Genomic DNA, 229941 nt, shown 5'->3' on the forward strand with positions numbered 1-229941 from the left:
ATGGCCACGTAGGCCGATACGTAGGTGGCAAGTCCCATGAATCCAGCGGTACCCAGGGAGATCAATCCCGAGTAGCCGAGCAAGATGTTGAGTCCGAGTGCTGCGATGGCGTAGATCAAAGCGCCACCGATCGTTGTCACGGCTGCGTTTTTCATCAGACCCACGTTCGCCAGAAGTGGAACGGAGGCGAGGGCGAGTCCGAAGAGCACGAAACCGAGGAGTGGATGTTGTTTTCCTTTGGTCAGCATATTACACCTTCTTCACGGTTCGTTTGCCGATGAGTCCATAGGGTCGGAAGACGATAAAGACCAGGATCATGATGTAGAGGATCTGCCCGCCCCAAACTGAGGAGACGTAAAAGAGCAAAAGGTTTCGCACGATGCCCATGATGTAGGCGCCGATCACCGGACCGTAAAAGGTCTGGAACCCACCGAGCACTACGGCCACAAGGGCCGTGACCTGTACTTCGTCCATCAACGTCAGGGTGACGGAGGTCATTGGGGCCGTCATGATACCCGAAAGGACACCCAGGATACCGGCGACCGCCCAGGCGGCCAAGGTAACGGTTTTCGTAGGCACCCCCATGAGCCGGGCCACCGCGTCGTTCGATGCTGTGGTCCGCACGGCGAGCCCCCATTTGGTATTCTGCAGAATGTAGAAGAGGCCCATCATCACGGCGAGGCCCAGTGAGATGTTAAAGAGTCCGTTGTAGGAAATTGAGGCGCCACCGATCATCACATCCCCGCTTTCGATCAACCGGGGTAGTCTCAGTGGATCCACACCGAAGAAGATCGGCGTAACCCCCACTACGATCATGATTAGACCCAGGGTAATAATCTGTTTCGCCACGGGGGATACTTTTTTGGTGTGGCGGATAATCGCAAGGTCGATGAGAAAACCGGTGAGCACCGCGCTCACGATCCCGCCGACGATGGCCAGCGGTAGCGGTAGACCCAAACTGTTGAAGAGATAGGTGACCACAAAGGTATTGAACATGGCCACAGCACCCTGTGCAAAGTTCGTGATGTTCGATGTCCTGTTGATGATAATGATCCCGAGGGCAGCCAGCGCGTATATGCTGCCGGTCTCCAGACTGCGGAAGATAATCTGTAAAAAGGTACCCATCACGCTTCACCCCATCTGATGATATTCGCGGCCCATACGTATCCGATGCCCGCAGCCACCATGGCGACCACGCTACCTTCTTTCACTTTCTTCTGCTCTAGGGCCAGGTGTAGGGAGAGAATCTGATCAATCTGTCCGATGTGCCCGAAATGTTCGAGATAGATTGTCTGGTCCTCCGCAAGATCTAGTTCCTTCAACATGGCCTGATGGCCAGAACGCTTCATATGCAGTATCGCCAGGTAGTCAATATCACTGCGCTCAAGCTCCGATTTCTCCAGCGCCCGATCTACGCAGGTGAGCCAATTGTCCAGTGAAACCTCGTTCAAACGAGCTTTCATTTTTACCGGCTCCATCAATCGGAGGCTTCGTCTGGATTCTGCCAGATTCTTCGACGTGATGGGATTCGCCGTGCCGCCGATCTCCACGCCCGCGGTTCGGGACAGGGATCCGTCGGCCACGATATGTGATCCGAGGAGCAAGTTCTTCCCGTGGTTCTTTTTCAAGATCAGGGCACCACCTCCGGCACCGAGATTATACATCATAGACATGTTCGGATCTGAGTAATCCACCAGATCGCCGTTCCGATAGCCTCCGGCGATCAGAACCGTCTCAATGGTATCGTCCGCCATAAGCATATCCTTGGCCATTTTCATTGTTGTCACCGTGGTACAACACCGGTTCGCTGTGTCGATACCCCAGGCGTTCCTGGCCCCGATGCGATCTTGTATGTACAGAGCCGAGGTCGTCAGCGGGTATTCCTTCCACTCCTCGCCGATGTTCAAGATCACATCGATCTCCTCTGGGTCGATACCCGTTCGCTCCAAGACGTCCAGCGCAGCCAAGGCGCCCATCTCCTGGGTTCCTTCCTCTGGGCTGGCCATCGGCTTTTCAATGATGCCCAGTTTCTTTCTCACGGCATCTTGGGTCCATGTGCCGCCCGTTGCCGCGGCGATCTCTCGATCGGACATACGGGATTTCGGGAGGTAAAGGCCTGTTCCTACAATACCTACGTTGGTCATGTCCTTTCCCTCCTTAGAGTCGCATTCCTCCGTTGACGCTGAGATTGTGACCGGTGACATAGGACGCGTCGTCAGAGGCGAGGAACAAGGCGACCTTCGCAATTTCTTCCGGCTGAGCCAATCGTCCGAGCATCGTCTGCCCCGCAAATTGATCGAGCAGTTCCTGCGGTACAGTCTTGAGAATGTCCGTCATCGTGTAACCAGGTGAAATGGCATTCACACGCACCTGCGCACCCTTTCGTGAAAATTCCTTAGCCCAGGTCTTCGTGAGACCGATGACACCGGCTTTGGTCGCCGCATAATTGGCCTGGCCGATGTTCCCATACTCTCCGACGACCGAGGAGATGTTGATGATCGATCCGCTGCCTTGCCTTTGCATGATCGGGCCGATGGCGCGTGCCATGTTGAAGACGCCTTTGAGATTCACATCGATCACTAGGTTCCACATGTCATCCGTGATCTTATGTGTGAGCGCATCCCGTGTGATCCCGGCGTTGTTCACTAACACGTCGATGCGACCGTAGTCGTTCATCACGTGCTCGACGAAAACCTCGATCGCCGCGACGTCTGTGACGTTAAGTGGGTAATCTTCGATGCCATCGACCCTTTGCTCCGGCTCGCCCATATCGACAGCGATGACCTTAGCACCTTCTGCTGCGAACAGTGTCGCCATCGACCGGCCGAGACCTCTTGCGCCTCCGGTGACGATGGCCACTTGATTTTTTAATTTCATGAGGGATTTCCTCCTTATGGATGTGAATGAATTTCGACATTGGGTGGATCGTTCGGTTCGCGACCCGAACTTACATGAAACATGAATCACCCTTCATGTTTAGGATAGATGAAAACCTTTTCCGTGTCAAGAGCGGAATTTCTTAAATACAAAATTATCAAAAACAATGCGATGGCGGGTTACTCTTTGGGGAGTAACCCGCCATCGCGTGCGGCCTATGCATGTGATGTAATTTCACCGAGACTAGCGGCGATGATCGCAATCGCCTGATCGAGTTCGCTGTAGCTGACGGTAAGCGGAGGCACGAGACGCACCGCATCCAGTCCGGCTCCCACCAGTAAGAGTCCCTTGTCCATGGCCACGTGAACCAGTTGCTTCGGTTCGCAGGTCAGGGCGAGTCCGATCATCAGCCCCTTTCCCCTGACCGCCGATATCAAGTCGCTTCCCGTCATCAGTGCCTCCAGCCCCTTCTTCAGATAAGCACCCTTCTCCTCCACTGTATGGAGGACCCCTTCTGTCTGGAGAGTATTCAGGACCGCGCTCGAAACGGCGCAGGCCAACGGACTTCCCCCGAAGGTACACCCGTGATCACCTGGGACCAAGGCCTCTGCCGCCGCTCCGGAAGCCAAGGTAGCCCCGATGGGAAAGCCTCCACCTAAGCCCTTGGCCAGACTGACCACATCGGGCACCACTCCGGTCTGCTGGTAGGCGAAAAACGTCCCGCTCCTACCGACTCCCGTCTGTACCTCGTCGAAGAGGAGCAGGGCGTCCTGTTCATCGCACAGGTCTCTGGCTTTTGCCAAGAAAGTGGCGTCCGCCTCGATGATCCCCCCCTCCCCTTGAATGGGTTCGAGAATCACGGCACAAACTTCCGGCCCCATCGCCTGTTCCAGGGATGACATATCGTTGTAAACGAAGGATCGGCATCCGCCGATCAAGGGACCGAAGGGAGCCTGGTACTTCGGTTGACCCGTGACCGTCAAGGCACCGAGACTCCTTCCGTGAAAACTATTCACGGCGTATAGAATCGTGTTTTTTTCCTCTCCACCGGTAAGACGCCCGTGCTTCCTGGCAATCTTCAGTGCCGTCTCCACCGCCTCCGTCCCACTGTTTGAAAAAAAGACGTTCCTGTGATCTGACAGCTTGAGAAGCTCTTCGGCTAGCTTCAGCTGTTCTTGAGTCCAGTAGAGATTTGACACGTGAATCAATTTTTTCGATTGCGAGACAAGGGCTTCGGTCATGGCTGGATGCGCGTGGCCGAGACAGTTGACGGCCACACCCGCCACGAAATCCAAGTAGGCCTTGCCCTTATCGTCGTAGACCATCGTCCCCTCGCCGTGGGTAAACGTCAGATCAAATCGCCCGTAGGTATTCATCAGCATTTGCTTATCCATCGTTCCTACCTCCTGTCTCCTTTGAGATCATCGTTCCGATGCCATCGTCTGTAAAAATTTCCATCAAGAGTCCATGTTCCGTGCGCCCGTCGATCATATGGACGCTGTGAGCACCACCCACTATGGCCTCCTGTGCACATCGCGTCTTGGGGATCATCCCACCGGAGATGGTCCCTTCTTCGATCAGTTGGTCGATTTCTGAGGTGGATACTTTTGAAATCAAACTGCTCGGCTCGTCCAGATTCCTACAGAGACCTGGGACGTCCGTCAAAAGAATCAGCTTCTCTGCACCGAGGGCCGCACTGATGGCCGCTGCCACATGATCCGCATTAACATTGAAGGCCCTTCCCTCGCCATCATCCCCGATGGGACTGATCACAGGAAGGTAACCGCCTGCGACAAGGTCCGCTACGATACGGGCGTCGACGGCCTCCACTTCTCCCACGTAACCCAGGTTGATCGGCTCTCCCCGATCATCCGCCGATTTGCGCTTGACCCGAATCAACGAGGCATCGCGTCCGCTGATGCCCACGGCACGGATCTGGTGCCTGCAGAGATCGGCCACGATGGATTTGTTCACCGAGCCCGACAGGATCATCTCGACCACCTGCATGGTCTCAAGATCCGTCACCCGGTGGCCGCGTTCGAATCTCGATTCAATCGCCAACCTTTCGAGATGTCCTGTGATCGCCGGTCCACCACCGTGGACGAGAACCACATTGATCTCAACAAACGACAACAGGGCCACATCCTCGATGAAAGCCTCACGCGCCTTGTCCCGTGACATGATACTCCCCCCGTACTTGATGACAAAGGTTTTTCCCTTGAATTCTTTGATATAAGGCAGTGCCTCGATCAAGACCGAGGTTCTTTTTTGTGGCATGTGCTTGTCTCCTTTCGTCAATGGTACCATCCAATGTTTTTCTTGTTATTATACATATATAATAATATTTATACAAGAAAAATGCGAAAAAGCTTGAAATTCGACTGAGATTTATGCATAATTATGTATAAATATTTCTATTCTATCTTCCTGAAAGGAGACCATCATGATCAAAGTCGGTTTGATAGGGGCAACGGGTTACGCCGGTCAACAGCTGGTGTATCTCTTGCGAAACCATCCATCGGTTACACTTCAGTTTGTCAGTTCACGCTCCCACGCGGGAGCCTCCTTTGAAACCATCTACCCCGCCCATGGCAGCGACACGGGCTTGACGCTCATCGGCATCGAGCGGGCTTTGGATAGCCTCGATCAGATCGATCTGCTTTTTCTCGCTCTCCCCCATGGGAAGTCGGCGCCTCTCGTGGCCAAGGCACTGGCCCTTGGGAAACGTGTCATCGATCTGGGCGCAGATTTTCGATTGAAGGATGCAGAAGAGTACAGCCGCTGGTACGGGGAAACCCATCCGCACCCGGAGCTTTTGGGACAGGCCGTTTACGGGCTCCCGGAGCTCAATCGCAAGCGGATCGTGCAATCCGATCTCATAGCGAATCCAGGATGTTACCCCACGGCCAGTGTCCTGGCCTTGGCACCGCTGATCGCCGGCAACCTCATCGATCCGACCACCACTGTGATCGATGCGAAGAGCGGTGTATCCGGGGCCGGACGCTCACCACAGACGGCGACGCTTTTCGCTGAGGTGAACGAGTCTATGAAGGCATATGCCATGGGCACACATCGGCACACACCCGAGATCGAACAGACGCTCGGTGGTCTGTCAGAGCATGCCTTCAACCTGGTCTTCACCCCGCACCTCGTGCCCATGAACCGCGGTATTCTGGCCACTTGTTACGCGCAGCTCAAACCCTATGCAAAAGGGCTCTCGTTAACGAAAGTCTACGAACGCTTCTACGAAGATGAACCCTTCGTCCGCCTGCGCAACCTACCACCGGAAACGCGGTGGGTACGGGGAACGAACTTTTGTGATCTCCACGTGACCGTCGACAATAGGACGAATCGCGTGCTTGTGGTCAGTGTCATCGACAACCTGATCAAAGGCGCTGCGGGACAGGCGGTACAGAATATGAACCTGCTCTATGGACTAAAAGAAGACACTGGGCTCACGGCTCTCGCCCTGGCTCCTTAACATTGGAAAGGAAGGTCAACGTATGAAGATTCAAAAAAATATGACGATTAACGATGTGCCGGGATTCAAAGCCGTCGGTATTGCAGCAGGACTGAAGAAAAGTGGAAAGAAAGACCTCGCCTTGATTCTCTCGGCGGTGCCTGCGGTGGCGGCAGCCGCCTTCACAAAGAATATCGTGAAGGCTGCTCCTCTGCTCCTTGATGCTGACCACATCCGACATCCGACAACCCGAGCGATCTTGATCAACAGTGGCAACGCCAATGCGTGTACGGGCAAGAAAGGACTGCATGATGCACTGACCATGGCCGAGACCACGGCCGATGCCCTTGGGATCGATACCAAGGAGGTGCTCATCTCCTCCACAGGAATCATCGGACTGGCACTACCCATGGCCAAGATCAAAAGTGGGATTGCGACCATCTGCCAATCGATCGCAACACCCGATGGTCCTTCGGCGGCCGAAGCGATCATGACAACTGATACCTTTCCAAAATCCATCGGTGTCACCCTCGAGATCGACGGAAAGACCGTCAGTATCGCTGGGATCGCCAAGGGATCCGGTATGATCCACCCGAACATGGGCACCATGCTGGCCTACGTGGTCACGGATGCGGCGATCGAGAAAGACGTGCTCGAGCAGATGCAACAGGCCAGCGTGGAGGATACCTACAATATGATTTCAGTTGACGGTGATACCAGCACCAACGACACGGCGGTAGTGCTGGCTAACGGCCAAGCAGGTCATCCGCCCCTGCAGCCGGGTACGGACGCTTACCAACAGTTTGCCGAGGCTTTCCACTGGGTGAATACGGAACTGGCGAAGCTCATCGCCCAGGATGGTGAAGGGGCCACCAAATTGATTACCGTCAAGGTAAAGGGGGCCAAAGCAATCGGCGAAGCGAGAAAACTTGCCAAATCGGTGATCACATCGAGTCTCGTGAAAACCGCTTTCTTTGGAAACGATGCCAATTGGGGGAGAATACTCTGTGCACTGGGTTATTCCGGTGGCAGTTTTGTACCCGATCAGCTTGATCTTTCCTTCGAGAGTTCCGCCGGTCATATCACACTGATGTCCGATGGAGAGCCCCAGTCGGTCGATGAGGATCAGGCGACCGCTATTCTTTCCGAACCCTTTGTCGCAGTGCACATCAATCTAAAAGATGGGGTGGCTGAGACGACGGCTTGGGGCTGCGACCTCTCCTACGATTACGTGAAGATCAACGGTGATTACCGCACATAGAAAGAAAAGGGGGGGTGCCCGCGGGCACCCCCCCTTCTCTTTCTTGCTAACCATTTCGGAGGTTGCGACAGCTGGGGCTTGTCAGCCTCCTGGATTTTGGGTATACTCACCTGAAGAAAAGGAGCGTGACCCGATGTCAAAATCCCACCCCACCTACTCACTTGTGATCGCAGCCCTACGCACGACCTTCCCGGTGATGCTCGGCTATATCTCCGTGGGTACCGCCTACGGGCTCCTCGCTACCACAGCTGGACTTTCACCCTTTCTCACGCTCCTGATCAGCCTGGTCGTTTACGCTGGCTCCATGCAGTTTGTACTGATCGCCCTGATCAGCGGAGGTGCGGGGATCCTGCAGGTCATCGTGATGACCCTTTTTGTCAATATTCGCCACGTCTTCTACGGACTGTCGCTGATCGGGCCCTTTTCGCGCATGGGACGGGCCAAGCCCTACATGATTTTTTCCCTGACCGATGAAACGTATTCGCTGCTCACGGGGATCGAGGTCCCCGACGGGTTGAAGGAAAGACACTTTTACCTGGCCGTCTCAGCACTCAACCAAGGCTACTGGTTGATCGGCTCAGCCCTCGGTGCCTTCGCCGCTTCCATCGTCCGCTTCGACACCACAGGACTCGATTTTGCCATGACCGCACTCTTCATCATCATCATGATGGAACAGTGGCGGGCTTACAAGGATCACCGGCCCGCCCTGATCGGTCTGGGCGCCTCTTTCGTAGCCCTATTGTTGTTCGGCCCCGACCAAATGGTCATCCCCTCGATGATCTTCATCGTTGGGATTCTGCTCTTCACGAGGAAAACCATGGAGGAGGTGGTCTAGATGGCAAGCAGTACATTGGTGTTGATGATCCTGGCCTCCGCGGTTGTCACCCTTTTGATCCGGGCCCTGCCCTTTCTCTTCGTGCGCGGTGACCGAGATCTCCCCCCAGTGCTCGCCTACCTCGGTGGTGTGCTCCCACCGGCTGTCATCGCTATGCTGGTGGTCTACGCACTGCGTAACACACCCCTGCCCACCTGGCCCCACGGTCTTCCCGAATTTATTGGGGTTCTCACCGTTGTCATTCTGCATGCTTGGAAACACAACACCATGCTCAGTATCGTGGGCGGTACGGTGGTTTATATGCTTCTGGTGCAGGTCGTCTTCTAGATTTCCTCGATACGAATCAGGATCTCATTTTTCCTCAGCGGTGATGGCATAAAGGGCGGGTCGTAGAAGGCCGTGAAGACCTGATCGCTATGATCATAGCCCCTGATGTTCAACCATTCCAAAAGCTTGCGCTTGTATTTGTCCAACCGTTCATCGCTCCAGCCCCCGTGAAAGGTGATCGCCGCGAAAAGTCCGGCTTTCACCTCATGGGCAGAGAGTCTCGGGTCGTTGGGCTGCGGAATCGTCTCCACGTGGCTACTGGGCACGATAAATGATAAGCTCTCGATATCTTCTCCCTGACGGAGCACCGGCGCAGTCATAGCCATCTTTTCCTTTTCACGGTTGTCCGACTGGATGTACCGGAAAAGGGTCCTGAAAGCTTGGTCGGCTTTGGCGTCCCTATCGCTTTCGTAGCGCATGAGCCAAAAGGACCGGTAGCGGCGCACCTCGATATGCCCATCTCGGATCAGCACCTCATAGTCTGGTGTTTCGTATTTGGACACGCTCGTTCAACTCCTTTCTTCAAAGCATATATACCCCATAACTGTATTCTGATCGCAAAATAGAAAGCTGCAGACCCTCTTTTCAGAGGATCTGCAGCTTCTCTATTTGGTGGGGACCGCCCCGTGCACCGGTCTTGCGGGAGGACGCTTGATCGTGAGCGTCAACAATCCCCCCAATGCCGCGAATCCGGCGGCAATCAAGAAAGTGGGGACAAGTCCTCCGGCCAGGCCCTCGACCAGCGGTCCCAAGAGGGCGGCGAAACCATAGGCTTGGTAGACGACACCATAGTTGGCGCCAACGTTCTCCAGCCCAAAGTAATCTCCGGTGAGCGCTGGGAAGACGGCCAGAAAGCCTCCGAAGTTGAAAGCGATACCGGCGAGCGAAGCATAGAAAACCACAGCAGAGGCAGTGAGCAGGCTCAAGGCGATCAGTGAAAGGGCTGTCAGACCGAACATCCAGTACAACACTTTCACACGACCGGCTCGGTCGGAAAGACTACCCCAGAAGATGCGTCCGCTCGCATTGAACAGGGCGATCACAGACACGGAGTTGGCTGCGGCCACGGCACTGAGCCCGACGAGCTCCACCCCGATATCCTTGGCAAGGCCAATCACCAACAGCCCAGGCATACAGGCAAGGAGATACACGATCCAGATGCTGCCGAAGGTCTTGGTACGGACCATCTGGCCCACACCGTAGCCGGCGGTGGGAAGCGCCTTCCCCAACGGCTTTGTCCCTCGGTCCGTCGCTCCGGCAGACCCGGGTACACGCAGAAACTGGGCACCGGTGATGACGATCACCATGTAAAGGAGGCCGAGGAAAAAGAAGGTATCACTCACGCCGCGGGCCGCCAGGGACCGTACGATCACGGACTTGAACACAAGGCTACCTGCTCCGAAGGCCCCCACCGCGATGCCCGTGATAAAGCCCTTTTTCTCGGGAAACCACTTGAGACAGGTGGAAAGCGGACAAACGTAGACGAAGCCCACACCGATACCCGACAGGACCCCGTACCCCAAATAAAGCACAGGGAGCGAGGTGGCTTGTGATGCCACGAGCAGTCCGGCACCATACAGGATGCCACCGATCGTGGTTACAATTCTAGGACCGATACGGTCCTGCAATCGACCGGAAAAGATCGTCGTGAAGGCAAAAACAAAGATGGCAATCGAGTAGGTAACCAAGACCTCCTCGGTAGACCATCCGAAGCGCTCAGAAAGCGGTTGGTTGAACAAACTCCACGAGTAGATCGCACCGATACAGATCTGCACGAGCACTGCACCGAAAACCACCCACCACCTGTTCATGATGTGACGGGACATAGCATCACTTCCTTTCATGTAAATTGAACATATTTTTAATAGATTACCATTCTCGCCGTACTTTGAGAAGCGGAAAACGATTGCAAGTTTATAAAATAAGTTGCGCTCGGAGGGTTGACATGCTGGAGATTCAAATATATCATATGTTATATAACATTCGATATATATGAAAGGAGCATCCTCATGCCCCCAAAAGTCAAATTCACCAAAGAGCAGATTGTTGCAACTGCACTAGAGATTGCCAAGAAGGAGGGGATCAGCGGAATAGCCATTCGCAAGGTCGCCGAAACCCTCGGTTGTTCCATCGCGCCAATCTATGTGAATTTCGAAACGGTCGACGATTTGAAAGAAGAAGTCGTGCAGGCAATTGTATCTCTCGGCAACCAGATGGTCGCTGAGGTGAACAGTGGTCACCCCTTCCGGGATATCGGTATCGCCAGCGTGCGCTTTGCATCCGATTACCCCACCCTGTTCTTCGAGATGACCCAGCACCAACATACCTATGGAGAGGCCTATGCAAAAAAAGCCGATCAGGGGTTAGTCGCACTGATGAGACAAGACCCTGATCTCCAAGGCATCGTAGACACAGATCTCCACCGACTCCTGCTCGAGCTGAGGGCCTTCCAGACGGGACTCGGGATGATGATCGCCAACGAAACCCTGCCCAAAGCCTTAGGAGAAAAAGAACAACTTGCGATGCTCGAGGAAGTGGCCGAGGCTCTTATCGCAAAGATGAAAAGAAAGGAGCACGCTTAATGAGTCACAAGATATTGATCATCGGTGCAGGGATCGCCGGTCTTTCCACCGGTGCTTACCTGCAGGCGAACGGATATGATACCGAGATCTATGAAGCCCACACCCTGCCGGGCGGTGTGTGTACCGCTTGGCAGCGCGGCGAGTATACCATTGATTATTGTGTGCACTGGCTCATGGGCACGCGAGAAGGAACAGGGTTCGACCGTATGTGGTCGGAACTGGGCGCGCTGACAGAGGTGGACGGTCAACCGACACCCATCGCTAATTTTGACGCCTTCACGATCATCGAGCTATCTACCGGTGAACGGGTTACCCTCTTCTCAGAGATCAGCAGACTAGAGGAAGAATTTCTGCGCATCGCTCCCGAGGACCAAGGCGAGATCAAACGGCTCTGTCGTGATATGCGAGTGCTGTCCTCCTTCCGGATACCGGTTGCCACTGAAGCGTGGCGTACCCTGGACAAGATCCGATTCGGTCTCGAAAATGCACCCGGCATGCTTAAAGCACTGCGTTACATGCGCATGACCATGGGAAAGCTGGAAGAACGCTTTTCGAATCCCTCGATGAAAGAGCTCTTCACCACGCTGATTCCATCGGACTGGTCGGCCAACGCCTTGGTCTTTGGTCTCGCCATGCAGCACACCAGGTCGGCGGGGTATCCGATTGGTGGCTCCCTCCCCTTGGCCAAACGGATCGAGCGCACCTATCTCGAGCGCGGAGGCGTGATTCACTACGGTCGAAAGGTCCAAAAAATCACCACGGAGACCGGAAAGACCACCGGCATCCTGCTCGCAGACGGGCAAACGATAGCGGCGGACACTGTTGTCTCTGCCGCCGACGGTCATAGCACCCTCTACAGGATGCTGTCGGGCGAACACAACGATCCGAAGTTAGTAGCTGCTTATGACAGCTACCCCCTCTTCCCCTCCTCTCTCTATCTTGCCTTCGGGGTCGACGCCGATCTCTCCCACCTGCCCCACGCCCTCGTCATGAGACCGGAGAAAGCCCTGCGCCTACCCGACGGTTCCACCCACGAATCCTTCAGCGTCAACGTCTATCATTTTGATTCCACTCTGGCACCGGAGGGAAAAACCCTCTTGACTGTTCTGATCAATACCTGGGAAACGGACTACTGGCTTCGGCTGGCCGAGAAGGATCAAAAGGCGTACAAACGTATGAAGGACGCGGTGCTCGACGCTGTCGAGCACGAGCTCACGAAAAGATTTCCCGCGATGCATGACCGCATCGAGATCCGCGATCTCTCTACTCCCCACTCCGTGGTGCGCTACACGCACAACTGGCGCGGTAGCTACGAGGGCTTCGCTCCCACACCGAAAACCATGCTCAACCGTTTGCCGAAGTCCCTGCCCAGCCTTCAGGGCTTCCACATGGTGGGCCAGTGGACCGAACCGGGTGGTGGCATCCCATCGGCTGCTCTCGATGGGCGAAACTTGGCGAGGAAACTGTGCAGGCGCGATGGCAAGATCTTCACAGGACGCTGAAACCGTCTTTGTGGGGGGCTAGCTCCTTTGGCTGGTCTAAGCACTCAACGTTGCCGATCAACCCCAATAACTGGAAGGGATCGACCCTACCGGCACCTTCCTATGCCTATCGACCTTCAGCATCTCGAAACGCTCGCATAAAACCTATCTGCTCTGTTCGGTTCTGTCGATCTGTTGTTTCCAGAACGTGCAGAAATCCTGGTGATCCCTAGAAAACTGGCTACCTTCTAAGGTGACGAAATGAAAGGCATGGGTGACAGCAAAGTCTTCGAGTTCAAGCTGCACCAATGTGCCCCGCTCGAGTTCTTCTGTGGCGGCCGATCGGTAGAGAAAGGTGATACCCAGTTTGTGTGCCACCAGACGCTTGATCGCATTCATGTTCCCGATCACAATTTGTTCCTTGAAATGGTCCGTGTGCAGATTCGCCTCACCGAGCGCACGTTCCAAAATCTCGCGGGTGCCCGAGCCCGGCTCCCTGATGATCAGGGTCTCCGGCAACAGGGCATCGAGGGTCAACCTCCGTCCGACCAAGGGATCACCTGCCGCTGCCACGGCTATAAAGGCCTCCCCTTGCAGGCGTTCGGCAGCAAAGGCGTGACGATCGAAGTACCCTTCGATCAGCGCCGCATCGAGCTCGCCGGACTGCAGACGTCCGAGCAACATAGCCGTGTTGGCCACCACCATGGACAACCGAACCTCAGGATGGGCAACCATGTAACTCTCCAAGATCGCCGGTGCCACGAACTCCCCGATGGTCAACGTCGCACCGAGCCGGAGCTGTCGCTTCTCCTCTTTCACCAGCAAAATTTTTTCTGCGATTCTCTTTGCATCGACGGCAAGCGTGGTGACTGCACTCTGCAAGAAGGCTCCCTCCGGTGTAAGGGACAAGCGGCGCCCTTCGTAGATAAAGAGCCTCACCCCGTACTGTTGCTCCAGGTACTGGATGTGCTGCGTCACCGCAGGTTGTGTCATCGAGAGCACACGGGCGGTCTTTGTATAGCTCATCTGCTCACAGAGGGTCAAGAACGTGTACAGCCTGGGATCCAACATAGCCTTTTCCTCCCTTTGAAGACGCTTATTTATAAATTCATCTTATATAATCATCACAATTGATAATTTGATTTTATATCTGACTCGCCATACAATCAAGGAAAGAATGAAATCCCAACCCAACGGAGGTAGTACTATGTCGAAAAAATCCATCTTCGGCTTCCTGCTCGTCGCAGCACTGGCAGCCCTGTCCACCTTTCTCAGTCGCCTTTTACCCCATCAGATCATCGGCGCGGGGGTCTTCGCCCTGCTGATCGGGATGTTTCTCTCTTCAAGGAACATCGATCTCTCCCCCTACGAATCAGCCTTCACCTTCTCTTCAAAAAAGCTGCTGCGGGTGGCCATCATCCTCATGGGCGCCACGCTCAGCGCCGTACAAGTCATCGAAGTGGGTCGCTACTCCTTGATCGTCATGAGCTTCACGCTCTTCGCGGCCTTCTTCGGCGGTCATGTGCTGGGAAGGCTGCTGGGTATGGACTGGCGTCTTTCTAGCCTGATTTCCACGGGCACAGGCATCTGCGGAGGTTCGGCCATAGCCGCGGTGTCTCCCGTGATCGAGGCGGACGACAGTGACATCGCCTACGCCATCTCAGCCACTTTTCTCTTCGACGTGCTCATGGTGGTGCTCTTCCCACTGATGGGTCGATGGTTCGGTTTATCCGATATCGGTTTCGGCCTCTGGGCGGGCACGGCGGTCAATGATACCTCTAGTGTGGTCGCCGCTGGTTACGCCTTTTCCGACCTAGCGGGTCGTTATGCGACTGTGGTCAAGCTCACTCGGACGCTGACCATCGTCCCCGTGGTGATCTTGTTCTCCTTTATCTCCGCTCGGTCCAAGGGTCGCGCGGGCATGGAAGCCACGCGCCAGAAGGTATCCGTGAGTGGCATCTTCCCCTTCTTCATCATCTTCTTTCTGCTGATGGTAGTCGCCCGGGCACTCGGATGGATCTCTCCAGAAGCTGCTGATATTCTCGGTAGCGTGAGCAAGTTCGCCATGGTCATGGCCCTCGGGGCCATCGGTTTGAAAACCGACCTGTCGAAACTCAAGGCTTCGGGCTGGGTGCCACTTCTGCATGGCTTCCTCGTTTCAACCCTTGTTGTGGTCGTCTCCCTCGCAGCACAATCCCTTTTGGGCCAATTATAGAGAGCAAAAGGCACCGCCATCGGCGGTGCCTTTTGTTCTCACCCTACTCAGGATTTTTTTGGTGGATCGAGTTCCAGCGTAATACGCGAGGTGCTCGTACAACTCGACGCCTCGGAAATCGAACAGCTGGCGCTGCATCCGGGGCAACTGTTTTTTTTCATCGAACCAATGGTTCGTTTGACAGCCCAAAGGAACAGGCCTCCGAACAAAACCCCGATAATGATGGTAGCCAACATGAAAATCTCCTCCTTATGCCACGACGCGCTCGGGTAAGCGCTCGCGATCGTTTCTTCTGATACTAAAGATCACGTACGCGGCCATCAGCGCTGCAGCAAACACAGCCGGAACAAAACCAGTGGCCAAACGTCCCTCCAACAAGATCGTTCCCACTTGGGTAATCAGCAGAGCCAGACCGTATCCCATGCCAAGTTGGAATCCGATGGCTCTAAAAAGCCACTTGCGGTCTTCCATCTCTGCGTTCATGGCACCAATCGCCGCGAAGCAGGGTGGTGTGAACAGGTTGAAGGCCAAAAAGGCATAAGCGGTGACGGGTGTGAACAGGCTCGTCAAAGGGCCACCGGGCACGTGTAGCGCCTCTTCTGTGGCCACGACCAACAGAATGGCAAATGTGGAGACAACATTTTCCTTGGCGATAAAGCCCGTCAAGGTAGCGGCAGCAAGCTGCCAGCCCACGAAGCCCAGTGGGATCAGCAGTGGAGCGATCACGCCACCGACGGAGGCCAGGATGCTATTTCCCTGATCAGCCACCACCTGCAGGTTCCAACTATAGGTCTGCATGAACCAGATGAGGGTGTTCATCACGAGGATGATCGTGGAGGCCTTGTAGATAAAACCTTTTGCCTGTCGAATCATCTGGCGGAAGGCGTATTTCACACTCGGGATCTTGTACTCAGGGAGCTCGATGAAGAAATTCGAACTGCTTTCCCAGCGGAATAGACGCTTGAGCAAGAGACCACCGATGATGATCATGACCACAGCCATGATGTACATACTCGGTCCTACCCAGGAGGACTCAGGGAAGAAGACTGCAGAGAACAGGGCGATGATCGGTAGCTTCGCTCCACAGGGAACGAAGGGCGTGAGCATCGTGGTCATGCGACGCTCGTTCACATCCTCGATGGTTCTTGTCGCCATGACACCGGGGATCGCACAACCGGATCCCACGATCATAGGGATGATCGACTTACCGGAAAGGCCAATCTTTTTAAAGTAGCGGTCCATCACAACAGCCACTCGGGCCATGTAACCGCTGTCTTCTAACAGACCAAGTAGGAAGAAAAGGACCATGATCAGGGGCAAGAAACCGATCACGGCTCCCACACCACCAATAGCACCCTCGATGATCAGATCTTGCATCAGAGGTGCCACATTGAGGGTGGCGAAGAAGGCCGCGGTGGCCTCGGGAATGATCTCGCCAAAGAGTACCTCGTTAAAATATTCGGAAAGGGCTCCACCGATGCCCTCGATGGCCGTAGCATAGACACCCCACATGATGAGGAAAAAAATCGGAAGACCGAACCACTTGTGGGCGAAAATTCGGTCGAGTCGGTCTGACATCCGGAGGGCAGAAGCTTTGTGCTCACGCTTAAGAGCACCGCCAATCATGTGATCCACGAGTTCCTGACGTTTTTCGTCATTGGCTCGATCGGCCACGGGAAGCAACGCACGAGGTGCATCCTCAACCTTGATCGCCCGGGCGATCAGATCTTTGAGCCCCGTCCCCTTCGTGGCCACCGTGGGCACGATGGGGCAACCGAGACGCTCGGCCAAAAGTTCTACCGATAGTTGATCCTTCCTTTTCTCCAGGGTGTCTGTCTTATTCAGAGCGATCACCATGGGAATATCGAGTTCGAGAAGTTGAGTGGTCATAAAGAGGCTCCGCTCGAGATTCGCGCCATCTAAAATGTTGATAATGACATCTGGCGCCTGGTCCATGATGAAATCACGAGTGATGACCTCTTCCCCCGTAAAGGGGGTGACAGAGTAAGCACCGGGGAGATCCACCAGTGTGATGGTTTGATCGGATGGAGAAAATTTCTTGCGAACTTTTGCCATACGGCTGTCCACTGTAACGCCTGACCAGTTACCTGCAGTCTCCCGACTACCCGTAAGATGATTGTAAAGTGTTGTTTTCCCGCAGTTCGGGTTACCCACCAATGCTATGCGCATAAGAGCCTCCTTTTTAATATGAATGCGAATCAATCAATGATATGGAGTGAGAACTTTTATCAGTGGAAGGTGAAAAAACAGGGCCGTCAATTGGCCCTAGACCTGCAGATGGATGGATCGTGCCATGTTCTTGTCAAGCGCATAACGTCCGTCCTTGATACTGACAACGTAATTTCCTGCCAGAATCGATACCAGCGTGATTTCGGTGCCCTTAGAACAGCCGAGGGACCGGAGGAATTTGGACGTCCTTTCATCCCCCTCGATCTTGTCGATCACGGCACTTTCGCCTACTTTGAGTTCGTTCACCCGCATGCATTCACCTTCCCTGATATATCTATCACATTTACATGATAAAGATTATCACTATCAGGGGGTGGGTGTCAATAGATAAGACCACATTGGAACGATTACAAATCGAGAATGCCGTCGTCCACACCCTCGTGACTTCATTCAAAACTTGACGAAGTCATCCTGTCCTCTTTGGTTAAATACCCACGTGGCGTCACCATTGCCGTGTCAAGGTGTGCTGTCCGGCTGTTACCCACGATCACGAGACTGTTCATATCGACCGTCTGCGGATCGATTCGATCCGTTGTCGTCCAGATGACCACCTCGCCAGCTCGATAGGCATTCTTGACGACGCCAACGGGCCGATTATCCATAAGTGTCTCCGTGATGATCGATAGTGCCCTCGTGAGATGATTCGGTCGCCCGTGGCTTCTCGGATTGTAAAGGGCGATGACCAGATCCGCTTCTGCAGCCAGGCGCAGGCGCTTTTCAATCAAGTGCCAGTCTGTCATGAGGTCGCTGAGGCTGATCACCGCATGATCGTGCATCAGAGGAGCCCCGAGTAATGAGGCGGCTGCGCTCGAGGCGGTGACCCCAGGTACCACCGCTACTTGTAGGGATTGCTCTTGTGTATCGACCATTGTATAGACCAAACCGGCCATGCCATAGATCCCGGGATCACCGGAACTCACGATGACTGTACGCTTACCAGCGAGGGCGTGATCGATGGCCGCTCGACAGCGCTCCGCCTCGCCTCGCATCCCATTGGATACGACGGTTTTCCCAACGAGCAGGTCCTCGATCAGAGCGGTATAGGTGCGATAACCCACAACGACCTCTGCCTCATCAAGAATCCGAAGCGCCTGGAGAGTCATCTGCTCTCGGCTCCCCGGACCGATGCCGACCACATGCAGAATCTGATTTCGGGGCTCTTTACGCATGATTTTTCTCCTCTCGGTAGCCATGGGCAAAGGTGGGATCGTAGAGAAGCGAACGGGCCCCTTCACTCTCCAGAAAGCGACCGACCAAAATCTGCGCCGTGCGCGTGATGCCGGCTTCTTTCACTTTTCCCGCTATGTCCGCCAGGGTGCCTTCAACGATCTTCTGATCGGGCCAACTGGCACGCTGGACGACGGCCACCGGTGTTTCGACGGGATAATGCGTCAAAAGATCCTCCACCACTTCATCGATCGCCTGTACCGAGAGAAAAATGGCCATTGTTGCCCTGTGTTTGGACAACGCCACGATAGACTCTTCCTCTGGCACCGGCGTTCTTCCGGCGCGACGCGTCAAGATCACCGTCTGGGAGACACCCGTCCTGGTGAACTCTCGACGGAGGGCCGCTGCAGAGGCGACAAAGGAGCTGACACCCGGGATCACTTCATAAGAAATCTCTCGTAAATCCAAGGCATCCATCTGTTCTCCAATGGCACCGTAGATACTCGGATCTCCCGTATGCACCCTGGCCACCCTACCACCCGCTTTGACAGTTTCTCCGATGAGAGCGATCACCTCCTCATGGGTAAGGCCCGCGCTACTGATTCTCCGTGCACCCGGCTTGATTTTTTGGACAACGGCCTCCGGGACGAGCGAACCCGTGTAAAGCACCAGGTCCGCCCCCTCGATCACACGCTTCCCCTTGACGGTAATGAGTTCCGGATCTCCGGGTCCTGCTCCGATGAAATAAACACTACTCATTGGTGCCTCCTTTCTTACTAATCAGAATAGAAAAATAAGCTGGTCGCATACTCCTCATCAGGTCTTTTGCATCGAGAATCCGCTCTCCGCTCATGCCCACGCGTTCCACCAGCACCATCTGTCGATCGGATCGCAAAGCCCTCGCTAGTGTATCTGGATCTAAAGAGGGTTTCATGATCACGACGGTATCCACGGCTTCGGATGCGTCCTCGACTTTCTGGTTGTCATGACCCGATCGGATGATCAGCGATTGATCGTCCACCACTAATGGGCTTTTCATTGCGGCCGCCCCGGCTAAAAATGATGGGATCCCCGGAACCACTTCAAAAGGGACACATCGCTCTATTAAATAGGGGACCGTTAGCATGAAGGTGCTATAGATACTCGGATCCCCCAGGGTGATGAAAACACCGATTCCACCTTCTCTTTGGTGTTCATGGATTAACTCCGCATTCTGCTGCCAGTGGATCGAAAGGAAAGCTCGGTCCGCTGCCATGGGATAGACCAGGGGAATCAAGGATGCCGTCGTTCCCAGCAGATGAGGCCTGATGATCTCGAGGGCCGTGCTCTTCCCGCCTTCATCTTTCACCGGGTAGTAGATTCGAGAAGCACTGTTGAGTAGACGAAGGGCTTTTAGAGAGATCAGCTCAGGATCTCCCGGTCCCACACCCACGCCGTATACCTTATCCATGTTGTACCTCCTTCAAATGCCCGATGAGCGCGTCAGCTCCTTCTGTACGACCGATCAATCCTCTCTGGTAAGAGAAGACCAAGACCTCGATCTCCAGCCGGTGGTAGACATAGGCTTCCAAACGTTCTTTCACCGATCTAGCCAGTTGATTGAAAACATAAGCCTTGTCCCACCGGTAAGCCGCTTCTACAGCTTCTTCTGTTGTTTGCATCTCGTAGAGCGAGCGGATCTGTTCAATTGTCAGGTCGGCGTACAGAAAATGGGCTGACAAAATGGCCATGCGTCCGTCGGCCACTCGGTTGTGGGTGTGAAACACACCACCGGCGACCTTGGCCAGCTTTCCGATATGGCCGGCAAAGAGCACACGTTCGACCCCCTTCTCGACACAGGCTTCGAAAAGAGAACCAACAAAGTTACTGATCCTCAGGATCCGTTCTTCAGGGATCTGCTGCTGCAAACAGTAGTCCCTGCCGATATTCCCGGGCACGAGGACCAGCTCATTTTCTCCTTTCTGCTGCAGTTCTAAAACCAAACTGTCCTTGAAGGCCTCGTCGCTCATCGGTTCAACGATACCGGTGGTCCCGAGGATCGACAACCCGCCCTTGATACCCAAACGCGGGTTAAAGGTCCGCTTCGCCAGCTCCTCTCCTCCCGGGATTTCGAACACGACCTTCAGGCCACCTGCGTATCCTGCCGCTTGACATTCAGCCTTGACGGACGCCAAAATCATGCGTCTGGGGACAGGGTTGATAGCCGGTCCATCGGGAGCAACCGCCAGACCAGGCCGGGTCACCTGTCCCACACCCCTACCGCCTACAAGAATCATTCCGGGCTCATCGGAAAAAGAAACCCTAGCCCTTAGGGTCATACCGTCGGTAATATCGGGATCATCTCCTGCATCCTTGATCACGGCGCAGACGGCTTCCTCCTTCCCTTTGCTCGAGCCGACAATTTCAACGGGTACCGTCCACCCCTTGGGTGTCTCCATACGCAGGAACGTGGGAGCGACACCCGTGAGCAGTAGCCGGGTGGCACCACGCGCCGCCGCCGCTGCACAGGTGCCTGTGGTGTATCCGAAGCGAAGCCATTTCCCCCCGCGGTAAATTTTTCGGTCTGCTTTTTCCATTCTCATCCGAGGTCATAGAGCCCCTCTCTCCTCCTCTCGAAATAGTTCCGCTTTGCACCGGGGTCTTGGGCCTTGTCCACGACCTCAGGATTCAAAGTGAGCACGATAGGATCCCTTTCCGTTTTGCCGAGAACCGATCCATCCGGTGCAAAGGCCATGGCACCTCCGGAAAAGGCGATGCCGTCCACTTCCCCGTAGAGATTGGTGGCCAGTACGTACTGGCCGTTATCCATGGCCCGCGCCGCCAAGTAGCGCGACCAAAGCGTCAGCCGATCGCCCGCTATGACGGGTGATGCGTGAGGAACGACCATCACCTGCGCACCCCAGTTGCGATGGGTGAGAAAGATCTCGGGAAAATGACCCTCGATACAAAGAGCTGTTCCAAACTGCCATCCCCTCCAGCGGAAGGGTACCAAGCCGTCCCCCGGTCGACATATTTTCTCCTCACGCCTGCCCAGGTGCGTTTTCGCATAGACCGTGAGTTGCCTTCCAATGTGTAGGTATGCCATCTGCCGACGCATTCCCTCGACATAGGAGGCTCCGATCATCAGGGAAAGATCCGCTTCTTCAGCAGCCTTTCGGATGCGATCGAGTTCCGGCGCACTGTTTTGCAACCAGTTGACCTTGTAAGGGTCCGACGTATATCCCGTCAGAGCTCCCTCTGGAAGGATCAAGAGTGCCACATCTTCTTTGGCGTATCGCTGGATGAGATGCAGGACACCCTCTGTGTTCCGCACAAGATCAAGCCTGTTTTCAAAGGGACACAAGGCCACTTTCAGTCTGTCCATCGATCCGCCATCGCCTGGGCCAAGGCTTTCAAAAGGTCTTCTGCGCAAGCGTATGCATCTCCCGGGACCTGTGGTCGTCGGACCATCACGATGCTTATCCCCAAGCCCTGGGCCGCTTTGATCTTATCGGTCAAACCACCATGACGACCACTTTCCTTAGTCAACAACCACTTGATGCCGTGATCCTCCATGACTACGCGGTTAAACGCTTCGGTAAAGGGTCCCTTGGCCGCCAAGATCTGACCGATCGACAACCCCATTTCATGACAGGTGGCGATTGAAGCAACACTAGGTAGGACGCGCACCAACAACCTTGTCCTATCGATTTTTTCAACGATTCGAGGTAGTGCGCGGACGCCCGTGGTTACAAAAATCGGTCCCTCCGTTTCTGAGAGAAAACGCACTGCTTCCCCCACCTCATCAAACATGGTGATCTCCCGGGGCAAAGAGTCCCCTCCTTCGCGTTCGTAACGGAAATAGGGCATCTCGAGTGTTTCGGTTACCTGACGCAAAGTGTGGGTGACGCTCACCGCAAAGGGATGGGAAGCATCGATGACGACCTTCACGTGCTCTTTTTCTATCAACCTTTTGAAGCCCCCGCTACCGAGCGGACCACGATGGATTGTCCCCTCGTCTGCCCCGGGATACAGATGCCCAACGTGATCGGTTACTGTGCTCACGTGTATGGCGTACCCTAGGTTGGTCAATCGCCTGTAGATTTGAGACGATTCCGTGGTGCCACCCACAAGAAGAACCGTCTGTCGCGTCATTTCTCTGCTCTTTCGATCCAACATGAAAAGGTCATCCCCTTTCCCCTGTACACCGAGCCCACTTGAACCCCACCCTGCGATGCAAGGTAACCACATGGTGCTGCCACGGCACCGACTCCGATTGTGCGCTGGACGAAGTCCGAGGTTTCGAATGTTTTTTCGACCTTGGCGATTGCTTCGATCGAGATTGTCTGAGGATCGATGGCACCAAAGGTTCGCTCAAAAACATGGTGGCATCTCTTGAAAGCGACCGACTTTGTTTTTAGATCGATAGACGCTAGACACTTGACGCGTCGAGGATCCATCCCTTGACGCATTAAAAACGCGACCAGGGCATCAAACAGCGTCTCACCTGTGATCTCCCTGCGAAATCCCACACCAACCACCACATTCTTAGGGAGGAGCCTACAGACCACCCCATGCTCATGGTCGGTTCCCGGTAGATGCTCAATCATAATCAGAGGAACCCTTCCTGCGCTAGGGGTTGTCGGCACCTCACCCCTCAGGTAAGACCCCGGATCCCAGTAGGTGATCGGTTCGCCATTGACCAGCCGTGCCGTTGCCCTTATGACTTCTTCTCGATCGGCCATGATCAAACCATTACGCCGGGCGAAGAGATCGACCGCTTCGATCCCCTGCCCATCTGAGGCAGTGGTGATGACCGCCTCGACGCCCAATTGATCTGCAATCTGCTGAGTCAAGCGGTTGGCGCCGCCGAGATGGCCCGAGAGCAAACTGATCGGAAAGCGGCCCTGTTCATCAATAAGCACGACCGCGGGATCCGTGAACTTATCACAGAGTACTGGCGCGATCAACCGCACGGCAATACCGGTGGCCATCACCAAGACCCACGCATCATGTGTTGGCCATTGCCTTTGAAACCAGCCCTTCACGGGTCCTTCCCAAGGGGATTCTTCTCCCTTTGCAAATGAAGCCTTTGGATAGTGAACCCCCTGTAAGTGCTGGTTGATCCTTCTCGCCGTCTGCGCCCCACGACGCGTCAGACTGACCAGGCCGATGGTTGTTTGCTCACGCATCACCGCTGATCACCTGCCGTTCAGCACAGAGGAGAAAAATGGGATTCTCGCTTTCTGCCATCCCCATAGAACCCAAGCGATCGAATCGCGAGATCTGTATCTGGGCAATAGAAACGAAGAGGTCGTCACGCTCGTTAAAAAAGCGCCTCGCTTCCTCTAGCGTCTTCAGGGTGATCGCAGTCATCACAACAATCTGTACACTCGCCTTCTCGAATACTGCCGCTAGGATGCGGTCGAGCTGCCCGCCAGATCCTCCGATGAACACTTTCGTGGGACGATCGAAGATCTGCTCAAAACAATCCGGTGCTCTACCCGCGAAGATCTTGAGCTTGTCCGCCTTGAGGTGTTCACGGTTCTCTTTGATCAACCGGAGGGCATCGTGCTTGACTTCGATGGCGCACACGGCCTCCACTGGGCTGCACAGGGCTGCCTGCAGGCCCACGGAACCGCTGCCGGCCCCCACGTCCCAAAGCACATCGTCCTCACCGAGATCGAGTTTCGAGAGCGCAATCGTTCGCACCTCTTCCTTCGTCATGGGTACCTTTCCCCTGAGAAACTGCGCATCTCTAATCCGCATCGACAATCACCACCGCCAGTGGATCATAGGGTTTTCCCAAGAGAGCGACCGCAGAACCCCTGTCGATCACTTCCTCCTGACTTCCCAACTGGCACCCTACGGTCACTCGAGTATGGCCATGGCCAGCGGCGACCAACTGCGTGATCAGATGGTGGGGTGGCCGATCCGGATCCGTCAATAAAACCAGCGATCGTCCCGCTCGATAGCGTTCGAGCCACGCATTGTCACTCCCATGCAAGCTCACAAGATCATACTGCTCCCAAGATCGACCAATACGTGCGAAAAGATACTGAAAAGCGCTGATCCCAGGGACCACCACCGCCTCTGGAAACTGACAGAGAAGCTTTCGAGACAAACTGTAAAAACCCGGATCACCCGAGACGAGCACCACGGTTTGATCCGTGGTGCGGCTATTCTCGATCCAAGCGCTCACTTGGTCCAGCCTGCCCTGATAAGAGGAAATCTTGACACCCTCGGGCAGGAAAGAAGCGTCCAGTAGACGATCGGAGCAAAAAATTCTCGTGGCACGCTCGATCTTTTCTATGGCCTCCAGGGTCAGCGTGCGCGCTTGACCCGGGCCGACTCCTACGATAAAGAGCTCGCCTTTCATCCTTCGTCCACTCCCTCTTCTACACTTAGTTTCATCAGGGCGTTCATAATGGAAGCCGCCACGGGACTCCCGCCCTTTCGACCGCTTACGATCAGATAGGGAATCCCCAGCGTTTTGGCCAGTTCCTTTGATTCTGCAGCCCCAACGAAACCAACGGGCACACCGATCAAAAGCTTTGGGGGCTTGATGCCGCGCTTAAGCTCCTCGGCCAAATGGAAAATGGCTGTGGGCGCATTGCCACAACAGAAGATATCGATTCCACCTCTAAGCCCCTTTTCAATGGCTACCATCGAGCGCGTGACATTTCTCTCCACAGCCTCCGCGTGCACATCTGCATCATGCACACAAGTTACAGGACGTACCAGTAACCGCCTGGCATTCTTCTTATTGAACCCGGCTACAATCATCTCGGTATCGGTGTAAACAGTAGGACCCTTGCGGAGCAGAGATAGGGCTGTTTCCAAAAAGGTATCGGATATCTCAATGAGCCGGGCGTACTCGAAATCTGCGGTCGTATGGATCACTCGGTAGATGATTGGGCGCAGTGCCTCCGCTACCTCCAAATCCATCGCTTGTGCCTCGCGATGGATAATCTGTAGACTTTTCGCTTCAATGCCAACCGGACTCTTTTCATACATGGGGATTACCTAGTCCGCGTACGCAGGGTAGATGGTGTTGAAAAGGTGTTCCGCACCTTCGATCTGGCGAAAGGTCGGTGATGAAATCAATTTTTCGTCAACGATCAGCACCCGGTCTTCACGAACCGCCCTGATCGCATCGAAGCCAGGTCTGGATTGGATCCCTTCGATCGTCACACCCTTGTTCATGACCCCTTCTTGTGCAATGTACACATCGATCCTATCGGCTTTCTCTAAAATGCGCTCGACTCCATAGTCTGCGACGCTCGAGGAGGACGCTTCCTCGAGATCCACCTCGGCCACATTCTCAACACCGATGATCTCCAGGGTCTGGTAGGCCATGGACCCGCGCGCTGCGGTTCTATAGTCTTTCTCCCTTGATTCGAAGAAGACCCCTAGCCGTTCATTTTCTGGAATCGCGGCAGCACGGTCCTTCAGTTCCTGTAGTCTCTCCGCATAGATCTTTAAAGCCTGCTCGGCTTCGTCTGTCTGGTCCACGATCCTGGCGAGCCGCAGGACATAGTCATCGAAGTCATCCCCGTGAAAGTCAAGGGCTACCACGCGGATACCAAAGTCCTCCAAGGGCTCGAAAGTGTCGACAAATCGCTTGGCCATGGCGCTTCTCACGAGAACAACATCGGGCTTAGCCGCGATGAAAACCTCCGGGTCATCTTTGTAACTGAAGCTCGGCTTCTCAAGGGCCTCAGCAGGATAGGCTTCGCTGGTACCCACACCGATCAGCTGATCCTGTGCATCGATGGCGAATAAAATTTCAGTCATGGCGGAGTAGGTGCTGATCACACGCTCTGCCGGCTCGTCAAAGGTATGGGTCACGCCTAGATCATCCACGAAGGTAAAGGGTTCGAAAGCCTCCTCCTGAATTTGTTCCTCTCCTAGAGAGACCGATTCACTGGAATCTGGCTTGGGTTCTTCAACCACTTGCGATAGAGAGTCTGCTGTATCACATCCCACCAAGGTCAAGAGGAGCAGCAGGAGCATAAGCACTGATATGTTTTTGATTTTCATAGGATTCCTTCTTTCTTTTTTCAATATGTTGTTCGTATCGAATGCCACGGGCTTGTACGCTCGCCCTTACTCTAAAAACACGTCGGATCATAGCGTCGGTCATGACCTCGTCTGCCGGACCAGATTGATGCAGGCTACCCTCGTGTAAAACGGTCAGGTCATCGCAAAACTGATGGGCCAGCTGGAGATCATGGAGTACCATGAGGATGGTTTTCCCTTCCTCGCGTGTTTTCTGTTTCAGGGCCTGTAGAAATTTGAGTTGGTAGTAGATATCGGCGTTTGAGAGCCCTTCGTCGATCAGAATCAGTTCGCTTTCTTGGGCCAGTGTCTTGGCATAGAAGACACGTTGTTTTTGGCCACCGCTAAGTTCCGTCATCGGGCGATCTTTTAGCTCCAACAAGTCGCTCTCATAAAGCACCGACTCGATCTTCCGCGGGTCAATCCCGCCGTGGGCGAACTGTCCCAGGGCCACGACCTCTGCCACGGAAAGATCGAACTGATGATGCTGCTGTTGCCTCATGTAGGCAACGTGGCGCGCCAGTAGCTTCCGGGAGAAAGTGTCCGTACGGCGTCCGTCGATCCGGATGGTGCCTTCGTGGGGTATCAACCGTACGATGGCATTGAGGATCGAGGTTTTGCCGCACCCGTTACTGCCCAGAAGCCCGTGGAGTCCACCACGTGCCAGTGAAAAGTTCACATCTTTTAGAATTTCCTGTTGGCCAAAGGAGATGCCTAGGCCATTGATTTCAAGTATCGATTTCATGTGATCGAACGCCTCCCTTGATAGAGGTACAAAAAGAAGGGTCCTCCGATCAACGTGGTGAGAATCCCCACGGGCACGGCGTGGGGGAGGTAGGCCCGGACCACCGTGTCTGCCGATAACAAGAAGAGTGCGCCCAAAAGGACTATGATCGGTAGGCATCTACGGTTCGAACTCCCAACCAGCATGCGCCCGATGTGGGGTGTGATGAGACCCACGAAGCCGATGATTCCGCTAAGCGACACGGAAAGTGCTATGAGCACGGAAGTCGCGATCACCAGTACCTTGTAATAGCGATCGTATTCGAGCCCAACGATCAATGCCTCTTCTCTCCCCATCATCATGACATCCAGTTCTTTCCGCCATCGGTAGAATCCACCCGTAGCCAGGAGTACCACCGTCAGGAAGACAAGAGCACTCGCGAGCGAAGCGCCACCTAGGGATCCCATGAGGAAGGCAATAATTCCCGCCACCTGCTCGTCGGCCAGGTACTTGATAAAAGTGATACCAGAGGATAGAATCGTGCTCACGATGACCCCGGCGAGTACCACGTTGGTCGCATGAAAGGCACCGCGATGGGAGGCCACCCGGAGCACCACGAGGAGTGTAAGCAGTGCGCTGAGTACCGCCGTGATCTGATGCGAAATGTGCAGACCATACCGCATATTCAGATAGATAGCCACGGAGGCACCAAAGGCTGCACCTGATGACATCCCGAGTGTCGACCCACTGGCCAGCGGATTGTTCAATAGGATCTGCATCGTATGTCCGCTCAATGAGAGTGCGATACCGACCGCGATGGCCAGCAGAATCCGGGGCAACCTGATCTTGACAAGAATCACCCGTTCGATGGGATCTTGAAAGCTCTGGGCATGCGCGTGACCACTGTAGAGTGCGATGATGATCATGATCAATAACAAAAAAACCAGGACCACCAACGCAAGAATTTTCCTTTGTTTCAAAGGTTTTCCTCCTCGTTGATGCTCCTGTAGCATGAAAAAACGCCCATCTGGGAGATGGACGTGGTTGATTCAAAAAGCGATTGCCTTTTTCACAACGTCGATCTTTCTCATGGCCCAGGAGAAAATCTTTGCTGCAAATCTGGCAGGTCTACCGGCTCGACGTCATCCTCTAGGACCCTTCCCACTCGAATGCTCGAGCAGTGGTTCGTTTCCCTTCGTCAGTCATACGGTTGCTGGGACAGCTCGGGCTTTGTACCCGATTCCCTATTAAGTCTTTCGACACCAAGTTTGCTATGAACTTCACAAACAGTATAGCAGAGGGAAACATTCTCCACAAGTCCTTTCGCCAAATGAGCGTGGATCGGATCCTGAAGAGCCCGGATTCAGGCCTCTAAGCGATCGAAGGTGTTCTCGAAAATTTCAAGATCTTTTTCATGGAAGAGGACGAACCGGATCTCGCGCAACATCTCGAGATATGGCAGTCCATCGAGTACAGCCTTAAGCGCCACCTCTGCTGCCTCTCGGATCGGGTAACCGAAGATCCCCGTGGAAATCGCTGGAAAGGCCACGGACTGGACATCGTGGGTATCGCAAAGCTTGAGCGCCGCGCGGTAACAGGTGGCCAGCAGTTCATCAGACGGTTCATCCCGACCGTATACAGGCCCCAGGCAGTGGATCACATACTCATTGGGCAATTTATAGGCCATGGTGATGACCGCTTCACCGGGTTCAATCGGCGCATAGGGCCGACAGGCTTCCTCTAGTTCCGGACCAGCGGCTTCATGGATGGCCCCGGCCACACCTCCACCGGGTTTCAGCGCGGCATTTGCGGCATTGACCACCGCCATCACATCTGGTTGGTCGGCTATATCGCCCACCACCAGTTTAACCGTGATCCCTCCGATCGTACGCTCTAACATGATTAGCCCTCCTTAGGTTTTCCTATTTGTGTGCTTAGCACCATCTATCGAACACGCTCGGAGCAGTACAGATTGCTGTACCATCCTTGCGGGAGTTGCTTCATGGCTCTTTCGTGCGGGTTAGAAAAATGATTCCCCTGCAAATAGTCGTTCCCCTGGTCGCTTTTATCCTCTGAGATCAGCCGAAGGTTGGATGGTGCGTCGAGAAGAGGGCTTGAAGACCTCCTGGTGGTGTACTGATGATCGGGCTCTTTTCCATGATACCCTTCAAATGGTTTCTCTCACAAAATATCTCTTCAGTTTCCAATATCGAAAAGTACGCGCCAGTCACCCGTCTCATCTCTCTTCCAAGTAGTGGAGTAGCTCCCCTTCTCGATGATCTTTTCCCCTGAAGGGATCTCGTAGCTACGTTCATAGGTCCCACTGGTGTGACCGAGGGTCCCGTCAACGGAAACCTGTGCCTCCAGCGGCTCCCAAATCAGTTGAAATCCCGGCTTATCGAAAAAACGCCTCATCGCAGCTCGGATCAGCTCTCGTCCGATCAGTCGGTTTTCACGGCCAGAGACCATGATCCCATGCTCATCGAAGCCTTCCGCGAATGCACTGCCGCCACCTTCCTGCACCGCATCGCAAAAGGCGCGGTCCGCTTCCATCAGCTCCTCCTCTGGGTTCACATGGACAGGCTCGAAGAGCAGCGGCAGACCATCGGGATCCACAAGGGCCAGGCTGCCCATCGCCTCTTCATAATCGATCGACTGATTATCGAACAGCGTTCGAATTTCATCTAATCGGTCGCTGTAAAAAGAGAGATGATTCGACTCCAGCATCCCTTCGAAAAGGCCTATGACCACACCATCGGATTGAAGCACCCGCCACTTTTTTCCCTCTCGATCTGGAAAACCACCATTTCTATGCCCACCATCGATCGTGCGAAAACCCAAGGCTTGGTAGAATGCCAAGGACTTCTCCAGATCCTCCGTCTTTAAGTTGATTGCCACATGTCCTGTCATCATCCGTTCTCCTTTCCCATATTTGTCCTTCTCTTGTTCTCTCTTGACTCTTGTTCTGACTTACACTACACTGGTAAATGAAAATACTACATACGCGAACAGGTGCCCCGGGTACGGGGAGAATAGGGAATCGGGTGAAAGTCCCGGGCGATCCCGTCACTGTATTCGGCGAGCAGACTCCTCATCATGCCACCGGCTGTAAGCATACAGCTGGGAAGGCGAGAGCCCTGCCTTGACCCGTGAGCCAGGAGACCTGCCTGTTCGTCAGCTCCCGACCCCAGGGGTCGGACGTAGGACGATGGTAAAGTCCACGGTCTTTTTGACCGTGGGCTTTTTTTCGTCTAAAAAATAAGAAGGAGTGATCACATGTCTTCATCCCAGCGCCGTATCCCTATGATTGGCTTGTTTCTCGCCATGAGCGTCATCGGCTCCCTCATCAAGATTCCCTCCCCCACGGGAACCATCGCCCTTGATGCCCTACCCGGCTTCGTCGCCGCCACCCTTTTCGGAGGCGGAACCGGTGCTCTGGTGGGCAGTCTAGGCCATCTTATGACAGCAGCCTCCGCGGGCTTTCCCCTGGGTCCCCTCCTCCACCTGTTCATCGCCCTAGAGATGGGGCTCGTCATGTGGTGCTACGCTTATCTCAGGAGTCGGGTGAACCGACCTTTGACGCTCGTCCTCACCATCCTGGCCAACGGGATTCTCTCCCCACTCGCCTTTGCCTTCATCCCGGGTTTCGGTATGGGCTTCTTCCTCGCTATGGTGCTACCACTTACCGTAGGCAGCGCGGTCAACGTGCTACTTGCCGATCTGATCGGTGAGCGGCTCATCGGTCGCGTAAGTGAACGTCGCTATGCGAACGAATAGGGATATCAGCCTACACTCTTTGAACGAAAGACAAGTCCTTGTCGTCGCCTGTGACTCCTGTGGGGGTATCGGGGAGGCTTCCGGTGATACCGTGATCTTTCCAACAGTTGACGTCGCCGTGCTAACGGCCCGGGTGGTCCTGATGGAGCTCCTTTCCTCAGGCGCCTCGCTCCTCACAATGACGGCCGCGGTCTGCAACGAGCCCGCAGTAGGCGATCAGGTCCGCCTCGGCATCGAAATCGCTCGCGAAGAGGGAAATTTACCTGCTTTCGAAATCACCCTAAGCACAGAAAAGAACATCCCCACCTCTCAAACCGGGATCGGTTTGACAGCCATAGGCATCTGCGACCGCGACAACCTGCGGATCGGTCGCACGACGTCCGGCCACCATCTCTATGCTGTGGGTCGCCCCAAGGTCGGAGAAGAAGTGGTGGCGGACGAGGGCGAGATCGCTACGCTTGAGATCCTGACCAAGCTGCTTCAACATCCTCAGGTGGTGGAGATTCTGCCCGTAGGCTCCGGTGGCATCGCTAATGAAGCCACCTGTCTCGTCGACACAAGGAAACATAAGATTGAGTGGCAGGTGATCCCCGGTTTGGATCTAGACAAGTCCGCTGGACCCAGCACAAGCCTCGTCATCAGCACACAGGGACCACTCGACCCATCGTTTCTTTCACCTTGTCCGGTCTACCCGATCGGACTGGTCCGATGACCCCTTCCCCTCCTTTCCCGCCCAGCGTTTGGGAAATATTCCAAGGTGCATCCCGCGGGATTTTGTGATAAAATATTGCCTGTTGAGCTCAATGAATCATAGCATCTAGCGGGAGGCATACAAGTGGTCAAAGATTTGAGAAACGCCCTGCACAAGCTTTCGATGTCCAAGAGACAGCGCATGGTGGCAGGTAACCAGCTCCTCCAAAAAGAGAAAGAAGCGCTGATCATCACGATCGCGGTCCTGATCACGAGCCTTCTCATCTCCGTGGGTCTGTTGATCACACATGCTTTTTAGTCAAAAGAGTCGCCCGAGCCGGGCGGCTCTTTTTTAATTATCGGTCACCTGACCCCCATAATGGTCCATAACAAAGGTCTGGTCGGTAATCGGCGGTCTGACGTACCGCTCCTCGACCTCCCGAGGTTCGAGTGCAATGGGTTCGGGCGTTAGGTCCTTATAATCAATCTGCTCGAGCAAATGACGGATGCAGTTGAGCCGCGCGTGTCGCTTGATATCGGCATCCACCACATACCATGGGGACTGCTTGGTATCCGTGTGCGCGAACATGACATCCTTGGCTCTTGAATAGTCCACCCAACGTTTGCGCGATTCCATATCCATCGGGCTCAGTTTCCAGCGCTTCGTCGGATCCTCAAGCCGGGCCTCGAAACGTCGCTCCTGCTCCTCATCGGAAACCGAGAACCAATACTTGATCAGGATGATGCCCGAACGAATCAGCATCTTCTCGAACTCAGGACAGGTCCTGAGAAACTCGCGGTACTCTTCATCCGTGCAAAAGCCCATGACACGTTCCACTCCGGCGCGATTGTACCAACTGCGATCGAAGAGTACAATCTCGCCGGCAGCAGGTAGCTTGTTCACGTAGCGCTGGAAGTACCACTGTGTTTTTTCCTTTTCCGTGGGGATACCAAGGGCCTCCACTCGGCAGATCCTGGGGTTCAGACTCTCTGTGATTCTCTTGATCACACCTCCCTTACCGGCGGCATCGCGCCCTTCGAAAATCACCACGACCTTGAGTCCATTTTCTTTTACCCACTCCTGGAGTTTCACGAGCTCGATCTGCAGTTTCCTCAGTTCCTTTTCATAGGGTTTCCGCTTCAGTTTCCGCCGTTTGATTCCCTCGATCTCCACTGTCTTGAAATTCTTCGATGAAAACCCCTCTTTCTTTTCCTTCTTACCCATGGAACTGCTCCTTTCCCTCTGGTGATCCACACCTTCTGATACACGTTACAAAGTGATATACATATACCCCCTACCACCGTTAATTCCCAACGAGTTCGGGAAAATGCCTTCGGAGCATCGATTGAAATGCAGCTGCATCTTCGAGTTGAATGACCCGCTTGTCGCCCGCTTCCGTCAGCAGAAGGCGGTCGTCGGTCAAGGAAACTCTTCCGTTTTCTGTGAATCGTGAGAGAATCGTTCCCTTGCGAAAGCGCGAGTCAGGTGCCTTGGCATAATGGTAGCACTGTTCCTTGAAATCCTGCAGCTCTCTGGCGACGGGACAAAGTTCATAGCAAAATGACCGTTCTCTCTCCAGACCCTCTCGCCAGAGAATCCTATTGTCATTCTCTTGTTCCAACCAGAACGTTCCGCGCTCGTCAGAGAATTTTTTATCCACCACCAAGGGGAACGGCTCAACGAAATGATCGCCAAAGCCCACATCCACCAGATAAGATGCACCCTTTATAGCCACCTCAAGCACCAGATGGTCAAAAAAAGTTCCTTTCTCTTCAACCCGAGCACCGAGCATCCGCACATCGAAGCCGATGACTTCCAGAAGCGCGGCGAAGAGACCGTTGAGCTCGTAGCAGATGCCACCTTTTCCCTGGTACAAAATCTTATTCTCTAGAGCTCTTATCTGCAGGTCGGGACATGCACCCTCTCGAATCATCAGGTTTTCGAAGGGAATGTGCTCGAGATGGCGCCGGTGCAGCAGTTGTAGCGTTTCATGATCAGGTCTGACCTTCCGATCGATAGCCAGCCGCTCGAGATATCGATCGAAGCTTCTACTCTCCACTACCCTTACCTCCTTTCAGATCCTAGCACAACTTGACATCCCTATCATAGCGCGTTAGCTCCCGTATCGCCATAGTGGCTGAATATTTAAGAAATCAGAAACCGGATGACCTCCGCAGATCGGTGGTCATCCGGTTTCTATGATCAGTAAATGGTGGGTACGTTAGCGTTTGCCCCCGGCGTTCGAACGCCCTTGGCTCTTGTCATCCGTCCGATTGCGATTGGATGGGGCCTCCTTGAAGGCCTCCACGACTGTGAAATGAATGACCGCCGGCACATTGTCTCCGAAATAGACCTGTTCACCACCGTTCATGATGGCCAGGGCGTAACGCTCACCGATTTCCAGATCTGGGAAGGACTTGAGCTTCAAGTTGTACTTGTAAAAGCCTCCCTCCCCACTGGCGACCGTGGCGCGAGCGTGCTTACCCGATCCGGTGTTCATCTTAAGCTCACCGGTGCTGATCTTGATCACGGCATCGGTGGTGCTGCCGGCGGGATCGTAGATCCAAATTTCCGGGGTCAAGAGGGGGTCGGACACCCAGAAACGAATGGGCGCACTACCCTTACCAAGCTCGAATTCCTCCTCGGTCGGTGGTAACCACAGGCCCAACATATCCGGCACGGTCAGTTCGGGGATTGCTTCGAGCAGGAGAATCACTTCACCCTCCTTCAGGCCCTCGGCAGTCAGGTGCAGGTGGTAGTGGGTCTTGCTTCTATCCTCAGCCGTCACCTGGATCACCATCGTATCGGGTAGCTGCGTGACCGTCGAATACTTCACTGTCGCGGCCTCGTGATTGGCTACAGCGTAGATCGACGGCAAGACCTGGATATCGGCCTCAAAGACATAAGGATAATCTTTTTTAGCGGGATCGAATCCAGGAATCCGCTTCCCATCGATCAGAATCGTGAAGAGCGTGGAATCACTGCTCAAACCGAGAACTGCTTCCACTTCATCCGCTTCTTCACCTTGACCTCCCTGGCCAGTCTCTACAACGGGGTCTTGGTTGGGTACAGTCGCATCATGGGGGTTATTCCCCTGGCCCTGGCCTGACTTTTCTTCGGGAACGACCGGATCTTCCGCTTCGTCATCGCTGACGATTGATTCCTGTTCTTCTTCAATGCCCTCGTCGTCAGCGTTTTCGTTCCCCTGTTGTCCGTTCTGGTGGCCCGGATTTTCTTCCGCTGGTGCTGCTGGTACTTCCTCATCTACCACCAGATCGATCGCCGGGGAGTCCTCCACTGCTTCTACAGGTTCGTCCGGAACCTCCTCTATCGGCACTTCGTACTTTTTCGCCTGTCCGGGGGGCACCGGCTTGTCTGGCTGATCCCACCCCTGGGTCTCCTCATCACTCACTTTCTCAGCGAGTACTTCGACTGATTCTTCTTCCACAAGTGCCGCTTCTTCTTCCGACATTCTCTCGGCCCAGATCGGAGATGCCCCCCGATTGGGCGCCTGGATAGGAAGGATGGCGCGACTTTGGGTGAAGGTACTACCCGTCAGGATAATCATGGCAAACAAGGCCAAGAACACCCATTTCTTTTGCTCCCTCAAGCGCCTCATATTGTTGTTCCTCCTTTACGAATTCCCCTAACCTCACGGATTGGCCCACCCACATTCTTGTGAGCCAACCCGATGTTCATGTACCGCGTATTACTTTTTACTCAGCCATTGATCACCTCGTTTTCTCATTGGCGGTTACCGTGAAGTGTACCGTTTTTGTGGCCGTGTTCCCCGATAGGTCCATCGCCTCGACGATCAGTTCATAATCACCGGCAATTGAAATTTTCGTACCCAAGAGATACTCCATGCCGTTGAGTAGAAGGGTCAAGTCGGACAGCTGCGTACTGTAGGTATCGGTGACCATCACCTCGGGTTTGGCATGCTGACGGTAAGAGCCCCCTTCTTCGACACCCTCGATCACGATCGACGGGGCTGTCTTGTCGATCACGAAGTCCACATGCCGGTCGGCCGTGTGGGTGCCAGATACAACGTTGACGACCAGTGCGTATCGACCCTCTACTGACAGGAGGGCCTCGTTGCCGATCGGCACTTCACCCCCATCCCTTTGCAAGGTGATCGTCGTTTCTTCGCCTTCGGTGTAGATGGCAAGGTCCACATCTTCACGTGTGTACTCACCACTTGTCACACCTGTGATTTCGATCACAGGCACTCGGCTGTCGATGGTGAAGTCGAGTGTTTTTTGCGCTGTATTGCCCGAGAGGTCCTCAGCGTAGACGATCATCTCGTAGGAGACCGCCTCCTCACTTGCCTCTAGAACGAAAGGCTCCGTGAAGATTCCGATGGCACCGCTCGAAGTCAACTCGTCATAGTCACCCAAAGTCACCTCGGCATACCATGTCCCCAGCTCGCTCAACACCACATCGATCGCCGCATCCGAACGGAGGACGTCGCCGTCATTCACGCCGGTAACGGTGATGATCGGTGGGATGTCATCGATCGTGTTGATCGTGCTCGCGATGCTCATCCCGCTCGGGATGATCCTTCTGAACATGACGTCACAGGAAGTCTCGCTCGCTTCGTTCCACACGGCGTAAAAGACGGAACCATCCGGCGACATCCGGATCTGGCACTCGGCCTGGGCCGCTGCCTTCTGACCCGTGTCCTTGGCCAACCAATCCCAAACGACCTTCGCTTCGCCGGGGTGGTTCCCCTGGCTATCGGGATTCGTCGTCTTGGTCAGGGTGTAATAGGTCTCGCCAAAGTCCGTGGTGTAGCTGTAGTAAAGATCCAAAGGTTCCTTGGTCTCTTCGTCTCTCTTTCCGGGATTCGTCGATGTCCCGTAGGTGACCCAGAAAACGGAAGTGTCCCGCTGGTCCTCGGGATAATCGGATCCCACGATCGAGGCCGGTCCGCCCACGAGCCTCGGCTCGATGACGGATTCCTTGTTATTGCTCTTCAGTGACAGGTTACGCATGGGTTCGAAGGCCCCTGCAGCGTAGGTAGTTTCAACGATCTCGCGTGTATCCTCATCTCGATCTTCACTACCCGTTCCGTCTCCGAGGCCGAGCTTGAAGAGCTCAGTATGAGTTACCCCACTACCTTCAGGATCCGTGGTAAAATTGTGTCCACCGTCGAAGGAACGACGGACGTACAGGTTATAGATATCGTTGCCGTTGCGCGCGGCCGCCCAGTTGGGCGTCCAGTCGAGGGCGATGGCCAGCATATCCCCGCGCAGGATTCCGCGGTGGGCCCTAGCATCATCATAGGGATTTACCCAGGAATCATCGGACAGGTTTTCCTCGGTCTGTTCCCAGTTGAGCACTTTCAAGCCCTCGCCCTTGCTGTCTTCGTCGTTGTTCTCGTTGATCAGAGTCTCACCAACGGAAACGCTGCTGATGTTAAAGTTGTCTTCCACCAGATACTTCACCGCGTAGGGATTGCCGGTATCGGCCTTGGCAACCTCCCAGCGTCTCATGAAGATGTCAGAAGGCCTTCCCTTGCCCTCTTCACCCATCTTGTAGACCATGACCATGACGGTCCCTTTCTCCGTCTCAGCCTTACCTGCGATGGCCGCCGATTTGCCCTGGATGATCATACGGGGACGACGGGCATTCTCATAGGCCGGTAGACGCGTCACGCCATCCCAGTCGTAGAGGAAGTCGCCGATTTCATCCGTCAGGTAGAGGAGTCCCGTTGCTTCATCGAGTCCGTAGAGGACCCCGTCCTCTCGGGCATAGAAGGCCTTCTCCTCATCCGAGTCGATCTTGATCTGCGGGTTGATAATGTGCCCCTCGGCTACCAGATCCGGTCCGTAGAGATCGAAGGAATGGTAGATCACATTCTTGCCTTCGTCGGCCACATAGGCGTCCTTACCCCGCTGGGCACCCGTTCCCTCGCCGTCGGTGGCGGCGTCAGAGATGATGACATCGCTAGGGTCTTCAACCGTGATCGCAGCATCGGTGGTCGAGCCACCGGAGCTTCCTGCGTCATCCGGAGGACCGGCGCCCACGCCCTTGGTCTCCTCGTAACAGATTTGGACCCAGGCGCTCACGCTACCATCTTTCTTGGTGTACTTCTGCAACATGATGTTGGGTCTAGAGGCTCCGGTGTTCCCATCCATGAGGCGGCCGTCGGGCGTGATGGCGATGTACTTGTCCGCCCCCTGGTTGTTCACCTCATAGTAAAGCTGATCGGTGACGCGGTAGCCACTCGGAACATGATCGTAGAAGTCGGATAAATCCACGTAACCGTACTGGTGGGCACCCTCGAGTTCCTTTTCACTCACGAGTGGTAGGAAAGTGCTGGCGTCCACATCGACCCATGTGAGTTCCTCTTCGGGTAGATCCATGTCCGTCGTATCGATCTTCATGTTGCTCAGGTTCAGCGTATCGTTATCCGAGATGCGCACGGGTAACCTGAAGGGTACCATTGCCTTGGGTCGACCGCGGACCTCTTCATCTTCCTCGCGGTCCTGGGACTGACCGTTGGGTTCAAAATAGGAATCAATGTCGTCGAAGGCATCCCATGGGACAAAACTATACCAGATATCCGTCTTGTGATTGGTCGTGGCACCGCTCCACCCCTCACCGGGTCCGGCCTGTTCACCGGGCCTAAGACCCTCTGGATCTTCTTGCCAAACCACAGCAAAGCCTACGTCTTCAACACCGTTCATCATGATCTGATTGGCATCGCGACGTCCGGAGGTGAGTCGCTCGGGTTTGTACCAAGTGATGGTGCCTGTGGCCTCGTCGATAACACCGCGGCATGCCCAGACGACACTGAAGGGGATTTCCCCTACCTCAGGATAGCCCAGTTCTGTGTAGTCCAGAGAACGCTGCGGTCCTGATACGCCCCAGATGTCTTTCTCGTAATAGGCATCATCATAGGGATCATACTTTTCATCTTCAGGATCCTCGTTGATCTTGATCGCATAGGTCGGACGACCCGTCTTGGCATATTTCGAGGTCCAGACGGCCAAGATGTAGTTCCCCTTCACTCTGATCTGGGGCTTATGGGTATCGCCGTAAAAATCCGTTCCATCGGCCAGCTTGAAGGAAGACTTATCCGATGACTTGGAAAGATTCGTGGTCCTCCACGTCCCTCCTTCGTCTCGGGAAACGGCAGCCATGACATCGTCGGCCCCTGTAGCGAGATTGGCCTCCGTATAGCAAGAGATCAGTGGTTTAGCCTCGTTGCGCTCTTCGAGAAGCCGAGGCACGAGATTGCCCTCAGCATCTTCCACATTTTCATAATAAGCCAGCGTCACGGGATCTCCGTTCGCCTTCTGCGCCGGTACATAGAGATTCATGATCTCCAGCTTGGCTTTTGTATTCTCTTGTTCAGACGTCTTGGAGACATTCTTCCGTACGATCGTGCTGCTCGTGCCGTCTTTTAAATTCTCCTCGGCTTCCGCACGCGTCACAAGGGTCAGCGAACCACCCAGGAGGGCCTTCGTCTCGTCGAGCAGCGCATCGATCTGTCCATCGTCTTCGAAATCGATGGCCTCGATGGCCAGGCGTTTCATGGCCGTATCAAAAGCCTCGGCCGTTTCCTCCTCGATTGAGATGCCATCCTTGGGGATCCCGTCGGTGTCGAGACTCTGGAGGACCATGGCCATGTTCACGACCGCAGGATGATCCGTCCTCGTGGTCCCCAGTAGCGACATGGGCGTCATGCGGTGATCGGCTCGCGCGTGACCGATGAAGGTATGCCCGATGTACAGGGAGATCTCTTCACCCTCGATATAGTAGAAGGACCCACCTTTGTCCGTTTTTCCCTGTTGCGTGGGTGTACGATACTGGACCCCCTCCACCGGCGCATCGACAAAATGTCCGCTCTTGGGGTGCACGAGTGCGTACTCTGACCAGTAACCACCCTGTCCTGAGAAGGTGTGGATACCCCGTGCCCATGCCCTGTACTGTGTTCCTTTCTTCTCCGAGGTGTCCTCCACCTGGGCATGTACCGCGATCTGTGGAAAACGATCCTTCTCGTCGCGCCTCCCCCAGGCGATACCCAGGTCTTCCACGAGCTTGAGGGTCAGTAGATAGCTCGACCGACCATCCTTGAATCGTTCCATGTACGGAAACTTGTTCACCAGCGGATTTGCACCACCCGAAGCGGGCAGGACATCGTTACCGACAAAAATCTCGATATCCTTCCATACCCAGCCCTCGTCGGCCTCGAGGGAAACGAAGAGTTCGTTTCTCGAGTTCCAAATGGAACAGGTGCCCACGACCACCTCTGCATCGTGGATCGCCCCTCCCTTCAAGATGACCATCTCCGTTTCATAGAGTCCAGGGCCCACATAACGGAGCTCCGCAAGATTATCCGTGTCTGCGAGTGACACCGTCGGTGCCATGGCGCCCAACACGAGCAACACCATCAATAGATAAGCGATACCCCTACGGTTCATAAACTTCTCCCTCCCTACTCACAATCGTTGATCTCGAACACGCCTCCCGTTAACGTCCTTTCTTAGATAGCCTATCACCTCTTTCTCTCGAGAGACCTCCCCTGACGCAGGAAGCCATTGAGTAGTAGTCTTACCAGTAATTTTTGATAATGATTTCACAAAAATAGACCCATCTAACGAGCGATCGGTCTTGGGTAAATGGCCTCCCCCTCGGACTGGAAGGCGGTGTGGATAGGAGATCGTTAATGCGAATAGGTTACAATTTCTTCAAAGAATTCCTGCTATAAGGCCAGTCACTTTCTACTGCTGATAACATCCATTTCTCTACATTTCTACCCCGTTTTTATGAGTTCGCTCAAGTTTGCATCATTTGATAATATTTCTCATTATCATTTACCTCATCTGATCATTGGATTAACATATAAAAAAAGAGAACCCATTTTGTAGGGTTCTCTACTCTCCAATATCTTCCATTGCACTTCGCGCCGCAATCCGTCCGAACACCACAGCATCGAGCAGAGAGTTGCCCCCCAGGCGGTTCAAGCCATGGATCCCTCCGGTGGCTTCTCCCGAAGCATAGAGACCTATGATCGGTTCGCCAGAACCGTTGATCACGCGGGTCTTCTCGTCTATCAAGATACCACCCATGCAGTAGTGAACGGCCGGTGTCACGCGAATGGCGTAGTAAGGACCGCGATCGAGCTTACGCGCCAAAGATTTGCGTCCGAAGTCGAGATCCTCTCCCGTCTCGACGAAGCCATTGTAGCGTTCGATAGTCCGCGCCAGGTGCATGTGGTCGATGCGCAACATCGCCGCAAGATCCTCAATCTCCTCAGCCGATGTCACCAGATGCATATCAATATAGGCATCGCTAGAAGCAAGGGAACGCCGGATCGGTTCGTTGAAAACGAGGTAAACCTCTTTATCAGCCTGTGACAAAAGGTCTTGACTCAAGAAGTCCCGGTTCTTTAGCTCATCGGCAAACCGTTCTCCTGCATTGTTGACCAAAATGCCACCATTACCCCGTAGCGCCTCTGTGATCAACACACCGTACTCCAGAGAGACCGTGGGATGCGTCTGGATGTAAGACATATCCACCAACTCGACATCGAGCTCTTCAGTCAGATCGAGAAAATCTCCTGTGGCACTGGGGCTGTTGGTCGTGTGATAGCCTTTTAATGTCTTGTTGTAGTAGACGAACAGCTCCGGGCTACCACCGAATCCTCCGGTCGCAATGATCAGCGCTTTGGTCCTAATCACGTACTCTTTCCCAGTACGATCGACCACCTGGACGCCCTCAATACGTCCTCCCCTTTCGATGATCTCGATGGCCTTGTGCTCGAGACGCAGATCGATCGCTGCATCGTTGATCCTCTCCTCGAGCACCGTGACAATCTCTCCACCCACCGGTTGACCCCCCATGGGTCGATGGGTCCTGGGTACAGAATGACCGGCCAGGATCCCCACATCGCTCAAATCGACTCCGAGATCCATCAACCAGTTCACAGCCGAGGCGCTCTCCGCCGCCATTATTTCGATCATGTGAGCATTGTTCTGATCGTGCCCAGAGCGGAAGGTATCTTGTATGAAGGTCTCTTCCGAATCCGAGATATTCAGAGCCTTCTGGGCTTCTGTTCCAATGGCGTTGATGCCTGCGGTCGCCCGCCAGGTATTCCCGCCAACATAGGGCATCTTCTCAAGCACAACCACTTCTCTCCCATCTCCCGCGGCCTCGAGTGCAGCGCTCATTCCACTGGCGCCGGCGCCGATCACCACGAGATCTGCGGTTTCTTCCGGTAAGGCTGTCCACCGAAGGGTTGCGGTTATGGCACCTAGCAACAGGAGCATGATCAGGATTCCTTTGATCCGACTCATCTAATCGACATCCTTCTCGGCGACGGTATAGAATTTCTTCGGCCTTCCTACTTTGCCGTACGCCAAATGTTCCGTCGCCCTGTGCTGCTCCACCATATACTCCAGATACCGGCGGACGGTCACCCGCGCAAGCTGTGTACGTTCGGCGATCTCCACAGCACTCAGCGGTTCTGTCGACCCACGTAAGGCTTCTTCAATACGATCGTAGGTTGACGGGCTGATGCCTTTGCCCAGTGTGCGGTTGTCTACGTTTTGTTGACCCCCGATCATGCGATCGATGTGGGACTGCTCAAGGGCGCTGTGCTGGTCCAGCTGGTTCTTCCTGCTGTCCACCTTCTCGATCGCTTCTTTAAAGCGATGGAACTGAAAGGGTTTGATCAGATAATCTACCGAACCGAGTCGAAAGGCTTTCTCCACCGTCTGGGCGGAGTTATCGGCTGTAATCAGGATCACATCCACATCGCGCTGTTCCTGACGGATCCAGTCGAGAAGGTCCGGTCCGTAGTCATCGTCCAAGTAGACATCTAGGAGCACGAGATCGATTGACTCTTTCACCAGCCGCTCCTTCGCCTCGTCGAGTGTAGCCGCTTCAAAGACCACGTGCGTGGATTTGATTTTTTTAACGAACCCCCTGCTGACCTTACGGACCATGGGGTCATCTTCTACGATCAATATCCTCATTTCGCGTCTCCTCCTTTCGATTCATGGGCAGGTTCACACTGCAGTGCAGGCCTCCGTCCTCCCGAAGGGCCAATGTGCCTCCAGCCCGCTCGATTTTCTCTCGGACGATGGCAAGACCAAAGCCGCGGTCGGGTCCTTTGGAACTAAAGCCTCTCCGCAAGACTTCTTCCACGGCCCTTCCCCCGAGACCAGGACCGTTGTCGCGGACCTCCAACAGCGCTTCTGCTCTGTTCGAACGTAGCGTCACGGTGATCCTGGCGTCCTTTCGTCTCGCGAGCGCCTCGATAGCATTGTCAATCAAGTTCCCCAAGATCGATGAGATGTCGCTTTCCATCATGTGTTCCGGTAAGCGATCAATGTAGGTGTCGAGCGAGAGGCGCAGGTCAATCTTCCGTTCTGATGCTCTCGAGTATTTTGCCAGGAGCAAGCCTGACAACGCAGGAATCTTGACCTGGTCTCGCAACTGGCGGATCACCGTTTGTTTCGTCTCCGTGACCTGCTCGATGTACATCAGTGCATCGTCGTACGATTCGAGCTGAATCAATCCAGAGATCGTGTGCAGTTTGTTCATGAACTCATGATTTTGCGCTCTCAATGCTTGGGTCAACTGCTGCATATCCGTCAGCTCCTCAGCACGTTTTCTCACGAGGCTCATATCCTCGATACGGCAGAGATGCCTGAGCCTGGGGTCCACTGCATGCAGCGCAATGATCTCAATCTTCAGAAACACCCCTGAGTCGCGTCGCCACTCGCGCTCGACCGACACTTCACCGATTTCACGGGCCTCCTCGAGAAGATTGGTAAACAACAGGCGTTCCTGTGCCATACCGACCGCAAGCTCCGGCTGATCGAGCAAATCCTTGGCCCGCTCGTTGATCATCGTGATCTTACCCAGGTGATCAATGGCAAGAATTCCTTCCCCGATGTTCTCGAGGATAAGCTCGCGATCTTGAAGCAACATAGCAATTTCGCTGGGTTCTAAACCATAGATCGATCGTTTGATGTTCTTGGCCAGCTGATGGGCCACGAAAACTCCCATACCGATGGCTACCACCGCAAAAAGGATGAGCTGCAGTGCGAAACCGCTCATGGTCTGCAGGATGCGACCGTTGAAAATACCCACGACCACCAGACCCGTCTGCACCCCTTCGGTGTAGATGGGTGCGTAGCCCTCCACCATGGCGTTTCTCGTCATCTCATAGTAGTAGCTGGGCTCTCCGGGTATTTCTCCCACCTTTAGGTCCGACGAATCTCCCGTGGTGTTCAGTTGATCAGGATGCGGATGAGCAAAGTACCGTCTATCTTCGTTAAGAATGTAAAGGTACTGGATGCCCGTTTTCAGATGAATACTCTCCACCAGGCTGTTGATCGCGATGTAACCATTCTCTTTGATGATTTTTTCTTTGATCACGGGATTCTCAGCTAGGATCACAGCCTGATCCATAGCATCCATGGCCACCTGTCGCTGGATAGAACGGTACCAGGTCACGTACATGGTGAGGGTCAAGAAAAGAATGAGCACCGTGATGATGACCGCCAGGATCGCCGTGATCTTCTGTTGTAGTTTCATCGACCCCTCTCCTTCCTATCGTCCATTCGTACGTATTCTAACACAAGTATGTACATGCAGAAAAGAGAAGCTTTCGCTTCTCTTTTCCCATATGAGGGGTTCATTCTATATTATTGTCCGATATAATCCGTTGCACTCTCTGCCGCCACGCGTCCGAAGATCGTGATGTCGGCGAGAGCGTTCCCACCGAGGCGGTTGTTACCATGGACACCACCGGTTACTTCACCGGCTGCGAAGAGCCCTGCAATCGGTTCACCTGAGGAGTTCATAACCATGCCGTCGATGTTGATCTCCACGCCACCCATTGTGTGGTGGACAGCAGGAGCCACTTCGACCGCGTAGTAGGGGCCGTTTTCTAGAGTAGTGGGGAGATCTTGTCTGGCGAAATCCTGATCTTCGCCCGCTGCAACATATGCGTTGTAAGTGGCGACCGTTTCAGTGAGCGTCGCAGCATCTACCTCTATGATTTCTGCCAACTCTTCGATGGTCTCCCCTTCAAAGAGAAATCCCTTTTTATAGTAGCCTTCGATTGCAGCGAGACTCTCTCTGACCGTCTGATCGAAGAAGAGGAAACTGCTGGCGCCTTCTTGTGCCAACTGGGCATCGGAAACCACTGCGCGCGTCTCGAGTTCGTTGACGAATCGCTTCGCATCGCGGTTCACGAGAATCGCACCATTACCGCGCACGGCTTCTGTGATCATGTAATTGTTCGAAGGCATGACCGTAGGGTGCGTCTGGATCTCTTTCATGTCAACATAGGAAACGTCGAGACCTTTCGCAAAATCCACTACGTCTCCCGTGGCGCCGGGATGGTTCGTCGTCCCGTATCCCTTGAGGGCAGGATCGAAAGAAGCCACGAGCTCGTTATTCGCCCCGAACCCACCTGATGCCACGATCACGGCCTTGGCTTCGATTGTGTACTCGCCTTGGTCAGTCTTGACAATGACACCTTCTACAGCGTCGGCGTTACCATTGATCTTGATGACCTCCGAGTTGAGAAGAATCTCCACACCGCGCTCAAGCGCTTGCTCGTGTAGGATTTCTGTCAGGTGTCCACCGACTGCAGCACCGCCCGTTGGACGGTGAGCACGGTTGACGCTGGCGCCACCCATACGACCGACGTCCGATAGGTCGGTACCGAGATTGATCAACCACTCGACCGTTTGAGCAGAACGCTCAGCAAGCACGCGGACAAGGCTTTCGTTGTTGATATTGCCGCCGCCCTTCATGGTATCTTCAAAGAAAATCTCCACATCGTCTTCAATACCGAGAGCCTCTTGGCTGACGGTTTCAGCAGCGTTGAGTCCGCCTGTGGCGTACTTCGTGTTTCCACCGACCATAGGCATCTTTTCCAAAACGATGACATCAACACCGTGATCAGAGGCTTCGATAGCTGCCGTGAGACCTGCCCCGCCGGCACCGATGATGACAAGGTCCGTTGAGCGGTCCTCGAGGACCACTTCTTCCTCTTCTTCATCTACAGTGGCCACTGGTGCAGTACCGTCGATACTTGCCTGGGCAAGCGCCATGGTCGCAGCCTCTTTCACGCCAGTCGTCGTGACCGTCGCACCGGCCACCACATCGATATCTGAGGTGTTGGCCTCGACGATCTTAGTGATCATATCCTCGGTAGGCCCCTCTGCAAATTCTGAGTCGTTGAACGCCAAGATCTCGATTCCCTCGATCTCCGTCTCCGATACCGTTACCGCCACTTCGATGGGACCCGCGTGACCCGCGCCCTCACCTTCGTAGGTACCCGGTGTGTAGATGGCTGCCACTTCTTCTTGATTTGAACACCCGACAAGCGCGCTTGTCGCGATGAGCATGAACATGAGTACAAACATAAGGACTGCATTTCTTTTCATCATCATTTTCCTCCTTTGATCAACGTCTGTTTTCGCGTTAAGGTCAGTGTAGGATAATGACAAAGTTTTATCAATCTTTTGCTCTTATTGGTTCCTTTTGTTCATTTTGGTCCCAAAAAAGAAAAGATCATCCCTTGTTTACAGAGGATCATCTTTTCGTCTGAGACAGGTTAAGCGAATCGAACGGATTATAGCAAGTACCTGAGATCTGTGGCCATAGACGGGTAGGCAAAGAGCGTCTTCTTCACTTCGTTGAACGGGATCTTGAAGCGCATGATCATGGTGAAGTGGTTGATCAGCACGTCTGCGTGATCCGCCAGTACATGTACACCAAGTAGCTCGTCCGTCTCCTTGTCCACCAGGATCTTCACCATGGCGACGGGCTCATTGGTCCTGCTATAGGTATACCAATCGGTCATGTCCATGGTTTTTACAGAAAAATCGAGTTCCTTTTCCCGTGCTTCTTCTTCCGTGAGACCCAGGATTCCAAGCTGGGGCTGGGTAAAGACCACCGAGGGCATCTGACGGTAATCGGACTTCCGTGTGTTCCCCTTGAGCAGATTGGTGGCAACGACGTAGGATTCCATCGAAGCCACGGGGGTCAAAGGTAAACCAGGAGGAGTGGTGACATCCCCCGCTGCATACACAACTGGGTTCGAGGGGCTCTGCTGGTAAAGATCGACGACAATCCCGCCCCGCTCGGTCGCAACGTCACCTTTTTCGAGTTCTAAACCCTCGAGGTCCGGCACGCGACCCGCTCCATGAAAGACTCGGTCACAGTGGAGCTTCTTGATGCTTTTCCCGTCCCTGCCGTAGACTACATACCCATCTCCCTCTCTCTCAATGCGGTCGAGGTCCGTGTTCAGATGGACGTGGATGCCAAGCGTCTCCGAGCGTTTCACCAGAGCGTCCACCAGCCCCTGATCGAATTGCTTGAGAACGCTTTCGCTCCTGTTTAAGATTTGTACCTTGGCACCAGCCCGCGCTGCAATGTGGGCGAACTCGAAGGAAATAAAACCACCACCGATAAAGATGATCTCCTCTGGCAGTGTATCCATCTCGAGAAAGTCCGCGCTATAGGAAAGTAGATCCTCACCGGGCACATCGAGTCTCCTCGGTTTCGCACCGGTGGCCACAAGAATATGTTTCCCCTCTAGGGTTTCTCCGTTGACTTGAATTTTGTTGGTATCAACAAATGAGGCCAGACCATGGTAGGCGTCGATACCAGCGTCACGGTAGCTTTTCTCCCGATCCTCTGGCACAGGATCGGTGAAGGTGCGCTTGTAGGCCATCAGTTCGGTCCAGTCGATCCGACTCTCCCCGACGATTCCCTTGCCCTTCATCCGATCCACCCGGTCGATGATCTCCCCGGCCCCCACGAGCACTTTCTTGGGATCACACCCCCTCAGGGCACAGGTACCACCAAAGGGTTTCTTATCGATGATCGCCACATTCCATCCGGCTTTTCGACATTGGTAGGCCGCTACAGCGCCGCCTGCTCCTGTACCGATCACAATCAGATCATATTGTTTCATGGGTCCCTCTCCTTCGCATGGTTCTAGTGGGATGCAACGCAATGCTCCACATCCTTCGTTTCAAGTTATCATTCCATGGATACCCGCCACGGATAGGGTCAATCGTACGATGAGACCTGCTCAACTGCAGAGGAGCGGCGACCACCTGTCACCGCTCTCTTTTTCACTGCATGCGTTGGATCTTACCAAAGGGAAAGATCCCTCCTGTCACGAGGGTCCTCAGAGCCAACAGGCCTTGGGTCACACCGATGGCGAAAAAAATCACGTGCAAGGGACTGACTACCTGCAGGATATAACATTGGATCACGATCCACAGAATCATGGCCACAGCCAAGGTTCCGCTGATATAACCGCTATACCACCAACGGTAGCGCATCGTCCATCCCGCAAGAAGGTTCCCCATCCCCAGAAAGAACAATAGGAAAAGTCCGGGTAGCAAAAAAGATTCAAAAGGTCCCTTCTTCAGTGCCTCTGTCCCGATACCCATGGGATCCATGGGGTTGAGCACGGCGCCGAGTCCCCCGAAAACAGCTCCGACCCCCACGAAATAATGCAATCTTTTCTGCAACCTCACTACGATCAGCCCTTTCATATTTATCTAATGGATGCGATCCGATCGGCGAAGGCATCGATGGCCCCCCAGTCACGAAAATCACCCACGGGCGCCTTCACTATCTCGATAATCTTGCGATCGAAAAATCGCAACCGCTCAGGGTCCAGCTTGCCTCCGAAACAGGTAATCTCCTCAGCCTGTATCGCCTCGATGATCGGCAAGAGAGAATCCGGGTACAGCCTCCCCTCCAGTAGTGCCTCCGGCTCTCCCTTATCCGTGGGACCGGAGCAGAAAAGCCATGTCGGTTTACCCGATAAGACGTTCACCTGTTTCTTCAAAAATTTGACCATATCCTTTCTCCAAAACCCCATGTACAGGGCACTGCCCAGGACGATGCGATCGTACTCGGATACATCCTTCACCGTCTTGATCTCACGTACTTCTGTATCGATGCCCTCCGCACGTAAACGTTCCGCGATACGCTCAGCAATTTCAGCCGTTGCGCCTTTTTTGGTCGCATAACCCACCAGAATTTTTTCAGCCATCTCTTCTGATCTCCTCCTTCAACTGCTCACAACGCACCGTTGAGGCTTTCTTCCATAGCTCATTCCTTTTCACTGTATAGCGTGAATTGATTTTTCCCTTTGGATTTCGAAAGATAAAGGGCCTCATCGGCCAAGCGTAACACTTGGTCTAGCTTTTCATGATCCGCAGGCCAAAAGGCTCCACCGATGCTACAGCCGATCTCTATGATTTCCCCTTCGATCGCCAGCGGCTCGTTGAGCTTACCGATCACACGATCGGCCACTACGCGGACGCTATCATTGGGATGATCCCCGGCGATGTGAAGCATCATCACGAACTCATCTCCTCCGAACCGGGCGACGAATTCCTCGACCCTCACCGTATGTTGGAGTCGTGTGCCCACCTCACAAAGGAGCTGATCGCCGGCGTCGTGACCCAGAGTGTCGTTGATCTTCTTGAACCCATCGAGGTCCAGATAAAGGAGGGCAAGTAGGTGCCCGCGCCTCCTCGCGTGGGTCATGGCATGGGTTACTTCTTCTTTAAAAGCAGACCGCGTCATCAGGCCCGTCAGGACATCTTTTCTCGACTCTACCTCAAGATCATTGAGCGCTGTTTCTGTTTCGGTTAGACTCCTGATCAGTTGGTCGAGAGCGTCTGACAAACTCTCGATTTCCTCGATCCCCTGATTTCTCGGTATCTGCACATCCTTGCCTTGGCGCAAGCGATCGGCCGCAAGGGTGATCTCCTTAATGGGTCCAGCGATTTCCAGCGAGCGCTTCCACCCGATCCACGTGAAGAGCAATGTCAATAGTCCTCCAATGGCTAGGATGAAGAGTTGCATACGTCTCACCGATAAAAAAGCCGTGTCTACGGCTTGTCGCACGAGGATACGCCAGCCAAGGCCCTCGTATGAGCCATACCCATCGGCCAAAGCATAGCCCGTGAGGTACTCGCGTCCATCCGGCCACGTTTCCACGCGCCAGCCGGTCTCTCCTTCCCCGGCCCTGTCTAGGCTCTCAAAGGCAACCGATCGACCGATGAGATCCTCGGCGCCCAACAAGATCACATGATCCTGTCCGCTCACGATAAACACTTCCAGGTCCCGTCGTTTCTTTAAGGGGCCTAGAAAATCCCTTTCCATTTCATCGGCCCAGTCCCAGCTCAGATGTGCCGCCAGCACACCCGTGAGCACGCCCTGTTGGTCGTACACAGGCGCGGAAATATCCACAAATTGAAGTGGTTCTCCCGTCGGATTCGGTAGTAACTCCGAGAGCAAGACGGCGTCGTGCACGTCGCCGATAAACCGCTCCTCCAACGCTTCGAAGAAAACCGGTCTTTGCGAAATATTCTCTCCGACCAGTATATCACCTGTTGCCGCGAGGACCTTTCCCTCACCATCCGTGAGCCCTATCCAGGTAAAGGATGGAAAGCTCTCTTGCAAACGGTCGATCAGCGCTGAAATGGTCCCCACATCCCTTGCACTTTTGAGTGCTTCGAGCTCGCTCAAGATCTCGATCTCACCCGCCCGCGACCACATGTAAGCATCAAGCTGTTCGCCCATCTGGTGGGCAGTTTCAGCCAGGGACGAGCCGATCTCCTCTTTGACATCACGCGTCGACCGCCACCCGATGGCTACCATGAGTACCAGGGATAAAGTGGCCAACAGTAGCCCCGTGGAAAGGGCAATCTTTGCCCTCAGTGTTCTCGACTTTTTCATCTAGCCATCCCCCGTCATCGGTCCTATCACCCTGCAATCCTATTTCCTTCTATACCCAAAGGACAGGGGTCATCCTCGGCCTTTCGTCCTGAAAGAGAAAAAGATCGGCGATTCACGAAAATTATGCGCAAGGAAGCTGCCACATTTATGTGTACAGAGGAATTGCGTACACTGGGTCTTTTGTCATTGATGCTCTCTAGATAACCAAAAAAGACAACATCTACATATTCATCTATTGAGAGCAATCGTCTTCAGTGCTTTTCAAGGATCTCCAGATGTTGAACATGAAGAGTGTGCTCAAGAGCGTATTAGCATGAGTACTTTGTTGATTGCGCCCGTGTTTCTTCGCTTGGTAGACACCCTCGTCAGCCCGGTAGAGGAGACTCCCCAGTGTATCCCCTTCGCGCCGACTGACCACACCGCCAGAGACGGTGAAAAAGACCCCGCTCGCGACCGTTGGTGGTCACGAGCGGGGTCTCCGGACGATCTAAACGCTTTTATTGCTCATCGAGATAGAGGGCATCGAGTTCAATCCAGTAAGAGATCTCGTCTTGCTGGACGTCAACGTTGATCTCAATGGTCCTGAAAACTACCAAGACCCGCAGGTCCTCTGTTTCAAAAGTCGTGCTCATCTCCTGTACATCGTAAGTCTCCATGTTCTTTTCGCCCGGAGGGTACTTCTCAGTTGTCTGATCGATAAAGGAATCGAATCCATCCTCTAGGATCACGTCTTCCCCCTTCTCGATCCGGAGTGTCGGAAGCGTCTGACGTTGATCGACAATCCAGTGAAGCCTGTAGGTCGCCTTTTCTCCCTCGATTACCACAGGCTCTTGGTTAAAGGTATCGTATTGATCGAGGCGTACCATCCACTCGTAGCCATCTATTCGCATGGCCCCCTGTTTCAATCGCATGGAGGTACCGAGATAGTTGGACCTGCCCGGGTACACCTGGTTATCGCCTTCGGGCCACAGGGGAGAAAAGCCGAGGGTCTCCTCAAAGACCAGTTGGTTGTTGAGGTCTCGATCAAACCACTCGGGTAGCCTTGCTTCCGCCTCACCAGCAAGAAAATAAACGCTGTCAGTGATTTTTTCGCGTTGGTTATCCGGAATCGTAGCGGACGCGGGATTGAGCTCCCCATCCGCCAGGATTCCCGTTTCGGCAAGCAATCCCTCGAGTCGGTCGACCTGCATGGCGACCGGTAGCTCATGGTAACCGATTCCAGGGAGGACCACTGCGAAAGCCAGGAAGCAGGCAAGCAAAGCCATACGCCTGTGGGCTTTGTCCCCTGTGAAAAGCAGCAAGACGACGGCTTTGATCGCAAAGATCCACACGATCAAGAAGCCGTACTCAGTGTACTTGAGCCCACCGGTGCTCAGCTGTCTCCAAAGCGCCCAGGCTTCCGCAGACAAAATGACAAGCGCAGCATAGGGAAATACGCGGCGGTACAAGCGCGCCGTGGTGGAGTCATGATGCTTGGTCATGACAAGCAACCAGAATCCGTAAAAGGCGTAGGCCGTGGCAATGCTCGAGAGCTGGACGAAAGAGTACCCAATGTTCCCGAAGAGCGTTCTGGCCGTCCACAATAGTAACACGATCGTCAAGGCCAAGAGAATCGGGATCATGATGGTGCCAAAAAGCACCTCGATAAAACGCGGTTGCTCTTCCGCCACCTTTCGATGCGGATCCTTTCCTCCCTTTTCAAAGTGTGGGAAATAGCCTACGAAGATGGTAAAGGCTGTGAACCCCGAGAGGGTGGCAAGGTAGCCGTAGACCTTCTCACTCATCTGTGGGAGAAGAAGTGTCTCGATGGCGCCAGCGACACCCGATGTGCCTGCCATCAGCACCACCCCATAGATGAAAGCGATGAAGAAGGCTTTGTGTGTCATGAAGAGGGCGCGTGAGAAGTCCGAATCTGCATCGGCATCACCAGCAAGGATCACGAAACCCAGCAGACTGATGAAAAGCACAGCACTCACTCGGGCGCCGGCGATGGTCGAGACCGTCGTGTACCTGATACTGCTCTCATCGGCACCGAAGAAATACAAGGTGAGAAAGGTCACGAGAATGGCCAGTGCGCCCAGGGCATTGGCGATATAGAAGCTTTTCTTGTCTCCAAATCGACTCTTGGCCGCCGTGATCGTCATGAGGCTGAAGAGCGCACCCACGGCGAAGGCCAGATGCAGACAGTTGAACAAAAAATTATAAGGTTCCTGGGCAGGCCAGTCCAATTGAATACGTACCATCGTCACGATCGCAAAGAGCACTGCACTGGCAATCGACATGGGAAAGGTACGAAAGGCGTTGGCAGCACCCTGAAGACTCTTGACAATCCTTCTTTTGATTTGATCCATCATCCTTACCTCCTCAAGAGAGACCATCGTACTGCGAAAGCCATCGGGCTTTCGACAACACCGCTCTCCTTATTCCATAGATACACCGAAAGCTCATCATTATGCAGGCCATAGCTTTCTTCCATGGTATTCGAGGGGGCTATCTATGATCCCTATCCAAAGGTACCAGTAAGAAGACTTTTCTATTTCAAGTGATAGTCGCGTACTTTATTGTATAATTGCCGAAGACTGATCTCGAGTATTTCTGCCACTGCTCTCATATCTCCATTATGTCTGCCCAATAATATGGCGATATGCCTACGTTCGGCTTCTTCACGCACTGACTTCAAACTCAAATCTGTAGGCTGAGAATCAAAAAACCCATGGTCCGTGAGTATACCACGGTCGGATAAAACAACCAGTCGTTCCATAATATTCTTTAGTTCGCGCACATTCCCCGGATAATGATAACTCATGAGTTTTTTCATTAAAACATCTGAAATACGATCGATCGTTTTGTTCATACGTTTTTGCGTGATCTGCAGAAAATGATCGATGAGTAAGGGTAGGTCTTCTGGCCGTTCTCTCAAGGGTGGTATTCTGATCACCATGGTGCTAATTCTGTAGTTTAGATCTTCACGGAAGGATTTCACTTCTATTGCACTTTTCAGATCGCGATTCGTCGCACTGATCAATCTGAAATCCGATTGAATCTCACGATTGCTTCCGATGCGAGTCAGCCGCTTTGTTTCGAGTGTCCTTAGGATTTTCACTTGTGTGGAAAGCGGGAGGTCTCCTATCTCATCGAGAAAAAGAGTGCCCGAATCAGCCGCTTCAAATCGGCCCACGCGACACTCGGTGGACCCTGTGAACGCACCCTTTTCATGACCAAACAATTCCGATTCTAACAAGCTATCGCTAAAAGCGTAGCTGTTGATCGGCATGAAAATTTGGTCTTTTCTTTGGCTACAACTGTGAATGTACTCTGCAAACACTTCTTTGCCAACACCTGATTCTCCTAGCAGCAAGACACTCACATCCGTTGCTGCAACTTTTCGCGCGTGATCAAGTGCCTTTTGAAAAATCGGACTCTTGCTCGCCATCAGATACTCTTTGTTCCCAGAGGCTAAAGCCCTGAAGGACTGGTTCTCACGTTTCAATCGTTTCATCTGCTCGATTCTCTCTAAATCGAGCAAGAGTTCTTCCGGATCGTTCCCTTTGATGAAATAAGCATAAGCCCCTTGCCTCATCGCAGTCACGGCCGTTTCAATGCTTCCATAGGCTGTCATGATAATCGTCTCAGTGTCCGGATGCTTTTCGATTGCTTCGGCCAGCAGGTCCAACCCTGACACTCCGCTCATGATCAGGTCTGTTATCACGACATCGAAAGATTCTTCACTCTTGAATAATTCAAGAGCAAAAGCTCCGCTGGTTGTCGTCGTCACTTCATACCCTTGCCGCTCCATCATGATCTTCAATAGAGCAATTGAATCAGGTTCATCATCTACTATGAGTAATCTAAGCGAATGCATTCGTTCCCTCCCTCTTTGGTAAAGTGACGGAGAAAGTTGTTCCTTCACCTATGCTGCTTGAGACCTGAATGTCACCCTCTGATTCCTGGACCAGCGTGTACACAATATATAGCCCCAAGCCGGTGCCACCGTTCGTTGTCTTGCTACTGAAAAAGGGTTCGAATATTTGATCCATATGCTCCCTCTCGATGCCTACTCCTGTATCGCTAACGGTCAATTGCAGCTCTTGATCGGATACAGAGGTCTTAATGGTCAACTCCCCACTCTGATCCATAGCATCTATCCCATTTTCCACGAGATTAATCAGCACATGACGGAGAACGTTGCTGTTGATTACTATCGATGGATTCCCTTCATGAAAGAAATGTATGGAGATCTCGCTTTCTTTACATACTTTGCGATAGTAAGTTAAAACGTCTCTCACAAGTTCATGCACCTGAACGCTCGTATGCTCCACTCCAGTTAGCCTTGCGTAGTTCAAGAGATTATCTATGATTCGATTGGCACGCTCGATGGCCCGATCTATTGCCTCTGTTACAGACACTGTTTCTTTTTCAGCATGAGGTGCTGTCGCGAGGATGTAGCTTGAGTTTCGAATAATGCCCAAGGGATTTCGCAGTTCATGTGCCATGGCCGCAGCCAATCTTCCAATGGCTTCCATCTTGTTCTCTCTCACCAGTTTTTCTTGACGAATTCTGTCCAGCGTAACATCACTCATCACGATCAGCCGATGATTAGCCATGCTTTCAATGGACAATATGCGTAAGTCAAAGACACGTCCGTGGATTCTCAGATCAAGTCTTCCTTCTAGGCCATGACTCAAATAACTTGGGTCGATGGCCTCTCCCAACCTTGAAGTGGCTATTTGATCTCCCACGCGCAGGTCTGTCCATTTTCTCATCAGTGGATTGATTTTTCTAACGCCCTGCTCATCGTCCATCAACAGCACACCGGATTCAATGGTAACAAAGACGCTTTCCAGTTCATCTGTCAGGATCGATAGTTCTCTGGTGCGATGGTCCACCAATCTCTGAAGACTACGGTTCCAAAGAAGGATCATCGAAAAAAGCATCGCACCAATACCGAGTACTGGTATCCAAATTTGTTTGAGCTTCTGATAAGAACGGATCTGGGCATTGCTCTGAGCCGTTCCCAACCACTTCGACTCGATGTTCTCAATCACTCCGGCCTGTTGTAGTTTAAAAATCGCCTTATTCAGAAGCGGTACAAGCTCTGGCTTGTCTCTTGATACGGCAAGCACACTCACTGAATCGTAAATGGGTTCTTTTAAAAAACGATAGTGTTCGGTCCGGTCAGCATTCCTTAAGATGGCGCGCATGACAGGTTCATCTCCCGCCACAGCATCTACTGCTCCTGCAAACAATAGCTCAATCGCACTGTAGATGCTATCCGTATACACCAGCGTCACCTTCAGCTCTTGTTCTTTCAAATGGTCGATCACCACATCACCCTGCTGAACGGCTACTCTCTTTCCTGATAGATCTTCTAAGGAGGCCACCGATCCATCCACTGGGGTGACGACCATGCCCCTCAGGGCATAGAGCGGTTTGGTGAAAAGGTATTGTTGGCCTCTCTCTTCGGTGGGGACCATATCTGCAAGATCCACTTCCCCGATGGCTAGAGCTTCGAGCACGTCTCTCCAGTTCATGGACTTCGTTATGATGTCCGTTTGCAGTTCAATTGCGAGTGCATTCGTACTATCGATGACAAACCCTACGTGTTGATTCGTTTCCTCATAATAACGTACCATGGGTGGCTCGTTCAGAGTACCTCCAAATACCAGAACGTCCAGTTTCTCCAGTATAGCTCGCTCCTCTTTCGAGTAGTCTTGACTGTACTGAACATACTCCATAAGATTCACATGGTAGTCAATCGAAACAACTGCATTCAAGTAGTACACTCCTGAAATCAGAGCGATCGCGAGGGTAAAAGCGATGATTTTCTTCAACAACTCACATCCTTAAAAAAAAATGACCCAGGGATAAACCCTGAGTCTAGTATGGACGATGGAATCTAGGCTGACAAGCTCTTTTCCTCTTCCGTCACCACGACATCCTGTGGATCGAGTTTTGCAATCGTAACGCCTACAAAACTAAGAGCGATGACCACGATGGGCATGCTGTAATTGAAAATCGCATAGGGTGCATACTGAAGGGTCGGAACGCCTAGAACGCCATAGAGAAATACACCACACGTATTCCACGGTATCAGAGTGGAGGTCAGTGTTCCTGATGATTCCAGTGCGTTCGAAAGGGTCTTGGGATGTAGATTCATATCCTTGTAGGCCTGTGCATACATGCGGCCGGGTACCACGACGGAGATATATTGCTCCGGCATCGTCATATTTGAACCGATGCAAGTGGCAATGGTCAAACTTATCAAGCCTTGGGCTGTCTTGACCCTTCTCAGCAAGCGCTCTACAATCACTTCCAATTGCCCTGTGCGCTCCATTATGCCGCCGAACATCATGGCGATGATCGTAAGGGATATGGAATACATCATGTTCATCAAGCCACCGGCTGTCAAGAGATCATCGACGGCGGACACACCGGTCTCCGATACATACCCCCCGTAACCAGCGCTTAGGATATCACCAAAATCTGCACCTTGAAAGATGGGAGCCAGTACAGCTGCGAGGACGATTCCAACAAAGATACCAGGGATCGCAGGCATTTTTTTGGCGATCAAGAGAATGACTGTTACCGGCGGGAGCAACAAAAGGGGCGAGATTCGAAATGCACTATCGAGACCTTCTCTCATTTGATCGATTGCACTGATGTCCACAACGGTTCCTCCGTAGCGCATGCCAAGAAAACCAAAGAATAGAATGGAAATACCATAGGCCACTGCTGTAGGCTTGAACATGAACTTGATATGGGTAAAGACATCGGTACCAGCCATAGCGGGAGCAAGGTTCGTGGTATCTGACAGTGGTGACATCTTATCACCAAAATAAGCACCTGAAATGATGGCACCCGCCGCAATCGGCGCAGGGATACCCAATCCGCTGGCGATGCCCATCAGCGCAATACCAATGGTACCCGCCGTACCCCAGCTTGTACCCGTGGCCAAAGATGTCAGGGATGTAATGATCAATGTAGCTACTAAGAAAATTTTCGGTGACAAAATACTCAAACCATAGTAGATCATTGTGGGCACTACTCCAGACAGGAGCCACACGCCGATGAGCACACCGATGATGGCTAGGATAATGATTGCCTGAAGTGCCTGGCTAATGCCATCGAACATGTATTGTTCTACTGCTGACCATTTGTGACCGATTCTCATGGCCATAAGTGCTGCAAAGGCTACACCCATGAGCATCGGAATGTGTGGGTCGGCACCAAAGATGGCGATACCAGCACCCATTGTTAGAATCAATAAACCGAAAGTGATAATTGCTTCATGAAGATAAGGCATTCTAACTTTCACTTGTTGTACCTCCTTGATAGTGTGGATGACCTACCCTAGATAGATTGCAAAGCACGTGCCAAAGTAAAGAGAAGCGTTTTCCTCAGAAATGCCCCTTTTTGACTCTTCGAAGTGAAGAATCTTTCATTGTCTATGAAATTTATTTCAATTGCTCAACATGAGGAGAATCCTATCTTTCGTACGGAGTGCAGAAAGACCCATGCAGTATCGCCTACTCATCTGATTATTTTTAATCAAGAATCATTCTCTTTTCGCATGAGATCTCCCTATTGGGGTATACAGAAAAACAGAAGGATGATGCCTTATGAGAAAAATAGTGAATAGGCGATCGATCGGTTGGTTGTTGCTTCTCATGATTGTCATGACGATGTTCACCATCCCATCGCGCGCTCAAACAGAAGGTCCTTTTGTTTACACGATTGAGATTCAAAAAACCATCACGGCTGGAACTGCCGCTCTGATTACCCGTGCCATCGAAACAGCTGAAGAAGATGGTGCCGAGGCCGTGGTTCTGCTGATCAACACACCGGGTGGTCTCGTGGATGCCACGCTGGTCATCCTAGAGCAAATGCTCTCGGCCGAAGTTCCGGTGATTACCTACGTAGCTCCTCAAGGAGCGATCGCAGCGTCAGCTGGAAGCTTTATCCTGATCGGCGGTCACGTGGCGGCCATGTCACCCGGTACCACGGTGGGGGCGGCAATGCCCGTGATGATCTCTCCAACAGAAGGCTCGACGCAAACAGCCGACGACAAGACAATCCAGTTTCTAGCCGGTCATATCCGGAGTGTGGCCATGGAACGCGGTCGCCCTGGAGATGTCATCGCACGTTTCGTGACTGAGAACTTGACACTCGATGCCAACGAAGCACTGGAGGAAGGTGTCATCGATACCTTGGCTCCCAACCTCGAATCCTTGCTCGATGAGCTAGACGGCCAGCAGGTTACCATCGTAGACCAGGAGGTCCTCCTCACCACTCGTGATGTGGAGATCCTACCGCTCGAGATGTCGGCAAGTGAGAAAGTGACTAATATGGTCAGCAATCCCCAGATCAGTTTTCTGCTGGTCATCCTGGGGATCTACGGTCTGATCATCGGTTTCCAAGCACCCGAAACTTTGGTTCCCGAAGTCTTCGGTGCCATAGCCCTAGTCCTGGGGCTTTACGGTATCGGGATGTTTGAGGTCAATTTCTTCGCAGGACTCCTTTTGGTCCTCGGAGTAAGCTTATTGGTCGCCGAGGCCTTCACACCGACCTATGGTGTGCTCTCGGTAGGAGGTGTGATCGGTATCGTGTTAGGCGCTATGTTTTTACCAGCCGAGCCATTGATGCCAGCGGCCTGGTTCGTTTCACTGAAGTACGTTGCTTTCGGTATCGGCATCGGTGCTTCCCTACTCCTTGTCGTGATGCTCAGAGGCCTGTTGAAGGCAAAGAACGCCAAAGTCGTTCAAGGAAATGATGAGTTTGATAATCTAAGCGGGGTCGTAATGGATACCTTATCCCCAGAGGGTCTTGTGAAAGTGCAGGGTGAAATCTGGAGGGCCCGTTCGGAAGACGGGCAGGAAATTATTGAGGATACCCCTGTGAAGATACTGGATAGAGATGGTTTTCTTTTGATTGTTGCACCGAAAAATCAAACCAGCCAAGAACAGCAGGAGGAGTGATGTTATGTTTTTCTTGAACACAAGTTTATTGACCGCACTAGGTGCTATACTGGTTGTAGTGGCTATTCTGATCAAAGCCATTTACATTATCGTTGAATACGAACGCGGTGTCATCTTCCGACTTGGGCGACTAGTTGGCGTCAAGGGGCCAGGATTGGTCCTGATCATTCCCTTCATCGATAAACTGACCCGCGTGCCCCTCCGAACCGTGGTCTATGACGTGCCACCTCAGGAGGTCATTACCAAAGACAACGTCACCTGTAAGATCAATGCTGTCCTCTATTATCGCGTCGTAGAGCCCGATCAAGTGGTCGTCAAGGTGGAGAAGTATCATCAGGCGACGATCGAATACGCACAAACGACCTTACGAAGCGTCGTCGGTCAAGCGGACCTCGACGAACTGCTCGGTGAGCGCGAGAAGCTGAACAAGATCATCCAGAAGATTGTCGACGAGGCAACAGATCCCTGGGGTATCAAAGTGACGGCCGTAGAGATCAAGGATGTCACGCTTCCCGTAGAGATGCAACGCGCCCTGGCCAAGCAGGCCGAGGCAGAGCGTAACCGTCGCGCGATTGTCATCCAAGCGCTCGGTGAGAAGGAAGCTGCCGTCAAGATCGCCGAGGCTTCCGAGATTCTCTCCAAGCAAGAAGGCGCCATGACACTCCGGATGCTCCGTTCTCTTTCCGAAGCAGCCGATAAAGATTCCAATACCGTGCTCTTCCCACTTCCGATTGAGTTCCGTTCCTTCCTCCCCAAGCTACAGCAGATGGCGGAGGAAGCTAAAAAGGAAAAATAGACCCTGAGCCCCTCGAGGGGGAGGACCGGAGAATCCCGGCCTCCCCCTTTTGACAAGCCCCCTAGGAGGAAAACCATGTTCCAGCTGACCCTGAGCATCATTGTCGTCGTATTCATCATTGAACTGACCGTTTCGATTCGCAATTACACTTACAGAAATGAGCCGATTCCATCCAATGTTAAAGACGTGTACGAGCCCGACGCCTATAGGAAATGGCGAAAGTACACAGCGGAAACCTTCCGTTTTTCAACCATTATGAAGGTCTTACACACCATGTTACTGATCGTCCTGCTCTTCATGGGGTTCTTTCCGTGGCTCGCCAACTTTAGCTCACGCTTGACAAGCAATCCGATCGCGGAAACGATTGTCTTTCTCGCCCTCTACTACCTGCTGGAATATCTCGTGGACATCGGACCTATGATCTACAGGAATTTTAGCATCGAGGAGCGCTACGGTTTTAACAAAACCACACCTAAGACCTTTCTAGCAGACCAGGTGAAATCTCTAGGGCTCACGGCTCTTCTGGGCGGAGGTCTCCTTTATGGTTTCTTGGTTCTCTACAGCCGACTGGGAAGTCAATTTGTTCTCTATGCGTGGGTGGCATTGATGGTCCTTAGCCTGCTGATCAACGTGCTGTACACAAAGGTCTTCGTCCGACTCTTCAACAAGCTCACACCGCTACCGGAGGGCGAGCTGAAAGAAAAGATCCGGGCCCTGGCCGACCAAACAGACTATGAAGTGAGAAAGATCAGTGTGATGGATGCTTCCAAGCGATCTACACGCCTCAACGCCTTCTTCTCTGGATTCGGTCGTTTCAAACAAATTGTTCTCTTCGACACGCTGGTGGAAAAATGTGATGCCGACGAAGTGGTCTCGGTATTGGCCCATGAGATCGGCCATGCTGAACACAAGGATGTGTGGAAGAACTTCCTGCTCTCCTCACTTCAGATCGCAGGAATCCTGGCGCTTCTCGCCCTCTTTCTCGATTACCCCTCTCTCGTCACGGACTTCGGTTTTTCATCTGCGCATCTGGGCTTTTCCCTGGTGCTCTTTGCGATTCTCTCGGAACCACTCTCCCTGCTCCTCGGCATCCCGCTCTCAGCTCATTCGAGAAAGGCGGAATATCGGGCCGATGCCTATACCGTGGAAGTGGGTTACGGCGGGGCCATGATTCGAGCGCTCAAGATTCTTGCCCGCGAAAATTTTTCCAACCTCACCCCCCACCCCTGGATGGTCAAACTCAGATACTCTCATCCACCGATCAGCCAACGGATCGAGGCCATTGAAGTACGTATGGAGCACAGAAAGGATGGTTGATGATTTTGCAAGCCCTGTCGATCCGCTGCTATGCTGAGCTCAACGACTTTCTTCCGGAAAACAAGCGGTACTGTACCTTTAGTGAAGAGCTCACGCAAACGCGTAGCCTGAAAGACCAGATCGAATCCCTGGGGATCCCACACACGGAGATCGATCTAGTCCTGGTCGATGGTCAGCCCGCTCCCTTTAGCACGGGATTAACAGGCGGGGAGCGGATCAGCCTCTACCCCCGTTTCCATCAACTCCCCGTTGGGGGTGTTTCATTGGTCAGGCCACCCGCTCCAAACGGCTTCCGTTTCCTTCTCGATGTACACCTGGGGAAACTGACCTCCTTGCTTCGTATGCTGGGATTCGATGCGATGTATCAGCGCGAGGCATCAGATGCATCACTTGCCATAGCGTCTGTGGAGAGCCAGCGTGTCCTCCTGACCCGAGACAGAGGCCTGTTGAAAAGAAGCCTAGTGACCCATGGCTATCTCGTCCGCTCAGGAGACCCAGACGAACAGCTCAGCGAAGTCCTCCGACGTTTTGAGCTGCTAGATCATCTGAAACCCTTCACTCGGTGCATGGTCTGTAACGGACCTCTGCTACCTATTTCCAAAGAGCAGATCGAAGGCCGGCTCCCACCCAAAGTGCGCGCAGCTCACGACACTTTCTTACAGTGCGCTGAGTGCAAGAAAGTCTACTGGCGTGGTACGCATTTCAAAGCAATGGTTGCTCGTATCGAGCGCATCCGAAGGTCACTTTGAGAAACTGCAACAAGAAAGAGAGGACGATCCATCACCTTCACGGGTGATCAGTCGTCCTCTCTTTTTTTATTCGCGGATATCAAATTTCGAAATCGGGTCGGGACCACGCAGCACCTCCCGCTTCACCTCTAAAACACCCTGGTGGTTCGTCACCGTGCGCCACTGAACAGCCTGGATTTCCTCACCCACGAGTTCCATCGCCGTGATCCGCGTGGGGTAGATACAACTACCTGTATTGAAATAGGGCAGGTCTTCTTCCTTTGGGTACTTGAACTGGTGCGTGTGACCGCAGATCAACATCTTTCGGTGCTTACCGATCCACTTGACATAGTTGCGTTCAATCTTGTGCCGCTTATGGGGGTTCTTCACTGGGCTGGCCGGGTTCTGGATGCCAAAGGCATGCAAAAATCGCCAGAAATACTTGAGCGACAGCATGGTGAAGAACCAAAACTGATCATTGAGAAAGTCGCCCTGGTGGCCATGAACCGTCAGGATCTCCTGTTCCGTCTTTTCATTTCGCAGCACCAACCCCTCGTGCGTTGTCAGTCCACCCAAGAAGGGATGCTCCTTTTCATGGTAGTGATCATAGTAGCTGTGATAGTTCTCTTTCACATAGTCTGGGTCCTTTATGTAGACATTGTGGTTCCCATAGAGCATGATCAAGCGTCCGCTCAGGTGAAAACGCTCCAAGGCGTCGAACACATCCGTATGAGCCCGCTTGATATAGGAAAAGTCGTGATGTTCCCACAGCTCATCGCCATCACCCGCCTCAACATAAGTAAACTGATGCTTATAGTAATACTCCAAAGCATGCAAGAAAGCATTCTCATTTCTCGTAAATTCATCGGCCAAACTCCCGTTTCCTCGGTGGCAGTCACTGAAAAAAACATATTTTGTGTGCTCATTTACCGGCTCAACACGGGCATTTCGATAGGCTTCCATCAACCGTTGATCGGTGCGCATCTCCTACTTCCCCCTTTGAATCGTTCTCTTAGTCTATTTATACCATCGGTCGAAAGCCTTAAGCGGAAAACGACCAAATCGACAACGGACCACGGAAAAAGCATCCCATCCTTACAGATGAGATGCCACAAATCCATGCTTGCCTATTTTGCTTCTTTCATCGCCGCATGAAGGACTGCTTCAATATCGCGGCCGATAGCCGACAGTTTTTCACTCCCCATGGTCTCTACCAAAGTGGTGGGACTGATCAAACCGAAATACACCTCACCCTTCTTTTCGTAGACCACCATCTTGCAGGGCAAAAAGAGACCTGCTGCCGGATCGATCTCTAGAACTTCTTTTGCCTTCAGTGGGTTACACACCTCGAGCATGTGGACCCTAGCATGGAGATCGAGGCCCTTACCCTCGAGCGTACTCTTGAAATCCATCTCCCAGAGTACACCGAAATCACGCTCTTTCAATGCCTCTTTCAGCGCATCGATCGCTTTGGTCATATCCTTTGACGTCATCACGTCATAGCGAATTTCCATTTACACGCATCCTTTCTGATAGGGATTTGCATCTTCCTTTAATAGATTACCCTAACCATCGTGGCATAATCACCCCCCAGAGGGCGGGTCGCTAACGTTTAAAATTAAGTAGGCGCATTCGCTTAAGAATGCGCCTCTTACAGATCCGGACGTGCGGGTCATCGCATCCGGCTCCTCCACAACTATCCCCCTTTGGGGTGGTAATCATCGTAAATTTTCACAAGGTCCACAAGACCTAGGAAGTCAAACCATTCATTCGGCATGGCCATATGCGCTTGCTTTGATAGCGAGTTATGCCATCGGCTCATGGCCAGCGGAATGATTCTTCCCCTCCAGCCATTGCGACGCATAGCCTTGTACATTTTCTTTGGTTTTCTCCAGCTCCTCATCTGCACCATGCGAAGGCGCCTTCTTATCCATCTCATAGCATTGGTAAGAAGGGTCTTGATATTCGCGATTGCATAGTAGTTAGCCCAGCCTCTAAGCACTGGATTCAACCGTTCCTTAATGAGGTTTCCTATGTTCACCGTCTGGTTCCTACGGGTGATTTTCTTAACCTTGGCTTTGAAGGTTTTCACCTTCCTTTCCGGCACTCGAATCGTTCCCCACGGGGTAAATTCAAATCCCAGAAAGACGAAACTCTCTGTGTAGCTATCCACGATTTTAGTCTTCTCCGGATGTACCTGGAGTCTATAGGTACCTTCTAGGAATTTATTAATTCCTTGCAGTACGCGTTCCGCTCCCTTTTGAGATTTATGAAACACAATGAAGTCATCCGCATACCTTACCATCTTATGACCTCGTTGGGCCATCAACTCGTCAAATGCATGGAGATAGATATTAGCGAGCAAGGGGCTAAGCACTCCGCCCTGCGTCGTTCCCTTTTCCGTCTCGTGAAAACATCCGTATTCAAGCACTCCTGATTTTAATGTTTTCCTGATAAGATCGAGTACCTCCGGGGCCTCGATTTCTTTTTGGACTTCCTTCATCAAAAGCTCTTGATCTATGGTGTCAAAGTACGATTTCAGGTCTGCGTCTATGACATATCGGTAACCCGATCGTAGGACTTTCTTGATTTCATCCACTGCCATATGCGCACTCCTGTTCGGTCTAAATCCATAACTACACTCAAGAAATTTCCGCTCAAACCGCGGTTCAATCACCAGCCGGATGGCCTGTTGAACAATCCGGTCTTCTACGGTTGGTATGCCTAGGGGCCGTTTCTTCCCGTCCGGTTTATCGATGTACACTCGTTTGACAGGCTTTGGTCTGTAGCTTCCCTGCTTTAGCTTTGCCTGAAGGACTTCTAGATTGTTCTCCAGGTTCTCCTTATAGTCAGAGAGCGTAATACCATCCACCCCAGCGCTACCTTGATTTCGTTTGACTTTCTTAAACGACTCCTTGAGATTCTCCATCTCATAGATTTTCTCATACACGGCTTTACCACCTGTTTTCCTTTGTGTCCTCTTACTCTTACTCGCAGACTGCTTCTTCCTTGTTTCCCATGCTACGTACCGGAAGATATTTATCCGTGTATCGCTTTTCTTTAAGCGTCCTCTGGATTTTCCCCCATAGCAAACGGTGTACCCTTCTGTTCCACCCCGGGTCTTTAGGTCTTTCACCTCGCCGGCTTCTGCTCGCTCGTATCGGTCTTTAGGAGTGCCTTGTCTGACTTATTGTGGGTGCATAGGTCTTCGCGCGCATCTATGGGCCTTTTGGGTCCCATGTGCCCCCGCATTCTGTTGATGCAGGTCATCTATGTGCTGCCCTCCACTTGTCGCCAAGCTTCATTGCATAGACTTCTTCACTACTATACCGCACTCTGACTCCTCACCAGCCATCTAAATCCTCTCCTGCTTTCGCCTTTGATGATTTATACCCTTTCAGGAACCGATGAGGTCTCCATGGGTCACGTCAATATACTTTCCCACTGCCCCAGCCCTCTTAACATCATGTGGATCTGCTTATGGTATTGGAGTCTCCCACACTTTACAAGGTTCTCCTCCAGCATCATGCTACCATGGGTTTTAATTGCAGCTCTGTGCAGTGGTTTGCCTTACGATCCTCCGCACCCCTTTTCGCAAAGACGCACTATCGCTCAGCTATCTGCTTCCGCCATATCGGTGCATTCGGGACTTTCACCCTTTAGTATATTGCGCTGCCACGCGCACAAAAACCGTGGCATCGTAAGATGTCCACGGTTCGTTTGTATAGGGAAGATGCTATTTACCCAGGTAAGAAAAATGCATGTAGTCTTTGCTCGAGGGCCAGGCATCGCCACCCCAAGCGAAACCATATTTCTTGAAAGCCCTCACCACATCACCATCTGGGCGAATCGAGTAGGGGTTCGTACCGGGTTTCCAAAAGGAACCAGAAACCACGGTTCCATCCGAGCGGATCATGTAGTTCTCCACGGGGTTGATATCGATGGCAAGGCCCCACCGGTGTTCGGAGCGCGTATTTGAACGCCAAGCGTATCCACCCATGCTCTTGATCGGGAACTTTTCAGGCCCTTCGAAGATCTCTTTGAAGATGGCTGCGACAAAAGGGGCTATCGCTCTGTTTATGGTCACCGATCGCTTAGCCGCAACCTTTTCACCGGCACCGTTGAGCTGCCATACATCGACAGACACCGACACCATATGGCGCTGGGCTTCGGCTGCCGTTTGATAGCGCGCTGTATCCGTGTCACCGAAAATCAGGGCGTACTTCGCGGCATTCGTGCCGAGTTGGTGCACGGGATCATTCAAGTTGATCCTCGAGTCGCGGCTGAAGGCTCCACGGCTCGTCACAGGCAGAGAAGTAGTTTCCAAAGCCAGCGCCTTTTCATCGACCAATCCTTCAATAGAAAAGTCCGATAGACTGTCCAGGCCATTGATCACCAGCTGAAGGGCCTCTGCACGTGATGTTGAGGCCTTCGGCGCCAGCTTACCCGCCCCAGTTCCCGAGACGACCTGTCTAGTGTACACTACGAGTGCTGATTCAACAGCCCAGGGACTCAGCGCGTCTGCATCTTGGAATGCTTCCTTCAATTGTTGTGTATTACCTGTGTTTTCTTCTTGATTCTCTAGAGCTGACAAGAACTTATGTATCATGACAAAGAGTTCTTCTCGCTTGATCTGTTCCTCCGGGCGAAAGGTTCCATCGGGATATCCCGATACAAAACCCAGTGCGTAGGCCGTATCGGCATAAGGGCCGGGTCCATCGCTAAAGGTCTTGGACCCATCGTATTTCGGTAGTACACCGTCTGCTTCAAAATAGGCTCTCACAATGATCTCAGCAAATTCATCTCTTGTGATCGTCTGGTCGAGGGCTAAGTCGTTGAAACTTTCAGGAACAATGCTCAGGGCATCAGCCTGGGCCAGTCCCAATCGGAACCAATTCGGCACCCCTTCGTAGGCAAAACTTTGAACGCCCATCCCTAAGGTCAACACCAAGAGGAGCAGACCAAGGGACAGGCTGCGCGAGACGAAATTTTTCATATTTTCTCCTTATCGGTCGAGTGGTAAACAGAGGCGAAGACTCTCGGCTACGAATAAGCGTATGTGTGTTTGAATGGTCAGTATTATGTCTATCTTAACATAAGATGAAATAGATTCATATGTTGTTTCGATTACATGGCAAAAAAACGACACAAGGGCTTACTTAGTGTGAATGATTAGAATGTGGAGAAATGGGCAAATATGTAATAGCAGCTGTGGAGGTTTCGGTCCTTCACAAATAACGGATTGTACAAGGAGGTCTTATGGGCATTCTTAGTTGGATCATCATCGGTGGACTCGCCGGATGGGTCGCCAGCATGATCATGGGAAGTAACGCAAGCATGGGTTTAATCGCTAATATTTTGACGGGTATCGTCGGCGCTTTCATCGGTGGTTTTGTCATGTCAATTCTCGGTGGCCAAGGTGTCACGGGTTTTAATCTCTATAGTTTTGGTGTTGCCACTTTGGGAGCCGTGATTCTGCTTTTCATCGTAAAAAAAATCAAAGGATAGTACCCGCACAATAGGTATGAAGACTAAGAAGCAGCCCGACGATTCATCGGGCTGCTTCTTAGTCTTCAGGCATCGTTGACCTGTTCTTTCTCCGTCTTCGCCATGAAAAAAGGTTCGAGAAGGGGATAGAGTTTTGGGCTGTTCACCACATAGCTCCGGTGGGTTTCCCCGGAAAGAATCTGTAGTTCTGAATCTGGGATGTGGTTCGAGATCAAGCGGGTGTTGGATTCAAGAACCATGTCATGCTTACCCGCTAGCACGAGAACAGGAATCTGGATATGCTCGAGTTCAGAGATTTTTATATCTGGTTCCTCCAGCATCATCCTGAACTTATCGTCTTTGTTGAACCGGTACATTACCCTGATCATCCATTGCCATCTTCGCTTGAGACCTTCGGGCTTTGTGTTCGCACCGCTAATCGCCAGACGAGAGAGCAAATCAGGGTGATTGATCGCCAAGAGTAGCCCGATGATCCCACCATCACTGAATCCGTAGAGCATGGGTTGTTTGAGATCCAGCGTTTTGATGAAGGCCACCACATCTTCTGTCATCAGCTCATAGCTGATGTGATCGACCGGTTCACTTTTCCCATGTCCCCGGCTATCGATTGCATAGACCGTATGACTCCCGGCAAGTTGTTCCATCAATACATGAAAAATCTCATGAGACTCTCCATTACCATGAAGCAAGATGACCGGTGGACCCTCGCCAACTCTTTCGTACCATAATTGCGTTTCGTTCACATGAATTTCCACAACCTCACCTCCAGAGGATCCCCAGATCCTCCTATCCCCATCTACGCTTAACTCGCCGGTTTAGGCCCGAAATCTTGACGGATGATCGGCATGATCTCTTCATTGGGTATCCTGAACTCTTCCGTCAGTTGATCTGCTGACAGGACTCCATCTTTAAAGAAAACTACATGATCTTCTTCGAAGTATAAACCCACCTGCTCAGCCTGATAATCACTCCACGTTTCAATGAGCTTTGAAAAAATCTCCTGACTAGCGGCATCCTTCTTAATCAGGTTCTCGAAGAGAATCTCGTTCGAGCTTCTGATATCTAGATTGACGCTTTCTCTGATCACAATGTCACGACCGTCGCGATCAGTACCTTGCGCAGAAAAAAGAACGCTCAGGCGATCATTGTTCTTCAACTTCAATGCGTAGTTCATCTGCATAGCTGAAATTCTATCTCCGTCTGCATAGGTTTCAGCAACTGACCGTAGACTCTGGTTCATGTAGTCTTGTAGAAGCTCTCCTCGAAAACCGGAGATCTGCGGATATTCGATGTCATGCCGGTCCATCGGATCTTCATAGATTCTTCGCTCCACACGATACATTACGTCAGTTTCTTCTGCAACAGGTATTGAATCTTCTACTGGACCTTCTACCTCATTCTCGACCTGCTCATTGGGAGAAACCTCGATGCTCTCCCTCTCATCACAAGCCACTAGGGTGCCTCCGAGCATCACCAGACAGAGTACCCCTACTATTCCTTTGCCTAACCGCCTTTTGCATTTCTGGATCATTGTATCGCTCTCCCTACTAGTAAGCCTTACTGCTCACTGGTTCCTCATGATTAAGACGGTTATCACATGCACAAAGTTTCAGCATTAGTGAAATGATCTTCTTTTCTCGAGAAAGATTAGCATCTGTACTTATTTACCTTATGGGCAAGGAGCGTCACCTTGTCATCCTCAGAGGGTACGAAAAAAATCTCGACCGAACCATCTTTTGTACGCGCCATGATTTCGGCCTTTTCTGGTAGTCCTTCTGAATCCACCCATTCGGCCACGATAATCTGATCACTCTGAAGATTGTGTAGAAATTGATTCATCACCTGTTTCCATTTGAGGTCTTCTACCACCTGCTCCCGGTCACCACCGAGCAAATTCACGATATACTCACGGGTATCGTAGATGTGGAATAGTTCGCTGGGAATGACCACCGCTGGGCCGTAGAGGGTATATATGTCTTCAGCCAGTTCAATCGCACGTCGAGGTGTCATGTGCTGCTCCTTTCTATGGATTTCTTATCCTTCTCACATTACTTTGATGATTTAACGCCCGCACACTCGTGACTTCAGTCGTGAATTAGGGCGTTTTTTCGCGCAGTATGCTCAATATTCCTTGTCGAGAAAACAGAACATATGTTACAATAATTGAAAGGTGATTTCATTAATTTGCCGATCCTTTACTATATACCCGGATCATTAAAAAACATCCTGTACTTGTTCAGATTCACCTACTGGACCCCACCGTTTCTAAAAAAACAGTGGGGTCTTCCTAGTAAGCTGCAAGCTCTCACAAGCCCCGTGGAGGGAACGAGTATGCTAGAGCTGGCGAGCAGTATGCTCCCCATGGCATGAAAAAAGCACAGAGGGTGATCCGTCCTCTGTGCTTCCGTCTATAACAGTTCGATGAGGTGCTTTTCAAGCTTTTCCGGTCTATCGGTCGGTGCGAAACGGCGTACGACGTTACCCTTCTGATTGACGAGGAATTTTGTGAAGTTCCACTTGATCTTTGACGAGAGTAGTCCTCCTTTTTGGCTCTTCAAATACTTGAAAAGTGGCGACTCATTTGGACCGTTCACATCGATCTTTTCAAACTGATCAAAAGTCGTTCCAAAGTTAATCGCACAGAACTGCCCGATCTCAGCCGTGGTCCCAGGTGCTTGCTCGCCAAACTGGTTGCACGGAAAATCCAAAATCTCAAAACCCTTGTCGCGGTAAGTATCATAGATTTTTTGAAGTCCCTCGTATTGAGGGGTTAGTCCACACCCCGTGGCGGTGTTGACAATCAACAGTACTTTTCCTTCATATTTGGATAAGCTAACCCGATCACCCGATGCATTTGTAACTTCAAAATCATAAATTGACATTCGGAACCTCCTTTTTAATTGCTAACAATTTAATTGTACAAAACTTAAATGTCTCTGTCAATGTACCATCATATAGTTCGCAAAGAAAAAATGGGCTTGTCGCCGCATTACAGTACCCATTGGTAGATCAGAGGAATGACAGCCACTGCCGTCACCAACCTCGCCAACTGAAGCGTACCGATCACCACGATATCGGTATTGAAATCCTCGGCCAGTACAATCATCGTCGAGAGTCCTCCGGGTAATACACTCATGAAACCTGTCATGTAACTAATTTTGAAAACTCTTGAAAAAACGTAAGCGAGTAAGACGCTCGTCGTAATGATCAGCACGGTCATCATCAGCATCGGCCGCCAATCTGCCAGGATTGTCTTTATGCTCTCGGGTGTGAAACTGACGCCGATCATCGCACCCATACCGATCTGTGCATACTCGTAGATCTTGATATGAGGTGTTTTGAACTCTTTTTTTGAAAACCGCTGCAAGAGAGCGACACCAAAAGTGGCTCCGAGCAATAAGGCCGCCGGAAATCCTATGAGCTGAAAGATGAGGGCTCCGACTGAGCCAACGGCAAAGATCCAAGTGGCTGAATAATAGGAGGCGTTCAGATCAGAATAGTCCTTACCCTTTAGGTTGCTCCGCTCCGGTGGTTCCTCCGGAATCTCCACGAGACGAGCGATGACGTGCTTGGCAAGGAGCGGTATGATCATCACGATTGAAAAGTAACGAAGCAGCTGGAAAGCAGAAACCTGGGCGAGATCCGCACCGAAACTCAGTGCCAGAGCACCGGCCTCCGCCACACCACCCGGAATCACAGCCAAAAAAGATGTACTCTGGTCTAAGGTGCTAACCTTCATGAGGAGGCTCCCGTAAAGCATGGTGATCAACACATAGGCCAGTGCAAGCGCCACCACGGGTGTCTTGAGCCTTGTCAACCGCATGGTCGCTTGTCGATCGAACCGAAGACCCAGGTATACCCCGAAGACAACTGAGAAAATGCTCTGAAAAAACTGGGGAGCTGTCACCTGAAAACCGATGTACTGAAGCGTTGCTACAGCTACAATCGGGCCTATGATTCTGCTCGCGGGAAATCCCAAGAGTGCAAAGAGCTTGTACCCGAGAAAACTGGTGATCACGAATAGAGAAAGTGATATCAGGATATGAGCCATAAACTATGCCACCTTCTTTTCTGTCCACTTCTTAACCCGCAAGTAAGGAACGAGCCAACGTCTTTTCCATCCTACCTGATGACGGATGAGGAAACAAGACCCGTCCTTGCTCTTAAGGCTGTACACGGTCGCTGAGCACTTGAAAAAGATCGACTGTTTCCAAATTGGAGTTCAAATTGAAGATCACCTGTTGCGTGTCCGTCTTCATATAGATGAAAGGAGTTACTCGCTCGTCCACGAGAAGGTTCACAGAACCAAAGCCATCGACTCGAAAAAAACCCTTGTGATGAGGCCCTAGCGCCGACCCATTTGTCTTGAGAATCACTTTGGGAAGATCGGTCAGGAGGGTCACTGATTCTAGTTCCTCCCATCTGAACATCTCCCCATACATGCCTTCAATTTCTATTCCCGTCTCATCCAGAGTCACTTCTATCGGACGAGTGGAGTAGATCATAAGACCACCGACACCGACTAGCACCAGGACGATAGGGATCAACTTCAAGGCCCAGCGCTTCTTCCCTTCTGCGCCCGGTCCTGCTGACGGGTCGAAACGCTGTGCTCTCACGACCAACCAGAGTGTGGATACCATCAGAAACAAGAAAGGAAAAACCGAACCCCAGGACGTTTCCTCGATAAGAAAACCCCCGGCCACGAAAAACACCACGGCGTTGGCGTAACCGTAGTAACCCATGAGACGGGCCAATCTTTCTATGTCGACCCCTTCCTTCTGTTCTCGTGTCATGGTGTTATACCCGGCGATCAGAAAGTACATCTTGTAGTGATGGACAAGGAGTCCGATGAGAAAAAAGGTAATGCCCAATACAAAATACATACACATGGTGCGATACCTCCCCTGGTTAGGTCTTTTGACTGCTATGTTCGCATCTTAAGACGGTAGCACTAGGCCCACAACGGTTTCCGGCGTGTCCAGTCGCTGGCCGATCAGGTACAAGATGGCCTCATTGAAATACGCACGATCTTGCATAAATGTCCGTGAAAAGGATTGGACCAGCGATAGTACCTGTTCATCGCTCAGCCCTTTCTTTTTCATAGCCAGACCCACTAGATGAAACTGCAGGAGAGCCACGAGCAAACAGATCTCTAGGTAGGAGCGCCAGATTTGGTCCTCTCGAAAAAGCATCGCCCCATATAGATAAACATGGTTCACGATGAAGTTCTCAATCAGACACGGGCGTTTTTTAAAGTACTCTAGCACCTGATGATCAAAAACAGAACGATAGATTTCCTCTTCTTGTCCGCTCTTCATCCGTTCAAAACCGTCGAGCATTTCGTTGAGCAGTCCTGGGTAACGCTTCGAGAAGAAGCCCACGCGATCTCCCGCGGGGAACTTCAGCGACAATAAGTGATTCAAATGTGTAAAGGTCCGCGGGTTGATCATATGGTACCCTTGCTCCTCGATAAGATCATCTGGATGATGACCCGCTAGTACCCGGATCAGATAAGCACCTGTATGATGTAACCGCTCATCGATGGAAAAGCGCCGATCTCTCAACAGATGAAGAACCTGTTGCTGTATCCAGATCGTTTCGGGCGAAGTCTCATTTGCATGGTGTGTATCGGACAACATCCCTTGCATGGGTTCTCCGGGGGACTCAAGATCTACCTCCATGCTCGCTGATTCAAATAGCAGGCTCTTTGCGGCCACAGAGCAAGTGGTTTCTAGGCCAACCATGATTTTCTCACCCGTCCTGTAGATCACGCGGGGGTATGTTTTGCAGGTTTCTGACAGCGCCTCTTCTCCTAACGTCAGTTGCACGTTGCAGTACGACTCTTCGTTCAAGAAGGGACAACGCCCCATAGGATCGAGCTGGATGAAAGCATGATCATGTTTTGAGATCGAATCGTCATTCTCCTTTATATATCGCTTGGCAATACGTCGAATGGTTTCATCCTTACTGTTGTGGTAACGCTCATAGGTTGCACGATCGATCTGAATCTGCCAGCGTCCACAGCATGTTTCTAAGCATTCTTCAGGTGAGCATCGGAAGTCACGGTAGTATCGGGGTCTAATGATCTTGGCTGCATTGAGATTCATTGCAATCACCTTTTCTATTGGTTGTGTCGCTCTATAGGGCTCTGCTTCTGCGGGCTGACCACTTGCTAACCCCTCTTTTCTTCGAAAGGTGGCACCACCCCTCTCGCAACCACAGTTTCTCATACCGGGGGTGTGTTTGACAATTGATGAAACCTTAAAGTTGTCTTCAGAAGATATAAAAAAGACCTCGGCTTCCATATGGCCAAGGTCTTGGTCCAACACTAGCAAAAATCTTGGTCATTCCCATTAAGCTCCCTCATATAGAGACCGTCGATGTACGCGTTACTCTGAAACTATTCTACCGTCTGGGTGTCATAGGCCCAAGAGGGTCTCTCCAGTAGTGCCTCATTTTTTCCGATTGCTTTAGCCGGAAACCCCTCTAGTACCTGGTGATCCTCAAAGGTACTCCTCTGTTTGACGAGTGTCCCCGAGGTCACCAGTGTATTCTCCCCGAGACGACTGTAATCGCAGACGATCGCGCCCGATTCGATTACGCTATGTGCACCGACGGTCGTCCCGTGGATGATACAGCCGGGTCCAATGGTCACGTGATCGTTTATGATCAACTCGTTGTCCGGCAAAAGATGAAGGACCGTGTTCTCGAGGATCTGCACGTTGCTCCCGATCTTCACGGGACCGTGAGAGTCCCCTATAATCTTAACGCCCGCTCCTATAAAGGAATTTTCTCCGATATGTACATCCCCGTTAATCTCAGCCGTTTCCATGAGCACGGTTCCCTCACCGATCTCCGGATGCATACCCCGTAATGTGTACGTCTTCCCCATCTCTTCCATCGCCCCTTCCCAACGGTACTCTGTTTTTTCATCATACGTCAGATCGTTTCCCCGCATCCTTGCCAACATCTCTCGGTCATCCTGTGTCAGTTTTCGGATCACTCGACCTGGTCTTCCCACGACAACCGAATCGCTGGGGATCTCTGTGCCCTGCGGGATAATCGTTCCTTCGCCGAAAATGCACCGGTCCCCGACCTTGGCGCCGGGTAGAAAAATCGTTCCGTTTCCGATCTCACACAGGTTGCCGATGGTCGCGCCGATCACGATACACTTGTGACCGAAAACTGTTTTAGCACCAACGGACAAGGGATGGTCGTGGGTACTGATCAGCACGGAATTCTCCAGTACCATAGAATGTGCTCCAATGGTCATTTGCATCCCTTCCGATCGGAGCACCGTTCCCTGGGCAATGCGAACACCCTCTCCGTGGATGAGCACACCATAAATCCTGCTTGATTGCGCTTTGTTCAAATGCATAGGTGTTTTCCCTCCTTCTGTTACTTCTTCTACCCGAAAACCAAGAGGTCATCCGCAGGCGATTATTGGATTCGGTTTATTTTTAGCAAGAGGGTTCACGTGGTCACCTACAATTCGGCAAACGTTTTCGCTTTTCAACCGAAAACATGAACATTTCTTAAAATTTCACTGAAAATCCGTGGCAGATGGCCCCTTTGGATGTTAAAATGAGTAGTGTATACAACCGTACAATGTTCGAATTAGTTGTGATGTGGGGACACATGAGTATATTAGCAAAGGAGATGTGTTATGAGTAAACCTGTTATTTCTGCACACTTTCAGTCCAGGAAACCATCGGACGTGCGCTTGGCACAGATGAAGTACGACGAGCGGGAGGTCAAGCCCGAAGCAGTGATCAACGTGGGTATCGGTAATGTATCGCTCCCTACGAATCCTGCTATGAAAAAGCGATTGTTTGCTCTCGATGCACCGGAGAGTCCTTTCAATGAAGGTGTCATCCGATACTCCGGTACCGCAGGACTACCCGAAACACGTGAAGCATTTAAGAATATCCTCCACTGCGAAGGATTTGATACGAGCAACCTACATGTACAGGTAACAGACGGTGGATCTGCCAGCATGGAGCTGGCCCTGATCGGTGTCTGCGGACCCGCTGGTGCCGATGAGAAGCCGCTCATGATGATCGATCCGGCATACACCAACTACATCTCCTTTGCACAACGCGTGGGACGAAAAACCGTCACGGTTAAGCGTCATCTGAACGAAGATGGGAAGTTCACCCTGCCGGAGCTCGACAAGATCGAAGAGACCATCAAGGAAAACGATCCAGGTGCTCTCCTGGTCATTCCTTATGACAATCCGACGGGTCAGCTGTACGAACATCACACGATGGTCGACCTCGCGAAGCTCTGTGTAAAATACAACATGTGGATGATCAGCGACGAAGCCTACCGTGAGCTCTACTATGAGGACGATAAGGAACTCGTGAGTATCTGGGGCGTAACCGATGAGGAAGTCCCCGGTATCGAGGGAAGACGCATCAGCATCGAGACGGCTTCTAAAGTATGGAACGCCTGCGGTCTGCGGATCGGTGCTTTGATCACCGACAGCCTAGCGTTTCACACGAAATCCGTGGCCGAATATACCGCCAACCTCTGTGCAAACGTCATCGGCCAGTACATTTTCGGTGCGCTCGCTCATGAATCCAAAGAAGATATTTTGGGATGGGCACAGGAAATGCGCTCCTACTACGGAGAGCAAATCCTTAAGGTTTACAATGGTCTTAAGGTCGAAGAGCCCGGTTTGATCGTTTCAAGCCCGGATGCATCCATCTACACGGTTGTCGACGTTAGAAATGTCGTGAAACCCGGCTTCGATGCCATCGATTTCGTTCTCTACTGTGCTGGAGAAGGTGCTGTGGAGATTGACGGTGTGGAGACAACCTTGCTCGTGGCCCCAATGAAGGGCTTCTATGATGTAAAAGGTGACGAAGCGAATCCAGGAAGCACACAGTTCAGGATTTCCTTCGTCGAATCCCCTGAGAGCATGGCCAAGATTCCCAAGCTCTTCGTTGCATTGCTCCGACAGTTCGAAGCGCAGAGATAGACCCACAATAAAAAATCACTAGAAAACATAAAGAAGAACCGGAGTGCATGCATGCACTTCGGTTCTTCTTTATGCTCTGCGTGGCCGTTACACTTCTTCAAATCTCCCCATTTTCCGCATCCGATGGCCCCAGCACTCCGTGATGATACGCTGACCGGCATAGACTGACGTCAGGGCAGGGTCGAGAGCCGGGGCTACTTCCACAAGATCAAAACCGATGATCGGAAGCTCGAAAAGTCCACGCAATAAGTCCAAGAGCTGTCTCGAAGTCAGACCCCCGAATTTTGGTGTGCCCGTCCCCGCGGCATACCCGGGATCCAAGGCATCAATATCCACGGTCAAGTAGAGGCTCTCGAAATGTCCCATCTTGCGCTTGACCTTTTCGATCACGCCGTCCGTGCCCATCTGTTCAAAAGTCGCTGCACTGACCACGTGTACAGGGTTCTGCTTAATCACTTCAATCTCTTCCAGCTCCGCCGAACGGATCCCGATGAAAAAGAGGCTCTCCCCTCCTTCGATGTGATCGAGCTCCAGTGCCCGCCGCTCCGTAGAGCCGTGGGAGAGATGGTTACCGTCGATCTGATCGCATAGATCGAAATGGGCATCGATATGGATGATGCCAAAGGGATGATCGATCGTACGGTCGATGCCCTTCAGAACGGGAATGGTCACGGAGTGATCACCTCCGATCATGGTGAAAAAGGTTTTGCTCGCGACGAGCTCTGCCACTTGGTCCTCCACCCGGGCGAAAACTTCCTCTGTATCTTCACCTGCGAAATCTCCCAGATCCACGACCTGCCAACCGCGCATATCCTCAAAGTGCTCCGTCGTAGGTGGAATGGGCAGGCTGCTCTCCCGGATCGCCCGCGGCCCATCGGCTGCCCCCTCACGGTAGCTCACGTTTGCATCGTGGGCGATACCGAAAACCACTACATCGGTTTTTCCAGTGATCGCATCGGTATCGCTCCCACTACATAATCCACCCCAAATCTTCTCAGCTCTTATCATTTCATCTGTTAATTGCATAGTCTCCTCCTTTTATTGTTATCCTCATGTTCTCTATACCCGTTGAAGCATACAATTACGCTTTCCATCAGACGCCCTTCGATTGTCCCGATGGGCAAACACTGACCGTCCACTTCATAATGTCATGGCCATGAGATCAGGTATACGCCCACGAAAAATAGAGTGCCCCCTTCAAGGAGGTGCATTCGCCTAGAGAGCAAATCCCGCTATCAAGGCCAGGATAACGATCAGAGGTGCGGGGACCTTTCGCGTGGCGAGGAGAATCAGCGTCACTAGTGTCACCAGTAGATTGTCCAGGGCAAATCCGCTCTTTTGCATCAAGATGATCGCTGAAACCGCAATCAAACCACCGGCCACGGCGTTGATTCCCTTCAGGGAGATTTTGATTCCTTTGATTTTCTTCAGGTTTTCCCACACGGGATAGATGAAATAGATTAAGAGCAACCCGGGTAAGAAGATGCCGATGGCACCGATCAGGGACCCCATCGCCTGGTAAAATACACTCTGTCCCCGGGCGGCCATCCCGCCTGCGTAGGCGCTAAAGCTGAACATGGGGCCCGGGAGTCCCTGTACGAGCCCATAGCCCGTGAGAAACTCCGGACTCGTCATATAAGCGTTGACCTCCACTAGCTCGCTGTACATCACCGGAACAACGACCTGCCCCCCACCGAAGACAAGGTAGCCGTATCTGTAGAAGCTCTCGAAGAGGTGGATTAAGCGCGTGTCCCAGGTTAAAGTCAATACCAAAGCGGTCAAGGCGATCACCACAAAGGCTATGAAATAGGGCCACGGAGGGGACAACTTCACCCGATTCCATAGATTTGTCTCTCCGCTCATGAGAATACTGGTGATCCCACCGGCCACGAGGACCGCAGGAAAAATCCAGGGTGAGCGGATGAAAAAAGTGATCAATGCCGCCAAGAGAAAGAGCACCAGGGTCATTCCACCCGAGAGCACCTTCTTGCCGATTCTGTAAGCCGCCAGAACAATGAATCCCACGGCCATGGGCCCGATGTACCTGAGCCCATCCTGAGAGATATTTGCGCTGGCCAGTATCTGATAGAGAAAAGACAACACCGTCATGGCCGTGATCACGGGTACAGCCCACACGAGCATGGTGAAAAGAGCCAATAGAGGTCCCCCTGTTTTATAGCCGATGGACACAATGGTCTGTGAGCTCGTAGGACCGGGTAAGATGCTACAGAGAGCAATCAGCTCAACGAACTCCTCCTCTGTAAGATAGTTTTTTTTCATAACCAACTGGTCGGTGAACACACCATAGTGGGCCTCCGGCCCGCCATAGGCGCCGAGGGAACAGATCAAGACATCCTTTAAAAAGGACGGCCATCGCTCGCGTGTAATCGATCGCATTTTCTCATTTTTCTTCATGGGTAACTCCTTTCAAAGGCCACTGATGAGGTCTGCTATTCATAATATCGTTTTTCGATATCGATTTTCGTATTCAATGAGTACCCACGTACCCTCGCTTCAAACACTAAAGAGGTGTAATTATTAATGATGCGACCAAGGCCGCATCTTAAGATCAGAAATCCTTTCATTCATACTTTCCTGTTATGGCCACCCTTGTCAATCATCTCCTCCCACCATGGATCCTTTTTACACAGACATCCAACCAGAGAGAACCTTATAGAATGTACAATTGATGAGCAGATAGCCGGTCAGAACCATCCCCTGGACAACAACAAATGCAACCTTTGTGCGGAACTTTGTACGCATGAGTAATGGTAAGAAAAGAAAAGAGTGAATCATAAGAGATAGCACAGCAAAGATGGCGACCCAGTAGTACTGTGCACCGGGAAGATAAGCTGCTAGCCAATAAGAAGCGACTATGGGAAAAGCGATAGGATATACTATCATCGCAGCAATCTGTTCTGAGGCAACCTGGAGAAACAAGGCCAGGCCGATGCTCAGAACTGTCGACAAGGCTATGATCTTCGAATATGGGGTAAAGAAACGCACGCTCGTGGAAATATCGATCTCCTGATCATTTGCTCTGGCACGACCATTCTTTGACATAATCCGAACCTCCTCTATGAAGCAATTATACCACGAGGGGCTGGGGACCCGTCACAGCAAATGACAAATGAAATCCAAGTCAAGTTTCTCTTCTCCCCCTTGCCTCCTTTTTTGTAGCACTGAGCAAAAATATCTAAATCCCCATGAGATCAGCTCTTGACATAAGTTTATATAGGTAATATATTACCTATTTAGAAGTAATTTTACCTCGAAAGGATGATTTGCCATGCTCCTACACTGGTCAAAACAAAGGACCGCCTGGCTATTGCTCTCTTTGCTCGCGCTGATCGTCAGTACCATCGGCGTCGTTTCTCCCGAGATCTACCGCGATGTGGCCACCACCGAGCTCATGGCGGGGACCATTGCCCAGGACCTCCAGTCCATGGTGATGTCCCTCTTGCTCCTCTTCTTGGCCCTCACCACGGAGGAAGAACACTGCCGCCGTCAAACCCTGGGCATCGGGATCCTGGGCTACCTTGCCTACGCCTACAGGATCTATGCCTTCGAACGCTATTACAACGCGCTCTACTTCCTCTACCTGGCCATCCTCACAAAAATTCTGCGCAAGGAAGCTGCCACATTTATGTGTGCAGAGGAATTGCGTGCACTGAGTCTTTTGTCATTGATGCTCTCTAGATAACCAAAGAAGACAACATCTACAGATTCATCTATTGAGAGGAATCATCTTCAGCGCTCTTAGAGAATCTTCCGTTGTTGAATAGGAAGACTGTGCTCAGGTGGCGTATGAACATGAGTACTTTGTTGATGTGTATTCTCATTTCTCAAAAGAAAAATCGTTTGCATATGGGCTCTTTTATACAAACAAGCGTTTCTTTTTGTTGGATGATTTGATAGAATATACATAGAAAAGAATCTAAACACGTAGGACTACGGGGTGGTGTTTTTGTGGCCAAGAAAAAGAAGACCGCATGTTTCGTGCTCACTTTAAAGCTCAATACCGAGAAGTATCAATCAGACGTTCTAAACAAGCGTTTCGAAGTTTCCAGAAAGATCTATAATGCCTGTCTAGGCGAAATATTAAAGCGCTACAAGCACCTTAAGCGGAGCCGTGCTCACAAGACTACAATTGGAGAATACATATTTGTACGAGATCAAATCTCTGACATTAAGTCTAAGTACTTGAGAAAAGTGATGCCCACTGCTGTTAAGGCCGAGTTGAAGATCCTCGAAAAGCGAAAAAAAGAGCTTTCAAAAACCCTTTCTGATTTTCGTCTTTCCTATGGTGTTTCGGAGTATCAACTGCATGCCTTTGTCGGACCTATGAACCGACATTTTGGGAAGAATATGGACATCAATACCGCCCAGAAACTTGCCACAAGAGCATACTGGGCTCTTGAAAAGGTTGTGTTTTCTGATGGTGAAGACGTCCACTTCAAACGATTCGGTGGACTGAATTCTGTAGAGGGAAAAACCAACCGCTCGGGGATTCGATTTAAAGAAAATGCGATTCACTGGAATGGCCTCAAGATTCCTGTGATGATTCGTAAGAACGATTTGTATGCACAGGAAGCCCTTTCGAGAAGTAGAGTGAAGTACTGCCGCATCGTCCGACGTTTTGTAAAAAACAAGTATGTCTTCTACGTCCAACTAGTGATGGAGGGGACCGCTCCTCCGAAACGGAATCCGGATGCTACAGTAAGAAGAACGTATGGAAGTGGACGCGTCGGCATCGATCCGTCCCTTCAGAGCATCGCCGTAGTGAGCGATACAAAAGCTTCTTTGGTTGAACTGGCTCCGTCTGTTGATTCGATGGACAAGAAAATCCGGAGAATCCAGCGGTATCTCGACAGGAGTAGGAGAGCCACAAACCTAGATCTTTTTAATGCCGACGGAACCGTTAAACGTGGAAAGCATAGGTGGGAGTATTCCAACGGATACATGAGGGCATTTTTCGAACTAAAGGAACTAGGGCGAAAGAAGCGGATGGTGTTGCGGCAGGAGCACAATACACTTGCGAACGAAATCCTTGCTCTCGGAACAGAAATCTACGTCGAGAAGATGGATTTCAAGACGCTCGCAAAACGTGCGAGGGATACAGAAATTTCCGAGAAGACGGGTCGTTACAAACGGAAAAAACGATTTGGGAAGAGCATCGGCACCAAAGCACCCGTTCAATTTCTGACCATTCTAGATCAAAAGCTACAAGCCATCGGAAAAGAGATTCTGTACATCAATACCTACACTTTCAAGGCGAGTCAGTATGATCATGTGACGGATTCGTACGCGAAAAAGAGCCTGTCTCAAAGATGGACTTCATTGGGGGACCTAAGGGTCCAACGGGACCTCTATAGCGCCTTTCTCATCATGAACAGCCATGAGAATCTACAACACACCGACCGAGATCGGTGTTTCGATACATTTGAACCTTTTCTTGCCAAGCACGATCAAGAGATTGAACGACTCAGAAAGACAGAAGATTTGAAGTTATTTTCAAGTTTCGGTGTAAATCAAACTGCTTAATACAGGTAATTGGGTCGAGCTGCCGGCCTTAAGCTACCGCTAAGACTTCATCAGGAGTGTAGGTAGTAAAGTCCAGATCAACGGAGTGAGTTTTGTCGATCAGACAACTTTTTTCGGCTTAGAAGCTTCTATTCATTTGGAACCTACCGCATTCATGCGTGCAGAGCAGTCAGGCTCTCCACTTATTGCTTCATCGGGGACATGGTCACCTTCCGAAAAGAGAGCATCGGGACGGACCGCATCGGCAGGGGATTGCGGGCCAGCCAGATTGCCCTGCTGATCTTCATACCGATGATGTTCAACCTCCTCTGGGGAAACATGCTCCTCGGCTATATGGCCACGGGTGACCGTATAGACTATTACTATTCGATTTTTGTGATCGATTTGAGTTTCATCATGCCCGGCATGTTGTTTCTGGCCTATCACCTGAAGAAAAGGCACCGGATGGCCTATGTCTTCTCCTCTGTTCTGCTCTTTATAGGCTTTGCCATCCTGCTGCCCGTGGGGCTTGGCGAGCTTCTCAAGCCCCTGTACGGACATGCCATCGACTTCGCAGGTCTGGCCACGTACCTCACCCTGTCTTTGTTCTTTCTCACGGTTTCTCTGCTGGGGATCCAATCCATCGACCGGAAAACCACTGGCACCCAAGGAGGTACGCATGAGTGAACACAAGCGACTTGAAGAAGAACGTCAGATTTTCGGCAACCTGTTTCTGATTTCCAACCGCCTGCAGACCTTGATCGACCGCGATTTCGCTCCTCACGGCTTTACCGCCAAACAGTGGTTTCTCATGGCCAGCATCGGTGATCTGGGGGGAACGCCCCGCCTCTCCGAGGTCGCCTACCACATGGGAACCAGCCACCAGAACGTGAAGCAGCTGGCCAAGAAGCTGGCAACCTCCGGATTTGTCGATCTGTTCACCGATCCCGAGGATCGGCGAGCCAAGCGGTTGAAACTCACGCAGCAATCCATGGATTTCTGGCAAGATCGTCAACACGAGGATCTTGCTTTCCTCAAGATGCTGTTCGGTTCTTGCTCAGATGACCAGGTCGAAACTCTCGATGCCTGTCTCCGTCAGATGGCTAAAACACTGAGACAAAAGACATAAACTACAGAAGAAAAGGAGCACAGAATAAGCCCGCTGAATCATTGGTTTTCAGCGGGGCTTGTCATGTACTTCGCGCTGTCCATCTTAGTACGGTCGAAGATCCTTCAAACCCTACTTGCTTAACGCTGGTAGTTGTTAAAATGCTCATATAATAGAGGGGTTAATGCAGCTTTTTCAAATGCCCCCGTCCTTACCATCGCACAAGGTGTGCCTTCGTCCGTCAGATGAGATCTGGTAGCGTATCGATCCACTGTCTAAGGTCCACAAGACTACCCTGTCGGTGATGGGAAAAGTCCACACCCTCACGCTCGATGAGGTGGTCCGTCACCAGGAACGTCTCTATACCAAGCTCCGTCACACAGAGATCCTCCTCGACATCATTCCCAACCATGGTGCACTCCTCAGGCTTCTTGCCCAGCGTATCCAATACGCCTCGGTAGTAGGCCAGGTTAGGTTTGGCATGACTGCATCCTTCAAAGGTCGTGATAAGCGAAAAATCATCGGGTTCAAGCCCGGCCCACTGGATTCGGTATCTTGTCGCAACGGCGGGAAACAATGGATTCGTCGTGAGGGCCAAGGTATAACCCTTGCTTTTCAGTCGATCCACGCAAGTACGCGCCAGCGGATTTGGCTTGGCCACGACCTTGGCCTTGTCAAACTCCCTTTCGTAAAACACGTTGAGCAAACGTTCGACCCTCTCGACGTCTCCATCGTAGGCTTGTTCAAAAACAGTCCAGAACCGCTCTTCGTTCGTCATGGAACCATCGTTTCTCACCATTGCATCGGTACCCGCCCAGATGGCTTTGGATAAGGGTTTCGGGTCGATTCCTTCAGCCGCCATCATCTTGCCCATCAATCCAAAGTACGTTTCTAAGAACTGTTCCTGATCCATGGGAAGCAGCGTCCCGTCCAAATCAAACAATATGGTGTTCATCTATACACGCCCCTTTTTTCACTCTGTTAAACATTCACGTTCCTTATAGAGTTTACCATAGATTGATGGTGGCGGACAAAGGGCTTACTGCTCATGCTTTCTCAGGGCGACACTTCTCCCACCTCGTTCAATTGAGAAATCGACTACCTTGGTAATTTCAACCTGATCGCGATCTCCTTATGATCCCGACTTATCTGAAGTTACTCTCCCTAGGATCAAAAAGGTGCCGCCGATCCCTCACGTAGATTTCCAGTGTCATCGGCGGTCGCCCGAGGATTCGCTCGAGGGTCGGATCCTCTCCCTGGCCCACGCCCCACCGTGATGTGAGGTACAAGATTGTCGAAACGGTGGCAAAGCCCTGTCCCTCACCACGAGCGATCAACCGCTTACGATAGGACAGCAAGGACGGGGCTGGATATGTGATCTCTCTTCCCAGTACGGTCGAGAGGATCTCGCCCACCTCATTCATCGTGTAGACCCCCGGACCCGTCAGTGGATAGGCTCGATTCTCGTGTCCGGTTTCTGTGAGTACCCTGGCGGCCACCTCTCCGATATCACGGGCATCGATCAGGTTCAGGGATTTGTCATCCATGGGTATGTAGAGTTGGTCTAGCTCGCGAATATCCGGTGCGTGCACACTTTCGAGATTCTGCATGAAAAACCCCGGGCGTAGGAAGGTGTAGGGTATCCCACACCGCAGGATCTCCTTCTCGACCTTTCGGTGGGGGAGCACCGGAATCTTATCCGCCCCGAGAAGGGACAAGAAGACGATATGCTTTACCCCCAGTTGCTTTGCCTTCTCGAGGAAGGGTCGAAAGATCCCCTTGGCATCTGTTAAGGCAGGAGGCCGCATCAGAAAGAGGGCGTCCACCCCTTCTAGAGCTCCCTTGAAAGTAGAGGGATCCTCCAGATCCAAACGCACATCTTGATCGGTGGAAACCCTCCGCTTCCCCGCTCTGAAGGTAGCCCCGCGCCGTTCGAGGGAGATGACCACGGCGCGCCCCACGTGCCCCGTGGCTCCTGTGACCAACACTGTGGGTTTACGCATGCTTGTCCTCCTCCAGCAACCGGTCGAGTATCCGTACGAAGACCACCTGGTCCTCTTCTGATAACTTGGCAACGAAATCTTGCTCCACCTGGTCTGCCAGTGCCATCAAAGTATCCAAATGCTCGATCGCCTGGTGCGTGAGCAATAGGTGGCGGGCCCTGCGGTCCTCTGGCGCCGGGACCTGCTCGATCCACCCGGCCTCCTCCATGCGTTTCACCAGCCCGCCCGTCGTGGGTTTGTCTTTCCCTAACATTCTGGCTACCTGTGCGGCCGTCAATCGCTCTTGGTGATGATAAAGAATCATCAAGAGGCCAAACTGTGCCGCCGTGATGCCCTCTTTAGCTAATGTCTCCTCCAGTTGCTGCCGCATGAGCCGTGAGAGGGTCATGAGCCTTTCTGCTATAGTTTGCATAAACAACACCCCTTTACATAGTAAGTATACTTACTATGTAAAGGGGTGTCAATCATTTTGGACCTGATTATGATCAGTCGAGCCGCTCGGCAAGAAGCTTAAGCCCCTCCGGGTTGATGGTATAGCCTCTTCCCTTCTTCTCGATGAGCCTCTCTTCTCTAAACTGCTCAAAAGTGTGGAGCAGGTGGCGGTAGCTGACGCCCAGGTACTCGGCCGTTTCTGTGTGTTTCTCGCGGTACAGCCCCTCCTGCTCGGTCAACAGGATATAGGACGCCAGACGGTACTTGAGGGCGAAGCGCTGTTGCTTGGCCTGGAACTGCGTGCGCTCGAGTAGCTTTCTACCGATATAGCGACTCATCATCAGTAGGAAATCTGCATCCGGCAACAGGAGCTCCCTGGCTATGTCCATGGGCACCGACAAGCACTTGCAAGGACCTATGGCAATGACATCCTTGTGCGCTTTTTCGATACCGATGAGGGTCAGTTCGCCGATCCAGTCCTCGGGATGTACGAAATGGACGATCGAACGCGACCCGTCTTCGTGGACAACCGTAATCTTGGCCTTGCCCTCCGCTAGAAAATACAAGCGGTTCAGGGGCCGGTGGAAACCTACGATGGCTTCAGAAGATGAAAAAAGATCCACTCTCAGCTGTAAATGATCTGGTTCGTGCCCTTGCAAAAGGCAGGCAATCTTCTCTTTTTGTTCTGCACTACAGGTTTCATAGGGAACACTTTCCATTAAAACACCTCCTGAGTATGAGATATCTCATATTTTACCCCGTTGAAGTCCCGTATAATCGAAGAAAACCCACACCGCGTACGAAAGGAACATGCGATGAGCAAATCGAGCAACCTCTTCAAGTCCTATTTCTTCTACCTCCTGTCCGCCCTGGGCATCAGCCTGACCATTAAGGCGCACATTGGGGTCGGTAGCTACAGCGCCATGAACATTGCCATAGCCGAGGTCACCACCATCCAGGTGGGCACGATCACAACCTTTGCCAATGTCTTTTTTCTGGCCCTCTACATGCTGCTCACCGGCTTCAGGCACAAGAGACAGTACATCGTCCAGCTGATCTCGGTCATGGTCTTCGGCGCCTTCTTGAACTATTTCACCTACACCCTCTTGGCCCCGCTTCAGCCCGGTGACTACGCGATGCGCGTGCTCCTGATGGTCGCAGGCACCCTGATCGGCGGCCTCTCGGTCGGAGCGATCACCCACTACGGGGCCATCACCTTTCCCATCGAGAGCGTCTGCGTCGAACTCGCAGGGCGAACGACCCATTCTTTCCGAGGTCTCCGGTACAGTGTGGATTTCTTCGCACTCATGGTCTCCCTCTTCATCAGTCTCACCTGGCATCTCCCACTCTTTGTCCGCGAGGGGACCCTGATCAACCTGCTGCTTCTCTCCTATGCCATGGCCGCTTCCCTGAACTTCTTGGGGCAGCGACAGAATCGACTAGTCTGATCACAGGATCCGGCTGGTTGTTCTATTCTAGCGCGATCTTCACCTGTTTCAATGAGCGTAACTTTCATTTGCGCCCAATCTGTTGATATTACCTACCGGTTGTTATAAAATATAATTTGGTCATATTTGTTTTTATTCGAAGATACGGAAGCAACCGGAACGGATAAAATCCACTCTGGAAGGGATAGGCGACAGATCATGGAGAAGAAGAAAACAACACTTTTGGAAAGATGGAAAGCTCATCGCATAGAACGACAAAAAGGCACCCAGAAGAGTCCCATGGAACGGGTGCTAACCTTTACCACCTGGGCGCTGATCATCGGCACCTGGTACACGGTGACGCGCTTGGGTCTTTTTTCAACGACCCTCGTCCCCTCTCCCATGCGCGTCTGGGACGCTTTTAGGGACATTTTGAGCGATGGGTACAACCGGATCTCACTGTGGATGCACCTGTGGGCCAGTTTCAGGAGATTGTTCCTGGCCATGTTCTTTGCCATCGTCATCGCCATCCCCCTGGGCCTGCTCAGCGGTTACAACGGCAAGGTGCGGGCCATCGTCGATTCGGTGGTCGAGTTCATCCGTCCGCTCCCGCCCCTGGCCTACTACACGCTCTTGATCCTGTGGTTCGGAATCGATGACACCTCGAAAGTCATCCTATTGTACCTGGCGGCCTTTGCGCCCATTTACATCGCCTGCGTCTCCGCTGTGACGAACATCAACGAGGACTACATCCTCAGTGCGCGGTCGCTCGGGGCCACACCCCGCGATGTCTTTTTAAAAATCGTCCTGCCGGCTACCGCGCCGGGGATCTTCACGGGTATCCGAACGGCTATGGGCGTATCCTACACGACCTTGGTCTCCTCGGAGATGGTGGCCGCCACGTCGGGAATCGGTTGGATGGTGCTCGATGCATCGAACTTTCTCAAGTCTGATGTGATCATCGTGGGCATCCTGATCATGGGCTTTACCGGCATTCTGATCAACTGGGGTCTTCGTACCCTTGAAGATAAAATTGTCTATTGGAAGGGTCACGTTTAAAATGAAGGAGAGAAAATGACAATGAATATGAAACGAATCCTACTCATGAGCCTCGTGGCTCTCTTGAGCTTCTCGCTACTCGCCTGCTCCGGACGTAATGATGGAAGTGAAGCGGGGGGTCTTCCCGAGGAGATCAACATCGGCATCCTGCGTGTCCCCAACGACGAGACCATCGCGATTGCCGAGGGTCTGTTCGATCAGTACTACGGAGAAAGAGGCATCGAGGTCAACTACTTTACCTTCGACTCCGGTGTGGACGCCAACAAAGCACTGGCCTCCGGCGCCGTGGACTTCGCCACGATGGGTAACACCAACGCCATCATCTCCCTGGCCATGGACCTTGATGTCGAGCTCGTCTGGATCCACGAGGTACTGGGCGAAATCGAAGCCCTCGCTGTGAAGGAAGGTAGCGGCATCGAAACCGTTGAGGATCTAGCTGGCAAGAAGATTGCCACTCCCTTTGCTTCTACCGCCCACTACATTCTGCTAAATGTGCTCAAGGAAGCGGGCATCGAAGACGATGTGCAGCTTCTGGATATGCAGACGGCCGAGATCGTGGCCGCCTGGGAGCGTGGGGATATCGACGCCGCCTACACGTGGCAGCCGTCCCTCGGTGAACTACTCAAAAGCGGGGACATGCTCGTGAGCAGTGAGGACATGATCAAAAAAGGCTTTATCACTGCCAACGTCGCCGTCGTTCGAAAGGGCTTCAGCGCCCAGTACCCAGACCTGGTGGTAGATTTCACACGCCTTCTGGGTGAAGCCGGCGACGTGTACCGTAACGACCCTGAGCTCGGCGCCGAGAAAACCGCCGAAGAACTGGGGATCACCAAAGAAGAAACCCTCGTGCAGATGCGCGGATCCATGTGGCCCACACCAGAGATGCTCGTTGGACCCGAGTACTTCGGTACAGTGGAAGAACCCGGAGATTTCGCCCGCATCATGAAGGACACGGCCGACTTCTTGGAAGCGCAAAAGTCGATCAACGAAGCGCCCTCTCAAGAGGCTTTCGATGCCTACGTGAACCCCACGTACATCCAGCAGTCCCTCGACAGCGCTCAGTAAACCCACAAGAAAGGATTCGATCATGGCAGATGCAACCCAGCAAGAGATCTTACTCGAGATCAAAAATCTGAAGAAGGAGTACCGGTCCAAAGAGGAGACCGTCGTTGCCATCGAGAATCTTGATCTCGAGATCAGGCGCGGTGAGTTTCTCTGTGTCCTCGGACCTTCTGGCTGTGGTAAGAGCACCCTGCTCAAGATCCTGGCGGGTTACCAAGAACCCACCTCCGGAATGGCCACCATGGAAGGGGACCCGATCCAAGGGCCCGATTGGCACCGCGGCGTAGTCTTCCAGTCGCCCACCCTCTATCCCTGGATGAGTGTCCGGGAGAATGTGGAATTTGGTCCCCGCATGCGCAATCTGTCCGAAGAAGAGATTGAAGAGATCCGCACCCATTTCCTCGAACAGGTGAAGCTCACGAGCTTCAAGGACAGCTCGACCTTCGAGCTGTCCGGTGGTATGAAGCAGCGCGTGGCACTGGCCCGTGCCCTGGCCAACTACCCCCAGGTGATCCTGATGGATGAACCCTTCGGCGCACTCGACGCCCTGACCAGGGCCAACATGCAGACGCTCACCAGGGACATCTGGAAGGAGAACAATAGCACCTTCTTCCTGATCACCCACGACATCGATGAGGCCCTGATGATGGGCACGCGGATCGTTGTCATGTCGAAACGTCCTGGTCGCATTATCAAAGAGTTTAGCACGGACTTCACGCACACCATTCACGAGGAACGAACAAACCACGTGATCTACAGCGAAGACTACTTTGAACTCAAGCAGGAGATCCTGAGCATGATCAACAGCCAAATTGAATGATCTGCCATCATAAGAGCCTCGATCCCTTACAAAGCGATCGAGGCTCTTTCTCTTGGCCATCTACCTTTCAAATTTTACAAACCTAAACCCATTTCCTTTCAGATTCTACAACCTCACACCGGTAAAGAACGTGTTATACTCGTGAAAGACATACTTTCAAGGAGGATACCATGCAGAGCAAAGGCATTTTCTACCTGATGATCACGGCGATCATCTGGGGCACATCATTCGTCGCACAAAAACTCGGGATGAACCACGTCGAACCCTTCACTTTCAACGCAGTTCGCTTCCTGCTGGGTTCGCTGGTACTTCTCGCGGTCATCTATTTTCTTAGAAGCAGGCGTGGTCGACGTAAGCCGACTGCCACTGCCGTCGAGAGCAATCGATCGGATCTACTGAAAGCAGGCCTCCTCTGCGGGGGCGCCATGTTCATGGCTGCTTCGACGCAACAGATCGGGATCGTTCACACCACGGCCGGTAAGGCGGGATTCATCACGGCCCTTTACATCGTGCTCGTGCCGATCCTGGGGCTCTTCTACCATAAGAAGGTGGGCAAGATCACCTGGGGAAGCGTTGGTCTCGCTGTCATCGGCCTCTACCTATTGAGCGTGAACGGGAGCTTCACGATGGCCCGCGGGGATGCCATCGTATTGACCAGCACCCTCTTCTGGGCCCTGCAGATCGTCTTCGTGGATCTCTACGGAAAATCCGTCGACGGCGTGGAGCTATCCTTCCTACAGTTCCTCATTGCAGGGGCCCTGTCGCTCCCCGCCGCTTTTTTATTCGAGACACCGCAGATCGGTCTGATCATCGAGGCTATGGGCCCGATTCTCTACGGTGCCGTCATGGTCGTCGGCGTGGCCTTCACCTTCCAGATCCTCGGTCAAAAAACCGTACAGCCCGCGCTTGCGGCTATCATCATGAGCCTCGAGTCAGTTTTCGCCGTGATCAGCGGTGCCCTCTTCCTCTCCGAAACCTTGACACCCCGGGAGCTGATCGGTTGCGGTCTCATGTTTACCGCCGTCGTCTTCTGCCAGCTCGATCCCGGAAACCGGTCGATCGAGGAGGACGTCCCAGGCCCCCTGGGAGAAGTGAACTGACCTCACTTAGGGGCTAATAACGCTTCTGCTTACCGACCCGCTCGGACATAAAATCCACCAGGACCGCTCTTTCGACCACCTGCTCGTCGCCGGTGGTCATTTCTTTTACCGTCATAAGTCCCGATGTGAGCTCGTCTTCCCCCAAGACCAACACAAAGGGAATCCCCTCTTTGTTGGCATAACGGAAACTCTTGCCAATCTTGCGCACCGTGAGGTCCACGTCCACCCGGATTCCGGCATCCCTGAGCTCACGGGCCAACTTGAGCGAGGCGATCGTAGTACCGAGGGGAATCAGGTAGAGATCCACAGGTGGTTTTCGAGCGCGACCTTCCCTAACCTGCAAAGCCGAGTAGATCACATCGAGGCCAAGTGAGAGACCCACGGCGGGGTAGGTTTTCCCGTCACCGAGAAACTCGCCGATGATCCGATCGTAACGACCACCGCTGGCCACACTGGAGCTGATGGTGCCTCCCACCTGGAAGAACTCGTAGACCGTACCGGTGTAGATATCCAACCCCCTGGCAAGAGAGGGATCAAAACGCACTTGATCGGATAAGCCGAGCGCTTCAAGGGCCTCGAGCAATCGGCTCATTTCTACTATTCCCTCGATCAGCAGGGGATCTGAGGAGTCGATCTCCTCCAGGGCTTTCGGGTCTTGCCCGACGGAACCTAGGATCCGGAGGACCTCATCGATCAGCGCATTCGATAACCTTCTTTCGAGCAGTTCCTTTCGGACTCCACTCTCTCCAATTTTCGCCCGTTTGTCCAGGACCAAGATCACGTCGTTGCGTTTCTCGGCAGGCACCCCGGCCAATCTGAGCAGACCGGATAGAAGTTTCCGGTTGTTCACCGTGACGGAGACCGGCATCTCCAGCTCACGAAAGACCGCGAGGGCCAGTTCTATCAGCTCTACCTCGGCCATGACCGAGCCGATGCCCACAACGTCCACATCGCACTGGATAAACTCACGGCTCCGGCCGGTCTTCACCGGTCCATCCCGAAAGGTCTTGCCGATCTCGTAGCGCTTGAAGGGCATCCGTAGACTCGGGTTCATGCCCACCACCTTGGCAAAGGGCACCGTCAGATCGTAGCGCAGGCCGAGGGCGCGATCACCCCGGTCCGACAGTTGGTAGACCTCCTTTAGGATCTCGGCACCGCCGGCGTATTTGGAAGCCAAGAGATCAAAATTATTGAGAATCGGCGTCTCAATGGGCTGGTAACCATACTGGCGAAAGTTCCGCTCCATGACCTGCCTGATCTCGTCTCTCAGTCGCTGCTGATCTGGGAGAAAGTCCTGGGTTCCCTTTACATTCTGCAGTTGATCGTTCATTTTCATTCCTCCTTCAAAAATAGCTTAGTGTCAAACGAATACTGTATAAACCAATGCATAAGCACTGGAATTGCTGCAATCTATAATTCAAGAGGCTTCCCTCCCCATTTTAGGTTTCAATACTCCCCAAAATGTGTAGGTGATTAATATCCGACTACCAAGCACCCGAAAGGAGTTGGCCTCTTGAATACGAATTTGGTGACCACGCTACTTTTTATGCTTTGTGCGCAGTCTTCAGTCATTGAGATCCTCATGATTCTCAACTTTGCGATCAATTACAAGAATGCTAAACCTGAAGGTCCATTGAGCCTTAGGTACCAGCAGTTCCAAATCGATCAACCTCCGCTTATTGAAAAGATCGATTACACGAGCTACCACAAGCGGATCAACGACTATTTCCTCGCTACAGGAAAGAAAATCCGTCCTGTTCAGCGTCGAGGTAGTGCGAAGGTCCCGAGTCACGTGAAATGCCCGTACTGCAAGGCGCCTCATAAATATCTTTACCGGAACAACGGAAACAAGGGAAATCAATACCGATGTAAAGTCTGTCATCACAACTTCAACATCATGACCGACCGTGATCGAAAGCCTTTCACCCTAAGATGTCCCCACTGCGCTAAACCGCTAGATAGAATTAAGGAGCGTGACAACTTCAATGTGTACAAATGCAGAAATGATCAGTGCTCTTTTTATCTCAACAATCTTGCGGCCATGTCGGATGCAGACCGCGATCGTTTCGAATGCTATCCCACGCTTTTCAAGGTTCGGTATATCCACCGTGTTTTCAACGGCAACTTTAAGGAACTCTCACGTGAATCGATTGATCTTCCGAAGGTTGATCTCTCGCGCATTCACGCACCACACTATATCCTTGGACTCATTTTGAGCTACCGGATCAACTATGGCCTTACTGCTAGGAAAGTCTCGCAAATCATGCGCGAGGTCCATTGTTACAAGGTTTCTGCCCAAACTGTCCTCAACTACTGCGAGGCTGCAGGCTACATCGTAAAACCCTTTTTGGATACCTACGACTATGACTTGTCCGGTTCCTATGCAGGCGATGAAACCTATATCAAGATCAGGGGTAAGCATGCCTACATCTTTTATTTCATCGACACCGTCAAGAAGATACTGCTCTCGTATTATGTCTCAGAAAGACGAACGTCTACTTGTGCCATGAAGGCACTTGCCTACGTGAGAGAAAAGCTATCTCCCTATGATGGTAAGCCTACTTTCATCACCGATGGAAATCCCATCTACAAGCTGGCTCAATACTTCTACGCAGAGCCCGAAAAGAACGGTGGGACGCCGGAAGATAAGTTTGTGTTCGATCTGGTCACGGTCTATGGGCTCACAAATGATGATCCGATTTCAACGGAGTACAGACCGCTCAAGCAAATCATCGAACGTTTGAACAGAACCTTTCGGGCTTCTTATCGATTGACCAATGGCTACCATGCTTATCACGGATCCGTTAGCCATGTGAACCTGTTTGCCGTTCACTTCAACTTTCTCAGAACACACAGAAGCCTGGGGAACAAGGTGCCCGTTCCGATTCCAGAGATTGAAAAGCAGAAAGACATGCCCAACAAATGGGTGAAATTACTCCACCTTTCGCAAGAAAAAATCCTGGAGCTCCAAAGGGTAGCTTGACCCTGTCGAAGTTGATAGATACTACCAGCGGTAGCGCACTACCGCTACTTCTTGTGCTCAAATTTCTCGTCCGTTGCCTTTTCCCATAGCTGTCGGGAGGCCTCGAGCCGACCTATGGTTTTCATAGATCTTTAGACACTACCAAAAATAGAAAAAAAGCCACATGGGTCTTCCCCATATGGCTCTTCTACGAAGCACCACTCATGGGGACAAGCACAAATAGTGCTTGTCCCCTGACGTTTTTCAGGTTCAAGCACGCTCCCTATGATGATGCATATGATGCAGTAGGCTCGTGTTCGGAATCGGTCTCATGGTGTTCTCCTCTTGTGATTTTTTTACAGTCTACCAAAATTCTCGCCCATGTGCAAGAAAGAGTCACCCCTCTACTATCCGATCATCGACTCTAGATAATCGAAGGCATCAATAAATTCCGATTGATCGCCAAAGAGTTCCAACATGAGCATGGGGTCTGTTCCGGAGGTGTTCAGATTCAAAATCAAGGTTTCAAAGTCGATGCTTCCGCTCTGCAGGGCACCGTGATTATCTTCTGATCCGTCGTTGTCGTGCACATGCAGATACTCCAGACGTTCCCCGTACCCAGCCACCCACTCCACCACCCCGCGAGCACTCAGTGCATGGGCATGGCCGATATCCAGGCACAGGCCGAAGCGTGAAGAGCCCAACTCTTCGATGATTTCAGTCAGAACACCCGGGTCTTGGTGGTGGATATTCTCGAGTAGCACCTTAACGCCGAATTCTTCGAGCGTCGGGAGAAAGGAATTCCAGAAAGTCACACTCTGTTCTACCAAGAGCTGTCTGTAGCTAGGCGAAAGCTGTCCTTTATCATGCGGCGAATGGATGATTACCTTGTCTGCGCCCAAGCGGCGGGCGGCCTCGAGACATCTTTCGTAACGCTTACGCGTAACCGAACGAATGATGGGATCAAAACTGTGCGGTGCGAGATCGATGTATGGCCCGTGTAGCGAAAGCTGGCCCTTGAATTCTGATAGAGACGCTTCATACTTCGCCAAGATTCTCTCGAAATCCTGGTCAAGAGCGGAGGGCATGATGAAGTCTTGAATCTCGATCCCATCGAGCCGATCGATCAGCGCTTGATCGAAGTTCAACCATTTTTCCAAATAGACGGCAGCACCGATTCTCACAAGACTCCCCCCAAATCGTCAGATTCTAGAATTTTACACTCTTATCAGCTTACCATGATTCCACTCTCGAAAGCCAGTCTTTAAAAAGATAACTAGCGCACGCCACGTCAAGTTCGGGGGCAATTAAAAAACAAGCCCGTCATGATGCACCAACAACATCGTCTATCTCCAGAACCAAGCGCCGCGTGCACTGCTAGAATGGTCGGACTTGAAAAGCATGCTTATTCTTATCAAGTCCTGATGAACGCAGGTGCAGAAACTGATCATTTTTCACAGTCTGCAAGTGATTTGCACGGATTTCATGGTACCCTTTTTGCAATAATATGCATAAAGGAGGTAACTAATATGACTATCTTTTTTCTCTTGATCATAAGCTTGGAGTCGGCGGCGCTCTTGGTTCTTTATCGATCTATGATCCGGCTCAAGTCCAGCCATCACATAAGCCCGGGAGATCCAACATTACTCGCACCCCAAGACAGAAACGATCAAATGGCCTTCTGGAGTCGGTTCGATCTAAAGATCAAACAGATTTTGTGGTTGTGCGGCGAGAACCACAAGGTGTTCTCGGACTTGCTCGAGAAACTGGGTGTCGTCCGCGACTATGGAACGGATAATGTGGCCGGCATTGAGGAAATCACGGCCTCGGTGGGCTCCCTCGAAGACATGACGGTCACGCTCAAGGAAACCACGGTAGCGTTGGTTGAAGGGAAAGACGCTTGGCACGCGGCCTTCGTGCGCACGGAATCCCTTTTCAACCGAATCGACGAGCTGACGGGAGAGATCGTTCTGAAAACCCACTTGGCCCAAGGAGGCAACCATGCGCTCCAGTCAGCCGCTGGAGAGATCGATCGTATCCTGGGGGCCATCCGCGACATTTCCAAGAAAACCCGACTCCTGGCGCTCAATGCTTCCATCGAGGCCGCCCGGGCCGGTGATGCGGGCCGAGGCTTCGCCGTCGTGGCAGAAGAAATCACCAAGCTCTCCACCCAGACCGAGGGGGCCATTGTCGATATCGAGCACATCGTGGGCGAGTTCAGAAGCCGTACCTCTGAACTAGACGGACACATGGTCGCTGTGGAGGAAAACCAGGATGAGGTCTCCCGATTGGTCGATGAGGGCCGTGAAGTTTTCAAGACCGTCTCTCGGACCTTCGAAATCCTCACCGGCGCCATCGGGCAAGTGGACGACCAGACCGATGTACAGCGGGAAACGGTCTCTGATCTGAACGACGCCATCAGCTTTTTAGCCTCTGCCATTAGCGATACCCACGAGCGCATCCTGAGTGCCATTCTACAGACGGAGAAGCTCCAGGCTACCAACGAGGAGCTTAACCGTGCCTACGGTACGCTCGAAGAGGAGAGTCGCACTTTTTACGCGCGAATCCCGGTAGAAGAACGCAAGAGTACGACCCTTATCGGAATCAACCCTTTCACTTCACCTGCCCAGATTGATCACCTCTACGGCCCGATTTTGCGTGAGATCTTGGGAGAGAAAACCTGCATTTTTGTCCCCAAGAGCTACGATGAGGTCCATGGGTCGCTTGCGAGCGGACAACTGGATCTGGCCTGGCTTTCTCCGCTGGCCTACGTCTCTGCCAAAAGCGTCTGCCACATCGATCCTCTCGTATCCCCCGAGGTCAATGACAAGGCCTCTTACCACGGTTACATCCTGACGCGAGAAAAGACCCCCCTTTCTAGGGACATCGGTCGTTTCGGCTTCGTAGATGAGAAGAGTGCCTCCGGTTACCTGTACGCCAAGGCCTACCTCGACGAGGGGGGTTACCATTATGAACCCGTCTTCCTGGGAAGCCACGACCGCGTGATTGAAGCCCTTGTGAGCGGGCAAATCCAAGCCGGGGCCACCTACGATGAGGCGATCGTCCACTACGGGCCGGACGCCTCCAACCTCCATTCCCAATACAAGACGCCCCCTATACCGAAGGACGCCATCGTGCTCAACCGCGATCGATTCGGTAACGACGAAAGTCAGCTCGTCAAGCGCTTCATGGCCTACTCGGGAAGGAACAGCGCCAAGATCACCGGTTTTGTCGAAGTGGCTGACTCCGACTACGAGATCATCCGTAGCCTCGATCGATAAAGAAATCCCTCCCCTGCTTGATCAACAGGAGAGGGATTTTTCGATGGTTGCCTATTCGAGGTTTTCCCCGGCTGTGATGATCTCCGGAGCATATCCCCAGAAGAGGCCGGACTCCACAACGCCTGTGATCGCCTTGATCTGTCCTTCCAGTTTCTCGCCGATTGCATCGAAGCTTACATCCAGCAGTAGATTCCCAGCTTCAGTGATCAGGGGGCCATCCTTGGCCTGCGCTGGCCGCAAGGAGATTTCCCTGGCTCCTAAGGGTTCTAGGTTTTGGACCACGTGCTTGAGGGCCATGGGGCTAATCTCGATGGGTACCGCAAAACCTGCACCCAGCCTCGTCACCAACTTGCTCTCGTCCACCACGATGATTCGGTGCTCGGTACTTTTCATCACGAGTTTCTCTAGAAAAAGTGCACCCCCTCTTCCCTTGATCAGGTTCCCCCCCGGATCCACCTCGTCGGCGCCGTCGAAGCACCAGTCCGGCCTCTTTTCGTTCAGCGCTACCACGGGAATACCAAGCTCGTGACAGGTATAGGTGATCTCCTGGGATGTGGGAATCGCCTCGATTCTGAGACCTTCCACTTCCATACGCTTGGCGATGGCCAGGGCCGTCAGGTAAGCAGTGGATCCAGATCCAAACCCGACTACTTGACCATCGCACATGCGCTCGGCCACTCGGGCCGCCACTACTTTTTTCTGCTCGATGCGGTCGATTTCTTTCGACCACCCGAGATGTTCGATCTTCTGATAGTGCCACTTCATGATTACCACCTCACTTGACTACTTCTTCATTCCTTTACTTACCCTGATTGGCTGATGATCCTCATCCTCGGCAATGGAAATCTCGCGTGCAAATGCAAAACCCCGCCAAGAGCGACTGTCTCGCCTTCGGAGGGGTTTTTCATTATCGTTGCTTTGCAATGAAATCGCGGTACCAGTAGTAGGAATCCTTGGGGGTCCGTTCTCCCGTTTCGAAGTCCACATGGACGATTCCAAATCGCTCCTTGTAGCCTTCGGCCCATTCGAAGTTGTCGAGCAGAGACCACTGGAAGTAGCCGGTGACATCCGTCCCGTCTTCATGGGCGCGCTGCAGTTCCCCGATGTAGCGGGCGAGGAAGTCGATGCGCCCCGGATCGTGGACCTTGCCATCGAGGGACACCCAGTCTTTCATGGAGAGTCCGTTTTCCGTCACGATGATCGGCACCTGGTAGCGCTCGTAGAAGAATCGCGGTCCCCAGTAGAGGGATTCCGGTACCACGTTCCAGTTGAGTCCGGTCACCGGGTGGCCGCTCTTGGGTATGACCCGCTCGATCGTTCCGTCCGCCGCCCTGACCACATCGCCACTGTAGATGTTCACCCCGAAAAAGTCCACTGGTGAGCTGATGATCGCAAGATCTTCTTCCAGCGTGTCGGGCAGGTAATCGGTGAGCTCTTCCATCACCCAGTCGGGATATTTTCCCAGGTAAATGGGATCGTTCCAGAAATCATTGTCAAAGGTGAAGTCCGTCTCGCTGATCTTCCCCCTCCGATTGCCTCTTCCGAACATCATCTCATAGGCCGCCTTGCGATCGACCTCGGTGTCCGTAGCGGGTACGTAAACCTTGGATGCCGGGGCGTAACCCACGACGCTGTTCTCCACATTCTTCCGGATGATCCGAACGGCCTTGCCGTGGGCCAGGAGCGCGTTGTGGCTCATTCGGATGATGTCGTAGGGGCTGAGCTTCAGGCCGGGAGCATGGACGCCCGAGAAATAGCCGAGGCCGATGAAACACTGGGGTTCGTTGATGGTCATCCAGTGCTTGACCCGGTCGCCGTAACGCTTGGTCACGATCTCGGCGAAATCCGCGAACCAATCGGAGGACGCATCGTTCAACCAGTGCCCTCTCTTGTAAAGCGCATAGGGGTAATCCCAATGGAACATGGTGATGTAGGGGGTGATCCCGTTCTCCAGGAGGCCATCGATGAGGCGGTCGTAATAGGCCAGACCTGCCTCGTTCACCTCCCCTGTTCCCGTGGGGATGATCCGGGGCCAAGCGATGGAGAAGCGGTAGGCATCCACGCCGAGGTTTTTGATCAGGGCGATGTCATCCTCCACCCGGTTGTAGCTGTCACAGGCAAACTCCCCGTGGTCGCCGTTGTATACTTTTCCCTTGGTTTTCGCGAACAGATCCCACACGGAAAGGGCCTTTCCGTCTTGGTCGTGGGCGCCTTCAATTTGGTAGGAGGCCGTGGCGACCCCCCACACGAATGGATTCTCTTTTGTCATGGTCTTTTCTCCTTTATATCGATGGGGAAATCCCCATTTGTTCTAGCTCTATTAGGTCTTCATTTACTCTTTGACGCCACCCATGGCCACCCCGGCAACGATGTATTTCGAGAAAATCAGGTAGATCACGAGAAGCGGCGCAATGGTCATGGAGATCCCCAGATAGATACTGCCCATCTCTGTTCTAAAGATATCGGCACGTAGAAGTTGCACGAGCATGGGGAGCGTGAATTTTGATTCCGTCGAGAGGAGCATAAGCGGCATGAGGAAGTTGTTCCAGGAGGTCACGAAGGCAAAGATGCCCATGGTGGCCAGCGCCGGCTTCATAATCGGTATAGCGATGGTGTGGAAAATTCTGAGCTCGCTCGCGCCGTCGATCCTGGCCGCTTGGACGAGTTCAACGGGAAAGACCGATAGGAGGTACTGCCGCATGAAGAAGACCGTGGCGGGTGTCGCGATTGCGGGCAAGATCAGGGGCACGTAGGTATCCACCAGCTCAAGGTTGAGCATCATCCTGTAGAAACCAATCATCGAGATCTGGGTGGGAATCATCAGGATGAGCGCGATAAAGGCGAAGAACAACTTTCTTCCCTTGAAGTTGTAGATCACCATCGCATAGGCCGTCAAGGCCGAGAAGTAGAGCGTGAGGAAGGTGGCTCCCACGGAGATGGTCAGGCTGTTGAGAAAACCGCGGAAGACGTTGATGCCCATACGCTCGAGTACGCTCCAGTTGTAAGGTGCAAAGTGGCTCGGGATGATGGACAAACCCTGCTGGATTTGTTCCGTCGACCGCGTGGCGTTGACCAGCATCAGTGTAAAGGGGACCACGCTGAGTGCCAATAGAATGATACAGATGGCATAGATGAAGATGCGTGTGATCCACAGTCGCGTCTTGTTCGTATTCCAGTGTTTATACACGGTTCTTCCTCCCTCTGATTCTACCCTTGGTCTCGTCTTTTTCGCCTAGGAGTCTGAACAGCACGGTGCTGAGCATCACGATCAGGAAGAAGAGCAGGACCGAAGCCGTTGCGGCGATATAGTAGTTGCGACTGCCCAGGAAGGCTTGTTTGTAGATGAACATGGTGATGGTCTCCACGGCAAAATCCGGATTCCCGTTGGTCAAGAGAAAGGGAATATCGAACATCTGCATACCGCCGACGAGCGAGGTCACGAGGATAAAGAGCATCACGGGCTTGATCAGGGGCAGCGTGATTTTCCTGAACATCTCAAAGCTCGAGGCACCGTCCACCATGGCCGCTTCGTAGAGACTGGGGTTGATCCCCATGATGGCGGCGCTGATGATGATGAAGGTCTGGCCGTACCACATCCAGAACTGGATGAAAGAGACGATGCCCCTGGTGGCCATCTTACTGCGGAAGAAGTCAAAGGGTTGTTCCAGTACGCCCAGCCCCAAGAGAAGTTGGTTGACAGGACCCGCCGGGTAGTTGAACAAAGAATAGAAGAGAACGGCTACGGAAGCTGCTGTGATGATATTAGGCAGATAAAAGGCGACTTTGAAAAAGCCCGCGCCTTTGATTTTTAGTTTTGAGTTGGTCATCCAGGCTGCCAAGGCGAGCGCGATGCCCACCTGTGGAATAAAGTTGATGGTCCAGATGATCCATGTGTTGCGTATGGCCCTTAGAAAATAATCGTTCTGAAAAATGGCGATGTAGTTCCTGAACCCAACGAAGTTAAACTCCGTGTTCCATCCCTTGAGATCAGAGAAGCTCAGGGCAAAGGTATAGAGAATAGGGTACAACTGGAAGATCAGGAAAGCCAAGATGAAGGGTAGGATGAAGAAGTACCCGAATCTCTCGTGTCTTTGAATACGGCTTGCTTTCGTTTTGAACATAATTCTCTCCTATCGTGTCTGAAAAAATAGCAGAAGCTATTGACAACAGCTTCTGCTATGGTTCCTTTTACTCGACTTCGAGGTCAGGGTAGTAGTTCTTCACGGCGGATTTGAAATCGGCCATCGCTGTTTCCTTGTCTTTTTCACCTTTTGAGTAGGCGATCAATTGCTCTTCGAGGAGGACCTGGATATCTTGGTCGTATCCCGTGATGATCGTAGCGTCAACGTCTTCCGCCATTCGGACGAAGGCAGCATAATGATTCTGACCATCGAGGAAAGGCTCGGCGTAGGTGTCCTTGATCTTATCGACAACCGTCACGTTCGACAGTACATCTCCCGTCTCAAGTGCCCACTCTTCGAGGAAAGCTTCATTCAGCGTCATATACTCCACGAGATCTGCAGCTGCCTGTTCCATCTCTGTGCCTTCACGGACGGCCAACCATGTGCCGCCCCAGAAGTAGGGTGATGGTCCCTGGATCATCGCCCAATCGCCTTCGGTGCTTTCGCCGGTATTAGCGTTCGTTGCGTTGGGCTTGAGCACGTAGTGCAGACCCCAGGTTGGCAGAAAGTAACCGAAGACACTGTCCCCGGACATGCCCGCGAACCAAAGTTCTTCCCACTGGTTTGCCTGAGCCGAAAGACCTTCTTGTTCGAATCTCTTGGCCATTTCCATGAGCTCGTCAATCTTGGGATCGATGATCAGTTTGTCGTCTTCTACCCATCCCTTCTCACGGGCCGCGAAGAAGACCTGTGTCAGATCACCCATACTACCAATGGCGCTGACTTGACCGCCTGATTCTTGGTTGATCCTTTTGGCCACATCATAAAATTTATCGAAGTCCGACACGAGCGCTTGTACTTCTTCTGGCTCGCTGGTTCCGAGAAGCTCTTCTGCCATGCTACGGCGATAGAAATATGCACCCGGTGTTGCCTGCCAAGAGAGACCCTTGAGCACGCTGTTTTCGTCTCGGGCCACGTCCATCACGTAATCGAGCGTGTGCTCGGACTGGTCTTCAAAACCGAGATCCGTGAGGGGCTTTGTGTAAGGCGAGTTCGTGTACTTCTTGATGTAAGCTGCCTCCAGTGCAAAAACGTCCGGTGCACTCTTTCCAGAGGCCAGAGCTGGGTCGAGCTTTGACTGGTAGTTCTCGTTCGGGACCACGACAATCTGCACGTCGTAGGGAAGATCCGGATTATCTTGTAAATAGTGATTCTCGATCATGCCCTTGATTTCTTCAGTGAAGGTCCAGACCACCAGTGTGTCGCCATTGTTTTCGGCGGGTACACCATCTTCTGCTTGATCGACCGGTGCTTCTTGGCCAGAACAGGCCACTGTGCTCAAAAGCATCACTGTGATCAGTAAAAAGCTTAGGAATCTTTTCATTTTTCCCCTCCTAGGTAGAACCCTAAAGGCTACGACAGGATTCTCCAACGACCAGTTCGGGATCAATGGTGGTCGATACCGTCTCATCGGTCTTCGACTCGATCATCTCGATACAGCGTAGGACCGCTTCTTTTCCAAGTCGGTCGGTCTTCTGTCGAACCGTCGTCAGTTGTGGCGAAATGAGTTCTCCGAGTTCGATACCATCGAAGCCGGCGACAGAAAGATCACCGGGTACATCGAGACCAGCCTTTCGGATCGTCTTGATCCCCCAGATGGCACTGTAGTCATCTGGGTAGATGATGGCCGTCGGCAATGTCTCACGACGCAAGATCTCTTCCGTCTTCTCGATGATCACTCTCTTTTTGTAGTAACCGCCACTAATCAGTTTGTCCTCTCCAATGGCTACACCATGGTCTTTCATGGCACGTCTGAACCCTTCGATTCGCAGTTCGGTCACATGGTTCATGTGTCCGTAGATGAAGACGATTTCCCGATGGCCCAGTTTGAGGAGATGCGAGGTCAGTCGGTAGAGTCCGTCGTAGTTATCCGACTGGACGCTGCTCACCTTCTCATAGGGATAGTCGATCGCGACCACAGGGATCTCACTGTCCATGAGATCCTTGACCTGGGGGTCTTCGAAGTTGATACAGGCGATGATCACGCCATCCACCTGCCGCCTTCTGCAGTGCTCGAGATAGGTCATCTCTTGATTTCCAAGGTTCTTGGAGATAAAGGTGACATCGTATCCCTTTGCTTCCGATTGGGTTTTTACAGCTTCAAGCACCTGTGCGAAATAGTAGTGCGTCAGGCCGCTGTTCGTGTCGTCTTGAAAGAGTACGCCCAGGTTCCACGATTTTTTCGTGGCCAGTGTCTGGGCCTGTGCATTGGGAGAGTAACCCATCTGTCGTGCAACTTTCAGGATCCGTTCTTTCGTGTTGATGTTGACATCAGCGTAATCGTTAAGCGCTTTCGATACGGTGGCGCTGGAACATCCGCATGCCTTTGCAATATCATAAATTGTGACCATATAATCCCCTTCTTTCGAAACCGTTTTCGTTATCTTTTTCATTATATCCACATCTGCGGATCTTTTCAAAAAGAGTTTCGAAACCGCTTTCGTAAAATGGTAAAAAAATATATATTTATCACTTGTTTATGAATGGTTCCGACTTCGAAACCGCTTTCGATATCTGCATTCTATCATCCGTCTTTTTTCCTGTCAACCGATTTCCTGCGAATTATCTGATTTTTTCATAACGTTTTCCCAGTGTCGGTGGAAAACGTAGGTCCGCATGTTGATCTCATTCCTTAAATATAAACGTTTGCGCAATCTTAAGGCTCACCCCGACGCTACTGATGCTAAAATATTCATGATGGCTCGAACGGTAAAGACAACTCGGTTGATATCGCAATCTCGAAAGGTGGTAGACCCATGCAAAAACGACTGATCTTATCCCTACTTATGATTTTGACACTATCGATCCTATTCCTTCCCTATCCTTCTATCGCTACTCAGACCATACAGGTCATCCACAATGGCCAGACGCTGGCTTTCGATGTGCCGCCGACGGTCATCGAAGGACGGACGCTTGTTCCGCTGCGGGCAATTTTCGAGTCCCTCGGGATTTCGATGACCTGGGATCCTGAAACGTCAACCATCAGAGGGCGCTCTACGGATCGCGACATCTCCCTGCAGATCGACTCTGCCGATGCAGTGGTCAATGGACAGGAAGTGACCATCGACGTGCCCGCCACGCTGATCAACGGCAGGACCATGGTACCGGCGCGCTTTGTCGCCGAGGCCTCCGGAGCACAGGTGGTCTGGCACGATGGGACGCGGACGATCGAGATCACCTCGGTTGAAGAGCATATTGCACCTCCGAGTCCATCCCCGATCCCAGTGCCACGGGAAGACCAGCAACTGTCTACCGTGGAGCTGGCAGAGCGATCGAAGGCGGCCGTCCTACTGACGATCTACGGCCCGAATGGGCAGAGAATCAGTTCCGGTAGCGGATTCTATGTGGACGTTGACGGAAAAATTGCGACCAATTTCCACGTTATCAGCGGTGCCCACCGTATTGAGGTGATAGATGATGACGGTTCGCGTTACAACGGTGGTGTGCACGTGCTGGGGTATGACGTCGAGCAGGACATCGCCCTGATTCAAATCGAGAAGAAGAGCCCGGACTACATGCGCTTGGGCGATTCAAATGCCTTGCAAAGAGGAGAAGCCATCGTGGTAATCGGTAGTCCCTTTGGGCTTCAGAACACCCTATCAGAAGGAATCGTCAGTTCCCTGAGAAATCAGGACATCCAGATTACAGCTCCGATCAGCCCCGGTAGCAGCGGCGGAGCACTGCTCAATCGCACGGGTGAAGTCGTGGGGATTACCTACGCTGGGATCACAGATGGCGAAAACTTGGGCTTTGCTATTCCCATCGAACGCTACAGAGAAATGTCAAAAGACGAGAATCTCACGCTGGTTGCCTTCAATCGGTTGGCCAATCAGATGGAAACACCCACAGGGCTAAAGCTCACACAGGTGACCGATTCCTCCATGTACATCTACTGGGATCCAGTGGATGGCGCTGACTATTATGCCGTGTTCGTGAGCGAGGGCACACCAGATGCTTTCACTGAGATAAAGCCGGATAGCGAAGCGGCGGGTTTTCAGTGGGATGATGATTTTTGTGTGAATTACTACAACCTGACACCCGGGGAAACCTATTATGTGAGAGTGGCCGCGGTGAAGAATGGCGCCGTTTCCCCCTTCACTGAGATCATGACACTTACGCTAGCGGGCCACGCCAGCTATGACGACTACGCCGCGTATCTGATCGAGAGTAACGGACGCTTCACCTATGCCGGATACAACCTGAACTTTTACCAAGTGGTGATCACCGAAGGCGACGATGGCTCGGAACTAAGAATCGTCTACCTCTTCAGTGGAGATGAGAACATCGGAGATGAGTACTGGACTTTCCTAGATAAAAAAGGCGATGCCTTTGAAGACCATTTCGGCCAGATCGCAGTGGAAGCGGGTTATTACTACGAAAAGGATGTCAGCCTTGGCCTCGCCTATACCGGATTCTACGACACCTACCCGAATCAATATGAAGAGAATAGTCTCTATGGGGGCGACACTGTAGAAAAGGATGAAGAAAACGACCGCTGGGCGGTCTTCTATCCGGTGATGCTGATCAACGCTCCCCTCGAGGATGATTACTTCTATCCTTCTTGGGCCAACTGACCGAGCGACCACACAGATAAATGAAAGCTAGATGTCAAAAAAATGAAACAACGTGCTCAGCGCTCAGACGCTAGGCACGTTGTTTTGTTGTTAGTAGAGTTTTACCGAAACGGATTCTGCTGTAAGGTTCTTCATTCGTTGGGCCTCATCGGCTCGTTCGAGGGCAAGCCCCGTACAAAGCAAATCGATGACGTAAAGCTGTGACACCTTGGCCACAAGGGAGCCGCCATCCATGGGGTTCTCCTTTCCCGAGGTGAGCAATACATGGTCGGCCAGTTTCGTTAGGGGTGATTTCGTGTAGTTGGTGATCGCAACGACAGTAGCCTTCTGTTCTCGGGCTGCGCTGACAGCGTCCACAATATCGATCGTACTTCCCGAAAGACTGATCGCGATGACCACGCTCTCTTCATCGAGAGAGCAGGCTCGAATCATTTGAAAATGTGGATCCGTCACCACTTCAACACTCTTTCCTATGCGCATGAATCGGCTTTTGAGATCACATGCCGAGATCCCGGAGTGGCCGACCCCGTAGATGACCACATCTTTTCTCTGATCGATCAATCGGACGACCGAATCAAGCGTTTCACGATCAATCACCTCGTAAGTGTCGTTGAGCGTATCGATCATATTGCTTCGGATTTTCTCTACGTAAGTTTCATCGTGATGCGGACGGCTGATCAGCGAGAGCTCCTGGGCTGCGGCCAACTTAAAGTCCTGATAACCATTGAAACCCAGTTTCCTACAGAAACGTAGGACCGTGGCCTCGCCCACGTGACAGATTTCCGCGAGCTCCGTCAGAGAATGGTACATCACCTCATCGAGATGATCTTTGGTGTAGGCGTACAGCTTCTTATCCGATTTTGTGTAGGTATTCTTGTTCTGCTCGAGTAAAATGGATAGTTTGATTCCGTTGTTGTCTGCTATCATCTAGATCGCGCATCCCGAAGGGCTTACGCTTGTCACCTCTTCTCTTTTCTCCATCATAGCTGAAAACACCTCTTCTGTCACGTAAAGGCAAACACTGGGATGATTCCGCAGGATTGTGACCGGGCAGTCTTCTGTCACCGGACCGGTTAACAATCGCGTGAGCGCTTCGATTTTTTTCACTTTGTCGACGAGCAAAATAATATGACTCGCCCGCATGATGTTCTCGGGACCCATGGTCAGCGCACGAGTGGGTACCTCCCTAGGACTTTCGAAGAAGCGAGCGTTGTCATGACGTGTGCGTTCGGCTAACTGCACGAGATGGACTCCCTGTTCGAAGGACGTGCCCGGTTCGTTGAACCCGATATGACCGTTGGACCCGAGCCCGAGGATCTGGAGGTCCACAGGGTTCTTCCTGAGCTTGTCTTCATAGTTTGCACAGGCCTCGTCTGGAGGAAGTAGCGGATCAGGCAAATACACCTGTTCACGATTCATGTCCACGTGATCAAAAAGGTATTGGTCCATGTAATGAGCGTAAGACTGGAGAGCGCCCTCCTCCAGACCCACGTACTCATCGAGGTTGAATGTAGTCACTTCGCTAAAAGATACCGCTCCCCGCTTATAGAAACCGACGAGGTGCTCGTAGGTAGTCAGTGGCGTGGATCCGGTGGCAAGACCCAGCACAGCATTTGGTTTTTTATCGATCAGTCGACAGATGGTTCGGGCGGCGATCCACCCCATCTCGTTGCCATCGGCAACAATTTCGATGGTCATTCTGTTCTTTCGTAGCATAAGCTCCCCCTACAGTATGTCTGCATAACATTCAGTTCTCGGTCTAAGACCACCAGGTCGGCATCTCTTCCGACGGCTATTTGCCCTTTTCGATCCGCGACACCCAAAAGGCTGGCCGGGTTGATCGTCAGCGCATCGAGCGCCGTTTCTAGGGATACATTCGTTTGCTCCAGATACTCCTTCAGCGCCCGATCTTGGGATAATACACTTCCCGCTAGTGTTCCTTCTTCGGTGAGGACCCGCGATCCATCAGACATTACCTTTATTTCTCCGAGATGGTAAGTACCCGCTTCCAGCCCCTTAGCCCGCATAGCGTCAGAGACCAAAATCACCTTACTCCTTGGCTTCGATCGTGAAAAAATCTGCACCGCTTCTTTCGCAACATGTTCACCATCGGCGATCAGTTCCGTATACAGGCGATCATCGGAGAGGGCCACGCCCACGACGCCAATCTTCCTGTGATGAAGCGGGGTCATGGCGTTGTAACAGTGGGTGATACACGATAGACCCCGGTCGACCGCTTTCTTAAGTGTCTCTGGTGCAGCCACCGTATGTCCGGCACTCACGACGACCTTGTTCTCGACCAGATAGTCGATCAATTGTCCCCCTGCATCTTCCTCCGGCGCCAGGGTCACCATTTGGATATGCCCCCCTGCCCTTTGCTGGTAGTGTTCGAAACATTTGATGTCAGGCTTTTGTAGATACACCTTCTTGTGGGCCCCTGCCACTTCTGGCGACAGAAAAGGACCTTCGAGATGTACGCCCAAACATTCTGCGCCGTTCTCCAGTGAGAAGTGCGAAAGAACGGTGAGTGCCTTTTCGATCCGCTCGGGTGCATCGCTTAGCGTTGTCGCGAGAAAAGAAGTCACACCCTCTTGAGGTAAGTACATGGCGATTGCTTCGTTGCCCGTGGCATCGGCATCCATAAAATCATGTCCGCAGGCACCGTGGATGTGCTGGTCGATGAATCCGGGAACCATCATCATCCCCGACATGTCGATACCCTTCATGCCCTCGACCATGGGACCGAAACTCAGGATGCGTTGGTCCTCAATCTCCAGATAACAATTTTCCCAAAACCCTTCTAGAGTGTAAAGATTCACATGGATAAAACGCATCAGATCAACTTCCTTTCCCTCAGGTGCACGAGTAATGCTCCGTAGAGGTTGGCTTGGTTTCCACTGCTCATGAACCGCAGGGACAACCCTTCCCGATAGACGGGAATCAAGCGTTCTAACAAATGCGTTTCAATTCGACTTCGCAGGAACTCTCCCTGGGCTGTGATCCCGCCGCCGATCAAGATCAAACTGGGATTAAAAATGTGCACAAGACCTTTCAACCCCTCTGCCACGTGGATGATCCATGCATCCAGCACAGCCAAGGGTTCTTCTTCTCCCGAGCGGCAACGCTTGAAAAACACCGGCAGAACATCGATTCCAAGTTCGTGTTGTACCGCATGAGATAAGGCACTGGTCGCTGCGTATGTTTCGTAGCACCCTTTCAACCCACAGGCACAAGCCCGGCCGTTCTCATTGAGTGTCATATGTCCAAACTCAGCGGCTGATCCCCTGGCGCCCCTAAAAATTTCGCCATTGATCACAATAGCGCCACCGATGCCCGTGCCAAGGGTCAGTGCGAGAAAGGTCGTCTCATCCAGATTTTCCTTCCAGTGAGCGCCTAGGGCTGCACTATGAACGTCATTCTCCACGGTGGTGGGTACACCCAGCGCTGTCTCGAGACGTTCTTTCAAAAGAAAACCCGTGTATCCCGGAATCGCACCGGTGGCGCTGATGATTCTTCCTGTGGAAGGATCCACTTGACCTGCTGTGCTGATGGCGATTCCATCAGAAGGGTACCTTCTGAACAAATCAACCACTACCAATAGGAGTTGGTCGGCAGAAAAAGCAGACGTGTGCTCTGTCCCCTCTGCCGAGAATGAGCCGTTTTCATCGGCGAGCGCCCATTTCACGCTACTGCCACCGATATCGATGGTGAGAATCTGCATCGCGAACCTCGCTTTCTATCTTACAGGACCATAGGAGAAGGCAACTGCCTTCTCCTCTTGTTGGTCATGGCATCAGTAAGTTGGGTAGGAACATCACGATCTGTGGGAAGAGCGTCAAGACGACCAGCGTGATCACCAGTGGGATCAGGAAGGGTATGACACCACGGGTGATCGTATGCACGGGGATCTTCCCGACCCGGGACACCACGAAAAGTGCCATCCCCATGGGGGGTGTCAGTATACCGATCATTAGGTTCAAGATCACCAAAATTCCAAAGAACACTGGGTCGACCCCGGCGGTAACCACCACGGGTACCAGAATTGGGACGAGCAGTACCAGTAAGGCCAAAGCCTCGATGAAGGTTCCCAGGAAAAGAAGCAGGGCATTGATCATAAAGAGCAAGATCAGGGGGTTGTCGGAAACGGTTAAGAATAGCTGGGCAACCTTGATGGACACCTGTTCTCTCGCGATGACCTGGCCAAAGAATTCCACGCCCATGATCATGAGTACGGTCACGCCGGATATTTTCATGGCCTCAACCACACTGGCGAAAAGCTTCTTCATGGTCAATTCTTGGTAAACGAAAAACCCAAGAATGATGGCATAAATCGTTGCGATTACGCTGGCCTCTGTAGGGGTGAAATACCCCGAGAAGATCCCCCCGATAATGATCATCGGGGTGAGAAGGGCCCAGAAGGAAGACTTAAACGATACCCAACGTTCAGCGTTCGTCGCCTTCGGTGCTCTAGCGTACCCGCGCTTCTTTGCTAAGTAGTAAGCCATGACGATCAAAGAAAGGGCCGTGATCACACCAGGAACAAAACCCGCTAGAAACAGTTTGGCGATGGATTGATCGGATACGATTCCATAGATCACCAACGGTATACTCGGAGGTACCAAGGGACCGATGATACAGCTTGCAGCGGTGATACCACCGGCGTAATCATCGTCATAGCCCTCATCGCGCATGGATTTTATTTCCAATTGTCCTAGGCCGCCGGCATCAGCAAGAGCCGATCCAGACATCCCGGAAAACAAGAGGCTCGCCAGGATATTCACGTGGCCCATCCCACCCGTTAGGTGGCCCACCATGGATTTTGCGAAACCAAAAATGCGATCGGTGATCCCCGAGGAGTTCATCAGTATTCCGGTCAATGTGAAAAACGGTACCGCCAAGAGAGCGAAGCTGTCGATGCCATCGACCAGTTTGGCCCCAGCAAAGAAGACCGCATTAAAGTTCATACCCGTAAAGTACATGAGTCCACCGAAGATCAGGGCGAAGCCCACGGGAAAGCCGATGACGAGGAGAAAGAGCCAGACGCCAAAGATCAAACCGATGCTCATATCGTCATCCCCTTTCCGCGTTCTCTGTGGTCCGTTACGTTACGCTCGATATGACGGTAGATCATTAACAGCGTCGTAGCAGGTAAGGCCACGTACATATAGGCATAAGAGATCCCAAGGGAAACAATCATCACCGGGAGTTTTCTGATGGTCATGTTCACACCGATGAGCAGCATGATCACAAGAATACCCAAGACCATCATCTGAACGATGAAATCAATGTACCGCTGTACTTTCTCGGGCAGTTTCTTGACGAAAAAATCGATGTACACATGGTTGTTCTCTTTGATCGATGCGCTGACGCCCAGGTAGCCCACGTAGACGAACAAGAAGCGGGCCAACTCCTCCGATTGCTTGAGAGGCAAATCAAAAACCTGGCGCGCTAGAATCTGTGCAATTAGAACGAAAAGCATCAGGAGGAATAGACTCCCCCCGATGATCTCTTCGAAGTGCTTAAGGAAATACTTCATCTGCTATTCTCCACTCTACTATCGTGCGTCGTTGATAATTGCCAACGCTACATTGGCAACGTCTTCACCCATTTTTTCAAAGTAAGCTGGGTACGACTCAGCAACTGCTGTTCTGAATGGTGCGAGATCCGGTGTTGTGACCGCTAGACCTTCACCTTCGAAGAACGCGATGAGCTCAGCTTCTTCCTCTTGGAAAAGAGAAGTGTGGTAGGCCGCAGCCTCTTCAATCGACTCGCTCAGAACAGCTTGCATATCAGAGGGTAGCTTCTCCCATGTGTCACGGGCCACGATGTAGTTCGCATCGTTGATCACGTGGTTCGTCATGGCAATGTAGTCCTGTACCTCGTGAAACTTCACGGCTTTGATCGTAGACAGTGGATTTTCCTGTGCATCGACTGCATTCGTTTGCAGGGCTAGGTAGACTTCTGTGAAAGCCATGGGTGTTGGTGAAGCACCAACGTACTCAGCGTAGTCCAGTAATGGCTGGTGCTGGGGTGTGCGGAGCTTAAGACCCGCCATGTCGTCGATGCTTTCGATCGCCCGGTTCGACGAAGTTTGACGTGTGCCATTGTAGGCCGTTGCCATCACATTCCAATTATAATCATTGTAGAACTCCTCATGGAGACCTTGTCCATACTCCGTTTCATAGAGGACGCGGGTTAAGTGATTGTAGTCGTCAAACATATAAGCGAGACCAGCGAGTTCTGCCCGGGGCACCCAGATACCCAGTCGTCCTGTTTCTGCGAAAGTAATATCCAGTACACCAGCGGTGAGCTGCTCGAGCATCGCGCGATCATCACCTAGCTGGGAGTTGGGGAAGAGTTCGACCGTCAAGCGACCGTCGCTCTTTTCCATGGCAAGTTCCGCAAGCTTTTCTGCTGCCCTGTACTCATTGGACTGATTACCCGCTACCATTCCAAATTTCAGTACAAAGGATTCCTTCGGCTCTTCAGCCGTTACTTCCGCCGTCTCTTCATTATCATTTGTATCTGCAGGTTCTGTGCTTCCGGTATCCGTTGCACAACCGGCTAGAATGGAAAGGGACAATAGGAGAACAAGTGACAGGGCCAACCATTTTTTCATCTGTGAAACCTCCCTAGGTTATTCGATGCTCTCGCATCTTGTGGATGAACTGCTTGGTGATGAGCTGGGGTCTGGTGATCGCGCTACCCACGACAACAGCGTGAGCCCCCAGTAGAAGCGCTTCATGTGCTTTGTCTGGTGTATCGATATTCCCTTCTGCGATCACAGGGATGTTTACTGCTGCGACCATACGCTCGAGTACAGTGATCGGATCATGTCCAATCGTGTAATCCGTGTAACCCACGAGTGTCGTGGCAACGAGATCTGCTCCCAGTTTCTCGGCAAGAATTGCCTCTTCTACTGTAGAAACATCCGCCATGAACAACTGATCTGGGAAGCGCTCCTTAAGGGATCCGAAAAAAGCCTGAATCGAAGATCCATCTGGTCGAGGTCGATCGGTCGCATCGAATGCGATAATCTCGACCCCGGCACGCACGAGTGCTTCTACTTCTATCAAGGTCGGTGTGATACGCACCGGACTTTCCTCGTGGTCTACCTTGATAATCCCGATCAAAGGAAGACTTACTTCTTCTTTGATCGCTTTGATATCCTGGATTCCATTGGCTCTGATGCCGCCTGCTCCACCTTCCGCTGCGGCCCGCGCCATCTTGGACATGATGAAAGCGCTGTGGAGCGGTTCATCGGCGAGGGCTTGGCAGGAGACGATCAGTTGCCCCCTGATTTCTTCGAGTCTGTTCATAGTGTCACCATCATTACCTTCTCAACTTTTCAATTGCCTCTAGCAGGATCGGAATGTTCTCTTCCTGTCTTTGATCAAGGGGTGCGAAAGGAAACTTGCAGTATCCAGCTTCGGCGCCTTGCGCCGTGATCAGCGCTTTGATCGTTGGATAGAGACTGTTCGCGACGATTCCCTCGATCACAGACGCGATCTGATGCTGCATCTTTCTCGCCTGATCACACTTTCCTTCCCCGACTAAGGTTTGCACCCGTCTGGTCAGATCGCCCATTACATTGTATGTGCTGCCGATGACACCGTCGCATCCGAGGGTAAAACCAACGAGTGCGATCTCATCGTAACCAAAGTAGAGGAGATCATCTGGAAAAGCGTTCCGTAGTCTTTCAAACTTAGCAATATCCGCATCGGAGAACTTGATGCCCACGACACCTTCAATCGCTAAGAGCTGCCGGTACTTCTCAATATCGAAGTTCGCGCCGGCCATGGAGGGGTTCGCATAAACGATCATCGGGTGACCGATGGCTTCGTCAAGCGTTTCATAGTAGGCGCGCACTTCTTCAAAGGAAAATCTGTAATAGTAAGGTGTGATTGCAGAAATGGCTTCATAGCCGAGGTCACGCGCGTGCAAACCAAGGCGCTTGGCTTCCTCAATGTCCAGTGAGCCAATCTGAGCGATCAGCGTCACTGCATCTCCCGCTTCTTCTTTGACGATCGAAAGCGCCGAGCGTCGATCTGCTTCTGACATGAGAAATGCTTCTCCAGTCGAACCTCCAACATATAGACCATCTACCTGCATACGATCGATATTGTGGCGTACAACTTCGCGTAGTCCCTCCTCCAACAATCGACCGTCACGGTCAAAAGGTGTCACGAGGGCTGTTATGATTCCTTTCATCTCAAAGGGCCTCCTTGAAATATTTCTTCAGATTAGTTATCCATATGGAGTACAACTTCATAATACTAAGGAAACCGTTTGCTGTCAATAGAGATTTGGTGTTTATATTCTTTTTTATATTATTTTTGGAGTTTTGCTCCTATCTGCGCTTCATGGATTTGGTCAAAAGGAAAAACACCCCGCTCCTACCCTCGCGAGAGGGTAAGAACAGAGTGTCCCTTGTCATTAAAAATAGACGCGATCCAAATGATCAATCAAACTCTTGCGTAGTTTCTCCAACTCTTCCCTGTAGTTCTCAGCACCATTCGACGGTGTACGATCGTTAACAAATCGGCCCCTGTTCTCTGCTCCCCAAAAGCCAGCGGTATCATCATCCATCACCGCGAAAGCTTCCATGTAGCGATCCCAAGCTTCATCGTTGATCCCCACACCATCTCCCATATAGCCCCGACCACCGCCGAGGAAACCTGCATTCATAATCGTGTAAAAGGACTTGTCCGCGAGCAATCCCTCAAGTCCGTTTTCTGTATCGCGGTAGGCAAACTGCTTGGCGAAGACCGTTTCCATGTACCCCTTTACGATCGCCGTGGGCGTATCGTGCCAGTTGGGATAGGAGAAGATCAGGTGGTCGGCTGCAGCCACCAGATCCTGTTCCGCAGCGATGGTCGCCGAGGCTTCACCAGTACCATCCTTGGCATAATAAAAATCCTCCAGACTCAGTACGGGGTTGAAGTCCATCGCGTACAGGTCGCGGATCTCCACCTCCATTCCCTGCGCCTCCAAATGCTTCATCGCCGTGAAGACCAGATCGTACTGGACGCTGTACTTTCTCGGATCCCCAACGATAAAGAGGGCTTTCTCCCGGTCGCCATCGGTAAAGCCTCCGGGTTCATAGGTACTGATCAGCTCATCGGGCACGATCGATGCGGAGGTCGTTCCATCGACGCTAGCCGACGAGGCTGCATCCACCTCTGTCTCTTCCGATAGTTCCGCTGCAGGTGCATCTTCTACCGACACCGCTTCAGCGGCGGCCGTCGATGCGTCGGATGTACACCCGACAGATCCAATCGCCACTAAGGCGACTACCAAACAGATCATCCATTTTTTACTCATATGCTTCCTCCCAAATTAAACGCCTAGTTTAGTTGTATGAGTCGATTAACTTTTCAACGAAAAACTGTAGCTCTTCACGTAAGATTTCATTCTTTCTCTTGACCATAGCACAGTGAATCCGTAAGTTCTGGTCTTCAAAGGGTATTCTCGCCAAATCACTGTGAATTTTTTTCTTGCATTTCCAATCAATTTCTAAGGCAAACGAAGGCAAAGCGTGGAGCGCATCGTTATAGGTTTTATTCCCGCTGGCCATCAAGACCTTTGCTGTTTCAGGAACGCCAAGAAAACGTAGTTCCTGTTCCAACGTAAACATCCCCTGGAAGAAATAGGTCTTCTTCACATGAAATAGTGCTTCCAGATCCCCCCGCGTCAAACGCGGTTTCAAGCTCAACTCATGGTTCGTGCTCATATGTACCATCATTTGACCGGAGAACAAATCTTCCTTTTCCAATCCTTCAGCGGCCAAAAAACCATCGAGCTTCTTACTTTGAAAATCACTGTAGATGATAATCCCTAGATCGCAAATCCTTCCGGAGACCTTGTCCACCGCTTCTTCGATGCCCACTTCATATAGCTCAAAGGAGACGTTCTCTTGATTGTACCTTCTGCAGATTTCGAAAAACTGATGATTGATTACCTCGCTACCAAATGAAGCGATCTTGATCATATGCTCATTGACTCTCGTCAGCAGCCTGTTCTCAGTCATTTCAAAATGTCGCACCAAGGATTTTGCATGATGGTAAACCTCCATGCCGTAGGGTGTTAAGGTAACACCGCGGTTTGTTCTATGAAAGATCTCTTTTCCAATCTCTGATTCAAGCTTTTGTATCTGATTGCTTAGGTTCGGCTGGGATAAATAAAGATTCGTAGCAGCTCTCGAGATACTGCCCGTTTCTACAATTTCAACAATGTACCGCAACTGATGAAACTCCATGGTCAACTCCCTTTCCGATCATTTCGTTATAATTATAACTAAGTTCATCATACGTTAGCTTCCTTCTCGAAGCAATACGTCTGGCCATATCGATTCTTAGGTGCCGGCACAACAGAGGCGCTCAGACGATGACCTGACTGCTCTGCACGCATGAATGCGGCAGGTTCCTTGCGCAATATTTTGTGAGCCGTTTGGAGACTCAACACTCAATTGTCACTGTGGACCATATAGCGCGTTATTTTTCTCCTGAGATGGCATTCGTACTGTTGATCTACCCTTCTACGAGCAGAACAAGCGCCTGGAGTGTTTTGGTTCGAACGGCATTTAAAAAGGCCGCAACCTCATAAGAGGCCACGACCGGACTAAGGGGAATATCATCTGTTTGAACGACTCGTTCCATGTAGAGAGTAGTACCCCAGACAGTGATTACCAGAATTCAACGGTCACCACTCCATGAGCAGGTACATTGAAAATCCGAGAACTATCACCTTTAAAGCAAAATAGTGCGCTCCTCCGCATACGCCTCGGAACATTTGATAAAATTTACAAAAAATTCACATCTCACCGAATTATTGTTGCTTCAGAATTAAGTCTCGCTCTCGTACCACGATTAAAACCGTGGGTTCTCTCGCGAATTCTTTATCATTTTGTGCGAACATGTACAGAGAGAGCATAGACACATTGCAGTTACCTTGGGCGAGTTAATTGAGTGTGCTTCTACATGTAACGGTAAACGATCGACTATAGATGATGATGAAACCCAACCTTCAGAATCCGATGACCCGCGTGAAAGCCCGCGCTTTCGATCGCACCCTGCGAGGCCAGGTTGGTAATAGAAGTGGAGCAGATGGGCGTTCGGCCATAACGGATACACTCTTCTTTCAGATCAGTCAAGATAGCGGTGGCCAACCCCTGTTTCCTTTGGTCCACAGCCACCGAAACGCCGAGGTGGTCAAAGCCCTCTCGCCTCTCATCTCGACGTACTTCACCGGTGGCGATAAGACGGCGGCTTCTCTCGTAAAGGTACAACTGACTACGATCAATCAACCCTCTGTAGTAGGGAGCCACCCACTCCTCCAAGGGACCCAAGTGCACCTCATGATAGCTCAGTACCCTAGCGAAATCTTGGTCGGTAGCCGATCGTTTTAGGATCTCTTCGAAAGGCCACTCGCTCCTTGCATTCTTCAGGTGCTGGTACAAGAGCGTGTGCAGAGTCATTTCCCGGGCATTGTCTAAGAAAAGCGGCAGACTCTTAAGATCGAGCGAACAGGCAAAGCCCTCCACAATCCCTCGGTCTTCAAGCAAGCTTTTGAAGATTTTTCGATCCCACTCGCGATGGTACTCGGAAAGATGAAAGGCGAGTAGCCGGTTCTCTTCATCCACACTAAAGAACCCCACCGGTCTCCCGTTTAACAGGATCTCTTGGTGGTTCGCTGGTGCGATGATCGCCTGCTGCCACATATCGTCCATCGGGAGCAAAAGGCCATCAAAAAATGAATGTAGATCCGGATCGATTGTCTTCCGGTATGCAAGCTCATTAGTCAAGAACCTTCCTCCCTTCTTGGTACGTTCCTGATCAATCGAGCTTCTCGATCTCCGTCACACACTGGGTCTTGATCGTCTCGACGAGAAACTGCAGCGCATCGATCACGTGGGGGCGAATGTCACCGCCGACGAGAACGTACATGATGTCGTCGCCTACCTCCAGGTAACCCTCGTTCATCCAGACGCGCACGTGGAAGATCCCCTCCATCTTTTTCGTTTCTTCGATGGCGGCTTCCACCTTTTGAGCGTCGTAGCCAAAGGTCATGCCGGTCACCTGCGACCCATCGTCAATGCCCTGTCGGACCTTGACCTTGGGCGACTGTCTGACGACACCATTGTGGACGAGATACATGCCTTCTTGTAAAGCAGACGGATCTGCCTTAGACTCTTTTAACCAAACATCGATCGACGGTGCGGATTTTTTCATCGTGTTCCCTCCATTTTCTTTAAGTAATCATCGCAATGCTGGTGCATACCATGGGCTGAGGCGTTACTCGTCCAACAGGCCAATGGTCCTCTCGTACTCCTTTTGACTCGGTGCAAATCCCTTCTCCTTAGCTGGAAACTGCCGGTCGAAGACCTCCAAAGCATCGTGATCCGGGTCGTCAAGGATATTGGAAAACTGAGCGTAACCGCTGAGCCCTTCCAGTGCTCCTTCGTAGAGGGGAAGCACCAGGAGACCCTTGTAGAACTTTCCATCGGGCATCGAGATCCCGTACTTCTTCCCGCCCGCGAAACCATAGGGCTCGTAATGGTAGGGATAACCCAGGGTCAAAATCGCCCTGTGTCCTTGGGCTATCGCCACCGAAATCGAATGCTCGATCAGTCTCTTGCCCAGCCCTTGTCGGTGCAGACCGGGTAAGATGCTCACGGGACCAAAGGTGATGGTCTCCACCTCGCCTTGGTTTTCGGTCATGATCTTCGACCGGGTGTAAAAGATACTCCCGACGATCTCTCTGTCGACCTCGATGACAAAGGTCAGATCCGGCAGGAAGTCGGGATGTTCCCTCATCTCGTGAATGACAAAATGCTCAAAACACCCCGGAAAATACAGATTCCAAAAGGCCTCGCGCGCCACTGTCTCCACCCTTCGGTAGTCCTCCGGCTTTTCCTTTCTGATGACAAAGTCCATCGGTTTTCCTCCTCTACTGATGCGACCTCAAGATGCCTGTTGCTATTCACATTTTACCATACCCTCCAGTAGCCGCTTACCAAGAGTTTCCTTGACTTTAATTTTTTCTAAAGGTTCTTGTGGTATCATGGCCCTGTCGAAAAAAAGACAAGAGAAAAGAATGAGAGGATGCACAAGAAAGTACGAATCCCGTTGATACTTCTATTGATTGCAAGCCTGCTCCGGTGGGAGCTACTACCGGAAAGTCTCGCTAAGTGAAGGAGATCGTGTGCACTTTGATTCTCAGGTGCGCACCGAAGAAGGCGCGCTCGAGGCCGTCATGCTGAATGATGAAGAAGAGAAACTTCTGACCATCTCGGATGGCGATATTCTCACAGTCCTCGAAGAAGGAACCTACACCATGCGGGTCGAGGCCACCGATCACGTGGGAAGTTTTAAGTTACATTGGGCGGTGAGTGAATAATCCTTTTATTTGAATCGGCCGGTTCCCACATGCGGGACCGGCCCACTTCCTTTTTTGATCAGAAGCCGGCCTCTTCACCCACGATCATGAGAATCATCCGATCCGGTTCGCTCTGCCCTTCGGTGATCTGCAGGTGGAAGCACACGCGCTCCTCTGAATCGCAATCGACACAGCGACCGGCCGCAATACAGGGAGGCCGGTATCCCGCCCTGTGGGCATTCCGTGGTGCCGCGTGATCCTTGGCACGACGGATCGCTCGCTCGAGGGTTTCTTCAATCTTGTTCTTTCCCACGATCACAAGGACCCGGTCGGGTCCATAGGCCATGGCCGCCACACGATTCCCGCTGTGGTCGATGTTCACAAGTTGTCCTTCTGCTGAAATGGCGTTGGCACTGGCGATATACCAATCCGTTAGCAGGGACATTCGCTTAAGTCGCTTCACCTCGTCTGGGGTCGTTACAAGGGTCTTATCGTAGACCACATTTCCCCTGTCAGTCAGGGCTTCCGTGAGTCCCATCCCCCTGATTGTCTGCGAGTTACCAATACCCACGGTGTCTACCACGGGAATGATCGATAGCACGCGTTCTCTCGCCTCCGCAAAGGTACGGGCATACGCCACCCGAATATTCCTCCTCTTGAACTGTTCCTTTAGCTGTTGAAAATCCTGCTCCATTCTTCTCCCCCAATACTAGATCTGGTCTTCTCATGTTCTTTGACGAAGGGTTCTTTTCCTCCGCTTGCTTGCCTCTCTCCATTATACCGCTGTATCACCCAGCAAGAGCTTAAAACCGGGACCTCGACGCCTTCGATTTTTGGTGATTTATGAAGGAGGGTGGTAAATATAGAATGACAAGATCGATTTCCCGTTTGCGTAGCTAGGAGGCAAAGACAATGGACAAGATCCTAGAGTTGAAAAATATATCCAAAAACATCAAAGGGAAACCCATCCTAGAGGACATTAGCTTTTCGATTGATTGCGGCCAGGTTTATGGTTTTCTCGGACCGAACGGAGCAGGGAAAACCATGACCCTGCGTATGATCGTGGGCCTGATCCGTCCGACGACTGGCGAAATCCACATCATCGGTAAGAATATTCAAGGCGATTTCAGAGCGGCCATCGAAAGGGTCGGATGCATCATCGAGACCCCACAATTCCACGAGTATATGACGGGTTTCGAGAACCTGTGGCAACTGGCTAGTATGGAAAGAGGCATCCAGGAGTTCGAAATGATGGACGCCGTCAAAAAGGTTGGTATGCAGGCGCGCATCCACGACCTCGTCAGCACTTACTCCCTTGGTATGAAACAGCGCCTCGGCATCGCCCAGGCCATGATGAAAAAACCAGACCTCTTGATCCTGGATGAACCGACCAACGGCCTGGATCCCGCCGGTATCAGGGAATTCCGTGAGCTGGTTCGCTTTCTCGCCAGGGACACCGGCCTCACACTCCTCATCTCCAGCCACCTCTTGTCAGAAATTCAGATGATGTGCGATGAAGTGGCCATCATCCTCCACGGTCGAATCATCAGGACCCTGAAGGTTGACGATCTCCGCAGGCAGCAGAAGGTCACCTGGTCGGTAGATCACCCCGATCTTGCGATGAACGTGTTAGCAGAGCAATTTCCAGAAGTACCTATCACCAGGGTCGACCAAGAACTTAGCGCCATGATCGATTCCGATCTCCTCCCTCAGATCAACGAGCAATTGGTTCATGCCGAAGCGGGACTTCTTGAGGTCTGCCGACATCAGAAAACCCTGGAGGATCTGTTCATGGAACTGACCGGGGGTGAGACCATTGGATAGACTGGTTGAAAATGAAGTGATCAAGGTGCTCAAAAAGAAACGCCTGCACGTGATCCTGGCCATCCTGATCGTTTTGATCGGTCTCTTTACCTACGGAGAACAGTACACCCTCGAGCGCACCCGGGACCGGGTCACCACGGAGCTGGGCATCGAAAACACACAGCGCTGGCAAGACCTGATTGAACAACAGATCTCGGATCTCAACAGGCGACTGGACAGTCCCTACATCCCCGAGGAGGGCAAAGCCTCGCTCAGGGTACGGATCGAACAGCTGCAATTCTTTCTCGATGAAGGCATCGATCCCATCAGCCCTACTGCGGCACGATTCATGGGTGAGTTCATGGAGCAGTCGGTCTTTCTCCTTCTCCCCCTCCTGATCATCCTAGTGGGTGCCGACATGGTCTCCGGAGAGATGAACACTGGAACGATCAAGATGCTACTGACCCGTCCTGTCAGACGGTGGAAGATTCTACTCGCCAAATGGATCGCCCTTTCGATCCTTTCGATGCTAGTGGTCCTACTCATGGCACTTGTCTCACTTTGTGTTTCCCTGGTCGTCTTCGGTGTAGGCGGGTTCGACGAACCGGTCATCACGGGCTTTCGACTCGTGGGTGATCAGCTCGACACCTCAGTCGTACGCACGATTCCACAGTGGCACTACCTTCTGATGGTCTATGCCATCGGATACTACGTGGCCCTCGTCATCGGCAGTCTCACCCTGATGGTCTCGGTCCTGATGCAAAGTGCCGCGGCTTCGATCGGCGTGCTCATGTCCACCTTGATCGGCGGCAGTTTTCTCAGTTACTTTATCGCCGACTGGGCGATCACGCGTTATCTCTTTACCGTGAACCTCAACCTGATCGCGTTTTTATCGGGAAGTTTCCAGGTTTTCGAAGGACTGAGCATGCTCTTCTCCACCCTGGTACTCCTCGGATGGATGGTCGGTGCCCTGGTCATCGCCTTTGTCGTTTTCGAAAGGAAGGATATCTATGCGTAAGAGACAGCGCTTGCTATGGTATAGTATCGCGGTGCTTTTTCTCCTTGGCTTTGCGGGATTTCTCACCGGCTTCACACAGGCGCTCAACATCGGTCTCGCTGTCACTCGCACAAGCGAACCCGTGGGGCAATCGGATGATAGGCCCTCCCTTCCCTCCGCAGTGGCTGACGGGCACATGGTGGCCCTCGGCGACTCTCTCGCCAGGGGCACCGGTGATCCGACGGGTCGGGGCTTCGCCGGGCGCACCCAGGAGCTTCTGAGCCGAGATACGGGCGATGAGATTGATCTGATCAACCTGGCCGTCGAGGGAATGCGCTCAGACGAACTGCTCGATCAGTTGCAAGATCCCGGTGCACTAGTGCAGATCGAAGGCGCCCGTTGGATTCTCCTGTCGATTGGAGGAAACGATCTGCGGGATGTCGAAAGGACACCTGCGCTAGAGCAGGATAACTTATTTGCAGAACAGCAGGCACGTTATCTCGAGAACCTGGCCCAGTGTATCGATCAGATCCGATCGGTAAACGACAGGGGGCAGATTCTCGTGCTGGGCCTTTACAATCCAAACGATGAGGCTACGATCCGGACTCTCGAGATGCTCCACCAGTGGAACCATCAGACACAGTTGCTCCTCACACCACGGGAGCGCACCCTTTTCGTTCCCACTTACGACCTGTTCGCCAACCACCTCGAGGACGCTCTATCCTTTGACGGTCTGCATCCCAATGAACAAGGGCATCAGGCGATCGCGCGTCGATTTTCTGAGGTGCTCTCTCTATCGACAGAGTGAGCTGTTCAACACGATTTTCCTCATTAGATCCCTAGGATTATGAAAACATTTGCATCGATTCCAAGCGTATGCTATGATGACAAGGACAATTCAATCGAACGTAAACACTGGGAGTGTCGGTTAGGCCGACTGAGAGGAAGACCCGTTAAAGTCTTCGATCCCCGTACCTGATCTGGGTAATACCAGCGTAGGAAAGTGCTTTGCATAAAGTTTATCTCTTTTTGCTAAACGAGAGCATCGCCTGCGGGTGATGCTCTTTTTTTCGTCCCAACAGGTCGTTCGATCGAATCACTTCTTACCAAAACAAAGGAGGTTAGCATGCACATTCGAAAACTAACGACCGCTTCTCTACTCATCGCACTGGGTGTCGTGACCGCACATATGATCTCGATTCCCGTCGGAGTCGCCCGCGCCTTTCCCATGCAGCACGCTATCAATGTCATGGCCGCCGTGCTGCTCGGCACCCCCATGGCTATGATCATTGCTTTTCTCATTTCCCTGCTTCGTTTCATGCTAGGCACCGGCTCCTTGCTCGCCTTTCCAGGAAGTCTCTTTGGCGCGGGACTAGCCGGGCTGCTTTACGCCAAGACCGGGAAGAAAAGTATGGCCCTCACTGGAGAGGTGTTGGGAACGACATTCCTCGGCGGTCTGAGCGCCGTATCCATCGCCCGACTGTTCTTGGGCTTCGGAGGTGCCGCCGGTTACTTCCTCCTGCCCTTTGGCTTGAGTTCGATGACAGGCGCTTTCATCGGATACGCCATCTTGCGCCTGTTACAGGGAGCCGGTAACACCGCCAAGGGCGTCAGAAAAGGAGGTCAAGTATGAAAAATGTACTGACGATAGCAGGATCAGATAGTTCGGGTGGAGCCGGTATCCAGGCCGACCTGAAGACCTTCAGTGCTCACGGAGTCTACGGTATGAGCGTAATCACGGCAATCACGGCGCAGAGTACACGCGGTGTCTTCGGCGTACAAAACGTAGACCCTGAGATCATCCGAAAGCAGCTCGACGTACTCTTCGAGGATATTGAGATCCACGCGATCAAGATCGGCATGGTTTCCACCATAGAGACCATCGAAGTAATCGCGGATTTTCTGGAGAATCACAGGGACATACCTCTTGTGGTCGACCCCGTAATGGTCTCGAAAAGCGGATTCCATCTCTTGGATCGAGATGCTAAAGATGCCCTGATCCGGCGTCTGCTCCCTCTGGCGAATCTTTTAACACCCAACCTCCCGGAAGCCGAGGTCATAACCGATCTTCCAGTGACCAACCTTGAGGAAATGAAAACGGCGGGTGAATCGATCCGCCGTATGGGACCTGATCACATCCTGATGAAGGGGGGCCATCTGTCGGGACAGATGGCGACAGATCTTCTGTACGACGGTAACTCTTGGCAAGCCTATCCATCGATCCGTGTACAGACGAAAAACACCCACGGCACCGGCTGCACCCTATCGGCCTCACTCGCGGCCAATCTGGCCAATGGACTGCCAATCCATGAGGCCGTGCAGCATTCGAAAGCTTACATCGACCGCGCCATCGCATCCGCCCTGTCCATTGGCACAGGACCCGGACCCGTCCACCACTTTCACCCCTTCTACGATCGTACGGGCAAGGGTATCCACCATGATGAAACTTGATTTCGAAGAGGCCTTGCTCCGGATCCGAGAGAGCAGACCGCTCGTCCATCACATCACCAATTATGTGACAGCTTGCGACTGTGCCAATGTCGTGCTCGGCCTCGGGGGCAGCCCTGTTATGGCCGATAGTCCGGAGGAAGTCGTCGAGATGGTTTCCATGGCCTCGGCCCTTGTGCTCAACCTCGGGACATTGAGTCGGGATCGGCTGGAAGCCATGCTCCGGGCGGGAAAAGAGGCGAATCGGAAAGGGATTCCCGTTCTCCTGGATCCAGTGGGCGCTGGTGCCACGGTCTTTCGTTCGCAGGCTGCCAAGAGCCTCCTCGAGCAGATCACCTTCGCCTTTATCCGCGGCAATGAGTCTGAGATACGCTCGCTCCTTGGACTTGCCGGAGGTCCCAGAGGTGTCGATACGCGTGATTCTTTCACCGAACCTTCGACGGAACTGGCCGCAAAGCTTGCCCGTACTTACGCTACAACCGTCGGTGTGACCGGTGCGGTCGACATCGTTTCGGATGGTCGAAAGACCTATAGGGTGCGCAATGGACATCCTATGCTCACTACGATCACAGGAACGGGCTGTATGACCACGTCGCTGATCGGTACTTTTCTCGGTGCTCATGTATCTCCGCTAAAGAGCGGTCTCCTGGGCATTTCCCTTATGGCCATCTCTGGTGAGCTGACAGCCGAGTCACTGACACCAGAACAGGGAACGGGTCATTTTCATAGTCATCTCATGGACTTTTTATCCCGATCTGTAGCGAATGATTTGCGAGAGCGATTGCATCTTGAGGAGGCAACGAACCATGATTAATCTACAAGAGCAGCTGAAGCTGTACCTGGTGACGGATGGTAACATCACATCGGACGAATCCCTCTTGTATGTGCTCGAGGAGGCGCTGATCGGCGGTGTGACCACAGTGCAGCTAAGAGAAAAAGGCTGCACCACTAAAGACTTCATGCGCCGCGCAAAACGCGCGCACGCTCTAACGAGAAGATACCAGGTCCCGCTCATCATCAACGACCGGGTGGATGTGGCCCTGGCGATTGGAGCAGAGGGCGTGCACCTTGGTCAGCAGGATCTTACCGTTGCCGACGCCCGGAGAATCACCGGACCCCATATGCTCATCGGGGTTTCTACTGCGACCCTAGAGGAGGCAGTGATCGCTGAGTCCGAGGGTGCTGATTACCTGGGTGTGGGCGCCCTCTACGCCACCGGTACCAAGACCAACACAAGACCGGTGTCACTCGATACGCTCAGAAGGATCACAAGCAAGGTTCAGATTCCAGTCGTTGCCATCGGGGGGATCAATCATGAGAATACCCCTCCTGTAGTCCGCTGCAATGTGCATGGTATCGCCGTCGTCTCCGCCATATGTAAAGCGACTGCTCCGCGCGAAGCCGCAGGGCAATTCATCGAAACAATTGACAAAACAAGGAGGAACGCATGATGCTTCCCTACGCCATAATCATTGGTTCACTGTTTACCGCTGTCGTCCTTTTCTCCGTGATCGGTATTCTGCACAGCAAGGGTAGAATACAGGGTAGCGATGACTTTTTCACCGCCCGTGGTAGCACGGGTACGGGCTATCTATCCGCTACTTTCATGGCCTCATTTCTGGGCGTCTTCATTCTCTTCACACCACCAGAGGCAGGCGCCATCGGTGGGATCAGCGCTGTTGTCTTCTACTCCCTTGGGCTCGCTGGTCTTTACCTGGCCTTTCTCTTCCTCGGCCCCAAGATCCGTCAGTACCTTCCTCACGGGAGCACGCTCAACGATTACGTCTCTATACGCTACGGCAGGGGTATGTTCACACTGACCTTTCTCATCTCACTCTTCTACATGTATGTGCACCTTATCGCCGAACTAACAGCCATAGCACTCCTTGCCCGAGAGATGGCAGGTATTCCGATGCTTCTCACCGCTTCTCTCGTGGGAACTGGTGCGCTGGTCTACACGACCTACGGCGGTTTGAAAGCCTCGATCTTCACAGATGTGATCCAGATGATCCTAGTTATACTCCTGCTCGTCATCACGGGTATCGGTATCACGGTTTACGTCGGCAGTCCCACCGCCCTTATCGATGGAACCCGTGAACTGATGCCGCAGCTCGTGCAGTTTGATAACCCGGTGGGAATCGAATTCGGCTTGACACTGATGATTGCCGTGATGGTGGCAAACCTCTTCCACCAAGGCTACTGGCAGCGAATCTACGCGGGAAGTAATGATAGCAGTCTGCGCAGAGCGCTCAAGATCTCCTTGGTTCTGGCCGTTCCGATTATGCTGTTCACCGGTCTCCTGGGCGTGTTCTCCACCGGCCTGGGCTATACCACCAACCCGTCCGTCGCGTTGTTCGCTATGATCTACTCTACCTTCCCAGTCTGGTTGGTTCTAGTCCTTTTCCTTCTGGCCGTCGTCCTCGTGATGAGCACGGTGGACACGCTGTTGAACGCGCTGGTGACGAGCTTGCTCCTCGGTTCTAGAAAGAGACAATCGGCGGTGGATATGAAGGTGCAATCGCATCGCATCCGGTGGATCGGCATCGGCATCACGATCTCAGCAGCATGGATCGCCTCCATGGGCTTCAGTGTTCTCTCCCTCTTTCTCCTGGCTGATCTCCTCTGTGCGGGTCTGGTCATCCCCTTGTTCTACGGTCTCTACGACGCCAGATTGTCGGGAAAGGTCGCTCTGATCGCATCGGTGATTGGTGTGCTCTCGGGTGTTCCTTTCTTCCTGAAGGGGGAGCTCTTGATCAGTTTCCTGCTCCCGCTCCTCTCATCGACCGCCACTATCTTGATCGGTTTGGCCTTTTATTCTCCAAAAAGACAGAGCGCGGATCAATCCGTGTAAAGAAAGGAAGAGGTTGCCCCGCGGCAACCTCTTCTTCTATCGCGTAATTATTTGTCGATGAATGAAAACCGATCCACCCTCTGTCCCTCCACCTCCTTTTGATCGAGGAACATCTCGAGCGGTCGCACCCAGATGCTGTGGTCTCCGTACAGTTTCTCGTAGACCACTACTTCTTCCTCCGTTTCGCTGTGCGTGGCAATGTGGAGCAGTCGGTACTTGTTGCCCTTGAAATGTTTGTAAATGCCGCCTACGACCAAGTCTTCTTTTCTCATGAGAACTCCTTTCTCTTTTCGTGTTCATTCTATTCTACACGATTTTCCCTCGTAAACTGACGCGCATCAAGGTTTCGCGAGCGATTCTCCTGTAGCATGGACTTACAAAGAAAGCGAAAGGAGCAAACCATCATGTTGAAAAACATCCACCAACACAAACCTACCCTCACCTTCGTATCCGGTCTGCTCATCGCCCTGGGCTTCCTACTCGGCGGCGTAGGTTTTGGATTTTGGCGAGACATCGCATTGATCCTAGCGACATTCGTAGCCAGTCTCCCCATTGCCGTTACCGCCTATCGTTCCCTCAAGCTTGACGCTCCCACTGATGTTACACTAGTTTTATAGACACGTTCTAAGCGATTTAAAACAGCTGCGGTAGAGTGGCATCTCCTAATTTGAATAGATGATCGCGTATCGATATACTTGAATGAGTTAGGAGATGATAGAAATGGCAAACAACCGAAAGCACTATGATGATGATTTTAAAAAGATGATAGTCGACCTATACAAAAGTGGACGATCTGCAGATGAGTTAGCCAATGAGTTCGGCATCTATCGCGGAGCAGTCTATCGGTGGAAGAAAGAGTTTGAAGTCGTTCATCAAGATAATGGGCAAGCCTTAACAAATCGCGATATGACTGAGATGAAGAGAAAAATGGCTAAAATGGAAAAAGAAAATGCCATCCTCAAAGATGCTTTAAGAATCATGTCAAAAAAGTAACGACCGGGCAGCTCCATCAGACCGCGCACGAAGTTGTAAAGCTTCACAGTAGCTCAGTATCAATGACGTGCGACCTGCTCGGTATTAAGCGGTCAACGTTTTATGAAAAGGAATCGAGAACCCCAAGCCAGCGAGATCGAGAGAACCAGGAGCTGCGGGAGCAGATTCTACGGATTTGGATGAACAGCAAAAAACGATACGGAGCACCCAAGATCAGAATGCGCCTCAATGAAAAGCGTGCGAAGAAAGAGCAAGGAGCCGTTGGCATCAACCGTGTACAACGCTTGATGAGAGAACTGGGTATTCATTCGATTACTAAGAAAAAGTATAAGCACCACGCTTCAAAAGCGAATCACGACCCTCTTCTAAAAGATTTGATTGGTAGAGATTTTAGGGCTTCGACGCCTTTTGAAAAATTAGTCAGTGATATTACATATATTCATACCGCGAGACACGGGTGGTGCTACCTCGCTGTGATCATGGATGTATACTCAAAGGCTGTCATCGGTTGGTCATTCTCAAAGAAAATGGACGCTCGGTTAACGAGTGATGCTCTCAAGAAAGTGATTAAAAAGGGACTGTTTCACCGAGGTACGATTCTACACTCAGATCGGGGTAGTCAGTACACCGCTCACGCCTATAGAGCTTTAGCTAAAAAATATGGCTTTCAGCAATCTTTCTCAGCTGTGGGCTGTCCATACGATAACGCGTCCATAGAGTCTTTTAACGCTGTTCTGAAAAAGGAACTCGTGCACCATGAGAAGTATGATACGTACCAGCAGGCTCATATTAGCCTCTTCCAATATATTGAAGCATTCTACAACAACCAACGGATCCATGGGTCCATTAATTACCGAACACCCAATGAAATGTTGAAGAGTCACTAGCAGCAAACTTTTGGGTAGAATAGTGCAAGCTAGGTTTATGCCGCGAAAGCCACTTCGGTAAGGGTGAATCCCCTCTGGTATGCTTTCAAGGTTTGATAGGGCTACCGATTGATAGACTCAGGTGTCCAGAGGGGATAGGGCCCCTGCCGAAGTGGAACGTGGAATAAATAATTCAGGAGAGAATCCATCCTTAACAGCGATTTGCTTAAAACTTGTCCAAAAACTTGACTTAGATCCACACAGCTAAAGCAGTGGGATTCCCGAGTGATGAAAAAGCGACTTCCTGCGAAGCATATTGTTCCATTTCTGACCGCTTAGTGTGACCTCGGGCCAAGGGGGCGCCATCACCCCTCCTAGGGCAGTGCGTGTAACACCCTAGGCTGATAGACTGTTACCGTCTAGCATAGTCTTGCGCTGGATATTGCTAGCCCCGACAAGATCTCTGTGAGCCTCAAATCCACACTGACAATGATGTTTTCTATCGTTCGCTGTGTTTTTTGTCCCTCAAGAAGGACACGTCTTTGAAGTATAGGCAGGATCTACATACATGACCTCGATACCTTCCAGCTTTGCCTTGTACTCAAAGAACGACGATAGACGATAGAAGGACCACTTATGCAAGCTGTGTTTGTTTTTTCGACATGTTCTTGTCGTTTTTCGGATGCAAAAGAACAGCGCCCTCATTCAAGACCCGACGGCCGTGAACGAGAGCGCCTGTTATGCTCAATGTCGATAAACTCGGTTGGCCGAGGAGAGGGGCTCCGAGTACATCGATAGGATATTATGCTAGATGATCGAGTGCTGCGAAAGAAAGCTTTCTAGCTGATGTCGATCTGGTAGGGCTTCCTTGGCTCCACGGGCTGTAACCGATAGCGCGCCGGTTCCGTTCGCATAGCGCATACGGTCGGTAGCGGAAAGGCCTCGAATCATGGCGCTCAGGTAGCCAGCGGCAAAAGCATCCCCTGCTCCGGTTGTATCCAGTGGCTTTACAGAGAATCCTTGAGATGCAAACTGAACACCTTCTCGTGTCACGAGTATGCTTCCCTCTTTGCCCTGCTTGTAAATAACTGTCTGACATCCTTTTGAGAAAAACAATGAAAAGTCTAGATCCTCGTGATCACCAACCAACTGTTGGTACTCCACACGATTGAGAAACAATAGATCGACCAGTGGCAGCAAAGGTCCTAACACTTCCATCCCATGTCTGCAGATCAAACTGCCGGGATCAAAGCTGGTTTGCAGTCCATTCTTCTTCGCACGCTCCAAAAGGGGTCTCACCATGTGCAGTTGCGGACTGCTCATATGAAAAATGGAAGCGGTAGCAAAGAGATCCTCCGGTAAATCTGCCTCGGACATCGCCGCGTTTGCACCGTAATGGGTCATCAGGCGTCGTTCTCCGTGATGATCCAAAATTGAGATCACCATTCCTGTCATCTGATGTTTCTTAACGATCAGACGAGAAAGATCAACACCTTCTGAGCGAAGCTCTCCCAGCATACGATCTGCAATGGGATCTGAACCTGCACAGCCTAGAAAAGCCACCTCGTGACCCAATCGAGACAATCCCACGGCAACATTTGTCGCAGCACCTCCACAGTGGATCGAAAGATCTTCAATGGGTAGCTCCTCATCGGGTTCTGGAATGCGATCCATGCGGCCGATATAATCGGCATTCAGATCCCCATAGCATATCACCTCTGGGTATCCCATATATTTCCACCTCCTGCTTAATCTGTCTAACGATACTTGTTGACTACATCCATCAAGCGCTTGGTTCTTTCCACACTGACGGGATTCCACCAAACACCGTCCTCTTTGAGGTAAGATCCCACGATTGCGCCACTGGCAAACTTCAATATTTCATCAGCATTCTCTGGCGTCAAGCCACTACCCACGATCACGGGTAAATCTGTGCTTTCACATATTCCCCTGAGTTCCTCGATACGCGTGGCATCACCTGTGCGATTACCCGTTGCGATCAACACATCGGCATCAAAGAAAATATTATCACGTGTCTGCTCACCTAATGACCGATCGGCCACAATCGCATGACTGCCGTGCTTCACGTGCACGTCTGCAAGCACTTTGATGTCACTAGCCCTCAGCATGCTCTTGTAGCGCATAGCTTTGGCCGATGCACCCTCCATGATCCCTTCGTTTGCCACGTAGGCGTTAACCCACTGATTCGATCGCACCCACTGGGCTTCTGTGACCTTTGCTGCAGCTAGAGAGGCCAGTACGCCGTTGGCTAAAAAGTTAAATCCAAAGGGCAGCTTTACCAGTCTGGTCACCTCTTTGGCCAGCACAGCCAGTGCTGATACCGTCTCATGTCCGAGATCCTCTGGTTTCGAAAAGGGGATGTCCCATGCATTTTCAAACATCAAGCCATCAACGCCACCTTCTTTCAGTGCGATGGCATCACGGATGGAAAACTCAATGATCTCTTCCATTGTCTCTCCATTGTAACGGGGAGCGCCCGGAAGTGGTTTCGTGTGGATCATGCCGATAATTGCTTTTTTCTTATTGAAGATCGTCTCAATTGCATTTGGTTTTTCAGGTAAGATTCCTACATGTTTCATAATTAGACTCCTTTCTATGGCTAACTCTTCTTATTTGATCTTTTCATATTCAGGTTATTGACCCATACGGCCAAAAGAATCACTAGACCCTTGACCATCATCTGGTTATAGGAGGATACGTTCATCAGGTTAAGGCCATTATTCAAAATGCCAATGATCGCAACACCCATAAACGTACCACCGATGGAGCCAACTCCTCCCATGAGGCTGGTTCCGCCGAGCACAACTGCAGCGATGGCATCGAGCTCTGCACCTTCACCAACGTTGGGAGACCCGGTGGATAAACGAGAAGCCAAAATAATCCCGGCTAAAGCCGTCATGAGACCAGCGTAGGCATAGACACCTATAAGTGTCTTGTTGATGTTGATCCCACAGAGTCTGGCTGCTTCTTCGTTCCCACCTACCGCGTAGACATGACGACCAAAACGAGATTTCTTTAGAAGCAAATGTCCCGTGATCCCCACGATCACCATCACAATAACGGGGATGGGAATAATCCCGATGTAACCACGCCCGAGCATCTTGAACGCTTCAATCTCCACATAGATTGGTCTTCCTGTTGTGTAGACAAAAGCCAAACCGCGAAGAACCGTCATCAAAGCAAGTGTCACGATAAAGGCCGGGATTTTCTGTGTAGAGATAATAATCCCTTTGCCTGCTCCGATAAGGGCTCCAATCAATAGAACTGCTACCATTGCAACGGGTATGGATAATCCCATGTTCACAATCAACCCCGCTGTAATGGTACCAATCAAAGCCAAAACGGCTCCAGCGGATAAATCGATTCCCGTCGTGATGATGACAAAAGTCATACCAACGGCTACGATTGCATTGGTCGATGCCTGCCTCGCTACGTTTAGCAGATTGTCCGCTGTTAAGAATCGATCTGTCATCAGACTGATGATCAGAAAAATCAAAATGAGTCCGATGCTTGCGCTACTCTTTCCTGCAAACACTGACCGTATTCTGTCCTTGAGGCTCCGTTGGGAGGCCAAGGGTTTCTCCTTTGTGATATTTTTACTACTCATTGATCTCGCCTCCGAATGCTAGGGTCAGGATATTTTCTTCTGTCATTTTGTCATTTGATAGAATTCCCGAAATATGACCTTCGCGCATGACCAAAATGCGGTCGCTCATGGCCAGTAGTTCTGGAATCTCGGATGAAATCATCATAATGCTGACGCCTTTCTCGACAAGATCACCCATCAGCTTATAAATCTCGGATTTTGCACCGACATCGATTCCCCTCGTAGGTTCATCCATAATCAGTAACTTGGGGTTCAACATCAACCACCTGGCGATCAATGCCTTCTGTTGATTACCTCCGCTGAGCTTATTGATCTGCTGGTGCATAGAGGGTGTTTTGACACGCAAGCGTTCGACTTGCAAAGCGACAGCTTCTTCCTCTTTAGACTCATCCACAAAGAAATCTTTGAGTTTACCGAAGACTTTGAGACCGGGTAAGGTCATATTTTCCTTCACCGACATATTCAAAACCAGGCCAGTCCCTTTTCGGTCTTCTGATATGAAGCCCATCCCTTTTTCAATGTGCTTCTCAGGACTACCTTTATGAAGCGTTTCTCCATCGAATTCGATTGAGCCCGTTTGATAATCCCGTAGGCCAAAAACCGCCTCCGCTACCTCAGAACGCTTACTACCGACCAATCCACCGATACCAAAGATTTCACCTTTTCGTATGTCAAAACTAATATCATCAAAGGTTCCTACTGAAGCCAATTCTTTTACGCTCAATAGTACGTCACCGATGGGTACTTCGATTTTCGGGAAGAAGTCATCGACTTTCTTATTGACCATAAGATTCACGAGCTGTTCTGTACTCGTCACCCCATCTATGGGCAGCGTATCAATCACCTTCCCATCTCGCATGACAGTTACCCTGTCACAGATAGCGAAAATTTCTTCCATGCGATGTGAAATGTAGATGATACTGACGCCCTCAGCGCGTAACTCCTGAATCAATTGAAATAGAATCTCCGTGTCTTGCTTGGTGATCGACGAGGTTGGTTCATCCATAATCAAAATTTTTGTATCCATAGAAAGCGCCCGAGCAATTTCTACCATCTGCTGCTGAGCTACACTTAAATTCTTCACAAGCGTAGTGGGTTTCACATTTAATTTGATCCGCTCGAACAGCTTGGCCGTCTCTTGGTTCATCGTCTTATCATCTATTAGTCCATAGCTAGGATGACGACGTTCACTCCCCATGAAAATGTTCTGTGCTGCTGTCATTTCGGGAAACAAAGTGAGTTCTTGGTAGATTGCGTTGATCCCAAGACGCTTCGATTGATGCGGGGTCATGTGTGTGATGTGCTCTCCCCGATAGATGATTTCACCTGAGGTCTTCTCATAGGCACCTGTCAAGATTTTGATGAGCGTTGATTTACCCGCTCCATTCTCTCCGAGCAAAGCATGGATCTCTCCTTTTTCCAATGTGAATGACACACCATCGAGGGCTTTGACTCCGGGGAAATGTTTTGTGATCTGTTGCAATTCCAATACGGTTTCTCGCGACATCTGATTCACCACCTTAAAACTGATGTTAAAGAAGCATCAAAGTGGGAGATCCTATGGACCTCCCTGCTTTGATCGCCCCGATAATTTCTTTTTCTTATTGGTTCAAGAATTCATCAACATTTGCTGCGTCGTAGAGAAGAACTGGAACAGGAATGTTCGCGTCGATTTCTTTACCTTCAATTTTATCGAGTACGGCGAACACAGCCTGACGACCCATTTCTTTCGGTTGCTGTTGAATCATAGCAAGGATGTTACCCGACTGGATCCCACCTGCCGCTTCTTCTGTCAGGTCGAAACCAACGATCTTCACGTCTTCACGACCCGCTGACTCTGTTGCGGCCATGGAACCCAAAACACTATTTTCAGCAGTTGCGTAGATGATATCGATATCCGGATCTGCCTGTAGAATATTCTCCACGGTATTCATTGATTCTTCGCGGTCGTAACCCGGCTGCGGGTTCAAGATCGTAACGTTCTCCATACCTTCAAAAGCAGTGAGGAATCCGTCGATCCGCTGACGCTGGATGCTCGACTCAAGCCATGTTACCACTGCGATCTTGGCTTCGCCTCCCAGTTCGTTTCTGATGTACTCCGCGGTGTACTCTCCTAGCTCTGCACCGGCTTCGTCATTGAGTGTTCCGACGAAGCTATCCACAGCATCGGTATTCAATTTCATGTCGATCGTCACAACCGGTAATGACTGCGCAGCTTCTTCAACGGCCGGAACAATCGCTGAGGGATCTGTACCCACTACAATAAGACCCTGAACATCCTGCTGGGCAAAGTCTTCAATAGCAGCGATCTGTCTTTGAGGATCGACATTGGGATCATTCACAAGCAAGTTTACATTTCGTTCTTCGGCCGCTTCCTTCATACCTTCATCCATTGCAATAAAGAACTGGTGCCGAAGTGTTACAGTCGTTGCCCCGATGGTAATCTCTTCAGGTGCATCACCACTCGTTTCTTCAGGAGCCGGTTCATCTGCTACGGGTGATTCCATTGTACAACCTGCGAATAACGTTACAGTCAAGACCAAGAGCAATGCTAAACTCATCATTTTTTTCATTTTTGTTTCCCCCATATGTTTCAAGTAGTTTAGTTACGACTTAACCTGATGGTGTATTTGTACTTATCAGCACGGTAGTGCATCATGACATACTCCACCGGTAAACTCTCGCTGGTATAGGTAATCCGTTCGAGAATTAAGAGCGGAAAACCCTTTTGAATCCCCAGCATAGTAGCAATTTCTTCATCGGCAATACCGCCTTCTAACGTTTCGTCCGCATAAGCCAGTACCACTCCCGACGATTCCAAAGCATCGTATATCGATTCAGTGTAATCAAAAGTATCGATGGATGCCAAGGGAGTCCCCTTTAGAACGGAAAGGTTAATATAACTATCATGGATTCCTACTTCCTCACCATTGATCAGACGCAATCTGTTGATATTTAGAAATGAAGTATCTTTTTCCAAGCCCATCTTATCAGCCACGTGAGGATATTTTCCCTTTTCGATCCTCAGAGTTTCTGCTTGGGGATTGAGACCTTTCGATCGAATGTCCTCCGTAAAGCTCGTGAGATTCGGTAGGCTGTGAGATAGTTTCGGGAAGGAAACAAAAGTCCCTTTCCCTTGTTTCTTCGTTACGAGACCGTCATTGACCAGTTCGTTCATCGCCTGCCTCACGGTAATTCTGCTGACACGATACTGATCCTGTAGTTCCTTTTCCGAAGGAATTGGATCCCCAGGTTCCCATACCTTATCTTTGATCTTCTGAGCGATCAACTCTTTGATCTGAATGTAGAGTGGCACGTGTTTGGATCTGTCAACTTTCATAGAGGACCTCCTTATATTATAACGTTATAACCTTTTGTTATAATATATTTTACGCTGAACGACCTGATCTGTCAATCTCAATCAAGTGTGCTCACCTCGTAGCTCCTCTTAAGATGACTTATCGTTTCCTGTCCATTCCATCACTAGCAATGCTATGATTTTGATAAAATCTAGGTACTGATCAATCTCCACATACTCATCGATTCCATGGGCCCTTTCTATGCTGCCCGGTCCGAAGAGCAGTGTGTCCGTCTTACCGTAATGCTGTAGAAGACGCGCATCACATCCGTAAGCACACCCCCTGATTAAGGGTGGTTTCCCAGTGATCTGCTCTTTCATCTTGCCGATCAAATGGCTAATCGGCTCATGATTTGGCATTTGATAGGCACTCCCCTCTTGATAAAGCTGAAGATCAGGAGCGTGTTCACGTAGCCAGTCATCGGACTGAGCATAGTGATCGATGCACTCTCGAACTACCTTTTTCATTCTTTCTCCACGACCCTGTTCATCCGCAAGGCCCATGGGAAAATGAAACCCAAAGTCAAGAGTGCACCGATCAGGAACGACTGATCCTGCCATGCCACCATGTATGGTGCCAATGTTTAGCGTTGGCGGTGGATAGAAAGAATCTTTGTGGTTCATAGCCAATTCCTTTTCGAGCGACTGCAGGGCCTCAATCAGACCCATCATCTTCTCAATGGCATTGACCCCACGCCATTTCAGTCCCGAATGGAGTGCCTTGCCCACTGTGGTCACCTTGAAGAAAACCCATCCCACATGTGCGGGCATGATCATCAGCTCCGTAGGTTCTGCCACAATCGCCAGGTCAGCCTGGTAGCCTCGGTCGATCGCCGCAATGGTGCCTCCCCCACCTCCTTCCTCATCCACGACACTTTGGAAAATGATATCTCCTGCGGGTTGAAAACCCAAATCGACCAAGCTCTTCACTGCGAGGAGCATCCCCGCAAGACCCGCTTTCATATCACAAGCACCACGCCCGAAGAGTTTTCCATCGGTTCGATGGGGTTCGAGCGGATGGGCGGACCATTGATCTAGTGAGTCAAAGGGCATTGTATCCATATGACCATTGAGAAGGAGGCTACGTCCAGATCCAGTACCCTTGAGAACACCGACTAGATTCTCTCGATCGGCATAATCGTGGCCCAGTGATGCCTCGGGATAATGCTTCAGTCGATCGTCATCAGGACTGAAGCGATCGATACGCAGGTTCATGCGTTCCATGGTTCTTTCGATAATCCGTTGTCCATTCTCTTCACTGCCACCGTCTATGCCATGATTCTTGTTGGTCGTATCTTCTCGTATCAACGCTTCCAGATAGGCAAGATGTTCTTCGCGATGCGCCTCTAAATAGTCCATTATTGTACGTTGATCGATCATTGTTTCACCATCTACTTCCCTGCCAACCAACGTACAGACTGTTGCCACAGTCTTCCGTAATCGGACCACTCGCAAAATGCTGGTGGTGCCCAGTGGGGAGAACAATCGGAGGCAAAGGCCATCGTACGACCTTCTCCATACATTCCAACAGCAAGGATCGGATCATCTTCTCTCTTGAGCAACAAATCTGCTTCTTCCTTTAGGATCAGGCGATTGTAACCGAGAAGATGCGGCCAATCGTTGCTTATCCCTTGTAAGATCGGATGACCTGCGTTCTGCACTTCGGGTGTGAAGCCTTCGGGAACCTCTTCTCTGTCGTCGTACGGATAGAGAAAGACCGGCAACAAGGATTCTATCGGGCTACGGTGATATCTAGCTTTGCCGTTGATTCCCTGGAAACTCATGTAGCCACCGATCATGCAGAAGCCGCCACCGTCTGCAACAAACTGTTCGATTAACTTCAGTCGATTCACAGTGATTTCGGATCGCTGGAAAGTTTCTGGGGTGAGCAGGAAGGTATCCGCACCTACGTCACTCAGTAAGACGACATCAAAGGCACCCAACGCATCGAGCGTTTTCGGGAAATCTGCTGCCACTTTGTGCGAAGGCATATAGGTGATCTCAATGTCCTCGCTTTCCAACGCATCAAAAATCCAGCGCGTCGCCTCTTCATAGAAGCCTACCGAAAAAAAATCAAATCCTTTCCCTTCAGTCAATTGTGTGTGCCACGATTCGCCTACAAAGAGTACTCGAATCATCTCATCATCCAATCACATCACTCCTTTCAAAACAACATGTCATCATGTCGTTATAACGTTTTCCTCATCTTTTATGATAAGTCAGACAATTAAAAAAATCAAGTGCTTTCTTCAATTAATTTGTAACTCCTCTTCCTCTTCAGACGATTTCACAATTTGTAAACGCAAGACGAACCCCGATCGAACGGGTCAAAGACCATTCGATCGGGGTTCATCTTACATCTAGAATCGTTTGAGCATATGATTGGTGAAAATCACCCTGTCTTTATATTCTGCGTCTACAATTTGGTTTTCTGAGGGTCATTACTTTTTCTTTTTCCTCCAGTAGTTGATGGACTTTCCCTCTTTGCGCCACTGGGCGAACTCTGCCGTTGCAGTAAAGAGTGCATCCGTCGATGAGTTCAGCGCTGTTTCTGCAGAGTCCTGGACCACGCCGACGACGAAGCCCACGCCGACCACCTGCATGGCGAGATCATTGGGAATGCCGAAAAGGCTACAGGCCAGCGGAATGAGGAGAAGTGAACCCCCGGCAACCCCGGAGGCACCACAGGCGCTCACGGCCGCCACGAGGCTAAGCAGCAGGGCTGTACCGAAGTCCACGTTGATATCAAAGGTATTCACCGCCGCGAGCGTCAGCACGGTGATCGTGATGGCCGCTCCGGCCATGTTGATCGTGGCACCCAGCGGAATCGAGACCGAGTAGGTATCCTTATCGAGTCCCAGCTCGTCGCAAAGCGTCATGTTCACGGGAATATTGGCGGCCGAACTTCTCGTGAAAAAGGCCGTGATCCCACTATCCTTGAGGCACTTGAAGACCAAGGGGTATGGATTCGTGCGCGTATTGATGAAAACGATCAGCGGGTTCACGATGAGTGCCATGAAGAACATGGCACCGAGTAGTACCAGCAAGAGGTTCCCGTAGCTCATCAGCGCGCTCAGGCCGCTCGTGGCGATGGTATCAAAGACCAATCCCATGATGCCCAAGGGTGCGAAGTTGATGACCCACCGTACGATCTGGGACAGCGCCTCGGCGAAATTGTTGATCATGGTCTTTGTGGTCTCGGGCACATCCTTGAGGGCAAAACCCAAGAGGAGGGCCCAGGCCAAGACACCGATGTAGTTGGCGTTGTAGAGGGCGCTGACGGGGTTATCCACCAGATTGAGCAGCAAAGTTCTCAGCACTTCGGTTACGCCGCCAGGAGGCGTGATGTCCACACCACCGGTAGCCGCGAGGGTCAGCTCCACGGGGAACAGGAAGCTAAAGGCTACGGCAGTGAGCCCGGCGAGAAAAGTGCCGAGAAGATATAAAAAGATGATGGCCTTCATATTGGTCTTATGACCGCTCTTATGCTGGGCGATTGCCGACATGACTAGGAAGAAGACCAAGATCGGTGCGACGGCTTTGAGCGCACCGACGAAAAGAGTGCCGAAGATACCGATCGGGGCAGCCGCCTCCGGTACGGTTAAGGCCAACAGGATACCGATGGCCAATCCGATGATGATCCTTTTGACCAGACTCATCTGGTTCCAGCTGTTCAGTAGTTGTTTCATAAAATCTCTCCTTTGCATTCGTCAGGTTTCCAAGTTGTCTTCGCGGAGGTAAATATTCCTTCATTGGGTCAAATGCCACCGCTTCCATCATCCATGTATCGGTGATGAAAGACAGGCGTTTTTGCGTCGTCATCTTTGTTTCGTTTTTGTCACATGTACAATAATCGCACAACCACACAAAAAAAGCAACCGCAGTTGCTTTTTTTGAGATGTATAATTTTTTTTGCTTGGCCATCGTTACCAATCGTGCGAAGACATTCCGCATAGGTTTCATCTCCACGGGAGCGCAAAAAACGCATAAAATTGAGCACTCAGCAATGTGGTATGATAGAGAAAAGACTGCCCAAGCGTTGTATCCTGATCGGAACTGAACCTTTCATAACTTCCGGTCGTCGAGAGGAGTCACAGATGATGAGAAATATACTGGTCGATTATATGGCGCGCTTCTCCGACGCGCCCTTAGAAGAGCTTCGGGACATCGCAGACAAGGTGTTGGTGAAATCCTACGAGCAGGGAACCCTCTTGCTCCGGCAAGGGGATGTCCCTGACAAATGTTACTTTGTGCTAAAGGGATGCATCCGCCAGTATACGATCGACGAGGAGGGACGCGAGACCACCTCACAATTTTACACCGAAGAGCAGAGTGTCACCATCTTTACCGAACACAGCAATGACAAGACATCCAAGTACTCGCTGAGCTGTACGGAGGAGTGTGTCCTCGTGGTCGGTGATCTGACAACATCGGATGAGCTGACGGAAATCCACCCGGCGCTCGAAGCGATGACGAGAAAAATGATGGAGGCGAATATCGCCGGTGCTACCGACCATTTTGCGGCTTTCGTCGCCAAAAGGCCCGAAGACCGCTACAAGGATCTCTTGGAGAACCGGCCGAATCTCATCGAACGCGTGCCCCAGCACCAGTTGGCCAGCTACCTGGGCATCACTCCGGAATCACTCAGCCGCATTAAAAAGCGCATGCAGGCATCCGACGAAGAATCCTGAGGGGTTCCCTACTCTGTCCGACCGCCGGTTTTCTCGATAATCGCCAGTTCGGTCTTTTTCACCTGGAGTTTTAGTTCTTCCCTGGCGGTCTCGTGCTCGAGCTTTTTCAAGTACGCCTGGTAGAGAAACAGGGCGATGAGCAGGACAACGGAGAGTCCCACCATGATGGTGATATAGAAAAATAATTCCAATTCATTGCCTCCTTAAGATATGCACGGTTCATGGGTGCTGCTGATAGCTCATAACGACTCGTGATCGAGGACCAGGTTGCTAGCCCTTGATCAGTAGCCAGACGCCGAAGCCCACTTCGCCCACCATCATGGGGAGACTGAGTACGGTCTCCAGGAGTCCTGCGGTGGATGCGAAGGCTGGTCCCAGGGCCCCCAGCAGGTGAATGAGCGTGTAACTTACTCCGGCGACCAGTAAAAGGTATCCCCAGAGCTTTGGAATCGATTGATCGCGAAGAACGATCCAGCCCACCAGGAAAAGATGGGCACCGAATAAAATGAGCCCCATGGACCAGAGGGATTCAAACCGCGCGATTGATCCGATCAATTGGTCGGCTACCTGATCGGTCGATGACATCGACGCTAAGGAGATGGAGGCCGCCCGTACGAGAGATCCAACGGCCAGGGCCAGGACCCCAGAGTAGATCAAGCGGATCCAACCAGTCAACAGGGCGAGGCCCCTGGAAATCGGTGCCAGGTAGCGGTAGAATGCGTAGGCCACCAGGACGTCGGTGATCACGATGACGACCCACCCCAGGATTTCGAATCGAAAGAGCAGGGAAGACGCTCGAACATTCTGCAGGGTGGCAGCAGGGTCGGCGCTATTGACGAGTGACGAGTGAACGAATCCATATGAGAAAAAAGCCGCGAAGGTCATGATCAGCAGGGAGATTCCAGCCATGAGTGCAAAGGGTCTTCTTTGTTCTTGGAGCGTATTGGTTTGTACCATTGGTTTACCTCCTTATTGGTTATCTGAAGTTTACCATACACGGAAGAAGGGGCGCATTGACGAAAGTCAATATGCCCCTTCTTTTCTCGATTTTCTCTCCTCTTATAAGCATAGATACGTGTTGATGGGCTTTTCCCCGTAACCAGGCTTATCCGGTCTTCCTTCCGAGCAGAGCATCCCTTACCTTCCATATGCCTGCCTTCGCCTATGGTTAGCAGAAAAGCTTATCAGTAAAACTCCTTGAAGCCTGATGTCCGTAGCCTCGGAAAGATCAGTGGACCCATTCACAAACGGCCACTGTACAGCATCTCCTGTGTGCTGACTCTATCAACGGGTATACATAATGATAAGGAAATCAACTGAATCCTTAGAAATCCCCAGTTAGACGGGATGCTCGGATGAAGTTGAGCGAAAGGAAACTGAATTAAGGAGGAATTACGTTGAGACGAAGAACACTATTGAGTCTCATGCTAGTATTATTCATCGGTTCTTTGGTTGCACTGTCGCCCGCAGCCGCCCAAGAACACAATACGATGGACAAGGCAAATGAAAGGGCCTACTTAATGGGATTGATTGAGGACGCCGAAGCCACGGGAAACCCAGGATTAAAAGAATGGGCACTGAAACGGGCAGAAATGTATAATATTATGCTCGGTACCAATGGAAGAAAGATTTCAGTAGAAGCTTCCGGGGAAGGGATCTGGATGATGCCCGGATTGCGTGAGCTAGACCCTCATATTTTTGGCACTCCGCAAAATCCCGATCATACCCAGTTGTTGCCAGTCGAACAAAGAATGGTCAGCGCAGATGGCACGCGCTTCACAACTACTGCAATGCCCGGACCGTTTTCAAATAATATTGCTGAAATCGATAATGGCCACTTCAACCTTTACGCCGAAGATAACACGTTGTTAGATCATCCAGATTCCGAAGACCAGGCTGAACTAGAAGCCGTCTTCTATGGACCTATGGGCGAAAAAGAATATCGCGTTACACTGGATACGATCCTACCGGTTGGACCCGAACACAACTTCTTCGGAGGAGTCGGTACAGACGTACTGATCCACGGGGACTCGAATATTGGTGAGCCGCTGATGCCCAAACTGTGGAACTATACAACCGCTTGGGGTCTTGGTGAGCTGTACATCGATGGTGAGATGGTCGATAGCAATCGACTGATTCACTTGATGGTGAGCCAGAGGGTTAGAGACGAGAATTTTCAGCTCGGATTAAATGTGGCTATGCCGAACCAACTGGAGATTCATCTGATCCTACCCCCTACAAAAGTCGAAGAGGGAGCCGTCTTTGATAACCCGGTACCTACGGGTGTCATGCTTCCGAACGGTGAAGAACAGCCCTTTATTCACGTCAATTTTTACGAGAATATTGAAGTCACCGGTAATCGATTCTTAGAATAACCCTTGCCAGTAGACTAAGGTGCAAACCAACGATAGCTGTTGGTAAGCAGACACCTTCGATAATACGCACAACTGAGAAACCTATGGTGATGAAATCGCGGATCTTTAGATCCTGCGACTTCATCACCTTTTTTTGGTGTTTAGTACATAGAATTTCCACAGAAAAGAAAAAAACGATTCCCGTCTTCACAAGAGCATGGCGAACAAGCGGGTCCCCTGCTAAGGTATCCACAGGGATTCTTGCGGTCCAAGATAGGAGAGATTCCCTTCTTCATACATAGCAACTACCTCTGACATATGATTTTGGCTAGCATTTCACCTCCCCTTTTGCAATGGGAAGGTGAAATGTCGTTACTCCAAATGGTTTTCTATAGCTGCATGTCCTCCCCCACCCCTTTCATACATTTAGCGGTCATCGCTGTTCAGTGGCCATCATCATCAGCGCCATTTGCACATAGAGAAGATCCTTCTTGAAAGCATGGCCGACGAAATGATGGGAAGCAACGGCATCAGCGGACACTTCTTCTTCCCGGTGAAAAGGCGGGCACGGGTTGAGCAGCACATCCTGTCCCGCTAGCGCAAGCCGTCTCAGGTCTATCTGGTAACGCGCGTAATAGGATTGGTTCCTATAGTTTTCAGGAAGCGGATCCGTTAGGATCACATCTGTTCCTGGTAGCATGCGATCAAGATCCGTAGAAAACCGATAATGCACATCGTCCTCTGTGATGCGTTCGTTGTCCGGTGCAGCATGACGAAGCGTAAAGCCAAGGTGTTTTGCAGCATGGGCCCAAGTTCTGGCGATGTTTCCCGCCTCCCCGATAAAGGTGTACTGAAGCGATCGAAAGTCACCTTTTAATCTATCCAGCGCATAGAGATCTGCGAGAATTTCGCAGGGATGATTCTCCCTTGTCATGGCGTTGATCACAGGCACTGGGCTGATTTTTGCCAGATACTCGAGAAGGGCAAGATCACGATGACGCATGACGATCAAATCCACCCAATTGGCCATGTAATGCATCACATCCACCGGATCCTCCTGCTTATCCAGCGTCTCCGGTGGAAAGAGCACGGGTTGACCGCCGAGTAGCGATACGCCACGCTCGAAACTCAGTCGGGTGCGCAGGCTACTCTGCGGAAAGAAGAGGGCGACGGTTTTATTTTCCAAGGGGCTATGTCGCTCGCCTTTTTTCAACCGATCGGCCAGATCGAATACCGTGTGAACCTCTTGTGTAGACAAATCGGATACATGTAGAAAGTGCATGGTCTTTCCCCTTTCCTATCCTTCCCAGTCCAAAAGTCGTTTCTCTCCTTCAAGTCGCTGGATTGCCCCGATCTCTTGACTGACCTCTAGCACGCCTTTGTACGCTCCGGATGTCGTTCTGAGGGCGAAATATTGGATGAGGACCTTCTGACCCTTCATGTCAATCCAGAACTGTACGTGATCTTCTTTGCCCTCGCGGAACTTCTCCACGATTTCCTCCACAATGTGCACGCTGGCCGGAGGATGGCACTTGTCCACATCCCGACCGATGATCGCCGGCGAGCGGGGGAAAAACCGATCCTTGGCCTTGTTGAAGAACCGCACCTTGTTGTTTTCGTCCACAAAAGTCAGGTCCACGGGCAGGTGGTTGAAGATCAGCAACACCTGCTCGAGATCCAAGATCCCGGTATCCGTCTTCAAAGTGATTTTTTCATTGGCGCCGGTCACTTCGAAAGCTTCAGATGGTTCTCCAAAAGCAGATTTGTCTTTGTCAATGAAAGGAAAATCATAGTCCAGGCTCTGCCGGTACATCTCGTACCACTCCAGGGTGCCGAGCACTTCACTGGCCGCTGGAAAAAGCAGCAAACGTTCTTTCTTCACCACGCCGAGCAGATCGAAGAAGAGGCTGCCGATCTCCACATTGATGTCTTTTTGGTCGGCAGAAGGATCCTTGAGAATCGCAATTGTCCGGGCGAGCTGAGCACGGACTTCATCGTGGAGTGCCCACATGATCTTGAGGCCGTGGAAGCGCTCGTGGGCTTTCTCCAGGTAGGGAAACAGAATGTTCTCCTTCTTCACATAATGGGCATCGAAAGCATGTAGTTCTTCGATCAAGGGCAACAGTCTGGTCCGTTTATCCTCCGCTTCCTTCTCCTTAAGTATAGCCTTGATCGGCTCCATCTTCTCTTCGAGCGCCTGATTTTCCAACATCAAATCTTGGAGGAAGTTGTCGTTTTTCGGTGATTGCCATTCATATGAACTCAAGCTCTTGTAGAAGACATTGATCACCTTGTCGAGAAAGACCAAGATCTCATCGGCCCCTTTACCCTCTTCCAACAAAGCGTGGAAGACGGCAAAGGCCTCTTGTGGTGTAACCCCTTCTAATTCTTCTCGATAGGTATCGTAAAGCTCTTTTCCTTTCTCTTTTTGCCCAACGCTCTGGACGTACTGGACCAGACGCGCCACTCGCTCTTCTTTCATTCTTCTCAGGCCTCCTTGTTCGCGATACATGTCAGTTTAAGCATACCCATACACGCATCGGCGACACAAAACAGTGCGTCAAAAATTTCGGATTAACTCTTAAACTGAAAAAAACCTGCAATAAAAAAGCCACCCCTGTTACGGCTACGCAACAGGGATAGCTTTTCATTGTTCGATAGTGAGAAGGAAAATACTCTCGTCTTATGCTTCTACTGCATGAAGGCTGCGACGTCTTCTTCCGCCGTCGTAATGCCGGCGATACCGAACTTCTCAACGAGGACACTGGCCACATTCTCCGACAAGAAGGCGGGGAGCGTCGGTCCCAGGTGAATGTTCTTCACTCCGAGTGAAAGCAGTGCGAGAAGAACGATCACGGCCTTCTGCTCGTACCAAGCGATGTTGAACTCGATAGGCAGATCATTGATATCATCGAGTTCGAAAACTTCCTTGAGTTTCAGCGCAATCACGGCGAGGGAGTAGGAATCGTTACACTGACCGGCATCGAGGACACGCGGGATACCACCGATGTCGCCGAGGTCCAGCTTGTTGTAACGGTACTTCGCACAACCTGCCGTTAAGATTACGGTGTCCTCGGGGAGTTTCTCAGCGAACTCCGTGTAGTACTCTCTTGATTTCATTCTACCGTCGCAACCACCCATGACGAAGAACTTCTTGATAGCACCGGACTTCACTGCGTCCACCACTTGATCTGCGAGTGCCATGACTTGGTTGTGAGCAAATCCACCGACAATGGTCCCGGTCTCGATTTCTTCCGGTGCGTCGAGTTTCTTCGCATGTGCAATAATCTTAGAGAAATCTTTCCATCCGTTTTCATCGGCCACAATGTGCTCGCATCCAGGGTAGCCGGAAGAGCCGGATGTGTAGATGCGTTCTCTGACCTCTTCTTTTCTCGGTGGAACGATACAGTTAGTCGTGAATAAAATCGGCCCATTGAAAGAATCGAATTCCGTGATCTGTCTCCACCAAGAACCACCGTAGTTGCCCACGAAATTGTCATATTTCTTGAAAGCAGGATAGTAGTGACCCGGCAACATCTCACTGTGCGTGTACACGTCAACACCTGTTCCCTTGGTCTGCTCAAGGAGCATCTCGAGGTCCACGAGATCATGACCTGAAATCAAGATGGCAGGGTTGTTCCTGACACCAATATTCACCTCGGTGATCTCAGGACTACCAAAGCGAGCGTTGTGCGCCTCGTCGAGCAAAGCCATGGCCTTTACGCCGTGTTCGCCGGTCTTCAGCGTCAGTGCCACGAGATCATCTGCCGACAGACTATCATCGAGAGTGGCCGCTAGCGCCTCGTAAACAAAATCATATATTTCGGGATTAGTTTTACCCATGTTATAGGCATGCTCTGTGTAAGCGGCGATGCCCTTTAGTCCGTAGATAATCAGTTCTCTGAGCGAACGTACATCGACATTCTCTGTCGCCAGTACGCCGACCTCAGGACTGTTCATCTTCTCTGCCATATCTGCGCCTGTTTCCACCTGGAAAGTTGCCGCATCATGGAGGCCTTCTAAATTCAGGTTATTCACAAGATCATCACGCATCGAGACCATCAATTTGATCTGATTCTCAATGGCCGTCCAGTCGAAATTTGCGTTCGTGATGGTCATGAACAGGCTTTTGAGCATCTGGTGGTTCAAGGTCCCCAATTCCTTGACATCGAGATCCGCCTTCTTGACGATCTGTGAAATCCCCTTGAGTGTATAGATCAGAAGGTCCTGGATATTGGCAACGTCGTCTTTTTTACCACAGACACCAACAACTGTACACCCTTCGTTCTTCGCCGCTTCCTGACACTGATAACAAAACATACTCATTGATTCGTCCTCCTCATACTCCTTATTCTGAACACTTTCAGCGCAACCTTCCTTTACTCTTGATTTCCTTCGTTAGAACTGATCGCCTCCTTCGTCGCCATGGTTCTATAGGCTCTCCATCTATTCCTATACCCCTTATTGGCAAGGCTCAACAAAATTTGTAGGATGGTCGCTCTTATGAGGCATACTGCATCGTCCCTTTCATGCGGTTTAATGGTTCTACACAGTGCCAACAAGCCCTCTGTAACCTGTCACTGCTGCCCACCATCTGAAAGATCACGCGTTGACATAGATTTGCAGAATCAAAAAAAACGAGCGTCTCCGCTCGTTACACTGGGCTACCCATGACTGCGTTCACGGGTTTTGCTTGTCGCCATATGGAAATGATCACCTTGGCTCGTCTCAGAGAAGTTTGATCAACGCATCGATCTCTTCATCCGTCGTGGCCCAGCTCGTGGCAAAGCGGACAACGGTGTGCTCATCATCGTACTTCTCCCAGAAGCTGAAAGCTACCTCTTCCTCAAGACGCTTTAATTCCCCGTTCTCGAGAACGATAAAAATCTGATTCGTCGGGGAATCGATCAAAAAGGTGTACCCTTTCTCGCGAAAAGCCGCTTTCAATCGCTCTGCCGTATGCATGGCGTTTTTTGCAATCTCCATATAGAGTCCATCGGTGAACAGGGTATCGAATTGGATCCCCAGGAGCCGACCCTTGGCGAGAAGGGCGCCACGCTGCTTGATGATGGTCGTGAAGTGATCAGGAGTATTCTGCTTGGTGAAAACCACGGCCTCACCGCAGAGCGCTCCGACCTTGGTGCCCCCTAAGTAAAAAACATCGACCAACGCCGCGAGTTCCGGAAGCATCACATCATTTCCGGGGCTGACGAGGCCATAACCCATCCGGGCACCGTCGAGGTACAAGGGGATCTCATAGTCACGGCAAATTTCGGATAGCTCCTTGAGTTCTTCCCTCGTGTACAAGGTTCCGTATTCCGTGGGATGAGAGATATAGACCATACCTGGATAGACCATGTGGGCGTGATTGCCGTCGGCGTAGAAAGTCTCAAGGTAGTTGCCTACCGCTTGCGCCGAGATCTTTCCTTCCTCATGTTCGATCTCCAACACCTTGTGACCGGTGTACTCGATTGCCCCGGCCTCGTGGAGACTCACGTGACCCGTCGTGGCGGCGATTACACCCTCATAAGATCTGAGCATGGCGCTGATCACCGTGGCGTTGGTCTGCGTACCACCCACGAGAAAGTGGACGTCCGCCTCAGGGCACCGGCAGGCTTCCTTGATCTTTTCCTTGGCCGATTCTGTGTACACATCACCACCGTAACCGGCGTGCTTTTCCCTGTTCGTATCGATCAGTGCCTGGAGTATCTTTTCATGAGCACCTTCAGAGTAATCGTTGACGAAGTATAACATATGCTCCTCCCGTCTCTACTGTTTTCTTCGATTGTAGCACGTAGACGGGAAGCGAACAAGGAAGCGATCCACGAAGGGTGGGCGGCTCCACGGTTCCTCTGTTATAATGGATAGAGGAGAGATCCCTAAGATGAGGAGCGGATGTTGATGAAGGTCACGTTAAAAGACATTGCCGATGCCACTGGTGTTTCCATCACGGCGGTATCCAAAGTGCTCAATCGAAAGCCCATACGGATTAGCCAAGAGAAACGGGAGGAGATCCTAGAAACAGCCGACCGGCTTAACTACCGGGTCAATCGCGCTGCGCGGGCCCTGGTGACGAAAGAGTCCGGTCTCATCGGCTTGATCGTCCCGGACATCGAGAACCCCTATTTCTCCCGTCTTGCCAAGCACCTAGAGAAACGATGCCTGGAGGAAGACCGCGTTCTCTTGATCCTGAACAGCAACGAAAAACGCGAGATGGATCTCAAGCTCCTCGACCTGCTCGTCAGCCGACAGGTGGACGGGATCTTCCTGTGCCCTAGTTTCGAAGCTTTTACCGACGACCGATTGAAGAAGCATATCGACAGGCTTTCCGTTCCGCTGGTCCTAGTGGACCGGGTCTTTGAAGACCTTGATGTCGGCCAGGTGTGTTTTGACAATGCCGCCGGAGCCTACAAGGCGGCCCGCTTCCTCATCGATCGGGGACACCGTAAGATTGGAATCATCGCGCCACCGCGTTCGGAACAAGGAGAGAACGCGCGCTTAGAGGGATTCACCCGCGCCCTGATGGAGGCAGGTATCCCCCTAGACGCGCGTTACGTCCAGTATGGGGATTACGGCTACAACAGTGGCTACGAGGCGGGCAAAGAATTGCTCGAAACGGACATGACGGCCCTTTTCTCCTGTAACGACCGGATGACATTGGGTTTTCTAAAGGCACTGCGCGAGGCAAAGAAGAGCATTCCGGACGACCTTTCCCTGATCAGCAACGACAATATCCCCGATGACTATACCTTTGGTCTGGCGATCACCACCGTGATCCAGGATGTGGCCGTGCTGGCCGAGGAGACCTTCGAGACTTACCGAAGGCTGATCGGCCAGGACGAGATCTCGCGTACCATCCTCACCCCCACCCTGATCGAACGGGATAGTGTCATCCCCTTAAGCGATCAATGAAGAAGCCATTCTGAAGCAAGAGAAAAATTCTTTTCAGAAATGAAGAGCACCTGTGTCGACCGATTCATCTTGAACGGTTGGCACAGGTGCTCTTCTTGTATCCAGAAGGACATCACAAAGCTCATTCCTACCCGCTAGCCTATGACGACCTCGCCGAAGCCCAGAGAAAGGGCAAGGGCAGCGTAAGAAGCCATCTGCTCGGAACTGGGCATAAGAGCGTCTTTCATCTTGCCCTCGACACCGTGGGTACGAAAGGCGATGAGTTTCAGGCGCGTGGATGCGATATGCTCGGGGATCGTCTCGCTCACGCCCCGAAGTGAGGCCTCGATGTCCACCCACTCCTCTTGACAGACCAGGCGGATTTCTTCGAGCTTGCCCGTGGTGGCTAGGTGACTGAGGTTGATCGGCAGGGCGCCCGTCGGCCGTCGGCCGGTGAGACGCTCGAAGACCTCTTCATCCCAGGCCTTAATATCCAGCATCACGCCATCGGTCACCTCAAGCAGGTCTGGAAAGAGCGAGAGGTTCACCGTGCCGTTGGTATCCATCAGCGTGGTCATACCCTCTGCCCTGGCCAGGCGAAAGAGGTCCGTCAAGAACTTGGGGTAGAGGGCGCATTCACCACCGGAGGTGGTGATCCCGCGGATAAAAGGAATGTTGGGTCTGATCTCCTCGAAGACCTCCTGTGCTGACAGGATGCGTACCTTGGGAGAAGCGAGATGCGGGCACACGTCGACGCAGTGGTCACAGTCGATGCAGGTTTTTGGATTCCAAGAGACCTTGCCATCTACCTGAGCCAGGGATCCGCTGGGACACCCGGGGACACAATCGCCACAGTGGTTACAGAGATGGATGGTCTCCGGATTATGGCAGTAAGCGCAGTTCAGGTTACAGCCCTGGACGAAAACCGCCGTTCTCGCTCCCGGGCCATCTACCGTGGAGACGGGGATGATTCTATTGATATAGGCTTTTGCCGTTCCACCTGTGATTGATGATCCGAAGGTCTGCAAAAGGTCGGTTTTCTGATGCAATGCATTTCCTCCCGTCAATCCGCCATCCGTACTTTTCGCTCGGCCAATTTGTTCACTTCATAACTGGGCGCGCCCAAGTGCGTAGTATTCTGCAGTACCGTTTCCTCTAGGTTGAACTTTTCCATCTCGCTACGCTTCACGAGGTATCCTGTGATCCGAACGAGATCTGTGTCTGCCGCGTAAAAGGACATATAATGGACGCCGACGTTCATGGCTCCCTTGACCACATCGAGCAGGGAGTCTAGGTTGGCATCCACGTGCGAAGCGATCGGGAAAATGTCGCCGACACCCGATGGGAAATACTTGTGGTACCTGGAGGAGTGCCGGAGGTGTTCGATGAAGCTCTCGGGCTCATCACCCACCGGGATCCGCACGCCAGAGGTCACACCGAGATCCGTGTCCACGCCCACCTGGGCGTGGAGGACGAACTGACCCCCGGTCAGCGGTGAGTGGGGTGCCTCCAGCTCGTCCACGAGCTTCTTAACCCGGTCCATGATCCGGTCGGCCAGGTCATCGGCGGCTTGATCCGTTCCGTAGACGAGCCCCTGGTCCTTCAGGAGCGTGTTGACGCCCTCGGCGAGGCCCGTGATCCCGAACATGCCGACGAAACGGTCCTTGGAGATCAGGCCCTCTTTCACGAGGAAACTGCTTTCGAAGAATCCAGACTTCTCCACGATAAACCGGATGCGCTGGGCCATGTAGTCGCCGATGAGACCGACGACCTCGGGCAGGAGCTCATCCATGAACTCGTCGACACTGTCCGCTACCTCCGCCAACTTGGTCAGCGTCAGGCGCGTGAGCGTGTAAGCACCACCCTGAACCGGCAGGATGTTGTAGCAGCTCGAGATCCCGTACTCACCCTCGTAGGTGTTCACGTTCGCTTGGTGGTTGCAGATTGCAGGATTCGAACAGGCGAGGGAGGTTTCGATGGCCTTCTTCATGAAGGCATCGCTGGTGACTTTTGGGTCGTACTTGATCGTGAAGTTGGGCACCGCGTTCTGCAGCCCCTTCTCCGCCTCGAGAACCAGTTCCCCGGCGCGGCTTCCTTCAGGACCGATGTTGGCGTGACAGAAGGAGTCCGTGATCGTGCGGTCCAGGTAGTTGAAAAACAATCTGAGCTTCTTGATCACCTCTTCATCGGAGAGATCATCGATGAAGGGCGCGATCAATCGATCGAGGTTCCCCAGGTATACGGGGAAGTTGGTGATAGAAGGCGTGTGACGATAGACGGTCATCAGGGCGAAGATCAGTTCATCGAAATCCTGCGGAGGCGCAACCTCGAGAAAGTCACTGCCTTTCTCGACAAACTGCCCGTAGTCCGGCATGATATAGCGCGGACGGTAGGGAGCGTTCCCCTCGTAAAGATCGTGGATGCAGCCGTTTTCAAAAAATGCCTGCATCCGATCGGAAACTTCAAAGATCTCGAAGGCATTCTCCGCATGTTTGGCCAGATTCATCAGCTTCTGTTCGTGGGTGAGCACTCTTGAGGTGAGCACGCCGTAAGCAGCTTCGTTGTTGAACATCATTACCCCTCCATCTTCTCCTGTAGCGTCCCGGGTGATGCGTCTCTCATCACCTTGGTTTAACGTTTGATCACTATCGATTAACATAAGTATACCAGAGCGAGAGTCGCTAGTAAAGACGTTCTGTCCAACAGAGAATCAGTACTCACTGGCGACGGATCAAAGAGATAAAGACACGCTGCCACGCTCTTGACAAGCGGGCACCATGTCTTACAATCCGTGCGAATCAGTGAAGCCGCCAATGTCTCATCTGCTCTTCGCAAACACCTGGACGGATCTTCCACCCCTTCTTTTAATCGAGTAGGTCGATATTTTTCACATCGCTGATAAACATAAAGCCCGGTGCATGCGTGATGGCGAAAGGAATCTTGCTTTTTCTCAGCGCATTCTGAGGGGTCACACCACAGGCCCAAAAGACAGGTACCTCATCGGCTTGTATCGGAACAAAATCTCCGTAATCCGGCTCTTCGATCCGTTGGATACCGATGGCCTCAGGACATCCCACATGAATGGGTGAACCGTGAACCTTCGAAAGTCTCGAAGTGATCTCCACAGCCTTAGCGACTTCGCTTCCTTTGATCGGTCGCATGGAGACCACCGTGTTCCCTTCAAAAACACCACTGCCCTTGAGCGGCAAATTGGTATCGTACATGGCTACATTTTTTTGCTCGTTTATATGCCGAATTGAGATCCCGGCTGCTAGCAACTCAGATTCAAAGGAGAAACTACAGCCCAGTAAGAAAGCCACCAGTCCCTTGTCTTTGAAATCCGATACGTCCTCGCGTTCTTCAGAAAGGACACCCTCCCGATAGATGCGATACTTCCCAAGATCTGTGTACAGATCGGCATCCTCACCAATAGCAACGGAAGAAGCACCCGGGTCCGATACAGCGAGAACCGGACAGGGCTTTGGATTGCGCTGGGTGAAGAGTAAAAAATCATAGGCGTAGGCCTTGGGAATCATCACGAGATTCGCTTGTGCGTACCCTAGGCTCACACCTGACGTCGGCTGATCGAAAGCTCCCTTTCGAATGAGCTCTCGCATTTGTTTTGGATGCATGGTCTTTACATTCATACTAGCGCTCCCTTATCGTGACAAGATAGTTTTCATTGAGGATGCCGATGGATAATCTCTGGGGATGTTGGTCTACCCTCAAAGGATCCCTTTGCACGTCCTGGTATTCTTTTAAATCCTGATGGTAATCTCGCCAAAGTGTAACGGCTTTTTCTGCCCCTATGGCTTCAAAAGAGATCCGGTCACCTGGTTTTCTCTGAGCGAGATAGGGCAGATCCATTTGAATCACTTGTCCGATTTTCGTGTACCCACCTGTGGTCTGCCGATCGGCCATCATGATGATCGGTTGTCCGTTTCCAGGAACCTGGATCGAACCGAATTGAATGGGCCCAGACAGGATATCCCCATTCGTCTTATGACGTATCTGAGGACCGGACAAACGATACCCCATCCGATCAGAATCATTCCCTATACTGTACTCGGAAGATAGGAACACTTTCATTCCTTCATCGGTAAAAGCCTCCACCTCATCTCCCAAGACAACGCGAACCTTTCTATTGCGATACACCGGATCGATCAAGGAGGAAGAGAGGGATCTTTTTTCAATCCAGTCATGCATCCGAGTGATCGTTAATGTATCCCCCTGTCTGATCGCTCGTCCTTTGAAGCCTCCTATGGCTGCCCGCAAGAAGGTGGACTTGCTACCGAGCACTTCGGGAATCACGAAACCACCCCTGATCGCCATGTAGGTTCTCGCTCCCTTCGATGCAAAGCCACCTGATAGTTCATCGCCAGCATTGAGGTAAAGTGTCTGATCCTTCCCCACCGGTTCCCCATTGATCGTAAAACCCATCTCTGCTCCCGTGATGGCAATCAGTGCATCTTCTTGGAACTCAAAAGTACTGGCAAGTAAGGTCATCTCCATCACCGCTTCATCAAGATGGTTGCCCACCAGAAGATTGGCGTGCTTCATCGCAAGATGGTCCATGACCCCCGATGGAGAGATCCCGCGATCTTGGTAACCGAAGCGTCCAGCATCCTGCAGGGTTGTCAGAAGACCCGGTTTCTTCACAAGAATGCCCGTCATGATCCATCCTCCCTCTCGATCTCCTTGTACTGCTCCACCGTGATGGGATAGAACTTCACGTATTGTCCGGCAGAGAGCAAGACCGGTTCTGACGACTCCGGGTCGAATAATCTCAAGGGCGTCCGACCGATGATCTGCCAGCCCCCAGGACTAACGATGGGATAGACACCAGTCTGAGGGCCGGCGATCCCCACTGATCCCGCGGGGATTTTCTGTCTTGGTTGTTCTTTCCTCGGCGTTGTGAGCCCCTCGTCCATCCCTCCGAGATAGGGAAATCCCGGTGTAAACCCGATCATGTAGATCAAGTACTCTCCTTCGGTATGGCGTTTCACAAGCTCCTCCCGATTGATCCCCAGATAGGTACATACTTCTTTCATATCCAGATCAAAGGGTTCCTCATAACAGACGGGGATGTTTACGATCTCCTTCTCAACAGCGAGCTCCAGGTTATGACTCACAGTGATCCTTTTGATTTTACAGAGTAGCTTTTTTGCGTCGACCAAGAGCGGATCAAAGGTGATGACGATCTGTCGAAAACCCGGTACGATGTCGCGTACTTCGCGCTTCAGTTCTTCTTTGAAACACCGCGTGAGCACACGAATCTCTTGACTGATTCTCTCTTCAATCCGATTCGGATAATTGACGGCTATCGCCTGATCGCTCAGACGGATACATTGTGGGTGCACAGGCAACATCCTTTCATCATCCGATGGTTACACCTTTCTTCTCAAGGGTAGCGCGTAGCGACTTGACGAAGGCCAGGGCTTCTTCATGATCTCCGTGAACACAGATGGTTTCAGCCCGCATGGGAATCATCTTACCACCGATACTCTCAACTTCTCGATCTCTGACCATGCCCATCACTCGTTTTGCGCAGACTTCCACAGAGTGGATTACTGCGTTCGGCTCACCACGGCTCACCAGTAGACCCTTGTCCGTCACCTGTCGATCGGCAAAAACCTCACTTGCAAAGGGTTGTGCCCTCTCTTTTGCAGCCCTTTCCAGGCATGAACCCGAAAGGCCGTAAAGCATCAGGTCAGGATCAAGAGACTGTATGGTCTCTACAATAACTCTCGCTAGCTCCAGATCCCTCGAAGCGCGATTGTAGAGTGCACCGTGTGGTTTTACATGGTGCAATCGACCGCCTTTCGACCGAACGAAAGCGTCCAGCGCTCCGATCTGATACAAGAGAAGTCCCTTCACTTCTCGGTGCGAGAGACTCATATCACGACGTCCGAAGCCTTCTAGATCTCGGTATCCGGGGTGTGCACCGATCTTTACCTGATGCCGCAGTGCCAGTTCAACGGTTCTTTCCATCGTGACAGGATCACCCGCGTGAAAACCGCAGGCGATACTCACAGAGGACACCAAGGGGATGATCTCGGCGTCCATTCCCATTTCATAGCGACCGAAGCTCTCGCCCAGATCACTGTTCAGATCAATCTTCATCTGCTCCTCCCTCCAGCAAGGAAAAGGTGGCCTAAGCCACCCTTATAGAATCCCCATGACCATGAGTAAACTCCGTGCGCCGAGAACAATCGCGACGAGGACGACGACCCCACCCAAGACATTGGTAAGGGGGGTGTTCACGTAAGTCTGAAGTCTTTTCTTATTGTTCATGACATAGAGTAGGAAGATCGCGATAATCGGTAGCAGGATCCCGTTAGCAGCCTGTGCAAAGATAATGGCGCTCAACGGTTTGAGCCCCAGACCGGAAAACACGATACCGACGCCCAGAACGACCATCCAGATGGCTCTGAATCTCTTGCTCTTCATATCCTTTTCCCATCCCAGTGCACCGGAAGTGGCATAGGCTGCAGCCAGGGGTGCCGTGATCGCTGAGGAAAGTCCTGCGCTGAAGAGTCCGAATGCAAAGATATTTTTCGCCCAAGAACCGAGCAAGGGTTCAAGCTGAGTCGCCATTTCACCAGCATTTCCAATTGCGATACCCGAACCGAAGAATGCTGCCGATGCCGTGACGATCACCGCCATGGAGATCAGACCCCCCAGGACGATAGAAAAGATAATATCAATTTTTGAATCTTTGATGCCACTGGCATCACTCCAGCGCTCCTGAACCGCCGAGGCGTGAAGAAATAAGTTGTAGGGTACAACCGTTGTTCCGATCAGTGCCACGACCAGAAGGGCCCCACCCTTGGGTACTGAGGGTACAAAACCGGCCATGATGGCCCCCAAATCGGGACGGACGATAATGGCGGTGGTAATGAAAATCGCGCTCATCGCAACGACCAGACCCACGAGGAATTTTTCCACGATCCTATAACTGCCTGAGAACAACAAGATAAAAGCGCCCGCACCCATGAGGGGCCCCCAGATGTTCATTGAGATTCCGGTGATCGCTTCTAATCCCAGTGCACCGCCGAGAATGTTCCCCGTTTCGTAGGCCGCACAACCGATTCCAATCGCAGCGATCACGAGAAATACGCTGGCGTATTTCAACACAGGATTCTCGAATTGCTCACGAAGCGCTTCTCCGAGTCCCAGGCGCGTCACGATGCCTAGTCTGGCGGCCATTTCCTGAAGCACGATTGTGGCAAAGACAGAAAAAGCCATGGCCCATAACAGCGCATACCCATACCGTGCTCCCGCCAGGGATGCTGTGGTGACCGTCCCGGGTCCGATGAAAGCAGCGGTGACGATTGCCGCCGGTCCCATGGACTTGAGTTTCGCCATGATGCCCCCACGACTCTTGACCTGTTCCTTTTTTACTTCAACACTCATTTGAACTCCTCCTTCTATTTTCTAGTTCTTTATTATCGCAAGTCATGTGCCAACTTAAACCCCTCTTTTTTAGGCTCTCAGACCATTTTTGTTCAAAAACGCACGAAACACCCGTGTGAAAATGCACAGGTGTTCGTTATCGATCATCAGATATTGTATTTGCTCATCCGTCTCATGAGTGTGTACCGAGTAATCCGCAGCATCTCAGATGCTTTCGATATGTTACCATCCGTAAGCTCAAGAGCTTTCAGAATATAAGTCTTCTCGATTTTTTCGAGTTCCTTCTCCAGGTCAAATCCATCCTCGACCATGGAGGGAGGGGCGATGGGCTCTCTCGATGCCCTGGGTTTGTCGAATACATGGAAATCTGAAGTGAGGAGCACTTTGTCATCGGATAGAATACACAGTCTTTCGATCACGTTCTTAAGTTCCCGTACATTCCCCGGCCATGGATAGGTGGAAGCAGCCTCGATAAAAGCGCGGGAAACCGAGATCTCTTTTCCGAATTTATGAGCGTAGATGCCAACGAAGTGCCGGATCAATGTGCCCAGATCCTCAGGCCGATCTCGTAGCGGAGGCATCACCACGGGAAAGACGTTGAGCCGATAATAGAGATCTTCCCGGAACTCTCCAACCTTAATCGCTTCCTCGAGGTTCTTATTGGTCGCCGCGATGATCCGTACATCGATGGAAAATTCTTTGACGCTCCCCAGACGCTTGACTTTCTTATACTCAAGTACACGCAATAACTTGGCCTGGATCTCCGGTGAGAGTTCGCCGATTTCATCGAGAAAAATTGTTCCCCCATCGGCCGCTTCCAGCAGTCCGACCTTCTCTCCCGTGGCGCCGGTAAAAGCACCTTTCACATAGCCAAACAGTTCACTTTCCACCAGATTCTCAGGCATGGCCGCACAATTAATCTTGATATTCGGTTTATTGATCCTCGGGCTGTTCTTATAGATATACTCTGCTGCCAGTTCTTTCCCTGTGCCGGACTCACCACGGATCAAGACGGTCACATCCTCCATCACCGATACCTTAGCGAGTTGTGAAATCAGTCGTAGCATCTGGTCAGAAGATCCAACGAAGTCCAACTGATTGAACTCTTTTTCTTTCTCATGGAGATAGATTTTATTCTTCAGCACCTTCATATCCAGAGCCTTTTGGATGGTCATCTCGAGTTCGTCCAGATCAAAGGGTTTGTTGAGGAAATCAAACACACCTTTCTTCACCGCGGTCACAGCGGATTTGATATCGCCATGGGCGGTGAGTACGATGATCTGAACGTTCGGATTGAAGGATCTGAGCTCATCGATTAAGGAAAGTCCATCCTCTTGACCCAGTTTTAAATCCAGAAGAATCACATGTGGTACCTGTTCGCGGTTTGCCAGTTTCGCCTCCCTACCATTTTTCGCCGATAGGACTTCGTATCCTGCATCGCTTAAACTTTCGCCTATGACCAGACGAATACTGGCCTCGTCATCTATGATTAAAACGCTACGCATGTCTTGCCTCCTCAAATAATAACGTTACGGTTGTCCCAACACCCTCGGTGCTCTCGAAATCAATCTGACCGTTGTTCTCTGTCATTAGCTTCTGAACGATCGAGAGGCCTAGTCCTGTGCCCTCTTCAAACCGGGTGAAGAAAGGATCGAAAAGATGCTTGATATCTTCTTTCGCGATGCCACGACCACTATCCTGTATCCGTAACACGATCCATCGCTGACCCGATCCGTCGGTCGTATGGTATAGGGCTATCTTGAGCTCCTTCTCTGTCTTCTCCATGGCATGGACGGCATTTTCAAATAGGTTCAACAAGATCTGCTTCAACTGGTTGGGATCGAGTAAACACTGACCACGCTCTAGATCTGAAGCGACCGACCATCTCACACCCTCATCTTTGAAGTAGTCCTTCATCAGTTGCAATGCGCTCATCAGTTGTTCTTCCAAGTCACAGATGCGTTGATTGGCCACCGATGGTTTGGCATAGTTGAGCATTTCGTTGATCAGATGGTTCAACCGATCGATTTCAGACAACAGCATGTGGTAAATGTCAGCGGAGGCCGTATCGTGGTTGTATCGCTTGTAGAGAATCTGAATACCGCCTCTGATTCCAGTCAAGGGATTTCTAATCTCATGGGCAAGCCCTGCAGAAAGACGTCCGAGTGAGGACAGTTTATCCATTTGTTCCACTTGACTCTCGAGCATGCGACGTCTGGTGATATCATGTAGGCTGATGATGGCGCCGACCTCTTGCAAGTCAGTTTTCGAGAGATCCAGGTGATAGTTCTTGCCTGTTCGGGCATCTTTCAGTCGATAGACCTCATTCTCTTTAACGCTTTTCAAAAACAACTTCAATTCTTTACCAGATTGACTTTCCACCAGCTCCATAGCCTTCCATTTTTCTGCTCGTTTATTCAGAGCAGAAAGCCCCTTCTGGTCTACCAAAAACAAGGCTATGGGGGCATTCTCGAGAATCTTCTGATTCAAAGCCTGCAGAGACTCGATTGCCTCCGTGCTCTCCGCGATCGTTTCCATCATACTGTTAAATGCATTGGCCAGGATGCCCAGCTCATCCTTGCGATGGGTCATGGTCATCTTTTCATAGCCACCGTTTTGTATCGTCTCACAGGTTCTACGCATACGGCGCAGTGGATTCGAAATATAGTTGGCCAGAATAATGATGATTTGAGTAGAAACCAGCATGGAGACGATTGCAACCAGAATGGAATTCTTCTGGAAATCAAAAAGGCTGTTGGCTAGCTTTTCCCTTTCGTAAGCCAGGGTAAGATATCCCTTCTCCTCCGGCAGATAACGGTAACTGATCAGTAATTGATCGGTGAGAAGGTGTCCGACCTCATTTTCTGAAAGGTCGAACTGATGCTCGGCAACCAAGTCAAATCTATAGCCAAAGAGCTCTTCCTCAGGCTGCTCGGCATCGATCAAGAGAAGCAGTTGATCCATATGGTTCCATTCTCGCTCGAGTGACATTTCATAAGCATTTCTATAGGAAAGTGCACCGATACTAATGATCGGTACGATGATCAAAACCAATAGTGGCAACAGTATCCGGTTCTCAATATCCAGCCTGATCATTGACCTTCTCCCCTCGCAGGCTGAACAGAACGAAGCACACCGTGGCCACGGTGAAGGAGGGGATCACCGGATGCCATAGCCTCACTTCTGTACTCAGACCACTTCTCAACAGTGCGATAGCCATGACCAGCAGTCCTGAGATAATCGAAGCTTTCACACCGTGGATATTCGCTCTCTTCCAGAAGACGCCACCGTAGAGCGGTAAGAAGAACGTCACCGAAAAGACCGCCCACACATAAGAGCCGTAGATCAGAAGACTCCCCGGTGGCGAGAGGGATAAATAGAGGCTGATCGTGGCGGCGACAATGATGGTCATGCGAGAATAGGCGAGAACACGTTCTGTTGTATAAGTCTTCTTACCAAGTGCCGAGACAATGTCGATCATGAGGCTGCTGGATATCAGAAGAAGCTGGGAGTTGATCGTTGAGATCGCAGCCGCCGCCATCCCGATGAGAATAAGACCGCTAAAAGGTGTGTAGATAGTATCATTGATAAGGTTGGCATAAACGGCGTCGACAGACTGAACCGCCGTGAGATCCGGCTGTAGTACCCGACCACCTATTCCGATGAGCGTCAACAGCAAGTACATCGCACCCAGAATAAAGGTCGCATAGGCGATCATTTTCTTTGCCGTTAATGCATCCTTAGCCGAGGAGATTCGAATCAGGTACTGGGGATTTGCAGAGAGACCGATTCCCCATGCGAAAGCCGTAGAAAAGAGCATCGTGAAACTTGCATTGATCTCGACCACCGACCCACCGGGATTCTTAATGGATGCTGCCGCCTCGTTGATCATCTCGAAAGAATCGAACCTGCTTAGGACCAGTACGCTCGTGATCGCCACGCCAACAATGGTGATGATGATGTTGTATCCGTCCGTCTTGGCTACAGAGAAAAACCCCCCATAGGTCGTGTATACGATGAACAGGTAGATCAGCAGTAAGGAAATTTTATAGTCGATCGCCAGGAGCTTGGTCATAACGAATCCAAATCCGGTGATCTGGATGATGATATAGAGGATATAACAAAAGATCATAACCACGCCACCAAAGATCTGTAGGTTCTTCGAATCATATCGTTTGTAGAAATACGAGGGAATCGAGACCAGGTTGTAGGCCTTCAGTGGATCCACCAGAAGAATCAACAGGCCCGCACCAAAAAACCAACCAACCACTGAGTAAAGGATCACTTCATAGCCAGAGGAATACACTGATCCTGTGAAGCCCTGGATCGATGCCACGCTAAACCAGGTGGCCGTATAAGTGAGAATGGATGCCCAAAGACCGATTTCCGTTCCCCCGATGAAAAAATCTTCGATGGTCTCCGTTTTCTTCAGTCCTCCCTTTCCAACGAAAATGAGGCCCAGGGAGTAGATGGAAAAATAAATCAAGTAGATCATCACTTTATTCATGTGGTTTCCTTCTTTCTGTAACCACCATGAGAATATAAGGGGTGACCATGGACGACATAAAGAAAAATAGAACAACAAGGGCTGTTTCCATGGGGATTCCAAAGATCATTGGGCTCTCTCCTCACATTCAGATGCATTGTTTCTTCTATTGTAGCCGTGAGAGGCTAGTGAGCACAAGGTAAGCCCGTGAACAAGTGCGAAAACGACCATTGTGTTCGAAATCGCACAGCGTGTCCATACCGTCCATCAGACGCAAGAAAAGAGCGGGGTAAACCCGCTCTTCGTGTCCTCACCACTGCTTGCTATTGGTATTGGTCAATGATGCTCAAGCTTGACTCCGTACAGGCGACCGATCTCCTCGATGTCCTTCTCGAGGGCCTCGTTGATCGGTACCCCCTTCTCGCTTCGTTCGACATAAGCCAAATGTTCCTTCTCTCCTGCTGTATAGATGCGCTCTTCACCCGGTGCTTTTTCCGATGCCCGCAGGGCCCTCAGGATCTCGCCCGTTGTTTTCTTGAAGGCATCGAGTTCTGTAAAGGCCTCAACATCAATGGCGATAAAGAAATGACCCAGCCGGTAGGGCACTTTCTCCCCGTCCGACATGCCCGAGAGGGCCTTGAGGAAGGCGCCGCCTTGCAGGGCTGCGGACAGGATTTCGACGATGGTGGCGTACCCGTAGCCCTTGTAGCCACCCAAGTCTTCGCCGATACCCCCGAGGGGGGCTAGCGCTGCACCGCCGGAAACCAGGTCCTTCAGTACTTGTTCAGTATCCGTGCGCGGTTTCCCGTCGCTTCCGATCACCCAACCGGAGGGCAGTTCCTTGCCTTCCCGCTGGTAGACTTCGATCTTCCCACGCTGGGAGATCGAGGTGGCACAATCGAGTACAAAGGGAAAATCCTCATCCGTGGGAATCCCAAAGGTCAGGGGATTGGTCCCCAGCATATTCTCGATGCCAAAGGTCGGGGCGATGGATGGCCGGGCGTTGGTGCCCGTCAGGCCGATCATCCCAGCCTCAGTGGCCATGGTAGCGTAGTAGCCTGCGATACCGTAGTGATTGGAGTTTCTCACAGCCACCATCCCCATACCGAATGTCTTCGCTTTTTCGATGGCCATTTCCATGGCCCTTCGCGAGACCACCTGACCCATGCCGTTGTTGCCGTCGAGAACGGCAGTGGTCGGCCCTTCCTTGATCACGTCGATCTTGGTCACCGGGTTGATGATCCCACCGCGGATCCGGTCGATATAAATGGGCTTGAGTCGACCGATCCCGTGGGAATCGATCCCCCGTTTGTCCGACTCAATCAGCACATCGGCACAGATGGCCGCGTCGGCCTCCGGTACGCCGGCCACCACAAAGGTATCTCTCATAAACTGTTCTAATACATCAAAGGGTACTCTCACGTCGATCATGCCTCCTGGTCTTGGGTACTCTGATTGATGACACCAGTTGCTTTCGTCAATCCTTTACCCCGACAAGAGGACAACAATCAGCGCCTACCCAAGAGACCTTACTCCCGTTCTTTCGTCACGAAACCCAACAGGTCGGAAATGAGGCGGGCGGCTAGGTAAGAGGTGGTATCCCCGGCCACATCGTAAGGTGGAGAAACTTCTGCAAGATCCATCCCGATTACCGGGTGGCGCTTGCAGATGGCTTCGAACATCTCGACCATTTCGTCGTAGTCAAAGCCCCCAAACATAGGGGATCCCGTGCCCGGGACCATGGTGGCATCCATGGCATCGATATCGATGGTGATGTAGACCTGGGCCCCTTGGGGTAAATCAGTCAAGATTTGATCGATCCCCCTCTTTCTGATTTCTTTGGGTGAATAAAACTTGGTGCCATGGGCCTTGGCATCGGCGAAGTCCTCTGGACCGCTGCTGCCGATCCCGCGAACGCCCAGTGTGAGAATGCCTGCCACATGGTCAAGGCCGGCGCAGTTCCGCATGGGCGACCCGTTCGATAGGGTTTGGCCGCCGATCTCTTTCGTCCAGTCCAGGTGAGCGTCAAAGTGGATAATGTGCACCCCCTCGCAACCCTCGAATCCCCGGAGGATCGGGTAGGTGATCGAGTGGTCTCCACCCAACACAACGGGCATGACCCCCTGGGAGCGAAGGAGTGAGATCGCCGCGGTGAGGTTATCCAGGGAGGTGGCAAGATCCCCCGGCACATAATCCACATCGCCACAGTCCACGATCTTCCAGCGGTCCGCATCGAGAAAGGCTGTTTCCCGTTCGGGATCGTAGGACCCACCGGATTTGTAGCGAAAGCGAGTGGAGGCGACCCGGATTCCCCTTGGGCCCAGACGCGTTCCCGTTTTTCCCTGGATGCCTATATCAAAGGGCGCACCAAGGATCGCGATATCCGCATCGACACGGTGCACATCCGTACAGAGTTCCGTTTTTGCGAATGTAGCGATGCCGCTGGGCGCCATGTTCACCGGCTTTTTTGTGCTGAAGTTATCCATGGTGACTCCTTTCTAATACCAACGAGTGAAGTGGGAAGAGCAAAGATTATAATCAAGCCTCATATGTCTTAAGACTCATCCTTGAGCATTTTCGTTAATCGTCACTTCAATTCTACCCCAGGTTCACAAACAATAACGATTGTGTTTTTATCCCAGCACTATTGTGGAACTCTATGGATGGGTTGCCGAGGTCAAAAAGTGCCGGGATACACTCCCGGCACTTTTTGATGTTCTATGCATCGCTAGCTATTAGGATATCTAGCACAAGCCGACAATCAACCGACGTTTTGCTTGTCGATCTCCGTTTCCATCTCAAGCGTTAAACCCATCGGCTCGTCTCTGAAGATCCTATCATCCATCGTTTTTAGTTCCTTTGCAACAATTGGTTCAAACTCCATTTGCGACAAGATATCTCGATCAAGATCAATTCCCGGTGCAATTTCAGTCAGCGTGAGACCTTCGGGCCTCACTTCGAACACACAGCGCTCGGTGACCAAGGATATCTTTTTATCCTTCCTAGCTTCGACCTCGCCATTTAAGGTGATGTGTTCCAATTGTGCAATGAATTTCTTCACTTTGCCTTCTTTTACAATACTCAGTTTGCCGTTTTCCACAAGGGTTTCGAGCCCACCAGCAGTGAAAGTTCCACAGAAAACACACTCTTTGGCGTTCTGGGAGATGTCTATGAAACCACCGCAACCCGCAATCTTGGGCCCGAACTTGGATACATTTAGACTGCCCTTCGCATCACACTGGGCCATGCCGAGGAAAGTCAAATCAATGCCTCCACCATCGTAAAAATCAAACTGGTAGGGGTGATCGATAATCGCCTGCGGTCCATAGGCGCTACCGAAGTTCAGTCCACCTTGTGCTGAACCACCGTAAATTCCCGGTTCTACCGTTGCTATGAAATGATGCTCTAACCCCTCTTCTTTGAGCACATCCGCCACACTTTCCGGGACACCAATACCGTAGTTCAATACCCTTTTATCTGCCGTCACTTGCATTGCTGATCGCCTCGCGATAATCCTACGGGCGTTCATATTTGTTGGTTTTATTGCTTTTTCAGGAATGATCCCATTCGATGAAATGAAGTTGATATCAAATTGGGTCGCAGCGTTCTGCATGTGATTCTTTTCATCTTCCACAAGAGCAACCACATCTACCATCACGCCAGGCACAATCACATTTTTGGGGTCAATGGTGCCGCGCTTGACCAAGCGTTCGACTTGAACAATTACAAGGCCTCCATTGTTTCGAGCCGCCATGGCCACAGGCAGGTGTTCGAGACGAAGCGCTTCTTTACTGATGCCAATATTACCATCTTCATCCGCTTCCGTTCCCCGAATGATTGCAACGTCAATCTTCTGCGATTCATAGAGAAGGTACTCCTGCTCTTCAATTTTAATTTTTCGCACCAACTCCTCGGTCGTTTTTTCATTCAGCTTTCCACCATCGACATCTGGATCCACGAATGTACCAAGACCCACATGTGTAAGTACACCCGGTCTATTCGCCGCCATATCCCTGAACATGTTGGTCAGTACACCCTGTGGAAAGTTGTAAGCTTCAATTTTATTCTCGCTCACCATGTCAACCAACCGAGGGATCAAACCGTAATGTCCACCGATGACTCTTTTCAATAACCCTTCGTGACACAAGTGATTGATTCCGCGCGCACGTTGACCATCACCAACTCCGGAGGCCCACATCAGTTGGATATCCCGGGGAGATCCCAAATCCAAGAAGCGCTTTTCAATTTCTAAAAGCACTTCTTCCGGTGCTCCAGTCAATAGGAAGCCTACCGTTCCAATCGAAGCCCGATCTGGAATCATCGCAGCGGCTTCTGCAGTTGTAGTAAAGATCACATTACTCAATGTCTCCATCCTTTCTAATCATCAGGCCGATCAGATGATCAGCCCACCGCTAACTTCAAGTACAGCACCATTCATATAACTCGACTCATCAGATGCTAAGAATGCGTATACATTCGCCAGCTCTTCGGGCTGTCCCAGGCGTTTCATAGGCACTTTATCTTCCATCGATTTGATGACCTCTGCTGGCATCGGATCAATAATCGATGTCGCGATAAAACCTGGACAAACAGCATTCGTACGAATACCCTTACGCCCCTGCTCCTTGGCCCAAGTTTTCGTAAACCCGATGACACCAAACTTTGTCGCCGCGTAATTCGTTTGACCGAAGTTTCCATATACTCCGACAATCGAGGAGGTGTTGATGATGGCTCCCTTTTTTTGCTCCCGCATGATTTCGATCACAGCTCTCGCGCAATTATAGGTCCCCTTGAGATTGATATCTACTACTGTATCGAACTGCTTCTCCGTCATTTTGTGGAGTTGTGCATCCATGATGATTCCCGCATTATTGACAAGCACATCGATTCGTCCGTATTTTTCCATCAGCGCATCGACCATTTCCTGGATTTCATCTGTTTTCGTGACATCTACTTTGAATCCATGGGCGCTACCACCCGCATCTTCAATCGCAGTGACAACTGACTGCACCCCTTGCATGTCGATATCGCACACAGCGACAACCGCACCCTCTTCTGCAAATTTTGATGCCGCAGCAGCACCAATACCCTTGCCCGCACCTGTGATAATACATACCTTATTCTTTAGTTTCATAGTAGCCTCCTATTCAACTTCTAGTCTCATATCAAGTCGATAACATTTTTCATCACATCAAGCGTATTGACTCCACCCTCTGGTTGGTGTTTGCTCTAACCTAGACGATTCCTGTTACGACATACGTCATCATGATTACGATCGTTGCCACAATCGGTAGCACAACCGTTACCATCCCGATATCTGCGTATCCATCTTTATGCGAAATCCCCATGATCCCGAGCAGTACAACAATTGCCCCAGAGTGCGGTAACGAATCAAGTCCACCCGCTGCCACCAGCATAACGCGGTGAATCGCTTGGGGATTGAGACCCATCTGGAGAAAATCCTGCGATAAAGCCGTAAGGGCAATACCCGTACCCCCCGAAGATGAACCAACGATACCGGCGACGGCACTTGTCGACACACCGACTTTGAAGATTCCCGGAAGATCCATGCCTAGCACAAGATTTTTAAAGACATCAAATCCAGCGGTTGACTGGACAACACCACCAAAACCAACGACAGCTGCGATTGCAAATAGCGGTACCACTGAACTTACTGCACCATCGGTTAACGTCTTATTGAGATTAGGCACATAATCCCTCAATGTGATTGCAATGACAATTGTTGCCACGACCAAAGCTACGATGACCGCCCAGAAGCCATTGATCCCCATACCGAGATCATTATAATGCTCAATCACAGAGGGTTTCTTGAAGTAGATGTTTACTAAGAAAAAATTGATCACGAAGATTGTGATGATCGGTAAGAAGGACAAGCTAATGGGAGGTAACTTCTCATCGACCACATGCGTGTGATCGTCATGATTCCCGTATAACTCTCCTCGGGCCTTGAGCATCTCAGCTCGCTTGTTGATCCACATGTTACCCAATAAAAACATAATCGCAGCTGCTATGAGTCCCAGCACCGGAGCCGCATAGATGTCTGTACCCAGGGCTGCTGTGGGCATCGCATTAAGAGCCTGGGGAGAGCCAGGCAAGGCTGTCATCGTGAAGGTAAATGCACCAAGGGCCACAGATGCGGGCAACAGCCTCTTGGGAATATCCGCTTCTTTGAACAGCGCCATCCCCAACGGATAGACGACAAATACTACAACAAAGAGAGACACACCACCGTAAGTGAGGATTGCTGTGGCGAGTACGACGGCAGTCACAGCACGCTTTTTGCCGAGCTTCCCTGCGATCCAATGTGCAATTGATTTTGCTGCACCCGTCACATCCATGAACTTACCGAAGATTGCTCCCGTAAGAAAAATCGGGAATAGTATTCTGATGTAGGAAGCTGCTGTCTCCATCAGTGGACCTGTAAATGCGTGTAATAGTGGCATATCACCCGTCACAGCTACTAATAGCATGGACAATGCCGGCGCCAGGATTAAGATGGATACACCTCTAAAAGACAGATAAATCAGTAAGCCAAGTGCAACGACTATCATAAGAATTCCTGAAATCATTCTTGATGCCCTCCGTTCTCATTTAGTTTGAAAAGTGCCACGTAGTTATTCACAGCACTCCCGCCTAAATTCAGTGTCAAACCCATTTTTGCATTTTCTACGCGTTCACCTAACGGGTTCCCTAATAATTGTCTTGTCGCGAGGACAGCCATGGAAACACCTGTGGCGCCTACTGGGTGTCCTTTGGCCTTGAGACCCCCCGATGCGTTAACGGGTAATCTCCCACCGGGGTACACCGAACGATCCTTCAACAGATCGCATGCTTTACCCGGCTTAGCCAAACCGATGGCTTCGTAGGCAAGTAGTTCGGCAATGGTAAAACAATCGTGGACTTCCACAAAATCCAAATTTTCTACCGTGATCCCTACTTTCTTGTACAACCGATCAACAGCTTTGATAGCACCGGTGAACTCATATTTGGCTCGCTTCTCAATCTCTAAATAGTCGGTCACATGGGTAAGTTCCAACATTTCGACATAGTCCCGACCGAGCGCCGCAACATTTTCCGATCGTGTCAGTACGATTGCTGCCGCACCGTCAGAAACCAATGAACAGTCGTGCAATCTCAGTGGATAAGCAATCATCGGGTTCTTTTCTTCCGGTAATGAGGCAATATCCTCTTCCGTCCATTCTCTTGCCATTTGAGCACAGTCGTTTTTCAGGGCATTTCTATAGTTCTTCGATGCAATGCATCTCAACGCGTGCGTCAGTTCCTCTTCAGAAATCTCGTACTCTTCCATATATCCCTTTGCGAACTCAGCGAATAGGCCAGGGAAAGTGAATCCTTTTTGAGCTTCATCGGTCTGATGAGAAGCCATGGCCAAGACCTCGGTGACGCCTTTGGTCTTTAACGATGTCATCTTCTCAATACCAACAACCAGGGCATAGTCTACTTCCCCTGCTAGAATGGCATTTCTAGCCTGGCTAATCGCTGCGAAGCCTGACGCACAAGCATTCTCAACGCGTGTTGTCGGTGTGAATCTCAGACCGGGATCTCCATTAAGTGCCAGTGGAGCGATGTGTTCCTGTTTGTTGAAACCACCACCACTGTAGTTTCCTACCCATATCCCACCGATCTTTTTAGCACCGATTCCTGCATCTTTTAATGCCCCACTTACCGCTTGATCGAGCATCTGGTAAATGCTCTGATCGCTCTTACCAAATTTCGAATGATATGTTCCGATAACTCCTATTGACATAATTCCTTCCCTTCTCGATTCCTCTGGTTCGCCGAAAAGAACCACAACGTTTCTGCTTCGTGCTTCTTTCGAACTCTAGTCCATCGTCTTGACAGACATCATCGTTTTTAACAATATTAAGATAATTCCAAAAATACCCGGGTGATATGCTATAAGAGCAAATGAGATGCCAACTCTTGCAAGCCTTGGAAATACACATTTCTTTCATATGAACATAAAAAGAGTGTCGCATTATAGCGACACTCTTTGGGAAAACGATTGCCTTTCAACTATGTGAGAAAGACTTATGCCAATGGTTCTAAGTGTTCTGTCTCGATAGACCGACACTGTCTTGAAATCCCGACACCTTCTGTAGGATAATAACCTTATCGCTTTTCTTGTATCGAAATCTGATGTTTCTCCATCTTTTTATATAGCGTTGAACGGTGAATACCGAGCGTTTTTGCTGTGAGCGAACAATTAAATTGGTTTTTTTTCAACTCGCTAACGATCATTTCCTTTTCAAAATCATCAATCATCACTTCTAACTTCTTGTCACTCTGTTCTCGCACACGACTGCTCAGGCTCTTGACAATGTAAAAAGGTAGGTCTTCCACGGTGATGATATCACCGTCCAACATGTGGCAACTGTTGCTGATCACATTTTTGAGCTCTCGGATATTGCCCGGCCAATCGTAGTTCATGAGTACATTGCTCGTCTTCTCACCGATGCTTACTCTCCTATGGTACTCTTCGTTGAACTCATCGACAAATGCGAGGACAAACTCGAGAATATCCTCCCTGCGTTCTTTAAGGGGTAGGATGTTCAGCTGAACCACATTCAAACGATAATAGAGCTTGATTGTAAAATGAAATTGAAACAATAAAAAATCCATAGTGTGCCAACCTGTAATATAATTAGTTCACCACAAACAATTATAAGGAGGGCATCACTATGGATACCATCAATGATACACCAGTTGACCGAAAGAATAAACATTTAAGTGCATTTGAGCGGGGTGAAATTGCATCTCTGCTCAAAGAGGGCTACAGCGCTTATGCCATCGCAAAGAAGCTAGGACGAGCGTATAACACGATTCGAGTCGAGCTCGAAAGAGGTACTGTCACCCAGATCAAAAACGACCGCGAGGTAAAGATCTACTATCCAGATACCGGCCAGCTCATTTACGAGCGTAATCGGGAAAACTCGAAGAAACAATACAAGCTGCTCGAGGTCAGAGCTTTCATCAAGCATGTTATGAAACAGTTCAGAAAGAGCAAACATTCGATCGACGCCATCGTTGGGCAAGCTCGAAAACTAGGGCTTTTCGCACCCTCAGAAATGGTCTGTACGAAGACCCTTTACAACTATATCGACCTAGGCCTTCTTGAGATCATCAACCTTGATCTCCCTCTGAAAGTTCGTCGTTCGAGTAAACCCGCTCGCGTACGGCAGAATAAGCTCAAGCTAGGGACAAGTATCGAAGAACGCCCAGAACACATCAATGACCGCAGCGAATTCGGACATTGGGAGATTGACACGGTCATCGGCAAGAAGACCACGGGAGAGCCTGTACTCTTGACGCTCACAGAGAGGCAGACGCGTTATGAGTTGATCATCAAGATACCCAGTAAAACGGCACACGCCGTTATGGAGGCTCTAGAGGAGTTGACTACCACATTTGGAGCGTTCACCCCGGAGGTCTTCAAAAGCATCACGAGCGATAATGGCACCGAGTTCTCAGGTTTAGCTTCACTAGAGGAGCACATCAAAACCAGCGTCTACTTCGCTCATCCCTATACCTCAGGTGAGCGTGGCACTAACGAGCGACATAACGGAATGATCAGAAGGTTCATCCCAAAAGGGAAAAGCCTAAATGACTTCTCTGCTGAGTATATTGCTTGGATCGAGCTCTGGTGTAACACATTGCCTCGCAAAATCCTGGGGTATAGCACCCCTGAAGAAGCCTTTGAGGAAAAACTAGGATTACTTAGATGCAGTTAGATTAGTCCATCGGTTACATATTGGCTCACTATTTCAATTTGCTATTGCAATCGAGGAAACGATAATAGAGATCCATACGGAAGTGTTTCTCCTTGATTTCATTGACTAGCTCTTTATTTGTAGCGGCAATAATCCGCACGTCTATCGGGATCGTACTGGTGCCCCCTACTCTTTCGACTTCGCGTTCTTGAAGGACCCTCAGGAGTTTTGCCTGCATGTTGAGAGGCAGATCACCAATCTCATCAAGGAAGATCGTTCCTCCATTAGCAAGTTCAAACTTACCTTTTTTTCCACCTTTCCGAGCACCGGTGAAGGCACCCTCTTCATATCCAAAGAGTTCAGATTCCATGAGTTCATTTGGAATGGCCGCACAGTTCACACGAATGAATGGACCGCTTGATCTCGAGCTAGCATAGTGGATGGCGCTGGCGAAGACTTCTTTCCCAGTCCCGGTCTCACCGTGTATCAAAACCGTGAGATCGTTCAAAGCAGCTTTTTTTGCCACTCGTTTGGCCTCGAGTAAATTGGAGTTGATGCCAACCATATTCTCAAAGGTATAATGATTCATCTTGAGTCGCTTCAACTCGCTCTTGTAATACTCGAGCTCACTATCTTTTTCCCTAAGTTTTCCCGCTAGCATCACGGTGTTCTTGGAGAACTTGATCTGCGCAACCGCTCCGATCACATGATCTCCATCCATAACCGGCGCTCGCGAGACAACTACGTACTTCTCGTTCAACGGAGTTTGATCCTCGACGAGTTTGTGAAGAACCCCCACCTCAGTCTCCCCACTTTCCATGAGCGTGGGTAGTTTAGAGTTTGGAATAAAATCATAAACATGTTTACCAATCATATTCTCCTTGATCTGACCAAGATATTGACTATATGTCTCATTGATTTCCGTGATCATTCCATCTTCATCAACAATCAGGTAACCATCGTCAGAGATTTCCATCATTTTCTTATAGAGAATGTTCTGTTGTCTCAGATTGTGATCCATTAGACTCTCCCTCTCTTTTCCTAGTAAAACTAGTATAGCACAGAGGAGTTGCCTTGACTTTGGACTCGAACAACCAATCGAGTGGTTGTTATGAAAAACGCAATTGACCGCTTATCCGATATCCACGTACTGATTGGACTGGCTCAAGATCTCGATCGGCATCCTGTCTCGCAGGCGGTACTCGATGCTGATCGGTGCGCTCCCGTAGTGGCTGTCGTAGTCGGCGAGACCCAGGCAGGTGTATACCCCCGCATTGCGATAGACATCCTGCTTGTTCTCGCGCACGAAGAACAGGACGCGGGATCCATTCTCCCGCTGGTGGATGTAGCGCTGTCCGGTGGGACTCGTGACGGTGGTCCGGCTCTGGGACTGCCAGTGGAAGAGATGCTCATCCAGGGCGTAGTCCTCGTATAGGGTCGACTCGGTAAAATGCTTCTCCGACTTGTTCAGGGTCACCAGGAAAAGATCCAGGTGCAAGGCCGCGACATACTTGACGCCCTCTCGCAGGGGCATCTTCTTATCCTCGGTACTCTCTCCCAGAGCCGCCAGGATCTGGTCCCGGCTATAGCTGGCGTGGCGTTCGAGCGGCACGTCCGGATGAATTTCCACCACCTTGGGCATGTTCTCGGCGAGATCCAGGTTGTAGTCGATGAGCTCCAGGAGCTCCGCTACGATCCCCGGCGAATGTTCTATGATCGCTTTCATTTCTTTGTGGAGTGGCATCTCCGGGGCGTCGGTGAAGAGGGTGTAGTGGAACATCAGCAGTTGCCTTGCCTCCCGTGGATCCAGTTTCTCCTTCGGATGCCGGAGGTAGGCTCTTAGGAACTGTAGCCATCCGATGTCATCGATCATGGCCACCTTAGAAAAGAGATCCTTGAGCTTGCTCACGGAAACTAGTGGAGATTTTCCATCAACGCAATATCCCTTAGGACTTTTAAACTCTGTCAGAAAAGAATAGTGGTAGAGCTCCAGTGCGTCCAGATCGTAGAAGCGGAGGAAGTTCCCCACGGTGAGCGGATGGGCCACATCGGCTCGGTAGGCCGCGACCATCTGGCGGAGTTTGCTCGTCCGGATCTTGCCGCTTTCGAGGTTTCTCAGTACGTACGCCTTGGCATAGCGTTCAAGCTGGATAAAGCAGTTTCTCGGGATCGATGGGAAGTCGTGTTCAAACTCCTCCCGGAGCGACCGCGAGGTGCGCCCCATGAGCTTTTGGAACTTCATCCGGTAGTCGTACTGCTTGTGGGCCTGTCCGATCAGATCGAGGACGGTGAGCACTTCCTTTTCCTCATGGAGCCTTAGCCCGCGTCCCAGCTGCTGGATGAAGACCGTGGCCGAGTCCGTCGGTCGGAGGAACAGAACTGTGTCGACGAAAGGAAGATCGACGCCCTCATTGTACAGGTCCACGGTGAAGATGAAGCGGATCTCCCTCCTTTCCAGACGCTTTTGAACAGATCTACGCAGTCCTTTTGGCGTGTTGGCATCGAGGGCTTCAGCTACGATGCCCGCCCGGTTGAAAACCCGGGCCATATGGGCGGCGTGAGCCTGGTCCACGCAGAAGCCTAGACCGCGGACACTATTGAGATCCGTCACGTACTTTGAAACAGCGGACAAGATCGCTTGGTCGCGTTTATGATCGCCTATGTAGGTAACACCGAGATCATTCGTTGCGTACTTTCCCCGCTCCCATTTGACATCGGAAAGGTCCGTGGTGTCCGTGACACCAAAGTAGTGGAAGGGACAGAGGAGGTTTTGCTCGATGGCCTGGCTCAGACGGATCTCGTAGGCGATCCGGTCATTGTAGTCGCCCAGGATATCGATGCCGTCCATGCGCTCAGGCGTGGCGGTCAGTCCCAGTAGGATCTGGGGCCGGAAGTATTCCACGATCCTCCGGTAGGAGTCCGCGGCCACATGGTGGGTCTCGTCCATGACGATATAATCAAAATGGTCCTTCGCAAACTGGCTGTACTGATCACCGCTGTTTAGCGTTTGGACGGTGGCGAATAGATGCTGGTAGTCGGTCGGCACATAGCCGCCGCCCCACAGCTCGCCGAAATTCTGATCGCGCAAGACGCCCCGGAAGGTACCCATGCTCTGCTGGAGGATCTCCTAGCGATGGGCGATGAAAAGGAGTTTTGCCCCAGGGTTCTCTTTGTAGAAGCGCTTGAAGTCGAAGGCGGCGACCACGAGATTTCGGTAAGACCCGTGCACGGTCCGCTCGATCTCCAGGTGATCCAGGATTTCCTCTTGGTAGGAGTAGGGCTTGAGGTCGAAGTGGACCATTTCCATCTCAAAGTCAATGGCCTTCTCGCCAGCGATGGCGTGCTTGAGACGCTCGATATCCTCCGATTTCTGGCCATCGAAGGTCGAGAACTCCCTGAGGTGCCAATAGGATTCAAAGGTGTTTTTGAACTTCTGGATGATCTCTGGCGAGGTGTAGGCGGAGACCTTAAGGTTCCACTCCGTCCCTTCGCTCAGGGCGGCGCGGGACAAGTTGGATGAGCCGATGTAGGCCGTGGAAAACCCCGTGTCCCGCTCGAAAAAATAAGCCTTGGCGTGCAGGCGCGTCCTTTTTGTATCGTAGGAAATCTTGATCTCGGTGTTCGGTAGAGCGGCCAGCATTTCGATGGCCTTCAGATCCGTGGCGCCCAAATAGCTGGTGCTGACTGCTCTGCACGCATGAATGCGGCAGGTTCCAAATGACTAGAAGTTTCTAAGCCGAAAAAAGTTGTCCGATCGACAAAACTCACTCCGTTGATCTGGACTTTACTACCTACACCCCTGATGAAGTGTTGGCGGTAGCTTCAGGCCGGCAGCTCGACCCCATTACCTGTACTAGGCGGTTCTAGTTACACCGAAACTTGAGAATAGCTTTATATCTTCTGTTTTTCTAAGTCGTTCAATCTCTTGATCGTGTGACCTAAGAAAATGTTCAAATGTATCGAAACACCGATCTCTGTTGGTGTGCTGTAGATTCTCATGGCTATTCATGATGAGAAAGGCGCTATAAAGGTCCCGTTGAACCCTTAGGCTCCCCACCGAAGTCCATCTTTGGGACAGACTCTTTTTCGTGTATATATCTGTCACATGATTATACTGACTCGCCTTGAAAGTGTAGGTGTTGATGTAAAGGAGCTCTTTTCCGATGGCTTGTAGCTTTTGATCTAGAATGGTCAGAAACTGCGCTGGTGCTTTCGTTCCAATACTCTTCCCAAATCGCTTCTTCCGTTTGTATCGACCTGTCGTCTCGGAAATTTCTGTATGCCTCGCACGTTTTGCGAGCGCCTTGAAATCCATCTTCTCGACGTAGATTTCTGTTCCGAGAGCAAGGATTTCGTTCGCCAGGATATTATGCTCCTGCCGCAACACCATCCGCTTCTTTCGCTTGAGTTCCTTTAGTTCGAAAAACGCCCTCATGTATCCGTTGGAGTACACCCATTTATGTCTTCCGCGCTTAACGGTGCCGTTGGCGTTGAAAAGATCTGGGTTTGTGGCTCTCCTACTCCTGTCGAGATACCGCTGGATTCTCCGGATTTTTTGATCCATCGAATCAACAGAAGGTGCCAGTTCCACCAAAGAAACTTTCGTAGTACTTGATACGGCTATGCTCTGAAGCGACGGATCAATTCCGACGCGTCCCTTTTCATACGTTCTTCTTACTGTATCGTCTGGATTCCGTTTTGGAGGAGGGGTCCCCTCCATCACCAGTTGGACGTAGAAGGCATACTTGTTTTTTACAAAACGGCGGACGATGCGGCAGTACTTCACTCTACTTCTCGAAAGGGCTTCCTGTGCGTAGAGATCATTCTTACGAATCATCACGGGGATCTTGAGCCCATTCCAGCAAATCGCATTTTCTTTAAAGCGAATACCCGATCGGTTGGTTTTTCCCTCTACAGAATTTAGTCCACCGAATCGTTTGAAGTGGACGTATTCACCATCAGAGAACATGACTTTCTCAAGAGCCCGGTATGCTCTTGTGGCAAGTTTCTGGGCGGTATTGATGTCCGTATTCTTCCCAAAGTATCGGTTCATAGGTCCGACAAAGGCATGCAGTTGATACTCCGTAACACCATGAGAAATGCGAAGGTCCGAAAGGGTTCTCGAGAATTCCTTTTTTCGCTTTTCGAGCATCTTAAACTCGCCCTTAACAGCAGCGGGCATCTCTTTCTTAGGATGCTTCGATGCAACCTCGGAAATTTCATCCCTTACGGATAGGTATTCCTTAAGTGCTGTTTTGTATGCACGGCTCCGTTTGAGGTGCTTGTAGCGCTTTAAGATCTCGCCGAGACAAGCGTTGTAGATTTTTCTGGAGACTCCGAAACGCTTGTTCATGATGTCCGATTGGTGCTTCTCGGTATCGAGCTTCAAGGTCAGGACGAAACTTGCGGTCTTCTTTTTCTTGGCCACAAAAACACCACCCCGTAATTCTTCGTGTTTGAATCTTGATCTATGTATATTTTATCAAATCATCCAACAAAAAGAAACGTTTGTTTGTATAAAAGAGCTCCATATGCAAACAATTTTTTCTTTCAAGAAATTTCCTTTACTCTCGAGAATACACATCAACAAAGTACTCATGCTCATACGCCACCTGAGCACAGTCTTCCTATTCAACAACGGAAGATTCTTTAAGAGCGCTGAAGACGATTCCTCTCAATAGATGAATCTGTAGATGTTGTCTTCTTTGGTTATCTAGAGCGCATCAATGACAAAAGACCCAGTGCACGCAATTCCTCTGCACACATAAATGTGGCAGCTTCCTTGCGCAGAATTTTTGTGATCACACGGAGGGGTTTCGTTCGGGTGTGCTCCGCCAGGTCATCGTAGATCAGCCGCAAGCCACTGTGCTTGATGAAAGAGACCAGGAGGTCCACGCGGTCCGCCGTGGCGATCTCGCGCTTAAGCTCCCGGTAGACCTGGGGCTCGTGGCGGTTGCCCGTGAAAAGGCTCGACCGAGCCGCAGAGGTCTGAGGGATCCGCTCTTTGATTTCGCTCTCTTTCATGGGTATATCCACTGAGGCCCTCAGGAGTTTGGCCTCCTCGATCAACCAGGCATCTAGCTCCTCATCGAGGGTCAGCTCGGCAAGGCGCGCAATCAGTTCGTTGGTGATGGACAGTTGGTCCGAGAGCGCCTCTTTCTTCTTGTAGTGCCTGAGCCCGTGTTCGAGGGCTGCTTTCATGTACAGGGCAAAGACGGTTCCCGACTCGGTGGCATCGAGGTTCTCGATCAAGAGGCGTTCGGATTCCGGCAACTGACCGATACGCGCGCTCAGTAATTTGGTGATCAGTGTTTCGTATAGTTTCAGACTTGCCATGAGATCATCCTTTCGATCGGATCGACTTCAGCAGATGATAATGGGTATGATAGGAGTAGAGAACGCAAATACCGTTCTACAGGAGGTAAGCCCTTATGGAGACCACTCATTTTAGAAATAACTTGGTAGCGGAAAGCAAAACCGAACTGTTCTGATGATGGAAAAGCGGGCCGATGCCCGCTTTTTCTTTGCCCTGGTGCTCCAACTCGTTACCTACTTCTCCACGATAAAACAGAGGGTTTTCGATGACTGGGTATAGGGCGTGCCCGATACATCCCCATAAAACTCGTGGGAAGCAAAACCCACAGCGCGCGTTTCCTCCAAAAGGCTCTCCGGTGTGAAGGATCGGAACCAGTTCCTGATCACATCCACCTGTCCCTGCTCATCACAAATCACGTGCTGGTCGAGCCGCACGTCCTCACTGTAGATATCATGTGATTCCAAATGAAGATAAGGACCGGGCTTCCAGAAACCACCCTGCTCCTGCAGACCCCATGTTTTCAACTCGTCACAATCTTCAAAATGCCGATGAGTAAAAACATCGAAAACCAGTTTCCCACCGGGTTTCAACGCCCGGTAGATCCTTTCCATGAGTGTTGCCCTGTTTTCATCCGATAGCACCGAGTAATCGCAAAAGATCAGTGTCACCAGATCGTAGGCTCCTTCGTAGTTCATCTCCAGGTAATTCTGGTAGAAGAAGTCTATATCCGGATCCTGTTCCTTGGCATAGGCAATCGAGCGTCTTGAGAAATCAACACCGGTGACCTGGTAACCCTTCCGGTGAAACCGACCGGCATAAAGACCTGGACCGCACCCGAGGTCCAAGAGCCTTGGGTAGTTCTCCGGCGGTGCCACTCGAGCTATCCACTCGACCGAACGATCGATAAATGCATGGCTTCGACTGGCTGCATCCCATGTGGGGTGGAGGTGGGCTTCGAGCATGCCCTTGGAGATATGCGCATCATCCCAAAAGGCGCTCGTACTGGGGCTGTATAGCGGTGGTTTCTTCAAATGTTGAAAGACCTGTTTCATCTGCATAGGTTTTCTCCCTCTGGATTAGTCACATACATTTTGTGCTTCGAACTCCTCGCGGGTGAGGCCGAAGTGGATCTCATCGTGGTACCTACCGTTGGTGTAAATCATCTGTCGTCTAACGCCCTCTTCCTTGCAACCGAGTTTCCTGAGCATCGTGGCCGAGGGAACATTGCCCTCGAGCACATGACCATAGTACTTGTTCAGCCTTCTCTCAAAAAAGGCGTATCTGAGCAAGATGCGCATGGCCGCTGTGCCGTACCCCTTCCCCCTGTGATCGCGGTCGATGAGCATCCCGACGCTGAAGGTCCCGTGATGCTCATCGACGGAGTTGAGATTCACCGCCCCCACTGTCTGGCCTCCGTGGTTCTCAATGGAGAGCATCAACCGTCCGGTGCCGGGTTTGAAGTCGATGAACTTTTCGACAAAGGCCCGGGATTCGGATTCGGTCGGAGGTGGCTCCACTTCACAGTTGAGCAGTCTCCGTGCCGGCGTATCGAATCGGTTGTAGTAGTAGAAGGTCCCGTCGTCTTCTTTCATCGCGGTGAGACGCACTTTTTCATCCTGCCAGAAGTAGTCTCTGTAGTCGATCGGTCTCATGGGATCCCCCTTCTCTTTCATTCCTTACGAGCCAATATCTATCTAGTCGCCGGTGACGTTTAGTTTTCCCCCTTTCGCTACATGGAGCTCCATACACCGGCTGTGATCGTAGCAACAGGGTCTCTTCTCGCCATCGGCCATCTTGGAACTAGCAACGGCGACCCTTCTCTCGCGCGTCTCGGGATTGGCCGTGGCACGCACCCAACGCACCCATTCCCACCGCGCTTTTGTCGTGATCGATGTCCAGAAAATCTCGAGTCCCGCACAATCGATGGCTTCAAACAGATCTGCAGGGACCTCGGGCTCGGGCCAGTCATCGATCGATTCGATGGAAAGGGTCAGCTCATCCTGATCAATCACCCTTTCCACTTCGCTCCTGAGTTTAAACCAGTGACTTCCCTCTCCGTCCGGTTCGAGCGGGAGGATAAACTCCGATGCGCCGATCCAAGCCTTCACAACGACCATGCCCCTAGAAGGGAGTTCCTCGCTCACGGAGCGCGGCAATCGGATGATCTTCCAGTCCTTGACCTGTATGATTTTAGTGTCAAACGTCAACATGTTGATCAGCTCCTATGCCGTAGTTTGTTCGTACGACGCCTCTTTAATCAGCATTTTACCCTTGGGTGGTGTGCCGAATCGAAAGAACACCTTAATCCTATGCTAGAGATTCATCGTTCAAGGCCACACCTTGACTGTAAGGTCAAAGCGATTTGTTTTATGTGACCGAGAACATGTTGTAATGCTTGAACAGACGGATATCCTCTCTGGATACCTTCAGCTCTCGTTCCAACCGGTCGTTCTCTTCCAAGATCTTTCTTGAGAACAGCATTTTGACGGCTACGGGCATCATGGGACGCGACGAAACCCCACAGAACAGACCCCATTTGGTCTCGGAATCGAGAAAAGACGCCAAGATATTGATGTTGACCTGTTCAATGGGCGTGTCCTTGTTCTGCAGAACGATACGCGTCAGCGCATCGAAATGCTCGATGGTACCCCAGTAGGTGTTCTCGCTGTTCTCGTAGGTTTCATAGTGGTCAAAGTTCATATGCATCTTGACCTTGTAACGGGACTCCCCTTCCGCCGCCAGGACATCGAACACACACCGTATGATACGGTTGGCTCGACCATCGTAGACATAGGCGTAAAACCGCGGTAAATTGTCAAAGAAGGCAGGCGTTGTCGCTCCCGAAGTCGGTAAAACTTCTTCCTGTGGTTTGAAAAGTAGCTGGTCCAAACGCACTCTGAGCACCTCGGCGATCTCATAAAGGGTTTCGATGTCCAAGATAATCTCGCCCTTCTCGTATTTGGAAACGGTCGCCTTGCTCTTGTTAATCTGTCCGGCCAATTGCTCGAGAGTCATCCTTCTCTGTTTGCGGTAGGTGCGGATCCGGCGACCGACCTCGTTGCTGATTGCTGCCATGGGTATCCCTCCTTCCTGTTTTGTTGCTTCAGAATTGACAAATGCATTGGTCGGACCTCTATTTTCAGACTTTTCTTTCATCCTATCAGATCGGTGGACGATTTTCTATTATGAATAGACTTTTTCGTTAAATAGTTTCTTCAAAGGAAACTACTATGGTTTTGACCTTCCTACGGTCAAATGATACAGTTTACTCACCGATACGTTGTACGCACACGAGAAAGGATGGATCAGATGGACTACAATTTTGACGAGATCATCGACCGGCAGAACACCAATGCGATGAACACCGACGGCTTCAGGGAGTACATATTTCACGCCGATGACACCATGGTTTTCCCCTACAAGGATGAGGACTTTATCCGCATGTGGGTGGCCGATATGGAGTTCGCCACACCAGAAGTGATCATCGATGCGATCAGGGACCGCCTCGGCCAGCGGATCTTCGGATACACGCGCGTTTTCGACAAGGGCTACTACGATGCCTTCGCCTCCTGGTGCGAGCGTCGCTACGGATGGTCCTTCGAACGAGAGGAACTCGTCATGTCCAACGGCATCATCCCTGCCCTCTTCGAACTGGTCGATTACATCCTGGCGCCCGATGAAAAAGTGCTCTTTCTCACCCCCTCCTATGCCTATTTCAAATACGCTGCCGATCACAGCCATAAGGAAGCGGTCTGCTCCGACCTGGTTGACCAAGATGGCTATTACCGGATCGACTTCGAGGATCTCGAAAAGAAGGCATCCGATGAAAAGACCAAGCTCCTGATTCTATGCAATCCCCACAACCCAACGGGAAGGGTTTGGTCCCAAACTGAACTCGAGCGGATTGCCGCGATCTCCAAGCAGAACGATCTCTGGGTCATCTCGGATGAAATCCACTGCGACCTGCTGCGCGTCGGCGAGCAGCACATCCCCCTGGGAAAGGTCATGCGGGATTACGATAAACTGATCACCTGCATGGCACCGAGTAAAACCTTCAACATGGCGGGGCTGATGATCTCGAACATCCTGATCAGAAGTGAAGCGCTGCGAAAGGTCTGGTTCGAGCGTCACTACAATTTTGATAATCCGCTGAGCGTCACAGCCTCCCAGGCTGCGTACGAAAAAGGAGAAGACTGGCTAGGGGCCCTACAAGTCTATCTTGACGAGAATTTTGCTTTCACAAAAGCATTCCTTGAGAAGCATCTCCCTAAAGCAGTATTCCAGGTACCTGAGGCCACTTATCTCGCCTGGGTGGACGTCTCCGCCTATTTGGCGCCCGATGTGGATCTTCCCCTCTTTTTCGCCAACGAGGCCGGTGTACTCCTCGAAGGCGGGGACATGTTCGTACAAAACTCCGCGGGTTTCATCCGTTTGAACTTGGCCTGCCCGCGTTCGGTGCTTGAGGAAGGGCTCCAGCGGATCGCCGAGGCCATAGAAAAGAATTTGTAGATGAATAAAGACCGTGGATTCTCAGAATCCACGGTCTTTTCTTCATGATTTAAATACTATCTACTGAGGATGTCTCCGCAAACAGAAATCATCCTCCTTTCTGATCAGATTGCTGTATCCATTAACGGATTGTCTCAATCGCCTCATCCACTTGTCCGATTCGATTGAAAACAGGTCGCGTGACACGCTTCACATGGGGAATCAGCTTGCCCACGAGGATCGCGCAGAGAACCGTGCCCTCTCGAATGCCCTGGAGACTCCCGAGAAAGATCAGCGACAGGACGATACCCGTCATGACGACCAAGGTGTCGATGACGACTTTCACCTGACCGAAGGACTTGTTTTTCGTCTTTTTGCTCACGGTCGTCATCAGGCCTTCCATGGGCATGTTCATGATGCCTGCGTCCATATAGACGGAAACGCCGATTGCCACCAAGACGATGCTGATGCCCAGGAGAGTGAGCTGTCCGAAATAAGTGGGCAGTGCAAAGGAGCCGAGGACAGCCTTTGCAAAATCCACGAAATAACCGAAGAGAAAGGAAAAAAGAATCTGCGTGAGGTTGATCCATTTGAAGGACCTGCCCTCGATGGCAAACTGCAAGAAGAGATAAAAGATGAGCGTGGCCGTTACCATCATACCGAGATCAACACCGGTGATCAGACTGAGAATATAGGGAAAAGAGCTGACCGGGGAAACCCCGAGATTGGAATTGATGGAGAAAACGACCCCAAAGGCCAAGACCATCAGCCCCACACAGTAGAGGATAATCCTCATCAAATACCCTGTCCATCGATCCATAATACACTTCCTTCCACGATGAATCCACTAGGCGCCAAGATGTATCGACTGGCCATAGAAAACGCAATCAACCTCCCCACCGATCACCTATGGGGGTGTAGTGGGTTATCTTGTCTCCTATCGTCAAAAAATAATAATATGAAGGATGCCCCGAAAAACAATGCCTATGACCGCAGCGATAATGGCGGGTTTTGCCACTTTCGTCACCCGGGGACCTGTGGCCAGTAGCACGGCCAGTCCAACGGGATCCAAAGGGTTCAAGGTAAAACCTGCCATGCGGTTGAGCTCCGCTGTGGTCATCAGGCCTTCCTTCATGAGATCCAGAATGATGGCCATCATAGCGGTGCCGCCAGCGATAAACTTGGTCACGATGGGCAGCACGGCGATGCTCGGGATCCCGATGGTCGTGAGGAGCGGGGCCATGATAGTCTCCAAGACGCCGATGATGCCCACCATCTCAAAGATGTTGACCATCAAAATGGCCAAGATCAGCGGTGGTATGGATTTCAGCGTAATGTGAAGGCCTTCTTCACCGCCCTTGAAAAGCAAGGGGATGATTTTCTTTTTAGGCTGTTGATTGTCTTCCAGGTCTTTGGATTTCTTATTTTTCTCTTCTGTTGGATCGTGTAGATTGCGTTTCACGCATATCTTAAAGGCGATAAAACTCGCCAGAAGTCCTGCGGGGATCGACGTTAGAATATTGATCGGCAGATTCAGTCCAACGGCCACCAAGGGAAAGCTGGCATTCGCCTGGGCCATCACCAGTATGGCGGCCAAAGTTGCGGCGATGCGAGCATCGCTGATGGAGGATCTCGTTTCCATCACCTTCAGCGTTGCCACGGGGGCAGCAAAGGAGATAAAGAGAATCTGGATCAGGGCAAACACCCCGAGCCCGGGAAGACCAAAGATCAGTAGCAGTGGGGAAAACACCAATGCCACTTTGTTGAGTACATTCTTCTCTTCTAGGACCTTCATGATGGCCATCATGGTGACCATGATCGGAAGGATCAAGTATAAGGACAGGTCGATGCCACGGGCACCGGATTGTAAGATAAGATCAATGATTTGCTGCAAGTAAGGGCCTCCTTCGTTCGAGTCTGATATTTAATATCTCATACATCATTCGACTTGTCTACGGTTGTTCGTCCGCATCCAGCACGCGACTCAAATCTTCAAGGTCGAACAGTCGAAAAGTATCGGTTGCCTTTGCATAGTTTTGCGCTCGATCGGTAAACCCTGCTTTAGAAAAAACATAATAATACCGTTCCTTGACCACGATTAACTCAGACCGACGTTCGAGGGTTTTCAAAACCTCCACATCAGTCGGCTCATTCCGGTACTTACATTCACAGAATAAGCCTTTTTTTTCTCCTAGTGCGACGAGGTCAATCTCCTCCTGTCGCTTGAGCGTAGGGTTGTTCCCCCACCATCGCCCGATTCTTTCAATGAAAAAGGGGATCTCTTCCTTCCTGGCCAGTTCCCAAACACACTCCGTGCAAATCTTCTCGAACAACTGACCAAGATACTGGTTGAGTATTGGCTTGACCTTCTGTGCATACGCTTCCTCTCCCATCCCTTGTTCGATGAGATGACGATAGGGAAAGACGTACCGAAAATGAAATTGAAATAACGGATCACGCATCTGGTAGATCGTTTTCCGGGAAGTATGCTTGTCCGTAACGGGTATCATTTTTTCGACCAACCCAAGATCGATCAAATGCCGCATGTAACCCGCAACCTTAGATGAGCTCTCACCAATTTTTGTCGCGATTTCATTCATTTTGCTTGCACCAGAAGCAATTGCCTCTAGAATCGATTGATAGACTGCCGGATTGCGCATCTCTTGCTTCAGGAGAATTCCAGGCTCCTCGTACAAATAAGAGGACGTGGAGAAGAGATACTTCACCATATTTTGATCAAAGGATAACTCAGGAGAAAACTGATCCAGATAATGGGCCGTGCCACCGAGCACACCGTAGCATTGGACTTGTTCCTCGGCCGAGTACTCAGGGAAGAACTGTCTGGCCACTTTGAACGCAAAGGGCTCCACTTTCATCTGAGCTGTTCTTCTTCCGAAGAGCGGACTCTTATGACCGAGCACTTGGTTTTCCATGAAACTCATAGAAGAACCGCATAAGACCATGAATAATTTTGTCGACAGAAAATGATGATCGATTATTTTTTGTAATGTTGACAACAGCGAGGAATTCTCTTCGGCCAGATAGGGAAACTCGTCGATTACGAGAACAGTGCGGGTATCACGTACCCTATCCGCCAGAAACAGCAGTGCTTTTTCCCAGGTAGCAAAGGTGGTCATATACTGTTCCATCTCAAAATGCCTGATGATCTGAGCAGAGAACTGCTCAAGTGACAACCGCTGGTTCTGCTGTTCGGCGACGTGGAAAATCGCATGCTTATCCTTGCAAAACTCTGCAAGCAAACGGGTTTTTCCAACCCTGCGCCGACCATACATGATCACGAGTTGGAAACGGTCCGTGGCATGGAAATCGTTTAAAAGTTTCAGTTCGTGTTCACGACCTATGAAACGGTTCATCAGTGCACCTCCTGGATGGGTTCGATCATCTCCATTGTACACGTTAATCAAGATTTACTCAAGTACGATTAACTTAATCGTACTTGAGTTGTGCTCCATGCCAGTGTTTCAAAGTCGCAGTAGCTCTTCCATCATGGCGCTCCGCCTTTTATAAGCTTTCTTCCATCGTCCGACGATAGTTTCGACCTGCTGCTTACCGGATGGATACCCGTGCATTCTCCGCAGGATGGCTACGATCTCCCGGTATTTCTTGCGATTTGAAGACACGCTGGCCATCTCTTCCACCTCTGAAACAAACTTTGAAAGGAGCTCTTCAGGATACCGATCCTTTAAGTGGGCCTCGTATTGGTTCATCAGATACAAACCCTGGTCATTGATGACGAGTGTCAGCAAGCGATCGAAGAGACCTTCTTCTTTATACAGCTCGGCCAAGCGATCTCCCCACCCAACGATTTCAAATACGCGTTCGCGCTTTTCAATCCACTCGACTTCAGGATAAAGGTTTTTGAGCGCCCTGAACCATTCGAGCTTACCCTTGTCATATTTTAGGACCAAGGACCAGAGCTCTTGTTCATATGCCTCGTGGTCTTGACAATCGAAATAGAGGTTTTTCAGCTGAACACTATAGTCTCTCTGAAGACCCGACCATCCATCTGTCTCATCGAGACCTTCTCTTAACAAAACGATGGCTTGGTCGATTTCCCCGCGTTCTTGGCGCCACGCGGCATAACGTTTTCTCACCTCGTCCAGCACGAGATGCTCCTCACAGTAAGAGATGACCTGATCATCCGAAGCCCCATTTTCCAATAGCACTTCCAATTGCCAAATTGCCCATTTCTCAGCGCTGTACCGGTTTGACCAGTCATGGGGATCTCTCTGGTGAGCGCTCACCCGTTCCTTTATATGCTCGATCAACCGATTGACGAAAACAGGCTCGCGAAAGTGTGCTCTCAGGAAATCCTCCAAATACTCTTCCATGTAATCGACCACCAACCCGCGAAGGTGCATAAGCATCCACCGGAACATTTTCTCCTTGACCGCCAGATCACACGTGAGGAGGATTTTCTCCCAAAGTGACGAGCATGCATCGGCAATGGTCATTGTACTTCCCATGGAATCGTCCAAATCCTGCTGACCCAAACGCAGGAAAAGGTAAGCAGATAGATCGAAGGCCTCTTCTTGGTGTTCGAAGGAAACGAGATTTGCCAGCTCTCCATCGATCAGAGCGATTAGATCTGTTTCGAAAGAACCCACACGAGCGAAATGGATAAAACCCGAGCGATCCTCATGTGCAGAAAAGATGCCGTCGATTCTTCCCCTAAGGAGCAATAAATCCTCTAGGCTCAGATCGCAATCGTTGAACTGTTGAAACCGATAGAGTAGCTCTTGATCCTGTTCGAGCTGTCTGACCAAGAATTCCTTGAGGCTCTTGTCGTCCGTTCGACCGACCAGATCACGCACGCTTTCATGCTCTTCGCGATCTTCAAAATCTGGGCTTTTCTGGGACAAGCCCTCCTGCCAAGCGAAGAGGACCGCAGCCATATGCTTGCAGTTGTTGCCATCGTTAGCATAGGGACAATTGCAGGTCATCTCCTTGACCGATCCATTTTCCATTGAAATTTGAACGTCATAGGGTTCACTTCCCTCGACCAACGCTTCGATGCGGTCTCCCTCCACAACCAGGTTTCGCACGCGACCGACTTCATAGTATCCACTACCCCTTTTCAGAATATGACCAGCGAACAAATCCATCCATTTCATTGACCGTTCTACCTCCTCATCTGCAGATCGAAAACCAGTGGACTTTTCTACTTTTTATCCATTCGAATCCCGCCTTCTCTGCTGCAGCCCTCGAAGCCGGGTTCGATGACACGCAGTTCCAATGGGGAATCCATCCCTCCTCTATGCAAGTGTTAACAAAATGTGCTGTCATGAGATGGGCCATGCCTAATCTCCGGTGGCTCTCTGCTACCTCGATGTCGATGGGTAGGCGGTTTTTGTAACGAGACGTACCGATGATCACGCCAGCGATCGTCTCCCCATCGATGACCACGAAAGCCAGGCTTCTAGCGAAGAACTGGTCCTCGCTCTCCCACGAGTCGTGAAGTCGGTCCAAGAGAAAAGCCGGGTTATTCACTTTTCCACTCTTCATTTCCTCCAGTAACTCCGGTGTTACGCGGTGTATGTCATGGTCCCTCTCCACTTCAGACTTTAGCGTGCCTCTGTGGACAAAATAGTATTCGTCCTCCCGGTCGATCGTGCAATCGGGAAAAAGACGGAGGATCTGTGCTTCCGTACGTTCGCTCTCCACGGAGAACTCAAAGGCACTGGATCCCCGATTGTGAAGCACTGCTGTGAAATCGTTTTTTATGTAAGAACCGAATCGTTCGAGCACACCGGGATCAGCAGGCTCACCGAAGAGATGAAATCCCCCCACGGGTTCGGAGTACACCATGGCCAGCGTAGGTTTTTCCGGATCATCGACCCAGACCTCCCCCTTGCTCTCTCCTGCCAAGATGCCGGAGTAACTCGGGTTGTCCTCGCTCAGGAGGTGCTTGATTTTCTTGTGGTCTATCTGGTGGACCTTTTGCATCTTGATCTCCCCTTACCTGTGATCGCTCGTCGAGGGTTTTCCCTCCTCTTCCCGAACCGCTCTCCTCATCTCGATAAAATCGTAACGTCCGCCGTAGGTCTCTTGTATGAAGTCCCTGACCTTCTTGAATCCTAGGGATTCGTACACACGGATGGCCCGGTGGTTGAAGTGGGCCACAGAGAGGACTACTTCCTTCACAGGTTGGGCGCATTGATAAAGGCTGTGTGCGATGCCCTCGCTCACATAGGTTCTGCCGGCGCCTTTTCCCGCGAGCAACGGTTTCATCCCGAGCCCGATGGTCATGGTTTCATGCTCGATGGTGTAGTGGAAAAAGCCCACGAGTTCACCACCACTTCCTAGCGCAGCGAAAAAACCGCCTTCCCAGTTGTCCACATCCAAAAAGGCCTCGAAGTCTTCTTGGTCTGTCTGCATGTCGTAGAAAGCGTACGCCCCCTCATAATGCCACTGATAGGCAATCTCCTCGGCGTAGTCTCGCTCCATGGGCACAAAACGGTAGGTCATTTTTGAATCCTCCTCCCAGTCGTCTTTCTGCATTGTATCCACCTAGAGCCAACCGAGCCCCACGCCGATGAACAACATCGCGGCGCTCGCAAGAAAGGAGGTGATCCCCCAGACCAAGGCCCGCCGGAACTGCTGTCCGACGGTATCGACATCCTTTTGCATCAGCAGACCATACCCTCCGACCACCACCATCCAGAGGATCATGATCAGAGGAACATCGTAGACCAGTACCATGATCAGGAGAAAGCCCAGCAGGAAAAGGGACTGTAGGACCACCTGGTCCTTTCGTCTGACGAACCGCGCGTACTCGGTGTAGTCCACTTCTCCGGCCCAGAAAGCACGCTGCATATCGATAAAGGCTATGAATGTTCTCATTTGTTCACCCGCTTCTCTTCTCGTACTCACTATTCATGACCATTGACGATCTCAGATATGATCGTGCAGAATCCCTGTCGATGAAGGCAATTTCTCGATAGAGCCTTTGTATCTCTTTCTACTTAAGATGAGTATGGTCAGATTGGCAAAAAAGATCGAGATCATGCTCAAGAGCAGTGGAACGCTCATAGGATTCGATACAAACCTCATCGCCATGAGCGCAAAAGCAAGCCCAAGCGCGGAAAGGCTTACACCCATGATTGAAATGATGTATTCGATTTTAGCTTTTTTCAAAGGATTCAAGATTTTGTCCTCCCTTTCTTTTCGGTCTTATCATTATACCATGTGTCGATTTTAAGAGCTCACGATCTAGAAAATGTAAGAACACTAGGTAGCTTAAAAAGAAAGACCGTTAAGTTAAGAACTCCAACCCAAGAATACCAGAAAATCTATGGTAACCTGTTGATAACGAGACTTCAAAAACTTTCGATTTCTTCCCAGAGATTATAAATAGTTGTGACCAGAAGGGCACCCCGTGCATCTAAAGGGTAGGAGGGTCCAATGAATGAGATGAAACAGATCATGGAACAACTCATAGATGAACACGGCGATCTCTTGAAGCGGACGGCCTATGTCATGCTGGGCGATGCCCATTTGGCCGAGGACCTGACCCAGGAAACCTTCATCAGTTTCTACAAGAGCTACCACCGCTTTCGGGGAGATGCCAGTCACGCGACCTATCTCTACCGCATTCTGATGAACCACATCAAGATGCACTGGCGAAAGAAACGTCCCTTTGTTGTGGATCCCTCTGAGCTTCGGACCGATTCCGTTGTTTTTGAAGACATGAGAGTGGATGCCATGGACTTAGAAAATGCCCTGAGACGACTGAAGCGCTCTTACCGGGAGGTGCTTACCCTGCATTACTTCGTCGACCACAGCGTGAAGGAAATCGCTGAGATCCTGGACCTGTCGAAAAGCAACGTGAAGATGCGCCTCAAACGCGGGCGCGAGGCGATGAAAAAAGAACTCACGGGAGGTGGGCGACCATGACCGATTGGAAGACAACGACCGAGCACATCACTTTCGAGGGAAAAAGTGACGTCCTCTCACGCATTGCCGAGCTAGAGCAAAAAGATCAGGGTCCCTTGGAGAAGCTATCGGCCCTGCTCAATTATGAGCTCCTGCTTCCCACCAAGGGTTTCGTGGCATGCTTGACCCTCTTTGCTGTGGTGGTTGGTATCCGGTGGAGCGATGTACCGGAAGGCACACCCACCTATCCCATTGCCGTGATCAACGAAAGGGGACTCCATGAGAAAACATATTAGGATTAAAGTTAAAACACTGATCGGTCTCCTTATACTGGTCACCCTGCTCTTTTTCTCCAGGAGTCTTTTCTGGCAAGGCCTAGCCTACTACAACGGCTTGGTACCGAATGATTATCAGATCGATCTGAATACTTTTGAAACGAACTCTCTGGCCGGCGAAAGCGAGCGCCTGGGTCTGCTTTTGAAAGAAAACAACTACCCGATCTATATGCTCGTGACCATTGAGGACGGCTACACCATCGAGGGCATGCGAATATCTTCTGCCGATGCCGATAAGATCCAGGAGACCTTTTTAACCTACGACGACCAGTACGACCTCTACGCCGACCATCCCGACTATGTGATCCGGGTGGCCCTTTCCCAGTGGTTCAGCGGTAACGTCGACCTCGCCCTCGACCTGATGGAGGGTTTCAACGATACCACGACAAACGATGATGTCCTCCTCGTTTCGGCTGGTATGCACCTGGGCCTCCACGACTTCGAGAAAAGTGTGGAGCAACTCGAAGTGATGGATCGTGATGCCTACCCTACAACCCGCGACGCCCTCTTCACCTTCATGGCACACTTTTTCGATTTGATGGTGCCGGAAACGGACGTAACGCTGACAGATTCCTCTTCTGCCGATAAAAATGAGGGCTACGCCTATCTCTTTGAAGATATCTATCGTATGAACAACGAAATCTCAAATCCCAGCTTCTTCCCCGAGGATCAAAATGCGGTACGGACCGATCGCACTGTAAGGGGCCGCGTGACCCTTGACGGCGAGCCCATCCGGGGTGCCTTTGTCTACGAGAAACTACATAGGGGCATGAGCGGCGCCGCCTCCCGTGCCTCTTCCCTGCTTGCGACGGATGAAAATGGCACCTACGCACTCGAAAATGTCCACGAGAATATCTTGGGCGTCGGTCTCGCCCTCCCCTGGCAGCTCGTCCACGACAAGCAGATGATGCGCGAACACTATACTTTCGCGAAACCCATGGAGGAGAACACGCAGGATTTCGAGCTCCACACGGGCGTAGGGTTCAAGACCTTTGAGATCGTCGACGGTACCTTGCACTACGAGATCGATGATCCCTTGGCCGGAAGCGGCAGGAACTACATGATCCGGGTCGAGCACACGGATCCCAAGTACGACGCCAACGCCGCGGCATACTCCGGTGAGATCGCGGACGCTCAGAAGGGGCAGGTTCAACTCGAAACGTTGCGCGCCAACAGCCAGATGGCCTTTAGCTTCAGTTCTTCTGAAGACGAGCTGGCCATCGAGCGCTTTATTGAGCCGCTCTACCTCTCGGATACCTACACCTTTCGTATTACGCCGGTTCCAAGAGACGGCGATGCTGACTACGTAACCAACGGCTTTTTCACCGACGCCCTCTCCACCTCTGCCTACGTGGAGGGACGTGAAGAGCTGAGTCCCGGGGACCAGCTCCTCGCCGAAGGTAAAATCGAGGAGGCCATCGCCTGGTACGAGTCCAATACTTCCGGCCACGGCCTCAAGGTCTTGTCGAATCTCTACACCAAGGGCTACCAGGTGGTCGAGGATCGCGATTTTGCACAGGTCCTCGGTGGCCAGGATTACCAGAAGGCGATCAACTACACCGGAGAGCTCATCGCTCTTTACGGTGAAACGGACCAGCTCCTCTCGCAACTCGCGAGACTTTACGGGGAGAGGGAGGACTTTGACACCGCAGCGAAGACCTACGCTCGGATGATCGAGAAAGACCCCAAAAACATCTACCTTCGGTCTGCCTACGCACGGAGTCTGATCAATAGCGGGCGTTTTGAGAAAGGTCTAGACTACTTCATCGTACATGTGAGCAATGAGCGCCTGCGTTACTGGGATGCCAACTATATGCTTCTTTCGAACAGAATCGAGGCCCTTGACACTGATCTGAAGAAACACCTGGAAGTTATCGACAACAGATCGGATTATGCACCCTTTCACGTGCTCATCCGAGACGGTGCCTACCGAGAGGCGCTCGCATGGCTGGATCGTCAGCCGGAGAGCGACATCAGTACCATGTACCGCCTGCTCTTTGAGGATGCCTTTCCGCACCTGAGGGCCGAAACCCCAGAGGACTTCGTCGACCGCTACCGTACCACAGTCAACGCACTGGAGGACCAATATGTCCGCGCCCTGCTCAAGGAACTCAAGCGTTATCACAACTGGTTCTGATGAACCTAACCCATTGATTCTGCAGACAAAATACGAAAGCCATCCTGAGTCGGGATGGCTTTTTCATTGCGCTGGATTCTCACTTTTGGATGCACTCGAGGTGGCTAGACAATCCTTCTCTAGCCTCCCTTCGCCTTTTTCATGCCTTTGAACCCCGAGATTATATCATTGATCTCCTCGGTGATGCTATTCTGTCTCTCCATGCGGTACTCTTTATCGAGCTCCTCCAGTCTACCCTCGATATTTTTCTCTGCAGACTCCATGGAAGCCAGTCGACTTGCGTTTTCGGATGCCAGGGAAAAACAGTATGTCCTGTAAAGGGTGATGAAGAAATACTGTTGTAGAATGTCCGAGAGAAGCTGCTCTCGATCCATCAGATAGGTAGGGATTGACCTTGAGTTCCACTGCCCTGTTCGCTGGGCCAATGCTTCGAAATCCAAGGGGAACAGTAGCTCGATTTCTTCTGCGAATCCAGCGGCATCCAAGGGCTTGTTGTAATACAGAAGGATCTTTCCGAGATGAGATGCGCCCCTGAGCTCGTCGATTTTCGCCAACAGTCTTTGTACCATGGGTGTGATCCCATCCTGGGTCTGTGGTACCGAAAAAAATGCGGATACCGGAAGATGCGTTTCCAGTCTGCTCATAACCTGCTGTCCGATTACAATGACTTGATGGCCTTCTTGCGCGGGGATCCTACTATTGGCAAGGCCCGTGATTCTTTCGTTGAAGCGTCCCGCCAATCCGTGATCTGAACCAAATACAATGTGGATCGTTTGATCCGCATCGATTTCCTGGGGAGCAAGCCTCTCTTCCTCTTTCGACAAAAGGATATGGAGAGCCATATCCAGCGTCCTACGGTATTCTCTTGAGGCTTCGGCAGCGTTTTGGAATTGCGTGATGTTGGTTGAAGCATGGGCTTTCATCGTGCTAACGACAGAATGAAGATTCTCAGCAGATTGGATACTCTTTTTTAAGGATTGCATGGTTTCCATTTACCGGTACAACTCCTTGCTTAGCCTATCTTCCACTTCACTTAGAAAGTGCTCCTTCGTCTCTTCCTCGAGTCGCTCAGCTTCCGTTATGCTCCTGAGAAAGTCCTCATCTTCTCGGATGATTTCCCAGATGATCTCTTCTGCTACGCTGATTTTTTCCAATGGGACATCATCTAGCATACCTGAGGTTGCGGCGAGCAACACTCCGATCTGCCGTGAGACCTCCACAGGGGAAAACTGGGGCTGGTTCAGCACCTCTCTGATGCGTCTCCCCCTTTCGAGTGTTTTTCTCGTGCTCTCATCTAAGCGCGTACCGAAGCTTGCGAAAGCCTCCAGTTCTTCGAACTGAGAATACGTGAGCTTCAGTGCGCTGGTGATCTGCCTATAAACAGGAATCTGTGTCTTACCGCCGACCCTAGATACTGACGTCCCGATTTCAACAGCGGGCAGGTTACCCTTTTGATAGAGTTTGGGGGATAGGTAAATCTGTCCATCAGTGATGGAAATCAGGTTGGTGGGAATGAAAGCCGAGAGATTCTCTGCTTGCGTTTCTATGATGGGAAGCGAGGTGATGCTTCCACCACCATATTCCTCTTTCAAGTGTGTCGACCGTTCGAGCAGTCTCGAGTGGATATAGAAAATATCGCCAGGGTACGCTTCTCTACCGGGCGGTCTTTCCAAGAGGAGGGAGAGCTCCCTATACGAACGGGCATGGCGTGTTAGATCGTCATAAATGATCAATACATCCTTCCCCTTTTCCATGAAATACTCACCCATGGAGGTCGCCGCGTACGGTGCGGTATAGGCTACTCCCGGGGGATCCTCGGACCCTGCGATCATGATGATTGTATACCCCATGGCATCATGGGCCCTGAGGGCATCTAGTGTCTTCGAAACCGATGTGATCTGCTGACCGATGGCACAGTAGATGCAGATCACATCCTTGTCCTTTTGGTTGATAATCGTATCGATGGCAATAGCAGTTTTGCCGGTCTGTCGATCGCCTAGGATCAACTCCCTTTGGCCCCTACCGATGGGAACGACAGAATCAACCACCTTGAGTCCCGTCTGAAGAGGCGTATTGACCGGTGCCCGATGCATGATGGGAGGTGCTTCCCGTTCGATCGGTAGACGCTTGTGGACCTGGACGGATCCCTTTTCATCTAACACTTCCCCGAGCGGGTTGATCACCCTTCCTAGAAAATCATCTGAAACGGGAATGTCGGCCACTTGGTAGCTTCTTTTCACCTTATCACCCGACTGGATATGATCAAAATCCCCAAGGAGAATCACGCCGATGGCTCCGGGATCGAGGTTGAAAACCATGCCCATCGTATCCCCGGGGAAACGGACGAGTTCTTGGTTCTTCACATCTTTGAGACCTTTCACAACAGCAATACCGCTATCTATGGATAGTACGGTCCCGCTTTCCTCGATATCTTTCTCTTTGATCTCTTTCTCGAGCGCCTGGTCAACTGCCTTTTCAAGAAAGGAGAGCTGTTCTCTTAGCATTGATTTCTCCTCCTAAAATGCTTTTCTTTCCAAAGCTTTGACGATGTTCTCCTCTGCTTCATCCAGGTACTTCTCGATATTCGTATGGATCGTTGCCGTTTCGAGTCGCAGTTCATAACCTAAGATGAGATCTTCTTCCACCCGATAGGTGATTTTTTCGTAGTCGCCTAGCTTTTCCACGAGCGTGGTCTCGAGGCGCTCCTTGTGTGTGTCAGACATTTCTTCTGCGCTCGTCACAGTGAACGCTTGCTCTTTGGAGGAACGCTCTGACGTGACAAACTCTTCATCCAAGGTTTGGATTCTGTCGAGAAAAGCCTCGAACACTTCGTCATTGAGCTCTTTCGTTGAAAGTAAACTGAGTATGTGCGAGGCGATCTTCATTGCATTGTGACCGAGTGTCCTTCTCACCTCGTCCAAGTAGTTCTCTTTATCCTGCTCCAGCTCATTGAGATACTCATTGCCTTTCTCCTGTGCTTCCTCTTTGTACTCCTCAATGAGGCGTTCCTTTTCCTTCTGTGCTTCTTGTTTGGCCTCTGCCAGTATCGTCTTCTTCTGGTCTTCGATTTCCTCCATTTTGTCCTCGTAAGCCGCGATCAGTTCGTTCGCGTGCTCCATTTTCTCATCTGCATCCCTTTGTTTCTCGCTGATCCGCTCCTGCCGTGATTCCATTGCTTGGATCACCGGTTTGTAAAAGAGCTTGTGAAGCAGGAAAAGGATGATGAAAAAATTGATAATCTGCGCTATCACTTCAAACCAGTTTATCTGCATAAGCCTATCCGATCACTTGATCCCAGAACGGATTTGCGAACAGCAAGATCATAGAGACGACGAAGCAGTAGATCGCCGTGGATTCGATCATAGCTAGACCGACAAACAGTGTTCTGGAAATCGTATTGGATTCGTCGGGTTGTTGTGCGATGGATTTCAAAGCCTGCGAAACAGCGTTTCCCTCACTGATCGCCGGTGCGATCGAACCGACCGCAATGGTAAGTCCCGCGACAATAATCGATGTCATACCGATAATGCTTATAGCATCCATAAATTACCTCCTCGTAGGGTGTTGTAGGTGAATGATCGATCTCTCCATCTTTCTCGATCGATCGAACAGGGATCCGTCTCTATTCATTGCCCTCAGCCGTGGATTCCTTCTTCTTCTCTTTTTCTTTCGACGCCGAGGCAATGTAAACAATGGCGAGAATGGCAAAAATATAGGCTTGGATCACCCCGGTGAGCAGGCCGAGGACCTGAAGGATCACCGGGAAGAACAAGGGAATGACCCCAAGCAGGATGGCCACGATCACGCTGGCGCTCATGACATTACCGTAAAGACGGATGGCCAGAGATAGGGTCCTGGAAATCTCGCTGATGATGTTAAAAGGCAGCATGATTACCGTGGGTTTGATGTACTCCTTCATATACCCGGTAAAGCCTTGGCTGGCGATCCCGTAAACAGGTACAGAAAAGAATACGCATAGGGATAGTGCCACAGTTGTATTGAGCGAACCGGTGGGCGAGATAAAGCCCGGGACGATCGAGAGGATATTCGCGAACAAGATAAAGATAAAGAGAGTCCCGATAAAGGGTAGGTATCTACCAGGATCCTGTTGGCTAATTTCTTTGATCTGCTTTCTGAGGGTTTCAATAACCGCTTCTAAGATGTTTTGCCCCCTCGTGATCTCCGATCCCTTGGTCAGGTTCCGCGTGATCAGGTAGGAGCCGAGCGATAGAATAAGCATCGTCACCCACGTGAAGACCAAGGTCGCCGTGATCCTAACGAAATGCCATTCGAAGTAGACAATGTCACTGGGATCTAGATTCACAACATCACTCCTTCCTTTGGTTCGTATCGGGAGGATGAATCTTCTTTTTTGTGTTCATGATCATAACGAACCGCACGAGGAGAAGACCCACTAGCGCAGTGAGCAAATTCCGATAATCGCCATCCATCAGATAGTAGAACCCGATCAACAGAATCAGCATACGCACGACTAGACTGGCGATCATCAAGAGGGCTGGATTTCTCGCCCGCTCAAACTGACGCACGGTCCAGTACAGTCCACCGAAAAAAAACACACCGAGAACAACACCACCAACAAATGCGATTACCATATATTACCTCCCGTTAGTCATCCTTACTCTTTTCATTGACCCAGTGCCAAGCGTTAAAGCAACCGATGATAATCCCGCCGAACAGTAGGGTTAATGTCCAGGAAAAATCCGATGCAAAGTTGTTGTCCAGGTAAACGCCAATCGCGATACCGATCAACGTGGGGATGGCGATGGACCATCCGACGATACCGAAAAGGCCCAATCCAAACATCACCTCAGAGCCTTCTTTTTGAGCCTTGATCTTCTTTCGACTATCCGATTCAACGCGTTTTACTAGCTCCTCTTCAGGAGTCGGTTCTTTCTTTTTCAAGGGATCACTCCTTTAGTCGAACTCTAAGAATCTTCTCACGGCATCCGTTTCCAATCGGATGAGCACTTCTTTTGCTTTCTTCTCGTCTTCATCCAGATCTCTGAAGCGACCGATCACGTTTTCGTTCAGACTTTCCAAGGAATCACCTCTGATCGCTTGAAAGCAAGAGACGTAAACCATGTCTCCTTTTTTAACCAAGACACCTCTCTGGATGGCGTAATAGATGGTTTCCTCTTCACTGGTGATGGTGAGAATGCCGGGTACAAGGCTCCAGGTGACATCGATGTGCTTGGGCAGGATCTGAAAGGATCCTCCGGCACCCGGAGCAGAAATCTTGGACACTTTCTGGTCCAGCAACGTCTTATTGGGCAGAATCAATCTGATCCGCACGATCTCCCATCCTTTCCTTGCGCTTCTCATCGGCCTCTTCGATTTTTCCGATCATATAGAGATCGCTCTCTTCGTAGTCCATGTACTCATCATCTAGAATTCTTCTGCATCCCTCCAGGGCATCCTCTAAAGCCACGAGCTTTCCAGCCATTCCGGTGAACTGCTCGGTTGTGAAAAAAGGTTGCGTCAGATAACGTTCCAGTCTCCTCGCGCGGTATACGGTATTCCGGTCATCCTTCGATAGTTCTTCGATTCCCAGCATGGCGATCATATCCTTAAGCTCTCCGTAGGTGGCGAGGGTCTTTTTGATTTCCCGCGCGATTTGATAATGCTCTTCCCCTACAATCTGCTTGTTCAGCATCTTGCTAGAAGAGTTCAAAGGATCTATAGCTGGGTAGAGTCCTTCGCTCGCCCGTTTTCTCGATAAGACGATCGAGGCGGATAGGTGCGAAAACGTATGGGTGGCCGACGGGTCGGTGAAATCATCTGCAGGTACGTAGACCGCCTGTATGGATGTGATCGCGTTCGATCGCGTGCTGGAGATCCGTTCTTCAAGTTCGGACAGTTCGCTGGCTAGCGTCGACTGATAGCCCACTCTCGATGGCATTTTGCCCATGAGTCCTGCAACCTCTGAACCCGCCTGAATGAATCGAAAGATGTTGTCGATGAGAAGCAGCACGTCTTTCTTCTCCACATCCCTGAGGTATTCGGACATCGTCAGGGCCGCATGGCCCACGCGAAATCTCGCTCCCGGCGGCTCATTCATCTGCGCGAAGATCAATGCCGCATTTTTCAGCACATCCACTTCCTTGACCTCACGGTACAGTTCTTCTGCTTCTCTCGATCGTTCCCCGATACCGCAGAAGACGCTGTATCCTTTCGTTTTTTTAGCCGTGTTATTGATCAGCTCGGTGATCAATACGGTTTTACCGACCCCCGCCCCACCAAATAGACCTGCCTTTTCTCCCTTCGCGAGAGGAGTGAGGATGTCGATCACCTTGATCCCCGTTAAAAAAATCTCGTTCGAAGCGCTCCTTTTCGAAAAGGGCAGCGGTTTTTGATGGATGGACTTCCGTGCGATTCCTTCAGGCAGGGTGGTCTCATCGAGGGTATTGCCAAACACGTCAAACATTTTCCCGAGAATCTCTTTGCCCACGGGAACCATAATAGGGCCCCCCGTATCCTCAATCGCATCTCCCCGTGAAATCCCCGCTGTAAAGGTGAGGGCGATGGCCCTGATCGTACGATCGTCTACATAAGAACTGACCTCTAGGATGATCTCACTTCTCTCACCCGCCACTAGCTTGTTCTTGAGGGCGGGTAGCCGATCTTCAAAGACGGCCTCAACAACGCTACCTCTTATGGATTTTATATAACCTCTGTTCAACTCTTCCATGATCACATCTCCTCACATATGATCGGGTGCCAACGCATCAAAAATACTAGCCATTTCTTCTATCAAACCATGAAAACGCACACGGATTATGACCTTACACTATTTACACTTTACCCGAAAGATTCCTGATGTAACTTTACCCTCTAAATCCCTCCCTGGTGGACTACCCATGATTTGCCCATTTTTTTCACTTGAAACAATCGGAAGAGCCTCTCTAAGACACAAAAAAAAGACGGGCTTTCGCCCGTCCAGTACAAATAAGAAAATGCGATTTCGCCCCTTACCCTTACTGGGTAAGTTCCGCCACGGCTTCGATTTCGATTCGGCATCCTTTGCTGAGTTCTCGGATCGGTACGATGGCTCTCGCCGGTTTGTGGTCGCCAAAAAACGCACTGTAGACGCCGTTAACCGTGTCCCAGTCCTCCGCCGTCAAGATGTAGACCCTGCACATGACGACCTGTTCCTTCGTACAACCGGCATCTTTGAGGACGCGCTCCATCTTGTCGAGGGCCATCTTGGCCTCGGCCTCTATACCACCGGCAACCGGTAGTCCTGTTTCCGGATCCGCCGAGGTTTGTCCCGATACGTATACGGTGTTTCCACTGATCATCGCTGGCACGTAGTGACCGCGCGCCGGTGCTCCTGTCACTGCTCTCATACGCTCATCTCCTTGAATTTTTCGAATTGGTCCATGCCGATATTGCCACCGGTGATGAACAAGACAACCTGATCTTCAGGTTGGAACCTGACCGCCCCCTGGAGGATGGCCCCGAGGGTGATACAGGAGGAGATCTCACCGAGTAGTTTCCCTTCGGTGAGGAAGAGCTTTGTTCCCCTCAGGATCTCTTCTTCCTCCACGGTAACGATCTCGTCGACGTGTTTCTTGACCACGGGAAAGTTAATCTCTCCGGGCCTAAGGGTCTGTAGGCCATCGGCCACAGACCGCGACTCCGGCGGCAGGAGGATCCGCTCGCCCGCGAGCAGGCTTTTGGTGTACCGCGGCACCACGGCGGGCTCCGCCCCGATCACACGGATCTCCGGGCGCGTGCCCTTGATTGCAGTAGCGATCCCGCCGATCAATCCTCCGCCCCCGATGGGCACGAGGATCGCGTCGAGATCGGGAAGCTCTTCCATGATCTCCAGTGCCGCGGTCCCTTGACCTGCCATGATCAGCGCATCGTCAAAGGGTGATACGAAATGCCACCCTCGTTCCTCGGCCAGGCCTCTGGCCACCTGCATCCGTTCGGCCGGCGAGCTGAAGATCACCTCTGCCCCGTAGGACCGTACACCGTCGACCTTAATCTGTGGTGCCGTCTCCGGGATCACGACGTGCACCTTAACACCCAGCTGCGCCCCGGCATAGGCCAGCGCCTTTCCGTGGTTACCCGATGAGGCGGTGACGACACCTCTCGAAAGCACATCTTCCGGCAAGGACATCAGGGCGTTTAGCGCACCGCGCACCTTAAAGGAATTGGTCTTTTGAAAGGACTCGAGCTTCGCATAGACCTTGCACCCGAGGTAAGCATCCAGATGGTGCAACCGGAGCAGCGGTGTCCGGTGGATGTGTGGATCGATTCTTTCTCTTGCCTTTCGGATCTCTTGAACGGTGATCATGGGTTGCCTCCTTCTGGTCATCCTTCTACTACTACTTTACCACGAATCGAGCAACATTTCATACGCAGAAAAAAAAGGAGCCGCTCGAATAAGAGCAACTCCATGGATCTTCCAACTAGTTTCTCAGACTGTGTATCGGAGCCGGGATCCGGCCGCCGCGTTCCACAAATGCTTTTGAAGAGGCGCCGTTCACCGGCATGATGGGCGCCCGACCAAGGAGGCCACCGAACTCCACTGACTCGCCAGCCTTCTTGCCGTGCACCGGTATAATCCTGACTGCGGTGGTCTTGTTATTGATCATACCGATGGCCGCTTCGTCAGCGATGATGGCCGAGATGGTTTCTGCAGGGGTCTCCCCAGGAATCGCGATCATATCGAGCCCCACGGAGCAAACGCAGGTCATGGCCTCGAGTTTATCGATGCTGAGCACACCTTTCTCCACGGCTTCGATCATTCCCTCGTCTTCACTGACGGGGATGAAGGCACCGCTGAGGCCGCCCACATGAGAGGACGCCATGGCCCCACCCTTCTTGACGGCATCGTTGAGCATGGCCAGGGCTGCCGTGGACCCATGGGTCCCGCAGGTCTCCAAACCGATCTCCTCCAGAATTCGGGCCACACTATCGCCGATCTCTGGCGTTGGGGCCAGGGAGAGGTCCACGATTCCGTAGGGCACCGCCAATCGTCTCGATGCCTCACGGGCCACTAGCTCTCCCATGCGGGTGATCTTGAAGGCCGCCCGTTTGATGGCCTCTGCCACCTCGTCGAAGCTCTTCCCCCTTACTTCCTCTAGGGCTACTTTCACCACGCCCGGTCCGCTGACGCCCACGTTAATCGTGGCGTCGGGTTCCCCCACCCCGTGGAAGGCGCCGGCCATAAAGGGATTGTCCTCCACAGCGTTGGCAAAGACCACGAGTTTGGCGCAGCCGATGCTCTCCTTATCCCTCGTGAGCATGGCAGTCTCTTTGATAATCTTACCCATCAGGGCAATGGCATCCATGTTCATACCCGCTCGAATGGTGGCTACGTTCACTGAACCACAGACGATTTCCGTCTCAGACAGAGCGCGGGGTAGGGCGTTCAAAAGGCGTAGATCGCCTTTGGTCATCCCCTTGTGCACGAGGGCGGAAAAACCCCCGATGAAGTTCACACCCACATCTCTCGCTGCACGGTCCATGGCATGGGCTAGATCCACTGTCACATCGGTATCGGAAGCCCCGGCGAGAAGTGCGATGGGTGTGACCGAGATCCGCTTGTGAATGATCGGTATGCCGAACTCCCGCTCGATGGCCTCCACCTCGGGTACTAAACGCTCGGCTACCCGTGTAATCTTATCGTAGACCTTTTCGACCATACGAGCGCCGTTGCTATCGGCGCAGTCGAGAAGGGAAATCCCAAGCGTGACCGTGCGGATATCGAGCTTCTGTTCGTTGAACATGTCCTGGGTGTCTAGAATCTGTCGCATTGTCAGCATAAAATCACCTATACCTGGTGCATAGCGGAGAAGATTTCCTCACGCTGCAAGCGGATCTCTGTCCCCAGCTCTTTTCCCACCGAGCCCAGTTGCCTCTGGAGCTCTTCGATGCTCACCTTGAGATCCGTCAGATCCACCACCATGACCATGGTAAATAGTCCCTGCATGATGGTTTGGTTGATGTCATCGATATTGGCGTTCTGCTCGTAAAGAGCCATCGACACCTTGGCGATTATACCCGGGCGATCCTTACCGATCACCGTGATCACTGCTTTCACTGCTTCCATCCCCTTCCCAAATTGTTACGCCACGCACAGGCAAGTCCGCAATGGGCGGACGGTTGTCTGTCGTTTGTCAATGCATCTATCATAACATAGAAAGGGTGTTTTTTGTGCTTACTTTCCCGGCAAACGCTTGCTTTCGATTGAAGCCTCCGATCTATGGATCAGTAGACCTTGCCGCTAGTACTCTCCTTGCTGGATCATGGCATCGGCCACGCGGATAAAGCTGGCGATGTTGGCGCCTGCGACCAGGTCGTAACCGAAACCATAGACTTCAGCTGCTTCCACGGTTTCCACGTGGATTTTTTCCATAATTTCCTTGAGCAGGGCGTCCACTGCTTCAAAGGACATCGGCTGGCGCATGGCGTTTTGCGTCATTTCCACGGCCGAGATCGCCACACCACCGGCGTTAGCCGCCTTAGCGGGCACAATGATCACATCATGCTCTTTCAAGTAAGCCAGGGCTTCGTTGGTCGTCGGCATATTCGCCCCTTCGGCGACGGCGATTACGCCCTTTGTCACGAGCTTCTCGGCGACCTCCAGGGTAATCTCATTCTGCGTTGCCGAGGGAAAGGCCACGTCACAAGGGATCTCCCAGATTTCCTTGGACACTTCGCTGTAAGTCGCCTGGGGACGGATCTCAAGGTAGCTTTTGATCCTGGCTTTCTTCACTTCCTTCAGCTCAATCATCGCGGTGACATCGATTCCCTCTGGATCGTGGATATAGCCGGAGGAATCGCTCATGGCGACCACCTTCATACCGAGCTCCATCGCTTTTTTCGCGGCGTAGCAGGCAACGTTTCCGGAACCGGAGATGACGGCAACTTTCCCCTTCATGGAAAGATTCAGATAGTCGAAGACCGCCTTGGTGAGGTAAAGGAGTCCGTAGCCCGTGGCCTCGGTTCGGACGTGGGAGCCGCCGTAGGTCAGGTGCTTGCCCGTGAGGACCCCATTGTCAAAACTACCGCGGATGCGGCGGTACTGGCCGTAGAGGTAGCCGATCTCCCGCGAGCCCACGCCGATATCCCCTGCAGGTACGTCGACGTCGGGTCCGATGTGCCGGTAGAGTTCGGTCATGAAACTCTGGCAGAAGCGCCGGATCTCACCGTCACTTTTTCCCTTGGGATCGAAATCTGCCCCTCCCTTACCCGCTCCGATGGGCCGACCGGTGAGGGTGTTCTTAAAGATCTGCTCGAATCCGAGGAACTTAAGGATGCTCAGGTTCACCGATGGGTGGAAGCGGAGGCCACCCTTGTAGGGACCGCGCGCTCCGTTGAACTGTACCCTGAACCCGCGGTTCACCTGGATGTTCCCCTCGTCATCGACCCAGGGCACGCGAAACATGATCGTGCGTTCTGGCTCCACCAGCCGGTCTAATATTCGCGCTGCTATGTAGTCCGGTCGCTTTTCGATTACCGGTTCAATCGAGTGAAAGACCTCTTCAACGGCCTGGATAAACTCCGGCTCCTGTGCATCTCTTTCTTTGATTCTAGCGAGTACTTCTTCTGTGTATGTCATGTGCTGTCCCCTCCTACAGGTCCCATGGTATGCTCGTTCCAGAGCAATCTTCATTTTCGTAGATTATTTATCAAGTTTATTGAATGTTTTTGAATGTGTCAATGGCAAACCCTAGAATATTCTGTATTTTTCAGTGTGCACTTTCAAAATTTATGCAAAGTGATTAAATCATTTCTTGAACAAAGGTGAGGAAAAGGTTTACCCTTCAATGTTCAGTTGGACTTCCCAAAATTGACCACTGAAATGAAGAAGCCACAAGCTGTGTACTTGAAAATCGGTCACAAAAAAAGCACTCATGGTGGAGTGCCTTCGAAAATAGTTGCCATTTCCCGATCATGCGTCCCAGTCCCTGCCCTCGGTGCAGAGTTCATCTAGATTCCCATCATCGAGAGCTGAGTCGCGGTTTCTATAGGGCACGGACCTAGCGCGTCCGGACTTATAAAGTGGACAAGATTTGGGCCCATAACAAAAGCTCTCAAAGCGATACTTCTTGATGTCGCGATCAAAATCCCACTGAATTTCCACATTGGACATGGTGGCCCAGTAACAGGAAAAGCACTTCCCCTTCCAGAGGTTCTTGCTTAGCATCCTGGCGCCCCTTCTCTCGTAGGTGGCCAGCTCCGGCAGTCGTCCGGTCCAGGGGGGTGTCCCACCGGAGGACGGCTCCCCCCTTTTGACCACCTTCATACTCCCCGCTCGGTAGAGATCCGCGTATTCTCTCGCAGGGAATTTTTTCGTCCAGGCCGTGCCCCTTGAGTTCATCATCGATCTGCAGATCCAGTTTCTGCAGCTGTTTTTCCGAGATGGCGACGGTAAATTCCTCTAGGTCGTTCTCGCTCTCACCGGTGAGAAACACGTTGTACCCTATATGATAATGGGTCCTGTTGTGCGTGATATACCGCCAGACCCTGGTCCGAGGTTGGATCGACCGGACCCTCCCCGACCATTTGACCTTGTAAGACACCTGTTCCCCGTAGCGACTCATCTCACATCTCTCCAATTCATTGCATCAGTCCTTTTGAACGGAGCCAATCTGCCACCAACTCTTTTTCAATCTGGTCTCGATAATCGAACCACTTTCTTTCGATCGCCGGGTACGCTCCAAGCAATCCTTCGATCCTTTTAACCGCTCCACGGCCATGCCCTAGGTGCTCCAATTTCTCTAGAAAGACCGGATCCTCTACACCACTGGCGAACCGTTGGAAGGTTCCCCAGTAATCTAGGTTTTTACTAGGGATAAAAATGTAAGCATCGTTGAAATCTAGATCCTCGAAGTCATCGGAATCCTTCTCTACCTCACGGATTTCTCCCGAAGGAACGTGTAAGAAAGACTCGTAACCAAACCGATCCCCCGAGAAGATGTGCAGGGCGATTTCTCCCAGATCATAGGCTTTTCCGTCCACCTGAAAGGTTCTCATCAGGAGATGGGCCATTACTTGGTCGGGTTCCACAACCCCACCGCGATCATCTTTGTAAAGACAAGTGTTCAAATGTTGACTAAGCTGGCGCTGAAAGAGTCCCTCCTCCTTGAAATCATCGAAGAAATATTTCAGCTCCAGGGCCGATCGATTGAGCACTCCCAGCTGCTGTCGCGTGCCACTTTTCGTGTAGATCGGCTCTCCCACACCTGCTATATAGGGAGCGATGAGATCTTCGGCGATACGACAATCGCTGAGTGCGGTGGTGAGGGTCTCTCTGATGATCTCGTCCAACCGGTTCATCTCTTTTTTTCTGACACCTTGAACTACTCGGCACTGAAGTGCCAAGATTCCTAGGAAAACCGCCCTAGCGGGCAGTTGTTTACTAGGCTAGCCCCGTGGTCCCCACGGTTAGAAGCCGTAAGGCTTCAGTTTTAAGATTCATGCTTGCGTTGATGTCTCTGTCGTGAGTGGTGCCACATTCAGGGCATGCCCACGTTCTCACGGAGAGATCCTTAACGGCTTTGTTTCTGTATCCGCATGATGAACAGAGCTGGCTTGAAGGGTAGTTCCGAGCAACTTTTACTACGGTTTTTCCATACCAGTCTGCTTTGTACTCAAGCAATTCGCGGAAAAGTCCCCAGCTTGCCTCGGAGATTGCCTTCGAAAGCTTTTTGTTTTTCACCATGCCTTTTACGTGAAGATCTTCTAGCCCGATCACGTCGTGGTTTTTGACGATATCGGTAGAAAGTTTGTGCAGATAGTCTTCGCGTTTGTTCTTGATTTTCTCATGAAGAAGAGAAACCTTTCGCTTTTGCTTCTGATAATTCTTCGCCTCGGACAGTTTTCGCCCCTCTTTTTTCGCCCTTTCTTTTCTGCGAGAAAGAATGCGCTGTTCTTTAGCTAGTTTTTTCTCTAGCGAGCGGAAGAAGTTGGGGTTGTCGTAGACCGTTCCATCGGAAAGAATAGCGAAATCTTTCAGTCCGAGGTCGATCCCAACAGAAGAACCCGTCTTTTTTAAAGGCTCAATGTCGACTTCGCAAAGAATCGAAACAAAATGCTTGTTCGCAGCATTTCGACGGATGGTAGCATTGATAATTCGACCTTCAACCTCGCGACTTTTGGCAAACTTCACCCAACCTAGTTTCGGGAGTTTGAGGCGATTGCCTTTGACTTCGATATTGTTGTGGGAGAATTTCGTTTTGTAGGACTGGACGGGGTTTTTCTTGCTCTTGAAACGAGGATGTTTTGATTCCCCTTTGAAAAACCGCGTGTAGGCATCTTGAAGGTTTTCAATGGATGCTTGAAGAGCGATGGCATCGGGTTCCTTTAGCCAAGGTAGTTCTTTCTTGAGGGAAGGCAGTTGACCTGAGCAAATAGTCTTAGTTAGCCCTTTGCCGGTGGTTTTGTAGGCAGTTTCCCACTCGTGAAGGAAGTGATTGAAGATGTATCGACTACAGCCGATTGTCTTTGCGATCTGCTCCTTTTGAGCGTTGTCAGGATAGATTCTGAACTTGTACGCCTTATGTTTTAACAAAAAACCACCTCCGCTCTAGAAGAAAATATGTTCATAAACAGTTTATCAAAAGTACAAGGTCAAAGTCCAGCGATTCACCCCTCAACTGAAGTAGAGGGCACTCTCGCTGTGGTGTCGTAGAGAAGCCTTCGAGAAGGGCAGCACGCTGCTCGAACCCTTCTGCCACAGGGGTCACGTAGAGGTCCAACATGTCGAAACGGTCGAAGAGGCGGAAGACTTTCCCCGCCGACGCCTTGTATCCAATATCGATGAAATCCAGGTCAAAGGTAGCCCTCTCCAGATAACCTCCCAGTATACATGCGGAACCACCGAGCAAATAAATCGGTGGACACGCGATACGTTTGAATGTCGCGAAATCGTCGGCATCCTTCAATAGTTCTCGCAACAACTCTTTGCCCTTTCGTTCCATGGCCACCCCACCCTTCATGTAAAGATCGTTTCCTCTATCGATTATACCACACACACAAATGAGTTGAACTCGCATGAACCGCCATCCGTCAACATCTCTCGCCCCTAAAACCATGAATGTGGTTCCATCCCAGTGGATAATCGTGTATCATAGTTACATAATAGAGGAGGGGGTTATCATGGCGAAAAAAGCTCATTTTTGCGTGCACTGCGGCAAACCCGTTGGGGCGAAAGACCGGTTCTGCCAGCACTGCGGAAAGCCGGTGCAGGAGATTGAAACCAGCGCACCTCAGGCGGTTGTACAGACAAAAGTAGAACCACAAAACCCTTTGAAGAAGGAAGCGCCCATACATAAAAATGAAAAAGAGACGGAGAAACCGAGAAAACGGCGGAGCATTTCTAAGGAGCTTCTTTTCTTTCTCTTGGTCTTCGGCCTGCTCTTCGTCTTCAGAGCCCACCTGCTGGTCCCACTCACGGGCATGTTGCTCGTGACCGTGGGCTGGACGCTCTACGGGCTGATTCTGCCGAAAAAAGCCCTTTTCTGGAAGGAACTCGGGAAGCGTAACCGCGGACGGGTCTTTCTCAGGGGCCTGATCAGTTCTGTGCTGATCTTCGCGATGCTCGTGATGAGCATCGCCTCACCAGTGGGCTTCGACACGCAGCGGGTTGCCGCGATGGCCTCGGATGAAGAGCAGCTCTTATCCACGGAGATCGGGGTGAGCGTGAAGCTACCGGCCTTCACCCTAACGGAAGAGGAGGAGCTGGTGATCGCGCCATCGTCAGAGGCACCCGAGGTCGATGGTGAGATCACCAAGGTACACGGCACCTACGACATCACCCTGGGCGATCACCACAGCTTCGACGGCTTTCTGGAGATCGATATTCCCTACAATCCCTCCGAGGTAGAAGGCGGAACGCCCGAAGAGATGCTGGAGGCCAAGTACCTCGACGAAAGTACCGGTACTTGGAAACCCGTCATCACCGAGGTCCACGATGGTTACGTCCGACTCTACCTGGACCACCTGACCAAGATCACCCTGGTGGAGACCTCAGTGAGAAAAGTGAGGCCCACGCTTTTTGCCGACGAGTCACCTGAAATCCAGGCGCTGACAAAACAGGCTGCGAACAGCACCAACATGGAAGATCTCGAACGGCTGGGTTGGAGCCGGGCCATGAACCTGTACGGCTTTACCGGTAGCGGGGTAACCATCTCCGATGAGGTCCTGAAATTCTCCGGCATGGGAAATACCGGAGACCTGATGAAGGGACTGGGTGTCGTCACCACTCTGACCCAGGTAATGGTCGAGATTAACGACGGCGACTACGAATCGGCCACCTTCAACTCGATCAAGGGCTTCATGAACTATGCCATCGCCCAGTGGGGCAGCGCCGCGCTCAATGTGGCCGGTGTCGGGATCTTTTTCATCGACTACTCCCTGAATGCCCTGGGTTCCGAAGCCCAGGCCCTGCGGGAAAGTATGCTGGAAGACATCTACCGGACCTACTACCAGCGGAATTACCGCCGGCCCAGGGAATGGTACAACGTCATGTGGCAGATCGCCAACACCTCCACCAGCCAAGAGGAAATGAAAAACCGCATGGAAGCCGAGATCGATGCCTATACTTCCCTCATCTGGAATGACGAGGGCGCTGTGGCCGAGCTCCAGGCAGAGCTCCAGGGTCACGGCTGGGCCTTTGAGGCCGGTTTCACAGAGGAAAAGAAACAGCAGCTCGAGCGGGCTCACCGCGAGATGCTGATCGCCACCCTGCAGCCGGTGATCACCACCGTGGAGAAGAATCTGCGCAATCAGTTCATCAAGCAGAAGGTCGCCGCTGAGCACCGTGCCCTGAACTACTTAGAAGGACACCTGGAGATTACCGTAGCCCTATCCGGCGGTACACCGGACGCCATGATCAAGTCGGAACTGCTTGACGGTGACAACGTCGTCTCCATCGCCGAGCCCTATGCACTGGAGAATCCCTACACGGGCAACGATGTGGCTTACTTCAGCATGCGCCGCGGCGATTTCATCGCCCTGGGCATGCCGGACCGGGTGCGGATCACGCAAGTGCCACCGGAGGGTGAAAGCACCACCCTCACCCACGCCATCGAGTTCCGCCAGGGATGGGATGGTGTGGCGCGCTTCTCCCTCGAGGCTCCGATGCTTCCCGAGGAAGAAGAGTATGTTGAAGAAGAGGAGTTCATCGAAGAAAATCAAGGGCTGGAGGAGAATACCGGGACCGTGGCTTCTAATGATGGTCCGGGAGAAAACAATCTGGCAATACTTTCTCGCGAAGACCGTCTGTCGAATGCCCTCCAGCTTTTTTTCAAGGAAATCGAACCCTTTATGGGGCGCCAGGACAGCGAAGCGTTACAGGCGCTTCAGGCATCCTACGACCGTTTCATATCCTCGGTACAAAATGACGTGAACATGGCTGGGACATCAGGAAACTGGCAGGAGGACTTCCTCTACATCGATGGAGGCTGGGAAGAGAACGGTGAACGTGTAGCTTCTCAGGTGGTCATCGCTCTTTATGAGGCGAGTAACGCTGGAGGAGAAACTGTAGAAGAAGACATTTCTGAAGATGAATACGTTTCAGATAGTTACAACGAGCCAGATTTCTCCGGTCTTACACAAGCACAATACGATGCGATGTCACCGTCAGATCGTGCCTTCGTGGATTACGTTCGCGCTAAGCAACTTTGGGAGTCTCTTCCGGAAGGTGGGGACAAAGACAAAGCGTACAACCAGATGAATGTGAATTACCGCATCTACCAAGAGGCACTAATCAATAGCCAGTAAGTGATCCGGTAAGAGGGTGAATCGAGTAATTCTCTATACCCCCCACACTATCGTTCACTATACATCGGTTCCACAGATTTATGCTCTTACAGTTATGCAGCAATCAGAAAAGAACAGAGATCCAACTTCTCTTAGTCTGTCATTTACGATACTGCAGCTTAAGATTTGGCTACCGGTTGCTTGCCTGTGGCCTTTTCTCATTTTGGAATATTCTAGCTCTGAGAGTACCACTGTCATCGGTGATTTTTTACAACCGTCTGAGATTTGCCGCCGGCCTTCTTCAGATTCCACGTCATCTGTGACATGCTTGCTTTGATCTGTGCACTGCCCACTACCAGGATGTGCTCGAGACTTTCCCCCGTTAGCTTGCCCCATATCGGGCGCTCCACATAGAAAAGGCCCCCGAAATTCGGGGGCCTTTCTCATGTACATCAGGTGATTATTCTTGAACGATAACTTCGAGAGTGCCGTACTCAGAGGGAGAGGTAGATCTGTAGTAACCTGCAACTGAAATGACATAAGCACCAGGTTCTCGTGGCGTAAACAATGCAATCCTTGGTGTGTAGCGATCATCAGTATTTTCATCAGATTGAATTGGAACAGGCGAACCAAAGAAAAGCGATGCGATTTCCTCTTCTGAATAGAAATCTAACAGCTCGGTGTACTCAATCATATAGTTCATTCTATCATCACGTTCCCCGTTGATTGTTTGGTAACAATCCCACATTTCCTTGTGAAGGTCGTCATATGGATCGGGGACGAGGAACACCATGGGAACGACATTCCCAACAGATACTTCTCCTTCATGTAACAACTGGATTTCACCGAACACGTCCTCATTTGAAAAGGAGTCTGTTAGCTGAAAACCCATGTAGGTTGCAATACCTATTGCGACGATTAGAATTGTCATGACCACTCGATGCGAGTGCTTGTTCATATCCTTCATGGTTTCACACATCTCCTTTCAAACCCTATCACAGACTAGATGTGTTGATCGACCAGGATCGGGTTACCGTCGGGATCTACCATGACGAAGCTACCCGGTCCTTTTTCTTCCTCGAGGGACTCCTGTTCGGTCTCAATGCCACTTGCCTTGATCTTCTCGTGAAGGGCACGAACATCTTCGAAGGCTTGCAGTTCGCTCGCCTCTTGGTCCCAACCGGGATTAAAGGTCAGGATATTCTTCTCGAACATCCCCTGGAACAGACCGACGATGGCATCGCCGTTTTTCATGATCACGTAGTCATGCTCCATGTCCCCGCCGATCATCTCGAAACCTAATTTCTCGTAAAAGGTCCTGGAGACCTTAAGATCCTTAACCGAAAGGCTGATTGAAAATGCGCCTAGTTGCATGGTTACCTCCCATCATCACTTGCCGCGTTTCAGACCGACTATGACGCTATCTTGACATGCAGGGGCAGATCACTCTTTTAGCTGGAACAGAATATCCGTCTGGAGTTTTTCCGGTTCTACTTCGTCGGGGTCATTCAGGTAGAATTCATAAGCAACGCCCGTCCCGTCTTGGCCCGTCTCTTGCATCCAGGCCATCAACGCGCCATAGGCCTGATCCAACTGATCGTAAGGACCAGAGTGGATCGTTTCAGCGTATCTGCCGGCCGGGATGCTGGTCATTTTGATCGACTCTGTCTCGGGGACCTCTCCATCGACGGGAAAACCGATTTCCACGTCCAGATCCTCCATGTCCATGTTAAAGTAACCGATATAGGGCACGCCGCTCGGGAACTTGCCGACGCTTCCCAGGTGCTCCATGATCTTACCGTAGACCCTCCCGATCGTATCGGGCAGCTCGGTAACTGCACACCGCGTTCGAACCGAAATGGTCCTTTGCTCTTCGATTGTCGTCTCTTTGCATGTGTACCCCATAGCAACCTTCCTTCCTCTTGAACTCCCCCAGAACTGAGAAGTTCTCCGTTGATCATCAGTACTACCATGATACCCGCCGGTTCTCACGCTAAGCAGAGGGAGATCTTAAGAATCATAAGCAATCGAAAGAAACGAGCCGAAAGGACCGCTTCTTCAATACTGTAGAGAAACGAAAACGAAACTGTTCGCGACCAGTCCTATTTGGCCTTCGCTTCATCATACCTTTTCGATCAAAGTCCCGATCTGAAAGAGCCGGTCCTCTTCCCCGGGCCTTGCGGTGATGGCAATGCCGTAGGGCTCGCCATCCTCCCGGCATCCGCCGGGCACCACCAGGCTCGGATAGCCGCAGGCCGCATAGATATTCGATAGCTGGCTGTTGATCCCCAGGCAGACGCCGCCACCGGCCAGGATGTCGTCCAGGATCCCCTTGGCGCGGTCGGCCATGACCTTGGCCAATCGGTCCACCTCTCCGCCTGAAAGCTTAGGGTCGAGGGCTTGCTCGAGCAGATCCATACCGTAGGGAGCCATATGCGCTGCATCGGTTCGATAGGCATTGACGATGGACTCAAAATCCAGAGCCACCGGTCCATCGATTTGATCGGTGAAAAACGCATTCACGTCCGCGGCAAAATCCCCCTCGAGCACAGGAGATAGGGAGATGCTGTAGGCACTTTCCGGGAAAGGTTTTCGTTCGATGGCTATGCCTTGGTCCTGGAGAAATGACGCCGCCTGTTCGATCAGCTCCGGGTCGGACCCGCGTCCCCACTCCTCAGCGGGCGGATCGAAGACCACAACCTTCGTTCCCTCCAACCTCTCGAAAGGGCCTGAGATGACCTCGGCGAAGGACCTGGCATCGCTGACGTCCTTGGCCATGGGGCCCGGTGTGTCCAGGTGGTGGCTGATGGGAAGGATCCCTTCTGCCGGCCAGGTCCCACGGGCGGGATAGAACCCCACCACACCATTTTGACCGGCCGGATACAGAATTGAGCCGTTGGTTTCCGTGCCGATGCCCAGCGGTGCCAGACCCAGCGCCAGGGCCACGGCCGTGCCCGTGCTCGATCCGCCGGCCTCGTAGGATCCGGTGGCGTGCATGGTCTGACCACCCATGCTGGAAAAACCGCAGACGCCATCGGTGCTCATGTAAAAGGCCCATTCGGACAGATTGGTCTTGGCCAGCACATAGGCGCCTGACGTCTCAATTTTCTCGACCAAGGGACTTTTCTTCACCGGCAGGTCCTTGAGCAGGACGGACCCTGCCGTGGTGGGCAGTTCTTTCCCCGTACCGATGTTGTCCTTGACCACGATGGGCAGGCCGTGGAGGGGCCCCCTTTCCCCTTTCTGCTGGTCCGCTTCTCTTGCTCTACTCAGAGCATCCGGGGCAAGGCGGATCAGACTACGATGGATATTCTTCTCCGACCGAATCCGGGAGAGATAGTACAGACAGAGGGTTTCATAGGTCAGGTGACCGTCCGCTATTGCCCTTTGCATCGAATCGATGGATTTTCCCTCCACCCAAGGGCCCACGGTCTCCGGCTCAAAGGACGCCAGTGCTGTTTCAAAGGGAGTGAAATCCAAAGGAAGTGCTTCAACCGGATCTCGGTTCAACTTTTGTTTCTCCACCTGCTCCTTTACAAAGCGATCGAATGATGTATCCATGTCACACGCCCCTCTCTCCTGATCCAAAAGCCACCAAATTACCATTCTCCTATTCTTTACCCCAAACACCCGAAAAAAGCACAGAAAAAATCCCTGTGTTAAAGCGGAGGTGCAAACTGTCGCTTGCAGAATAGAAATCGGTCGGCTATAACCTTATAACCGCAATGACTCGGCGCCCTTTTCCTTTTACTAGAGCTTTTCCCGAGCGACATCTCCCTTGGGGTCCTCCGATCCCTCGTAGCCTTTCCTCAGGTGGCTTATGGTCACCAGCAGGTAGATTCTGGAGGCAATCCCCAGGATGGCGGAGAAAAAAATGACCCCCCGATGGCCGAAGGTCAGTGCGCCGATGATCAGAATCAGGGAAGCGCCCATCAGAATGACATAGGTTCGATTCTTCTTGATCAGGGTCTCGGCTTCTTCTGCACGATCATTTCTTAGACGCTACTATCAACTTGAAGTGAACTTTTTTCGACCATTTATAAAATGTGGTTGCGCACACAACGCCGTAGGTTGTATAATTATCATATGCGTTGTGCGCACAACTTTCAACAACAGAAACAGGAGGATCACATGACTCATGCACCTGAGCAAATTGGAGACTTAGTCGTAGCAGTATACAAAGAGATCAAATCAAAAGTCGAGAAAGAACTCAAACCCTTTGGAATCGGAATGGGACAACTGCACGTTTTGATGCTTTTCTATGCACATGACAATAGTAGTTTCTCACAGAAAGAACTCGTAAAGCTACTGGACATAGATAAAGGAAACATCAGTAGAAATGTTAAGAAACTAGTGGAAAAAAATTATTTAGAACAAGTCTCTGAACACTCAAAACAATATCAACTCTCCGCTCAAGGAAGACTCGTTAAGAGTGAAGTAATGACTGCCTTTATTGCGCTTCATCATGCTATGACATCAGGAGTAGATCAAGATGAACTAGAACTAACCGTTTTGACTTTGTCGAAGATTTCTAAGAACCTGCAGGCTCTCTAATGAGAGTCGCAATTGTTTATTTCAGCGGAACCGGAAACACCAAGAACATTGGATTCGGTTACAAGAAACATTTAGAAAACATGGGGCATGTTGTTGACATCTCATCTATAGAGAACATTGCCTATTTTGAAGATCACGATGTTCTCATAGTCGGTGGTGCAATTTATGCAGGTACTATGCCCCATAAGCTCATCTAATGGTTCAACTTCTGCGGAAGTTCAAAGAAAAGAAATTTTACAGGCGTTGCATCCTTTGCACACGTTTTATCCACAACTGTCCAGCAAATGCCATTGCGTACAAAGGGAAAAGAATCACGCCCCACAGAGTTCATCATAACTTGGAGCTTTAAGATCAGGAGGTAATAGGATGAAAAGAAAAAACTTAACCGCCCTCGCCATCGGTTTAATCGCGGGGTTAATCGACTTGATCCCACTATTGATAGTTGGTGTTCCACTTCTCAATATGCTATCGATCATGGCATTTTGGATTATCACTAGCTTTTTCATTGCCCATGTTACGCTGCTTAAGAACGCTATGCTCAACGGTTTGGTGCTGTCAACTTTTAACATGCTACCACTGGTCATGGTTATCTATACAATCAATCCTAAGGACTTTCTTCCCATGCTTTCAATGGCCCTGGTTCTTGGTCCCTTTGTCGGGTATCTAGACGGTCGTCTGAACCCATGAAAAGAACAACGTCCGCACACTCACGACTGAAGTCAGGAGTGTGCGGACGTTCATTCATCAATAGCTTGAAGAAACTAATCCTAGCAAAACTTCCTCGAGGGAAAGGGCTGACAACGACCTTCGTTTAAAAGTCGCCGATCTGTAGCCCTCTCCACTCTATACCTTTTCAGGGCTTGAGATCGAGCGTGATTCCCTTGCTTTCACTTGGTCCTTCCCTGAGCGACATGCCTCTCAAGCGTCTCCTGCCCTTCGCTCACCTTCCTAAGATAACTCATCGTGACCAACAGGTAGATTCTCGAGCCAATCCCTAAGATGGCCGCAATGATGCTCGCAGCACGATGACCGAAGGTCAACGAGATTACAAGGAAGACCAGGGACAGGCCTATCAGGACCAGGTAGGTCCTATCCTTTACAATCAATACCTCTGCTTGTTCCAAGTATTGGTCCCTCTTAAGCACTTCAACAGAAAGATCCAAGATCCCATGAAAGACCACAAGTTCTGCGATCATGACGATCAGTGGCAAGAACAGAAGGATCGGCTGATGTCCAAGTTCACCGTAACCCGCGAGGGACAAGATTGCGCCCCCTAGGCTCAAGAGCACGAGTACCAGCGATTTCTTTCTGATGACTGCATACTCCTGTTCCTCTAGGCTCTCCTCAAACCTAGAAAGGCCGCTCATGACCATGAGCCATCCCACGAAAGCCGGCAAAATCCTCAGAGGCCCAACCGAGATGTTAAAAGTCGCTACAAGAATTCCCCAAAAAATGCGTCTGTATCCTTCGGCCATTAGTATACCCCCTGTTCTTTCAGATATTGGTAGAGTCGATAGAAATCGTAATTGTGGTACAGGCTGTTGAGGTTATAGACCCGCTGGGCGTAATCCCTACCCTGTTCATCGACAAGGGTGATCAGCGGTTGAACATCGAAGAGGATGTACGCTTCGCTCGACTCCTCAGTCGGTGGGATCTTTGCGGTCAGCCGCAGTCTGTCTCCCTTCTCGAGCCGCATGCCGCCGGCTACTTCTGCGGGTCGACCGTTTACCTCCAGGTGGATTCGATCGGCCATCTGAGAGAAGAGAGTCCCTTCGATCGATCGCAGTTGCAGATTCTCCTCTACCTTGTACAGAGTCTCACTCGTTCCGTCGGAGGATCCGGAGGATGACCGATGGTCGAGCGGTGCATGGTGTGCCTCCCGCAGGTAGAGGTGAATGCTTCCGAGGTCAGCCCTCATCTGGCTCCCATCGTTGAACTGGATAAGAGCCTTTGAAAGCTGGATGCCATCGATCGTTGCAGTGTCGGGTGCGCCCACGAGCTCGCAGTGCACCGTATGCACGCGGTAGCGGCCGTAAACCTCCCCGCTCTCCTGGGGCTCGGCGTTCCAAGAAAAGACGTCGCTTCCCGGGTATTTCGTCGCGTGGATCTGTATGTCCGGTTGATCGTCGAAGACCACGGCCGTCACCCTTCGCGTGTCCTGGCTGTTGCTGATGTACTGCAGTCGGAAGGAGGTCCTCTGCCCCTGGATCAAGTCCCGTGGAACACCTAGATCGTAGTAGTGGGAGAAGAACACGGGCTCATCCAAGGTCAAGGTCATCACCACGGCGATGCCCGAGACCATCAGGACCCCCACGATGATGAGGATTGTTTTGAAAAGTTTCTGGTTGATCGTCATCTGCGCACGTCCTTTACCTTCGTTTTTTTCTCAGATGTCTATTCTGCGATGGTGTGTAACCCCGGTTCATGTACAGATTCCGTGCCCCTTTGTTTGTAGGAGTCACCTCCAGAATAATGGCCACGCAGTCTTCCCTCTCTTCGAGCTGATCTAAAAAAGCACTCCCGATCCCCCGGCCTCTAAACGTTTCCTTCACGTACAGCTCGTCAACCGAAAGCATCCTACCCCCGTGCTCGTTGCTCCAAAAGGAAACGATCAAAGCGTAACCGACCATCTGGTCCTTCCGATAGAGGGCTTCGATCATGTCCATGAGCTTCTCTTGGTCTCGATAGCTGCGAAGAATTAGCATGATGGATTCCACCTTTATTTTTGACTCATTACTTCCCCATAGGAAATCTTATGCTTGCTCTACAATGCATTAACTTTAGATCCTGTGGTATGAAATGATTAGATGAAAACTTCTCTTTCTTTTCTCGAAAGGAGGAAATGTCCCATGCGTAGCGTCGTGCTCTCCTCCCTGATCATAGGTATCTCCATAATCATCCAGTGGGTCTTTTTTCTCATGACCGAGAATGTGCCCGAACTCCAATCCGAACCCCTCAGCATTCTGTTTCACATCACGATCGAGGGGATCACCGCACTCACCCTGATAGGATCTGCGATTCTTCTTCATAAGAATCGACCGAAGGTATCTTACCTAGCCGTTTTTGCTCAGGGGATGCTGGCCTATACCGTCGTCAACAGCGCCGGCTACTTCGCTCAGTCCGGTGACTGGCCATTCGTCGCCTTTTTTGCGGTTCTTCTCTACTTTTCTATCGACAACACGAGACGGATCATGAAGAGCACTGTATAAGGCCTGGCTCGAACTGCCGACGTAGGCAACATGGTGACGCTTATTCTCAGCATAACATACACGGTTGGCAAGTTGCCTCTCGAGACGAGATTTAAGGCACATGCAATAATAATGTCTTCGCTTTTCCTTCAACGCCAAAGTAAAACCGCCTACCTTCCACAGAGTTGGAAGGTAGGCGGTTTCTTTTCAATAGGTATACTTGAAGGTGCGTACGGAGGTGATGAGCGACAGGATCCCCAGAATCAGGAGGTAGGCGATGGATGAAAGGGCCACTTGGTCCATCTGGTCGAGGGACACGGAGGTCAAAAGCTCAATTCCATGCGTCAAGGGCATGGCCCGCGATACATGCTGTAACCAACCGGGCATCATGTGAAAGGGTACCGTGGCACCCGATAGAAAGAACATGGGAAAGTAGAGGAGCGTGGCCAGTAGATTGGCCATCTGTACGTTCCTGGCGACACTGGCGACCATGAGCCCCAGGGTGTAGAGACTGAAGGTCACGAGGAAGTAAATCAGAACAAAGGGAAGCACCGGGCCGGCGAGCTCGTACCCGAAACCGACCACGGCCGAGACCAGGACGAGGCCCGAGGATATGAGGGCGATCGACAGGTGGGTGAAAAACTGCACGGCCAAAAGCAGCATCGGCGAGCTCGGCGTCACCTGAAAACGCTGGAGCACCTGCTTCTCCCGGTAGGCGGAAAGGCCCAGGGGAATCCCCATCAAACCCGTCGCACAAATCCCGATGGTCAGGACCGCCGGTACTGCCCGCTCAAAGGGGGGAACACCCTCGATCATGATTGTGCCATGTCCGTAGAGAAAACCCAGGAGCCACAAGAGTCCCACCGGAATCATGACCCCGAAGAGGATGCCCGAAAAATCCCTGACCGTGAGTTTCCATTCGATACGAAATAAGGTGGTAAATGATTTCATTATTCCTTCCCCTCCTTTGTGAAGTGCAGATAAGCTTCTTCCAATGACGCCTTCCCGGATGCCTCCAGGATTTCGCCCACAGTCCCCGAGATCCGTTTCTCCCCCCGGTCAATCAGGAGGATCTCATCGCACAGGTGGGCCACTTCGTCCATGTAGTGGGAGGTCAGAATGATCGTCAGTCCCCTTTCGTTCTCCTCCTTAAGCAGGGACCAGATTTCCCTGCGGGCCCTCGGATCCATGCCGGTGGTAAGTTCATCGAGAAAAACCACCTCCGGCCGATTGATCATGGCGAGCAGCACCGATAGCTTCTGGCGCTCTCCTCCGGACAACTTTGCGACCTCTTGGTCCACGAAGGACTCGAGACCAAATCGCTGGAGCTGAGCCCTGTAGTCAATCGGATTTCGATAAAGCGCCGCAATCATCCGGCACATTTCCCCCAGGCGTATGCGATCGGGAAAAAAGTCCTGTTGAAACTGCACACCCACGTGCTCGTAAAGGTTCTTGTCGTGGGGACCCACCCCACGACCGAGCAGCTCGACCTCCCCTTGGTCGCGCGCTTTCGTGCCGAGGATACACTCAATGGTCGTCGTCTTCCCGGCACCGTTCGGTCCGAGGAGTCCAAAGATCTGTCCCTTCTCCACCTGGAAGTCCAGACCCTTTACCGCTACCTTTTCTCCATAAGTTTTTCTGAGTCCTTTGACCGCTAAGACTGATGTCGTCATGCTTTTCCACTCCCTTTCTGATTCCTATGACCTATCACTGTTTTCAGTATGAAGGCTCCCCCGACGGGAGAGTCAATGGAGCTTTTCGGAGTTAAGAAATAGGACGTATAGGAGGATGCGGATGATCAAACTGAAGCTAATCTCTTATGTCTTCCAGTAGCTCCAGAGAAAAGAATAGCGACAAGCTAATGATATAAGAGTAGACGTACGTTATTCAGTACGGTATAATGACATTAGGAGGTGATGCTATGTCTACGTTCAGTATATCCAACCTAAGAAAAGACATTTACAACATCATCAGTCAGACGATTAAGTTCAATGAACCGATCCACGTGTATACAAAAGAAGGAAATGCTGTCATCCTTAGTGAAGAAGACTACAACAGTCTCATTGAAACATTGTATATTTCTTCTATACCGGGTATGAAAGAAAGTTTAATCGAAGCGAAAAATGCGCCCGAGGAAGATTTCATTGACTCTGCTGAGGTTAAGTGGTAGATGTACAAGGTAATCCTTTCGAAAAAAGCCGTTAAAGATATCGAGAAGTTAAAATCAGCGGGACTATCGAACAAAGCGAAAAATCTAGTTGACTTGTTGAAAAAGAACCCCTATGCAAATCCTCCTAGTTACGAAAAATTAGTCGGGGACTTAGAAGGGATGTATTCTCGAAGGATTAACATCAAGCATCGTTTGGTATACACAGTCGATCAGGAAGCTCGTCTTGTCAAAGTTCTGCGTATGTGGTCACATTATGAATGATCAAACCCCTGGAAAATTCCAGGGGTTTTCTAGATGATGGAGGGACTGGTCTCATTGACCAGCTCTTCTTCACCTTTCCGATGTCATCTCAGGTAGAGTTCCTATCCCAACTGTTCTTCGATGGATTTTGTTGCCGGCGTAACCTCATCACCGGTATGCTTTGTCTCTTTCTTTTCCACCAGCATGACCCAGCACTCCTCTTCTGCTACCGGCTTGTGCCGGATCCCCTTTTTGACCACGTAAAAGTCCCCCTCCTCCAAATGGGCACTTTCCTCCTCCAGATGCAGAACGAAGCTTCCTTTGATCACGAAAAACATCTCATCTTCCTCCGCGTGATCGTGCCAAAGGAGCTCGCCCTTGAACTTGGCGATCTTGACATAGTCGTCGTTGACATCCGCAACAACCTTGGGTGACCAGAAGTCGGTCACCTTTTTGAACAACGTATAGATATTTCCCTTGATTTTCATTATGCAATCCCCCTTTTGTTCATAGGCCATGACCTGCGCACTCTCCTTAGATTGTACCAGAATCTTTTTACTAGCAGTATGAAACCTCCGCATTTAAGAACGCGTCTCAGACAAATCGGGTGGTTGCTCCACTAACAAAGGGGCACTAAAAAGACGGGCACTTTGGCCCGCCGTGATTATTATCCGATTTTCATGTTTTCCACTTCACTGCCGGGGCTTTTTGAGATGGCTCGCTTGCGAGCCACGGTTTCTTTCACCGCTCGCACGATATCTGACGCCGTGAGACCGTAGGCCTCGAGCAGCTCATCAGGATCGCCCGATTCTCCGAAGGTATCCTGAATGCCGACGCGCTTCAAGGGCACCGGATGGCTTTCTGCCAAGACCTCGGCCACAGCGCTACCAAGACCACCGATCACCGAGTGCTCCTCGGCGGTAACGACGGCGCCAGTCATAATTGCAGCCTTTTCAATGGCTTCCTGATCAAGGGGCTTGAGGGTGTGCATATCGAGGACGTGGACCTCGATTCCTTCCTCGGAGAGGGCCTCAGCCGCTTTCAGGGCTTCGTTCACCATGATGCCCGTGGCGATGATGGTGGCCTCCGTACCTTCTTTAAGCACCTTGGCCTTGCCGATGGTAAAGGTCTCCTCCTCATCATAGCAGAGGGGCACGCTGGCCCGGCCCAATCGCACGTACACGGGTCCTTCCATCTCAGCGGCTGCTTTCAACAGGGTCTGGGCGCTGGTTCCATCGGCGGGATTGAGTACCGTCAGGTTGGGAAGGGCTCGCATGAGGGCCAGATCCTCCACCGTCTGGTGGGAGGCACCGTCGGGTCCCACGGTCAGTCCTGCGTGGGTCGCGCAGACCTTCACGTTGAGCTTGGGGTAGCACACGGAGTTTCGCAGGATCTCGAAGGCTCTGCCCGCCGCGAACATGGCAAAGGTGCTGACGAAGGGAATCTTACCCGCCGCTGCCATGCCGGCGGAGACACCCATCAGGTTTTGCTCAGCGATCCCCATGTTGAAGAAACGCTCGGGACAGACCGCTTCGAAGGACGCCGTTTTCGTGGATTTTGATAGGTCTGCATCGAGGACCACGATGTCCTGGTGGTCCTTGGCATAGGTGGCTAAAAAGCTTCCATAGGCTTCTCGTGTGGCCATGTTCACGACTGATCACCCCCTAGTTCTGCTAGGGCCTTGGACAGTTCCTCCGCATTCGGGGCCTTGCCGTGCCAGCCCGCCTGGTCTTCCATGAAGGAAACGCCTTTGCCCTTGATCGTTTCTGCAATGAGGACCACAGGGCTGTCGACGGCTTCCGCCGAGCGGAACGCATGGATCAGCGCCGCTGGATCGTGCCCGTTCACCGGGATCACGTGCCAGCCGAAGCTAGTCCACTTGTTCGCCAAGGGACCCAGGCTCATCACCTCGTCATTGGATCCATCGATCTGCAGACCGTTGTGGTCCACGATGGCCACCAGATTGGACAGACCGTAGTGCGCGGCGGCCATGGCCGCTTCCCATACGATGCCCTCGTTTAGCTCTCCATCACCGAGCAGTGCGTAGATTTTTTTATCAGAGGCGTCTAACCGACTTGCCAGGGCCATGCCCACAGCTCCAGAGAAGCCCTGTCCCAATGATCCCGTGGAAAAGTCCACGCCGGGCACCTTTTTCATGTCGGGATGTCCCTGCAGAATCGATCCCATCTTCCTGAGGGTCCCTAGGATCTCGGGATTGAAGTAACCGCGCCGGGCCAGGGTAGCGTAGAGGGCCGGTGCCGCGTGTCCCTTGGACAAGACGAAGCGGTCACCTAGGCTTCGATCCGGCTCTTTTGGATCGATGTCCATGGTGTCAAAGTACAGGGTCGTCAGAATTTCCACGGCAGACAGCGATCCGCCGGGATGGCCGGAACCTGCCACGTGAATCATCTCCACAATATCCCGGCGAATCTGCTGTGCTACTGATTGCAACTCCCTATCTTTCATATCTCCTGTCTCCTATTCTGCGGAAGATTCCAGTAGGGCGCAGAGGGTGCCGAAGGCTTCCATCTCTGTCTCGGCACCCGGTACGCGCAGGGTCAACTCTGTCCCCTTCTTGGCCCCGAGGCCCAAGATGCTCATCATGCTTTTGCCGTTGTACTCTTTACCGTCTTTGATTAAGAAGACCTCCGAGGTCATCTTGCTCGCTTCTTTGACAAACTGGCTCGCCGGTCTGGCGTGCAGTCCCGATTCAGATAGAATCATGATCTTCTTTTCCATGGATACCCTTCTCCTTTAGATACTTTTGTACAGTCTTTTCAATCGCCTCGGCGGAGTCCAAACGGAGGACCTCCTCGAGGAGCACTTTCGATGAATTGCGGTCGAACCGCGAGAGCATCCAGCGGGTCTTGAGGATGCTAGATGCCGATACGCTGAACTCGTCGAGTCCCATGGCGACGAGCAGCGGGATCATTATAGGGCTGGCGGCGGCTTCACCGCACATGCCCACCCAGATACCGGCGTCGTGTCCCGCGCTGATGACGCGATCGATCAGGCGGATCACAGCAGGTTGATGGGGTTTGTAGAGTCCTTTGACAGCGGGGTTCATGCGATCGGCGGCCATGGTATATTGCGTGAGGTCATTCGTGCCTATGCTGAAAAAATCGACTTGTGCCGCCAGTTGATCGGCGATGATTGCCGCCGATGGGATCTCGATCATGATACCGACCTCGAGATCCGGATCGAAGGGGATGCCTTCGGATGTTAACTCTTCTCTTGCTTCCTGTAGAATGGCCTTCGCCTCGACTAGTTCGGTCAGGGTGCTGATCATGGGGAACATGATCTTGGCCTTCCCGTGGGCGCTGGCCCTGAGGATGGCCCGAAGTTGGGTCTTGAAAAGATCCTTCCGCTCCAGACACACGCGGATAGCCCGGTAACCGAGGAAGGGATTCATCTCCTGGGGTAGGTTCAGGTAGGCGATATCCTTGTCGCCGCCGGCGTCCAGGGTCCGGATGATCACGGGTTTTCCCTCGACACCCTCGAGAACCGCTTTGTAGATGGCGTACTGTTCCGCTTCATCGGGTGCTTTGGCCCGGTCGAAGTAGACGAACTCGCTTCTAAAGAGGCCGATACCCTCGCCGTCTTCTTGGCCGACGAGACCTGTATCCTCCACGCGGCCGATGTTACAGACCAGCTCGACTTTCTTTCCGTCAAAGGTTTGTGTCCTTTTGCCGCGGAAGACCTCGAGTCCCGTTCGGAAGGCTTCTTGCTCTCTCATCTTCTCGCGGTAGGTGGTGTGGATGTCTTCCGGTGGATCGACGAGGACCTTTCCCTCATCGCCGTCGACGATCATCAGTTGATCCATCTCAACGCTACCGAGGAGATTGTCAACACCCATCACCGCAGGGATCCCGAGGGACCGGGCGATGATAGCACTGTGGGAGGTCTCGCTCCCCAGGCGGGTGACGATTCCCTCGATTGCCTCGGGATTGAGGGCGATGGTATCCGAGGGGTGCAGATCGTCAGCCACGAGGATCGCGGGGCCTTGGAGACTACGCAGATCCACGGTCTCGATCTTGAGGAGGATCTTGAGCACACGCTCGCTGACATCCTGCAGGTCGGCAGCCCTGGCTCGAAGGTAAGGATCATCCAGGGCGCTGAGCATCTCCACAAAGGTGGCGGTGGTCCGGTCGACGGCCACTTCTGCGCACTTCTCCTCTTGAAGAATCTGGTCCCGGATGCCGGTGTTCCACTCAGGATCGAGAAGCATCCACTTGTGGGCCTCGAAAATGGCGGCCTCCTCTTCACCGAGGGTGTTACGCGTGGTCTCGTAGAGGGCCTCTACGGCCTCGGCGGCCTCCTCGACGGCGCGCTCCACACGCGCCACTTCCTCTTCCTTTTTCTCGATGAGTCGGTCGATGACCTTCACCCGCTGGTTATCGTAGATCACGGCCCTACCGATACCGATGCCCTGGGAGGCGGCGGTACCGATCAGGTGTTTGTCCTGTGGCGTCATGCCAGATCACCCTGAGGACTCATCTGCTCGAGCAGGTAGGCTTCCGCTTCTTTGCACCAGATACCCTTGTTCTCTTCGATGATTTGGGCCAGTTTTTTGAAGAAGGGGTCGTTCTCGCCGAGAGCCTTGAAGTCATCGATGGCCGTGAGGTCCATCTCGATGTGGGGGTAGATGATCTTCTTCCCGCCTGGGATCTCATTGAGGTGGAGGATCGCTTCGGGTGCAGCGCCCAGTCCGCCGATGTGGGTGATCATGTAGGAGGGATTGATCTCCTCTTTGGCCGAGAGCTCGAGGGACTCAACCATGTCGCCCGTAGAACCGCCGGAAGTCCCCACGAGGTGGGTACTGGAGTAGTGGACATGGTAGAAATTGAAGGGTACCTTGAATCTTTTGTCCGTGGGACCGGCGAAAAAGTTCAAGCAGCCGTCGTTGCCCAGGATCTCGTCTCCCTGTATGAGCAGCTGTTCGACCGGGGCAAAGACGAAAACGTCATCGTAACCCTTGCCGCTAGAGAGCGCCATCAAGGTGTCGATGGCCCCTTCGCCCGAGGTGTTCACGTAGGTGAGCTCTATACCTTTGGCAGCCGCTTGTTCCACGGTGATCAGCTGCTGGGCACGGTCTAGTCGGTCCTGGTTGATATCTGTGACGACAACGCGTGCGGGTTTCACCTTTCCGTTGATGGCGTAGTCGATGGCGCCGATACCCATGGGCCCCGCGCAACCGAGGAGGGCCAGTTGGCCGCCGGGCTTGATACCCATGTCGTGCTCGTAGATGTAGGGGGTGGTGTGGTAGCTCGCGTTGTAAGCGCCGATGATGCAGGACATGGGCTCGGATAGTGAGGCGTTGGCGTAGTAGTCATCCGTCATGGGCAGGACGCAGTCGAGATCGATGGCCAACTTGGGAATGATCATATAGGTAGCGTTACCACCGAAGGTCTCGTAGCTGTAGCCGGCGGAGTAGCCACTGTCGAGGCCCATGGCCGGTTGTAAGACAAAGCCCTCGCCGGGTTTGAAGCGACTTTTGAGCTTCTCGCCCACTTCGACGATTTCACCGGCGCACTCGTGGCCCGTGATGATTGGCTCCGTGGCGATGGTCTCCGGGACACGCTTGTGGTCCCCGCCAAGGATCGCCGCCTTGTAGGTGGACAGGCACAGGCTGTTGGATACCACTTTGACGAGCAGTTCTTCGGGTCCAATTTCCGGGAGATCAAACTCCCTGATGCGAATGTCTTTCTTTCCGTATAATGATGCCGTACGTGTACGCACGTTGCATTCCTCCTTCTGGTTCCGATGGACGGTGCGGTGTCGCTCCCGATCCATGTTGTAAGAGAAAGGTGTATCCCTGATGACGCTAGCGCCTCACCGAATACACCTTTCCTACTCTAGCTGCTGTGCACACGACCCTCTCGGGGGGCGACGGTGCACGGTATGTCACAGCCTGAAAGTACGGGTGCTTTTCTTAGGCTGTGGTCAGTTCTTCATAGAGATCGTTGAGATTGGGATCGTCCATGAAATTCTCGATGGTGACAATCCGCTTGTCCTTGAACTTCATCTTGGCGCGCTCCTCGAGGCTGGCGTGGGTGACGATCACGTCGGCTTCCTCTGGCACCTTCTCAATAGCAAAGTTTTTGACGGTTTTTTCGATACCCACTTTCTTGAGTTTCTTATTGAAGGCGTTGGCACCGAGGGCGCTGCTGCCGAGACCGGCATCACAGGCAAAGGCGATAAAGTTGATGTTGGCCGTTTGACCGCTCAAAAGATCTTTTCCGGCTTTTTTCATGTTCTTCGAACGCGCCATTGAAGCTTCTAGCTCTTCGTCCGACACGTCTTTGTTCTGGACCTTGAGGATCACGGAGGCGACGGCAAAGGCAACGGCCGTGGCCACGGCGACACCGGCGATGACACCTAGGAAGTTGCCGCGGGGTGTGAGGGCCAGGTAGGCGAAGATGGATCCCGGGCTGGGTCCGGCCACGAGGCCGACACCGAAGAGACTGAAGGTCGCGATCCCGGACATACCGCCGGCGATCATGGCGAGGATCATCACGGGGTTCATGAGCACGTAAGGGAAGTAGAGTTCGTGGATACCACCGAAAAAGTGGATGATGATCGCGCCGGGTGCAGATTTCTTGGACATACCCTTACCAAAGATACTGAAAGCAAGGAGCATACCGAGTCCGGGACCGGGGTTCGATGCGACCATAAAGTAGATGGATTTTCCTGCGTTGAGCGCTTCCTGCATGCCCAGCGGGTAGTAGATCCCCTGGTCGATGACATTGTTGAGGAAGAGGACTTTCGCAGGTTCGTTGATGATGGACAGCAGGGGTAAGAAACCTGTGGCCACGAGGCTTTCGATCATCACGGTGACGAACTCGTTGGCCGCTTGGATGACCGGGCCGATGAACTGGTAGGAGAACAGGGCCAAACCAAGGCCGATGATCCCCAGTGAGAAGTTGTTGACGACCATTTCGAATCCCGTGGGAATCTTGCCTTCCACCTTTTCGTCAAACTTTCGGATCAGGTAACCGCCGAAGGGACCGATGATCATGGCACCCAGGAACATGGGGATATCCGATCCCACGATCAGACCGATGGTACCGATGGAGCCCATAACGGCACCGCGGTCGCCACCGGTGAGTTTACCACCGGTGTAACCCAGCAGCAAGGGTAACAGGTAGACGATCATCGGGCCGACGAGCTGCCCGAACTGTTCGTTGGGAATCCAACCCGTTGGAATAAAAAGTGCGGTGATGAAACCCCAGGCGATGAACGCCCCGATGTTCGGTATAACGATGCTCGTTAGAAATCCTCCGAATGCTTGTACTCTAGCTCTTCTCGAACCTTCCATTTACAATTCCTCCTCGTGTCGTACTTTCTCCCCAGTAGATAGCATATCCAGTACCAGGTCGGCCTCGAGCCGGTGGTTCATCACCCGCTCGATATTCTTGCGATCGCTCTTTTGATAGAAGGCCGACGCTGCTTCGGGGCTCAGGCCCCCTCTTACTTTTCTGTTGATCAATCGTTCTTTCAACATGTTTTCGTTCGAACGGATAAAAATGCTGTAGTCGCTGAGTGATTGAAGATCCCGCCAGCCCGGTTCGTCGAGGAGCAACCAGTTGCCCTCGATCAGGACGATCTCGGAAGTAACGGGGACCTGGTCCTTCACCACATCGTGCAGGTTCCGATCGTAAATTGGCCACTTTACATCTTCGGTTCTCATCTGCTCGAGTTTCTCTTTGAAGGCCTTCAGGTCGAAGGTCTCTGGCATGCCCTTTACTTCGGATAAGTAGCGCTCCTTACCCTCGATAACGGCCTTGTGTGAGGTGAGGTATGCGTTTGTATGATGAAACCCATCCAGTGATAGGCACTGTACGGGGATGGTATGCTTCATTTTTTCCGATGTTTTTTCAAGAAAGAGTGCGAAGGTTGATTTTCCCACGGCCGGTGGTGCGGCAAGGAAAATGATGATCCGACGATCGTGTTGTCGGTATAGATCCTGGAACTTTTCGATCAGGGGTCTGATGACCTCCTTCAATTCCCTATCGGTGAAGTGGGCTTCGTAGGTGAAACCGTTGACGGTCAGCGTGGTGTTCATGATACCACCGATTCGATAATCCTTAGGATCTCTGCCTCCGTTTGGGCTTCTTTGATCTGGTCGACTTTCTCGCTGTCCATGAGCAGGTCCGTCAGTGAGGAGATCAGTTCGACGTGGCTATCATTATCGGTGGCCGCTAGTACGAAGACCAACTTGATGTCCTTGTCTTCAGGGTAGCTCACAGGCTCGTGGAGCTTGAGCAGAGAGATTGTCGTACGATGTGCCCCATCTTCCGGTCTGGAGTGTGGGATCGCCACCTCAGGCATGATGACCACATAGGGTCCGTTCTTGTTGATGTTCTCGATCATCGACTGGATATAGTCCTTAGTGATATATTCTTTTTGTAGAAGCTTCTCTGCGGCGAGCTCAATGGACTGTTCCCAAGTCGATACCGAATCTGCCACCTGAATATGGTCTTCAAAGTATTTCGCTATCATCGCGATACCCCTTTCTCGTCTTCTTTGCAATTCCATTATAGGACAAACGCTTTCATTTCGTAAGCTATCGATCCTTTCACTTCTTTCTGAAAATTATAACAGGTCAAATTTTTCACTTTGAATCGAAAGAATGTGGAAATCGACGAAAACCTTTTCCCTTGGTATACTAGATAATGAGTAGTT

Annotated in this window: 226 protein-coding genes, 2 pseudogenes and 3 riboswitches (1 of these 231 cut by a window edge); of the genes and pseudogenes, 55 read left to right on the forward strand and 173 right to left on the reverse strand. The window is 51.6% G+C overall.

What is annotated here, in order from left to right:
* The 6 genes from ACULM0_RS02815 to argB all read right to left on the reverse strand — a co-directional run.
* Nucleotides 1-248, reverse strand: partial view of a branched-chain amino acid ABC transporter permease gene (locus ACULM0_RS02815; protein ID WP_463678947.1) — the 5' portion only. The gene continues 748 nt to the left of window position 1, outside the view; 248 of the gene's 996 nt are visible here — the first part of the coding sequence; the start codon lies at nt 246-248; its stop codon lies beyond the left edge, outside the window.
* 1 nt (nt 249) lies between these two features.
* Nucleotides 250-1125: a branched-chain amino acid ABC transporter permease gene (locus tag ACULM0_RS02820; protein WP_463678948.1), complete on the reverse strand. Its 876-nt coding sequence runs from the start codon at nt 1123-1125 to the stop codon at nt 250-252.
* Nucleotides 1125-2144: a 3-oxoacyl-ACP synthase gene (locus ACULM0_RS02825; protein ID WP_463678949.1), complete on the reverse strand. Its 1020-nt coding sequence runs from the start codon at nt 2142-2144 to the stop codon at nt 1125-1127. Before ACULM0_RS02825 ends, ACULM0_RS02820 begins: the two co-directional genes overlap by 1 nt.
* A 13-nt stretch (nt 2145-2157) precedes the next feature.
* On the reverse strand, nt 2158-2877 hold the full coding sequence (locus ACULM0_RS02830; protein ID WP_463678950.1) for an SDR family oxidoreductase: 720 nt from the start codon (nt 2875-2877) through the stop codon (nt 2158-2160).
* Between the two features lie 215 nt (nt 2878-3092).
* The gene (locus ACULM0_RS02835; protein ID WP_463678951.1) at nt 3093-4271 is read right to left on the reverse strand and encodes an acetylornithine transaminase; all 1179 of its coding nucleotides are present in this window, start codon (nt 4269-4271) and stop codon (nt 3093-3095) included.
* On the reverse strand, nt 4264-5154 hold the full coding sequence (gene argB, locus ACULM0_RS02840) for an acetylglutamate kinase (protein WP_463678952.1): 891 nt from the start codon (nt 5152-5154) through the stop codon (nt 4264-4266). The genes ACULM0_RS02835 and argB overlap by 8 nt, the downstream gene beginning before the upstream one ends.
* 166 nt (nt 5155-5320) lie before the next feature.
* On the opposite strand from argB, the gene argC reads away from it, so the two are divergent.
* The 4 genes from argC to ACULM0_RS02860 all read left to right on the forward strand — a co-directional run bounded on the left by argC (nt 5321) and on the right by ACULM0_RS02860 (nt 8760).
* Nucleotides 5321-6358 (forward strand): N-acetyl-gamma-glutamyl-phosphate reductase, encoded by a 1038-nt coding sequence (gene argC / locus ACULM0_RS02845; RefSeq protein WP_463678953.1) that lies wholly within the window; start codon nt 5321-5323, stop codon nt 6356-6358.
* A gap of 22 nt (nt 6359-6380) precedes the next feature.
* Nucleotides 6381-7598: a bifunctional glutamate N-acetyltransferase/amino-acid acetyltransferase ArgJ gene (gene argJ, locus ACULM0_RS02850; protein ID WP_463678954.1), complete on the forward strand. Its 1218-nt coding sequence runs from the start codon at nt 6381-6383 to the stop codon at nt 7596-7598.
* 133 nt (nt 7599-7731) lie between these two features.
* On the forward strand, nt 7732-8433 hold the full coding sequence (locus ACULM0_RS02855; RefSeq protein WP_463678955.1) for an AzlC family ABC transporter permease: 702 nt from the start codon (nt 7732-7734) through the stop codon (nt 8431-8433).
* A complete protein-coding gene (locus ACULM0_RS02860) occupies nt 8434-8760 on the forward strand; it encodes a branched-chain amino acid transporter permease (protein ID WP_463678956.1) in 327 nt (108 codons plus the stop codon). It abuts the gene before it with no gap.
* On the opposite strand, the gene ACULM0_RS02865 is transcribed toward ACULM0_RS02860, so the two are convergent.
* Together ACULM0_RS02865 and ACULM0_RS02870 are read right to left on the reverse strand one after the other, a co-directional pair.
* Entirely contained in the window at nt 8757-9263 is a 507-nt protein-coding gene (locus ACULM0_RS02865) for an SOUL family heme-binding protein (protein ID WP_463678957.1), read from the reverse strand. The two genes, ACULM0_RS02860 and ACULM0_RS02865, sit on opposite strands and share 4 nt — an antisense overlap.
* A 102-nt stretch (nt 9264-9365) precedes the next feature.
* Nucleotides 9366-10586 (reverse strand): L-lactate MFS transporter, encoded by a 1221-nt coding sequence (locus ACULM0_RS02870; protein WP_463678958.1) that lies wholly within the window; start codon nt 10584-10586, stop codon nt 9366-9368.
* 183 nt (nt 10587-10769) lie between these two features.
* On the opposite strand from ACULM0_RS02870, the gene ACULM0_RS02875 reads away from it, so the two are divergent.
* Nucleotides 10770-11342, forward strand: a complete 573-nt coding sequence (locus ACULM0_RS02875) for a TetR/AcrR family transcriptional regulator (protein ID WP_463678959.1) — start codon at nt 10770-10772, stop codon at nt 11340-11342.
* Complete coding sequence (locus tag ACULM0_RS02880; protein ID WP_463678960.1) at nt 11342-12844, forward strand: phytoene desaturase family protein; 1503 nt, start codon at nt 11342-11344, stop codon at nt 12842-12844. The genes ACULM0_RS02875 and ACULM0_RS02880 overlap by 1 nt, the downstream gene beginning before the upstream one ends.
* Before the next feature lie 144 nt (nt 12845-12988).
* Here ACULM0_RS02880 and ACULM0_RS02885 read toward each other — a convergent pair whose 3' ends face one another.
* A complete protein-coding gene (locus ACULM0_RS02885; RefSeq protein ID WP_463678961.1) occupies nt 12989-13894 on the reverse strand; it encodes a LysR family transcriptional regulator in 906 nt (301 codons plus the stop codon).
* Between the two features lie 136 nt (nt 13895-14030).
* On the opposite strand from ACULM0_RS02885, the gene ACULM0_RS02890 reads away from it, so the two are divergent.
* Nucleotides 14031-15038, forward strand: coding sequence for a YeiH family protein (locus ACULM0_RS02890; protein WP_463678962.1), 1008 nt, complete (start codon nt 14031-14033; stop codon nt 15036-15038).
* 47 nt (nt 15039-15085) lie between these two features.
* Here the strand turns inward: ACULM0_RS02890 and ACULM0_RS02895 are convergent, their stop codons facing one another.
* The 18 genes from ACULM0_RS02895 to ACULM0_RS02980 all read right to left on the reverse strand — a co-directional run bounded on the left by ACULM0_RS02895 (nt 15086) and on the right by ACULM0_RS02980 (nt 30132).
* Complete coding sequence (locus ACULM0_RS02895; RefSeq protein WP_463678963.1) at nt 15086-15274, reverse strand: FeoB-associated Cys-rich membrane protein; 189 nt, start codon at nt 15272-15274, stop codon at nt 15086-15088.
* A 13-nt stretch (nt 15275-15287) separates the two neighbouring features.
* Entirely contained in the window at nt 15288-17228 is a 1941-nt protein-coding gene (gene feoB / locus ACULM0_RS02900) for a ferrous iron transporter B (protein WP_463678964.1), read from the reverse strand.
* Nucleotides 17229-17324: 96 nt separating this feature from the next.
* Complete coding sequence (locus tag ACULM0_RS02905; RefSeq protein ID WP_463678965.1) at nt 17325-17534, reverse strand: FeoA family protein; 210 nt, start codon at nt 17532-17534, stop codon at nt 17325-17327.
* Nucleotides 17535-17674: 140 nt separating this feature from the next.
* On the reverse strand, nt 17675-18457 hold the full coding sequence (gene cobJ / locus ACULM0_RS02910; protein WP_463678966.1) for a precorrin-3B C(17)-methyltransferase: 783 nt from the start codon (nt 18455-18457) through the stop codon (nt 17675-17677).
* A complete protein-coding gene (cobM, locus tag ACULM0_RS02915; RefSeq protein ID WP_463678967.1) occupies nt 18450-19214 on the reverse strand; it encodes a precorrin-4 C(11)-methyltransferase in 765 nt (254 codons plus the stop codon). The genes cobJ and cobM overlap by 8 nt, the downstream gene beginning before the upstream one ends.
* Nucleotides 19207-19905, reverse strand: coding sequence for a precorrin-2 C(20)-methyltransferase (gene cobI, locus ACULM0_RS02920; protein ID WP_463678968.1), 699 nt, complete (start codon nt 19903-19905; stop codon nt 19207-19209). Before cobI ends, cobM begins: the two co-directional genes overlap by 8 nt.
* Nucleotides 19898-21037 carry a cobalt-precorrin-5B (C(1))-methyltransferase CbiD gene (cbiD, locus tag ACULM0_RS02925; RefSeq protein ID WP_463678969.1) on the reverse strand — a complete coding sequence of 380 codons (1140 nt, stop codon included), beginning with the start codon at nt 21035-21037 and terminating at the stop codon, nt 19898-19900. Before cbiD ends, cobI begins: the two co-directional genes overlap by 8 nt.
* Nucleotides 21034-21819 carry a carbon-nitrogen hydrolase family protein gene (locus tag ACULM0_RS02930; RefSeq protein ID WP_463678970.1) on the reverse strand — a complete coding sequence of 262 codons (786 nt, stop codon included), beginning with the start codon at nt 21817-21819 and terminating at the stop codon, nt 21034-21036. Before ACULM0_RS02930 ends, cbiD begins: the two co-directional genes overlap by 4 nt.
* Nucleotides 21807-22613 carry a precorrin-6A reductase gene (gene cobK / locus ACULM0_RS02935; protein WP_463678971.1) on the reverse strand — a complete coding sequence of 269 codons (807 nt, stop codon included), beginning with the start codon at nt 22611-22613 and terminating at the stop codon, nt 21807-21809. The genes ACULM0_RS02930 and cobK overlap by 13 nt, the downstream gene beginning before the upstream one ends.
* On the reverse strand, nt 22586-23626 hold the full coding sequence (locus tag ACULM0_RS02940; RefSeq protein WP_463678972.1) for a cobalt-precorrin 5A hydrolase: 1041 nt from the start codon (nt 23624-23626) through the stop codon (nt 22586-22588). Before ACULM0_RS02940 ends, cobK begins: the two co-directional genes overlap by 28 nt.
* On the reverse strand, nt 23619-24203 hold the full coding sequence (gene cbiT, locus ACULM0_RS02945; RefSeq protein ID WP_463678973.1) for a precorrin-6Y C5,15-methyltransferase (decarboxylating) subunit CbiT: 585 nt from the start codon (nt 24201-24203) through the stop codon (nt 23619-23621). Before cbiT ends, ACULM0_RS02940 begins: the two co-directional genes overlap by 8 nt.
* Nucleotides 24193-24813: a precorrin-6y C5,15-methyltransferase (decarboxylating) subunit CbiE gene (gene cbiE / locus ACULM0_RS02950; RefSeq protein ID WP_463678974.1), complete on the reverse strand. Its 621-nt coding sequence runs from the start codon at nt 24811-24813 to the stop codon at nt 24193-24195. The genes cbiT and cbiE overlap by 11 nt, the downstream gene beginning before the upstream one ends.
* Nucleotides 24810-25451, reverse strand: coding sequence for a precorrin-8X methylmutase (locus ACULM0_RS02955; RefSeq protein WP_463678975.1), 642 nt, complete (start codon nt 25449-25451; stop codon nt 24810-24812). Before ACULM0_RS02955 ends, cbiE begins: the two co-directional genes overlap by 4 nt.
* Before the next feature lie 9 nt (nt 25452-25460).
* Complete coding sequence (locus tag ACULM0_RS02960) at nt 25461-26477, reverse strand: ABC transporter substrate-binding protein (protein ID WP_463678976.1); 1017 nt, start codon at nt 26475-26477, stop codon at nt 25461-25463.
* The gene (locus ACULM0_RS02965; protein ID WP_463678977.1) at nt 26413-27240 is read right to left on the reverse strand and encodes an ABC transporter ATP-binding protein; all 828 of its coding nucleotides are present in this window, start codon (nt 27238-27240) and stop codon (nt 26413-26415) included. Before ACULM0_RS02965 ends, ACULM0_RS02960 begins: the two co-directional genes overlap by 65 nt.
* A complete protein-coding gene (locus ACULM0_RS02970) occupies nt 27237-28199 on the reverse strand; it encodes a FecCD family ABC transporter permease (RefSeq protein WP_463678978.1) in 963 nt (320 codons plus the stop codon). The genes ACULM0_RS02965 and ACULM0_RS02970 overlap by 4 nt, the downstream gene beginning before the upstream one ends.
* 124 nt (nt 28200-28323) lie before the next feature.
* Nucleotides 28324-28501: riboswitch (cobalamin riboswitch) on the reverse strand.
* 81 nt (nt 28502-28582) lie between these two features.
* Nucleotides 28583-29119, reverse strand: coding sequence for a macro domain-containing protein (locus ACULM0_RS02975; RefSeq protein ID WP_463678979.1), 537 nt, complete (start codon nt 29117-29119; stop codon nt 28583-28585).
* Nucleotides 29120-29415: 296 nt separating this feature from the next.
* On the reverse strand, nt 29416-30132 hold the full coding sequence (locus ACULM0_RS02980) for a DUF4440 domain-containing protein (protein ID WP_463678980.1): 717 nt from the start codon (nt 30130-30132) through the stop codon (nt 29416-29418).
* Nucleotides 30133-30212: 80 nt separating this feature from the next.
* A riboswitch (cobalamin riboswitch) is annotated at nt 30213-30404 on the forward strand.
* A 91-nt stretch (nt 30405-30495) separates the two neighbouring features.
* On the opposite strand from ACULM0_RS02980, the gene ACULM0_RS02985 reads away from it, so the two are divergent.
* From ACULM0_RS02985 to ACULM0_RS02995, 3 genes are all read left to right on the forward strand, one after another.
* Nucleotides 30496-30996, forward strand: coding sequence for an ECF transporter S component (locus ACULM0_RS02985; RefSeq protein ID WP_463678981.1), 501 nt, complete (start codon nt 30496-30498; stop codon nt 30994-30996).
* Nucleotides 30983-31708: an alpha-ribazole kinase gene (locus tag ACULM0_RS02990; RefSeq protein ID WP_463678982.1), complete on the forward strand. Its 726-nt coding sequence runs from the start codon at nt 30983-30985 to the stop codon at nt 31706-31708. The genes ACULM0_RS02985 and ACULM0_RS02990 overlap by 14 nt, the downstream gene beginning before the upstream one ends.
* A gap of 123 nt (nt 31709-31831) precedes the next feature.
* A complete protein-coding gene (locus ACULM0_RS02995; RefSeq protein WP_463678983.1) occupies nt 31832-32005 on the forward strand; it encodes a hypothetical protein in 174 nt (57 codons plus the stop codon).
* 33 nt (nt 32006-32038) lie between these two features.
* Here the strand turns inward: ACULM0_RS02995 and ppk2 are convergent, their stop codons facing one another.
* From ppk2 to nhaC, 16 genes are all read right to left on the reverse strand, one after another.
* The gene (gene ppk2 / locus ACULM0_RS03000) at nt 32039-32911 is read right to left on the reverse strand and encodes a polyphosphate kinase 2 (RefSeq protein WP_463678984.1); all 873 of its coding nucleotides are present in this window, start codon (nt 32909-32911) and stop codon (nt 32039-32041) included.
* Between the two features lie 79 nt (nt 32912-32990).
* Nucleotides 32991-33746 (reverse strand): arylamine N-acetyltransferase family protein, encoded by a 756-nt coding sequence (locus ACULM0_RS03005; RefSeq protein WP_463678985.1) that lies wholly within the window; start codon nt 33744-33746, stop codon nt 32991-32993.
* A gap of 162 nt (nt 33747-33908) precedes the next feature.
* Nucleotides 33909-35306, reverse strand: coding sequence for a hypothetical protein (locus tag ACULM0_RS03010; RefSeq protein ID WP_463678986.1), 1398 nt, complete (start codon nt 35304-35306; stop codon nt 33909-33911).
* A 112-nt stretch (nt 35307-35418) separates the two neighbouring features.
* The gene (locus ACULM0_RS03015) at nt 35419-40119 is read right to left on the reverse strand and encodes a choice-of-anchor O protein (RefSeq protein ID WP_463678987.1); all 4701 of its coding nucleotides are present in this window, start codon (nt 40117-40119) and stop codon (nt 35419-35421) included.
* Nucleotides 40120-40572: 453 nt separating this feature from the next.
* Complete coding sequence (locus ACULM0_RS03020; protein WP_463678988.1) at nt 40573-41994, reverse strand: flavocytochrome c; 1422 nt, start codon at nt 41992-41994, stop codon at nt 40573-40575.
* Nucleotides 41995-42675: a response regulator gene (locus ACULM0_RS03025; RefSeq protein ID WP_463678989.1), complete on the reverse strand. Its 681-nt coding sequence runs from the start codon at nt 42673-42675 to the stop codon at nt 41995-41997.
* Entirely contained in the window at nt 42650-44245 is a 1596-nt protein-coding gene (locus ACULM0_RS03030; protein WP_463678990.1) for an ATP-binding protein, read from the reverse strand. The genes ACULM0_RS03025 and ACULM0_RS03030 overlap by 26 nt, the downstream gene beginning before the upstream one ends.
* A 110-nt stretch (nt 44246-44355) precedes the next feature.
* On the reverse strand, nt 44356-46110 hold the full coding sequence (locus ACULM0_RS03035) for a flavocytochrome c (RefSeq protein WP_463678991.1): 1755 nt from the start codon (nt 46108-46110) through the stop codon (nt 44356-44358).
* A 188-nt stretch (nt 46111-46298) separates the two neighbouring features.
* Nucleotides 46299-47645 (reverse strand): dihydrolipoyl dehydrogenase family protein, encoded by a 1347-nt coding sequence (locus tag ACULM0_RS03040; protein WP_463678992.1) that lies wholly within the window; start codon nt 47643-47645, stop codon nt 46299-46301.
* A 163-nt stretch (nt 47646-47808) separates the two neighbouring features.
* Nucleotides 47809-48201, reverse strand: coding sequence for a hypothetical protein (locus tag ACULM0_RS03045; RefSeq protein ID WP_463678993.1), 393 nt, complete (start codon nt 48199-48201; stop codon nt 47809-47811).
* 38 nt (nt 48202-48239) lie between these two features.
* Entirely contained in the window at nt 48240-48743 is a 504-nt protein-coding gene (locus ACULM0_RS03050) for a flavodoxin domain-containing protein (protein ID WP_463678994.1), read from the reverse strand.
* Nucleotides 48744-48802: 59 nt separating this feature from the next.
* Nucleotides 48803-50440 (reverse strand): sensor domain-containing diguanylate cyclase, encoded by a 1638-nt coding sequence (locus tag ACULM0_RS03055; protein WP_463678995.1) that lies wholly within the window; start codon nt 50438-50440, stop codon nt 48803-48805.
* Nucleotides 50441-50937: 497 nt separating this feature from the next.
* Entirely contained in the window at nt 50938-52794 is a 1857-nt protein-coding gene (locus ACULM0_RS03060) for a DUF4153 domain-containing protein (RefSeq protein ID WP_463678996.1), read from the reverse strand.
* 179 nt (nt 52795-52973) lie between these two features.
* Complete coding sequence (locus ACULM0_RS03065; RefSeq protein WP_463678997.1) at nt 52974-54302, reverse strand: sigma-54-dependent transcriptional regulator; 1329 nt, start codon at nt 54300-54302, stop codon at nt 52974-52976.
* On the reverse strand, nt 54289-56271 hold the full coding sequence (locus tag ACULM0_RS03070; RefSeq protein WP_463678998.1) for an ATP-binding protein: 1983 nt from the start codon (nt 56269-56271) through the stop codon (nt 54289-54291). The genes ACULM0_RS03065 and ACULM0_RS03070 overlap by 14 nt, the downstream gene beginning before the upstream one ends.
* A gap of 65 nt (nt 56272-56336) precedes the next feature.
* Nucleotides 56337-57755, reverse strand: coding sequence for a Na+/H+ antiporter NhaC (gene nhaC / locus ACULM0_RS03075; protein ID WP_463678999.1), 1419 nt, complete (start codon nt 57753-57755; stop codon nt 56337-56339).
* Between the two features lie 304 nt (nt 57756-58059).
* Between nhaC and ACULM0_RS03080 the strand changes: the two genes are divergently transcribed.
* From ACULM0_RS03080 to ACULM0_RS03095, 4 genes are all read left to right on the forward strand, one after another.
* A complete protein-coding gene (locus ACULM0_RS03080; protein WP_463679000.1) occupies nt 58060-59415 on the forward strand; it encodes an NfeD family protein in 1356 nt (451 codons plus the stop codon).
* Nucleotides 59416-59419: 4 nt separating this feature from the next.
* A complete protein-coding gene (locus tag ACULM0_RS03085) occupies nt 59420-60211 on the forward strand; it encodes a slipin family protein (protein WP_463679001.1) in 792 nt (263 codons plus the stop codon).
* Nucleotides 60212-60286: 75 nt separating this feature from the next.
* Nucleotides 60287-61528, forward strand: a complete 1242-nt coding sequence (locus ACULM0_RS03090) for a M48 family metallopeptidase (protein ID WP_463679002.1) — start codon at nt 60287-60289, stop codon at nt 61526-61528.
* Nucleotides 61528-62277, forward strand: coding sequence for a Mut7-C RNAse domain-containing protein (locus tag ACULM0_RS03095; RefSeq protein ID WP_463679003.1), 750 nt, complete (start codon nt 61528-61530; stop codon nt 62275-62277). The genes ACULM0_RS03090 and ACULM0_RS03095 overlap by 1 nt, the downstream gene beginning before the upstream one ends.
* A gap of 66 nt (nt 62278-62343) precedes the next feature.
* Here the strand turns inward: ACULM0_RS03095 and ACULM0_RS03100 are convergent, their stop codons facing one another.
* The 4 genes from ACULM0_RS03100 to ACULM0_RS03115 form a co-directional block, all read right to left on the reverse strand.
* On the reverse strand, nt 62344-63240 hold the full coding sequence (locus ACULM0_RS03100) for a metallophosphoesterase family protein (RefSeq protein WP_463679004.1): 897 nt from the start codon (nt 63238-63240) through the stop codon (nt 62344-62346).
* A 143-nt stretch (nt 63241-63383) separates the two neighbouring features.
* Nucleotides 63384-63770, reverse strand: a complete 387-nt coding sequence (locus tag ACULM0_RS03105; RefSeq protein WP_463679005.1) for a DUF302 domain-containing protein — start codon at nt 63768-63770, stop codon at nt 63384-63386.
* Nucleotides 63771-63952: 182 nt separating this feature from the next.
* On the reverse strand, nt 63953-65206 hold the full coding sequence (gene ltrA, locus ACULM0_RS03110) for a group II intron reverse transcriptase/maturase (protein WP_463679006.1): 1254 nt from the start codon (nt 65204-65206) through the stop codon (nt 63953-63955).
* A gap of 786 nt (nt 65207-65992) precedes the next feature.
* Nucleotides 65993-67252, reverse strand: coding sequence for a M15 family metallopeptidase (locus ACULM0_RS03115; RefSeq protein ID WP_463679007.1), 1260 nt, complete (start codon nt 67250-67252; stop codon nt 65993-65995).
* 263 nt (nt 67253-67515) lie between these two features.
* Here ACULM0_RS03115 and ACULM0_RS03120 point away from each other — a divergent pair, with 263 nt between their 5' ends.
* Entirely contained in the window at nt 67516-67764 is a 249-nt protein-coding gene (locus ACULM0_RS03120) for a GlsB/YeaQ/YmgE family stress response membrane protein (protein ID WP_463679008.1), read from the forward strand.
* Between the two features lie 65 nt (nt 67765-67829).
* Here ACULM0_RS03120 and ACULM0_RS03125 read toward each other — a convergent pair whose 3' ends face one another.
* From ACULM0_RS03125 to ACULM0_RS03160, 8 genes are all read right to left on the reverse strand, one after another.
* Nucleotides 67830-68519 (reverse strand): alpha/beta fold hydrolase, encoded by a 690-nt coding sequence (locus ACULM0_RS03125; protein ID WP_463679009.1) that lies wholly within the window; start codon nt 68517-68519, stop codon nt 67830-67832.
* Between the two features lie 47 nt (nt 68520-68566).
* Nucleotides 68567-69295, reverse strand: a complete 729-nt coding sequence (locus ACULM0_RS03130; protein WP_463679010.1) for a hypothetical protein — start codon at nt 69293-69295, stop codon at nt 68567-68569.
* A gap of 116 nt (nt 69296-69411) precedes the next feature.
* The gene (locus ACULM0_RS03135; protein ID WP_463679011.1) at nt 69412-69774 is read right to left on the reverse strand and encodes a hypothetical protein; all 363 of its coding nucleotides are present in this window, start codon (nt 69772-69774) and stop codon (nt 69412-69414) included.
* A gap of 398 nt (nt 69775-70172) precedes the next feature.
* Complete coding sequence (locus ACULM0_RS03140; protein ID WP_463679012.1) at nt 70173-70646, reverse strand: glutathione peroxidase; 474 nt, start codon at nt 70644-70646, stop codon at nt 70173-70175.
* Nucleotides 70647-70753: 107 nt separating this feature from the next.
* Entirely contained in the window at nt 70754-71815 is a 1062-nt protein-coding gene (locus tag ACULM0_RS03145) for an AbrB family transcriptional regulator (RefSeq protein WP_463679013.1), read from the reverse strand.
* A 112-nt stretch (nt 71816-71927) separates the two neighbouring features.
* The gene (locus ACULM0_RS03150) at nt 71928-72653 is read right to left on the reverse strand and encodes a DUF3784 domain-containing protein (RefSeq protein WP_463679014.1); all 726 of its coding nucleotides are present in this window, start codon (nt 72651-72653) and stop codon (nt 71928-71930) included.
* 48 nt (nt 72654-72701) lie between these two features.
* Nucleotides 72702-73871, reverse strand: coding sequence for a flagellin lysine-N-methylase (fliB, locus tag ACULM0_RS03155; protein WP_463679015.1), 1170 nt, complete (start codon nt 73869-73871; stop codon nt 72702-72704).
* A gap of 293 nt (nt 73872-74164) precedes the next feature.
* Entirely contained in the window at nt 74165-75142 is a 978-nt protein-coding gene (locus tag ACULM0_RS03160) for a DapH/DapD/GlmU-related protein (protein ID WP_463679016.1), read from the reverse strand.
* 288 nt (nt 75143-75430) lie between these two features.
* On the opposite strand from ACULM0_RS03160, the gene ACULM0_RS03165 reads away from it, so the two are divergent.
* Nucleotides 75431-76747 carry a pyridoxal phosphate-dependent aminotransferase gene (locus ACULM0_RS03165; protein WP_463679017.1) on the forward strand — a complete coding sequence of 439 codons (1317 nt, stop codon included), beginning with the start codon at nt 75431-75433 and terminating at the stop codon, nt 76745-76747.
* Between the two features lie 87 nt (nt 76748-76834).
* On the opposite strand, the gene speB is transcribed toward ACULM0_RS03165, so the two are convergent.
* From speB to ACULM0_RS03180, 3 genes are all read right to left on the reverse strand, one after another.
* A complete protein-coding gene (gene speB / locus ACULM0_RS03170) occupies nt 76835-77773 on the reverse strand; it encodes an agmatinase (RefSeq protein ID WP_463679018.1) in 939 nt (312 codons plus the stop codon).
* Between the two features lie 189 nt (nt 77774-77962).
* Complete coding sequence (gene chrA, locus ACULM0_RS03175) at nt 77963-79162, reverse strand: chromate efflux transporter (RefSeq protein ID WP_463679019.1); 1200 nt, start codon at nt 79160-79162, stop codon at nt 77963-77965.
* Between the two features lie 228 nt (nt 79163-79390).
* On the reverse strand, nt 79391-79810 hold the full coding sequence (locus tag ACULM0_RS03180; RefSeq protein ID WP_463679020.1) for a hypothetical protein: 420 nt from the start codon (nt 79808-79810) through the stop codon (nt 79391-79393).
* Between the two features lie 226 nt (nt 79811-80036).
* Here ACULM0_RS03180 and ACULM0_RS03185 point away from each other — a divergent pair, with 226 nt between their 5' ends.
* The 4 genes from ACULM0_RS03185 to ACULM0_RS03200 all read left to right on the forward strand — a co-directional run bounded on the left by ACULM0_RS03185 (nt 80037) and on the right by ACULM0_RS03200 (nt 83399).
* A complete protein-coding gene (locus ACULM0_RS03185) occupies nt 80037-80450 on the forward strand; it encodes a hypothetical protein (protein ID WP_463679021.1) in 414 nt (137 codons plus the stop codon).
* 512 nt (nt 80451-80962) lie between these two features.
* A complete protein-coding gene (locus tag ACULM0_RS03190) occupies nt 80963-82291 on the forward strand; it encodes a nuclease/transposase family protein (protein ID WP_463679022.1) in 1329 nt (442 codons plus the stop codon).
* Nucleotides 82292-82492: 201 nt separating this feature from the next.
* Complete coding sequence (locus ACULM0_RS03195; protein WP_463679023.1) at nt 82493-82957, forward strand: hypothetical protein; 465 nt, start codon at nt 82493-82495, stop codon at nt 82955-82957.
* Nucleotides 82950-83399: a MarR family winged helix-turn-helix transcriptional regulator gene (locus ACULM0_RS03200; protein WP_463679024.1), complete on the forward strand. Its 450-nt coding sequence runs from the start codon at nt 82950-82952 to the stop codon at nt 83397-83399. The genes ACULM0_RS03195 and ACULM0_RS03200 overlap by 8 nt, the downstream gene beginning before the upstream one ends.
* 220 nt (nt 83400-83619) lie before the next feature.
* On the opposite strand, the gene ACULM0_RS03205 is transcribed toward ACULM0_RS03200, so the two are convergent.
* From ACULM0_RS03205 to ACULM0_RS03220, 4 genes are all read right to left on the reverse strand, one after another.
* Nucleotides 83620-84333 carry an HAD family hydrolase gene (locus tag ACULM0_RS03205; RefSeq protein WP_463679025.1) on the reverse strand — a complete coding sequence of 238 codons (714 nt, stop codon included), beginning with the start codon at nt 84331-84333 and terminating at the stop codon, nt 83620-83622.
* A gap of 190 nt (nt 84334-84523) precedes the next feature.
* On the reverse strand, nt 84524-85381 hold the full coding sequence (locus ACULM0_RS03210; RefSeq protein WP_463679026.1) for an SDR family oxidoreductase: 858 nt from the start codon (nt 85379-85381) through the stop codon (nt 84524-84526).
* Nucleotides 85374-85793, reverse strand: a complete 420-nt coding sequence (locus ACULM0_RS03215; RefSeq protein WP_463679027.1) for a MarR family winged helix-turn-helix transcriptional regulator — start codon at nt 85791-85793, stop codon at nt 85374-85376. Before ACULM0_RS03215 ends, ACULM0_RS03210 begins: the two co-directional genes overlap by 8 nt.
* 73 nt (nt 85794-85866) lie before the next feature.
* Nucleotides 85867-86532, reverse strand: a complete 666-nt coding sequence (locus ACULM0_RS03220) for a cyclic nucleotide-binding domain-containing protein (RefSeq protein ID WP_463679028.1) — start codon at nt 86530-86532, stop codon at nt 85867-85869.
* 96 nt (nt 86533-86628) lie between these two features.
* On the opposite strand from ACULM0_RS03220, the gene ACULM0_RS03225 reads away from it, so the two are divergent.
* From ACULM0_RS03225 to ACULM0_RS03245, 5 genes are all read left to right on the forward strand, one after another.
* Entirely contained in the window at nt 86629-87261 is a 633-nt protein-coding gene (locus ACULM0_RS03225; protein WP_463679029.1) for a YczE/YyaS/YitT family protein, read from the forward strand.
* 279 nt (nt 87262-87540) lie between these two features.
* Complete coding sequence (locus ACULM0_RS03230; RefSeq protein WP_463679030.1) at nt 87541-88299, forward strand: ABC transporter permease; 759 nt, start codon at nt 87541-87543, stop codon at nt 88297-88299.
* A 21-nt stretch (nt 88300-88320) separates the two neighbouring features.
* Nucleotides 88321-89364 (forward strand): taurine ABC transporter substrate-binding protein, encoded by a 1044-nt coding sequence (locus ACULM0_RS03235; protein WP_463679031.1) that lies wholly within the window; start codon nt 88321-88323, stop codon nt 89362-89364.
* A gap of 22 nt (nt 89365-89386) precedes the next feature.
* The gene (locus ACULM0_RS03240) at nt 89387-90181 is read left to right on the forward strand and encodes an ABC transporter ATP-binding protein (protein WP_463679032.1); all 795 of its coding nucleotides are present in this window, start codon (nt 89387-89389) and stop codon (nt 90179-90181) included.
* Nucleotides 90182-90351: 170 nt separating this feature from the next.
* A complete protein-coding gene (locus ACULM0_RS03245) occupies nt 90352-91281 on the forward strand; it encodes a DMT family transporter (protein ID WP_463679033.1) in 930 nt (309 codons plus the stop codon).
* A gap of 13 nt (nt 91282-91294) precedes the next feature.
* On the opposite strand, the gene ACULM0_RS03250 is transcribed toward ACULM0_RS03245, so the two are convergent.
* A complete protein-coding gene (locus tag ACULM0_RS03250; protein WP_463679034.1) occupies nt 91295-92611 on the reverse strand; it encodes a histidine--tRNA ligase in 1317 nt (438 codons plus the stop codon).
* Between the two features lie 183 nt (nt 92612-92794).
* On the opposite strand from ACULM0_RS03250, the gene ACULM0_RS03255 reads away from it, so the two are divergent.
* Nucleotides 92795-94264, forward strand: a complete 1470-nt coding sequence (locus ACULM0_RS03255; RefSeq protein ID WP_463679035.1) for a DDE-type integrase/transposase/recombinase — start codon at nt 92795-92797, stop codon at nt 94262-94264.
* 386 nt (nt 94265-94650) lie between these two features.
* Here ACULM0_RS03255 and ACULM0_RS03260 read toward each other — a convergent pair whose 3' ends face one another.
* Entirely contained in the window at nt 94651-95427 is a 777-nt protein-coding gene (locus tag ACULM0_RS03260; RefSeq protein ID WP_463679036.1) for a sugar phosphate isomerase/epimerase family protein, read from the reverse strand.
* A 345-nt stretch (nt 95428-95772) separates the two neighbouring features.
* Here ACULM0_RS03260 and ACULM0_RS03265 point away from each other — a divergent pair, with 345 nt between their 5' ends.
* Nucleotides 95773-97524: a PhnD/SsuA/transferrin family substrate-binding protein gene (locus ACULM0_RS03265; protein ID WP_463679037.1), complete on the forward strand. Its 1752-nt coding sequence runs from the start codon at nt 95773-95775 to the stop codon at nt 97522-97524.
* 51 nt (nt 97525-97575) lie between these two features.
* Here ACULM0_RS03265 and rpiA read toward each other — a convergent pair whose 3' ends face one another.
* From rpiA to ACULM0_RS03295, 6 genes are all read right to left on the reverse strand, one after another.
* On the reverse strand, nt 97576-98289 hold the full coding sequence (rpiA, locus tag ACULM0_RS03270; protein WP_463679038.1) for a ribose 5-phosphate isomerase A: 714 nt from the start codon (nt 98287-98289) through the stop codon (nt 97576-97578).
* 142 nt (nt 98290-98431) lie between these two features.
* Nucleotides 98432-99793, reverse strand: coding sequence for a GH1 family beta-glucosidase (locus ACULM0_RS03275; protein WP_463679039.1), 1362 nt, complete (start codon nt 99791-99793; stop codon nt 98432-98434).
* A gap of 63 nt (nt 99794-99856) precedes the next feature.
* Nucleotides 99857-100711 carry a carbohydrate ABC transporter permease gene (locus ACULM0_RS03280; protein WP_463679040.1) on the reverse strand — a complete coding sequence of 285 codons (855 nt, stop codon included), beginning with the start codon at nt 100709-100711 and terminating at the stop codon, nt 99857-99859.
* Nucleotides 100704-101645, reverse strand: coding sequence for a carbohydrate ABC transporter permease (locus tag ACULM0_RS03285; RefSeq protein ID WP_463679041.1), 942 nt, complete (start codon nt 101643-101645; stop codon nt 100704-100706). Before ACULM0_RS03285 ends, ACULM0_RS03280 begins: the two co-directional genes overlap by 8 nt.
* Before the next feature lie 67 nt (nt 101646-101712).
* Nucleotides 101713-103029, reverse strand: a complete 1317-nt coding sequence (locus tag ACULM0_RS03290; protein ID WP_463679042.1) for an ABC transporter substrate-binding protein — start codon at nt 103027-103029, stop codon at nt 101713-101715.
* 22 nt (nt 103030-103051) lie between these two features.
* Nucleotides 103052-104056: a LacI family DNA-binding transcriptional regulator gene (locus tag ACULM0_RS03295; protein ID WP_463679043.1), complete on the reverse strand. Its 1005-nt coding sequence runs from the start codon at nt 104054-104056 to the stop codon at nt 103052-103054.
* Nucleotides 104057-104461: 405 nt separating this feature from the next.
* On the opposite strand from ACULM0_RS03295, the gene ACULM0_RS03300 reads away from it, so the two are divergent.
* Entirely contained in the window at nt 104462-106279 is a 1818-nt protein-coding gene (locus ACULM0_RS03300; protein ID WP_463679044.1) for a stalk domain-containing protein, read from the forward strand.
* 90 nt (nt 106280-106369) lie between these two features.
* On the opposite strand, the gene ACULM0_RS03305 is transcribed toward ACULM0_RS03300, so the two are convergent.
* From ACULM0_RS03305 to ACULM0_RS03370, 14 genes are all read right to left on the reverse strand, one after another.
* Nucleotides 106370-107206 (reverse strand): MurR/RpiR family transcriptional regulator, encoded by an 837-nt coding sequence (locus tag ACULM0_RS03305; RefSeq protein WP_463679045.1) that lies wholly within the window; start codon nt 107204-107206, stop codon nt 106370-106372.
* Complete coding sequence (locus ACULM0_RS03310) at nt 107207-107995, reverse strand: glucosamine-6-phosphate deaminase (RefSeq protein ID WP_463679046.1); 789 nt, start codon at nt 107993-107995, stop codon at nt 107207-107209.
* Nucleotides 107974-109113, reverse strand: a complete 1140-nt coding sequence (gene nagA / locus ACULM0_RS03315; protein ID WP_463679047.1) for an N-acetylglucosamine-6-phosphate deacetylase — start codon at nt 109111-109113, stop codon at nt 107974-107976. Before nagA ends, ACULM0_RS03310 begins: the two co-directional genes overlap by 22 nt.
* Complete coding sequence (locus ACULM0_RS03320) at nt 109113-110000, reverse strand: ROK family protein (protein WP_463679048.1); 888 nt, start codon at nt 109998-110000, stop codon at nt 109113-109115. Before ACULM0_RS03320 ends, nagA begins: the two co-directional genes overlap by 1 nt.
* Nucleotides 110001-110064: 64 nt before the next feature.
* Nucleotides 110065-111345 (reverse strand): TRAP transporter large permease, encoded by a 1281-nt coding sequence (locus ACULM0_RS03325; RefSeq protein WP_463679049.1) that lies wholly within the window; start codon nt 111343-111345, stop codon nt 110065-110067.
* Entirely contained in the window at nt 111342-111815 is a 474-nt protein-coding gene (locus ACULM0_RS03330; RefSeq protein ID WP_463679050.1) for a TRAP transporter small permease, read from the reverse strand. Before ACULM0_RS03330 ends, ACULM0_RS03325 begins: the two co-directional genes overlap by 4 nt.
* 18 nt (nt 111816-111833) lie before the next feature.
* The gene (locus ACULM0_RS03335; RefSeq protein ID WP_463679051.1) at nt 111834-112898 is read right to left on the reverse strand and encodes a sialic acid TRAP transporter substrate-binding protein SiaP; all 1065 of its coding nucleotides are present in this window, start codon (nt 112896-112898) and stop codon (nt 111834-111836) included.
* 13 nt (nt 112899-112911) lie between these two features.
* Nucleotides 112912-113598, reverse strand: a complete 687-nt coding sequence (locus ACULM0_RS03340) for an N-acetylmannosamine-6-phosphate 2-epimerase (protein WP_463679052.1) — start codon at nt 113596-113598, stop codon at nt 112912-112914.
* A 13-nt stretch (nt 113599-113611) separates the two neighbouring features.
* Nucleotides 113612-114490, reverse strand: a complete 879-nt coding sequence (locus ACULM0_RS03345) for an N-acetylneuraminate lyase (protein WP_463679053.1) — start codon at nt 114488-114490, stop codon at nt 113612-113614.
* A 225-nt stretch (nt 114491-114715) separates the two neighbouring features.
* A complete protein-coding gene (locus ACULM0_RS03350) occupies nt 114716-115603 on the reverse strand; it encodes an NAD(P)H-dependent oxidoreductase (RefSeq protein ID WP_463679054.1) in 888 nt (295 codons plus the stop codon).
* 28 nt (nt 115604-115631) lie between these two features.
* Nucleotides 115632-116537 (reverse strand): LysR family transcriptional regulator, encoded by a 906-nt coding sequence (locus tag ACULM0_RS03355; RefSeq protein ID WP_463679055.1) that lies wholly within the window; start codon nt 116535-116537, stop codon nt 115632-115634.
* 741 nt (nt 116538-117278) lie between these two features.
* Nucleotides 117279-118082, reverse strand: a complete 804-nt coding sequence (locus ACULM0_RS03360) for a GNAT family N-acetyltransferase (RefSeq protein WP_463679056.1) — start codon at nt 118080-118082, stop codon at nt 117279-117281.
* 31 nt (nt 118083-118113) lie between these two features.
* Entirely contained in the window at nt 118114-118509 is a 396-nt protein-coding gene (locus ACULM0_RS03365; RefSeq protein WP_463679057.1) for a molybdenum cofactor biosynthesis protein MoaE, read from the reverse strand.
* Nucleotides 118510-118572: 63 nt separating this feature from the next.
* On the reverse strand, nt 118573-119214 hold the full coding sequence (locus ACULM0_RS03370; RefSeq protein WP_463679058.1) for a GNAT family N-acetyltransferase: 642 nt from the start codon (nt 119212-119214) through the stop codon (nt 118573-118575).
* Between the two features lie 268 nt (nt 119215-119482).
* Here ACULM0_RS03370 and ACULM0_RS03375 point away from each other — a divergent pair, with 268 nt between their 5' ends.
* Entirely contained in the window at nt 119483-119677 is a 195-nt protein-coding gene (locus ACULM0_RS03375; RefSeq protein ID WP_463679059.1) for a hypothetical protein, read from the forward strand.
* A gap of 58 nt (nt 119678-119735) precedes the next feature.
* On the opposite strand, the gene ACULM0_RS03380 is transcribed toward ACULM0_RS03375, so the two are convergent.
* Entirely contained in the window at nt 119736-120350 is a 615-nt protein-coding gene (locus ACULM0_RS03380; protein ID WP_463679060.1) for a lactate utilization protein, read from the reverse strand.
* A 218-nt stretch (nt 120351-120568) separates the two neighbouring features.
* Between ACULM0_RS03380 and ACULM0_RS03385 the strand changes: the two genes are divergently transcribed.
* From ACULM0_RS03385 to ACULM0_RS03420, 8 genes are all read left to right on the forward strand, one after another.
* Nucleotides 120569-121480 carry an ABC transporter ATP-binding protein gene (locus tag ACULM0_RS03385; RefSeq protein ID WP_463679061.1) on the forward strand — a complete coding sequence of 304 codons (912 nt, stop codon included), beginning with the start codon at nt 120569-120571 and terminating at the stop codon, nt 121478-121480.
* Nucleotides 121464-122477, forward strand: coding sequence for an ABC transporter permease subunit (locus ACULM0_RS03390; protein WP_463679062.1), 1014 nt, complete (start codon nt 121464-121466; stop codon nt 122475-122477). The genes ACULM0_RS03385 and ACULM0_RS03390 overlap by 17 nt, the downstream gene beginning before the upstream one ends.
* Nucleotides 122470-123264: a GDSL-type esterase/lipase family protein gene (locus ACULM0_RS03395; protein WP_463679063.1), complete on the forward strand. Its 795-nt coding sequence runs from the start codon at nt 122470-122472 to the stop codon at nt 123262-123264. Before ACULM0_RS03390 ends, ACULM0_RS03395 begins: the two co-directional genes overlap by 8 nt.
* Before the next feature lie 99 nt (nt 123265-123363).
* Nucleotides 123364-123475, forward strand: a riboswitch (TPP riboswitch).
* 107 nt (nt 123476-123582) lie between these two features.
* Nucleotides 123583-124089: an energy coupling factor transporter S component ThiW gene (gene thiW / locus ACULM0_RS03400; protein WP_463679064.1), complete on the forward strand. Its 507-nt coding sequence runs from the start codon at nt 123583-123585 to the stop codon at nt 124087-124089.
* Nucleotides 124086-124907 carry a bifunctional hydroxymethylpyrimidine kinase/phosphomethylpyrimidine kinase gene (gene thiD / locus ACULM0_RS03405; RefSeq protein WP_463679065.1) on the forward strand — a complete coding sequence of 274 codons (822 nt, stop codon included), beginning with the start codon at nt 124086-124088 and terminating at the stop codon, nt 124905-124907. Before thiW ends, thiD begins: the two co-directional genes overlap by 4 nt.
* Complete coding sequence (thiM, locus tag ACULM0_RS03410; protein ID WP_463679066.1) at nt 124894-125718, forward strand: hydroxyethylthiazole kinase; 825 nt, start codon at nt 124894-124896, stop codon at nt 125716-125718. The genes thiD and thiM overlap by 14 nt, the downstream gene beginning before the upstream one ends.
* Nucleotides 125711-126355, forward strand: coding sequence for a thiamine phosphate synthase (thiE, locus tag ACULM0_RS03415; protein ID WP_463679067.1), 645 nt, complete (start codon nt 125711-125713; stop codon nt 126353-126355). The genes thiM and thiE overlap by 8 nt, the downstream gene beginning before the upstream one ends.
* Complete coding sequence (locus ACULM0_RS03420) at nt 126352-127755, forward strand: sodium:solute symporter family transporter (RefSeq protein WP_463679068.1); 1404 nt, start codon at nt 126352-126354, stop codon at nt 127753-127755. Before thiE ends, ACULM0_RS03420 begins: the two co-directional genes overlap by 4 nt.
* Before the next feature lie 47 nt (nt 127756-127802).
* On the opposite strand, the gene ACULM0_RS03425 is transcribed toward ACULM0_RS03420, so the two are convergent.
* Nucleotides 127803-128027, reverse strand: coding sequence for a DUF1653 domain-containing protein (locus ACULM0_RS03425; protein ID WP_463679069.1), 225 nt, complete (start codon nt 128025-128027; stop codon nt 127803-127805).
* Between the two features lie 132 nt (nt 128028-128159).
* On the opposite strand from ACULM0_RS03425, the gene ACULM0_RS03430 reads away from it, so the two are divergent.
* The 3 genes and pseudogenes from ACULM0_RS03430 to ACULM0_RS03440 form a co-directional block, all read left to right on the forward strand.
* A complete protein-coding gene (locus ACULM0_RS03430; RefSeq protein WP_463679070.1) occupies nt 128160-128372 on the forward strand; it encodes a hypothetical protein in 213 nt (70 codons plus the stop codon).
* A gap of 103 nt (nt 128373-128475) precedes the next feature.
* Nucleotides 128476-128748 carry a transposase gene (locus ACULM0_RS03435; RefSeq protein WP_463677602.1) on the forward strand — a complete coding sequence of 91 codons (273 nt, stop codon included), beginning with the start codon at nt 128476-128478 and terminating at the stop codon, nt 128746-128748.
* Nucleotides 128749-128774: 26 nt separating this feature from the next.
* A pseudogene (locus ACULM0_RS03440) lies at nt 128775-129635 on the forward strand (IS3 family transposase); the annotation flags it as partial.
* 375 nt (nt 129636-130010) lie between these two features.
* Here the strand turns inward: ACULM0_RS03440 and ACULM0_RS03445 are convergent.
* From ACULM0_RS03445 to sstT, 10 genes and pseudogenes are all read right to left on the reverse strand, one after another.
* Nucleotides 130011-130319: pseudogene (locus ACULM0_RS03445) on the reverse strand (zinc ribbon domain-containing protein).
* Nucleotides 130320-130421: 102 nt separating this feature from the next.
* Nucleotides 130422-131345: a carbohydrate kinase family protein gene (locus tag ACULM0_RS03450; protein ID WP_463679071.1), complete on the reverse strand. Its 924-nt coding sequence runs from the start codon at nt 131343-131345 to the stop codon at nt 130422-130424.
* A 26-nt stretch (nt 131346-131371) separates the two neighbouring features.
* The gene (locus ACULM0_RS03455) at nt 131372-132214 is read right to left on the reverse strand and encodes a BtpA/SgcQ family protein (RefSeq protein WP_463679072.1); all 843 of its coding nucleotides are present in this window, start codon (nt 132212-132214) and stop codon (nt 131372-131374) included.
* A gap of 20 nt (nt 132215-132234) precedes the next feature.
* Nucleotides 132235-133242, reverse strand: a complete 1008-nt coding sequence (locus tag ACULM0_RS03460) for an ABC transporter permease (RefSeq protein WP_463679073.1) — start codon at nt 133240-133242, stop codon at nt 132235-132237.
* Nucleotides 133235-134749, reverse strand: a complete 1515-nt coding sequence (locus ACULM0_RS03465; RefSeq protein ID WP_463679074.1) for a sugar ABC transporter ATP-binding protein — start codon at nt 134747-134749, stop codon at nt 133235-133237. The genes ACULM0_RS03460 and ACULM0_RS03465 overlap by 8 nt, the downstream gene beginning before the upstream one ends.
* A 94-nt stretch (nt 134750-134843) precedes the next feature.
* Nucleotides 134844-135815 (reverse strand): substrate-binding domain-containing protein, encoded by a 972-nt coding sequence (locus ACULM0_RS03470; protein ID WP_463679075.1) that lies wholly within the window; start codon nt 135813-135815, stop codon nt 134844-134846.
* A gap of 29 nt (nt 135816-135844) precedes the next feature.
* Nucleotides 135845-136582, reverse strand: a complete 738-nt coding sequence (locus ACULM0_RS03475) for a GntR family transcriptional regulator (RefSeq protein WP_463679076.1) — start codon at nt 136580-136582, stop codon at nt 135845-135847.
* Between the two features lie 108 nt (nt 136583-136690).
* Nucleotides 136691-137980 (reverse strand): ArgE/DapE family deacylase, encoded by a 1290-nt coding sequence (locus ACULM0_RS03480; RefSeq protein ID WP_463679077.1) that lies wholly within the window; start codon nt 137978-137980, stop codon nt 136691-136693.
* 11 nt (nt 137981-137991) lie between these two features.
* The gene (locus ACULM0_RS03485) at nt 137992-138750 is read right to left on the reverse strand and encodes a glutamine amidotransferase (RefSeq protein ID WP_463679078.1); all 759 of its coding nucleotides are present in this window, start codon (nt 138748-138750) and stop codon (nt 137992-137994) included.
* Nucleotides 138751-139041: 291 nt separating this feature from the next.
* On the reverse strand, nt 139042-140289 hold the full coding sequence (gene sstT, locus ACULM0_RS03490; RefSeq protein ID WP_463679079.1) for a serine/threonine transporter SstT: 1248 nt from the start codon (nt 140287-140289) through the stop codon (nt 139042-139044).
* Between the two features lie 408 nt (nt 140290-140697).
* Here sstT and ACULM0_RS03495 point away from each other — a divergent pair, with 408 nt between their 5' ends.
* Entirely contained in the window at nt 140698-141291 is a 594-nt protein-coding gene (locus ACULM0_RS03495) for a Crp/Fnr family transcriptional regulator (protein ID WP_463679080.1), read from the forward strand.
* An 8-nt stretch (nt 141292-141299) separates the two neighbouring features.
* Here ACULM0_RS03495 and ACULM0_RS03500 read toward each other — a convergent pair whose 3' ends face one another.
* Nucleotides 141300-141482, reverse strand: a complete 183-nt coding sequence (locus ACULM0_RS03500) for a hypothetical protein (RefSeq protein ID WP_463679081.1) — start codon at nt 141480-141482, stop codon at nt 141300-141302.
* Between the two features lie 79 nt (nt 141483-141561).
* Nucleotides 141562-142248 (reverse strand): DUF4386 domain-containing protein, encoded by a 687-nt coding sequence (locus ACULM0_RS03505; RefSeq protein ID WP_463679082.1) that lies wholly within the window; start codon nt 142246-142248, stop codon nt 141562-141564.
* Between the two features lie 440 nt (nt 142249-142688).
* Here ACULM0_RS03505 and ACULM0_RS03510 point away from each other — a divergent pair, with 440 nt between their 5' ends.
* A complete protein-coding gene (locus ACULM0_RS03510; RefSeq protein WP_463679083.1) occupies nt 142689-143666 on the forward strand; it encodes a hypothetical protein in 978 nt (325 codons plus the stop codon).
* A gap of 412 nt (nt 143667-144078) precedes the next feature.
* Here ACULM0_RS03510 and ACULM0_RS03515 read toward each other — a convergent pair whose 3' ends face one another.
* The 4 genes from ACULM0_RS03515 to ACULM0_RS03530 form a co-directional block, all read right to left on the reverse strand.
* Complete coding sequence (locus ACULM0_RS03515; protein ID WP_463679084.1) at nt 144079-144927, reverse strand: ornithine carbamoyltransferase; 849 nt, start codon at nt 144925-144927, stop codon at nt 144079-144081.
* A gap of 15 nt (nt 144928-144942) precedes the next feature.
* On the reverse strand, nt 144943-146127 hold the full coding sequence (locus tag ACULM0_RS03520; protein ID WP_463679085.1) for a DUF438 domain-containing protein: 1185 nt from the start codon (nt 146125-146127) through the stop codon (nt 144943-144945).
* Nucleotides 146128-146336: 209 nt separating this feature from the next.
* A complete protein-coding gene (gene hcp, locus ACULM0_RS03525) occupies nt 146337-147971 on the reverse strand; it encodes a hydroxylamine reductase (RefSeq protein WP_463679086.1) in 1635 nt (544 codons plus the stop codon).
* A gap of 402 nt (nt 147972-148373) precedes the next feature.
* Nucleotides 148374-149399: a threonine aldolase family protein gene (locus ACULM0_RS03530; protein WP_463679087.1), complete on the reverse strand. Its 1026-nt coding sequence runs from the start codon at nt 149397-149399 to the stop codon at nt 148374-148376.
* Between the two features lie 147 nt (nt 149400-149546).
* Here ACULM0_RS03530 and ACULM0_RS03535 point away from each other — a divergent pair, with 147 nt between their 5' ends.
* Nucleotides 149547-150557: a LacI family DNA-binding transcriptional regulator gene (locus ACULM0_RS03535; protein ID WP_463679088.1), complete on the forward strand. Its 1011-nt coding sequence runs from the start codon at nt 149547-149549 to the stop codon at nt 150555-150557.
* A gap of 134 nt (nt 150558-150691) precedes the next feature.
* Here ACULM0_RS03535 and ACULM0_RS03540 read toward each other — a convergent pair whose 3' ends face one another.
* From ACULM0_RS03540 to ACULM0_RS03620, 17 genes are all read right to left on the reverse strand, one after another.
* On the reverse strand, nt 150692-151585 hold the full coding sequence (locus ACULM0_RS03540; protein ID WP_463679089.1) for a YjjW family glycine radical enzyme activase: 894 nt from the start codon (nt 151583-151585) through the stop codon (nt 150692-150694).
* A gap of 14 nt (nt 151586-151599) precedes the next feature.
* Complete coding sequence (locus ACULM0_RS03545) at nt 151600-153111, reverse strand: YjjI family glycine radical enzyme (protein WP_463679090.1); 1512 nt, start codon at nt 153109-153111, stop codon at nt 151600-151602.
* A 289-nt stretch (nt 153112-153400) separates the two neighbouring features.
* On the reverse strand, nt 153401-154183 hold the full coding sequence (locus ACULM0_RS03550; protein ID WP_463679091.1) for a putative hydro-lyase: 783 nt from the start codon (nt 154181-154183) through the stop codon (nt 153401-153403).
* 1 nt (nt 154184) lies between these two features.
* Nucleotides 154185-155210 (reverse strand): 5-oxoprolinase subunit C family protein, encoded by a 1026-nt coding sequence (locus ACULM0_RS03555; RefSeq protein WP_463679092.1) that lies wholly within the window; start codon nt 155208-155210, stop codon nt 154185-154187.
* Nucleotides 155207-155896: a 5-oxoprolinase subunit PxpB gene (pxpB, locus tag ACULM0_RS03560; protein ID WP_463679093.1), complete on the reverse strand. Its 690-nt coding sequence runs from the start codon at nt 155894-155896 to the stop codon at nt 155207-155209. Before pxpB ends, ACULM0_RS03555 begins: the two co-directional genes overlap by 4 nt.
* Before the next feature lie 16 nt (nt 155897-155912).
* Entirely contained in the window at nt 155913-156659 is a 747-nt protein-coding gene (locus tag ACULM0_RS03565; RefSeq protein ID WP_463679094.1) for a LamB/YcsF family protein, read from the reverse strand.
* Between the two features lie 42 nt (nt 156660-156701).
* Nucleotides 156702-157952, reverse strand: coding sequence for an Nramp family divalent metal transporter (locus tag ACULM0_RS03570; RefSeq protein ID WP_463679095.1), 1251 nt, complete (start codon nt 157950-157952; stop codon nt 156702-156704).
* A 146-nt stretch (nt 157953-158098) separates the two neighbouring features.
* Nucleotides 158099-159457: a sigma-54-dependent transcriptional regulator gene (locus ACULM0_RS03575; RefSeq protein ID WP_463679096.1), complete on the reverse strand. Its 1359-nt coding sequence runs from the start codon at nt 159455-159457 to the stop codon at nt 158099-158101.
* Nucleotides 159450-161048: an ATP-binding protein gene (locus ACULM0_RS03580; RefSeq protein ID WP_463679097.1), complete on the reverse strand. Its 1599-nt coding sequence runs from the start codon at nt 161046-161048 to the stop codon at nt 159450-159452. Before ACULM0_RS03580 ends, ACULM0_RS03575 begins: the two co-directional genes overlap by 8 nt.
* Nucleotides 161029-162459: a sodium:solute symporter family protein gene (locus ACULM0_RS03585; protein WP_463679098.1), complete on the reverse strand. Its 1431-nt coding sequence runs from the start codon at nt 162457-162459 to the stop codon at nt 161029-161031. The genes ACULM0_RS03580 and ACULM0_RS03585 overlap by 20 nt, the downstream gene beginning before the upstream one ends.
* A 315-nt stretch (nt 162460-162774) precedes the next feature.
* The gene (locus ACULM0_RS03590) at nt 162775-163869 is read right to left on the reverse strand and encodes an Ldh family oxidoreductase (RefSeq protein ID WP_463679099.1); all 1095 of its coding nucleotides are present in this window, start codon (nt 163867-163869) and stop codon (nt 162775-162777) included.
* A gap of 98 nt (nt 163870-163967) precedes the next feature.
* Entirely contained in the window at nt 163968-164924 is a 957-nt protein-coding gene (locus ACULM0_RS03595) for an agmatinase (protein ID WP_463679100.1), read from the reverse strand.
* Between the two features lie 275 nt (nt 164925-165199).
* A complete protein-coding gene (locus ACULM0_RS03600) occupies nt 165200-166810 on the reverse strand; it encodes an acyl CoA:acetate/3-ketoacid CoA transferase (protein WP_463679101.1) in 1611 nt (536 codons plus the stop codon).
* A 21-nt stretch (nt 166811-166831) separates the two neighbouring features.
* Entirely contained in the window at nt 166832-167572 is a 741-nt protein-coding gene (gene fabG / locus ACULM0_RS03605) for a 3-oxoacyl-ACP reductase FabG (protein ID WP_463679102.1), read from the reverse strand.
* A 100-nt stretch (nt 167573-167672) separates the two neighbouring features.
* Nucleotides 167673-169028 (reverse strand): GntP family permease, encoded by a 1356-nt coding sequence (locus ACULM0_RS03610; protein WP_463679103.1) that lies wholly within the window; start codon nt 169026-169028, stop codon nt 167673-167675.
* Nucleotides 169025-170227, reverse strand: a complete 1203-nt coding sequence (locus ACULM0_RS03615) for a thiolase domain-containing protein (protein ID WP_463679104.1) — start codon at nt 170225-170227, stop codon at nt 169025-169027. The genes ACULM0_RS03610 and ACULM0_RS03615 overlap by 4 nt, the downstream gene beginning before the upstream one ends.
* Nucleotides 170228-170592: 365 nt before the next feature.
* Complete coding sequence (locus ACULM0_RS03620; protein WP_463679105.1) at nt 170593-171102, reverse strand: AAA-type ATPase lid domain-containing protein; 510 nt, start codon at nt 171100-171102, stop codon at nt 170593-170595.
* A gap of 59 nt (nt 171103-171161) precedes the next feature.
* On the opposite strand from ACULM0_RS03620, the gene ACULM0_RS03625 reads away from it, so the two are divergent.
* Nucleotides 171162-172211, forward strand: coding sequence for an IS30 family transposase (locus ACULM0_RS03625; protein ID WP_463679106.1), 1050 nt, complete (start codon nt 171162-171164; stop codon nt 172209-172211).
* A 28-nt stretch (nt 172212-172239) separates the two neighbouring features.
* Here ACULM0_RS03625 and ACULM0_RS03630 read toward each other — a convergent pair whose 3' ends face one another.
* The 9 genes from ACULM0_RS03630 to ACULM0_RS03670 form a co-directional block, all read right to left on the reverse strand.
* The gene (locus tag ACULM0_RS03630; RefSeq protein ID WP_463679107.1) at nt 172240-173211 is read right to left on the reverse strand and encodes a sigma-54 interaction domain-containing protein; all 972 of its coding nucleotides are present in this window, start codon (nt 173209-173211) and stop codon (nt 172240-172242) included.
* A 111-nt stretch (nt 173212-173322) separates the two neighbouring features.
* Nucleotides 173323-175314, reverse strand: a complete 1992-nt coding sequence (locus ACULM0_RS03635; RefSeq protein ID WP_463679846.1) for a DUF3427 domain-containing protein — start codon at nt 175312-175314, stop codon at nt 173323-173325.
* Nucleotides 175315-175317: 3 nt separating this feature from the next.
* On the reverse strand, nt 175318-175860 hold the full coding sequence (locus ACULM0_RS03640) for a phospholipase D-like domain-containing protein (protein ID WP_463679108.1): 543 nt from the start codon (nt 175858-175860) through the stop codon (nt 175318-175320).
* A 183-nt stretch (nt 175861-176043) separates the two neighbouring features.
* Nucleotides 176044-177618: a nuclease/transposase family protein gene (locus tag ACULM0_RS03645; protein ID WP_463679109.1), complete on the reverse strand. Its 1575-nt coding sequence runs from the start codon at nt 177616-177618 to the stop codon at nt 176044-176046.
* 281 nt (nt 177619-177899) lie between these two features.
* Nucleotides 177900-178526, reverse strand: a complete 627-nt coding sequence (locus ACULM0_RS03650) for a phospholipase D-like domain-containing protein (RefSeq protein ID WP_463679110.1) — start codon at nt 178524-178526, stop codon at nt 177900-177902.
* 213 nt (nt 178527-178739) lie between these two features.
* Nucleotides 178740-179564: a class I SAM-dependent methyltransferase gene (locus tag ACULM0_RS03655; RefSeq protein ID WP_463679111.1), complete on the reverse strand. Its 825-nt coding sequence runs from the start codon at nt 179562-179564 to the stop codon at nt 178740-178742.
* A gap of 18 nt (nt 179565-179582) precedes the next feature.
* Complete coding sequence (locus tag ACULM0_RS03660; protein WP_463679112.1) at nt 179583-180158, reverse strand: GNAT family N-acetyltransferase; 576 nt, start codon at nt 180156-180158, stop codon at nt 179583-179585.
* Between the two features lie 42 nt (nt 180159-180200).
* Complete coding sequence (locus ACULM0_RS03665) at nt 180201-180716, reverse strand: YdeI/OmpD-associated family protein (protein ID WP_463679113.1); 516 nt, start codon at nt 180714-180716, stop codon at nt 180201-180203.
* 157 nt (nt 180717-180873) lie between these two features.
* Nucleotides 180874-181581 (reverse strand): helix-turn-helix domain-containing protein, encoded by a 708-nt coding sequence (locus ACULM0_RS03670; RefSeq protein ID WP_463679114.1) that lies wholly within the window; start codon nt 181579-181581, stop codon nt 180874-180876.
* 234 nt (nt 181582-181815) lie between these two features.
* On the opposite strand from ACULM0_RS03670, the gene ACULM0_RS03675 reads away from it, so the two are divergent.
* Nucleotides 181816-183015 (forward strand): MalY/PatB family protein, encoded by a 1200-nt coding sequence (locus tag ACULM0_RS03675; RefSeq protein WP_463679115.1) that lies wholly within the window; start codon nt 181816-181818, stop codon nt 183013-183015.
* Between the two features lie 121 nt (nt 183016-183136).
* Here ACULM0_RS03675 and ACULM0_RS03680 read toward each other — a convergent pair whose 3' ends face one another.
* The 8 genes from ACULM0_RS03680 to ACULM0_RS03715 form a co-directional block, all read right to left on the reverse strand.
* Nucleotides 183137-183814: a YczE/YyaS/YitT family protein gene (locus ACULM0_RS03680; protein WP_463679116.1), complete on the reverse strand. Its 678-nt coding sequence runs from the start codon at nt 183812-183814 to the stop codon at nt 183137-183139.
* 123 nt (nt 183815-183937) lie between these two features.
* Nucleotides 183938-184888, reverse strand: coding sequence for a hypothetical protein (locus ACULM0_RS03685; protein WP_463679117.1), 951 nt, complete (start codon nt 184886-184888; stop codon nt 183938-183940).
* Between the two features lie 58 nt (nt 184889-184946).
* Nucleotides 184947-186368, reverse strand: coding sequence for a DUF234 domain-containing protein (locus tag ACULM0_RS03690; protein ID WP_463679118.1), 1422 nt, complete (start codon nt 186366-186368; stop codon nt 184947-184949).
* 108 nt (nt 186369-186476) lie between these two features.
* Nucleotides 186477-188129: an SWIM zinc finger family protein gene (locus ACULM0_RS03695; RefSeq protein ID WP_463679119.1), complete on the reverse strand. Its 1653-nt coding sequence runs from the start codon at nt 188127-188129 to the stop codon at nt 186477-186479.
* 16 nt (nt 188130-188145) lie between these two features.
* The gene (locus ACULM0_RS03700) at nt 188146-188961 is read right to left on the reverse strand and encodes a GNAT family N-acetyltransferase (protein ID WP_463679120.1); all 816 of its coding nucleotides are present in this window, start codon (nt 188959-188961) and stop codon (nt 188146-188148) included.
* A 12-nt stretch (nt 188962-188973) separates the two neighbouring features.
* On the reverse strand, nt 188974-189483 hold the full coding sequence (locus tag ACULM0_RS03705; RefSeq protein WP_463679121.1) for a GNAT family N-acetyltransferase: 510 nt from the start codon (nt 189481-189483) through the stop codon (nt 188974-188976).
* Between the two features lie 42 nt (nt 189484-189525).
* Complete coding sequence (locus ACULM0_RS03710; RefSeq protein ID WP_463679122.1) at nt 189526-189858, reverse strand: hypothetical protein; 333 nt, start codon at nt 189856-189858, stop codon at nt 189526-189528.
* A gap of 51 nt (nt 189859-189909) precedes the next feature.
* Nucleotides 189910-190161, reverse strand: coding sequence for a hypothetical protein (locus tag ACULM0_RS03715; protein WP_463679123.1), 252 nt, complete (start codon nt 190159-190161; stop codon nt 189910-189912).
* Nucleotides 190162-190419: 258 nt separating this feature from the next.
* Between ACULM0_RS03715 and ACULM0_RS03720 the strand changes: the two genes are divergently transcribed.
* Genes ACULM0_RS03720 through ACULM0_RS03730 form a run of 3 tightly spaced genes read left to right on the forward strand, consistent with a single transcriptional unit; the run spans nt 190420 to nt 193362 of the window.
* Nucleotides 190420-190911 carry an RNA polymerase sigma factor gene (locus tag ACULM0_RS03720; protein WP_463679124.1) on the forward strand — a complete coding sequence of 164 codons (492 nt, stop codon included), beginning with the start codon at nt 190420-190422 and terminating at the stop codon, nt 190909-190911.
* The gene (locus ACULM0_RS03725) at nt 190908-191186 is read left to right on the forward strand and encodes a hypothetical protein (RefSeq protein ID WP_463679125.1); all 279 of its coding nucleotides are present in this window, start codon (nt 190908-190910) and stop codon (nt 191184-191186) included. The genes ACULM0_RS03720 and ACULM0_RS03725 overlap by 4 nt, the downstream gene beginning before the upstream one ends.
* The gene (locus tag ACULM0_RS03730; RefSeq protein WP_463679126.1) at nt 191170-193362 is read left to right on the forward strand and encodes a tetratricopeptide repeat protein; all 2193 of its coding nucleotides are present in this window, start codon (nt 191170-191172) and stop codon (nt 193360-193362) included. Before ACULM0_RS03725 ends, ACULM0_RS03730 begins: the two co-directional genes overlap by 17 nt.
* Nucleotides 193363-193481: 119 nt before the next feature.
* Here the strand turns inward: ACULM0_RS03730 and ACULM0_RS03735 are convergent, their stop codons facing one another.
* The 18 genes from ACULM0_RS03735 to ACULM0_RS03820 all read right to left on the reverse strand — a co-directional run bounded on the left by ACULM0_RS03735 (nt 193482) and on the right by ACULM0_RS03820 (nt 208322).
* Entirely contained in the window at nt 193482-194354 is an 873-nt protein-coding gene (locus ACULM0_RS03735) for a F0F1 ATP synthase subunit gamma (protein WP_463679127.1), read from the reverse strand.
* Nucleotides 194355-195866: an alternate F1F0 ATPase, F1 subunit alpha gene (locus ACULM0_RS03740; RefSeq protein ID WP_463679128.1), complete on the reverse strand. Its 1512-nt coding sequence runs from the start codon at nt 195864-195866 to the stop codon at nt 194355-194357.
* 12 nt (nt 195867-195878) lie between these two features.
* Nucleotides 195879-196634 carry a F0F1 ATP synthase subunit delta gene (locus ACULM0_RS03745; RefSeq protein WP_463679129.1) on the reverse strand — a complete coding sequence of 252 codons (756 nt, stop codon included), beginning with the start codon at nt 196632-196634 and terminating at the stop codon, nt 195879-195881.
* 4 nt (nt 196635-196638) lie between these two features.
* Nucleotides 196639-196905 carry a F0F1 ATP synthase subunit C gene (locus ACULM0_RS03750; RefSeq protein ID WP_463679130.1) on the reverse strand — a complete coding sequence of 89 codons (267 nt, stop codon included), beginning with the start codon at nt 196903-196905 and terminating at the stop codon, nt 196639-196641.
* A gap of 79 nt (nt 196906-196984) precedes the next feature.
* Entirely contained in the window at nt 196985-197686 is a 702-nt protein-coding gene (locus ACULM0_RS03755; RefSeq protein ID WP_463679131.1) for a F0F1 ATP synthase subunit A, read from the reverse strand.
* Between the two features lie 4 nt (nt 197687-197690).
* The gene (locus tag ACULM0_RS03760) at nt 197691-197975 is read right to left on the reverse strand and encodes an N-ATPase subunit AtpR (protein ID WP_463679132.1); all 285 of its coding nucleotides are present in this window, start codon (nt 197973-197975) and stop codon (nt 197691-197693) included.
* A gap of 13 nt (nt 197976-197988) precedes the next feature.
* Nucleotides 197989-198285, reverse strand: a complete 297-nt coding sequence (locus ACULM0_RS03765) for an AtpZ/AtpI family protein (RefSeq protein WP_463679133.1) — start codon at nt 198283-198285, stop codon at nt 197989-197991.
* 12 nt (nt 198286-198297) lie between these two features.
* Nucleotides 198298-198675 (reverse strand): F0F1 ATP synthase subunit epsilon, encoded by a 378-nt coding sequence (locus ACULM0_RS03770; RefSeq protein ID WP_463679134.1) that lies wholly within the window; start codon nt 198673-198675, stop codon nt 198298-198300.
* On the reverse strand, nt 198647-200071 hold the full coding sequence (gene atpD, locus ACULM0_RS03775) for a F0F1 ATP synthase subunit beta (protein WP_463679135.1): 1425 nt from the start codon (nt 200069-200071) through the stop codon (nt 198647-198649). Before atpD ends, ACULM0_RS03770 begins: the two co-directional genes overlap by 29 nt.
* Nucleotides 200072-200357: 286 nt before the next feature.
* Nucleotides 200358-200729, reverse strand: coding sequence for a RidA family protein (locus ACULM0_RS03780; protein ID WP_463679136.1), 372 nt, complete (start codon nt 200727-200729; stop codon nt 200358-200360).
* Nucleotides 200726-201685: a threonine ammonia-lyase gene (locus ACULM0_RS03785; protein WP_463679137.1), complete on the reverse strand. Its 960-nt coding sequence runs from the start codon at nt 201683-201685 to the stop codon at nt 200726-200728. Before ACULM0_RS03785 ends, ACULM0_RS03780 begins: the two co-directional genes overlap by 4 nt.
* A gap of 115 nt (nt 201686-201800) precedes the next feature.
* On the reverse strand, nt 201801-203159 hold the full coding sequence (locus tag ACULM0_RS03790; RefSeq protein ID WP_463679138.1) for a DUF711 family protein: 1359 nt from the start codon (nt 203157-203159) through the stop codon (nt 201801-201803).
* Nucleotides 203160-203167: 8 nt separating this feature from the next.
* Nucleotides 203168-203437, reverse strand: coding sequence for an ACT domain-containing protein (locus ACULM0_RS03795; RefSeq protein ID WP_463679139.1), 270 nt, complete (start codon nt 203435-203437; stop codon nt 203168-203170).
* Between the two features lie 183 nt (nt 203438-203620).
* Complete coding sequence (gene gdhA / locus ACULM0_RS03800; RefSeq protein ID WP_463679140.1) at nt 203621-204958, reverse strand: NADP-specific glutamate dehydrogenase; 1338 nt, start codon at nt 204956-204958, stop codon at nt 203621-203623.
* Between the two features lie 502 nt (nt 204959-205460).
* Nucleotides 205461-205943, reverse strand: coding sequence for a hypothetical protein (locus ACULM0_RS03805; protein ID WP_463679141.1), 483 nt, complete (start codon nt 205941-205943; stop codon nt 205461-205463).
* A gap of 16 nt (nt 205944-205959) precedes the next feature.
* On the reverse strand, nt 205960-206724 hold the full coding sequence (locus ACULM0_RS03810) for a DUF6933 domain-containing protein (RefSeq protein ID WP_463679142.1): 765 nt from the start codon (nt 206722-206724) through the stop codon (nt 205960-205962).
* A 37-nt stretch (nt 206725-206761) separates the two neighbouring features.
* Nucleotides 206762-207913, reverse strand: a complete 1152-nt coding sequence (gene tnpB, locus ACULM0_RS03815) for an IS200/IS605 family element RNA-guided endonuclease TnpB (RefSeq protein WP_463679143.1) — start codon at nt 207911-207913, stop codon at nt 206762-206764.
* Between the two features lie 31 nt (nt 207914-207944).
* Complete coding sequence (locus ACULM0_RS03820; RefSeq protein WP_463679144.1) at nt 207945-208322, reverse strand: hypothetical protein; 378 nt, start codon at nt 208320-208322, stop codon at nt 207945-207947.
* Between the two features lie 178 nt (nt 208323-208500).
* On the opposite strand from ACULM0_RS03820, the gene ACULM0_RS03825 reads away from it, so the two are divergent.
* The gene (locus ACULM0_RS03825; RefSeq protein ID WP_463679145.1) at nt 208501-211125 is read left to right on the forward strand and encodes a zinc-ribbon domain-containing protein; all 2625 of its coding nucleotides are present in this window, start codon (nt 208501-208503) and stop codon (nt 211123-211125) included.
* Between the two features lie 439 nt (nt 211126-211564).
* Here ACULM0_RS03825 and ACULM0_RS03830 read toward each other — a convergent pair whose 3' ends face one another.
* The 5 genes from ACULM0_RS03830 to ACULM0_RS03850 all read right to left on the reverse strand — a co-directional run bounded on the left by ACULM0_RS03830 (nt 211565) and on the right by ACULM0_RS03850 (nt 215037).
* Nucleotides 211565-212071, reverse strand: a complete 507-nt coding sequence (locus tag ACULM0_RS03830; protein ID WP_463679146.1) for a hypothetical protein — start codon at nt 212069-212071, stop codon at nt 211565-211567.
* Between the two features lie 35 nt (nt 212072-212106).
* Nucleotides 212107-212478 carry a VOC family protein gene (locus tag ACULM0_RS03835; protein WP_463679147.1) on the reverse strand — a complete coding sequence of 124 codons (372 nt, stop codon included), beginning with the start codon at nt 212476-212478 and terminating at the stop codon, nt 212107-212109.
* Nucleotides 212479-212547: 69 nt separating this feature from the next.
* Nucleotides 212548-213009: a GyrI-like domain-containing protein gene (locus ACULM0_RS03840; protein WP_463679148.1), complete on the reverse strand. Its 462-nt coding sequence runs from the start codon at nt 213007-213009 to the stop codon at nt 212548-212550.
* A 216-nt stretch (nt 213010-213225) separates the two neighbouring features.
* On the reverse strand, nt 213226-214665 hold the full coding sequence (locus ACULM0_RS03845) for an amidase family protein (protein WP_463679149.1): 1440 nt from the start codon (nt 214663-214665) through the stop codon (nt 213226-213228).
* A 189-nt stretch (nt 214666-214854) separates the two neighbouring features.
* Nucleotides 214855-215037, reverse strand: coding sequence for a hypothetical protein (locus ACULM0_RS03850; RefSeq protein ID WP_463679150.1), 183 nt, complete (start codon nt 215035-215037; stop codon nt 214855-214857).
* Between the two features lie 198 nt (nt 215038-215235).
* Here ACULM0_RS03850 and ACULM0_RS03855 point away from each other — a divergent pair, with 198 nt between their 5' ends.
* From ACULM0_RS03855 to ACULM0_RS03865, 3 genes are all read left to right on the forward strand, one after another.
* Entirely contained in the window at nt 215236-215658 is a 423-nt protein-coding gene (locus ACULM0_RS03855; RefSeq protein ID WP_463679151.1) for a MarR family winged helix-turn-helix transcriptional regulator, read from the forward strand.
* Complete coding sequence (locus ACULM0_RS03860) at nt 215658-215855, forward strand: flavodoxin family protein (RefSeq protein ID WP_463679152.1); 198 nt, start codon at nt 215658-215660, stop codon at nt 215853-215855. Before ACULM0_RS03855 ends, ACULM0_RS03860 begins: the two co-directional genes overlap by 1 nt.
* Before the next feature lie 169 nt (nt 215856-216024).
* Nucleotides 216025-216345, forward strand: coding sequence for a hypothetical protein (locus ACULM0_RS03865; protein ID WP_463679153.1), 321 nt, complete (start codon nt 216025-216027; stop codon nt 216343-216345).
* Between the two features lie 200 nt (nt 216346-216545).
* Here ACULM0_RS03865 and ACULM0_RS03870 read toward each other — a convergent pair whose 3' ends face one another.
* From ACULM0_RS03870 to ACULM0_RS03880, 3 genes are read right to left on the reverse strand one after another with little or no spacing between them, the layout of a single operon-like run.
* Nucleotides 216546-217133: a hypothetical protein gene (locus tag ACULM0_RS03870; protein ID WP_463679154.1), complete on the reverse strand. Its 588-nt coding sequence runs from the start codon at nt 217131-217133 to the stop codon at nt 216546-216548.
* Nucleotides 217133-218014 (reverse strand): hypothetical protein, encoded by an 882-nt coding sequence (locus ACULM0_RS03875; protein ID WP_463679155.1) that lies wholly within the window; start codon nt 218012-218014, stop codon nt 217133-217135. The genes ACULM0_RS03870 and ACULM0_RS03875 overlap by 1 nt, the downstream gene beginning before the upstream one ends.
* A gap of 13 nt (nt 218015-218027) precedes the next feature.
* A complete protein-coding gene (locus ACULM0_RS03880; RefSeq protein ID WP_463679156.1) occupies nt 218028-218363 on the reverse strand; it encodes a GNAT family N-acetyltransferase in 336 nt (111 codons plus the stop codon).
* Between the two features lie 144 nt (nt 218364-218507).
* Between ACULM0_RS03880 and ACULM0_RS03885 the strand changes: the two genes are divergently transcribed.
* Complete coding sequence (locus ACULM0_RS03885) at nt 218508-218867, forward strand: DUF8058 family membrane protein (protein ID WP_463679157.1); 360 nt, start codon at nt 218508-218510, stop codon at nt 218865-218867.
* Between the two features lie 186 nt (nt 218868-219053).
* On the opposite strand, the gene ACULM0_RS03890 is transcribed toward ACULM0_RS03885, so the two are convergent.
* Nucleotides 219054-219797, reverse strand: coding sequence for an ABC transporter permease (locus tag ACULM0_RS03890; RefSeq protein ID WP_463679158.1), 744 nt, complete (start codon nt 219795-219797; stop codon nt 219054-219056).
* Entirely contained in the window at nt 219797-220519 is a 723-nt protein-coding gene (locus ACULM0_RS03895; RefSeq protein ID WP_463679159.1) for an ABC transporter ATP-binding protein, read from the reverse strand. The genes ACULM0_RS03890 and ACULM0_RS03895 overlap by 1 nt, the downstream gene beginning before the upstream one ends.
* Before the next feature lie 248 nt (nt 220520-220767).
* Here ACULM0_RS03895 and ACULM0_RS03900 point away from each other — a divergent pair, with 248 nt between their 5' ends.
* Nucleotides 220768-221016, forward strand: coding sequence for a type II toxin-antitoxin system Phd/YefM family antitoxin (locus ACULM0_RS03900; RefSeq protein WP_463679160.1), 249 nt, complete (start codon nt 220768-220770; stop codon nt 221014-221016).
* Complete coding sequence (locus ACULM0_RS03905; protein ID WP_463679161.1) at nt 221017-221277, forward strand: Txe/YoeB family addiction module toxin; 261 nt, start codon at nt 221017-221019, stop codon at nt 221275-221277. It abuts the gene before it with no gap.
* A gap of 101 nt (nt 221278-221378) precedes the next feature.
* On the opposite strand, the gene ACULM0_RS03910 is transcribed toward ACULM0_RS03905, so the two are convergent.
* The 9 genes from ACULM0_RS03910 to ACULM0_RS03950 all read right to left on the reverse strand — a co-directional run bounded on the left by ACULM0_RS03910 (nt 221379) and on the right by ACULM0_RS03950 (nt 229758).
* The gene (locus ACULM0_RS03910; protein ID WP_463679162.1) at nt 221379-221744 is read right to left on the reverse strand and encodes a cupin domain-containing protein; all 366 of its coding nucleotides are present in this window, start codon (nt 221742-221744) and stop codon (nt 221379-221381) included.
* A 179-nt stretch (nt 221745-221923) separates the two neighbouring features.
* A complete protein-coding gene (locus ACULM0_RS03915; RefSeq protein WP_463679847.1) occupies nt 221924-222901 on the reverse strand; it encodes a transketolase family protein in 978 nt (325 codons plus the stop codon).
* 2 nt (nt 222902-222903) lie between these two features.
* On the reverse strand, nt 222904-223722 hold the full coding sequence (locus tag ACULM0_RS03920) for a transketolase (protein ID WP_463679163.1): 819 nt from the start codon (nt 223720-223722) through the stop codon (nt 222904-222906).
* A gap of 12 nt (nt 223723-223734) precedes the next feature.
* Nucleotides 223735-223995, reverse strand: coding sequence for an HPr family phosphocarrier protein (locus ACULM0_RS03925; RefSeq protein ID WP_463679164.1), 261 nt, complete (start codon nt 223993-223995; stop codon nt 223735-223737).
* A complete protein-coding gene (gene ptsP, locus ACULM0_RS03930) occupies nt 223967-225730 on the reverse strand; it encodes a phosphoenolpyruvate--protein phosphotransferase (protein WP_463679165.1) in 1764 nt (587 codons plus the stop codon). Before ptsP ends, ACULM0_RS03925 begins: the two co-directional genes overlap by 29 nt.
* Complete coding sequence (locus ACULM0_RS03935) at nt 225727-226995, reverse strand: zinc-binding dehydrogenase (RefSeq protein WP_463679166.1); 1269 nt, start codon at nt 226993-226995, stop codon at nt 225727-225729. Before ACULM0_RS03935 ends, ptsP begins: the two co-directional genes overlap by 4 nt.
* A 193-nt stretch (nt 226996-227188) precedes the next feature.
* Nucleotides 227189-228574: a PTS mannitol transporter subunit IICB gene (locus ACULM0_RS03940; protein ID WP_463679167.1), complete on the reverse strand. Its 1386-nt coding sequence runs from the start codon at nt 228572-228574 to the stop codon at nt 227189-227191.
* Nucleotides 228575-229321 (reverse strand): nucleoside/nucleotide kinase family protein, encoded by a 747-nt coding sequence (locus ACULM0_RS03945; protein WP_463679168.1) that lies wholly within the window; start codon nt 229319-229321, stop codon nt 228575-228577.
* On the reverse strand, nt 229318-229758 hold the full coding sequence (locus tag ACULM0_RS03950) for a PTS sugar transporter subunit IIA (RefSeq protein WP_463679169.1): 441 nt from the start codon (nt 229756-229758) through the stop codon (nt 229318-229320). Before ACULM0_RS03950 ends, ACULM0_RS03945 begins: the two co-directional genes overlap by 4 nt.
* Nucleotides 229759-229941: the final 183 nt, after the last annotated feature.

The organism is Halotolerantifilum yawarlongkerapense (assembly GCF_054506745.1).

Coding starts and splice junctions, on each gene's coding strand:
- ACULM0_RS03215 (WP_463679027.1), bottom strand. CDS start 85,793: ATGCAAACTATAGCAGAAAGGCTCATGACCCTCTCACGGCTCATGCGG.
- ACULM0_RS03720 (WP_463679124.1), top strand. CDS start 190,420: ATGAATGAGATGAAACAGATCATGGAACAACTCATAGATGAACACGGC.
- thiD (WP_463679065.1), top strand. CDS start 124,086: ATGAAAAATGTACTGACGATAGCAGGATCAGATAGTTCGGGTGGAGCC.
- ACULM0_RS03335 (WP_463679051.1), bottom strand. CDS start 112,898: ATGAAAAAATGGTTGGCCCTGTCACTTGTTCTCCTATTGTCCCTTTCC.
- gdhA (WP_463679140.1), bottom strand. CDS start 204,958: ATGACATACACAGAAGAAGTACTCGCTAGAATCAAAGAAAGAGATGCA.
- ACULM0_RS03780 (WP_463679136.1), bottom strand. CDS start 200,729: ATGAGAGCAGTGACAGGAGCACCGGCGCGCGGTCACTACGTGCCAGCG.
- ACULM0_RS03265 (WP_463679037.1), top strand. CDS start 95,773: ATGACTATCTTTTTTCTCTTGATCATAAGCTTGGAGTCGGCGGCGCTC.
- ACULM0_RS03190 (WP_463679022.1), top strand. CDS start 80,963: ATGCCCACTGCTGTTAAGGCCGAGTTGAAGATCCTCGAAAAGCGAAAA.
- ACULM0_RS03135 (WP_463679011.1), bottom strand. CDS start 69,774: ATGACACCTCGACGTGCGATTGAACTGGCTGAAGACATATATACCCTC.
- thiE (WP_463679067.1), top strand. CDS start 125,711: ATGATTAATCTACAAGAGCAGCTGAAGCTGTACCTGGTGACGGATGGT.
- ACULM0_RS03660 (WP_463679112.1), bottom strand. CDS start 180,158: ATGAGACCGATCGACTACAGAGACTACTTCTGGCAGGATGAAAAAGTG.
- ACULM0_RS03860 (WP_463679152.1), top strand. CDS start 215,658: ATGAGAGTCGCAATTGTTTATTTCAGCGGAACCGGAAACACCAAGAAC.
- ACULM0_RS03140 (WP_463679012.1), bottom strand. CDS start 70,646: ATGTCAATTTATGATTTTGAAGTTACAAATGCATCGGGTGATCGGGTT.
- ACULM0_RS02820 (WP_463678948.1), bottom strand. CDS start 1,125: ATGGGTACCTTTTTACAGATTATCTTCCGCAGTCTGGAGACCGGCAGC.
- ACULM0_RS03330 (WP_463679050.1), bottom strand. CDS start 111,815: ATGAAGTATTTCCTTAAGCACTTCGAAGAGATCATCGGGGGGAGTCTA.
- ACULM0_RS03905 (WP_463679161.1), top strand. CDS start 221,017: ATGTACAAGGTAATCCTTTCGAAAAAAGCCGTTAAAGATATCGAGAAG.
- ACULM0_RS03040 (WP_463678992.1), bottom strand. CDS start 47,645: ATGAAACAATATGATCTGATTGTGATCGGTACAGGAGCAGGCGGCGCT.
- ACULM0_RS03565 (WP_463679094.1), bottom strand. CDS start 156,659: ATGAAGATTGATCTGAACAGTGATCTGGGCGAGAGCTTCGGTCGCTAT.
- ACULM0_RS03180 (WP_463679020.1), bottom strand. CDS start 79,810: ATGTCAAAGAATGGTCGTGCCAGAGCAAATGATCAGGAGATCGATATT.
- ACULM0_RS03015 (WP_463678987.1), bottom strand. CDS start 40,119: ATGAACCGTAGGGGTATCGCTTATCTATTGATGGTGTTGCTCGTGTTG.
- ACULM0_RS03870 (WP_463679154.1), bottom strand. CDS start 217,133: ATGGCCGAAGGATACAGACGCATTTTTTGGGGAATTCTTGTAGCGACT.
- ACULM0_RS03090 (WP_463679002.1), top strand. CDS start 60,287: ATGTTCCAGCTGACCCTGAGCATCATTGTCGTCGTATTCATCATTGAA.
- cbiD (WP_463678969.1), bottom strand. CDS start 21,037: ATGAGAATGGAAAAAGCAGACCGAAAAATTTACCGCGGGGGGAAATGG.
- ACULM0_RS03495 (WP_463679080.1), top strand. CDS start 140,698: ATGATGAGAAATATACTGGTCGATTATATGGCGCGCTTCTCCGACGCG.
- ACULM0_RS02955 (WP_463678975.1), bottom strand. CDS start 25,451: ATGTATGAAAAGAGTCCGGTTGGCATTGAAGCGAAAAGTCTACAGATT.
- ACULM0_RS03885 (WP_463679157.1), top strand. CDS start 218,508: ATGCGTAGCGTCGTGCTCTCCTCCCTGATCATAGGTATCTCCATAATC.
- ACULM0_RS03910 (WP_463679162.1), bottom strand. CDS start 221,744: ATGAAAATCAAGGGAAATATCTATACGTTGTTCAAAAAGGTGACCGAC.
- ACULM0_RS02830 (WP_463678950.1), bottom strand. CDS start 2,877: ATGAAATTAAAAAATCAAGTGGCCATCGTCACCGGAGGCGCAAGAGGT.
- ACULM0_RS03890 (WP_463679158.1), bottom strand. CDS start 219,797: ATGAAATCATTTACCACCTTATTTCGTATCGAATGGAAACTCACGGTC.
- speB (WP_463679018.1), bottom strand. CDS start 77,773: ATGCAATTAACAGATGAAATGATAAGAGCTGAGAAGATTTGGGGTGGA.
- ACULM0_RS03460 (WP_463679073.1), bottom strand. CDS start 133,242: ATGAGTAGTAAAAATATCACAAAGGAGAAACCCTTGGCCTCCCAACGG.
- ACULM0_RS03590 (WP_463679099.1), bottom strand. CDS start 163,869: ATGATCGACGTGAGAGTACCCTTTGATGTATTAGAACAGTTTATGAGA.
- ACULM0_RS03185 (WP_463679021.1), top strand. CDS start 80,037: ATGCTCCTACACTGGTCAAAACAAAGGACCGCCTGGCTATTGCTCTCT.
- cbiE (WP_463678974.1), bottom strand. CDS start 24,813: ATGAAAGGCGAGCTCTTTATCGTAGGAGTCGGCCCGGGTCAAGCGCGC.
- ACULM0_RS03745 (WP_463679129.1), bottom strand. CDS start 196,634: ATGCAGATAAACTGGTTTGAAGTGATAGCGCAGATTATCAATTTTTTC.
- ACULM0_RS03435 (WP_463677602.1), top strand. CDS start 128,476: ATGGCAAACAACCGAAAGCACTATGATGATGATTTTAAAAAGATGATA.
- ACULM0_RS03450 (WP_463679071.1), bottom strand. CDS start 131,345: ATGGGATACCCAGAGGTGATATGCTATGGGGATCTGAATGCCGATTAT.
- ACULM0_RS03220 (WP_463679028.1), bottom strand. CDS start 86,532: ATGGAAAGTGTTCCCTATGAAACCTGTAGTGCAGAACAAAAAGAGAAG.
- ACULM0_RS03470 (WP_463679075.1), bottom strand. CDS start 135,815: ATGAAAAAAATGATGAGTTTAGCATTGCTCTTGGTCTTGACTGTAACG.
- ACULM0_RS03455 (WP_463679072.1), bottom strand. CDS start 132,214: ATGAAACATGTAGGAATCTTACCTGAAAAACCAAATGCAATTGAGACG.
- ACULM0_RS03320 (WP_463679048.1), bottom strand. CDS start 110,000: ATGCAGATTCTCACCATCGATATCGGTGGCAGTAGCGTGAAATGGGCG.
- ACULM0_RS03530 (WP_463679087.1), bottom strand. CDS start 149,399: ATGTTATACTTCGTCAACGATTACTCTGAAGGTGCTCATGAAAAGATA.
- ACULM0_RS03060 (WP_463678996.1), bottom strand. CDS start 52,794: ATGATGGATCAAATCAAAAGAAGGATTGTCAAGAGTCTTCAGGGTGCT.
- ACULM0_RS03115 (WP_463679007.1), bottom strand. CDS start 67,252: ATGAAAAATTTCGTCTCGCGCAGCCTGTCCCTTGGTCTGCTCCTCTTG.
- ACULM0_RS02990 (WP_463678982.1), top strand. CDS start 30,983: ATGCGAACGAATAGGGATATCAGCCTACACTCTTTGAACGAAAGACAA.
- ACULM0_RS02895 (WP_463678963.1), bottom strand. CDS start 15,274: ATGTTGGCTACCATCATTATCGGGGTTTTGTTCGGAGGCCTGTTCCTT.
- ACULM0_RS03240 (WP_463679032.1), top strand. CDS start 89,387: ATGGCAGATGCAACCCAGCAAGAGATCTTACTCGAGATCAAAAATCTG.
- ACULM0_RS03790 (WP_463679138.1), bottom strand. CDS start 203,159: ATGCTGACAATGCGACAGATTCTAGACACCCAGGACATGTTCAACGAA.
- ACULM0_RS03550 (WP_463679091.1), bottom strand. CDS start 154,183: ATGAATGTAAAGACCATGCATCCAAAACAAATGCGAGAGCTCATTCGA.
- feoB (WP_463678964.1), bottom strand. CDS start 17,228: ATGCGCATAGCATTGGTGGGTAACCCGAACTGCGGGAAAACAACACTT.
- ACULM0_RS03295 (WP_463679043.1), bottom strand. CDS start 104,056: ATGGTCACAATTTATGATATTGCAAAGGCATGCGGATGTTCCAGCGCC.
- ppk2 (WP_463678984.1), bottom strand. CDS start 32,911: ATGGGTAAGAAGGAAAAGAAAGAGGGGTTTTCATCGAAGAATTTCAAG.
- ACULM0_RS03025 (WP_463678989.1), bottom strand. CDS start 42,675: ATGAGGATATTGATCGTAGAAGATGACCCCATGGTCCGTAAGGTCAGC.
- ACULM0_RS03095 (WP_463679003.1), top strand. CDS start 61,528: ATGATTTTGCAAGCCCTGTCGATCCGCTGCTATGCTGAGCTCAACGAC.
- ACULM0_RS03725 (WP_463679125.1), top strand. CDS start 190,908: ATGACCGATTGGAAGACAACGACCGAGCACATCACTTTCGAGGGAAAA.
- ACULM0_RS03520 (WP_463679085.1), bottom strand. CDS start 146,127: ATGAAAGAAGAGCGAGTGGCGCGTCTGGTCCAGTACGTCCAGAGCGTT.
- ACULM0_RS03760 (WP_463679132.1), bottom strand. CDS start 197,975: ATGGTAATCGCATTTGTTGGTGGTGTTGTTCTCGGTGTGTTTTTTTTC.
- ACULM0_RS02940 (WP_463678972.1), bottom strand. CDS start 23,626: ATGCGTGAGCAAACAACCATCGGCCTGGTCAGTCTGACGCGTCGTGGG.
- ACULM0_RS03195 (WP_463679023.1), top strand. CDS start 82,493: ATGGTCACCTTCCGAAAAGAGAGCATCGGGACGGACCGCATCGGCAGG.
- fliB (WP_463679015.1), bottom strand. CDS start 73,871: ATGAATCTCAATGCAGCCAAGATCATTAGACCCCGATACTACCGTGAC.
- ACULM0_RS02875 (WP_463678959.1), top strand. CDS start 10,770: ATGCCCCCAAAAGTCAAATTCACCAAAGAGCAGATTGTTGCAACTGCA.
- ACULM0_RS02930 (WP_463678970.1), bottom strand. CDS start 21,819: ATGGACAGACTGAAAGTGGCCTTGTGTCCCTTTGAAAACAGGCTTGAT.
- ACULM0_RS03945 (WP_463679168.1), bottom strand. CDS start 229,321: ATGAACACCACGCTGACCGTCAACGGTTTCACCTACGAAGCCCACTTC.
- ACULM0_RS03680 (WP_463679116.1), bottom strand. CDS start 183,814: ATGGATCGATGGACAGGGTATTTGATGAGGATTATCCTCTACTGTGTG.
- ACULM0_RS03900 (WP_463679160.1), top strand. CDS start 220,768: ATGTCTACGTTCAGTATATCCAACCTAAGAAAAGACATTTACAACATC.
- ACULM0_RS03785 (WP_463679137.1), bottom strand. CDS start 201,685: ATGATCACCGTTCAAGAGATCCGAAAGGCAAGAGAAAGAATCGATCCA.
- ACULM0_RS03505 (WP_463679082.1), bottom strand. CDS start 142,248: ATGGTACAAACCAATACGCTCCAAGAACAAAGAAGACCCTTTGCACTC.
- ACULM0_RS03300 (WP_463679044.1), top strand. CDS start 104,462: ATGCAAAAACGACTGATCTTATCCCTACTTATGATTTTGACACTATCG.
- ACULM0_RS02835 (WP_463678951.1), bottom strand. CDS start 4,271: ATGGATAAGCAAATGCTGATGAATACCTACGGGCGATTTGATCTGACG.
- ACULM0_RS03380 (WP_463679060.1), bottom strand. CDS start 120,350: ATGGAGCAGGATTTTCAACAGCTAAAGGAACAGTTCAAGAGGAGGAAT.
- ACULM0_RS03205 (WP_463679025.1), bottom strand. CDS start 84,333: ATGAACACCATATTGTTTGATTTGGACGGGACGCTGCTTCCCATGGAT.
- ACULM0_RS03740 (WP_463679128.1), bottom strand. CDS start 195,866: ATGCTAAGAGAACAGCTCTCCTTTCTTGAAAAGGCAGTTGACCAGGCG.
- ACULM0_RS03915 (WP_463679847.1), bottom strand. CDS start 222,901: ATGGCCACACGAGAAGCCTATGGAAGCTTTTTAGCCACCTATGCCAAG.
- ACULM0_RS03600 (WP_463679101.1), bottom strand. CDS start 166,810: ATGGAGACATTGAGTAATGTGATCTTTACTACAACTGCAGAAGCCGCT.
- ACULM0_RS03585 (WP_463679098.1), bottom strand. CDS start 162,459: ATGAATAAAGTGATGATCTACTTGATTTATTTTTCCATCTACTCCCTG.
- ACULM0_RS03230 (WP_463679030.1), top strand. CDS start 87,541: ATGGAACGGGTGCTAACCTTTACCACCTGGGCGCTGATCATCGGCACC.
- rpiA (WP_463679038.1), bottom strand. CDS start 98,289: ATGAAGTGGCACTATCAGAAGATCGAACATCTCGGGTGGTCGAAAGAA.
- ACULM0_RS03855 (WP_463679151.1), top strand. CDS start 215,236: ATGACTCATGCACCTGAGCAAATTGGAGACTTAGTCGTAGCAGTATAC.
- ACULM0_RS03055 (WP_463678995.1), bottom strand. CDS start 50,440: ATGAAAAAGTCGAGAACACTGAGGGCAAAGATTGCCCTTTCCACGGGG.
- ACULM0_RS02975 (WP_463678979.1), bottom strand. CDS start 29,119: ATGTTAGAGCGTACGATCGGAGGGATCACGGTTAAACTGGTGGTGGGC.
- ACULM0_RS03625 (WP_463679106.1), top strand. CDS start 171,162: ATGGATACCATCAATGATACACCAGTTGACCGAAAGAATAAACATTTA.
- ACULM0_RS03130 (WP_463679010.1), bottom strand. CDS start 69,295: ATGATCCAGAAATGCAAAAGGCGGTTAGGCAAAGGAATAGTAGGGGTA.
- ACULM0_RS03350 (WP_463679054.1), bottom strand. CDS start 115,603: ATGAGTAAAAAATGGATGATCTGTTTGGTAGTCGCCTTAGTGGCGATT.
- ACULM0_RS03705 (WP_463679121.1), bottom strand. CDS start 189,483: ATGACCTACCGTTTTGTGCCCATGGAGCGAGACTACGCCGAGGAGATT.
- ACULM0_RS03160 (WP_463679016.1), bottom strand. CDS start 75,142: ATGCATTTGAACAAAGCGCAATCAAGCAGGATTTATGGTGTGCTCATC.
- ACULM0_RS03675 (WP_463679115.1), top strand. CDS start 181,816: ATGGACTACAATTTTGACGAGATCATCGACCGGCAGAACACCAATGCG.
- ACULM0_RS03310 (WP_463679046.1), bottom strand. CDS start 107,995: ATGCTACGAAAGAACAGAATGACCATCGAAATTGTTGCCGATGGCAAC.
- ACULM0_RS03035 (WP_463678991.1), bottom strand. CDS start 46,110: ATGAAAAGAAATGCAGTCCTTATGTTTGTACTCATGTTCATGCTCATC.
- ACULM0_RS03735 (WP_463679127.1), bottom strand. CDS start 194,354: ATGGAAACCATGCAATCCTTAAAAAAGAGTATCCAATCTGCTGAGAAT.
- ACULM0_RS03750 (WP_463679130.1), bottom strand. CDS start 196,905: ATGGATGCTATAAGCATTATCGGTATGACATCGATTATTGTCGCGGGA.
- ACULM0_RS03235 (WP_463679031.1), top strand. CDS start 88,321: ATGAATATGAAACGAATCCTACTCATGAGCCTCGTGGCTCTCTTGAGC.
- ACULM0_RS03805 (WP_463679141.1), bottom strand. CDS start 205,943: ATGAGTCGCTACGGGGAACAGGTGTCTTACAAGGTCAAATGGTCGGGG.
- atpD (WP_463679135.1), bottom strand. CDS start 200,071: ATGGAAGAGTTGAACAGAGGTTATATAAAATCCATAAGAGGTAGCGTT.
- ACULM0_RS03290 (WP_463679042.1), bottom strand. CDS start 103,029: ATGAAAAGATTCCTAAGCTTTTTACTGATCACAGTGATGCTTTTGAGC.
- ACULM0_RS02985 (WP_463678981.1), top strand. CDS start 30,496: ATGTCTTCATCCCAGCGCCGTATCCCTATGATTGGCTTGTTTCTCGCC.
- ptsP (WP_463679165.1), bottom strand. CDS start 225,730: ATGACGCCACAGGACAAACACCTGATCGGTACCGCCGCCTCCCAGGGC.
- ACULM0_RS03595 (WP_463679100.1), bottom strand. CDS start 164,924: ATGGATAACTTCAGCACAAAAAAGCCGGTGAACATGGCGCCCAGCGGC.
- ACULM0_RS03465 (WP_463679074.1), bottom strand. CDS start 134,749: ATGTCGCGAGAAACCGTATTGGAATTGCAACAGATCACAAAACATTTC.
- ACULM0_RS03395 (WP_463679063.1), top strand. CDS start 122,470: ATGCGTAAGAGACAGCGCTTGCTATGGTATAGTATCGCGGTGCTTTTT.
- ACULM0_RS03340 (WP_463679052.1), bottom strand. CDS start 113,598: ATGAACAGACTCGAAGAAATCAGGGGGCAACTGATCGTCTCCTGCCAA.
- ACULM0_RS03700 (WP_463679120.1), bottom strand. CDS start 188,961: ATGCAAAAGGTCCACCAGATAGACCACAAGAAAATCAAGCACCTCCTG.
- ACULM0_RS03200 (WP_463679024.1), top strand. CDS start 82,950: ATGAGTGAACACAAGCGACTTGAAGAAGAACGTCAGATTTTCGGCAAC.
- ACULM0_RS03210 (WP_463679026.1), bottom strand. CDS start 85,381: ATGCGTAAACCCACAGTGTTGGTCACAGGAGCCACGGGGCACGTGGGG.
- ACULM0_RS03840 (WP_463679148.1), bottom strand. CDS start 213,009: ATGGGGTACACATGCAAAGAGACGACAATCGAAGAGCAAAGGACCATT.
- ACULM0_RS02890 (WP_463678962.1), top strand. CDS start 14,031: ATGTCGAAAAAATCCATCTTCGGCTTCCTGCTCGTCGCAGCACTGGCA.
- ACULM0_RS03620 (WP_463679105.1), bottom strand. CDS start 171,102: ATGGATTTTTTATTGTTTCAATTTCATTTTACAATCAAGCTCTATTAT.
- ACULM0_RS03545 (WP_463679090.1), bottom strand. CDS start 153,111: ATGATGTTCAACAACGAAGCTGCTTACGGCGTGCTCACCTCAAGAGTG.
- ACULM0_RS03150 (WP_463679014.1), bottom strand. CDS start 72,653: ATGTGTATGTATTTTGTATTGGGCATTACCTTTTTTCTCATCGGACTC.
- ACULM0_RS03345 (WP_463679053.1), bottom strand. CDS start 114,490: ATGAAAGGAATCATAACAGCCCTCGTGACACCTTTTGACCGTGACGGT.
- ACULM0_RS03690 (WP_463679118.1), bottom strand. CDS start 186,368: ATGAACCGTTTCATAGGTCGTGAACACGAACTGAAACTTTTAAACGAT.
- ACULM0_RS02855 (WP_463678955.1), top strand. CDS start 7,732: ATGTCAAAATCCCACCCCACCTACTCACTTGTGATCGCAGCCCTACGC.
- ACULM0_RS03710 (WP_463679122.1), bottom strand. CDS start 189,858: ATGAGAACATTCATAGCCTTTATCGATATGCAGCGTGCTTTCTGGGCC.
- ACULM0_RS03165 (WP_463679017.1), top strand. CDS start 75,431: ATGAGTAAACCTGTTATTTCTGCACACTTTCAGTCCAGGAAACCATCG.
- ACULM0_RS03695 (WP_463679119.1), bottom strand. CDS start 188,129: ATGAAATGGATGGATTTGTTCGCTGGTCATATTCTGAAAAGGGGTAGT.
- ACULM0_RS03475 (WP_463679076.1), bottom strand. CDS start 136,582: ATGAAAGTTGACAGATCCAAACACGTGCCACTCTACATTCAGATCAAA.
- ACULM0_RS02965 (WP_463678977.1), bottom strand. CDS start 27,240: ATGAAATCGATACTTGAAATCAATGGCCTAGGCATCTCCTTTGGCCAA.
- fabG (WP_463679102.1), bottom strand. CDS start 167,572: ATGAAACTAAAGAATAAGGTATGTATTATCACAGGTGCGGGCAAGGGT.
- ACULM0_RS03355 (WP_463679055.1), bottom strand. CDS start 116,537: ATGGAGTTTCATCAGTTGCGGTACATTGTTGAAATTGTAGAAACGGGC.
- ACULM0_RS03480 (WP_463679077.1), bottom strand. CDS start 137,980: ATGATCGATCAACGTACAATAATGGACTATTTAGAGGCGCATCGCGAA.
- ACULM0_RS03030 (WP_463678990.1), bottom strand. CDS start 44,245: ATGAAACTACAACAGAAGATCACGGCGATCCTGGCGGTCATCATCACG.
- ACULM0_RS03515 (WP_463679084.1), bottom strand. CDS start 144,927: ATGCACTTTCTACATGTATCCGATTTGTCTACACAAGAGGTTCACACG.
- ACULM0_RS03830 (WP_463679146.1), bottom strand. CDS start 212,071: ATGAAGGATATGAACAAGCACTCGCATCGAGTGGTCATGACAATTCTA.
- cobJ (WP_463678966.1), bottom strand. CDS start 18,457: ATGCGTAAAGAGCCCCGAAATCAGATTCTGCATGTGGTCGGCATCGGT.
- ACULM0_RS03575 (WP_463679096.1), bottom strand. CDS start 159,457: ATGCGTAGCGTTTTAATCATAGATGACGAGGCCAGTATTCGTCTGGTC.
- chrA (WP_463679019.1), bottom strand. CDS start 79,162: ATGAAGAAAAATGAGAAAATGCGATCGATTACACGCGAGCGATGGCCG.
- ACULM0_RS03610 (WP_463679103.1), bottom strand. CDS start 169,028: ATGATTTCAGGAATTCTTATGATAGTCGTTGCACTTGGCTTACTGATT.
- ACULM0_RS03080 (WP_463679000.1), top strand. CDS start 58,060: ATGAGAAAAATAGTGAATAGGCGATCGATCGGTTGGTTGTTGCTTCTC.
- ACULM0_RS03105 (WP_463679005.1), bottom strand. CDS start 63,770: ATGGAAATTCGCTATGACGTGATGACGTCAAAGGATATGACCAAAGCG.
- ACULM0_RS03555 (WP_463679092.1), bottom strand. CDS start 155,210: ATGACGGGCATTCTTGTGAAGAAACCGGGTCTTCTGACAACCCTGCAG.
- ACULM0_RS03730 (WP_463679126.1), top strand. CDS start 191,170: ATGAGAAAACATATTAGGATTAAAGTTAAAACACTGATCGGTCTCCTT.
- ACULM0_RS03145 (WP_463679013.1), bottom strand. CDS start 71,815: ATGGCTCATATCCTGATATCACTTTCTCTATTCGTGATCACCAGTTTT.
- ACULM0_RS03245 (WP_463679033.1), top strand. CDS start 90,352: ATGCAGAGCAAAGGCATTTTCTACCTGATGATCACGGCGATCATCTGG.
- argJ (WP_463678954.1), top strand. CDS start 6,381: ATGAAGATTCAAAAAAATATGACGATTAACGATGTGCCGGGATTCAAA.
- ACULM0_RS03630 (WP_463679107.1), bottom strand. CDS start 173,211: ATGGATCACAATCTGAGACAACAGAACATTCTCTATAAGAAAATGATG.
- ACULM0_RS03670 (WP_463679114.1), bottom strand. CDS start 181,581: ATGGCAGCAATCAGCAACGAGGTCGGTCGCCGGATCCGCACCTACCGC.
- sstT (WP_463679079.1), bottom strand. CDS start 140,289: ATGAAACAACTACTGAACAGCTGGAACCAGATGAGTCTGGTCAAAAGG.
- ACULM0_RS03865 (WP_463679153.1), top strand. CDS start 216,025: ATGAAAAGAAAAAACTTAACCGCCCTCGCCATCGGTTTAATCGCGGGG.
- ACULM0_RS03580 (WP_463679097.1), bottom strand. CDS start 161,048: ATGATCAGGCTGGATATTGAGAACCGGATACTGTTGCCACTATTGGTT.
- ACULM0_RS03895 (WP_463679159.1), bottom strand. CDS start 220,519: ATGACGACATCAGTCTTAGCGGTCAAAGGACTCAGAAAAACTTATGGA.
- ACULM0_RS03425 (WP_463679069.1), bottom strand. CDS start 128,027: ATGAGAAAAGAAGACTTGGTCGTAGGCGGCATTTACAAACATTTCAAG.
- ACULM0_RS02825 (WP_463678949.1), bottom strand. CDS start 2,144: ATGACCAACGTAGGTATTGTAGGAACAGGCCTTTACCTCCCGAAATCC.
- ACULM0_RS03370 (WP_463679058.1), bottom strand. CDS start 119,214: ATGGACTTTGTCATCAGAAAGGAAAAGCCGGAGGACTACCGAAGGGTG.
- ACULM0_RS03010 (WP_463678986.1), bottom strand. CDS start 35,306: ATGAGGCGCTTGAGGGAGCAAAAGAAATGGGTGTTCTTGGCCTTGTTT.
- ACULM0_RS02870 (WP_463678958.1), bottom strand. CDS start 10,586: ATGTCCCGTCACATCATGAACAGGTGGTGGGTGGTTTTCGGTGCAGTG.
- ACULM0_RS03615 (WP_463679104.1), bottom strand. CDS start 170,227: ATGTCAATAGGAGTTATCGGAACATATCATTCGAAATTTGGTAAGAGC.
- ACULM0_RS03570 (WP_463679095.1), bottom strand. CDS start 157,952: ATGAGTGTTGAAGTAAAAAAGGAACAGGTCAAGAGTCGTGGGGGCATC.
- ACULM0_RS03225 (WP_463679029.1), top strand. CDS start 86,629: ATGAGCAAATCGAGCAACCTCTTCAAGTCCTATTTCTTCTACCTCCTG.
- ACULM0_RS03665 (WP_463679113.1), bottom strand. CDS start 180,716: ATGTTGACGTTTGACACTAAAATCATACAGGTCAAGGACTGGAAGATC.
- ACULM0_RS03085 (WP_463679001.1), top strand. CDS start 59,420: ATGTTTTTCTTGAACACAAGTTTATTGACCGCACTAGGTGCTATACTG.
- ACULM0_RS03650 (WP_463679110.1), bottom strand. CDS start 178,526: ATGGCAAGTCTGAAACTATACGAAACACTGATCACCAAATTACTGAGC.
- ACULM0_RS03365 (WP_463679057.1), bottom strand. CDS start 118,509: ATGAAAAAATCCGCACCGTCGATCGATGTTTGGTTAAAAGAGTCTAAG.
- cobM (WP_463678967.1), bottom strand. CDS start 19,214: ATGAGTAGTGTTTATTTCATCGGAGCAGGACCCGGAGATCCGGAACTC.
- ACULM0_RS03875 (WP_463679155.1), bottom strand. CDS start 218,014: ATGACGATCAACCAGAAACTTTTCAAAACAATCCTCATCATCGTGGGG.
- ACULM0_RS03820 (WP_463679144.1), bottom strand. CDS start 208,322: ATGGAACGAAAGGGCAAAGAGTTGTTGCGAGAACTATTGAAGGATGCC.
- thiM (WP_463679066.1), top strand. CDS start 124,894: ATGATGAAACTTGATTTCGAAGAGGCCTTGCTCCGGATCCGAGAGAGC.
- cbiT (WP_463678973.1), bottom strand. CDS start 24,203: ATGCGGATTAGAGATGCGCAGTTTCTCAGGGGAAAGGTACCCATGACG.
- ACULM0_RS03880 (WP_463679156.1), bottom strand. CDS start 218,363: ATGCTAATTCTTCGCAGCTATCGAGACCAAGAGAAGCTCATGGACATG.
- ACULM0_RS02960 (WP_463678976.1), bottom strand. CDS start 26,477: ATGAAAATCAAAAACATATCAGTGCTTATGCTCCTGCTGCTCCTCTTG.
- cobI (WP_463678968.1), bottom strand. CDS start 19,905: ATGGATAAGGTATACGGCGTGGGTGTGGGACCGGGAGATCCTGAGCTG.
- ACULM0_RS03835 (WP_463679147.1), bottom strand. CDS start 212,478: ATGCAACTAGGCGCATTTTCAATCAGCCTTTCGGTTAAGGATCTTAAG.
- ACULM0_RS03050 (WP_463678994.1), bottom strand. CDS start 48,743: ATGGCTGAAAAAATTCTGGTGGGTTATGCGACCAAAAAAGGCGCAACG.
- ACULM0_RS03655 (WP_463679111.1), bottom strand. CDS start 179,564: ATGCAGATGAAACAGGTCTTTCAACATTTGAAGAAACCACCGCTATAC.
- ACULM0_RS03535 (WP_463679088.1), top strand. CDS start 149,547: ATGAAGGTCACGTTAAAAGACATTGCCGATGCCACTGGTGTTTCCATC.
- ACULM0_RS03850 (WP_463679150.1), bottom strand. CDS start 215,037: ATGGGCGCTTCCCTGATTCTGATCATCGGCGCACTGACCTTCGGCCAT.
- ACULM0_RS03845 (WP_463679149.1), bottom strand. CDS start 214,665: ATGGATACATCATTCGATCGCTTTGTAAAGGAGCAGGTGGAGAAACAA.
- ACULM0_RS03275 (WP_463679039.1), bottom strand. CDS start 99,793: ATGACAAAAGAGAATCCATTCGTGTGGGGGGTCGCCACGGCCTCCTAC.
- argC (WP_463678953.1), top strand. CDS start 5,321: ATGATCAAAGTCGGTTTGATAGGGGCAACGGGTTACGCCGGTCAACAG.
- ACULM0_RS03100 (WP_463679004.1), bottom strand. CDS start 63,240: ATGCGCACCGATCAACGGTTGATGGAAGCCTATCGAAATGCCCGTGTT.
- ACULM0_RS03120 (WP_463679008.1), top strand. CDS start 67,516: ATGGGCATTCTTAGTTGGATCATCATCGGTGGACTCGCCGGATGGGTC.
- argB (WP_463678952.1), bottom strand. CDS start 5,154: ATGCCACAAAAAAGAACCTCGGTCTTGATCGAGGCACTGCCTTATATC.
- nagA (WP_463679047.1), bottom strand. CDS start 109,113: ATGCGTTTTATCCATGTGAATCTTTACACTCTAGAAGGGTTTTGGGAA.
- ACULM0_RS03325 (WP_463679049.1), bottom strand. CDS start 111,345: ATGAGCATCGGTTTGATCTTTGGCGTCTGGCTCTTTCTCCTCGTCATC.
- cobK (WP_463678971.1), bottom strand. CDS start 22,613: ATGTTGGATCGAAAGAGCAGAGAAATGACGCGACAGACGGTTCTTCTT.
- ACULM0_RS03285 (WP_463679041.1), bottom strand. CDS start 101,645: ATGTTCAAAACGAAAGCAAGCCGTATTCAAAGACACGAGAGATTCGGG.
- ACULM0_RS03920 (WP_463679163.1), bottom strand. CDS start 223,722: ATGAAAGATAGGGAGTTGCAATCAGTAGCACAGCAGATTCGCCGGGAT.
- ACULM0_RS03250 (WP_463679034.1), bottom strand. CDS start 92,611: ATGAACGATCAACTGCAGAATGTAAAGGGAACCCAGGACTTTCTCCCA.
- ACULM0_RS02980 (WP_463678980.1), bottom strand. CDS start 30,132: ATGATGACAGGACATGTGGCAATCAACTTAAAGACGGAGGATCTGGAG.
- ACULM0_RS02885 (WP_463678961.1), bottom strand. CDS start 13,894: ATGTTGGATCCCAGGCTGTACACGTTCTTGACCCTCTGTGAGCAGATG.
- ACULM0_RS03020 (WP_463678988.1), bottom strand. CDS start 41,994: ATGAGTCGGATCAAAGGAATCCTGATCATGCTCCTGTTGCTAGGTGCC.
- ACULM0_RS03940 (WP_463679167.1), bottom strand. CDS start 228,574: ATGGAAGGTTCGAGAAGAGCTAGAGTACAAGCATTCGGAGGATTTCTA.
- ACULM0_RS03065 (WP_463678997.1), bottom strand. CDS start 54,302: ATGCATTCGCTTAGATTACTCATAGTAGATGATGAACCTGATTCAATT.
- ACULM0_RS03430 (WP_463679070.1), top strand. CDS start 128,160: ATGTTGAAAAACATCCACCAACACAAACCTACCCTCACCTTCGTATCC.
- thiW (WP_463679064.1), top strand. CDS start 123,583: ATGCACATTCGAAAACTAACGACCGCTTCTCTACTCATCGCACTGGGT.
- ACULM0_RS03825 (WP_463679145.1), top strand. CDS start 208,501: ATGGCGAAAAAAGCTCATTTTTGCGTGCACTGCGGCAAACCCGTTGGG.
- ACULM0_RS03925 (WP_463679164.1), bottom strand. CDS start 223,995: ATGGAAAAGAAGATCATGATTCTATCTGAATCGGGACTGCACGCCAGA.
- ACULM0_RS03305 (WP_463679045.1), bottom strand. CDS start 107,206: ATGATAGCAGACAACAACGGAATCAAACTATCCATTTTACTCGAGCAG.
- ACULM0_RS03950 (WP_463679169.1), bottom strand. CDS start 229,758: ATGATAGCGAAATACTTTGAAGACCATATTCAGGTGGCAGATTCGGTA.
- ACULM0_RS03385 (WP_463679061.1), top strand. CDS start 120,569: ATGGACAAGATCCTAGAGTTGAAAAATATATCCAAAAACATCAAAGGG.
- ACULM0_RS03420 (WP_463679068.1), top strand. CDS start 126,352: ATGATGCTTCCCTACGCCATAATCATTGGTTCACTGTTTACCGCTGTC.
- ACULM0_RS02880 (WP_463678960.1), top strand. CDS start 11,342: ATGAGTCACAAGATATTGATCATCGGTGCAGGGATCGCCGGTCTTTCC.
- ACULM0_RS02860 (WP_463678956.1), top strand. CDS start 8,434: ATGGCAAGCAGTACATTGGTGTTGATGATCCTGGCCTCCGCGGTTGTC.
- hcp (WP_463679086.1), bottom strand. CDS start 147,971: ATGAGTATGTTTTGTTATCAGTGTCAGGAAGCGGCGAAGAACGAAGGG.